At 45.8% G+C, this 230,686-nt stretch carries 235 protein-coding genes, 5 tRNA genes, 1 other RNA gene, 1 pseudogene, 2 riboswitches and 1 other annotated feature (1 of these 245 only partly in view); of the genes and pseudogenes, 36 read left to right on the top strand and 206 right to left on the bottom strand.

Annotation, left to right across the window (positions count from 1 at the left end; all coding sequences use genetic code 11):
* Positions 1–56 precede the first annotated feature (56 nt).
* The 3 genes from BW931_RS03990 to BW931_RS03980 form a co-directional block, all read right to left on the bottom strand.
* Positions 57–626, bottom strand: coding sequence for an SLOG family protein (locus tag BW931_RS03990; protein ID WP_076570124.1), 570 nt, complete (start codon positions 624–626; stop codon positions 57–59).
* Between the two features lie 117 nt (positions 627–743).
* Positions 744–1,145, bottom strand: a complete 402-nt coding sequence (cdd, locus tag BW931_RS03985; RefSeq protein ID WP_076570121.1) for a cytidine deaminase — start codon at positions 1,143–1,145, stop codon at positions 744–746.
* A 74-nt stretch (positions 1,146–1,219) separates the two neighbouring features.
* The gene (locus BW931_RS03980; protein WP_076570119.1) at positions 1,220–1,567 is read right to left on the bottom strand and encodes a DUF1798 family protein; all 348 of its coding nucleotides are present in this window, start codon (positions 1,565–1,567) and stop codon (positions 1,220–1,222) included.
* Positions 1,568–1,886: 319 nt separating this feature from the next.
* Here BW931_RS03980 and recU point away from each other — a divergent pair, with 319 nt between their 5' ends.
* Positions 1,887–2,495: a Holliday junction resolvase RecU gene (gene recU, locus BW931_RS03975; protein ID WP_076570219.1), complete on the top strand. Its 609-nt coding sequence runs from the start codon at positions 1,887–1,889 to the stop codon at positions 2,493–2,495.
* Complete coding sequence (locus BW931_RS03970) at positions 2,496–5,972, top strand: PBP1A family penicillin-binding protein (protein WP_076570116.1); 3,477 nt, start codon at positions 2,496–2,498, stop codon at positions 5,970–5,972.
* Between the two features lie 152 nt (positions 5,973–6,124).
* Here BW931_RS03970 and nth read toward each other — a convergent pair whose 3' ends face one another.
* The 13 genes from nth to BW931_RS03910 form a co-directional block, all read right to left on the bottom strand.
* Positions 6,125–6,775 (bottom strand): endonuclease III, encoded by a 651-nt coding sequence (gene nth / locus BW931_RS03965; protein WP_076570113.1) that lies wholly within the window; start codon positions 6,773–6,775, stop codon positions 6,125–6,127.
* A 10-nt stretch (positions 6,776–6,785) separates the two neighbouring features.
* Complete coding sequence (locus BW931_RS03960; protein ID WP_076570216.1) at positions 6,786–7,472, bottom strand: DnaD domain-containing protein; 687 nt, start codon at positions 7,470–7,472, stop codon at positions 6,786–6,788.
* 126 nt (positions 7,473–7,598) lie between these two features.
* Positions 7,599–8,894: an asparagine--tRNA ligase gene (gene asnS / locus BW931_RS03955; RefSeq protein WP_008587552.1), complete on the bottom strand. Its 1,296-nt coding sequence runs from the start codon at positions 8,892–8,894 to the stop codon at positions 7,599–7,601.
* Between the two features lie 17 nt (positions 8,895–8,911).
* Entirely contained in the window at positions 8,912–10,096 is a 1,185-nt protein-coding gene (locus BW931_RS03950) for a pyridoxal phosphate-dependent aminotransferase (protein WP_076570110.1), read from the bottom strand.
* Between the two features lie 15 nt (positions 10,097–10,111).
* Positions 10,112–10,609 (bottom strand): hypothetical protein, encoded by a 498-nt coding sequence (locus BW931_RS03945; protein WP_076570108.1) that lies wholly within the window; start codon positions 10,607–10,609, stop codon positions 10,112–10,114.
* Positions 10,599–10,760, bottom strand: a complete 162-nt coding sequence (locus BW931_RS13350; protein ID WP_102335854.1) for a DUF4264 family protein — start codon at positions 10,758–10,760, stop codon at positions 10,599–10,601. The genes BW931_RS03945 and BW931_RS13350 overlap by 11 nt, the downstream gene beginning before the upstream one ends.
* Before the next feature lie 50 nt (positions 10,761–10,810).
* Positions 10,811–13,723 carry an ATP-dependent DNA helicase DinG gene (gene dinG / locus BW931_RS03940; RefSeq protein ID WP_084193847.1) on the bottom strand — a complete coding sequence of 971 codons (2,913 nt, stop codon included), beginning with the start codon at positions 13,721–13,723 and terminating at the stop codon, positions 10,811–10,813.
* Positions 13,662–14,654, bottom strand: a complete 993-nt coding sequence (locus tag BW931_RS03935; protein WP_076570105.1) for a biotin--[acetyl-CoA-carboxylase] ligase — start codon at positions 14,652–14,654, stop codon at positions 13,662–13,664. The genes dinG and BW931_RS03935 overlap by 62 nt, the downstream gene beginning before the upstream one ends.
* Entirely contained in the window at positions 14,618–15,817 is a 1,200-nt protein-coding gene (locus BW931_RS03930; RefSeq protein WP_159435662.1) for a CCA tRNA nucleotidyltransferase, read from the bottom strand. Before BW931_RS03930 ends, BW931_RS03935 begins: the two co-directional genes overlap by 37 nt.
* Entirely contained in the window at positions 15,807–16,940 is a 1,134-nt protein-coding gene (bshA, locus tag BW931_RS03925) for an N-acetyl-alpha-D-glucosaminyl L-malate synthase BshA (protein WP_008587538.1), read from the bottom strand. Before bshA ends, BW931_RS03930 begins: the two co-directional genes overlap by 11 nt.
* 17 nt (positions 16,941–16,957) lie before the next feature.
* Positions 16,958–17,362 carry a methylglyoxal synthase gene (mgsA, locus tag BW931_RS03920; RefSeq protein ID WP_008587536.1) on the bottom strand — a complete coding sequence of 135 codons (405 nt, stop codon included), beginning with the start codon at positions 17,360–17,362 and terminating at the stop codon, positions 16,958–16,960.
* A 58-nt stretch (positions 17,363–17,420) separates the two neighbouring features.
* Positions 17,421–18,215 (bottom strand): 4-hydroxy-tetrahydrodipicolinate reductase, encoded by a 795-nt coding sequence (gene dapB / locus BW931_RS03915; RefSeq protein ID WP_093106264.1) that lies wholly within the window; start codon positions 18,213–18,215, stop codon positions 17,421–17,423.
* On the bottom strand, positions 18,215–18,523 hold the full coding sequence (locus BW931_RS03910) for a nucleotide pyrophosphohydrolase (RefSeq protein ID WP_076570211.1): 309 nt from the start codon (positions 18,521–18,523) through the stop codon (positions 18,215–18,217). The genes dapB and BW931_RS03910 overlap by 1 nt, the downstream gene beginning before the upstream one ends.
* Positions 18,524–18,686: 163 nt before the next feature.
* Between BW931_RS03910 and BW931_RS03905 the strand changes: the two genes are divergently transcribed.
* On the top strand, positions 18,687–19,562 hold the full coding sequence (locus BW931_RS03905) for a YitT family protein (RefSeq protein WP_008587531.1): 876 nt from the start codon (positions 18,687–18,689) through the stop codon (positions 19,560–19,562).
* Positions 19,563–19,622: 60 nt separating this feature from the next.
* On the opposite strand, the gene BW931_RS03900 is transcribed toward BW931_RS03905, so the two are convergent.
* From BW931_RS03900 to prsW, 29 genes are all read right to left on the bottom strand, one after another.
* A complete protein-coding gene (locus BW931_RS03900; RefSeq protein ID WP_008587529.1) occupies positions 19,623–20,297 on the bottom strand; it encodes a zinc metallopeptidase in 675 nt (224 codons plus the stop codon).
* Between the two features lie 178 nt (positions 20,298–20,475).
* Positions 20,476–21,126 carry a lipoprotein heptaprenylglyceryl N-acetyltransferase LhaT gene (gene lhaT, locus BW931_RS03895; RefSeq protein WP_040609088.1) on the bottom strand — a complete coding sequence of 217 codons (651 nt, stop codon included), beginning with the start codon at positions 21,124–21,126 and terminating at the stop codon, positions 20,476–20,478.
* 87 nt (positions 21,127–21,213) lie between these two features.
* Positions 21,214–22,017 (bottom strand): menaquinol-cytochrome c reductase cytochrome b/c subunit, encoded by an 804-nt coding sequence (locus tag BW931_RS03890; RefSeq protein ID WP_076570096.1) that lies wholly within the window; start codon positions 22,015–22,017, stop codon positions 21,214–21,216.
* Between the two features lie 29 nt (positions 22,018–22,046).
* Positions 22,047–22,721 carry a menaquinol-cytochrome c reductase cytochrome b subunit gene (qcrB, locus tag BW931_RS03885; RefSeq protein WP_008587523.1) on the bottom strand — a complete coding sequence of 225 codons (675 nt, stop codon included), beginning with the start codon at positions 22,719–22,721 and terminating at the stop codon, positions 22,047–22,049.
* Between the two features lie 14 nt (positions 22,722–22,735).
* A complete protein-coding gene (locus BW931_RS03880) occupies positions 22,736–23,233 on the bottom strand; it encodes a QcrA and Rieske domain-containing protein (RefSeq protein WP_008587521.1) in 498 nt (165 codons plus the stop codon).
* 121 nt (positions 23,234–23,354) lie between these two features.
* The gene (locus BW931_RS03875; RefSeq protein ID WP_143023818.1) at positions 23,355–23,819 is read right to left on the bottom strand and encodes a DUF2487 family protein; all 465 of its coding nucleotides are present in this window, start codon (positions 23,817–23,819) and stop codon (positions 23,355–23,357) included.
* Between the two features lie 158 nt (positions 23,820–23,977).
* On the bottom strand, positions 23,978–25,228 hold the full coding sequence (locus BW931_RS03870) for a tetratricopeptide repeat protein (RefSeq protein ID WP_008587515.1): 1,251 nt from the start codon (positions 25,226–25,228) through the stop codon (positions 23,978–23,980).
* Positions 25,229–25,373: 145 nt separating this feature from the next.
* Positions 25,374–26,660: a 3-phosphoshikimate 1-carboxyvinyltransferase gene (gene aroA / locus BW931_RS03865; RefSeq protein ID WP_076570093.1), complete on the bottom strand. Its 1,287-nt coding sequence runs from the start codon at positions 26,658–26,660 to the stop codon at positions 25,374–25,376.
* Positions 26,661–26,688: 28 nt separating this feature from the next.
* Positions 26,689–27,783 (bottom strand): prephenate dehydrogenase, encoded by a 1,095-nt coding sequence (locus BW931_RS03860; protein WP_076570091.1) that lies wholly within the window; start codon positions 27,781–27,783, stop codon positions 26,689–26,691.
* Complete coding sequence (gene hisC / locus BW931_RS03855; protein WP_008587508.1) at positions 27,780–28,880, bottom strand: histidinol-phosphate transaminase; 1,101 nt, start codon at positions 28,878–28,880, stop codon at positions 27,780–27,782. Before hisC ends, BW931_RS03860 begins: the two co-directional genes overlap by 4 nt.
* Positions 28,877–29,254, bottom strand: a complete 378-nt coding sequence (gene aroH / locus BW931_RS03850; protein WP_008587506.1) for a chorismate mutase — start codon at positions 29,252–29,254, stop codon at positions 28,877–28,879. The genes hisC and aroH overlap by 4 nt, the downstream gene beginning before the upstream one ends.
* Positions 29,251–30,318: a 3-dehydroquinate synthase gene (gene aroB, locus BW931_RS03845; RefSeq protein WP_076570089.1), complete on the bottom strand. Its 1,068-nt coding sequence runs from the start codon at positions 30,316–30,318 to the stop codon at positions 29,251–29,253. The genes aroH and aroB overlap by 4 nt, the downstream gene beginning before the upstream one ends.
* Before the next feature lies 1 nt (position 30,319).
* Entirely contained in the window at positions 30,320–31,486 is a 1,167-nt protein-coding gene (gene aroC / locus BW931_RS03840; protein WP_008587501.1) for a chorismate synthase, read from the bottom strand.
* A 245-nt stretch (positions 31,487–31,731) separates the two neighbouring features.
* A complete protein-coding gene (gene ndk, locus BW931_RS03835) occupies positions 31,732–32,178 on the bottom strand; it encodes a nucleoside-diphosphate kinase (RefSeq protein ID WP_008587499.1) in 447 nt (148 codons plus the stop codon).
* A 79-nt stretch (positions 32,179–32,257) separates the two neighbouring features.
* Positions 32,258–33,232 (bottom strand): heptaprenyl diphosphate synthase component II, encoded by a 975-nt coding sequence (hepT, locus tag BW931_RS03830; RefSeq protein ID WP_076570087.1) that lies wholly within the window; start codon positions 33,230–33,232, stop codon positions 32,258–32,260.
* A gap of 24 nt (positions 33,233–33,256) precedes the next feature.
* A complete protein-coding gene (locus BW931_RS03825) occupies positions 33,257–33,961 on the bottom strand; it encodes a demethylmenaquinone methyltransferase (RefSeq protein ID WP_008587494.1) in 705 nt (234 codons plus the stop codon).
* A gap of 14 nt (positions 33,962–33,975) precedes the next feature.
* A complete protein-coding gene (locus BW931_RS03820; RefSeq protein ID WP_008587492.1) occupies positions 33,976–34,758 on the bottom strand; it encodes a heptaprenyl diphosphate synthase component 1 in 783 nt (260 codons plus the stop codon).
* 24 nt (positions 34,759–34,782) lie between these two features.
* Positions 34,783–35,013 (bottom strand): trp RNA-binding attenuation protein MtrB, encoded by a 231-nt coding sequence (mtrB, locus tag BW931_RS03815; protein WP_008587489.1) that lies wholly within the window; start codon positions 35,011–35,013, stop codon positions 34,783–34,785.
* 120 nt (positions 35,014–35,133) lie between these two features.
* On the bottom strand, positions 35,134–35,406 hold the full coding sequence (locus tag BW931_RS03810) for an HU family DNA-binding protein (protein ID WP_008587486.1): 273 nt from the start codon (positions 35,404–35,406) through the stop codon (positions 35,134–35,136).
* Positions 35,407–35,717: 311 nt separating this feature from the next.
* Positions 35,718–36,440, bottom strand: coding sequence for a hypothetical protein (locus BW931_RS03805; RefSeq protein ID WP_008587484.1), 723 nt, complete (start codon positions 36,438–36,440; stop codon positions 35,718–35,720).
* Positions 36,441–36,453: 13 nt separating this feature from the next.
* The gene (locus BW931_RS03800; RefSeq protein WP_008587482.1) at positions 36,454–36,651 is read right to left on the bottom strand and encodes a DUF2768 domain-containing protein; all 198 of its coding nucleotides are present in this window, start codon (positions 36,649–36,651) and stop codon (positions 36,454–36,456) included.
* A 143-nt stretch (positions 36,652–36,794) separates the two neighbouring features.
* Complete coding sequence (locus BW931_RS03795; protein ID WP_076570085.1) at positions 36,795–37,835, bottom strand: NAD(P)H-dependent glycerol-3-phosphate dehydrogenase; 1,041 nt, start codon at positions 37,833–37,835, stop codon at positions 36,795–36,797.
* Between the two features lie 21 nt (positions 37,836–37,856).
* Positions 37,857–39,167, bottom strand: a complete 1,311-nt coding sequence (der, locus tag BW931_RS03790; RefSeq protein ID WP_076570083.1) for a ribosome biogenesis GTPase Der — start codon at positions 39,165–39,167, stop codon at positions 37,857–37,859.
* Positions 39,168–39,375: 208 nt separating this feature from the next.
* Positions 39,376–40,389: a type 2 isopentenyl-diphosphate Delta-isomerase gene (gene fni / locus BW931_RS03785; RefSeq protein WP_076570080.1), complete on the bottom strand. Its 1,014-nt coding sequence runs from the start codon at positions 40,387–40,389 to the stop codon at positions 39,376–39,378.
* Between the two features lie 92 nt (positions 40,390–40,481).
* Entirely contained in the window at positions 40,482–41,624 is a 1,143-nt protein-coding gene (gene rpsA / locus BW931_RS03780; RefSeq protein WP_008587474.1) for a 30S ribosomal protein S1, read from the bottom strand.
* 103 nt (positions 41,625–41,727) lie between these two features.
* Positions 41,728–42,312: a lysophospholipid acyltransferase family protein gene (locus BW931_RS03775; RefSeq protein WP_008587473.1), complete on the bottom strand. Its 585-nt coding sequence runs from the start codon at positions 42,310–42,312 to the stop codon at positions 41,728–41,730.
* Positions 42,309–42,989 (bottom strand): (d)CMP kinase, encoded by a 681-nt coding sequence (gene cmk, locus BW931_RS03770; RefSeq protein WP_076570078.1) that lies wholly within the window; start codon positions 42,987–42,989, stop codon positions 42,309–42,311. Before cmk ends, BW931_RS03775 begins: the two co-directional genes overlap by 4 nt.
* A 61-nt stretch (positions 42,990–43,050) precedes the next feature.
* Positions 43,051–43,692, bottom strand: a complete 642-nt coding sequence (locus tag BW931_RS03765; RefSeq protein ID WP_076570076.1) for a flagellar brake protein — start codon at positions 43,690–43,692, stop codon at positions 43,051–43,053.
* A 103-nt stretch (positions 43,693–43,795) separates the two neighbouring features.
* Positions 43,796–44,443 (bottom strand): glutamic-type intramembrane protease PrsW, encoded by a 648-nt coding sequence (prsW, locus tag BW931_RS03760; RefSeq protein WP_234972569.1) that lies wholly within the window; start codon positions 44,441–44,443, stop codon positions 43,796–43,798.
* A gap of 89 nt (positions 44,444–44,532) precedes the next feature.
* Between prsW and BW931_RS03755 the strand changes: the two genes are divergently transcribed.
* Complete coding sequence (locus tag BW931_RS03755) at positions 44,533–45,501, top strand: asparaginase (RefSeq protein ID WP_076570209.1); 969 nt, start codon at positions 44,533–44,535, stop codon at positions 45,499–45,501.
* A gap of 217 nt (positions 45,502–45,718) precedes the next feature.
* Here BW931_RS03755 and BW931_RS03750 read toward each other — a convergent pair whose 3' ends face one another.
* The 7 genes from BW931_RS03750 to BW931_RS03720 all read right to left on the bottom strand — a co-directional run bounded on the left by BW931_RS03750 (position 45,719) and on the right by BW931_RS03720 (position 52,854).
* The gene (locus BW931_RS03750) at positions 45,719–46,711 is read right to left on the bottom strand and encodes a YpdA family putative bacillithiol disulfide reductase (RefSeq protein WP_008587462.1); all 993 of its coding nucleotides are present in this window, start codon (positions 46,709–46,711) and stop codon (positions 45,719–45,721) included.
* Positions 46,712–46,851: 140 nt separating this feature from the next.
* A complete protein-coding gene (locus BW931_RS03745; protein WP_076570071.1) occupies positions 46,852–48,114 on the bottom strand; it encodes a Glu/Leu/Phe/Val family dehydrogenase in 1,263 nt (420 codons plus the stop codon).
* 145 nt (positions 48,115–48,259) lie between these two features.
* A complete protein-coding gene (locus BW931_RS03740) occupies positions 48,260–48,832 on the bottom strand; it encodes an adaptor protein MecA (RefSeq protein WP_076570069.1) in 573 nt (190 codons plus the stop codon).
* A gap of 42 nt (positions 48,833–48,874) precedes the next feature.
* Positions 48,875–49,597 (bottom strand): metallophosphoesterase, encoded by a 723-nt coding sequence (locus tag BW931_RS03735; RefSeq protein ID WP_084193846.1) that lies wholly within the window; start codon positions 49,595–49,597, stop codon positions 48,875–48,877.
* A gap of 164 nt (positions 49,598–49,761) precedes the next feature.
* Positions 49,762–50,331 carry a CPBP family intramembrane glutamic endopeptidase gene (locus tag BW931_RS03730; RefSeq protein ID WP_076570063.1) on the bottom strand — a complete coding sequence of 190 codons (570 nt, stop codon included), beginning with the start codon at positions 50,329–50,331 and terminating at the stop codon, positions 49,762–49,764.
* A complete protein-coding gene (locus tag BW931_RS03725; RefSeq protein WP_076570061.1) occupies positions 50,321–51,820 on the bottom strand; it encodes a RecQ family ATP-dependent DNA helicase in 1,500 nt (499 codons plus the stop codon). The genes BW931_RS03730 and BW931_RS03725 overlap by 11 nt, the downstream gene beginning before the upstream one ends.
* Positions 51,820–52,854, bottom strand: coding sequence for a YpbB family protein (locus BW931_RS03720; RefSeq protein WP_076570058.1), 1,035 nt, complete (start codon positions 52,852–52,854; stop codon positions 51,820–51,822). Before BW931_RS03720 ends, BW931_RS03725 begins: the two co-directional genes overlap by 1 nt.
* 89 nt (positions 52,855–52,943) lie before the next feature.
* Between BW931_RS03720 and BW931_RS03715 the strand changes: the two genes are divergently transcribed.
* The gene (locus tag BW931_RS03715; protein WP_008587447.1) at positions 52,944–53,192 is read left to right on the top strand and encodes a ferredoxin; all 249 of its coding nucleotides are present in this window, start codon (positions 52,944–52,946) and stop codon (positions 53,190–53,192) included.
* A gap of 53 nt (positions 53,193–53,245) precedes the next feature.
* On the opposite strand, the gene BW931_RS03710 is transcribed toward BW931_RS03715, so the two are convergent.
* From BW931_RS03710 to BW931_RS03620, 19 genes are all read right to left on the bottom strand, one after another.
* Complete coding sequence (locus tag BW931_RS03710) at positions 53,246–53,758, bottom strand: ECF transporter S component (RefSeq protein WP_076570055.1); 513 nt, start codon at positions 53,756–53,758, stop codon at positions 53,246–53,248.
* A 6-nt stretch (positions 53,759–53,764) separates the two neighbouring features.
* Positions 53,765–54,169 (bottom strand): DUF4430 domain-containing protein, encoded by a 405-nt coding sequence (locus BW931_RS03705; RefSeq protein WP_076570052.1) that lies wholly within the window; start codon positions 54,167–54,169, stop codon positions 53,765–53,767.
* 139 nt (positions 54,170–54,308) lie between these two features.
* A riboswitch (cobalamin riboswitch) is annotated at positions 54,309–54,477 on the bottom strand.
* 24 nt (positions 54,478–54,501) lie between these two features.
* Positions 54,502–56,265, bottom strand: a complete 1,764-nt coding sequence (locus BW931_RS03700) for an ATP-binding protein (protein WP_200802032.1) — start codon at positions 56,263–56,265, stop codon at positions 54,502–54,504.
* Complete coding sequence (locus BW931_RS03695) at positions 56,265–56,981, bottom strand: response regulator transcription factor (RefSeq protein WP_076570047.1); 717 nt, start codon at positions 56,979–56,981, stop codon at positions 56,265–56,267. The genes BW931_RS03700 and BW931_RS03695 overlap by 1 nt, the downstream gene beginning before the upstream one ends.
* 161 nt (positions 56,982–57,142) lie before the next feature.
* Positions 57,143–58,327: a c-type cytochrome biogenesis protein CcsB gene (ccsB, locus tag BW931_RS03690; RefSeq protein ID WP_076570045.1), complete on the bottom strand. Its 1,185-nt coding sequence runs from the start codon at positions 58,325–58,327 to the stop codon at positions 57,143–57,145.
* The gene (gene resB / locus BW931_RS03685; protein ID WP_076570042.1) at positions 58,308–59,984 is read right to left on the bottom strand and encodes a cytochrome c biogenesis protein ResB; all 1,677 of its coding nucleotides are present in this window, start codon (positions 59,982–59,984) and stop codon (positions 58,308–58,310) included. Before resB ends, ccsB begins: the two co-directional genes overlap by 20 nt.
* A gap of 27 nt (positions 59,985–60,011) precedes the next feature.
* The gene (resA, locus tag BW931_RS03680) at positions 60,012–60,563 is read right to left on the bottom strand and encodes a thiol-disulfide oxidoreductase ResA (RefSeq protein WP_076570039.1); all 552 of its coding nucleotides are present in this window, start codon (positions 60,561–60,563) and stop codon (positions 60,012–60,014) included.
* Positions 60,564–60,615: 52 nt separating this feature from the next.
* Entirely contained in the window at positions 60,616–61,344 is a 729-nt protein-coding gene (locus BW931_RS03675) for a pseudouridine synthase (protein WP_076570037.1), read from the bottom strand.
* A 264-nt stretch (positions 61,345–61,608) separates the two neighbouring features.
* Positions 61,609–62,175, bottom strand: a complete 567-nt coding sequence (gene scpB / locus BW931_RS03670) for an SMC-Scp complex subunit ScpB (protein ID WP_076570034.1) — start codon at positions 62,173–62,175, stop codon at positions 61,609–61,611.
* The gene (locus BW931_RS03665) at positions 62,162–62,908 is read right to left on the bottom strand and encodes a segregation/condensation protein A (RefSeq protein WP_076570031.1); all 747 of its coding nucleotides are present in this window, start codon (positions 62,906–62,908) and stop codon (positions 62,162–62,164) included. Before BW931_RS03665 ends, scpB begins: the two co-directional genes overlap by 14 nt.
* Positions 62,909–63,021: 113 nt before the next feature.
* Positions 63,022–63,375, bottom strand: coding sequence for a GNAT family N-acetyltransferase (locus BW931_RS03660; protein ID WP_076570029.1), 354 nt, complete (start codon positions 63,373–63,375; stop codon positions 63,022–63,024).
* 214 nt (positions 63,376–63,589) lie between these two features.
* The gene (locus BW931_RS03655) at positions 63,590–64,021 is read right to left on the bottom strand and encodes a peptidylprolyl isomerase (RefSeq protein WP_008591312.1); all 432 of its coding nucleotides are present in this window, start codon (positions 64,019–64,021) and stop codon (positions 63,590–63,592) included.
* Entirely contained in the window at positions 64,002–65,327 is a 1,326-nt protein-coding gene (gene lysA, locus BW931_RS03650; RefSeq protein ID WP_076570027.1) for a diaminopimelate decarboxylase, read from the bottom strand. The genes BW931_RS03655 and lysA overlap by 20 nt, the downstream gene beginning before the upstream one ends.
* A 303-nt stretch (positions 65,328–65,630) precedes the next feature.
* Complete coding sequence (locus BW931_RS03645; RefSeq protein ID WP_008591306.1) at positions 65,631–66,932, bottom strand: pyrimidine-nucleoside phosphorylase; 1,302 nt, start codon at positions 66,930–66,932, stop codon at positions 65,631–65,633.
* An 84-nt stretch (positions 66,933–67,016) separates the two neighbouring features.
* On the bottom strand, positions 67,017–67,832 hold the full coding sequence (locus tag BW931_RS03640; RefSeq protein WP_008591303.1) for a purine-nucleoside phosphorylase: 816 nt from the start codon (positions 67,830–67,832) through the stop codon (positions 67,017–67,019).
* A gap of 17 nt (positions 67,833–67,849) precedes the next feature.
* Positions 67,850–69,028, bottom strand: a complete 1,179-nt coding sequence (gene deoB / locus BW931_RS03635; RefSeq protein ID WP_076570024.1) for a phosphopentomutase — start codon at positions 69,026–69,028, stop codon at positions 67,850–67,852.
* A 103-nt stretch (positions 69,029–69,131) separates the two neighbouring features.
* Entirely contained in the window at positions 69,132–70,019 is an 888-nt protein-coding gene (gene xerD, locus BW931_RS03630; RefSeq protein WP_076570021.1) for a site-specific tyrosine recombinase XerD, read from the bottom strand.
* Between the two features lie 37 nt (positions 70,020–70,056).
* Positions 70,057–70,521 (bottom strand): ferric iron uptake transcriptional regulator, encoded by a 465-nt coding sequence (gene fur, locus BW931_RS03625; protein ID WP_008591296.1) that lies wholly within the window; start codon positions 70,519–70,521, stop codon positions 70,057–70,059.
* Positions 70,522–70,730: 209 nt separating this feature from the next.
* Positions 70,731–71,288 carry an NUDIX hydrolase gene (locus BW931_RS03620; RefSeq protein ID WP_076570018.1) on the bottom strand — a complete coding sequence of 186 codons (558 nt, stop codon included), beginning with the start codon at positions 71,286–71,288 and terminating at the stop codon, positions 70,731–70,733.
* 72 nt (positions 71,289–71,360) lie between these two features.
* Between BW931_RS03620 and BW931_RS03615 the strand changes: the two genes are divergently transcribed.
* Positions 71,361–72,278 (top strand): aldo/keto reductase, encoded by a 918-nt coding sequence (locus BW931_RS03615; protein WP_076570016.1) that lies wholly within the window; start codon positions 71,361–71,363, stop codon positions 72,276–72,278.
* 80 nt (positions 72,279–72,358) lie between these two features.
* On the opposite strand, the gene BW931_RS03610 is transcribed toward BW931_RS03615, so the two are convergent.
* From BW931_RS03610 to BW931_RS03600, 3 genes are all read right to left on the bottom strand, one after another.
* The gene (locus BW931_RS03610; protein WP_076570014.1) at positions 72,359–72,697 is read right to left on the bottom strand and encodes an iron-sulfur cluster biosynthesis family protein; all 339 of its coding nucleotides are present in this window, start codon (positions 72,695–72,697) and stop codon (positions 72,359–72,361) included.
* A gap of 103 nt (positions 72,698–72,800) precedes the next feature.
* On the bottom strand, positions 72,801–73,583 hold the full coding sequence (locus BW931_RS03605; protein ID WP_076570011.1) for an SDR family NAD(P)-dependent oxidoreductase: 783 nt from the start codon (positions 73,581–73,583) through the stop codon (positions 72,801–72,803).
* Entirely contained in the window at positions 73,570–74,538 is a 969-nt protein-coding gene (locus BW931_RS03600) for an MBL fold metallo-hydrolase (protein ID WP_084193843.1), read from the bottom strand. Before BW931_RS03600 ends, BW931_RS03605 begins: the two co-directional genes overlap by 14 nt.
* Positions 74,539–74,729: 191 nt before the next feature.
* On the opposite strand from BW931_RS03600, the gene BW931_RS03595 reads away from it, so the two are divergent.
* From BW931_RS03595 to BW931_RS03580, 4 genes are all read left to right on the top strand, one after another.
* Positions 74,730–76,250, top strand: a complete 1,521-nt coding sequence (locus tag BW931_RS03595) for an AbgT family transporter (protein ID WP_076570007.1) — start codon at positions 74,730–74,732, stop codon at positions 76,248–76,250.
* Positions 76,251–76,359: 109 nt separating this feature from the next.
* The gene (locus tag BW931_RS03590; protein WP_076570005.1) at positions 76,360–77,097 is read left to right on the top strand and encodes a glycerophosphodiester phosphodiesterase; all 738 of its coding nucleotides are present in this window, start codon (positions 76,360–76,362) and stop codon (positions 77,095–77,097) included.
* A 4-nt stretch (positions 77,098–77,101) separates the two neighbouring features.
* On the top strand, positions 77,102–78,034 hold the full coding sequence (rnz, locus tag BW931_RS03585) for a ribonuclease Z (protein ID WP_076570003.1): 933 nt from the start codon (positions 77,102–77,104) through the stop codon (positions 78,032–78,034).
* A gap of 60 nt (positions 78,035–78,094) precedes the next feature.
* Positions 78,095–79,450, top strand: a complete 1,356-nt coding sequence (locus BW931_RS03580) for an aldehyde dehydrogenase (RefSeq protein ID WP_076570001.1) — start codon at positions 78,095–78,097, stop codon at positions 79,448–79,450.
* On the opposite strand, the gene BW931_RS03575 is transcribed toward BW931_RS03580, so the two are convergent.
* The 5 genes from BW931_RS03575 to BW931_RS03555 form a co-directional block, all read right to left on the bottom strand.
* Entirely contained in the window at positions 79,447–80,676 is a 1,230-nt protein-coding gene (locus tag BW931_RS03575) for a DNA polymerase IV (RefSeq protein WP_076569998.1), read from the bottom strand. The genes BW931_RS03580 and BW931_RS03575 overlap by 4 nt on opposite strands.
* Positions 80,677–80,759: 83 nt before the next feature.
* Positions 80,760–81,878, bottom strand: coding sequence for a M20/M25/M40 family metallo-hydrolase (locus tag BW931_RS03570; RefSeq protein WP_076569996.1), 1,119 nt, complete (start codon positions 81,876–81,878; stop codon positions 80,760–80,762).
* 59 nt (positions 81,879–81,937) lie between these two features.
* The gene (locus tag BW931_RS03565; protein ID WP_076569993.1) at positions 81,938–83,485 is read right to left on the bottom strand and encodes an acyl-CoA carboxylase subunit beta; all 1,548 of its coding nucleotides are present in this window, start codon (positions 83,483–83,485) and stop codon (positions 81,938–81,940) included.
* 5 nt (positions 83,486–83,490) lie between these two features.
* On the bottom strand, positions 83,491–84,303 hold the full coding sequence (mce, locus tag BW931_RS03560; RefSeq protein WP_076569990.1) for a methylmalonyl-CoA epimerase: 813 nt from the start codon (positions 84,301–84,303) through the stop codon (positions 83,491–83,493).
* 15 nt (positions 84,304–84,318) lie between these two features.
* Positions 84,319–85,968 (bottom strand): acyl-CoA mutase large subunit family protein, encoded by a 1,650-nt coding sequence (locus BW931_RS03555; RefSeq protein ID WP_076569987.1) that lies wholly within the window; start codon positions 85,966–85,968, stop codon positions 84,319–84,321.
* Positions 85,969–86,122: 154 nt separating this feature from the next.
* Here BW931_RS03555 and prli42 point away from each other — a divergent pair, with 154 nt between their 5' ends.
* Entirely contained in the window at positions 86,123–86,239 is a 117-nt protein-coding gene (prli42, locus tag BW931_RS13460) for a stressosome-associated protein Prli42 (protein ID WP_233129772.1), read from the top strand.
* Between the two features lie 37 nt (positions 86,240–86,276).
* Here the strand turns inward: prli42 and BW931_RS03550 are convergent, their stop codons facing one another.
* From BW931_RS03550 to BW931_RS03505, 10 genes are all read right to left on the bottom strand, one after another.
* Positions 86,277–87,230, bottom strand: coding sequence for an aromatic acid exporter family protein (locus tag BW931_RS03550; protein ID WP_076569986.1), 954 nt, complete (start codon positions 87,228–87,230; stop codon positions 86,277–86,279).
* 60 nt (positions 87,231–87,290) lie between these two features.
* Complete coding sequence (locus tag BW931_RS03545; RefSeq protein ID WP_076570207.1) at positions 87,291–87,728, bottom strand: BrxA/BrxB family bacilliredoxin; 438 nt, start codon at positions 87,726–87,728, stop codon at positions 87,291–87,293.
* 85 nt (positions 87,729–87,813) lie between these two features.
* Entirely contained in the window at positions 87,814–89,097 is a 1,284-nt protein-coding gene (locus BW931_RS03540) for a dihydrolipoamide acetyltransferase family protein (protein ID WP_076569984.1), read from the bottom strand.
* A 14-nt stretch (positions 89,098–89,111) separates the two neighbouring features.
* Positions 89,112–90,095: an alpha-ketoacid dehydrogenase subunit beta gene (locus BW931_RS03535; protein WP_076569982.1), complete on the bottom strand. Its 984-nt coding sequence runs from the start codon at positions 90,093–90,095 to the stop codon at positions 89,112–89,114.
* 12 nt (positions 90,096–90,107) lie between these two features.
* Positions 90,108–91,100: a thiamine pyrophosphate-dependent dehydrogenase E1 component subunit alpha gene (locus BW931_RS03530; RefSeq protein ID WP_076569980.1), complete on the bottom strand. Its 993-nt coding sequence runs from the start codon at positions 91,098–91,100 to the stop codon at positions 90,108–90,110.
* A gap of 19 nt (positions 91,101–91,119) precedes the next feature.
* Positions 91,120–92,541, bottom strand: a complete 1,422-nt coding sequence (gene lpdA / locus BW931_RS03525) for a dihydrolipoyl dehydrogenase (RefSeq protein WP_076569978.1) — start codon at positions 92,539–92,541, stop codon at positions 91,120–91,122.
* A 19-nt stretch (positions 92,542–92,560) separates the two neighbouring features.
* Positions 92,561–93,631 carry a butyrate kinase gene (gene buk / locus BW931_RS03520; RefSeq protein WP_076569975.1) on the bottom strand — a complete coding sequence of 357 codons (1,071 nt, stop codon included), beginning with the start codon at positions 93,629–93,631 and terminating at the stop codon, positions 92,561–92,563.
* Between the two features lie 13 nt (positions 93,632–93,644).
* Positions 93,645–94,742, bottom strand: coding sequence for a Leu/Phe/Val dehydrogenase (locus BW931_RS03515; protein ID WP_076569973.1), 1,098 nt, complete (start codon positions 94,740–94,742; stop codon positions 93,645–93,647).
* A gap of 2 nt (positions 94,743–94,744) precedes the next feature.
* Positions 94,745–95,638 (bottom strand): bifunctional enoyl-CoA hydratase/phosphate acetyltransferase, encoded by an 894-nt coding sequence (locus tag BW931_RS03510; RefSeq protein WP_076569971.1) that lies wholly within the window; start codon positions 95,636–95,638, stop codon positions 94,745–94,747.
* An 11-nt stretch (positions 95,639–95,649) separates the two neighbouring features.
* A complete protein-coding gene (locus BW931_RS03505; RefSeq protein WP_076569968.1) occupies positions 95,650–97,692 on the bottom strand; it encodes a sigma 54-interacting transcriptional regulator in 2,043 nt (680 codons plus the stop codon).
* Between the two features lie 136 nt (positions 97,693–97,828).
* Here BW931_RS03505 and BW931_RS03500 point away from each other — a divergent pair, with 136 nt between their 5' ends.
* From BW931_RS03500 to BW931_RS03490, 3 genes are all read left to right on the top strand, one after another.
* Entirely contained in the window at positions 97,829–98,062 is a 234-nt protein-coding gene (locus BW931_RS03500) for a DUF2627 domain-containing protein (RefSeq protein WP_008591245.1), read from the top strand.
* 69 nt (positions 98,063–98,131) lie between these two features.
* Positions 98,132–100,036, top strand: a complete 1,905-nt coding sequence (locus BW931_RS03495) for a DUF294 nucleotidyltransferase-like domain-containing protein (RefSeq protein ID WP_076569966.1) — start codon at positions 98,132–98,134, stop codon at positions 100,034–100,036.
* Positions 100,037–100,149: 113 nt separating this feature from the next.
* Positions 100,150–100,755 carry a 3'-5' exonuclease gene (locus BW931_RS03490; protein ID WP_234972567.1) on the top strand — a complete coding sequence of 202 codons (606 nt, stop codon included), beginning with the start codon at positions 100,150–100,152 and terminating at the stop codon, positions 100,753–100,755.
* Positions 100,756–100,786: 31 nt separating this feature from the next.
* On the opposite strand, the gene BW931_RS03485 is transcribed toward BW931_RS03490, so the two are convergent.
* From BW931_RS03485 to BW931_RS03410, 16 genes are all read right to left on the bottom strand, one after another.
* Positions 100,787–102,136: an aspartate kinase gene (locus BW931_RS03485; RefSeq protein ID WP_076569960.1), complete on the bottom strand. Its 1,350-nt coding sequence runs from the start codon at positions 102,134–102,136 to the stop codon at positions 100,787–100,789.
* Positions 102,137–102,320: 184 nt separating this feature from the next.
* The gene (recN, locus tag BW931_RS03480; protein WP_076569957.1) at positions 102,321–104,048 is read right to left on the bottom strand and encodes a DNA repair protein RecN; all 1,728 of its coding nucleotides are present in this window, start codon (positions 104,046–104,048) and stop codon (positions 102,321–102,323) included.
* A gap of 17 nt (positions 104,049–104,065) precedes the next feature.
* Positions 104,066–104,521: a transcriptional regulator AhrC/ArgR gene (gene ahrC, locus BW931_RS03475; protein ID WP_008588939.1), complete on the bottom strand. Its 456-nt coding sequence runs from the start codon at positions 104,519–104,521 to the stop codon at positions 104,066–104,068.
* A 30-nt stretch (positions 104,522–104,551) separates the two neighbouring features.
* Positions 104,552–105,373 (bottom strand): TlyA family RNA methyltransferase, encoded by an 822-nt coding sequence (locus tag BW931_RS03470; protein WP_076569955.1) that lies wholly within the window; start codon positions 105,371–105,373, stop codon positions 104,552–104,554.
* Positions 105,374–105,376: 3 nt separating this feature from the next.
* Positions 105,377–107,269, bottom strand: a complete 1,893-nt coding sequence (gene dxs, locus BW931_RS03465; RefSeq protein ID WP_076569952.1) for a 1-deoxy-D-xylulose-5-phosphate synthase — start codon at positions 107,267–107,269, stop codon at positions 105,377–105,379.
* A 34-nt stretch (positions 107,270–107,303) separates the two neighbouring features.
* Positions 107,304–107,876: a hypothetical protein gene (locus tag BW931_RS03460; protein ID WP_076569949.1), complete on the bottom strand. Its 573-nt coding sequence runs from the start codon at positions 107,874–107,876 to the stop codon at positions 107,304–107,306.
* Between the two features lie 694 nt (positions 107,877–108,570).
* Positions 108,571–109,443, bottom strand: a complete 873-nt coding sequence (locus BW931_RS03455) for a polyprenyl synthetase family protein (protein ID WP_076569946.1) — start codon at positions 109,441–109,443, stop codon at positions 108,571–108,573.
* Entirely contained in the window at positions 109,443–109,676 is a 234-nt protein-coding gene (gene xseB, locus BW931_RS03450; protein WP_008588931.1) for an exodeoxyribonuclease VII small subunit, read from the bottom strand. The genes BW931_RS03455 and xseB overlap by 1 nt, the downstream gene beginning before the upstream one ends.
* Positions 109,669–111,018 carry an exodeoxyribonuclease VII large subunit gene (xseA, locus tag BW931_RS03445; RefSeq protein ID WP_076569944.1) on the bottom strand — a complete coding sequence of 450 codons (1,350 nt, stop codon included), beginning with the start codon at positions 111,016–111,018 and terminating at the stop codon, positions 109,669–109,671. Before xseA ends, xseB begins: the two co-directional genes overlap by 8 nt.
* 18 nt (positions 111,019–111,036) lie before the next feature.
* On the bottom strand, positions 111,037–111,885 hold the full coding sequence (locus BW931_RS03440; RefSeq protein WP_076569941.1) for a bifunctional 5,10-methylenetetrahydrofolate dehydrogenase/5,10-methenyltetrahydrofolate cyclohydrolase: 849 nt from the start codon (positions 111,883–111,885) through the stop codon (positions 111,037–111,039).
* 22 nt (positions 111,886–111,907) lie between these two features.
* The gene (gene nusB, locus BW931_RS03435; protein ID WP_076569938.1) at positions 111,908–112,282 is read right to left on the bottom strand and encodes a transcription antitermination factor NusB; all 375 of its coding nucleotides are present in this window, start codon (positions 112,280–112,282) and stop codon (positions 111,908–111,910) included.
* A gap of 158 nt (positions 112,283–112,440) precedes the next feature.
* Positions 112,441–112,830 carry an Asp23/Gls24 family envelope stress response protein gene (locus BW931_RS03430; protein WP_076569936.1) on the bottom strand — a complete coding sequence of 130 codons (390 nt, stop codon included), beginning with the start codon at positions 112,828–112,830 and terminating at the stop codon, positions 112,441–112,443.
* Positions 112,830–114,197 (bottom strand): acetyl-CoA carboxylase biotin carboxylase subunit, encoded by a 1,368-nt coding sequence (gene accC / locus BW931_RS03425; protein ID WP_076569934.1) that lies wholly within the window; start codon positions 114,195–114,197, stop codon positions 112,830–112,832. Before accC ends, BW931_RS03430 begins: the two co-directional genes overlap by 1 nt.
* 16 nt (positions 114,198–114,213) lie before the next feature.
* On the bottom strand, positions 114,214–114,732 hold the full coding sequence (gene accB, locus BW931_RS03420; RefSeq protein ID WP_076569932.1) for an acetyl-CoA carboxylase biotin carboxyl carrier protein: 519 nt from the start codon (positions 114,730–114,732) through the stop codon (positions 114,214–114,216).
* A gap of 169 nt (positions 114,733–114,901) precedes the next feature.
* Positions 114,902–115,459, bottom strand: coding sequence for an elongation factor P (gene efp, locus BW931_RS03415; protein WP_076569930.1), 558 nt, complete (start codon positions 115,457–115,459; stop codon positions 114,902–114,904).
* 15 nt (positions 115,460–115,474) lie between these two features.
* Positions 115,475–116,536: a M24 family metallopeptidase gene (locus tag BW931_RS03410; protein WP_076569928.1), complete on the bottom strand. Its 1,062-nt coding sequence runs from the start codon at positions 116,534–116,536 to the stop codon at positions 115,475–115,477.
* Between the two features lie 257 nt (positions 116,537–116,793).
* On the opposite strand from BW931_RS03410, the gene BW931_RS03405 reads away from it, so the two are divergent.
* Positions 116,794–117,189: an SA1362 family protein gene (locus tag BW931_RS03405; protein WP_076569926.1), complete on the top strand. Its 396-nt coding sequence runs from the start codon at positions 116,794–116,796 to the stop codon at positions 117,187–117,189.
* A gap of 66 nt (positions 117,190–117,255) precedes the next feature.
* On the opposite strand, the gene mntR is transcribed toward BW931_RS03405, so the two are convergent.
* Both mntR and BW931_RS03395 read right to left on the bottom strand, forming a co-directional pair.
* The gene (mntR, locus tag BW931_RS03400; protein ID WP_076569924.1) at positions 117,256–117,681 is read right to left on the bottom strand and encodes a transcriptional regulator MntR; all 426 of its coding nucleotides are present in this window, start codon (positions 117,679–117,681) and stop codon (positions 117,256–117,258) included.
* Between the two features lie 234 nt (positions 117,682–117,915).
* Positions 117,916–120,480, bottom strand: a complete 2,565-nt coding sequence (locus tag BW931_RS03395) for a vitamin B12-dependent ribonucleotide reductase (protein WP_008588899.1) — start codon at positions 120,478–120,480, stop codon at positions 117,916–117,918.
* Between the two features lie 329 nt (positions 120,481–120,809).
* On the opposite strand from BW931_RS03395, the gene BW931_RS03390 reads away from it, so the two are divergent.
* Positions 120,810–121,190 (top strand): rhodanese-like domain-containing protein, encoded by a 381-nt coding sequence (locus BW931_RS03390; protein ID WP_076569922.1) that lies wholly within the window; start codon positions 120,810–120,812, stop codon positions 121,188–121,190.
* Positions 121,191–121,255: 65 nt separating this feature from the next.
* Here the strand turns inward: BW931_RS03390 and gcvPB are convergent, their stop codons facing one another.
* Genes gcvPB through gcvT form a run of 3 tightly spaced genes read right to left on the bottom strand, consistent with a single transcriptional unit; the run spans position 121,256 to position 125,180 of the window.
* Positions 121,256–122,719 carry an aminomethyl-transferring glycine dehydrogenase subunit GcvPB gene (gene gcvPB / locus BW931_RS03385; RefSeq protein WP_008588895.1) on the bottom strand — a complete coding sequence of 488 codons (1,464 nt, stop codon included), beginning with the start codon at positions 122,717–122,719 and terminating at the stop codon, positions 121,256–121,258.
* The gene (gene gcvPA, locus BW931_RS03380; protein WP_076569920.1) at positions 122,712–124,064 is read right to left on the bottom strand and encodes an aminomethyl-transferring glycine dehydrogenase subunit GcvPA; all 1,353 of its coding nucleotides are present in this window, start codon (positions 124,062–124,064) and stop codon (positions 122,712–122,714) included. The genes gcvPB and gcvPA overlap by 8 nt, the downstream gene beginning before the upstream one ends.
* A gap of 12 nt (positions 124,065–124,076) precedes the next feature.
* The gene (gene gcvT / locus BW931_RS03375) at positions 124,077–125,180 is read right to left on the bottom strand and encodes a glycine cleavage system aminomethyltransferase GcvT (RefSeq protein WP_076569918.1); all 1,104 of its coding nucleotides are present in this window, start codon (positions 125,178–125,180) and stop codon (positions 124,077–124,079) included.
* Positions 125,181–125,319: 139 nt separating this feature from the next.
* A riboswitch (glycine riboswitch) is annotated at positions 125,320–125,424 on the bottom strand.
* A gap of 176 nt (positions 125,425–125,600) precedes the next feature.
* On the opposite strand from gcvT, the gene comGA reads away from it, so the two are divergent.
* From comGA to BW931_RS03335, 8 genes are all read left to right on the top strand, one after another.
* On the top strand, positions 125,601–126,578 hold the full coding sequence (gene comGA, locus BW931_RS03370) for a competence type IV pilus ATPase ComGA (RefSeq protein ID WP_234972566.1): 978 nt from the start codon (positions 125,601–125,603) through the stop codon (positions 126,576–126,578).
* Positions 126,565–127,593 carry a type II secretion system F family protein gene (locus BW931_RS03365; RefSeq protein WP_076569917.1) on the top strand — a complete coding sequence of 343 codons (1,029 nt, stop codon included), beginning with the start codon at positions 126,565–126,567 and terminating at the stop codon, positions 127,591–127,593. The genes comGA and BW931_RS03365 overlap by 14 nt, the downstream gene beginning before the upstream one ends.
* A 17-nt stretch (positions 127,594–127,610) precedes the next feature.
* Complete coding sequence (gene comGC, locus BW931_RS03360) at positions 127,611–127,922, top strand: competence type IV pilus major pilin ComGC (protein ID WP_076569915.1); 312 nt, start codon at positions 127,611–127,613, stop codon at positions 127,920–127,922.
* A complete protein-coding gene (comGD, locus tag BW931_RS03355; protein WP_008588885.1) occupies positions 127,906–128,346 on the top strand; it encodes a competence type IV pilus minor pilin ComGD in 441 nt (146 codons plus the stop codon). Before comGC ends, comGD begins: the two co-directional genes overlap by 17 nt.
* A complete protein-coding gene (locus BW931_RS03350; protein ID WP_008588883.1) occupies positions 128,336–128,617 on the top strand; it encodes a hypothetical protein in 282 nt (93 codons plus the stop codon). Before comGD ends, BW931_RS03350 begins: the two co-directional genes overlap by 11 nt.
* Positions 128,610–129,023 carry a competence type IV pilus minor pilin ComGF gene (locus BW931_RS03345; RefSeq protein WP_008588882.1) on the top strand — a complete coding sequence of 138 codons (414 nt, stop codon included), beginning with the start codon at positions 128,610–128,612 and terminating at the stop codon, positions 129,021–129,023. The genes BW931_RS03350 and BW931_RS03345 overlap by 8 nt, the downstream gene beginning before the upstream one ends.
* Entirely contained in the window at positions 128,992–129,354 is a 363-nt protein-coding gene (locus BW931_RS03340; protein WP_008588881.1) for a hypothetical protein, read from the top strand. The genes BW931_RS03345 and BW931_RS03340 overlap by 32 nt, the downstream gene beginning before the upstream one ends.
* Positions 129,355–129,437: 83 nt before the next feature.
* Positions 129,438–129,680, top strand: coding sequence for a DUF2626 domain-containing protein (locus tag BW931_RS03335; protein WP_008588880.1), 243 nt, complete (start codon positions 129,438–129,440; stop codon positions 129,678–129,680).
* Positions 129,681–129,722: 42 nt separating this feature from the next.
* Here the strand turns inward: BW931_RS03335 and BW931_RS03330 are convergent, their stop codons facing one another.
* Complete coding sequence (locus tag BW931_RS03330; protein WP_008588878.1) at positions 129,723–130,346, bottom strand: MBL fold metallo-hydrolase; 624 nt, start codon at positions 130,344–130,346, stop codon at positions 129,723–129,725.
* Positions 130,347–130,488: 142 nt separating this feature from the next.
* Here BW931_RS03330 and BW931_RS03325 point away from each other — a divergent pair, with 142 nt between their 5' ends.
* Entirely contained in the window at positions 130,489–130,653 is a 165-nt protein-coding gene (locus BW931_RS03325) for a DUF2759 domain-containing protein (RefSeq protein ID WP_008588876.1), read from the top strand.
* A 28-nt stretch (positions 130,654–130,681) separates the two neighbouring features.
* Here BW931_RS03325 and BW931_RS03320 read toward each other — a convergent pair whose 3' ends face one another.
* The 17 genes from BW931_RS03320 to BW931_RS03240 all read right to left on the bottom strand — a co-directional run bounded on the left by BW931_RS03320 (position 130,682) and on the right by BW931_RS03240 (position 142,912).
* On the bottom strand, positions 130,682–131,482 hold the full coding sequence (locus BW931_RS03320; RefSeq protein WP_076569914.1) for an ABC transporter permease: 801 nt from the start codon (positions 131,480–131,482) through the stop codon (positions 130,682–130,684).
* Between the two features lie 11 nt (positions 131,483–131,493).
* The gene (locus BW931_RS03315) at positions 131,494–132,180 is read right to left on the bottom strand and encodes an ABC transporter ATP-binding protein (RefSeq protein WP_084193841.1); all 687 of its coding nucleotides are present in this window, start codon (positions 132,178–132,180) and stop codon (positions 131,494–131,496) included.
* A 71-nt stretch (positions 132,181–132,251) separates the two neighbouring features.
* A complete protein-coding gene (locus BW931_RS03310) occupies positions 132,252–134,123 on the bottom strand; it encodes an LTA synthase family protein (RefSeq protein WP_076569910.1) in 1,872 nt (623 codons plus the stop codon).
* Between the two features lie 150 nt (positions 134,124–134,273).
* The gene (locus BW931_RS03305) at positions 134,274–135,254 is read right to left on the bottom strand and encodes an ROK family glucokinase (RefSeq protein WP_008588860.1); all 981 of its coding nucleotides are present in this window, start codon (positions 135,252–135,254) and stop codon (positions 134,274–134,276) included.
* 7 nt (positions 135,255–135,261) lie between these two features.
* Complete coding sequence (locus tag BW931_RS03300) at positions 135,262–135,474, bottom strand: YqgQ family protein (protein WP_008588843.1); 213 nt, start codon at positions 135,472–135,474, stop codon at positions 135,262–135,264.
* A 119-nt stretch (positions 135,475–135,593) separates the two neighbouring features.
* Positions 135,594–137,117 carry a rhomboid family protein gene (locus BW931_RS03295; RefSeq protein WP_008588840.1) on the bottom strand — a complete coding sequence of 508 codons (1,524 nt, stop codon included), beginning with the start codon at positions 137,115–137,117 and terminating at the stop codon, positions 135,594–135,596.
* 23 nt (positions 137,118–137,140) lie between these two features.
* Positions 137,141–138,094: an L-lactate dehydrogenase gene (locus BW931_RS03290; RefSeq protein WP_008588838.1), complete on the bottom strand. Its 954-nt coding sequence runs from the start codon at positions 138,092–138,094 to the stop codon at positions 137,141–137,143.
* A 4-nt stretch (positions 138,095–138,098) separates the two neighbouring features.
* The gene (locus tag BW931_RS03285; protein ID WP_008588836.1) at positions 138,099–138,668 is read right to left on the bottom strand and encodes a 5-formyltetrahydrofolate cyclo-ligase; all 570 of its coding nucleotides are present in this window, start codon (positions 138,666–138,668) and stop codon (positions 138,099–138,101) included.
* Between the two features lie 93 nt (positions 138,669–138,761).
* A complete protein-coding gene (gene rpmG / locus BW931_RS03280) occupies positions 138,762–138,911 on the bottom strand; it encodes a 50S ribosomal protein L33 (protein WP_073991986.1) in 150 nt (49 codons plus the stop codon).
* A 219-nt stretch (positions 138,912–139,130) separates the two neighbouring features.
* Positions 139,131–139,745 carry a superoxide dismutase gene (locus BW931_RS03275; RefSeq protein WP_008588831.1) on the bottom strand — a complete coding sequence of 205 codons (615 nt, stop codon included), beginning with the start codon at positions 139,743–139,745 and terminating at the stop codon, positions 139,131–139,133.
* Positions 139,746–139,949: 204 nt separating this feature from the next.
* A tRNA-Phe gene (locus tag BW931_RS03270) sits at positions 139,950–140,022 on the bottom strand.
* A 13-nt stretch (positions 140,023–140,035) separates the two neighbouring features.
* Positions 140,036–140,130 (bottom strand) — tRNA-Ser (locus BW931_RS03265).
* A gap of 7 nt (positions 140,131–140,137) precedes the next feature.
* A tRNA-Ile gene (locus tag BW931_RS03260) sits at positions 140,138–140,211 on the bottom strand.
* A 3-nt stretch (positions 140,212–140,214) separates the two neighbouring features.
* Positions 140,215–140,290: transfer RNA gene (locus BW931_RS03255), tRNA-His, on the bottom strand.
* A gap of 13 nt (positions 140,291–140,303) precedes the next feature.
* A tRNA-Met gene (locus BW931_RS03250) sits at positions 140,304–140,377 on the bottom strand.
* Between the two features lie 115 nt (positions 140,378–140,492).
* A complete protein-coding gene (locus BW931_RS03245; protein WP_076569909.1) occupies positions 140,493–142,130 on the bottom strand; it encodes a Na/Pi cotransporter family protein in 1,638 nt (545 codons plus the stop codon).
* A 146-nt stretch (positions 142,131–142,276) separates the two neighbouring features.
* A complete protein-coding gene (locus BW931_RS03240) occupies positions 142,277–142,912 on the bottom strand; it encodes an NfeD family protein (protein ID WP_327288011.1) in 636 nt (211 codons plus the stop codon).
* A 187-nt stretch (positions 142,913–143,099) separates the two neighbouring features.
* Between BW931_RS03240 and ispG the strand changes: the two genes are divergently transcribed.
* Complete coding sequence (ispG, locus tag BW931_RS03235) at positions 143,100–144,203, top strand: flavodoxin-dependent (E)-4-hydroxy-3-methylbut-2-enyl-diphosphate synthase (RefSeq protein ID WP_008588823.1); 1,104 nt, start codon at positions 143,100–143,102, stop codon at positions 144,201–144,203.
* A gap of 121 nt (positions 144,204–144,324) precedes the next feature.
* Here ispG and BW931_RS03230 read toward each other — a convergent pair whose 3' ends face one another.
* Both BW931_RS03230 and BW931_RS03225 read right to left on the bottom strand, forming a co-directional pair.
* Positions 144,325–145,218 carry a deoxyribonuclease IV gene (locus tag BW931_RS03230; protein ID WP_076569907.1) on the bottom strand — a complete coding sequence of 298 codons (894 nt, stop codon included), beginning with the start codon at positions 145,216–145,218 and terminating at the stop codon, positions 144,325–144,327.
* Between the two features lie 18 nt (positions 145,219–145,236).
* Positions 145,237–146,559, bottom strand: a complete 1,323-nt coding sequence (locus BW931_RS03225) for a DEAD/DEAH box helicase (protein ID WP_076569905.1) — start codon at positions 146,557–146,559, stop codon at positions 145,237–145,239.
* 136 nt (positions 146,560–146,695) lie between these two features.
* Here BW931_RS03225 and BW931_RS03220 point away from each other — a divergent pair, with 136 nt between their 5' ends.
* A complete protein-coding gene (locus BW931_RS03220) occupies positions 146,696–147,667 on the top strand; it encodes a 4-hydroxy-3-methylbut-2-enyl diphosphate reductase (RefSeq protein WP_076569903.1) in 972 nt (323 codons plus the stop codon).
* A gap of 131 nt (positions 147,668–147,798) precedes the next feature.
* Here the strand turns inward: BW931_RS03220 and BW931_RS03215 are convergent, their stop codons facing one another.
* The 30 genes from BW931_RS03215 to lepA all read right to left on the bottom strand — a co-directional run bounded on the left by BW931_RS03215 (position 147,799) and on the right by lepA (position 177,221).
* Positions 147,799–148,902 carry a Nif3-like dinuclear metal center hexameric protein gene (locus BW931_RS03215; RefSeq protein WP_076569901.1) on the bottom strand — a complete coding sequence of 368 codons (1,104 nt, stop codon included), beginning with the start codon at positions 148,900–148,902 and terminating at the stop codon, positions 147,799–147,801.
* The gene (locus BW931_RS03210; protein ID WP_076569899.1) at positions 148,889–149,599 is read right to left on the bottom strand and encodes a tRNA (adenine(22)-N(1))-methyltransferase; all 711 of its coding nucleotides are present in this window, start codon (positions 149,597–149,599) and stop codon (positions 148,889–148,891) included. The genes BW931_RS03215 and BW931_RS03210 overlap by 14 nt, the downstream gene beginning before the upstream one ends.
* Before the next feature lie 59 nt (positions 149,600–149,658).
* On the bottom strand, positions 149,659–150,015 hold the full coding sequence (cccA, locus tag BW931_RS03205; RefSeq protein WP_076569897.1) for a cytochrome c550: 357 nt from the start codon (positions 150,013–150,015) through the stop codon (positions 149,659–149,661).
* A 138-nt stretch (positions 150,016–150,153) separates the two neighbouring features.
* On the bottom strand, positions 150,154–150,684 hold the full coding sequence (locus BW931_RS03200; protein ID WP_076569895.1) for a hypothetical protein: 531 nt from the start codon (positions 150,682–150,684) through the stop codon (positions 150,154–150,156).
* Between the two features lie 73 nt (positions 150,685–150,757).
* Positions 150,758–151,885: an RNA polymerase sigma factor RpoD gene (gene rpoD / locus BW931_RS03195; protein ID WP_008588808.1), complete on the bottom strand. Its 1,128-nt coding sequence runs from the start codon at positions 151,883–151,885 to the stop codon at positions 150,758–150,760.
* Positions 151,886–151,915: 30 nt separating this feature from the next.
* On the bottom strand, positions 151,916–153,745 hold the full coding sequence (gene dnaG / locus BW931_RS03190) for a DNA primase (RefSeq protein ID WP_327288006.1): 1,830 nt from the start codon (positions 153,743–153,745) through the stop codon (positions 151,916–151,918).
* A 12-nt stretch (positions 153,746–153,757) separates the two neighbouring features.
* Entirely contained in the window at positions 153,758–154,213 is a 456-nt protein-coding gene (locus tag BW931_RS03185) for a YaiI/YqxD family protein (protein ID WP_076569891.1), read from the bottom strand.
* Positions 154,214–154,382: 169 nt separating this feature from the next.
* Entirely contained in the window at positions 154,383–155,195 is an 813-nt protein-coding gene (locus BW931_RS03180) for a pyruvate, water dikinase regulatory protein (protein ID WP_008588801.1), read from the bottom strand.
* A 21-nt stretch (positions 155,196–155,216) separates the two neighbouring features.
* A complete protein-coding gene (locus BW931_RS03175) occupies positions 155,217–155,846 on the bottom strand; it encodes a transcriptional regulator CcpN (RefSeq protein ID WP_008588798.1) in 630 nt (209 codons plus the stop codon).
* An 85-nt stretch (positions 155,847–155,931) separates the two neighbouring features.
* The gene (glyS, locus tag BW931_RS03170; RefSeq protein ID WP_076569889.1) at positions 155,932–158,013 is read right to left on the bottom strand and encodes a glycine--tRNA ligase subunit beta; all 2,082 of its coding nucleotides are present in this window, start codon (positions 158,011–158,013) and stop codon (positions 155,932–155,934) included.
* Complete coding sequence (gene glyQ, locus BW931_RS03165; RefSeq protein WP_076569887.1) at positions 158,006–158,890, bottom strand: glycine--tRNA ligase subunit alpha; 885 nt, start codon at positions 158,888–158,890, stop codon at positions 158,006–158,008. The genes glyS and glyQ overlap by 8 nt, the downstream gene beginning before the upstream one ends.
* A 295-nt stretch (positions 158,891–159,185) precedes the next feature.
* The gene (recO, locus tag BW931_RS03160; protein ID WP_076569885.1) at positions 159,186–159,929 is read right to left on the bottom strand and encodes a DNA repair protein RecO; all 744 of its coding nucleotides are present in this window, start codon (positions 159,927–159,929) and stop codon (positions 159,186–159,188) included.
* A gap of 107 nt (positions 159,930–160,036) precedes the next feature.
* Positions 160,037–160,939, bottom strand: coding sequence for a GTPase Era (gene era / locus BW931_RS03155; protein ID WP_076569884.1), 903 nt, complete (start codon positions 160,937–160,939; stop codon positions 160,037–160,039).
* 16 nt (positions 160,940–160,955) lie between these two features.
* Positions 160,956–161,324: a diacylglycerol kinase family protein gene (locus BW931_RS03150; protein ID WP_076569882.1), complete on the bottom strand. Its 369-nt coding sequence runs from the start codon at positions 161,322–161,324 to the stop codon at positions 160,956–160,958.
* Complete coding sequence (gene ybeY, locus BW931_RS03145) at positions 161,299–161,766, bottom strand: rRNA maturation RNase YbeY (protein ID WP_076570205.1); 468 nt, start codon at positions 161,764–161,766, stop codon at positions 161,299–161,301. The genes BW931_RS03150 and ybeY overlap by 26 nt, the downstream gene beginning before the upstream one ends.
* Before the next feature lie 17 nt (positions 161,767–161,783).
* A complete protein-coding gene (locus BW931_RS03140) occupies positions 161,784–162,743 on the bottom strand; it encodes a PhoH family protein (RefSeq protein ID WP_008588786.1) in 960 nt (319 codons plus the stop codon).
* Between the two features lie 237 nt (positions 162,744–162,980).
* Positions 162,981–163,406: a hypothetical protein gene (locus BW931_RS03135; RefSeq protein ID WP_076569880.1), complete on the bottom strand. Its 426-nt coding sequence runs from the start codon at positions 163,404–163,406 to the stop codon at positions 162,981–162,983.
* A 43-nt stretch (positions 163,407–163,449) separates the two neighbouring features.
* The gene (gene floA / locus BW931_RS03130; protein WP_008588782.1) at positions 163,450–164,442 is read right to left on the bottom strand and encodes a flotillin-like protein FloA; all 993 of its coding nucleotides are present in this window, start codon (positions 164,440–164,442) and stop codon (positions 163,450–163,452) included.
* Positions 164,439–165,779, bottom strand: a complete 1,341-nt coding sequence (locus BW931_RS03125) for an NfeD family protein (protein WP_076569878.1) — start codon at positions 165,777–165,779, stop codon at positions 164,439–164,441. The genes floA and BW931_RS03125 overlap by 4 nt, the downstream gene beginning before the upstream one ends.
* A 103-nt stretch (positions 165,780–165,882) precedes the next feature.
* Positions 165,883–166,329 (bottom strand): GatB/YqeY domain-containing protein, encoded by a 447-nt coding sequence (locus BW931_RS03120; RefSeq protein WP_076569876.1) that lies wholly within the window; start codon positions 166,327–166,329, stop codon positions 165,883–165,885.
* Positions 166,330–166,358: 29 nt separating this feature from the next.
* Entirely contained in the window at positions 166,359–166,532 is a 174-nt protein-coding gene (rpsU, locus tag BW931_RS03115) for a 30S ribosomal protein S21 (RefSeq protein ID WP_008588775.1), read from the bottom strand.
* Positions 166,533–166,642: 110 nt separating this feature from the next.
* A complete protein-coding gene (gene deoC, locus BW931_RS03110; RefSeq protein WP_143541855.1) occupies positions 166,643–167,314 on the bottom strand; it encodes a deoxyribose-phosphate aldolase in 672 nt (223 codons plus the stop codon).
* 73 nt (positions 167,315–167,387) lie between these two features.
* Positions 167,388–168,131 carry a 16S rRNA (uracil(1498)-N(3))-methyltransferase gene (locus BW931_RS03105; protein WP_076569872.1) on the bottom strand — a complete coding sequence of 248 codons (744 nt, stop codon included), beginning with the start codon at positions 168,129–168,131 and terminating at the stop codon, positions 167,388–167,390.
* A complete protein-coding gene (gene prmA / locus BW931_RS03100; protein ID WP_076570204.1) occupies positions 168,131–169,081 on the bottom strand; it encodes a 50S ribosomal protein L11 methyltransferase in 951 nt (316 codons plus the stop codon). The genes BW931_RS03105 and prmA overlap by 1 nt, the downstream gene beginning before the upstream one ends.
* Positions 169,082–169,270: 189 nt before the next feature.
* Complete coding sequence (gene dnaJ, locus BW931_RS03095) at positions 169,271–170,395, bottom strand: molecular chaperone DnaJ (protein WP_008588767.1); 1,125 nt, start codon at positions 170,393–170,395, stop codon at positions 169,271–169,273.
* Between the two features lie 192 nt (positions 170,396–170,587).
* Positions 170,588–172,417 (bottom strand): molecular chaperone DnaK, encoded by a 1,830-nt coding sequence (gene dnaK, locus BW931_RS03090; RefSeq protein WP_076569870.1) that lies wholly within the window; start codon positions 172,415–172,417, stop codon positions 170,588–170,590.
* A 30-nt stretch (positions 172,418–172,447) separates the two neighbouring features.
* Positions 172,448–172,993 (bottom strand): nucleotide exchange factor GrpE, encoded by a 546-nt coding sequence (grpE, locus tag BW931_RS03085; RefSeq protein ID WP_008588763.1) that lies wholly within the window; start codon positions 172,991–172,993, stop codon positions 172,448–172,450.
* Between the two features lie 96 nt (positions 172,994–173,089).
* The gene (gene hrcA, locus BW931_RS03080) at positions 173,090–174,112 is read right to left on the bottom strand and encodes a heat-inducible transcriptional repressor HrcA (RefSeq protein WP_076569868.1); all 1,023 of its coding nucleotides are present in this window, start codon (positions 174,110–174,112) and stop codon (positions 173,090–173,092) included.
* A 101-nt stretch (positions 174,113–174,213) separates the two neighbouring features.
* Positions 174,214–175,350 carry a radical SAM family heme chaperone HemW gene (gene hemW / locus BW931_RS03075; protein WP_076569866.1) on the bottom strand — a complete coding sequence of 379 codons (1,137 nt, stop codon included), beginning with the start codon at positions 175,348–175,350 and terminating at the stop codon, positions 174,214–174,216.
* 56 nt (positions 175,351–175,406) lie between these two features.
* The gene (gene lepA, locus BW931_RS03070; RefSeq protein ID WP_076569864.1) at positions 175,407–177,221 is read right to left on the bottom strand and encodes a translation elongation factor 4; all 1,815 of its coding nucleotides are present in this window, start codon (positions 177,219–177,221) and stop codon (positions 175,407–175,409) included.
* 279 nt (positions 177,222–177,500) lie between these two features.
* Between lepA and rpsT the strand changes: the two genes are divergently transcribed.
* Entirely contained in the window at positions 177,501–177,758 is a 258-nt protein-coding gene (gene rpsT, locus BW931_RS03065; RefSeq protein ID WP_076569862.1) for a 30S ribosomal protein S20, read from the top strand.
* 91 nt (positions 177,759–177,849) lie between these two features.
* Here rpsT and holA read toward each other — a convergent pair whose 3' ends face one another.
* The gene (gene holA, locus BW931_RS03060; protein WP_076569861.1) at positions 177,850–178,851 is read right to left on the bottom strand and encodes a DNA polymerase III subunit delta; all 1,002 of its coding nucleotides are present in this window, start codon (positions 178,849–178,851) and stop codon (positions 177,850–177,852) included.
* A 227-nt stretch (positions 178,852–179,078) separates the two neighbouring features.
* Here holA and BW931_RS03055 point away from each other — a divergent pair, with 227 nt between their 5' ends.
* Positions 179,079–179,213: a YqzM family protein gene (locus tag BW931_RS03055; RefSeq protein WP_008588751.1), complete on the top strand. Its 135-nt coding sequence runs from the start codon at positions 179,079–179,081 to the stop codon at positions 179,211–179,213.
* 30 nt (positions 179,214–179,243) lie between these two features.
* Here the strand turns inward: BW931_RS03055 and BW931_RS03050 are convergent, their stop codons facing one another.
* The 11 genes from BW931_RS03050 to BW931_RS03000 form a co-directional block, all read right to left on the bottom strand.
* Positions 179,244–181,400: a DNA internalization-related competence protein ComEC/Rec2 gene (locus BW931_RS03050; RefSeq protein WP_268794158.1), complete on the bottom strand. Its 2,157-nt coding sequence runs from the start codon at positions 181,398–181,400 to the stop codon at positions 179,244–179,246.
* A gap of 71 nt (positions 181,401–181,471) precedes the next feature.
* On the bottom strand, positions 181,472–182,041 hold the full coding sequence (locus tag BW931_RS03045; protein ID WP_008588747.1) for a ComE operon protein 2: 570 nt from the start codon (positions 182,039–182,041) through the stop codon (positions 181,472–181,474).
* A 59-nt stretch (positions 182,042–182,100) separates the two neighbouring features.
* Positions 182,101–182,691, bottom strand: a complete 591-nt coding sequence (locus BW931_RS03040; protein ID WP_008588745.1) for a helix-hairpin-helix domain-containing protein — start codon at positions 182,689–182,691, stop codon at positions 182,101–182,103.
* A gap of 194 nt (positions 182,692–182,885) precedes the next feature.
* Complete coding sequence (locus BW931_RS03035; RefSeq protein WP_076569857.1) at positions 182,886–183,608, bottom strand: class I SAM-dependent DNA methyltransferase; 723 nt, start codon at positions 183,606–183,608, stop codon at positions 182,886–182,888.
* On the bottom strand, positions 183,605–183,961 hold the full coding sequence (rsfS, locus tag BW931_RS03030) for a ribosome silencing factor (RefSeq protein ID WP_008588740.1): 357 nt from the start codon (positions 183,959–183,961) through the stop codon (positions 183,605–183,607). Before rsfS ends, BW931_RS03035 begins: the two co-directional genes overlap by 4 nt.
* Positions 183,954–184,538: a bis(5'-nucleosyl)-tetraphosphatase (symmetrical) YqeK gene (gene yqeK / locus BW931_RS03025; protein WP_076569856.1), complete on the bottom strand. Its 585-nt coding sequence runs from the start codon at positions 184,536–184,538 to the stop codon at positions 183,954–183,956. Before yqeK ends, rsfS begins: the two co-directional genes overlap by 8 nt.
* Positions 184,525–185,094, bottom strand: coding sequence for a nicotinate-nucleotide adenylyltransferase (locus BW931_RS03020; RefSeq protein WP_076569854.1), 570 nt, complete (start codon positions 185,092–185,094; stop codon positions 184,525–184,527). The genes yqeK and BW931_RS03020 overlap by 14 nt, the downstream gene beginning before the upstream one ends.
* A 15-nt stretch (positions 185,095–185,109) precedes the next feature.
* Positions 185,110–185,400 (bottom strand): ribosome assembly RNA-binding protein YhbY, encoded by a 291-nt coding sequence (gene yhbY / locus BW931_RS03015; RefSeq protein ID WP_008588734.1) that lies wholly within the window; start codon positions 185,398–185,400, stop codon positions 185,110–185,112.
* Positions 185,401–185,404: 4 nt separating this feature from the next.
* Complete coding sequence (gene aroE, locus BW931_RS03010) at positions 185,405–186,235, bottom strand: shikimate dehydrogenase (protein WP_008588732.1); 831 nt, start codon at positions 186,233–186,235, stop codon at positions 185,405–185,407.
* 17 nt (positions 186,236–186,252) lie between these two features.
* On the bottom strand, positions 186,253–187,353 hold the full coding sequence (yqeH, locus tag BW931_RS03005) for a ribosome biogenesis GTPase YqeH (protein ID WP_076570202.1): 1,101 nt from the start codon (positions 187,351–187,353) through the stop codon (positions 186,253–186,255).
* Between the two features lie 16 nt (positions 187,354–187,369).
* Complete coding sequence (locus tag BW931_RS03000) at positions 187,370–187,873, bottom strand: YqeG family HAD IIIA-type phosphatase (RefSeq protein WP_008588728.1); 504 nt, start codon at positions 187,871–187,873, stop codon at positions 187,370–187,372.
* Between the two features lie 511 nt (positions 187,874–188,384).
* Here BW931_RS03000 and mbhE point away from each other — a divergent pair.
* From mbhE to mnhG, 6 genes are read left to right on the top strand one after another with little or no spacing between them, the layout of a single operon-like run.
* Positions 188,385–190,712 carry a hydrogen gas-evolving membrane-bound hydrogenase subunit E gene (gene mbhE / locus BW931_RS02995; protein ID WP_008588726.1) on the top strand — a complete coding sequence of 776 codons (2,328 nt, stop codon included), beginning with the start codon at positions 188,385–188,387 and terminating at the stop codon, positions 190,710–190,712.
* 2 nt (positions 190,713–190,714) lie between these two features.
* Positions 190,715–191,053, top strand: coding sequence for a Na(+)/H(+) antiporter subunit C (locus tag BW931_RS02990; RefSeq protein WP_008588723.1), 339 nt, complete (start codon positions 190,715–190,717; stop codon positions 191,051–191,053).
* On the top strand, positions 191,046–192,530 hold the full coding sequence (locus tag BW931_RS02985) for a Na+/H+ antiporter subunit D (RefSeq protein ID WP_008588722.1): 1,485 nt from the start codon (positions 191,046–191,048) through the stop codon (positions 192,528–192,530). Before BW931_RS02990 ends, BW931_RS02985 begins: the two co-directional genes overlap by 8 nt.
* 6 nt (positions 192,531–192,536) lie before the next feature.
* A complete protein-coding gene (locus tag BW931_RS02980; protein WP_008588719.1) occupies positions 192,537–193,013 on the top strand; it encodes a Na+/H+ antiporter subunit E in 477 nt (158 codons plus the stop codon).
* Entirely contained in the window at positions 193,013–193,324 is a 312-nt protein-coding gene (locus tag BW931_RS02975) for a Na(+)/H(+) antiporter subunit F1 (RefSeq protein ID WP_008588717.1), read from the top strand. Before BW931_RS02980 ends, BW931_RS02975 begins: the two co-directional genes overlap by 1 nt.
* Complete coding sequence (gene mnhG, locus BW931_RS02970; RefSeq protein ID WP_008588715.1) at positions 193,305–193,664, top strand: monovalent cation/H(+) antiporter subunit G; 360 nt, start codon at positions 193,305–193,307, stop codon at positions 193,662–193,664. The genes BW931_RS02975 and mnhG overlap by 20 nt, the downstream gene beginning before the upstream one ends.
* Positions 193,665–193,750: 86 nt before the next feature.
* Here mnhG and BW931_RS02965 read toward each other — a convergent pair.
* From BW931_RS02965 to BW931_RS02885, 17 genes and pseudogenes are all read right to left on the bottom strand, one after another.
* Positions 193,751–194,965 (bottom strand): annotated as a pseudogene (locus BW931_RS02965) (ISL3 family transposase).
* 189 nt (positions 194,966–195,154) lie between these two features.
* Complete coding sequence (gene mtnN, locus BW931_RS02960; RefSeq protein ID WP_008588714.1) at positions 195,155–195,835, bottom strand: 5'-methylthioadenosine/S-adenosylhomocysteine nucleosidase; 681 nt, start codon at positions 195,833–195,835, stop codon at positions 195,155–195,157.
* A 20-nt stretch (positions 195,836–195,855) separates the two neighbouring features.
* Positions 195,856–196,611: a YrrS family protein gene (locus BW931_RS02955; RefSeq protein ID WP_076569851.1), complete on the bottom strand. Its 756-nt coding sequence runs from the start codon at positions 196,609–196,611 to the stop codon at positions 195,856–195,858.
* Positions 196,612–196,695: 84 nt separating this feature from the next.
* Positions 196,696–197,172: a transcription elongation factor GreA gene (gene greA / locus BW931_RS02950; protein WP_008588710.1), complete on the bottom strand. Its 477-nt coding sequence runs from the start codon at positions 197,170–197,172 to the stop codon at positions 196,696–196,698.
* A 91-nt stretch (positions 197,173–197,263) separates the two neighbouring features.
* Positions 197,264–197,911: a uridine kinase gene (udk, locus tag BW931_RS02945; protein WP_008588708.1), complete on the bottom strand. Its 648-nt coding sequence runs from the start codon at positions 197,909–197,911 to the stop codon at positions 197,264–197,266.
* The gene (locus tag BW931_RS02940; RefSeq protein ID WP_040609192.1) at positions 197,901–198,581 is read right to left on the bottom strand and encodes an O-methyltransferase; all 681 of its coding nucleotides are present in this window, start codon (positions 198,579–198,581) and stop codon (positions 197,901–197,903) included. Before BW931_RS02940 ends, udk begins: the two co-directional genes overlap by 11 nt.
* 85 nt (positions 198,582–198,666) lie before the next feature.
* Positions 198,667–199,791, bottom strand: a complete 1,125-nt coding sequence (mltG, locus tag BW931_RS02935; RefSeq protein ID WP_076569848.1) for an endolytic transglycosylase MltG — start codon at positions 199,789–199,791, stop codon at positions 198,667–198,669.
* Between the two features lie 172 nt (positions 199,792–199,963).
* Positions 199,964–200,248, bottom strand: coding sequence for a DUF1292 domain-containing protein (locus tag BW931_RS02930; RefSeq protein ID WP_008588702.1), 285 nt, complete (start codon positions 200,246–200,248; stop codon positions 199,964–199,966).
* A 14-nt stretch (positions 200,249–200,262) separates the two neighbouring features.
* Positions 200,263–200,679, bottom strand: coding sequence for a Holliday junction resolvase RuvX (gene ruvX, locus BW931_RS02925; protein WP_076569845.1), 417 nt, complete (start codon positions 200,677–200,679; stop codon positions 200,263–200,265).
* Entirely contained in the window at positions 200,676–200,948 is a 273-nt protein-coding gene (locus tag BW931_RS02920) for an IreB family regulatory phosphoprotein (protein ID WP_008588699.1), read from the bottom strand. Before BW931_RS02920 ends, ruvX begins: the two co-directional genes overlap by 4 nt.
* Positions 200,949–201,008: 60 nt before the next feature.
* Positions 201,009–203,645, bottom strand: a complete 2,637-nt coding sequence (gene alaS / locus BW931_RS02915; RefSeq protein ID WP_076569843.1) for an alanine--tRNA ligase — start codon at positions 203,643–203,645, stop codon at positions 201,009–201,011.
* Between the two features lie 372 nt (positions 203,646–204,017).
* Positions 204,018–206,339 carry an SF1B family DNA helicase RecD2 gene (recD2, locus tag BW931_RS02910; protein ID WP_076569841.1) on the bottom strand — a complete coding sequence of 774 codons (2,322 nt, stop codon included), beginning with the start codon at positions 206,337–206,339 and terminating at the stop codon, positions 204,018–204,020.
* 11 nt (positions 206,340–206,350) lie between these two features.
* Positions 206,351–207,013, bottom strand: coding sequence for a tetratricopeptide repeat protein (locus BW931_RS02905; protein WP_076569838.1), 663 nt, complete (start codon positions 207,011–207,013; stop codon positions 206,351–206,353).
* Positions 207,014–207,077: 64 nt separating this feature from the next.
* Positions 207,078–208,190, bottom strand: coding sequence for a tRNA 2-thiouridine(34) synthase MnmA (mnmA, locus tag BW931_RS02900; protein WP_076569836.1), 1,113 nt, complete (start codon positions 208,188–208,190; stop codon positions 207,078–207,080).
* Between the two features lie 12 nt (positions 208,191–208,202).
* On the bottom strand, positions 208,203–209,333 hold the full coding sequence (locus tag BW931_RS02895) for a cysteine desulfurase family protein (RefSeq protein WP_076569833.1): 1,131 nt from the start codon (positions 209,331–209,333) through the stop codon (positions 208,203–208,205).
* Between the two features lie 19 nt (positions 209,334–209,352).
* Positions 209,353–209,772, bottom strand: coding sequence for a cysteine metabolism transcriptional regulator CymR (cymR, locus tag BW931_RS02890; protein WP_008588689.1), 420 nt, complete (start codon positions 209,770–209,772; stop codon positions 209,353–209,355).
* Positions 209,726–210,400, bottom strand: a complete 675-nt coding sequence (locus tag BW931_RS02885; protein ID WP_008588688.1) for a YczE/YyaS/YitT family protein — start codon at positions 210,398–210,400, stop codon at positions 209,726–209,728. Before BW931_RS02885 ends, cymR begins: the two co-directional genes overlap by 47 nt.
* A 117-nt stretch (positions 210,401–210,517) precedes the next feature.
* Between BW931_RS02885 and BW931_RS02880 the strand changes: the two genes are divergently transcribed.
* Positions 210,518–211,792: a replication-associated recombination protein A gene (locus BW931_RS02880; RefSeq protein ID WP_008588687.1), complete on the top strand. Its 1,275-nt coding sequence runs from the start codon at positions 210,518–210,520 to the stop codon at positions 211,790–211,792.
* Positions 211,793–211,862: 70 nt separating this feature from the next.
* Here the strand turns inward: BW931_RS02880 and ssrS are convergent.
* From ssrS to pheA, 17 genes are all read right to left on the bottom strand, one after another.
* Positions 211,863–212,056: non-coding RNA, 6S RNA (gene ssrS, locus BW931_RS02875), on the bottom strand.
* Between the two features lie 56 nt (positions 212,057–212,112).
* Positions 212,113–213,876, bottom strand: a complete 1,764-nt coding sequence (gene aspS, locus BW931_RS02870; protein WP_076569830.1) for an aspartate--tRNA ligase — start codon at positions 213,874–213,876, stop codon at positions 212,113–212,115.
* A 3-nt stretch (positions 213,877–213,879) separates the two neighbouring features.
* The gene (hisS, locus tag BW931_RS02865; protein ID WP_076569828.1) at positions 213,880–215,154 is read right to left on the bottom strand and encodes a histidine--tRNA ligase; all 1,275 of its coding nucleotides are present in this window, start codon (positions 215,152–215,154) and stop codon (positions 213,880–213,882) included.
* A 104-nt stretch (positions 215,155–215,258) separates the two neighbouring features.
* Positions 215,259–215,475 (bottom strand) — a binding site (T-box leader).
* Positions 215,476–215,527: 52 nt separating this feature from the next.
* Positions 215,528–215,974 carry a D-aminoacyl-tRNA deacylase gene (dtd, locus tag BW931_RS02860; protein ID WP_076569826.1) on the bottom strand — a complete coding sequence of 149 codons (447 nt, stop codon included), beginning with the start codon at positions 215,972–215,974 and terminating at the stop codon, positions 215,528–215,530.
* Positions 215,975–215,986: 12 nt separating this feature from the next.
* Positions 215,987–218,188 (bottom strand): RelA/SpoT family protein, encoded by a 2,202-nt coding sequence (locus BW931_RS02855; RefSeq protein WP_076569824.1) that lies wholly within the window; start codon positions 218,186–218,188, stop codon positions 215,987–215,989.
* A 116-nt stretch (positions 218,189–218,304) separates the two neighbouring features.
* The gene (locus BW931_RS02850) at positions 218,305–218,820 is read right to left on the bottom strand and encodes an adenine phosphoribosyltransferase (protein ID WP_076569821.1); all 516 of its coding nucleotides are present in this window, start codon (positions 218,818–218,820) and stop codon (positions 218,305–218,307) included.
* Complete coding sequence (gene recJ / locus BW931_RS02845; protein ID WP_076569818.1) at positions 218,810–221,113, bottom strand: single-stranded-DNA-specific exonuclease RecJ; 2,304 nt, start codon at positions 221,111–221,113, stop codon at positions 218,810–218,812. Before recJ ends, BW931_RS02850 begins: the two co-directional genes overlap by 11 nt.
* A 55-nt stretch (positions 221,114–221,168) precedes the next feature.
* Positions 221,169–221,501, bottom strand: coding sequence for a LapA family protein (locus BW931_RS02840; RefSeq protein ID WP_076570201.1), 333 nt, complete (start codon positions 221,499–221,501; stop codon positions 221,169–221,171).
* Between the two features lie 377 nt (positions 221,502–221,878).
* Positions 221,879–224,164 (bottom strand): protein translocase subunit SecDF, encoded by a 2,286-nt coding sequence (secDF, locus tag BW931_RS02835; RefSeq protein ID WP_076569816.1) that lies wholly within the window; start codon positions 224,162–224,164, stop codon positions 221,879–221,881.
* Positions 224,165–224,619: 455 nt separating this feature from the next.
* On the bottom strand, positions 224,620–224,880 hold the full coding sequence (gene yajC / locus BW931_RS02830) for a preprotein translocase subunit YajC (RefSeq protein WP_076569814.1): 261 nt from the start codon (positions 224,878–224,880) through the stop codon (positions 224,620–224,622).
* 14 nt (positions 224,881–224,894) lie between these two features.
* Positions 224,895–226,031, bottom strand: coding sequence for a tRNA guanosine(34) transglycosylase Tgt (tgt, locus tag BW931_RS02825; protein ID WP_076569811.1), 1,137 nt, complete (start codon positions 226,029–226,031; stop codon positions 224,895–224,897).
* Between the two features lie 15 nt (positions 226,032–226,046).
* The gene (queA, locus tag BW931_RS02820; RefSeq protein WP_076569809.1) at positions 226,047–227,081 is read right to left on the bottom strand and encodes a tRNA preQ1(34) S-adenosylmethionine ribosyltransferase-isomerase QueA; all 1,035 of its coding nucleotides are present in this window, start codon (positions 227,079–227,081) and stop codon (positions 226,047–226,049) included.
* Positions 227,082–227,093: 12 nt separating this feature from the next.
* Positions 227,094–227,294, bottom strand: a complete 201-nt coding sequence (locus BW931_RS02815; RefSeq protein ID WP_076569807.1) for a DUF2905 domain-containing protein — start codon at positions 227,292–227,294, stop codon at positions 227,094–227,096.
* A complete protein-coding gene (gene ruvB / locus BW931_RS02810; protein ID WP_076569805.1) occupies positions 227,291–228,295 on the bottom strand; it encodes a Holliday junction branch migration DNA helicase RuvB in 1,005 nt (334 codons plus the stop codon). Before ruvB ends, BW931_RS02815 begins: the two co-directional genes overlap by 4 nt.
* A gap of 16 nt (positions 228,296–228,311) precedes the next feature.
* Entirely contained in the window at positions 228,312–228,920 is a 609-nt protein-coding gene (ruvA, locus tag BW931_RS02805) for a Holliday junction branch migration protein RuvA (protein WP_076569803.1), read from the bottom strand.
* 154 nt (positions 228,921–229,074) lie between these two features.
* Entirely contained in the window at positions 229,075–229,824 is a 750-nt protein-coding gene (locus BW931_RS02800; RefSeq protein WP_008588667.1) for a YebC/PmpR family DNA-binding transcriptional regulator, read from the bottom strand.
* Between the two features lie 113 nt (positions 229,825–229,937).
* A protein-coding gene (pheA, locus tag BW931_RS02795) for a prephenate dehydratase (protein ID WP_076569802.1) crosses the window boundary here: on the bottom strand, positions 229,938–230,686 show its 3' portion. The gene runs 124 nt beyond the window's last position; the window shows 749 of its 873 coding nt (coding positions 125–873); the start codon falls outside the window, past its right edge; the stop codon is at positions 229,938–229,940.

Here is a 230,686-nt window from a genome sequence, read left to right as displayed (position 1 = left end):
TCCATTCACCTCTTATCCTGCGAGTACTTATATTCTTTCAAAACTGGGTGCGTCTGTCAATCGGGATTTCCTCCTTCAAACAGTTCTGGGCTCGTCCATTCCAGTTCTTCTACGGTATCCTGAAGATCCTCCGGGGTGATCCGCTCTATTTCATACCCTTCGGCAAAACGAGCCATTTCCAGAAAGAATTTGGGAGTCCCGGGAGTCTCTTCATCATAAAGAACAAGCGCCCTGTCAGAATGCTCGATCAGAAAACGATCTTTCACTTTAAACTGAAAAGCACCCTGATAGCCGCCTTTGTAGACCGGCTTATAAAAATCCGCATCTTCTTTTATTTCCTGAAAAGCCATCTGGATATCTTCGGGCCAGCGCTCTTCCACACCTTCAAAAGGAGGAAGAACCGCCAGGGACACATCATAGTCTTCTTTCAACGCCAGCACGACCTGGGCCGTCCAGAATTCTACACCCGGCTGACAGGAGACGAGGACCCACTCTCCTCCGTCCTCGAGAAAAGCGACGAGTCTTTTCCGGATAGCCTCTTTTATAAACAGCACCCGTCTGTCCTCCTCCTGGAAGATTCCCATTTCGTGAGACTTATAACCTGTTACGACCAGGCGTCTGTCCAATTCGGCTCCACCTCCCTCTTCCTTCCTGATTCATCACCTGTAAATCTGTTTGCGGTTGTTTTTCAATGAAAACCCACTAAAACTATTATAGCTTTAGTGGGCCGGAGTGAAAACTGTTCATTTGTTAAGATCTTCCGGAGTGAAAGAAAAAGGCAGAAGTTCTTCCATCGTCATCGATTTGATCTGCCCCTTCACATTAGTCGTGTGTATCACTGTGTCGGAATCGAAGAACTCACTCATCACCTGTCTGCAGGAGCCGCACGGAGGTACCGGGCGATCTGTGTCTGCAGTGACTGCCAGCGTCTCGAAATCATAGTGGCCGTCTGCTACAGCTTTGAAAATAGCCACCCGTTCAGCACAGCAGCTCGTCGGATAAGCGGCATTTTCAATATTCACTCCTTCGTATACCTCACCGCTTTTCGTAAGCACTGCGGCTCCCACCGGAAATTCGGAATAGGGTACGTACGCTCTCTTCCGTATATCTATCGCTTTCTGGATTAATTCGTCTCTCGTTACCATCATATCCCCTCCTCTGTTAGGGATATTCATTATATAAAACACCCGTCCTTTTGTAAAGCGTTTGCATTCGACCTTCAGAGATTGTCCAGCACCATGTCCAATACGTAGTGGGAAGACTGATGAAGATCTTTGTACCTGTTCTTATCCACGTCAAGATAATAAGAATGAAGAATAAGCATTTCTATGTTTTCATGCGTCGATTTGATCTGATTCGGGTGTACGGTTACGTCTCTTTCCTTTACAAACGGTTCCACTTCTTCGTACCAGTCCTGGACCAGCTCGAAATAAGGTGCTGTTTCATTTTTCACCTTTTCAAAAAATTCGTGACCCGTCCGGTCCACCGGGCCGGTGTGTGAAGTGTATCGCTCGTGCAGCTCGTCCAGAGATTCTTTAAGCGTACGGGTTCTTTTTTGCAGACTCATCCATACCCTCCTTTTCCCCATCAAGAGTAGCATGATTTGTGTAACTGGTAAATCCTTCTCCCGTACAGGGCCTGCTTTTTGTTCACAAAGATGTAACTTTATCACCTCTCGGCCCCTCCCTCACATTTCCCAGTGCTTTGGAACTGTTCTTTCGGACCTGTTCACACCCCTCTCCCTCCCTTTTCCTGTTCTTACAGCAATAAAATGTATTTCCTTGAAAAAAATACTGCTGTATCCGTATTCATGGAAGGATTTATATTTGTCGTTTGGGGATGAAGCACGTATAATAAAGTGAGAATTCCAGGAGGAGGATATGATGATGCGATATCCGAACGGAAGTAAAAAGAAGGTATCCCGTGCCAACACCGCTCCTGCCTCCTCAGCTGATAAATACAGCAACAGGGGCATGACGCTTGAAGAGGACTTGAACGCAGCCAATATATACTACCTTTCCAGGAATATAGCAAGCATCCATAAAAAACCTACACCCGTGCAGATCGTTAACGTCGATTACCCGAAGAGGAGCGCCGCTGTGATCAAAGAAGCTTATTTTAAACAGGCATCGACTACGGATTACAACGGGGTTTATAAAGGATATCACGTGGATTTCGAGGCGAAAGAAACGAGAAACAAGACATCTTTCCCTTTGAGTAACATCCACGCCCATCAGATTGCTCACATGGAACAGGTGATCTGCCAGCGCGGTCTGTCCTTTATCATTATCCGTTTTGCACCACTGGAGGAAACCTATCTTATGGAAAGTGAATATATTATTGAATACTGGAATAACCAGGAACGTGGAGGACGAAAATCGATCCCTTATCAGACGGTCAAGGATAAAGCGTATATGATACCTTTTCACTTTCAGGCAAGACTGGACTATTTGAAAGCTGTAGACATGGTTTTGGAGAAATTGGAGGAAAATTGAATGGCTAATAACTACAACTCACGAAAAGAACGACGCCAGCAGTTGAACAGACGAAAAGCGAAGAATAAGAAGAGTAAGTTCGCGGGTTCGTCCAAAATCAAAAAGATTATCGCTATTATATTAATTGCAGGAGTGATCATAGGACTCGGAGTAACTGCCCTGTTCGCCTACTATGCTTCGAACGCTCCGGAACTTAAAGCATCCGAACTGCAGGCTCCTTTCTCTTCAAAAATTATGGACATGAATGATGATTTCGCGGTCAATGTCGGCGGTGAAGAGCGCCGGACGAGGATCAATTATGAGGACCTTCCGGAGACATACGTAAATTCCGTGCTCGCGACGGAAGACGTCCGCTTTTTCGAGCACAGCGGTATCGATCTTCAGCGTATACTTGCCGCTATATGGGCCAATATCACAGAAGGTTTCGGTTCGGAAGGGGCCAGTACCATCACCCAGCAGGTGATCAAACAGTCCCTCCTTACTTCCGATAAAACGTTGGAGAGGAAAGTCCAGGAACAGTATCTGGCACTGAAACTCGACCGTGAATACGAAAAGGAAAGAATTTTCGAAATGTACGTCAATAAGATATATTTCGGCCAGGGGGCCTACGGCGTTGCCGAAGCCGCCAAAACTTACTTTAATAAATCGGACCTGAGTGAACTGACACTGGCAGAATCCGCTTTGCTTGCCGGTCTTCCTCAGCGTCCGAGCGGCTACGACCCTTATGAGAACCCTGAGCTTGCCAAAGACAGAATGAGTACTGTCCTTCACTTAATGGTGAGTCACGGCAAGATTTCGGAAGAGGAAGCAGAAAAAGCGCGCCAGACCGATATTTCTTCGATGCTTGCCGAAAGGACAGAAAAAACGAAGAAATTTCAGGCGTTCGTGGATCAGGTTCAGAAGGAAGTCGAAAGCAAAATGGAAGATGTGAACATTTTCAAAGACGGACTTAAAATTTACACTACCCTGGATCCTGAAGCACAGCAGCTCACTCAGGAAGCTATGAACGGGGAAGGACCTGTGAGCTGGCCGACCGAGTCCCTTCAAAGTTCCGTATCCGTCGTTGACACCCAAACCGGTGCGATCCGTGCCATAGGTGGCGGGAGAAACTACGTATCCGGAGGCCTGAATTTTGCCACTGACGATCCGAGACAGGCAGGTTCGACGATGAAACCGATCGCAGCGTATGGTCCGGTTATAGAACATGAAAAATGGTCGACGTATCATCAGCTGAAAGATGAGGAGACAGATTTCAACGGGTACTCCCCTTCCAACTTCGACGATGAACACCGTGGCTGGATGTCCATACGTGAAGCGCTCGCCCAGTCCATCAACATCCCTGCGGTAAAAGCACTCGATGCTGTAGGACCGAGCCGTGCCAGTGATTTTGCCAACAAGCTCGGTATCTCCTTCGGTGAAGGGCCTATGGAGCTTGGTGATGCTCTCGGTACACAGGAAGTAACGCCTATTCAGATGTCCGGGGCTTATGCCGCCTTCGGTAATGAAGGAGTCTATAATGAGCCGTATACTGTAAGGAAAGTGGAAACACCTGATAACGGTACCGTAGATCTTACACCTGAACCGGTCTCCGCCATGAAAGATTATACAGCGTACATGGTCACCTCCATGCTAAAAACTGCCGTTGAGAGCGGAACCGGTACAGCTGCTAAAGTTCCGGGCCTCCCTATGGCCGGTAAAACGGGTACTACGAACAAAGAAGTGGACGCCTGGTTCAACGGCTATACGACAGACTACTCTATTTCCGTCTGGACCGGGAATCAGGACAGGTCCTCTATAGATAATGAAAGTGGTAAAGATGTTCCGAAACAGATGTTCCGACATCTTATGGAAGAGCTGTCCGAAGGTAAAGATACGGAAGACTTCAAACAACCTGACAGTGTAGTGGAGGTAGGAGTGGAAGAAGGTTCCAGGCCGGCAAAACTGCCGAGTTCCTACACTCCCTCCTCCGAAATCGTAACGGAACTGTTTCACGTGGATAATCAACCTTCCGACATATCCGCCCAGTATCAGCAGATGGACCCGGTCAGCGGTCTGTCTGCTTCTTATGACAAGGATTCTGACAGTATCGATGTAACGTGGTCTTACCCGGAAAGCGCCGATTTCTATATTTCGGCAACCGGGGGCAACTCTACCTCGACCGGGGAAACAAGCTATGAGATAAGCTCCCCGGATCCGGGTAAGACCTACGACATCTCTGTAACGGTCCTCGGTGACGGTTCTTCTTCCGACAGTGATTCAGAGAACACTTCCGTACAGGTTCCGGAACAGGAAAGTGAACCTGCTGAAGAATCTACTGAAGAGGAACAAAGTAACGAAGAGGAACAAAGTAACGAAGATGAAGAAAACAGCAGTGAGGAAGAAAACGAAGATTCAGGCAGCACCGGAAATAACGAAGACAATAATACGAATGAAGACTCCGGAAACGAGAGCGATGCCGGAGAAGAGAACGAAGATTCCGGTTCCGGAAATGAAGGGACCGACAGTGAAAACAGCGGGTCCGAAAATGGCGGATCGGACAGCCAGCACAACGATGCCGATAGTCCGAATAATGAGTCGGACAGCCAGAATAACGACTCCGGAAATAGCGGATCGGACAGTCAAAATAATGGTTCCGGAAATCAGAATAATGAGTCAGACGGCCAAAATAACGAAGCCCCGGAAGAAGACAGCAGTTCCGGGGCTCAAAATAACAATTCGGAAAGTGAAGGAAACGGATCAGACAGCCAGAATAACAGCTCTTCCGAAGGTAACAACAGCTCTTCTCAAAACGAAAGCAGTAATTCAGACTCTCCGGAAGAAGGAAATTCCGGAACAGATTCACCATCCGATAACAGTTCTGATGAACAGTACAACGGTTCCTCCGAAGAAGGAAACAGCGATTCCGGTCAGGAAAGTGATCAAAACTCCGGCTCTTCAGGCGAAGGTTCCGGTGCAGACGCTGGTAACGGAAGTTCAGACAGTGCTCCCGCCTCCCAGGAAGACTCAGGCAACTCGGAACAGGATCCCGCCCCTTCCTCAAGTAACAATTCCGGCGGTTCTTCAAGCGATTCCGGTCAGGAAAACGGAAGCAGCTCCAATTCTTCGGAACAGAGCAGCGAGACGGAGACACCGGCTACTGGTTCAGATAATGAAGAAAGTAATGGATCTTCCGGCTCCTACAACAGCTCATCCGAGAGAAATACCGAATCATCTCCGGAACAGAATAGCGGTTCAGACGCCCAGGAAGAAAGCTCCGACCCGGCATCGGGCACAGGTGATTCAAATGAACGTTCCTCGAATGCCGACAGTGAAACTCCGGATACCTCTCAAGAGAACTCTGAATCCCCGGATGAAAATTCCAATCCATCAGAGTCCGACAGTAATTCGGATAACCAGACGACCACCCCCTCTGAAACAGAAGAAAGTTCAACTCAGAAAAACAGCGACCGTCGCGAAGACAATGACTCCACTGATTAAAAACCCACTGAATATACATCCCGTCGCACGACGTGACAATACCTCCATGCGTCAATTTTTACACCATATAAAATTTGTTTGTATATGCTTTTCAGCCAGGTCATTTACTGAAAACAAAAATGAGTACCGGCGCTTTTCACAAGCACCGGTACTCATTTTTTCTGTTTCATTCTTTTTTGCCCTTCCCGGCACAGCGAAAGAAGCGGACACTCCTCACACCGGGGATTTTTTGCTCGGCAGTGGTACCTTCCGAAAAAAATGAGTCGATGATGTGTAGCACTCCACTCTTCTTTCGGCACCTTTTTCATCAGAGTCTTCTCCACCTGTAACACTGAATCTTTCCAGCGGCAGATGCCTAATCGTTTCGAGACTCGCTCCACATGAGTATCCACTGCGATCGCAGGTTCCCCAAAAGCGACCGAAGCTACCACATTTGCCGTTTTCCTGCCTACTCCTGCCAGGGACTCCAGCGACTCTTTACTTTCCGGTACTTCTCCATCGAAACGTTCCAGAAGCGTCGCCGCCATCTTCTTAAGATTTTTCGCCTTGCTTCTGTAGAGACCGATCGATTTAATATCTTTTTCCAACTCTTCTGTCTCAACAGCAGCTATATCCTCCGGACTTTTGTATTTCCTGAAAAGATCCGGTGTCACTTTGTTCACAAGATTATCAGTAGCCTGAGCCGATAAAATCACGGCCACCAGCAGTTCAAAGGCGTTCGAATGGGACAACTCGCAGTCTGCATCCGGGTACATTTCCTCCAGTATATCCAGGCAATATCGTATCTGTTTTAAAGTAAGCATTTCTTCTCCTTTACTCTTCTTCCAGCCAATTGTAGTACAGGGACTTGTCCCGTTTTGAATTTGATGGCGAAAAGTTCGGTTTCTGACCGTTTCTAAACTGTTTCCCGTGATTCTGGGCCTGTTTTATCGTCCGGATACCCTTCCGATCCCATTCCGACAGAATACGGTCAATGTATTTGAAATTCATTTTTCCCATCAGAACAGCTTCCCGTAACGCAGCTTTTATCAGATTTTCTTTATAGTTCTCCTCATCAAGCCAGATATTAATCGTTTCTATTTCGAACGGGGATAAAGGCCTTCCGAATTCCTTCTCAAATAGTGGAAACAGCGACTCTTTCATATCTGACGAAGATTCTTTCTTCGCCTGCTGTTTCTGGAATAGTAATACGAAAAGAGGTTCAAGGGAGTATGTTTCCTGAATGATCCCTTCAGGTCCTTTTTCATGTAGTATTTCGACTATTCCTTTTTGTATCAAGGAGCGAAGCAGATTGGAACATTCCTCTTCAGACACAGTCAAATATTCGGCTATTTCCTCCGGAGTAGGAAAATTCACTCCTTCCTGCTTGAAACGGAATAGCTGAAGTACGATTGCCAGTTCTGTTTCATTCATCCCCAAGGCTTTATACCCGGTAACCAATTGTTGCGGGAGGGTCAGCTGAGTCTGCAGTATATATTCGTAAGGTTGGTTCTTGGTCATGATGATCCCTCTCTTTAAAAGTACTAAACCTCCATCTTTCGTTTCTCCTGCTGTCGGAGACACCCTTCTCATTCAAGTGAAATATCAGGCACCGGTAATTCCCGATGCCTGACAGCCACTGCACAATTATGGATATAAACGGTTCAACAGACGAGGGAACGGTATCGTTTCCCTCACATGTTCGACTCCGGCTATCCAGGCGACCGTTCTTTCCAGTCCCAGTCCAAAACCGGAATGCGGTACGCTACCGTACTGACGAAGCTGCAGGTACCACTGATAAGCATCGCCGGTAAGATTGTGTTCTTCATAACGCTGTTTCATCAGCTCCAGATCGTCAATGCGCTGGGAACCGCCGATGATTTCACCGTATCCTTCCGGAGCAATAAGATCTGCACATAAGGCCACGTCCGCACGTTCCGGATCCGGTTTCATATAGAAAGCTTTGATCTCAGTCGGAAAGTGGGTAATGAAGACCGGTTTCTCATAACTGTCCGCAATCGCTGTTTCATGCGGAGCACCGAAGTCATCGCCCCAATCAATGTCCGTAAATCCTTTATCCTTCAGCAGTTGGATAGCATCATCATAAGTAATCCGCGGAAAAGGCGCCTCGATCTTCTGGAGGGAAGTCAGGTCCCTTTCCAGAACCTCAAGCTCCATTTTACAATTCCGCAGTACGGATTGTGCGATGTACGAGACATATTCCTCCTGCACTTCCAGGCTGTCCTCGTGATCCATGAACGCCATCTCGGGTTCAATCATCCAGAACTCTATCAAATGCCGGCGTGTTTTCGACTTCTCCGCACGGAATGTAGGTCCAAAACTGAATACCTTATTGAAAGCCATGGCAGCCGCTTCCAGGTAAAGCTGGCCACTCTGAGATAGATAAGCTTCCTCATCAAAATATTTCGTATGGAACAGTTCTGTCGTCCCCTCTGCAGAAGAACCCGTCAAGATCGGTGGATCGATTTTGACATAACCGTTATCATTGAAAAACTCATAAGTTGCCCGGATGATTTCATTTCTCACCTTCATCACGGCATGCTGTTTTTTGGAGCGAAGCCACAGGTGACGATGGTCCATCAGGAATTCCGTACCGTGTTCTTTCGGCGTGATGGGATAGTCCTCCGCTTCCTGAATGATGGAGAAATCGCTTATCTGCAGTTCAAATCCAAGCGGAGACCGCTTGTCTTCCACTACCGTGCCCGTAACGTATAACGACGTTTCCTGTGACAGAGTTTTTGCTTTATTGAACTTATCTTCCCCCAGATCATTCTTTCCTACTACTCCCTGAATGAATCCTGTGCCGTCACGGAGTTGCAGAAACGCTATTTTACCGCTTGAACGCTTATTATGGATCCAGGCACCAATAGTAACTTCCTCGTTTAAATGTCTGGATACGTTTTGAATTGTAGTTTTAGCCATAACTGAATGTCCCTTCCTTACTTATGATGTGTCTTTAGAAATTTTTCTATTCTGTCTGCCGCTTTATTCAGGTTATCCATGGAAGTCGCATACGACAGTCGTACGTTATTTTCGGAACCGAAACCCGACCCGGGTACGAGAGCCACCTTCTCTTCCTCAAGGAGCGCTTCCACGAATGCATCTACGTCCCGGAAGCCGCAATTGGAAGCAGCTTCTTTGACGTTCGGAAATAAGTAGAAGGCTCCCTTCGGTTTTTCGCAACTGATGCCGGGAAGGTTTACGAGTCTTTCATAAAAAACGTCCAGACGTTCCCTGAAAGCGTCTCTCATTTTCATTACCTCGTCTTCACCGCCGGAATAGGCTGCCAGAGCAGCATGCTGGGCTATGGATGTTGGGTTCGAGGTTGAATGTGAAGCCAGACTTGTCATAGCTTTAATGATCTCCCCGGGTCCTGCTGCGTAACCGATTCTCCATCCGGTCATGGAGTGGGATTTGGATACCCCATTGATCACTATCGTACGTCCATACAAGTCATCCGACAACTGCGCCATGGAAACGTGAGGGTCCTCGGTATATACCAGTTTCTCATAAATTTCATCGGAGACGACGAGAAGATCTTTTTCCCGCACTACTTCTCCGAGTTTTTCCAGTTCTTCCCTTGTGTACATCATACCTGTAGGGTTGCTCGGGGAATTGATGATAACAGCTTTAGTTCTGGAAGTGACGGCATCTCTGAGCTGGTCGGGAGTGATTTTAAATTCGTTCTCCTCACCTGCTTTCACGAACACCGGTTTTCCACCCGCAAGCTTCACCTGTTCCGGATAGCTGACCCAGTATGGTGCCGGGATGACTACTTCATCTCCAGGATTAAGAAGTACCTGAAATAAAGTGAAAAGAGCGTGTTTTGCCCCCGTCGTTACAATTATCTGGTTTTCATTGTACTCGAGTTCCTGATCTTTTTTCAATTTGTCGGCTACCGCTTTTCTGAGTTCCGGAATCCCTCCGGAGGGGGTGTACTTCGTCAGCCCTTCATCCATGGCCTGTTTGGCCGCCTTAAGTATATACTCCGGCGTATTGAAATCAGGTTCTCCCGCCCCGAGACCTATCACGTCGTGTCCTTCCTGTTTCAAAGCTTTCGCTTTAGCCGTAATAGCCAGTGTGCTGGAAGGTGTCAACGTCTGTACTCTGTTTGCTAATTCCATAATCATACCCCTTTTCTACTCATTTTTTTTAAAAGCGAATCTCTGAAACTCTTCCCCGGTCTCTCCATTGAAATAAGCAAGACCATATCTTCCTTCCTGATCGGTAAAAGTGACCTCCCAGGAGGGGGTACCGTCTTTGTAAGCAGGCTGGATATGAGTAAATGTACAGTTACGGCAACTGTCCTCCCACCTGTTCACAATTTCTTCTCTCGGTACAAAATCTTCCCGATCTATCCGGTCAGCTATGGTGCCGCTTTTTTTGTTTACATAATAGATCATATCTTTATCGTTGCTCGTAGTAAAGAGTATCTCAAACGGCGCAGAGCTGTTGAAAGTATAATTTGCCATGACTTTTACATCCCCTGCCTTCTCCTGCACGGTTTTCAGTGCAGTGTCCGCTCCCTCGGTACGTCTCTCTTCAAGTATGTTATAGACACTGATATACAGTATCATCAAACCGAGGAGTATTGCTGCAAGAACTCCGGCAATCCACCACAGATGTTTACCCTTCATAAAATTTTATCACCGCTGTTCCGGACTCTTTCAGAGAAAGACCGATTATAATATTATTTTTCTTAAATTTCTTATTCAGATAATCGATAACTTTATACAGGTCCTCATTATAAACCGTTTCGATTCTTGCTACGAGGGTCTGTTTATTCATGATGTCCTTCCCCCTCCCCCGCTGTGGACCCGCGTCTGCTGTCCAATATCTTATTCCCCCGGTTCGGCGCCGGGTGTCGGAAGATAATCGTCGAACTTCTCCAACAGCTCTCTGGATTCGACTTCATGCACTCTTGTAACAGGCAACGCTTCTATGAAATAACGCCCGTAGTTCGCTTCAAGTATCCGCTTATCGAGAATGACCAGCAGGCCTCTGTCGTTTTCACTGCGGATAAGACGTCCCACTCCCTGTTTGAACCGGATAACCGCTTTCGGAAGGGTCAGATCCATAAACGGGTTCTCCCCTTCACAGCTCCAGAGCATCTCTTCCTTCTGCTGACCGGGGTGGGCAGGAGGATCGAAAGGCAGTCTCACCATCACGAGACAACTAAGATCTTCTCCGGGAATGTCCACTCCTTCCCAAAAAGTGTTCGTTCCAAGAAGTATAGAGGAATCAAGCGCCTGAAAATCCTTTTTAAGCCGGTCTCTGCTGCCACTCGTAATCCCCTGGGCGATCAGCTGATAACGGGAGGATTCCTGAAATTCCCTGAGCAGATAATAAACGTTTTTTAACATAGAGTAGGAAGTGAATAAAACGAGCATTCTGCCGTTCGTTTTCAAAGCCAGGGAAAAAATCATTTCACTGATGGCATAAAGGAACCCGTTTCCCTTCTTCTTAATGGAAGGTATATCAGTAGGGACGACCACCTTCATCTGGTGTTCGTAATCGTAGGGAGAAGGGATGATTTCTTCCTTTTCCACCGACTCCATACCAAGCTGTTTTTTCACAAATTGAAACGATCCCCGGGCCGCGAGAGTAGCACTTGTGAATATGATACTGTCCTTTTTGGTGTGCAGCCGTTCCGACAAAACGTGCGTATGCATATGGCTTTCACTTTCCAGCGTCAGCGTCCCCTGGGGATGTTTAAGATCGAATTCCGCCCATACCGGATTCTCCGTGTTTTTAAGGAAGATAGAATCGATCTCTTCAGTCAGTTCCTTATAGTATCCGATCTGATAATCAAGACGGGTAATAAGAATGACAAGATCCGGGTTCTCATGGGTCTGTAATTGCATAAGCAGCTCATTCATCAGTGTTTCTGTCCCCCGGATCAGCTGATTCAATTCTTTCAATAAACGCTCACACATATCAGAGATGATTCTCAAAAACTTTCCGGATCCGAGATTGTAAAAGTCGAAAATCACTTTGCCGGTATCCGATGAAACCGCAGGACGGTTCTTCACGGCGTAAGAAGAAAAATACGAAGACAGCTCTGCCCACTCAGATTTGGCATTATCAATATGAACAGTGCAATATTTTAAAAGTTCCTGCTTTTTTTCTTTGTTCATCGTCACATTCTGATAGTAGGACGGTTCGAAAATTTCTTTCCACTGGGAGAACAGCTGCTGCACGGACGGATAGTACAGACGTGAGCCGAAGTATTTAGCTGCCACGCTGTTTAAATGATGCGCTTCATCAATAATAGCATATCGGCACGAAGGAATAAATTCCTCTTCTTTCAGGAGATCATAACAGAACAGAGCATGCGTCGTTACGATAATATCGGCGTATGCGGCTTTCTCATAAGCTTTGTGATAATAGGAATAGTTTCCCATGGACAGCGCAATTTCTTTTCCTTTCTGATCTGCCGACACTTTGCGCCAGAATTTATAACCGTTGGAAGGCATCTGAATTTCCTCGATATCACCTGTTTCGGTTTCGAGCACCCATACGAGCAGCATCGCTTTCGTCAGTACATCGTCATAGTTATGGAGCGTCCCATATTCAAGTTCATACCGGAAATGGGCGAGGCTTAAATAATGCTCGCTCCCTTTCAGGGTGGCAAAGGTGAAAGGGACCGGACTGATCTTTGAAAGGAGCGGTAATTCTTTTTGAGCAAGCTGGGACTGGAGCGTATTTGTATGGGTGGAAATCAGTACCGGTTCCTTTTTTTCGACAGCTGTATGTACAGCGGCTGTTACATAGGCCATCGATTTTCCTATACCAGCACCGGCTTCTATAAAAGCGGATTCCTTCTCATGCAAAGACTGATGGATCGATTCGGCCATTTTCTTCTGTTCTTTCCGGGAACGGTATGACTTTATAATACTGTCAAGGCCCTCCGGCTCTTCAAAAAGAAACTGTAGCCACTCTTCCCATGCGGGAGCAAGACGTTTCCCTCGGTAATCCTTCTCCTGGGAGGACAGTTTAAGTACAGGAACGCCTTCCCACAGTTCATATTTATCATCGGCAGGACCGCTCCCCTCATACCTTCTTGCAGTCAGAAGATCTTCGAGTATGAGAGTTACATCACTTTTGAAAGCCGCTGAAAGCTTCAGCAGGTACAGAAGCGTCTTTTCCGGCAGACTCCTCATTTTAGCTTGAAGTACTTTCCACAGTTCCGCGGTCACACGTGCATCCGAAATGGCGCGGTGGGGTTGATCATGCGACAATTCAAGGGACTCCGAAAGTTCCGACAGTTTATGACCGGAAGCTTTGGGCATTAATACTCTCGAAAGCTCCACCGTGTCGATTACCTTCGCGGAAATCTGATCTTCTCCGAGCTGAGCCAGAGCATCGTTTATGAAAGTGAGATCGAAATCAATATTATGTGCTATTACGTAGTCCTGACGAAGAAGTCTCTTCAAATCGGGAACGATTTCCGAGAAGAGCGGGGCATCCATAACATGGTCATCTGTAATTCCGGTCAGATTACTGATAAACGGTGGAATTTCAGCTTCAGGGTATATAAAAGTCGAAAATTCCTCTGTTACCTTATCGCTCTCCATTACTACTATTCCTATTTCTATGATTTTATCTCCGCGACCCGAAGAATTGCCGGTGGTCTCCAGGTCAATAATCGCATAGGTACTCACGTTTACCACTTCTTTCCGGAAAAACTTAATAGTGTTTATTCCACAATATTTCAGCTGAATAAAGACGCTCTCTTTTTCCTGATTCATCTGTTACCGACAGCGCTCCGTCAGCTTCTATCTTATCAATTCTCGCAAGCCACGGCTCTTTCCACGTAGACACCTGCACCCACTCTCCCACTTTATAACCGATAGTTGAGAAGTCATTTTCAAAACAGGTGAACCCCTCTTCTATAAACCGCTCATATTCCTGTTCAAATTCATGAAGCACAGCAACAGCCACTTCGCCTATCGAAGTCTTTTTACCGGTTTCTCTTTGAATAGAAGTAGCTTTCTCCCGGAGATTTTCCGGAAGGTCTTCCTCCCTCTGGTTGATATTCACCCCGAGACCGAGAACGATATATTCGACGAAATCCTGTTCAGCTCTCATTTCAGTCAGAATACCACTTACTTTTCTGTCTCCTATCATAACATCATTCGGCCATTTGATCGTAGCACTGATACCAAAATTCCGTAGCGCTTTCACCAGGGCCGAAGCAGCCACGATCGTAACCTGGGGAGCTCGCTGCGGGGAAAATGAAGGTCTCAGCAGCAGACTCATCCAGACTCCGCTTCCCTTCGGAGAATCCCATGCCCTTTTGCGTCTCCCTTTCCCGGCTGTCTGTTCATCCGCTAATACGACAGTGCCATGAGGTTTCCCTTCTTTCGCTAAAGTATGTATCTTTTCCTGAGTGGAGGTGACTTCTTTAAAGTGAAACAGGGGATGGCCGATTTCTTCAGTAGTAAGAGCAGATTGAACGAAGGAAGGAGGCATGTCGTCTGCTTCGTCTTTCAGCCTGTATCCCTTTTTCTTAACAGCCTCGAAAGTAAACCCCTCTTTTTCCAGTTCTTTGATATTCTTCCATATAGCTGTTCTCGAGACGTTGAGCTCCCCGGCCAGCTTCTGACCTGATAAATACCCTCCACTTTCCTTCAACAGGCTTATCAGCCTTGTCTTTGTCGATCCAGTTCTATTATCCATTTTATCAACTCATCCTTCTCGTTTACACAATTTCCTTCCACCACACTCTGCACCAGAGCATTTAAATATTCGCCGATCCACTTTCCTTTCTTTCGTTCCGGGAACAGCTGCAGCAGTTCTTCCGTATCAAGATGGAGCTCCGACCGGGAATGGATCGGAAGCGACCGGTATCGTTCGACCGGGTCCGTCTCCAATTCATATCCCAGACTTCTCATTACGTTTACCCAGCTGCCCAAGTCGGCTTCCCCAAGAGTGTAAAGCAGATAATTCCCAAGCCCCCGCTCTTTATACATCTGAACCGCTCCGGAAATATTCTGGGCTTTCTTCTTCGTACGGTTTGAAAGTTTCCACTTCCTGCCCCAATCTTCTGCTGGTACCCCGGGGATCTGCTGATGGTAAAAACTGAGCATTTCGCTCCAATCCCGCAATCTTACCAAGGGGAACCGCCCGGCCGCATCCGTGTGGGCACAGAATACCGGAAGGTGTGCAAACACCCCCGTCCCGGCGAGATAATTCAACCCTTTACGATACCACGGGCCTGCAACCGTCTTTTCGAACTCCGCAGCTAATCTTTCCACGGACAGGTGCTGCAGCAAAGAGCTTTTTTCTTTTATCACTTCCAGCACGGAAGGACTGACTGTAAACCCGAGTTGGGAGGAAAACCGGAGAGCCCTCATCATTCGTAACGGGTCTTCTTCAAAACGATTCGAGGGGCTTCCCACCGTCTCGATCTGCTTTTCACTGATCGCTTTCTCCCCGGAGAAAGGATCGATCAGCCGGCCTCCGGAAGTCATAGCCATCGCATTCATAGTGAAATCCCTGCGTGACAGATCCTGTTCTATCGATGAAACGAAATACACCTGACTCGGGTGTCTGTAATCTTCGTAGTCCTCTTCCATTCTGTAAGTCGTCACTTCGAATGAAAGGGACCTTTGTCTTACAATTACGGTGCCATGCTCTATTCCGACAGGGATGACTTTATCGAATATGTTTATGATCTCTTCGGGGCGAAGGGAGGTTGCTATGTCTACATCTTTTACTTCCTGTCCCAGAAGGAAGTCTCTTACGCAGCCTCCCACCATAAAAGCTTCCCCCCCATGATCTTCAATGGCGGAAATCACTTCTATGGCCGGACCAAACAACACGTGCTGTTTAAAGTTCACTGTGCAACACCTGCTCATACAGTTTTTCGTACTGTTTAACGATTTTCTCTGCCGAAAACTTCTCACTTACCGCCCGGACGGCGTTTTCGGAAAACGAGCGACTGAGCTGAGCATCTTTCAGTATCCGAAGCGCTTTTTCCTTCACCTGTTCTATGTCCTGAACCTCTACGATATAGCCATCCACGCCATCGTCTATGACTTCGGGAATTCCTCCTATGTTCGTTCCTATGCAGGGAACTCCGCATGCCATAGCTTCAAGCAATACGAGACCGAAGCTCTCCTTCTCGCTTAACAAAAGCTTTACATCCGCAATCGATAAAAGTTCCTGTACACGTTCCTGTTTACCCACAAACAGTACTTTCTCTTCTATGCCGAGCTGCTCCACCAGGTTATACACCTTGTTGAATTCGGGACCGTCTCCGACCAGAACAAGTTTTGCAGTCACTTCCTGCTGTATCAGATGAAAAGAGCGGACTACGTCTTCCACCCGTTTCACCTTACGGAAATTAGAGACGTGGATAACGACCTTTTCGTCTTCCCTAATGTTAAACTGCTGTTTCAGGTTGCGCGAGTCTACGTGTTGGTATTCCCGCTCGTCCACGAAATTATGGACGACGTGCATGTCTTTTTCCGTATCCAGCATTCTTCTCGTCTGATCCACAAGACTGTTGGAAACGGCTGTTACCGCATCCGACTTCTCGATCCCGAATTTGATCAACTGTTTCAGGTTATCGTCAATGCCGAGTACGGTGATATCTGTTCCGTGAAGCGTAGTAATAACTTTAAGATCCAGTTCGCTGCACATCTGCTTAGCCAGAATAGCACATACTGCATGAGGCATAGCATAATGGACGTGCAGCAGATCGAGTTCCTCCCGTTTCGCTACCTCCGCCATTTTGTTGGCAAGAGCGAGATCGTAAGGGGGATGCTGGAAGACCGGATAGTTGTTCACTTCCACTTCATGGAAATAGATGTTCGGATATATTTTGTTCAACCGGAAAGGGATCTGCGTCGTTATAAAATGGACTTCGTGCCCCTTTTCAGCAAGGAACTTCCCGAGTTCCGTCGCCAATACCCCGGACCCGCCCACGGTCGGGTAACACGTAATACCTATTTTGGACATTTACGTCACCTTCAATTTCATTTAGACTCTTTCTTTATTTGCCGGTAATCAAGGTCGCCTCTGCTTATACCATGAACGAGCATTTCGGCTCCTGCCATGTTAGTGGAGAGAGGGATCTGGTGAACATCACACAGACGCAAAAGCGCACTGATGTCCGGCTCATGGGGCTGGGCAGTCAGTGGGTCCCGGAAGAAAATTACGACGTCCATCACTTCCTCTGCAATTTTTGCACCGATCTGCTGATCACCTCCGAGCGGTCCGGACTGGAACTTAACCAGATCAAGACCCGTAGCCTCTTCAATTCTTGCTCCGGTCGTCCCTGTGGCGTAAAGGTTGTGGTTCTCCAGCACAGGCAGATACGCCTGCACAAAATTTACCAGGTCATCCTTCTTTTTATCATGAGCTACAAGTGCAATGTGCATGTGGTTCCTCCCCTGTAATGATGTATTTGACGACGGGCCTTTTATTTTTCAGTTCTGTTCATTCCAGCAGATGCTCGAGGCCGTAAACGAGTGTGTCCAGTTCCATCACTTTTTCACACGAAAGTTTCACGCCGGACATAAAGGATGCGCGATTCATGGAGTCGTGCTGGATGGTAAGCGTCTGCCCGTCTCCACCGAACACTACTTCCTGATGGGCTACGAGACCCGGAAGTCTCATACTGTGAATTTTCATTCCGTCTACATCTGCGCCGCGGGCCCCTTCAATCGTCTCTTTTTCTTCCGGGTGCCCCTGGCTTTTCCTTTCTCTCTCTTCTTTTATCAGCTGGGCCGTTTTGACAGCCGTACCCGAGGGAGCATCGAGTTTCTGATCATGATGCTTTTCAATGATTTCCACATCCGGGAAATGTTTTGCTGCCCATTTAGCAAACTGCATCATAAGTACAGCACCGGTAGCAAAGTTGGGAGCGATGACGGCGCCCAGTTTTTTCTCTTCACTCAGTTTTGTGACTTCCTGAAGCTGCTCCTCTGTGAATCCGGTCGTACCGACTACAGGACGCACTCCATGCTCAAGGGATGCTTTCGTATGCTTATATCCGAATTCGGGAGTCGTCAAATCTATGAGCACGTCTGCATCCGTTTCCTTCAGGCATTGTTCGGCATCTTCATAAATTTTCGCTTCAAACGGGGGAAGTCCCTCAATATCTTTGACACGGGACTGGTCGTTTTTTCGATCGATGCATCCGACAAGCTGTAAATTATCTTCACCTTCGATCATATCAAGGGCGGCACTTCCCATCTTTCCTCTTGGTCCGGCTACTATTACATTTATCATCAGTCTTCCTCCTTCTTTGTCCATCTGTCTTTATCTCTCGTTTCGATTTTGCTCATAGACATATCAAAAGCTTCCGATATATCTATACCCAGGGAATTAGCAAAGCTTGTAAGAACAAACATCACGTCCCCCAGTTCTTCTTCCAGAGCCTTTTCCGCTTCCGAATCTTTCTTCGGTTTCTCTCCGTATACGTGGTTGATTTCCCTGGCAAGCTCCCCTACCTCTTCGGAGAGTCTTGCAAGCATGCTCAACGGGGAAAAATACCCCTCTTTGTATTGCGATATATAGCGGTCCACCCGTTCCTGCATTTCTTCAGTCGATATACTCAAAGCTCAGAACTCCTTTCGAAACATCTTCTTAAATGGTAGCTAAAACTCCTCTGTTTGACAAATCTTTCCCACTGTTATTGTAAGTCCTATACTCTTTCCTTATAATTAAACAGGAAAAGAAAAATATTACAGAGGTGATTTCTTGAAAAAAATTGGATTAAAATGGAAAAATATTATATTCATCATACTCGGATCTGCCATCTTCTCTTTCGGACTTGTACATTTCAACATCCAGAACGAGCTGGGCGAGGGTGGCTTCACCGGGATTACACTGCTCTTATTATACCTCTTCGATCTTGACCCCGGGGTTATGAACATCGTCCTTAACATTCCCATTCTGCTTATAGGATGGACCTCTCTCGGAAAGCAGACTTTCTATTACACCCTTCTCGGCATAGTCTCCGTTTCCGTGTTCATTTGGGTGGCACAGTCCTACATGATTGTAATCGATCTCTCCGCTGATCTTACACTGGCCTCGCTATTCGCCGGAGTGTTCATCGGAGTTGGTCTCGGCATCATTTTCCGCTACGGAGGAACGACAGGAGGCGTTGATATCATCGCCCGGCTCATCAATAAACATCTCGGTTGGAGTATGGGCAGAGCTATGTTCTTATTCGACACCGTCGTTATTTTCACTTCTATCGTTACGTACCTGAACCCGGTTCGCGGGATGTACACATTAGTAGCCGTGTTCATAAGCGCCCGGGTGATCGACTTTATTCAGGAAGGGGCTTATGCTGCAAGGGGCGTGACGATCATTTCCAACCACAGTGAACAGATTGCCAGTAAAATACTCGTTGAAATGGACCGCGGTGTTACTACCCTTGAAGGAAGGGGTACGTTCACCGGTGAAAAAAGGGATGTGTTGTACTGTATTATAGGCCGATTGGAAATTGTACGGATGAAACAGATTATAGAAACCATCGATCCTCATGCTTTCGTCGCCGTCAGCCACGTCCACGATGTAATCGGAGAAGGCTTCACACTCGATGAAAATAAGAATCCTATCGATCCATAATATAAAAAGAAAAGTAGCGGGCCTTAAAGCCTCCGCTACTTTTTTTAGTGCTTCTTTCCTTTAATCTTGATTCATACCGATAAACATGAATATGAACCGGAGAAGTTCCGCCAGAGCGACAAGAGCGCCCGCCACGTAAGTCATCGCAGCTGCATTGAGAACTTTTTTCGTACTTCTTTCTTCATCATTCTTAATGACCCCCGTGGAGATCATCTGGGTCATCGCCCGGTTGGACGCATCGAACTCCACCGGAAGCGTTACGAGCTGGAACAGCACGGCTGCTGCGAAAAAGATGATCCCGAACAGGAACAGCTGCTGCATGCCGAGCAGCAGTCCACCCATAATAAGGAATATGGATATGTTTGAACCGAACCCGGCTACCGGTACCAGAGCACTCCGGAACTTCAGGAACGCATACTCCTGATCATCCTGGATGGCATGTCCCACTTCGTGCGCAGCGACGGCCGCCCCTGCCTGGGAAGCATAGTGATAGTTATGGGAAGACAGACGGACCACTTTCTTCCGCGGATCATAGTGGTCTGTAAGCGTACCTTTGACTTCTTCCACACCGACGTCGTATAAACCGTTATCATCCAGAATTTTTCGTGCTACCTGAGCCCCGGACATCCCTGAGGATGTAGCGACTTTAGAGTATTTTTTATACGTACTCTTCACTTTTGACTGCGCCCATAAAGGCAGAATCAAAATTATTGCAATGTAAATAAGAAATTCCATCTTTTTTCTTTTCCCCCTGTCCTAGTAACTAAAGGTCTTCACAAATTTCCGGAGGTTGAATAGCGGAAGATATAACCGTTCCTCTTGCTCTTCCGTCTATAACTTTCCACTTATAATTTTACCTTTATTCTTCAAACGTGTCCATAACTTTGCATCAGTCAAAAAATCCCGCTGTATGTCACTTTACATCTCTTAGCGGCGATGCAGGAGTATTCTCCCTGAGCTTCCTGCCAGTTCCGGATTTGACCACCAACCAGGCCACTCCTATGCATCCTATACTGAGCCAGAATGTGCCGTAACCTATTTCGTCCATATACTGATTGATAGAAGGGTATACCGGCATCTGTCCGAACACGTAATCGATCACGTCATTGTGAAGCGTCCATACAGCTGCAATAGAGAGGTGAATGTAACTGAATTGGTATCTGCCGAGATAAAGCAGTGCCTGCAGGGCCATGGCACCGTGTGAAACGATCAACATATAACTCGTCCAGGGAAGCGTCCCCTCGACTGTCAGTGACAGCAGATTCATAGCTACTGCCCATACCCCGTATTTCACGAGTGTCACCAGAGCAAGAGCTTCAATTAATTTAAAGTGTTTGCCGAAAATCCAGCCCGCAACAGCTATAGTGAAAAACAGACTGGCCGTCGGACTATCGGGGACAAAAATAAGAAAAACCGGAGCGGTATCGACTAATTGAGGTATGTACCAAATATATCCATACAACGTTCCGAAAAGGTTCACAAGCAGCAACACGGTCAAAAACGCTCTTGAATGCATTATGTATCTTATCACCCTGTTCAGCCTCCCATTCAAAGAAACTATCATCATTTCGGAATTTTCTGCGACATTCCTTAAAAAAACAAGTCGTGCTTAATAAGCACGACTTGTAAAGATGTCTCTGTTCCAATGGAGTTACTCGCCAGAGCCGCCTCCACTGTTAGCTTTCGCAGTTTCTTTAATGAATTCGGCCAGTTGCTGACGTTCTTCATCAGAGCCGCTGAACATATCAGCAGGCATACTGCCTATACCATTAACAGCGATGTCTTTGATTTCCTCTACAGATTTCTCTGTTTCCAAGAGCGAAGGGTTATTGCCCGAACCCTGAAGCTGTTCGCCGTGACACTGCATACAGTTGGCTTCATATGCGGCATAACCTGCAGCTTCGGTGTCGATTTCCACCTCCGACTCCTGAGCTTCTACGTCCACGGCATATTTCTCGCCGCGTGCCTGGTAGTCAACTCCTGAGACCGACTCGTATGTAAGCCAGATGGTCGTAGCTACTCCGATCAGCATCAACCCAACAGCAATCGGACGCTTATTGACATTACGTCCCGGCGCACGATCGAGAAACGGTGCGAGAAGTAGAGCTGTAAAAGCCAGACCGGGTATGACGATAGCACCGATTACGATGTACTCACCGCCTGCGAACTGATATTTAAGCAACTGGTAAATAAAGAGAAAATACCAGTCGGGCAACGGGATGTACCCTGCGTTCGTCGGGTCGGCCTGCTGCTCGAGAGGTGAAGGGTGGGCAGCCACCAAAATAAGAAACCCTATAAGAAACACGGAGCCCGTCAACCACTCTCTAAGCAGGAAGTTAGGCCAGAAGGCTTCCGTCCGTCCGGGATATTCCGAATAATCCTTCGGGACGTTCCTCTCCTTGTTCGCCTTGATACGGGAATCTCCCACAAATTTCATTCCTTTTCCTCTATGCATGTCTTTCCCTCCTTTGTTTCGCTAAAGATTTATAGCGGTCCTGAAATACCTTGTCTTCTTATCAGAATAAAGTGTGCTCCAAGAAGTCCGAATAGTACAGCTGGAAGGAAGAACACATGAATCGCAAAGAATCTTGTAAGTGTCTGAGCTCCTACGATAGACTGATCACCTGCGAGTAACGTTCTCAGCATATCACCTATGACAGGTGTAGCTGCTGCAATTTCAAGACCTACCTGAGTAGCAAAATAAGCTTTGTTATCCCATGGAAGAAGGTATCCGGTAAAGCCCAGACCCAGGATTACGAAGAACAACAGAACTCCGACAATCCAGTTGAGTTCACGCGGTTTCTTGTAAGCTCCCTGGAAGAAAACCCTGAGTGTATGTAAAAATAACATGACCGTCACAACACTGGCTCCCCAGTGGTGCATCCCCCGGACGATTTGTCCATGAGCAACTTCCATTTGCAGATAGTAAACTGAATTCCAAGCATTTTCAATGTCAGGTACATAATACATCGTCAAAAACATACCTGATAAAATCTGAATTACGGTAACGAAAAACGTAAGACCACCGAAACAATAAACAAACGCCGAGAAGTGGTACGCCGGATTCACGTGTTCAGGTACTTCGTGATCCGCGATATCTCGCCATATCGGGTTGACGTCTACACGCTCATCGACCCAATCATATAATTTTTGCAGCATGAACTACGCCCCCTTTATCTAGCAATTTCTTCACCTAAGTACAACATGCCTTCTTCGACCTTCGTTTCAAAAACCGGTAGCGGTGCGGTCGGAGGCGTGCCCGGAACGTTAACTCCATCTTTCGTATAGCGTCCGCCGTGACATGGACAAAAGAACTGTTTTGGATATTCCTCATTCGAGGCCCAGTCCACCGTACAGCCCAGGTGTGTACAGATAGGTGATAGTGCGATGATTTCGTCATCTTCTTTGCGATACACCCATGCTGTTTTCTGGATAGTGGATTCATACCAGGCATCCACCTGCTCCACTTCCCACTCAAAACGCTGTGGTTCGTTCGTCACTTCTTTAACGTCGGCAACAGAATGGAAATCGCCTGCCGCAGCGGGCTTGAAAACAGGATCAATGGCAAATCTGACCATGGGAGCCATCATTCCTGCGGCCATAAAACCGCCGAGCCCTGTTAGTGTGTAGTTAAGAAATTGACGACGGGATACTTTTTTTGGTTCACTCATTCTTTTCCCCCCTCTATACTGACCCGATGTTTCATGGATATTAAAAATACTTTACTAAGACACTACCATGATAGCGTAAAAAGCCTGTTCGGTCAATAAATTATCAACTGTCGCGTAGGAATTATGTCTGCCAGCTTTCTTTAATAATCTCCACGATTTCTTTCGCCTGTTCTTTAACGAACGACTGGGTCTCCGTGGACTGTAAATCTCCGTTCCGCAGGCCGGGGAACCAGAGCAGTTCACCACGAAGGTCACTTTCCGATTTTCTCCAGTTTCTGTCAAAACTGAACAAGAATACGTAAGAGAAAGGTTTTTCGGTGAAGGAGTCTATCCAGTTGTTCACTCGTTCCACCTCGGCTTCCGCGTTCCCGGCTATATAATAATAATCCGGAGCCAGCACAATCCTTCCCCTGAACTGCTCTTCAATGATTCTTGAGAAGAGATTCGTCAGTTCCGCCTGAAAACCGGAACCGGTCATCTTTTCGTCAATAGAGGTATGAATTGGTATCAATGGAATAAAAAGGGTGTCGATATATTCTTTTTCTTTTACGAATTGTTCAAGATCTTTTTTTGCCCATTTCATCATTACACCCCCCTCCGAATAACATTGCCCACGTCCTGGCCGGACAGAAGTAAAAACAGGGGCGTGGATTAAGTCCCCTGTTTTTTAAACACTGTATTTATCAGTATACTTTCTGATTCACAGTTTGAAAAGTAATTCTATTTTTTTCCGGGTTCCCGGAATTAAGCTTCCAGCCTTTCGATGAATTCTTCAATTTCGGTGTTTGAAGGCTCAAGAACCAGAAACTCTTTAAATACAGACACAGCTTCTTCTTTCTGTCCGTTTTCAACAAGAAAATAGCCGTAGTCCTCAAGGAATTCCACATCTTCTTTAAAAGATAAATAAGCATTGGCATAATAACCGGAAGACTTCTCGAAGTTTTCCTCTTCCCTGCTTGCCTGGGCGAGTTCCCAGTCGTAGAGCGGGTCCACTTCTCCCGTCTTTTGAATATCTTCAAGAAGGAGTATGACGCTTTCATAATCTTCTTCTTCTTTATACCGTTCAAGAAGGAACAGCACCGCCTCTTTATAACCGGGATCTATGGCAACCGCTTCTCTCATCGCCCGATAAGCAGCTTCTTTATCTCCCTGTTTGTAGGACAGAAAACCGGTCATGTAGTATAGATCTTTATTATACTCATCTTTCGTAAGACCTTCCCGTGCTTTCTCCAGTGCTTCGGCAGCCATCCCTTCCTCTTCATAGACTCTGGCCAGAAGCGGATAAACGGATTGATAATATGGATCTTTTTTAAGAAGATCTTCCCATACCTGAATGGTTATGTCGCTTCTCCCTGCCTTGTTGGCTATGAATCCGTACCGGAACTGCACATCCGGGTTTTCCTCTTCCACTTCCTGAAAGTACTCGAGGGCTACTTCGAACCCGCCTGTAGCTGCATAGGCTTCTCCGAGCCGGGTTGCTACTTCGATATCTCCGATGACCCGGGAGTGTTCCATCGCATTTTCATAATAGGGGATACTTTTGTTATATTCACCGTTCGAAAAAGCAAGTTCCCCTAAAGCGAAGTCGATCACCGGTTCGTTCGGATCATAATGTTTCGCTGTCAGAAGTTTACTTTCCGCCACCTCAAACAGGCCCTGAGACTGATACAGATCAGCGACCTGCATGAGAGCCTGGAGATACATTTCGTCCTCGGGTTCTATTTTATTCAAAAGGTCGACCGCTTCCATGTCTTCCTCAAGGTCGATGTGGATCTCCGCCAGCATAACGATGATTTCCTGTTCCTTCGGATACTGCTGAAGAAATTCTTTCAAAATCATCTTCGCCTCTTCAAGCATCCCCCACTGTATATAGAGTTCAGCTATTGTGAATTTCTCTTCTTCATCAGCTTCCGGCAAATAATTCTGCAGTGTTTCTAGCGCATCCTGCGTTTTATTTTCCTCCATCTGATGGACTGCTTTCTGAATCTCTTCCATTAATTACACCCTTTCTGCACCGCGGGTTTCATTCTCCCTTAACAGAGCAATGATATACGAATGTCGCTTTGTATTCAAGTAAGGAAATTCCTGACCCATTAAAATATCTTCACCCGGGACCTTTCGTCCGGTGAAGATATTTTTCCTAACGATTATATAGCAAGTGCTCGAGGTCCGAAAAGAAGTCAGGATAGGAAATGTTTATGGCTTCCGGGCGGTGAATAGTGGTCTCCCCTTCGGCTAGAAGTGAAGCTACGGCTTCCATCATACCTATGCGATGGTCCCCTTTTGAAGATACTTCCGCACCCCGGAGAGCAGTTCCGCCTTTAATGATCATTCCATCTTCTGTAGGCGTAATATCCGCCCCCATTAAAGAAAGGTTGTCGCACACAGCCTGTATGCGGTCTGTCTCCTTCACTTTCAGTTCCCCGGCGTCTTTGATGACCGTCGTTCCCGCAGCTTGAGTTGCGGCCAGGGCAAGAACAGGGACTTCATCGATAAGATTGGCGATCAGTTCTCCTTCCACCGTAATACCCTCGAGTTCACTGCTTTTCACAGTAACATCTGCTACAGGTTCCTCCCCGATCCGGTCGGTGATTTCCACATTTATATCCGCGCCCATCTTTTTAAGAGCCTGAATAATGCCGTTACGCGTTTCATTGACACCCACTCTTCGAATAGTTACATCACTTCCGGGAACGACAGCAGCAGCAACTATAAAAAAGGCGGCTGAAGAAATATCTCCCGGGACATCTACATCCGAAGCTTTCATTTTCTGGCCGCCCCGGACGGATATAGCGCCGGAATCATTGGTAACTTCCACTCCGAATTCAGGAAGCATCGTTTCCGTATGGTTCCTCGTCTTCGCAGCTTCGATCACTGTTGTTACCCCTTCGGCAAAAAGTCCGGCAAGAAGAATGGCAGATTTAACCTGGGCACTCTTGACAGGCATTTCATAAGTTATTCCGCTCAGGCCGGTTCCGCTGAAAGCAAGAGGAAGTTTCTTTCCTTGTTCTCTCCCCTCGATGACGGCACCCATCTGACGGAGCGGCTGCACGACCCGGTCCATAGGGCGCACGCTGAGAGATTCGTCCCCGTACGCTGTCGTAAATAACGGAAGCCCGGCCAACACTCCGCTCATCAGTCTGGCAGTCGTTCCGGAGTTTCCAAAATATAGCGGGGCTTCCGGCTCCTTCAGTCCATCCGCTCCCTTGCCATGTACAGTCAGATCCCGTCCGTCCCGGTCGATCTGCAACCCCATTGCCCTGAACACCTCTACCGTCCTTAAACAATCTTCCGCGTCCAGGAAGCCGCTGATTCTGGAAGTCCCCTCCGCCAGAGATGCGAATATAACAGCACGATGTGAGATCGATTTGTCTCCGGGTACTGCAATCTCTCCCGATAAACCCGCTGATGCCGGATTTCTTTTCATATACATCTTCCCCCTTCATACTGCATATTTACTGTTCGATCACTACCTCATAATTCTTCCTTCTCAGAAGGAGAGCGCTCTCCTCCTGTTCTTTTCCGGTCGGAAAGCTGATGCGGAGTACTCCCGTTATGCCTTCACGTATTTCGAGTATTTCTATGTTCTTAATACTTATACCCGCTTCGGCAAGAACTTCGATCACTTTATGGATGGTTCCCGGCTGATCATAGATATCCACGAAGATGTCATAGAAACCGGGGATGGCTCCCTTCTCTTTGACAGGCAGACCATCCCTGAATGTTTTAGCTTCCGTCAAATAACGTAACGTCTCCTCCTGTGAGTCGTACTGCAAGTATTCTTTCAATCTGGTCATTTCCTGGATCCAGTCTTCAAGCATTGGCACGAGCTGCTGTTTATTTTGAAAAAAAATATCCTGCCACAGTGGAGGATTACTCGAAGCAATTCTTGTAATATCACGAAAGCCTCCGGCAGCAAGGTTTTTCAATTCCGGGTGTGTATGCTGCCATTTTTTTGCCTGCTGGACGAGGGAGGAGGCGATCAGGTGCGGAAAATGTGAAATTACGGCGGTCATCTCATCATGTTCCTGAGGCGAGAGAGTTACGAAGCGGGCTTTCGTCGCCTCCAGCAGCTCCCGCAGCTCTTTTGTTTTCTCATCCCGGTCGTTGACCGGAGAGAGGACGTAAATAGCATTTTCGAATAAATGAGGTTTGGCTGCTGTAAATCCGTTTTTGTGTGATCCGGACATCGGATGACCACCGATAAATGTTATCCGGTCGTTTGTGAGAAGAGAAGCTTCCTTCATCACTTCATTCTTCACTGAAGAGACATCGGTAACCAGCAGATCTTTGGTAAGAGTCACGTTGTTCAACTTCCGGATCACCTGAACGGTAGTAGTGATAGGCAGCGCGAGAAACAGAGCATCTGCCCGGGACAGCGCTTCATAGAGGTCCTCCGCCTTCTCATCAATGACGCCCTGGCGATAAGCCAGTTCAAGGCTCTGGACATCTTCATCATGCCCTAATATGAAGTGGCCTTCCTTTTTAATATTCATGGCCAGAGAGCCACCGATCAGACCGAGACCGGCGACTACTACAGTTTTATTCATATCTCTTCCTCCTGCTTCACCTTCTCTTCAATGTACCCCTGGATTTTTTTCATATCCTCTTTACTTCCAATGGTGAGACGAATGGATTCCGGGATACCGAGAGCTTCTCCGGAACGTACGATGAACCCTTTCGTCAGCAGGTATTCAAACATTTCATCTCCACTGATCGGTAAATGCAGCAGTACAAAGTTAGCTTCCGAGTCATCGTAGCGAAGATCGATAGAGTCACAGAAATCCATAAACGCTTTCTTGTTTTCCCTGGTCCGCGTCACCGTATCTTCTAAAAACTCCTGATCTTCAAGCGCCAGCACAGCCGCTTTCTGGGCTACGACCGAAGTATTGAACGGCTCACGTGCCGGTTCCATCGCGGAAATCGTTTCCGGATCGCCTACGCCGTACCCTATCCGCAGGCCGGCCAGCCCGTAAGCTTTGGAAAACGTCCGCAATACCATTACATTCTTGTGATTATTAACGAGTTCCAGTGAGGATGCCCGTTTTTCTTTATCTGCGTATTCATAATAAGCTTCATCTATAACGATCAATACGTGGGAGGGGGTACGATCTATAATCTCTTTCAGTTTTTCCTCCCCGAGCAGTACCCCTGTCGGGTTGTTGGGGGAACACAGCCAGAGAATCCTTGTGTGATCATCCACTTTATTCAGCATAGTTTCGGTGTCATGATGTCCATCTTCCGTAAGAACCACTTCGCGCACCTCCGCTCCTTCAAGAAGAGCGTTGTGTTTGTATTGAGGGAACGTAGGTACGGCCATCACCGTGTTCGTCAACGGTTCCAGGAAAGCACGACATAGAATCTGAACGATCTCATCCGACCCGTTCCCGAAAATAAGCTGGTCTTCCCCGATTTGATAAAAATCCGAGACCGCTCCCCTGATTTCTCTGGCATGACCATCCGGATAGTACTCTAAACTTTCGAGCATCCGCGGGAGTTCTTCCTTCACCTTTCCTGAGAACCCGAACGGATTCTCATTGGAAGCCAGTTTCACTATCTTTTCAAGTCCGTATTCCCTCTTCACTTCATCAATCTGTTTCCCCGGTTTATACGGAGTCATTTCATTTAATATCGGTTTCGTCTTCATTTGGCACCGCCTTCCTCTTTTAAATCAGGACGAAGCTTAATCGCTTCGTGATGATAAATATGGTTAATTTCTTTCTGTTCCGCAGTCGTATTGACCGTTACCATCACCCTTATACACCTGCTTAAACCTTCAGGTACATCGATTTCACGCATGCACATGACCGGCACGTATTTCCAGCCGTCCAGGTTCCGTAACGATTTTGCAGGAAAGGCAGCGTTCAGATCGGCCGTGGCGCTGAAAAGTACCTGGGTTACGTCCTCTGCCGAAATTCTGTTTTCCTCTACGATCTCTTTCATTAATTCATACGACCTGCTCACGATTTCAGTAGCGTCGTCTGTTTCAACTGTGGTCGCTCCACGGATTCCACGAATCATTCGATCACCTCATTTTTGAACTGCTTCAACGCATGGAGAAGCTCATCTTCTTCTACATGCGAAACGTAAGGACTGCCGACTGCCTGTAAAAGCACATAGTTGATTTTCCCTCTCTCGGCTTTTTTATCGCGCTTCATATGTTCCAGGAGTTTCCTTTCATCCAGTTCGCCGACTACTTCCAGTGGGTAACCGTTATTATCAGCCCAGACGAGAAGACGATTGCGTTCTTCTTCCATACCGCTGAGGGAAAGAGCAAATATAATTCCGATAACCACCGCTTCCCCGTGTGTAACGGATCCATAATCCAATTCTGTCTCGATGGCGTGAGCCAGTGTATGGCCGAGATTCAGGTACTTTCTAACACCGGCCTCTTTTTCATCCTGCTCGACGATGGAGGCTTTCAGCCGGACTCCACGAATAAGATCTCGGGCTGCCTTATGATTTTCAAGTTCTTTCAGTTCCCTCTCCATAATTTCATCGAACCAGCTTTTATCACTGAGCAGTGCATGCTTCACTACTTCGCCATATCCCGAGCGTTTCTCTTTCAAAGGTAAAGAATCAATCATTTCCGTATCGAAAAGAACTTTATCCGGATGATGGAAAGCACCGATCAGATTTTTTCCCGCTTTATGGTTGATTGCCACTTTCCCGCCGACGCTGCTGTCGTGGGCGAGAATACTCGTAGGCATTTGTATATAGGAGATACCACGAAGGTAAGTGGCAGCAACGAACCCGGCCAGATCTCCGGTCATTCCTCCGCCAAGGGCTATGATCAGCGATTTTCTATCCAGATTGCACGAGATACAATAGTCAAGAAGACGATCGTACCATTCCATGCTTTTCGTACCTTCCCCCGGCGGGATAACTTTACAAAAAATATTTCCTCTTGTCTTCAGGACATTTGTTATATCATCCATATATAGATCCGCCACATGCCTGTCCGCAATGATAAGAATGCTGCTGTAGCTGTCAGCAATATATTCATTCAGTTCGCGTCGCAGACCGTCTGCTATCATCACGTCATACGCTGTAGTCCCGGGGATATTCACCTGTAACCGTTCCATGTCAGAAATTCCTCACTTCCTCACGATAGTTATCCAGAGCCTCTTTCAGACGCGGGAAATAATCGGAAGGGAATTCTTCCGTAATCGCTTTTGCCACCTCGAAAGCCACTACGTGCTCCATCACTACAGATGCAGCCGGTACCGCACAGGAATCAGAACGTTCGATACTTGCAGAGAAAGGTTCTTTCGACTCGATGTCCACACTTTGAAGCGGTTTGTAGAGCGTAGGGATCGGCTTCATCACCCCTTTAACGACAATCGGCATTCCGGTAGTCATACCGCCTTCGAATCCTCCGAGTCTGTTCGTCTTTCTGAAATAGCCCCGGTCCTCTTCCCAGTCTATTTCATCGTGAACCTCACTTCCGTTTTTCCGTGCAGCTTCAAAACCGATTCCGAATTCGACACCTTTGAAAGCGTTGATGCTCATTACACTGAAGCCTATTTTCGCGTCCAGCTTCTTATCGTACTGGACGTAAGAGCCAAGACCGGCAGGTACACCTTCCACGTAAACTTCAGCTACACCGCCGATCGAATCACCTTCTTTTTTCGCATCGTCGATCGCCTTTTTCATTTCTTCGGTTGCACCGTCATCGAGGGTGTTGACAGGGGATTCCTCAGCTTTCTTCATTCTCTCATCGATCGGCATAGTCTCATCAAAAGGACTGACGATCCCTGCAATCTCCCTCACGTAGCCGGCTACCTTGATTCCGAGTTCTTCAAGGAGTACTTTAGCAACGGCACCTGCAGCAACTCTGGCAGCGGTTTCTCTGGCTGAAGACCTTTCCAGTACGTTTCTGAGGTCTCTGTGGCCATACTTCATCCCGCCGTTAAGATCGGCATGTCCCGGCCTGGGTCTCGTTACTGTGCGTCTAATCTTTTCACCTTCAGGAAAAGGGTCTTCTCCCATAATATCCGTCCAATGTTTGAAATCGTCGTTATGTATGACCAGAGAAATCGGTGAACCAAGCGTGTACCCATGACGGACACCGGAAGTGATATCAGCTGTATCTTTTTCGATCTGCATTCGTTTTCCGCGTCCGTGACCTCCCTGCCTTCTTCTCAAAGAACCATTGATCTGTTCCTGAGTAATGGGAAGATGGGAAGGAATCCCTTCAATAATTGTTGTCAGTTGTTTTCCATGAGATTCTCCAGCAGTCAAATAGCGCATATTCACCCCGACCTTTCTTGAATTTTACGTACTACTATACCACATACTTTCCGGGTTGTGTGATTTAAAATTCTAAATTGTAATACTATTAAAGATTATCCTTCGATTGAATAATAGTAACGGTGATCCCCGGCTGCGGAAATAGTACCTTCTCCACTTATAATAGATAAATATTTTTCTACTGTAAAGCGTAGAAGCACAAAAGTAAAACTAAACCGCTTTCAGTATGAAAGCGGTTTAGGTCTTCAGTAAATCCATTTGTCTTCGTCTTTTTCGTAGTCGACGAATGGCTTTCCGCCTGCGAATAGAGCGATCTCCCTTTCCGCACTTTCCTGGCTGTCGGACCCGTGAATCACGTTTTTTCCAACTGTCAGGCCGAAATCGCCTCTGATAGTGCCGGGCTCCGAGTCTTTCGGGTTTGTCGCACCCATCATTTTACGACCGATCGCAATCGCATTTTCACCTTCCCAAACCATGGCAAAAGAAGGATTGGATGTAATGAAACCTACGAGATCTTTAAAAAACGGCTTATCTTTATGTTCTGCGTAATGCTCTGATGCAAGTTGTTCCGTAACCTGCGTCATTTCCGCATATACGAGCTTGAGACCTTTCTTTTCAAATCGGGAAACGATTTCTCCCACAAGGTTACGCTGTACTCCGTCGGGTTTAACCATAATGAACGTTCTTTCCATTGTGAACCACCTCACTGTAAAATATGTAAGCGCTTATACGCCTTTTACATTGTAACAAGTTTGATCCACATAAGCAATTTCAGGAATTCCTTTTACCGATATATTTGGCGATGGCTTTTAATGCCTGCTTGGGTCTCCCTGTTGGCAGCTGCTGAAGGGACTGGAACGCTTCCTTCAGATAACGTTCACTGAGCTCTAACGACCTGTCGATGTAATCCCCTTCTTTCACTTTTCTGATGAACGGTTCCGCTTCCTCTTTTGTAAGAGTTGAAGTATGAGAGAAAGCTTTCCTCAGGTCTTCCCTGAATTCTTCATCTTCCTGTATGGCGTAAAGGACAGGGAGCGTTATATTCCCCTGCATCAGATCACTCCCCGCCGGTTTTCCCAGTTCTTCCTCGGATGAAGTGAAATCGAGAATGTCATCTATAATCTGATAACTCATACCCACATTATATCCGTACTTATACAGAGCTCTCTCTTTTTTCAGGGAAGCTTCTCCTGCTATGGCTCCAAGACGACAGCTTTCCGCAATTAAAATAGCGGTTTTCCTCTTGATTCTGCGCAAGTAAGTACGGAGGTTCTGATCCACTTCCCCTTTATCTTTAATCTGCTCAATTTCCCCTACACAAAGTTCCATCATCGTTTTTGACAGAACCTGATGAGCTCTCATATTGTCTATGCTGCCCATGGCTTCGAGCGCAAGCGCAAACATATAATCACCCGTGTACATGGCCACGTGGTTGTCGTACTGTTCTTTTACAGTAAGGTCACCGCGTCGCAGCTTGGCATCGTCGATCACATCATCGTGGACGAGAGAGCCGGTATGAATAAGTTCAAGGGCCTTGGCACAATTTTTCATTTTATCAAAATCGTACTTCCCGAATTTCCCTGCGAGCAGTACAAAAACAGGACGGATACGTTTCCCTCCTGCTTCAAGAAGCTGATTGGAAGCTTTTTGCAGCACTTTTTCCTCGGTAGAAACCGAATGCAGCACTTCCATTTCGACTGCGTCAAGGTCTTTATTTAAAAATGAATAAAGTTTAGTTAATTTCATATACTTTCATCCTTGGTGTATAAATTACTTTCTTCCCATGTGCATGGCCGCTACACCTGCTGAATAGGATTTCATCTCAACGTCGGAAAAGCCGGCATCTTCGAAAAGACGCTTAAGCTCGATTTTTCCGGGAAAACTTTTGGCAGATTCGTTCAGCCACTGATATTCTTTGAAACTCTCCGCAAACCACTTTCCGAGAAGCGGCATCACTTTCTCAAAATAAGTATAATACACATTCTTGAAAACCGGATTTTCCGGCTGGCTCGTCTCCAGACAGACGACCGTCCCGCCGGGCTTCAGCACCCGGTACATTTCGGACAGTGCCTGAAAATAATCAGGAACATTACGGAGGCCGAATCCTACGGTAACATAATCAAACGTATTATCTTCAAAAGGAAGAGCCATCGCATTTCCGTGCTGATATTCTATATTAATAAAGTGCGGCTGCTCGATTTTCTTTTTCACTGCTTCGGCTAACATATTGTAGCTGAAGTCCACGCCGATGACATGACCGCTGTTTCCTACCGCGTTACCCATCGCCATCGTCCAGTCCCCGGTACCGCAGCAGACGTCCAGTGCATGTGAGCCTTTTGCAACGTCCATCCGTTTCATTACATCCCTTCTCCACAGCTTGTGCTGCTGAAAAGATATAATTGAATTCATTTTATCGTAACGGGTGGATATGTTTTCAAATACGCGGTGTACCCGTTCTTCTTTTCTTTCCTCCATTAGAATCTCATCCCTCAGTTAAATTCTTGTGCTAAATCTTCGTCGAGTTTCCTGTACAATTTTTCCGGAACACTGCTTCCAGGACCCAGATTTTTAAATGAAGCGTAGGCTTCTTTCTTATACTTCTCTATGTTGTCAGCAATTTCATACGCATAGTTCTTCGACTGTTCAGGTTTAGAAAAAGCCTGGTTCTTTTCGAAACCCCAATTGTTGAGACCTTTAACGTACATACTTTCCACTACAGCGCCACAGTCGCCGGGAGGCATGAAATGACACCATACATTGTAGGCAAGCAGAGTTTCCACGTTTTTATATGTCTGAACATACGAAGTCAGAGAATCGTGCTTTCCGTAGTATAAACGGACTTTCTGCTCGTTTACTTCCCTTATCGTTTTGGCGAGAACCTGAATGAAATCAAGGTCATTTATAAGTGAGAGCAGATGATAATATAAACCGCTGTAAAAATCACCGGCAAGTACGGTTAATTGCCTTTTGCGTACTTCATCCACTTCTTTGTTACTGTTATCCACCGTAACGAAATCGTGAGTATCCAGAGCCATCTGTACGAACATCACAGATAACAGATAGTTATCGTGCATATCTTTCCGCTCAGGTAAATGATCAAACAAGTGTATGTAAGTTTTCATTTTTCTTTCATCTATAGCAGGTTCACCAATGTGCTTACTAAGGTAAGGATGATAAGCGTAGGATGAAATTTGCTCTTTATAGTAGGTGATGCGACTGTTCAAGTCATTCATTTCCATCAGAAATCCCTTTCTTTCTGTACATGCAGCCATCAGTACCATTCCCCGCAGGGTAAGTTATAAACTCATTTCGCTTTCATTTGTTATTTCTCCGTGGCTCGTCTGAATCACGGCTTTTCCGCGCACCTTAACTGCTGACGTATGGTCGGTGAACTGGGCGATCATGACTTCTCCTTTATCCAGCTTCTCTGAATGATGGAATCTCGTATCACTGCCTCTCGTGAGTCCGATCACGTTGACCCCGTCTTCCAATGCCTTTATTACAAAAAACTCATTTGAATCTTTCATCATCTGTCCTCCTCACCTTTCTTTATTTAACTATCGCTTATATAAACTACCATGTCAAAAAAAATATTTTTAATAGAAAAAGGGTGCTCTTATGGCACCCTTCTTCACGCCCTATGTAGCTTATTTTACAGCATCTTTAAGGGCTTTACCTGGTTTGAATGCAGGAACTTTACTTGCTGGAATTTCAATTTCCTCTCCAGTTTGCGGGTTACGTCCTTTACGGGCGGAACGTTCGCGTACTTCAAAGTTCCCGAATCCAATCAGTTGAACCTTTTCACCATCTTTAAGTGAATCCATGATAGATTCGAATACAGAGTCTACTGCTTTTGTAGCGTCTTTCTTAGAAAGATCCGCCTGCTCAGAAACTGCATTGATTAGATCTGTTTTGTTCATGATATTCACCTCCTCTCAAAGAAGGTTAACTCCTTCATCAGTCCCCGCAAATACGGGGTGACATGCTCAATACTAAACGACTTCTTTCCGTTTTTCAATAGCTAAACGTACGATAAACGTTGATATTACAGGGTTTTTTTAATAATAAGGCGTATTTGCACGTGTTAATTTACATATTTTTACTTTTAAATACAATTTATTGAAATTACTATGCTTGTATTTCGCTGATTCAAACTTAAGCATCCGGTTCATCAGTCATCAAAAAAGCCTGCGGACAGGCTGAGTCAGCTTTCCGCAAGCTTTTCTTCTGTTCAGGGGGCCTGCTGCATAAACACCGGCTCCCCGTTCTCGATTGTGTAAGGAGGGCTGTAAACCGGAGCTACAGCTGAATGCTGCGTTAACAGGTATCTTATATCCTCACCTGTGTCATAGGAATGGTCATATTCCTTAAGAAAGCTGTTCAAATCCTTCCGGTAATCGATTAATACATCACCGCTCCCGTTCACATACAGCGGCAACAGTTCACCGGAGTATGGACTTTTTACAGTCGGAGGTCCATCCAGATTCAACTTTTCGTGATCCAGGCTGTAGACACCCGGCGCAATCCTTTCTTTGTAGGGGGTGAACTGGTTTTTTTCTTCATAAAAATGAAGTTTCGTTTCTATTTCCCGAATCTTTTCGGTTATTCTGAGATCTACGACTTTCACTTTAGCTTCGGTCTCCGGTTTAATAATGATGTACTGATAATAGCCGCCGTTCTCAAAAGCTGTTCCGGGTATCTCCATCAGTAAACCGGCCTCTTTCAGACGGGTGAAGTCTATCTGGTATTTCTGAAAGACAGGAGTTTCCTCCGGTTTCGTTTTAATCGGCAGGCGTCCACTCTGCTGCTGCTTGAACTTATCGACAGCATTCTGTACCTGGGCCAGCTGGGCATCGTTCGGAAGACTGTTAGCTGCTTTCTCGGATTGAGGGAACATACAACCACTTAACAATACCAATACCAGAAGCATGATCGGGTATTTAACTGTGTTCATCTGTTTCTCTCCTTTACGGGGTAGGCCCGCTCAGTACTATGTACATAATGATAATTCCTCCTACAATCATACACAAATAAGCTATAACAGCTGTTATTACGGAGAAAACGCCTTTCAACTTATGTCTGCTCAGTAAAATCAGCCCTACAGCCAAAAACATCAGTATTATACCTGCAAAAGAAATCCACATTTTTATCAATGATAGTGACATATTGTCCAACTCCTACCTGGCTTTTCAGAAAAATCTTAGCATAAGCTTCTAAAAGGGTCAAAGTAAAAAACCGGTCCGCCTGGCAATGCGGGAATCCGGTTTTTCTATTCAGGGTGACCGTTATTTAAATGAAAGAACGTCTCTTACTTCTTCATCTTCTGATCAAGCACATCTACAAGATCTTCCATTTCATGACGTCTGACCCTGGTCATGAGCTGTTCCACTACTTCCCTCGGGTTGGCATCCTTGAAAAGAATATAGTAGATTCCCGAAGTGATGGGCATATTGATATTCTGCTCTTCAGCCATCTGGAAGGCAGCTTCGGTGGTCCGCACGCCTTCAACTACCATACCCATGTCAGCCAGAACGGTTTGAAGATTCTCTCCCTTACCGAGCTTGAAACCGGCTCTCCAGTTTCTGCTGTGAGAACTCGTACAGGTGACAATCAAATCACCGATTCCCGCAAGTCCGGAGAAGGTAAGAGGATTGGCTCCCATGGAAGTCCCGAGTCTCGCCACTTCGGCAAGTCCTCTTGTTATAAGAGCCGCCTTCGCATTATCCCCATACTCGAGACCATCGGAAATACCGGCACCAAGCGCAATAATGTTTTTCAAAGAACCACCGAGTTCCACTCCGACCAAATCGGGAGAGGTATATACGCGAAATTGGCTGTTGATAAAAAGACTTTGCACTTCTTCCGCGATTTCAAGGTTTTCAGAAGAGACAGTAACGGTTGTCGGCTGCCTTAACGCTACCTCCTCCGCATGCGAAGGGCCGGATAACACGATCACAGCCCGGCGTTTCTCTTCCGGGATTTCTTCTGTAATGACTTCCGAGACACGCTTGTATGTTTTCGGTTCGATTCCTTTGGAAGCGTGAATAACGGTTGCTGGTGAGTCAAGAGCCGTTATGAGAGAACGACAAACCTCTCTCACTGCTTTAGTCGGTACAGCCAGAAGTATATAATCAGAACCTTCCACGCTTTCTGTAAGATCATCGAATATCTGAATGTTATCAGGCAGGGAAGCATTTTCCAGATATCTCTTATTCTCTCTCGTCTTCCTCATTTCTTCCGCATGCTCGACTCTGTGGGCCCACAAACGGACCTGATGATCATTGTCAGCTAAAACGAGGGCAAGAGCTGTCCCCCAGCTCCCGGCACCAAGCACTGAAATGTTGGCCATTTATATCCCTCCCGTAAGTTTTTAAGTTCTCTTTCTAGCAATGATGTGTATCGGTGTCCCTACAAATCCGAATGCTTCTCTAATTCTGTTTTCCAGAAAACGTTCATACGTAAAATGCATCAGGTTCGGGTCATTTACGAAGACTACGAATGTCGGAGGTTTCACTGCTACCTGGGTGGAATAGAAAATCTTCAGCGTCTGTCCCTTGATCGATGGAGAAGGGTTCATTGCAAGCGCGTCCACAATAACTTCATTCAGCAGATTGGTCGACACTCTCTTGGCGTGATTCTCACTGGCCTGCACGACGGCAGGTAACAGCGTATGAATTCTCTTTTTAGTTTTTGCGGATAAGAAAACTACCGGAGCATAATCAAGGTATCTGAAAGCCGAACGGACCTCATCTTCGAATTCCTTGATCGAGGTCTCGTCCTTATCTATAGTATCCCACTTATTCACGACAATCACTACTGATTTACCTGCCTCATGCGCGTACCCGGCTATTTTTTTGTCCTGCTCCTGAATACCCGTATCCGCGTCAATCAGAGCCAGAACTACATCCGATCTTTCAATTGCTTTAAGGGCTCGCATAACACTGTATTTTTCCGTGGATTCGTACACTTTTCCGCGTTTCCTCATGCCAGCGGTATCGATGATAACGAAATCCTGGTCATCTCTCGTAAAAGATGTATCTACTGCATCTCTCGTAGTTCCGGCGATGTCGCTCACTATGACCCTTTCCTGACCGAGAAGGCTGTTAATCAGAGAAGATTTGCCCACGTTAGGACGTCCGATTACACTGAAACGTATAGTTTCGTCATCTTCCACCTCTTCCGGCAAGTCGGGGAAGTGAGTAATTGTTTCGTCCAGAAGATCCCCGAGGCCAAGACCATGGGAACCTGAAATCGGATAAGGATCACCGAAACCGAGAGAATAAAATTCGTATATGGTTTGCCTCATCTCAGGGTTATCCACTTTATTCACGGCAAGTACCACGGGTTTATTCGACTTGAACAGAAGCTTACTCACTTCTTCATCCGCTGCAGTAATCCCGTCCCGGCCGTTGACCATGAATATGATTACGTCCGATTCTTCTATCGCGATTTCGGCCTGTGCTCTCATCTGAACCAGAAGTGGTTCGTCCCCGAGTTCTATACCACCCGTATCTATGACGTGAAAAGTATGGTTCAGCCACTCTGCGTCAGCGTATATTCTGTCTCTTGTAACTCCGGGGGTATCTTCTACAATAGAGATCCGTTCCCCGACCAGTCTGTTAAATATGGTAGATTTTCCTACGTTTGGTCTTCCTACTATAGCTACTGTTGATTTCCTCATGAAAGGTACATCCTTTCTTTCTTCCTCTATAAATTACTTTACTACATCTTAACCTTATCATTTTAGCAGAAGGTCGGGAATATGACAATCTGTATTAATAACGGCGCAGCAGAAATATACCGAATAATATGGAATGGCGCAGCCGGACCATTTTAATCATATTACAGACACTTCTATATGTATGTTCCCCACAAAAAAAAGCCTGTATTCAGACTCCTTTTTGACTGATCCAATTTTTTGTTTCCCCATGCAGGATGTAAGGCTTTCCTTTCAGCTGTTCGACTGTTTCGCATCCGAGAATCATCATCACCGATTTCAGCTCGTGGTGGATCAGGTCTATTTTCCCACGCAGTGCCGGTTCACCATCTTCCATTAATGTTTTCAAAAGAGGACCCGCCATACCGAACGCCTTTGCTCCGAGTACCAGAGCTTTCGCTCCGTCCACGCCGGAACGTATACCTCCGGAAGCAATAATATGTTCCGCCTCCAAACTGTGTAATATGGAAACAGGTGTCGGGATGCCCCAGGAATGAAAGCTGTCCATACTATTATCCCTTCGTTCATTCTCCACTTTAGAGAAATTGGTACCTCCCTTGCCCCCTACATCGACGTAGCGGCATCCGAGTTCCTGCAGTTCTTTCACCGTTTCTCCGGACATCCCGAAGCCTACTTCTTTCACTATGACCGGGACGGGAGACTCCGAAATCACTCTTCTAATATTTTCTATGCGGAATGAGAAATCCCTGTCCCCTTCCGGCATGACGACTTCCTGTACAGTATTCAGATGAATCTGGAGGGCATCTGCACGTAACATCTCTATGGCGACTTCCGCTTCTTCCCACGTAGCTTCGCTTCCTACGTTTGCAAAAATGATGCCATCTGGATTCACTTCGCGGACCACTTCATATGTTTTACGTTCTTCCTTGTCTTTAATAGCGGCCATTTGAGAACCGACTGCCATGGCAATATTTTTTTCTCCGGCAATTTCAGCCAGCTTTCTGTTTATTTCTTTCGTCTTTTCACCACCGCCACCTGTCATCGCATTCACAAAAAGAGGGGAACTTACATTAAGTTCCCCCAGTTGAACAGAAATATCCAGTTGCTCCCAATCCAGTTTGGCCAGGCTCCGATGTACAATATCCACTTCATCAAAATAATGTACCGGCCCTTCGGAATGGTTAAGAGCATGGCGGATGTGATCCAACTTGCGCTCTGATCTCATCCTTCCACCTCCGGCTGCACACAAAGGAAAAAGGCAGGAAAAACAGTGCGTTAATAGACGCACGCTTCTCTTTCCTGCTTTTTTTCCGCTGATTATTTTTTATATTTATCCAGTTGATCACCAATCATGTCGCTTAATGAGAACCCACCGGAATCTTCCTCTTTTTGATAGGATTCAACTTCTTTTCTCTGGTTGTCTTCATCAAGTTCTTTGATACTCAATGAAAGGCGCTTCTGATTCTCGTCCACGTCAAGAACTTTAACGTTTACCGTCTCCCCTTCTTCCAGAACTTCCTGAGGGTTGGCGATATGACGGGTGGAAATTTGGGAAATGTGTACAAGTCCTTCTACGCCCGGCAGAACTTCCACGAAAGCTCCAAAGTTAACGAGACGCTGTACTGTACCTTCCAGTACATCACCCTGGCTCACTTTGTCTCCGATATTTTCCCAAGGTCCCGGCTGCGTTTCTTTCAGCGAGAGGGAAATCCTTTCGTTATCGCGATCTACCGAAAGAACTTTGACACTGATCTTCTGTCCTTCTTCGACCACGTCGGAAGCTTTGCTTACGTGTTCGTGGGAAAGCTGGGAGATGTGCACAAGTCCGTCGATGCCACCCAGGTTTACGAAAGCTCCAAAATCGGTAAGACGCTGCACTGTACCTTCAACCACCTGTCCGGATTCAAGGGACTGTAGAACATTCTGTTTCTGTTCTTTCTCTTCACCCTCGACTACCGCACGGTGGGAAAGGATGACCCTGTTCTGTTCACGGTCCAGCTCAACTACTTTCAGGCTGAGTTCTTTACCTTTATAGTCTTCGAAATCTTCCACGTAGTACGTTTCTACGAGTGAAGCAGGGATAAACCCTCGCAGGCCGATATCAACGACAAGGCCGCCTTTTACTACGTCCTGGACTTCCGCGTTGAAGATCTCTTCGTTTTCATATTTGGTCTCCAGATCCTCCCAGGCTTTATCTGCATCTACTGCACGCTTGGAAAGGACGATTTCGTCATCTTCCACTTTTTTGACTTTCAGTGTGATGTCGTCGCCTTCTTTTACGGCATCTGAAGCTGTTTCAATGTGCAGGCTGGACAGTTCACTTATAGGAACGATCCCTTCAACTTTATATCCTACGTCTACGAGGACCTGTTTGTCCTCTACTTTGACGACTTTCCCCGTTACAAGATCACCTTCGTTAAATTCTTTCATTCCAGAAATTTCTTGATTCATTTCATCCATACTGAGACTACCTCCTTCAAATTCCGACACAACTTTGTCATTATTAAAAATATCCTTTTGTCTAACTTCTAATATTTGCACGCTTTTGTCAAGCGATAGACGCTTATTGTTGATGAAATTTATACAATTGTCTGATTCTTTCCATGATATAATCCGTCACTTCTTTTGCACTTGACTTGTTTTCCCGGAAAGACGTCAGATCAATCGGCTCCCCGTAGGCTACTTTCAGTCTTCTTCCCGGTTTGTAAGGACCTATGATGGCGCAGGGGACCACTACCGCTTCCGAACGCAGCGCAAAGAATCCGAGACCGGTCAGACCCTCCCCGATTTCCCCTGTCCGCTGTCTTGATCCTTCCGGAAACAGACCGAGAACCTCTCCCTGGCTTAAAATATTAAGACCGTTCCGCAGAGCGTTTCTGTCTCTCATTCCTCTTTTTATAGGGAAAGCGTGAATATTATTCAATAGAGAACCGAGCACCTTCTTTTCGAACAATTCCTCCTTGGCCATGAAATGGATAGTACGGGGAGAAGTGATTCCCACTACCGGAGGATCGAAATTGGAAATGTGATTGGAACATATAATTACAGGACCCTCATTCGGAATGTTCCCTTTTCCCACGACTTTAATCCTGTATAAAGGGTAAAGAATGACGGAGACCAGGCTTCTGGCCAGTTTGTAAAGTTTCATCGGGAGTTCACCCTCTCGTTGACAAGGTCCAATATTTGCTCGACCACATTATCAATGGATAATGATGTAGTATCCACTTCCACAGCGTCTTTCGCTTTAACGAGGGGAGAAGCAGTCCTGGTGGAATCGATATCGTCTCTCCGCTTGATCTCCTCCATCAGCACCTCAAGATCGCTCTCGTATCCGGAACGGGTGTTTTCTTCATGCCTTCGTCTTGCTCTTTCTTCCACCGAGGCAACCATAAAAATCTTCAGGTCCGCCTCAGGGATAACCTTCGTCCCTATATCCCTTCCGTCCATCACTACATTCTGGCCGGCAATCATCTTCTGCTGTCTGTTGACCATTTCGATCCTCACTTCCGGATAACTGGAAACGGCCGAGACGTGTCTTGTAACCTCATCCGTACGTATTTCTTTCGTAATTTCTTCTCCGTTTATAAATACAAGCTGACCTTCATCCGTCTGCTCAAATTGAATGTCGCATTTCATCAGCACTTCCAGCACTTCTTCCTCGGATGAAAGGTCCGCCCCCTCCTTTATCGTTTTAAGCGTCAGCGCTCTGTACATGGCGCCGGTATCGACGTATATGTAGGTAAGAGCGTGAGCCACTTTCCTGGCCACTGTACTTTTTCCGGCGGCTGCCGGGCCATCGATAGCTATTGAAACTGTGTCACACATAAATCCTTCCTCCGTTCGCTTATATAGTACTGTGTCAGAATAACACAGAACTATCATCTATTCACTTGTACTCCATGTTTTTCATGTATCTTTGCTGTTCAAACCCATATTTTATAATTGTCTGTCTGTCTTTTTCGGCAAGTCCTTCAAACTTGACTGAAATAATTCCCGGAGTCGACCCTCTCGGTTCCGCCTGACGTATAATGACAGCTTCCGTCTCTACATAATTGTACCCGCCCGAATTCATCGGTAAAACCATCGTGACATATATGTGCTGCCCTTTGTTGAATTGAGCGTCGACAGGCTGTACGAAAGCTGCACCTCCTCCACTAAGATCAGCGGTTACCGTATGGTAGTTACGGTCTTTCGTATTGATGGCAACGTCTACGGAAGTTTTCGTCCTTACGTATCTTCGCCGCTGAATCCTTTTGAGGAACTCCTGTCCCGGGAAGGTAATCTCCAGAACAGGAATAGTCAGCTTCTTTCTGGAAACCACCTGTGTCTCGAACTGATAGACTGCAGCGTCCTTACCTACATAGCTGCCTTTAAATTCGGTCCCCTCCAGAAAAAAAGAGATTTTTCTCGTTTCGCTGTGGACAGGGTAGTCGACATAGAGCTTTTCTTTCTCCACTTCCTGCACTTTACAGTAAAACTCCTCATTTTCTTCTGCAGTCAAAACCAGTTCTGTCCCAACTTCAATCATTTATCTCCACCCTTTCTGAGCCCTTAGTACTAATATTATCGCAAATAAGTAGCATGAATAGAAGTTAAAAATGATAAAAAATTATTTTTCTAGTACAAAAAGGCTACTTTCCCTGGAGATGATGAGTATTTGCAAGCCTGATCAGCTGAAAGCCCACTACCCACAGGATCACCATGAAGGGGAGAAGGCTGTACAGCCATGCGGGTAAACTCACCATGTAGCCGTAGGACCCGTGGAGAAGAGCCGGGATAACGAGAGCGAAAGCTATACACCATTTTTTTCTGTCGGTACGGAATTTCGCTTTTCCCATGTAATAGCCCATGATCAAACCGAACAGGGCGTGGGAGGACACCGGGAAGACCGCACGCAGAAATGCTATTTCTATACCGTTTGAAAAGATATAAATTATGTTTTCCACAGTGGCGAACCCGAGACTCAAAGATACGCCGTAAATGATTCCATCATAGTGGTGATCGAAATTTTCGTGTTTGAAAACTATAAATAAAAAAAAGAACCATTTAAAAAATTCTTCAAGAAATCCTGCCGACAGGAAAGGTTTCCATACCGTTCCCGTCAAATGCTGTTCCTGTTCGATTCCGTACTGAATAAACATGATAGGGAAAACTAACAGACACCCGACGATAAACACGCGGATAATAAGAGAGAGCGGCTCCAGTTCCATTTTTTTATTTAAATATATATATGTCATAAGCGCTATTATCGGCGCGACTGCAGTAATCAGTAATGCCAAATTCAATGCCCCGCTTTCCATTCCTTCCATTTCATATTATCATGAGATAACAGGAAAAGGTAGAGACTATGGGAGATGGAGGTACACAGATGAAAAACATACTGATTATCCATACAGGCGGTACCATTTCGATGGAGGAAAACACCAGTACCGGTGAAGTGAATACTACTTCGGAACACCCGTTATCCGAAGCGACGAAACACTTGAAACACATCGCCAACATCACCGATGAAGCTGCGTTTCACGTTCCTTCCCCTCACATGAGGCCCCGCCACATGCTTCAGCTTGGACAGCTGATTCATGAACGGTTCATCGAGAAAAAGTTCGATGGAATAGTCGTTACCCACGGGACGGATACGCTTGAAGAAACTGCATATTTCCTTGACTTGTTTCTGCAGACGAGAAAGCCCGTCATTGTTACGGGAGCTATGCGAAGCGCCAATGAGATAGGTGCGGACGGACTGTACAACCTGATCACTGCCGTCCGGGTAGCAAGCAGCGATGAAGCATACGAAAAAGGAACGCTCGTCGTTATGAACGACGAGATACATACTGCTAAAAGTGTAACCAAAACTTCCACAAGTAACGTTGCTACGTTTCAGAGCCCCCAGTACGGCCCGATAGGTATTACAACTAAACAGGAAGTTTTCTTTCACCATAAAATCACTTACAGAGAAGCTTATCCTGTACAACAGCTGTCTAAAGACGTCGTTCTGCTGAAAGTATACGCCGGGATGGACGGCTCCATTATCGATTCCCTGCTGGACTCTAACGTGGACGGTCTCGTAATTGAAGCTTTAGGGCAGGGGAATGTCCCTCCTTCCATGATCGGTTCACTGACGGCAGCAGTGGAAGCAGGGGTGCCCGTACTGGTTGTATCCCGTTGTTACCAGGGATTCGTTCAGCCCACTTACGCTTACGAAGGCGGCGGGAAACACCTTGAAGATATCGGTTTGATTTTCGCAAATGGATTGAATGGACCTAAAGCAAGAATAAAATTAATGCTGGCCCTTGAAATGACGAATAACCGGGCAGAAATCATTTCCATGTTCCAGTAAATCCCGGCATGATACTCTTTGAAGAAAACCTTGGAGAAACATTAAAAAACCCCCTCGGTAACCGGGATTTGGTAGTGACCCCTAAAAGTTAGATTTTTTACTCTAACTTCCGGGGTGCACTACCTCTCCGCTTTCCGAGGGGTGCTGTTTATGGCGGGATAAAAGCAGAAGTCTCCGCATCGTGCTGTTATCCGACCTGTTCCGGTTTCTTTACGGATCAGGTGAGAGGTTCTTTTTCCGTACATATATCTGCAGCGATCTTTCCTCCGTGCCATCTTCCATTCTCGATAAAGATCTCGTTATTGTTATAACCTGCAGCGATGACCCCGGCTACGTACACGCCGGATACGTTCGTTTCCATAGTCTCTTCGTTAAATACCGGCCGACCCGTCTCTTCATTGATTTCAACACCTATACTTTTGATAAACGGGTGATCAGGCTTATAACCGGTCATGGCGAAAGTAAAGTCGTTGGCCCTGGACTTCCTTTCCCCGTTCACCTCATAAACGATTTCGTCATCTGTTATTTCTACAATCTCCGCACCAAATTCCATATTCACAATCCCCTTATCCACAAGGGCAGAGAACTGCGGAAGGATCCATGGTTTAATACTTGGGGAATAGTCACCTCCCCGATAAAGCACTGTTACTCTGGCTCCTGCCTTGACAAGTTCCAAAGCTGCATCCGCTGCCGAGTTCTTTCCCCCGATAACAGCCACTTCTTTATCGAAAAATGGGTGGGCTTCTTTAAAATAATGACTGACTTTATCTTTATCCTCACCCGGCACTTTCATATAATTAGGCTGGTCATAATACCCGGTAGCCACCACAAGGTAATCAGCCTGATATTTTCTCTTTTGATCCGTCATCTCTCTGTGAGTCTCCAGAACGAAACCATCTTCCGTCTTCTCTACGTGTACCACTTTCTCAAACGTGTTTATTCTGAGTTTTTTTCTCTTCGACACGCCCCGATAATAAGTCAGCGCTTCGTTTCTGACAGGTTTCTGTCTTTCGGATATGAAGGGTACATCCCCGATTTCCAGTTTTTCACTCGAACTGAAAAACGTCTGGTGAGTCGGGTAATGGTAAATGGAATGCACTATGTTCCCTTTTTCTAAAATGAGAGGTTCGATCCCTTTTTTCTGCATCTCTATTGCAGTGCTCATGCCGCAAGGGCCTCCTCCGATAATTATCACTCGTTCCCGTTGCAAAATCGTCACTCCCTGTCTGTTATAACTTAGCTGGTTGCACCCGGTACCTGTCTGCATAAATGAACAAGCTCCGGATTATAAAATCACCTAAAAAATCTCCTATCAAAATAATGATAGGAGATTTCCGTTCCAATATCAACTTAAACCCATCCACGGAACCGGGCGGCTTCTGCCATCTTGCGTACCCCGACCATGTAGGCAGCAAGGCGCATGTCCACTCTTCTGGTTTCTGCCGTATTGTAGATGTTGTCAAAACCTTTAATTATGACTTTGTGTAATTTCTCTTCCACTTCCTCTTCTGTCCAGTAATATCCCTGATTGTTCTGTACCCATTCAAAATACGATACAGTCACACCACCTGCTGAAGCCAGCACGTCAGGGACCAGCAGAATCCCTCTGTCCGAGAGGATTTTCGTACCACCGAGAGTAGTCGGTCCGTTAGCTGCTTCTACCACTATGCTCGCCTTAACGTTATGTGCATTTTCTTCGGTGATCTGGTTTTGCACAGCTGCAGGCACCAGCACATCACAGTCGAGCTCAAGAAGCTCTTTATTAGTGATAGTGTCATCGAACAGGTTCGTTACCGTACCAAAACTGTCCCTGCGGTCAAGAAGATAATCGATATCAAGTCCTTCCGGATCATAAAGACCACCGAGGGCATCAGAAATACCTACAATTTTCGCACCTTTGTCGTACATGAATTTGGCCAGAAAACTGCCGGCGTTCCCGAAACCCTGAACTACGACGCGTGCTCCTTCGATATCTATCCCTTTTTTCTTCGCAGCTTCGTCGATGCATATCGTTACACCTTTGGCCGTAGCTGTCTCCCTGCCGTGTGAACCCCCCAGTACAATCGGCTTGCCCGTAATGAAACCGGGATTGTTGAATTCATCAATCCGGCTGTACTCATCCATCATCCAGGCCATAATCTGGGAGTTTGTGAATACGTCAGGAGCCGGTATATCTTTCGTCGGACCTACGATTTGACTTATGGCACGGACATATCCACGACTTACCCCTTCAAGTTCGCGGAAGGACATTTCTCTCGGATCACAAATAATACCGCCTTTACCTCCCCCATAAGGAAGATCAACGATACCTGCTTTAAGACTCATCCAGATAGAGAGGGCTTTGACCTCCGTTTCATTGACATCCGGATGAAAGCGCACTCCGCCCTTCGTAGGACCGATGGCATCGTTGTGTTGCGATCGGTACCCTGTGAATATCTTAATTGAACCGTCATCCATCCGGACAGGTATGCGGACTGTCATCATACGAACAGGTTCTTTCAGTAATTCATACACTTCTTCCGGATACCCGAGTTTATCAAGGGCATTCTGAATTATAGTTCTCGTGGAAGTCAACACATTCATATTTTTATCTTCCGGTTTATCGGCTGCCATCACTAAACCCCCTATATGAAAATCATCACGTCATCAGTGAATAGTATACACTCATTCCCCGGGATTGAAAAGGAACCTTTTCTTTCCTTGTATAAGAACTCCCATCCAGAGTAAGCGTTTTCAAAATTCGGAAAAAGTTCTGCACTCAGAAGAATGCAGAAAATTTATTTACAGCGGTACCGTCCGTAATCTTCACTCCATATTCTTCCAGCCATACAGACGTCATCGCAGTGGCGCTTCCGAATTCCGAAAGTACCGCTACGAGATCTTCCTTGTTCACGTTCTCCACTTCATGTTCTTCCAGCAGCAGATAATAGCCATCCCTTTCCTTAAACAGGGTGCCTCCCGTTAATCCCATACGCCGCAACGGTTCAGTAGCCTGTATAACATCTTCCACATCTTCAAAGTGATATAAAAGTTCCTTATACTCATCCAGTGTGACCTTCATTTCAAGAAAATCATCGTCTCCTGCTGCATCTTCCGATTTTGTAACGATTACCAGTAAGCCCTGAGCCTGGAGCATATATATCTGAACCGTCAACACTCCGATCAATTCCTCTTCCAGTTCTTCCTGGGCATCGAGTATCATATCGCTGAAAATCTGATGGACCTTCGGAAGGTCTTTCCAGATTTCTTTCGTCTCAAGACCTCTTTCCGTAAGATCATCTGTCGTCAGGAACATTTTGAATTTATGAGTTGATAAACGCTCAATCCGCATAATTTTCCCCCTCCCCCTTTATATAATAAATCGTACCACCATCTAATCCAGTTTCTGCAGTTCAAATAAGTGGTATTCGGAATTGGTTTCCAGCCGCAGAGGTAATAAAGAAGTTCCGTATCCTTCGCTTACAAAGACCCTGGTATTCTCAAAAAGCTTCCAGCCACCCTGTTCATAGGGGCCGTACCCCATGAATCTGATCTGTCCGCCATGAGTATGACCCGAAAGTATTAAATCGAAATCTTCGGCGAAGGAAGCTATCTGTTGCATTTGAAAAGGGTCATGCATGACAAGTATAGAAGGACGGACATCCGATTTCACAGGTTTTTCAACCTCCTCCACGGAATAAGGATCGATACCTGTAATGCTGTAGTCGTTTTCTTCGAGCGTTTCGTTGGAGAGCACCCGCACGTTAAACTTCTGAAGCAGTTCGAAAGTAGTTTCTTTTTCTCTATCGTTATTGCCAGGAATAAAATAGATTGGTTTTCCGATTTTCGTCAGTAAGTTGAGATTATATTCCATAGATTTGTCAGAGACGCGTCTGTCAACAAAATCCCCGCCAATCACAATTAAATCGACGTTTTCCTCAGCTATACGCTCGGCAATGCGATTGTTGTGTACATCCGAAATAAACAACAGCCGCAGCATTCCTTCCATATCGCTGACAGTCAACATGTGCACTTTCCTTACCGGTCTCACTGCTTTTCTACCCATGTACCGGATAATTGCTATTACCAACAGGAAGACGGTCCAGATTTTGTTCAATTAACTCACCTCTACTTCCAATGACTCTTCTCATCTTGAATACTAGTTCATCATATCAGAAAACAGAAAAAAGAAAAATTGAATCCACTTGCCGCTTTTTTGCCGGAGTACATGTATGTAGCAGATAACCGACGAACGGACCCGGTACAGGAGAAACTGAATCATTAGCCGCTTTTACTCTTCAATAGGAGTACCAGAGTAAAATCCACGATAAAGTGAGCTGAAACGACATACGTCAACGTTTGAGTCTGTTCATAAATAAAACCGAACAGGAAACTGATTGTTAGCACACCCGTAAAAAGCAGCGGCTTGCTCAAATAACGGAAATGGACAAACGCAAAAAGGAGACTCGCCGGTACGAAACCGGTCAGCGGCTGGAGTACTCCCCGAAACAGCATTTCTTCACTGAACGCAATAACTGCAGTCAGGAGGAGTATCGCCGGTACCGGAAGTCCTTCGAATAATTTCCTGTTGATCCCGCCGTCATCATAGTGTTGCTCCGGTACGGTCTTCATCGTTATCCCATCGAACCCTACTATCAAAATCGCAGGTACAATCGCATACACTACCCAGTCCTTAATGTTGAATCCCCACTGAGCAGTCCAGTGTTCCCGGAAATCCAGAAAAACAGAACTGACCGCTAAAGCGATGACCATCAGCAATCCTTGAGTGAAGAGGACATGTTTCATCAATTCTTTTGAAGACATCTGTCTGATTATCTTATTATTGTCCATATGAACTCCTGGCATGGAATATGTTGTAGAGGCGTTCTTCCCAGAGAGGAAGACCCTGCCGTTCTTTTACGCTTTCGTAGGTCACCTGAAAGATTTCCGGGTGACAGTGGTCGCAGCATTTTTGGTGCGGAGTCTGGAAGCCTTCCTGAAAATGCCTGTACAGGTCTTTTCTTCGGCAGCCGGGCGTGTTTATTACCTCCATCATATGAATGAGGTGATTCTGTTTCTGTTCGGTCCTGAGAAGCTGCCGTTCTTTCAGCTTATCAGCAGTTTCCCTTGCAGTCGCCTGCAGAGAAAAGTCTTTGTCGCCGGCATTTGCAATAAGAAAATTGTACTGGGACTCCGATAATTCAAGATGCATACAATCCTCATAGGAAGGAGTCTTTTCATTCGCGTAGCAGAACCGGAGAAAAGCATCTATCTGTTCATGGGAAGGAAGCTCGGACTGTATGAACATTTGAGGCAGTCTCTCATCTCCCGGCGCATACAGCAGCAAACTCGTACATTCTCCTCCGTCTCTCCCTGCCCTTCCGATTTCCTGGATAAACGATTCTATCCTTGGAGGTAAATGATAATGGATAACGATGCGTATGTCAGGTTTATCAATTCCCATTCCGAAAGCGCTCGTGCAGCAGACGATGTCCAGTTCGTTATTCATGAACTGCTGCTGGACGAGCTGCCTGTCCACGGGGTCCATCCCGCCATGATAATAGGCGATACGCCCGAGACTGTTAGCTTTCAATTCCAGCGAAACTTTTTCGGCCATCTGCCTGCTTGAAAAATAAATCATCGCGGGCGCTTTTTGACGACTCAAAAAATCGATGAGAAATCTCCTTTTTTCCTGTTCATTTTCAATTTCCGCTACACCCAGCTGGATATTCGGCTTATCCATCGGGTATATAAGTTTACAAGCCCCCGTCCGGCCAAGCTGAAACAGAATGTCCTCCTGCACTTCAGGCGTCGCCGTTGCGCTCAAAGCCAGCACGGGAGGTTCCCCCAGATCACTGATCACCTGATGAAGTTTCAAGTAATCCGTCCGGAATTCATGTCCCCATTGAGAGATGCAGTGAGCTTCATCCACCACGAACAGGGAAATGGTCTCCCGCTTCAGAAGTGATTTCATTTTCGGCATCTGAAGCATCTCCGGAGAAATGTAAATAAGATCCAGTTTCCGTAAATTACCGCTTATCTTTCTCTTCTGTTGGGGGGAAAGGAAACTGTGCAGGGCAGCCACCCGTTTCATCCCTTTCGCTTTCACCTGTTTAACCTGATCGATCATGAGCGATATCAGCGGGGAAACGACGATCGTCAGTCCCGGAAGGATAAGGGACGGTAGCTGATAGCACAAAGACTTTCCACTGCCGGTAGGTAAAATGGCCAGGGTGTCCACACCACGCAGTGCATTCTCGATAACATTTTCCTGTCCCGGTCGAAACTCACTGAATTTAAATTGGTCTTCCAGCACTTTTTTAACATTGATCGGTTCCATTATCCCTGTCCTTTCTGGAGCTTAGCGAGTACTATTCTTATCTGAAAATATGAATAGTCTCCGTTCAGTTGTTCCCGGATTACCTTCAGACGTTTGGTACTCGTCTTTCGGACTGCGGCCGAAATATCCCGGGCCCCTTCCCGGCTTATAAAAGCGTCGATGTTACGGGCCGGATCAACAAGCACCGCTTCAACGAGGTGGTCCTCGATTGTACTCGGTTGCAATTGTCTTATCTTCGCAACTTTTTCTATCGATCCGAATTTGTTATACAACGCAATGGACTTTCCCGAGGAGGAAGTGAACGCCTCTTTTTTCACGAGATCTTCTGTCAATTTATACAGGTAGCTGGAAGAATCCGAAGAAACCTCCGAAAACATGTAATAATACATATTCGTTAAGTAAAGAGGAATGTCCCATGCAGGTTCGCCACTTTCTTCCGCTAACTGGCTATATGTCCAGCCGCTCCTGTCCCCACCTGTAAGTCGTCTTACGAACATCTCTTTCTCCGTATCGGAAAATGGGGTGAGCAGCGCACGCAATTCTTTGTATAGAATCGGCGCTTCCTCGTCCAGTACCGCTTTTCGCTCACTGTAAAATTTTCTTGCCCAGGTCTGTACCGGGCCTTTATCTACAATCGGCAAGTAACCGGCGTGTCTGTACACAGCATTGCTGATGATTTGAATCCATAGCATCAGCCTGTTCTTGAACTCTTCCACCGCTTCGGAATACTCCAGTCCGGAAAAGTACAGAGGCATGTGCGTTTCTTCCATTGATCCTTGACCGTAAGCAGTGACACTCATCCTTCCATGGTCGTGCCAGACTGTTTTACCTTCTTTGCACAACTCGTGGAGTACATGATCCAGAGTCTCTCTTTGCAGACCGGGATAGATTCCATAGTATCCTTCTATACGATATACTTTTGCGTCCTGAAATGTCTGGGAAGATTTCTTCCCCCGCAACAGATGGTAGACGCCCGAAACGGTGCGTTCAGCATTCATTTTACTAAGACAATCTAACAGTATATATGTAAACATAAGGAATTCCTTTCGAATGATATAGTTGAATTCGATACGGATAGAACGTAGACTTGAAGGAGAGATACTATAGAAAGAAGGTATTACTTATGAAGCTTTATTCAATCGTGGATAAAGATACATGTATCGCCTGCGGTGCGTGCGGAATGGCCGCCCCGGAACTCTACAATTATGACGATGAAGGGCTTGCCTATTTCCTGCCGGACGATAATCAGGGAAACACACCTATTGCGGAGGAATTGGAACTTGATGCCGAAGATGCTTACGAGGGATGCCCGACCGGGTCCATCAAACTTGCAAACTCCAATTTTAATGGAAGTATACCAGAGGAAGACTGATAAACAAAAGAAGGTGCTCCCGGCACCTTCTTTTATTATACCATGTATTATTTTCAGCAGGCGAGCTGCGCACGCCGATCATATTTGACAAATAACTTTTCGAATACGGAATAGAAAACCAGAATAAACACGAAATTCGAGGCAGCATGCATCAGGTCAAAAGGAATTCCGGCAAGATAGTAACCCCAGAACGTCTGGGAGATCGCGCGCATTGTAAATGCCATCACCAGTCCAAAAAACAGCCCTGACAATAAGCCGTAAATACTTAATCCTAATACAGGGAGTCTCGGTAAGAATTTACCGAGCAGCCCGGCTCCTATACCTATAAGTCCCCAGGCTGTCACCTGCCACACTGTCCATATCCCCATACCAAGCACCATATTCGTCAAAAAAGTAGTCAGAAAAGCAGTGATCACTGCCGCCAGCGGTCCAAGCCAGAAGCCGGTCAGAATAATTATAGCTGTTACCGGCTGGGCATTCGGAATAGCGGCAAAAGCTATCCTTCCCACCACGGCCACTGCTGCAAGCATGGTTATCAAAGTTAATTTATAAGTATTCCACTGCATTTATGATCATTCCCAGGACTGGAAATCAAAATGTATTTCGTCCCCGTCCTCGATTTCATACTCAGCAGCGCCGACTTTTGCTTCTTCGCCGTTCACGTCATAGACCCAGGCCTTTTTCTCTCCTTCTTCAGCGGATATGCCTTCAATGCCATTAATGAATCCGTCTTTTTCTTCCACCTCAAAATTTTCTTCCATAGCATCCATCAGTACCGTACCTTCTTCAACTGTTATATCTTTTTCTTTCACCTGTTCTTCACCCTGGTTTTTTGTCAGCTCCACGGTAGCTTCAATTTCCTGGGAAGACTGGCTGCCCTCCTCTTGACTTTCCGATGTTTCACTTTCCGCCTGACATCCTGTAAGCAATACGAGTGTCAAAGCTACTACTCCTGCATAATTCCTCAATTTTTCCATGCGACTTCACCCTTTCTTCAAGTTTTAGAAGAAAAAGCATTGGAACAACCTGCCATAAAAAAGCCCGTCCATAAAGGACGGGCTTGAGATATCGACATACATTGATAGTCCAGGTCATCTCAAACGCTCAATCCTCGAAGCAATGAATCCTTCACAGACAGGTTTACTGGCTTATGTCATCCTACTCCGATACCTTCCCGTGACGAACTTTCATCACAGTGGATCTTATCGTTTCGTTACATTTACAGTTGCGAGGACAGCTCCGGATTCACACCGGATTCCCTAAAACCTGTGAAATTTATTCAATTAATTATAACATTACATGAATCGTTCTATTTTGGCAAGTTCTCTACAGGTAAATATATATAGAACGTAGTTCCTTCCCCTTCTTTACTCTGGACGGAGATTTTCCCTTTATGGGCCTCTACGATATTCTTCGCAATAGCAAGACCCAGTCCCGTTCCCTGCTTCTCTTCGGAAGGAGCCCGTTTCCTGGACTTATCTCCTTTATAGAAGCGTTCAAAGATGAACGGAAGATCCTCCTCCGGAATACCTGCGCCTGTATCTTCCACTTTTATTTCAAAGTGGTCCTCCCCTCCGTGAAGGTGAACATGTACAGAACCGTTCTCCGGTGTATGACGGATAGCGTTATCCAGAAGGTTCGTTACCACCTGCTCTATACGGTCAGAATCTATGGACACTGTACCTGCCGGAAGGCCGGATCTTTCATGAAGGAGTTTTACACCGGTTTCCTCTGCCACTCCCTGGAATTTATTCACTATACGATCAAGAAAAAGATTCACGTCCACTGGCTCTTTATGCAACTGAATGTTCCCGGATTCCATTCTGGCAAGGTCAAGCAGTTCGTTTACAAGACGACCCATCCGCTCGGATTCTTCCAGAATAATCTGAGCCAGCTCATTTTTCTCTTCTTTCGTAGTTGCTACTTCATCGACGATCGCTTCGCTGTATCCACGCATCATGGAAATAGGAGTGCGGAGTTCATGAGAAACGTTTGCAAGGAAATCCTTGCGCAGTTTATCGAGCCTTCGTTCTTCCGTCATATCCCTGAGTACAGCCACTACTCCTCTGATGGTAGTGTTGCTATAAAGAGGAGTCATGATAATCACCCAGTTTCTCCCCTGGACAGTGACTTCCGTCATGGCTTCCCTCTCTTCGGTGATGACAGATTCGAACAGTTCATGCAGGGGCGAAGGCAATTCTTCCTCCTCCAGCTCCTCTTCATATCTCCACGACTGTAACAGCTGTTTCGCAGGAGGGTTGGTTACCAGTATTTTTCTTTTATGATTTAAGGTGATTACTCCGTCGGCCATGGATTTCAAAACGCCCGATAGCTGCTCTTTCTCCTGATTCAGCGCATCAATATTCTGCTTAAGCTGACGACCCATCCGGTTGAATGCAATTGCCAGTTCTCCTATTTCGTCATGAGTAATAATTGGTATCTTAGTATGAAACTCGCCTTCCGACAGCTCAAACGCCCCTTTACGCATTTTCATAAGAGGTGCTGTAATCCGTGTCGATAAGAAAAAAGCGAAAATCGTAGTCAATACTATAGCTATACCGGCACCGAGAAAGACAGTTTTAGTCGTCTGCTGAGTCGTTTCTTCCACAGAATCGAGGGGTTTGTAGACGAATACAGCGCCGTTGTCTCCCGACAGGGGAGAACCGACGGCCAAAAACTTCCTCCCGTCAGCCGAAGCTACTTTTTTCACTTCCGTTCCCCCGGTTATTACCCGCGCCAGCTCTTCATCCTGTTCAAACCACTGTTTCTGAAGTTCTTTGAATTCACCGCTATTGCTTTCCGCTTTCCAGGACTGCCCGTTTCCACGAACGACAAGAACGTGGCTCGAAGCTGATTTCACGGTGTCTGTAGTACTTCGGATAATGTCCTGGCGTTGTTCACTGTCTATAAGCGTCGACACTACCGTAGCGGTACGGAGCATTTCTTCTTCAGCTTTATTCACATGAAAGTTTTCGAAAAATTGAAGCAGCAGTACCGTCAGAATTATAAGAACGAAACAGACAAGGAGCAAAATGGTGAACCACAGTTTTACTACTACACTGCGCCAGAACATCAATCGTTATTTACCACGAACTTGTATCCTACACCCCATACCGTGGCAATCATACCGGCCGATTCTGCCGATACTTTACTCAGTTTTTCCCTGAGTCTTTTTACGTGGGTGTCCACAGTTCTCAGATCCCCGAAAAATTCGTATTTCCACACTTCCTTCAACAACTGTTCCCGGTCGAAAACTTTATTAGGACGTTCAGCCATATACAGCAGCAGCTCATATTCTTTAGGCGTAAGCGGAACTTCTTTTCCTTGCGCCGTCACTTTATGAGCATCATTGTCAATGGTGAGGTGAGGAAAGACGATAATATCTCTCGCCTCAGTATCCGTATTCAGAAACTTCGTACTTGATGCTCTGCGCAGCAGAGCTTTAACTCTCAACACGACTTCGCGCGGGCTGAAGGGTTTTACTATGTAGTCGTCCGCTCCCGTTTCAAAACCTTCCACGCGATTAGCTTCCTCTCCTTTGGCCGTGAGCATGATAACCGGTGTCGCTTTCTTCTCACGCAGGGCTTTACAGACCTCGATACCGTCCATACCCGGAAGCATCAGATCCAGTAAAATCACGTCGTAATTATTCTCCAAAGCTTTTTGAAGAGCGCGTTCCCCGTCCTCGGCTTCTTCAATAGTGTAATCTTCTCTTTCAAGATACATTTTCACAAGTCTTCTAATCCGTTCTTCATCATCTACCACTAAAATTCTGGCTCCCTGATCCATCGAAATCCCTCCTGAAATTGAATTAGAATCGCTACAGAGCACCCGGGCTTCTGCCGAATGAATGCAGCATTTTCTTAAAAATCCGTATACTCGTCCCCATATCTAATCATAATAAAAAGAATTTTAAAAGAAAAGACAGGAGTTTGTCCCCTGTCTAAACGTTATGCGTAAGAATGTAGGCCGGAAATTATCAGGTTGACCGCCAGCAAGTTGAACATAATGATGGCGAAACCTATTACGGCGAGCCATGCAGAACGTTCTCCTTCCCAGCCCCGCGTAAGCCTCAAATGCAGAAAAGCTGCATAGAAAAGCCAGGTTATCAGGGCCCACACTTCTTTCGGGTCCCATCCCCAGAATCTGTCCCAGGCTTCCTGAGCCCAAATAGAAGCGAATATGATTGCTCCCAGGGTAAATACAGGAAAACCTATGGCGACGGACCGGTAGGAAACTTCATCAACCAGCCTTGGACTCGCACTTTTCAGTAAAGGCTGAATGGATTTAGCAATCCTTTTTCTCAATATTAACCTTAAGAGACCGTAAATCACAAATCCTGCCATGAGTGACCAGATAATCGTGTTGAATTTAACCGGAGCATTCACTCCCTGCATCCAGCCGGGAGTCTCGAACAACGGTCCGAAAGCACCTTCTGTAACCAGCTCTCCATCGTTCGGCCCGGCTATCGCGGGCATTTCATAAGTAATTTCCGTCATCTGTTCATTGACAGGTGCTTCGAATACCGTTTTATAGTCTGCAGCACCAAAACCGGAAGCCACCACTATGTACCCGAGTGCACTCATAAGTGCGAACAGGACGAACTCCAGCCACCTTGTCCGTTTCGTAGCTTTTTCCTGATTGACCTGACGAATGAGATAAATCAGGCCGGCAGCAAAACTGATGGCAAGGATTGCCTGCCCGAGAGCTGCAGTCGTCACGTGGATATATAGCCAGTGAGACTTGAGCGAAGGGACGAGAGGACTGATTTCAGTCGGGAACATGCTGGCATATGCAATGACCAGAAGAGCCACCGGCAAAGCGAAAAGTCCGAGCAGCGTAATTCTGTAAATAAGAAACAGAACTATGAAGCCGAACACAAGCATCATGCCGAAAAACGTCATGAATTCGAAAAGGTTACTGACCGGCGCGTGACCGGCTGCGATCCAGCGGGTTATGAAATAACCTATCTGGGTAAGAAATCCAACGATCGTCAGTCCGATCCCCGCATTCCCAAGTTTTTTGTTCGTTTTTTCATTCGTCATTTTCACTGTAGCACCGAAAATGAAAGTGGCTATCAAATAAATGAAGAATGAGGCATAAAGTAAATTACTGCTAATCGCTGATAATTCCATCATCCTTCCTCCTTTCTTCCGCATCTTTCTCTTCCTGTTGATCTACCGGGAAATCTATACCCGTTCCTTCAAGGGTTCTGTCGATATCTTTTTTAAGAGCGAACCAGTTTTTATTGGTGTGACCGGCTACCCAGACTCCGGCACCTTTCGGCTGAATCCAGATCCGACGATGGTTCCAGTACATTCCCTGGATGACGCCTATCATGAAGATAGCCGCTCCGACGGCAATGATCGGCAGCGTATAGTCTTTTTTGACCGTCAGCCCCGTTACGTCCCTCGTTTCAAAGTTGGTAAGTCCGAGTTTATAATCATTGTTTCCGGATGCATCTATGTTCACACCGATACCGGCAAAACTTACTTCCGGTTCCTCTCCAGGAGCATCCACTTCAAAGATGAACGCCGGATTTCTCGGGAATTTCGAAACCTGCTTCGGTTCTCCATCTTCAAGTTCAAATTCCGGGAAGTATCTTTCAAGTTTGACGGTAGTACCGTTATCAAGTTCGTACTCATCTTTAGGTTCGATCAAGTCTACCGTAAACTCTCCGTAGTTTGACTCCTCATCACCTTTATCATGAAGTTTGAAGGTCATGGAAGAGAATTCGTTCAGTTGATAACTGGCCTGATAAAGAGAAATACCGTTTTCGAGCGGAATCGGATGATTCACTCTCGCCTCTGCTTCTTTCACTTTTTTAAGTTCGGGTTCTTTACCCGGAACGACAGGCAAATCCGTCCGTTTATATATTACAGCGTTCGTCTGATAGTTTTCAGGAACCGGAGCGCTCTGCTTCTGCAGCGATTCACGGAACTGGGAATTTCCTTCATCTTCCATATCGTAATTTTCCAAAATGAAATCTTTGTTTTTCATATAGTAGATTCCATCGGTACCTACAATCTGTTTTGTCTCTCCTTCTCGCACCCAGAGAAACTCGTCCATATACATAGCAGGAACGAATCTCAGCATAGCACCCAGAAGAACGATAATCAGACCTATGTGGTTAACATACGGGCCCCATCTGGAAAAACGATTTTTTTCAGCCAGTATGTTTCCGTCTTCTTCGTACAAATTATATCTTTTGGATTTCAGATTGGCTTTCAGTTTTTTGTAATCGATGTTGCCCGAGTCGGTCTCACCGAAGATACGCTGCTTTTTCATAAAGTTCGGATGACGTTTCGGCTTCTGTTTCCTAAGCGTTTTATACAGGGGTACGAAACGGTCGATACTTGCAATTACGATGGAAATCCCGAGCATAGCCAGGAGAAGCAGGTACCACCATGAGCTGTAAAGATTATGAAACCCGAGCTGATAATATATCTGTCCGAGTATACCGTACTGATCTTTGTAGTGGGTAGAGGGGTCCGATCCCGGAGGTAAATACATCTCCTGCGGAAAAATTGTTCCCAACGCGGAAGCTATCACGATTACTATAATAATGGATACTCCTATTTTTACAGAAGAAAAGAAGTTCCATGTTTTATCTATAAATGTCCTCTGATACGTTTGTGACCTTCTCGCACTGCCATCGTATCTCATATTCAGCAACTGCTCGGGTTTATTATTGTTCAAGTGCTGGTTTGCTTCGAACGGTTTCCCGCAGGCTTCACAAAGCACCGTTCCTTCCGGGTTCACATGCCCGCATTCGCATGTAATTTTACTCATATAAATACCCCACATTTTTATTCATATTTAAGAAGAAGGAGTTATATCCTGAAGGTGACCTTCCAGTTTATCCAAGGTCAGCGGCCCGATGACCGTTTCCTCGATTTTTCCATCAGGACCGATGAATAGTGTCGAAGGGATTGGGCCGATGTTATACAGATTCATCACCTGTCCATCCTTATCCTGTAGTATAGGAAACGTTAACTGGTATTCTCTCATAAACTGCTCGACTACTATATCGGTAGTATCCAAATTAATCGCGAGAATCTCTACGCCTTTTTTCTTGTATTTCGGATACAGTTTTTCCATGTAAGGCATTTCGTCTTTACATGGTTCGCAATATGTAGCCCAGAAGTTAATCATAACGCCTTTCCCGCGGTAATCCTTAAGCTCTACTGTCTCGTCAGTCCCGAATTTTTTAAGGGCGAAATTCGGAGCTGTTTCGCCTTCCTCTACAGAGACGCCGTCTTCCTGAAATGCGGACGCTACGGCAAAGACTACGAGACTTAGCATAATTACCAGTAGAGTTGAACGGAAAATAAGTCGCTTTTTCTTTTTCTTGATTGTTTTTCCACTCATACCACTCACCCCCCGACATTATAACATGAGTGTTTTTAAAATTTGTTGAACATTATTTAACATTTTCCTCGGCAAGCTGACGTAGCTGCTTGACTTCGTGAGGTTTGAGTGGGCGAAAGTCTCCGGCATTCAGTCCGTGAAGATTCAGGAATCCGTATTGTTCTCTTTTTAGTTTATCCACAGGTACTCCGAGTGCATCAAACATTTTTCTTACCTGTCTGTTTTTTCCCTGATGAAGAGTCATTTGAATGATGGCAGTGTTCTTTTTCCCATCGGTCGAAGTAATTCTCACATCTTCCGCTTTAAAAAATTCGCCTTCGATTTCCATTCCCTGCTTCAGCTGTTTCATCTGTTCACGGGTCGGTATGCCACGGGACTTGATGATATATACTTTATCTATTTTATGTTTCGGGTGCATCAGTTTATTTGCGAATTCCCCGTCATTCGTAAGAAGTATCAGCCCTGACGTATCGTAATCCAGCCGCCCTACCGGAAACAGTCGTTGTTCGATATCCGGAATGTAGTCGGTCACGACTTTCCGGCCACGGTCGTCTTTGGCACTCGAGATGACTCCTCTCGGTTTGTATAATAAAAAATAAACGGGGGCTTCCCTTTGAAGGGGTACTCCGTCAACTTCCACTTCATCCTGAGAGGACACTTTGGTTCCCAGTTCCTTAATTGTTTCATTATTTACCTTCACTCGCCCTGCTTTGATAAGTTCTTCAGATTTTCTTCTCGATGCGACGCCGGCCTGGGCCATTACTTTCTGCAATCTTTCCATTTTACCTACTCCCTCTTTTCTCCACTTAAGAGACCACGCTGCGAACACAACGCGGTCATTTATCGAAAACGTTCAATTTATATTCCTGATGTTACTTCCGTAACCATTATACCAACAATCTTTAAGTGCAGTCCAACATTGAGAATTTTTCTTTATCTATTGTGACCAAACAGTGAAAACCTTTATGTGGTAAGTTATGTATTTGTCGAATCTGTAGTTGTTTCTGTACATGATAATCTCTATGAACCGGGATACACCGGCTATTCACCCTTCTTCCAGGGAATCGAAGAAATTCTCTGCCGCTGAATAATCCTCCTGGAATGCTTCCCTCAATTCAGGAAGATCTTCCAGTGACTGTAAACCGAAGTAAGTGAGAAAATGTTCGGTCGTTCTATAAAGAATAGGTCTGCCTACCGTTTCCTTTCTACCTGCTTCTTCCACAAGCTGCCTTTCGGCAAGTGTCTGCAGTGCCTGATCACTCTTCACTCCGCGGATGTAATCCACTTCGACTCGGGTAATCGGCTGCCTGTAAGCTATAATAGCCAGAGCTTCCAGCGAAGCCTGGGATAGACGTGTATGATTTTTTTTGTATCCCCATCTCTTATAGACTGCCGCGTACTCCGGTTTCGTCGTCAGGCTGTACGTTCCTCTCGATTCCATCAGACGGATACCTCTCCCGGGGCTCTGCAGCTCTTTCTTCCAGTCTTTAAGTAATTCTTCCACGTCATTTTCCCTGATCTCGAGTATTTCTGAAAGCTGTTTCTTATGCATCCCTTCTTCTCCGGCAGCAAACAGCAGCCCCTCGAGAATTGCAAGCTTACTCTCTCCCATGATTATCCCCCTGTTTAAAAATATATAAATCTTCAAAATGTTTATCTTGCCTGCATGAAACCTGTTTATCTTTCACCAGTTCCAACAGGGCGAGAAATGTAGTCACCATCTCAGTTCTGGTACGGGCGGAGAAAAGTTTTTCAAATGTTATACCGGAAGGGAATTTCTGTATTTTTTGCAGTATATGATCCATCGTTAGTTGAATGGGCATCTCATCTCTTTTTACCCCTGTCTCCATTTCTGGAGACGGAGATGCAGTTTTATTAAACATGCGCTGCAAAGCTCCAATCATATCAAAGACGGTAGCCTGCTGGTCATCGCCGGCCCCCTCCTCTATACTCACCGGAGGTCTGGAATAGACTTCATTATCCTCTGCTTCCCTGTCTTTCAGCTGACCCGCCGCATACTTAAACTTCCTGTATTCTTTAAGTCTTTCCATAAGCTCTTCTCTCGGATCCTCTTCGCTTTCAAACTCTTCCGGATCGACCGGTTCTTCCGGTAGCAGTGTGCTGCTTTTCATTGCAAGAAGCGTAGCAGCCATCACGAGATACTCACTTGCTATATCGAGCTCCAGCTCATTCATAGTATGAATATATTCCATATACTGGTCAGTGATTTCAGCTACAGGAATATCGTGGATGTCTATTTCAAGTCTCTGGATGAGGTGAAGGAGCAAATCCATCGGCCCTTCAAAACCTTCTACTTTTATATGGTACTCGCTTTTCACGGACATCAGCCTTTTCTCTATAAAGTTCTAATTCATTATAACATGAGGCTGCAAACACTTCCGCACGGACGACAACCCTTGTTGCACCCCACAAAAAAAAGCGCGGAGTCCGCGCTCTTTCATTTTGTCCTATTGCATTTTTCTATAAACGCTTCTGTTTCTTCAGTGGCACAGACAGAGTAGGAACCCTGATATTTATCTCTTACTTTTCCAACCATTTTTCGACCGATGCCACTATTGCGATGTGACGGGTTAACGGAGACATGCTGAATAATCGCTTCGCGCTCGTTCACACGAACACCTGCGGCACCTATAATGTCTTCGCCCTCTTTCCACAAATATAAATGCCAGTCCTCATTATTCTCATATTCCTTAATAATGTCCTGCAGTTTCTTAACATCTTTTGCTTCCGGCATAAAGGACAGCAGTCCCATAGCAATTTTCTCAAAAGATTTTTTAAACCTGATTAACATAGTGACCCCTCAATCATCTTAGAAATTGATGTAAAGCCGGTCTACTGAACGACTACCCCAAACCAGTAGTACAGTCCGAAAACCAGACAAAATATCAATAATATTATTAGTAACCTTATATTGCGTTTACGCATTGAATTCCTCCCGGAATGACCCAGATAATAGCATACTCCATTCTCAAAAATTATTCAAGCGGTTATAGCTTTACCGGCAGTCATTCGGAAACTCTGACCTCTTTCATTACGTCACCCTTATTAATGCGATCGACGAGCTCCACTCCTTCAACTACCTGACCGAAAACCGTGTGTTTTCCGTCGAGATGAGGCTGAGGACTATGACAGACGAAAAACTGACTGCCTCCTGTATCCTTTCCTGCGTGAGCCATGGACAGCGTGCCTCTCTGGTGCCGGTGAGGGTTGTCGTCTGTTTCACATTTGATAGTGTAACCAGGTCCGCCAGTTCCGTCTCCTCTCGGGCACCCTCCCTGGACTACGAAGTCAGGAATGACCCTGTGGAAAGTCAGACCGTCGTAGAACTTACTGTTTGCAAGGCTTTTGAAATTCTCCACTGTACCGGGAGCATCTTCTTCATAAAGTTCCAGAACCATGCGTTCGCCATTTTCAAATTCAATATAACCGTTTTTCATCAGTATCTCCTCCTGTTTTAAAATTCAGATCAAATCTCGTAACCTCATCGAAGGACTCCCGTCTGATCACCAGCTGATGAGAGCCGTTCTCTACGAATACGACAGCCGCTTTCGGAAATCGATTGTAGTTATTCGACATAGAATAGCCGTAAGCCCCGGTACTGAATACTGCCAACGTGTCACCGGGCGTAATATCAGGAAGTGTCGCATCCCATATCAGCATGTCCCCGGACTCACAGCACTTACCCGCTATGGCATACGTACGCCTCTCTTCCTCATTCATCCGTTCTGCTGCTTTAATGTCGTACCTGGCATCATAAAGAGCGGGGCGTATATTATCGGTCATACCTCCATCCACCGACAGATAGGTACGCACACCTTCGATTTCTTTTACTGAACCTGCTTCGTAAAGTGTTAATCCGGCATCACCCACTATCGCTCTTCCGGGTTCAATCCAGATCTCGGGCATGGGATAATTCTGTTTCTCCGATTGAAACTTCACTTCGCTCATAAGAGCCCGGGCATACTCATTGAGGCTAAGCGGATCATCCTCCTCCGTATAGCGGATTCCGAATCCTCCCCCCAGATTAAGCACTTTCGCTTCAAAGCTATATTCTTCTTTCCACTTCTTCATTATATCAAACAGTTTCCTTGTGGCCATCAAAAACCCGCTCGTTTCAAAAATTTGCGAACCGATGTGGCAATGCAGGCCGATGACATTCATTCCGGGTGATTCCAGGAGAGAGGCAAAGGCCCGGTCCGCCTGCCCACTCGTTAAATCAAAACCGAATTTGGAATCTTCCTGTCCTGTTAAAATGTAATCGTGCGTGTGCGCTTCTATACCTGGTGTCACTCTGAGGAGTACGTCCATCGTTGTATTTTCTTCCTCAAGAATTTCTTCAAGCAAAGCTATCTCATAGAAGTTATCTACTACAATACACCCAATTTTAGCGTCCACGGCCATTTTTAATTCTGCTCTGCTTTTATTATTCCCGTGCATGTGTATTTTTTTCACCGGAAAACCTGCTTCGAGAGCAGTATAAAGCTCCCCCTCGGAAACTACATCCAGACTCAGCTTTTCTTCATCCGCCACCTGGATCATGGCGACGGATGAGAATGCTTTGCTGGCATAAGCTACCTGGGCCGGGATACCTTCCTGTTCAAACGTTTCTACAAAAGCTCTTGCATTCTGTCTTATCCTTCCTACGTCATAAACATAAAGAGGGGTCCCGTATTCCTTTTTCAACGTGGAAACATCCACCCCTCCTATTTCAAGTATTCCTGCCGTATTTGTGGAATGTTCCAATTACACCCGTCCTTCCGTTAAGTACACCTGCAATTTCTCAGACAGAGCTGCACCTTCAAAAAATATAAGGAATGCTGCAACCAAGTTATTTCAATACAAATAATATTGTAAATTTATCATAATCTTTTTACACCTACAACATATTAAGTCCGGTACCGGAGGCCAGGAGTTTACAAAATCTGATAAAAATCGTCGCCTTCACCGCTGATTATATTGGGTCATAAAAAGCGGATAATGATAAGGAAAGGCTGCCGAAATAGTTTTCGACAGCCTTTCCGGGCAGCATTCACCCACATAACCGTACTACTTGATGATATTATGAAGAAGGGTTGGAGCTTCTTTTTTGTCGGAAGTAATGGTGTAAGCTTTCTTCACTTTCTCCACTGAATCTTCCGGTTCTTTCATATTACTGTGGAGAACAACGAGAGGCTCTCCTTCTTCCACTTTATCGCCGATTTTCTTCTTGAGGGTGATGCCGACACTGTGATCGATCTTATCGTCTTTCGTCTGACGGCCTGCGCCGAGATACATCGCTGCTACTCCGATGGATTCCGCATCAATCTCATTTACATACCCGCCAGTTTCAGCCGGTACCTCCACATGATATTCAGCCTGTGGTAACTTACTCAAATCATCAATCATTTCCCCGGCCCCGTGCTGGGCTTCGATGAATTCTTTCAGTTTTGCGTGCGCTTTTCCGTTTGATATGTTTTCCTCAAGCGCCTCTCTTGCAGCTTCCGGTTTATCGAAAGCCCCTGCCAGGACACTCATCTGGGAAGCAATCTCAAGCGAAAGTTCACGAAGGTCCTTCACATCGCTCCCCTTAAGAATTTCAGCCGCTTCTTTTATCTCATTTGCGTTTCCGACCTCAAAACCCAGTGGCTGGTTCATGTCACTGATAACAGCTACTGTATTTTTACCGAGTTCATTACCGATGGTGACCATTTCTCTGGCAAGCGCTTCAGAGTCTTCCAGTGTTTTCATAAATGCACCGGAACCCGTTTTCACATCAAGTACAATACTGTCCGCGCCCGAAGCCAGCTTTTTACTCATGATGGAACTTGCAATCAGGGAAAGGGCGTTCACCGTACCGGTCACATCCCTCAGGGCGTACAATTTCTTGTCCGCCGGAGCCAGATTCCCCGTCTGGCCGGCCACCGCCAGCTTATGGGTGTTTACATTTCTGACAAATTCCTCTTTGGTTATTTCAGTAGTGAATCCCTCTATCGCTTCTAACTTGTCAATTGTTCCTCCGGTATGACCGAGACCACGACCGGACATTTTTGCTACAGGAATTCCGAGGGAAGCGACCAGCGGGCCTATAATAAAAGTGACTTTATCTCCCACTCCGCCTGTGGAGTGTTTATCGACAATGTGACCTTCAATGTCGCTCAGGTCTATTTTTTCGCCTGAATCTACCATTGCCTGGGTCAATGCCGCCGTTTCTTTTCCGTTCATTCCCTGAAAATAAATCGCCATAGCCAGAGCCGAAGCCTGGTAATCAGGGATTTCTCCGTTCGTGTACCCGTTTATGAAAAATCTGATTTCCTCTTCATTCAGAATATTACCTTCTCTTTTTTTCACGATAATGTCATACATTCTCATTAAGAGTCACCTTCCTGTGGGTCACTTCTCCGCACGTGTAGCCGAGAAATTATATTTTCATTTTTTGCTTCCGAAAGGGAATTATTATACAGCTTTCACGACCGCCTTAACGAAACTGAGAAAGTCTTCCCTCACTCTTGCAGTCGTCTCTATCACTTCATCGTGAGTCAGGGGCTGATCCAGAATGCCTGCAGCCATATTTGATATACACGAAATACCGAGAACTCTGAGACCTGCGTGGTTCGCTGCTATAACTTCCGGCACAGTCGACATGCCGACCGCATCCCCGCCGAGCGTTCTGAGCATACGTATTTCGGCAGCCGTTTCGTACACGGGACCGGTATTGCCGACATATACCCCCTGCTCCACTTTCAGTCCAAGGGCGTCCGCCTTATTTTGTGCCGTCTCAATAAGGGTTCTGTTATAGGCTTCCGACATGTCCGGAAATCTGACCCCCATCGAATCATCGTTCGGACCTATTAGCGGGTTGTCCCCCATCTGGTTGATGTGATCTTTTATGATCATGAGCTGCCCCGGTTCATAACTTTCGTTGATACCACCGGCGGCGTTCGTAACGAACAGATCCGAAATACCGAGTGATTTCATGACCCTTACAGGGAACGTCACTTCTTTCATCGTATAACCTTCATAATAGTGGAAACGTCCCTGCATGGCGATCACCTGTTTACCTTCAAGTTCACCGATAACCAATTGGCCTTTATGACCGGAGACGGTCGATTCCGGGAAATGTGGTACGTCTTTATAAGGAATAGTAACAGGATTCGTGATTTCATCGGCAAGCACTCCGAGGCCGGAACCGAGAATCAGACCGACCGCCGGTGTCTTATCCAGCTTCCCTTCAATAAAAGCTGCCGCTTCTTTAACTGCTTCAGTATTCATTAAATTACCTCCATATTTTAAAGAATGTTTTTCAGGAAACTTTTTCCGTACTCCGGCATTTTCACAGAGAAGTTCTCAGCTACCGTTGCTCCGATATCAGCAAAAGTCTGGCGCTGATCCATCTCCTGACCGTTTTTCACATTATTGTGATAAACGATAAGAGGAACCAATTCTCTCGTATGGTCAGTGCCGTGATGGACAGGGTCATTTCCGTGATCCGCTGTAATTATAAGAAGATCGTCATCGTTCATTTTTTCAAGTACTGTCGGCAGGCGCTCATCGAACGCTTCAAGCGCTTTGCCGTAACCGACAGGATCTCTGCGGTGACCGAATTTTGCATCGAAGTCCACGAGGTTAAGGAAATTAAGACCTTCAAAATCTTCATCCATAGATTTTATGAACTTGTCCATTCCATCATCATTGTCGTCGGTCCGGATCGCTTCTGTGACACCTTCTCCGTCGTAAATATCCGAAATTTTACCCAGAGCCACGACGTCATAATCTTCATCCTTCAAGTGGTTCATCACTGTGCGTCCGAAGGGTTTCAATGCGTAATCGTGACGATTTGACGTCCTTTCAAATTCCCCGGGTTTCCCTACGAACGGACGGGCAATCACTCTTCCTACCATGTACTTTTCATCACGTGTGATTTCCCTTGTGAATTCACAGATTTCATAAAGTTCTTCCGGAGGAATGACATCTTCATGGGCAGCTATCTGGATAACGGAATCCGCAGACGTGTACACAATCAAATCACCGGTTTCCATATGGTGCTCTCCCAGCTCTTTAATTATTTCCGTTCCGGAAGCAGGTTTATTCCCTACAATTCCACGACCCGTTTTCTCTTTAATCTGATCCAGAAGTTCATCCGGGAAGCCCTCAGGGAAAGTACGGAAAGGTTTATCAATATAGAGCCCCATTATCTCCCAGTGGCCTGTCATCGTATCTTTTCCATTGGAAGCTTCCATCATCGTCGTATAATGAGCTTTAGGCTGATCAGCTTTATCTATACCCGGTATTTCTCTGATGTTACTTAATCCGAGCTGACCGATATTAGGCATTTTCAGTCCGTTCATTTTTTCGGCTATATGACCGAGCGTATCTGCACCTTCATCATTGAACTGAGGAGCATCCGGCGCCTCTCCAATACCTACTGAATCCATTACTATTAAAAACACTCTTTTGAATTTATTCATAATTGATACCTCCTGCTAATTTTGTTTCCCGTCTTTTCCGGAGAATAAGCATAAATATGTTGTAAGATGTCAGACAACAGAACCTGTAAGTTAATTGTATCAGTTAAGCCCTGGGATGGAAAGTACGGTACACGTCCTGTAGTCTCGTTTTCGTAACGTGAGTATATATTTGCGTCGTGGAAATGTCTGCATGCCCAAGCATCTCCTGAACCGCACGAAGATCCGCACCATTCTCCAGCAGATGAGTAGCGAACGAATGCCGTAATGTGTGAGGAGTAATCTCATTGTTCACCCCTACGTCCTTAGCAACCGCTTTCAATATTTTCCAGAAGCCCTGCCGAGAAAGTGCGTTTCCGTGGTGGTTAACAAACAATTCTTCCGTTTTCTTCTTTTTAACGAGCGCCTGACGTGGTCCCTGTAAGTATTCTTCCACAGCTTCCCGGGCCATATCCCCAAGCGGGACAATCCTCTCTTTTTCACCTTTCCCGAGACAGCGGACGAATCCCATGGTCAAATGAAGATCGGAGACCTTCAGGGAAACAAGCTCCGAGACCCGCAACCCTGTAGCATAAAGCATTTCGAGCATAGCTTTATTTCTGGCATCGAGAGAATTAGTCACCGTCAGGTTCAATAATTTTTCTACATCTTGATTGGAAAGTATTTTGGGAAGTTTTCTTTCTTTCTTCGGTGTTTCTATATGTAAACTTGGATCTTTATCCACTTTCTTTTCACGGACAAGAAACTGATGGTACAGACGTATGGAAGAGAGAAGTCTGGCAATGGTGGAGGGACTTCTCCCTTTATCATTCAGCGTATAAAGGTACTGCATGATATGATGCCTCGTAACCTGATTGAAATCAGTGACCGCCTCTCTTTCCTTCAAATAGGAGAGGTACTGTTTCAAATCTCTTTTGTAGGACTGCACTGTGTTGTCAGACAGCCCCCTTTCAACTGTTAAGTAATGGAGAAAATCGTTGAAATCGTCCCACATGGCTGAAACTCCTCTTCCGATTTATAGTGCAATGCCCTCAATTGGACACGCTGTTAGTAACAGTGATTTCCTGACAAACTTTACATATACCATGAAAAGTGAGGCGATGATCCTTCACCTGGAACTTCCAGTCACTCTCCACGACTTTCTCGACTTCTTCAAGTAAGTCCTCTTCGATTTCCTCGACAGAACCGCACTCGGTACAGACAAGGTGGTGGTGGAAATGTTCCGCTCCTTCTTTTCTTAAATCATATCTCGAAACTCCATCACCAAAGTTGATTTTATCAACCACTTTCAATTCCGAAAGTAACTCCAGAGTCCGGTATACGGTGGCCAGCCCTATTTCGGGGGCTTTCTCTTTCACGAGCAGATAAACATCCTCAGCACTCAGATGATCCGCTTCGTTCTCCAGCAGAACACGGACGGTAGCTTCACGTTGAGGCGTCAATTTATAACTTTGGGAGTGTAATTGTTTTTTGATTCTTTCTAATCGATGTTCCATACAACCGCCCCTCTTTCTTATTTCAATTTAATTATAGCAAAGTCGTTCTCAGTGTCAAATTAAAATAATTCTTATCTGTTATTGATAATCATTTTAATATAACAGATACTGATTATCACGCATTCTCACTGAGCACGTAAGGCCGGGGCAAAAGATCACAGAGGACGTGAACCGTCATACGACCCATCTTCATCTTTACTCTGAAAGATTCAGTCCCCTTCAGGAAACAGAAAGAGCTTGGCATAGAGTAAAGCATAAGAGGTTTTGGCATCGTGGATGATTTTCTCTTCTTCCTGCCGGAATGCCTCCCCAAGAGTCAACTCTTCCACGGTTACGAATTCATCGTCATCTCCCTCTACATTATCGGACAATTTCCAGGGATCCTCGGCCAGATAAAGATAAACCAGTTCGTCCGCGAAACCCGGGGATGTATAGAAGGAATTGATCAATTTCAGATTCCCGCTGGAATACCCCGTTTCCTCCTCCAGTTCACGGATTGCCGTATGTTCGGGATCTTCCCCTTTTTCAAGCTTGCCCGCAGGAATCTCAAGCAGGGATTTCTCAAGCGGTTTCCTGTACTGTTTAACCATGACTATTTTCCCCTCTCCGGTAACCGCCAGAACTGCCACCGCCCCCGGATGATTGACAATCTCACGTTTTGATTGGTTACCGTCGGGTAATTGTACCGTGTCCACCTTTACATCAATTATTTTTCCTTTGTATATTTCTTCTGTGGAGATCGTATTCTCTTTGAAATCTTCCTTCATCATTTATCACCTCTAAGTTTTCAGCTATTATAAGTTTAGGGGAAATCTACTATACAGGAAAGGATGAAATTCATGCAGAAAAGACAAATCGGTTCGTCCGATCTTCATATTTCAGAATTGGGACTCGGATGTATGTCCATCGGTACCGAAGAGAATAAAGCGAAAGACATTATCACTGCAGCTCTTGATAACGGAGTGAATTATCTCGACACGGCAGACTTATACTCCTTCGGGGAAAACGAAAAGATGGTAGGTAAGGCCGTTCAGGGTAAAAGAGATCAGGTCGTAATCGGATCGAAAGTCGGCAACGATTTCGACAAGGAAAAAGGTACGTGGGAATGGAATCCTTCCCCACAGCACATTAAAGAAGGGCTGAAAGACAGTCTTCACCGTATGAACCTCGAATACATCGATTTGTATCAGCTCCATGGTGGAACGATCGACGATTCCGCAGATGAAATCATCGATACATTTGAAGATTTAAAACAGGAAGGACTTATCCGGGAATACGGCATATCCTCTATCCGTCCGAATGTAATCAAGCAGTATTTGGAGCGTTCCTCCATCGTGTCCGTTATGATGCAGTACAGTCTTCTGGACCGCAGACCTGAAGAATTATTTCCACTGTTAGATGAGTATAACGTTTCCGTGCTGGCGCGCGGTCCTCTGGCAAAAGGAATGCTTTCCGGCAGCGCCGGAGAAGTTGTGCAAAGTAAAGGGAAAGAAGGCTTTCTCGAGTACAGCTATGAAGAGCTGAAACAGTTCACGGAACAATGGAGTCAACTGGCCGGTACTGAGGAAAATGCTAAAAGCTTTCAGTATATACTGAATAACAGAACAGTAGCCAGCTGTATCTTCGGAGCGAGCACTCCCGCTCAGGTGGAAGAAAATATACAGTCGTATGAAAAGGCGGATCCGCTGCAGGAATATCTGTACCAACAGATGCAGTCGATCAGTAAACCGCTCCAATATAAAAATCACAGATACTAAAAAGAGCTGCCGCACTGCGGCAGCTTTCTTATTCTCACATTCCGGCCGCGAGCCGGCTCTGATACCCCGAAGCTGATTTATTAGAGAACTTCCGCTTTTTCTTTTACCTGTTTTACAGAAATGACAGGATTCAGTATTCCTTCATCACTTTTAAGACGAAATGCTCCCTTGAATACTTCCACAGTCATATTCTTCCGGAAAAACAAAGACTGTTCTCTGTTCATAACGACAGTGTATCTGTCGCTTTCCACGTGCATATCCGCAGGGTCAGTTTTATCATCCAGTCTCATCAGCGGCACTCCATTTACCCCACATCCGCAATCGTCCGTATCATACTCGAGTCTGAGGACTGATCTTCCCGAATCTTCTATTAATCCATCAAGAAGCTTCCCGGCTTCATCCGTGAATTGAATATGCATAACATCCTCCCCTTTCCCTTCAATTATAATATGCTGCCCGCGTTTTGTAATGTTTTTCAACTTCAGGTGTGCACTACCCCGGGGCATCAGGAGAACATTATCATCACTTTTTATGGAACTGGGCGGAGAACACTTTTTCTATAGTAGAAGGCATAAGCTGATAAAGTTTACTTGCTCCTTCCATCCATCCCGGGGCGTTAATCTCTCTCCTGTAAGAGATGAAAGTATGCACCATTTTAGCGGCGATTCTGTTAGGGTTGAGCATAATTTTCCCGACAGAAATGCGATAATCTCCGGTCGGATCGGCCCGGTCGAAAAAGCTGGTGTCCACTGGTCCCGGATTCACTCCGGTTACACTAATGCCATCGACTTCCATACGCAGAGAATTAGTGAAACCCACAACTGCATGCTTCGTCGCTGTATAAACTGCGGCTTTCGGCGTAGCTATCTTTCCGGACTGCGAAGCGACATTAACAATATGACCGGCGTTACTTTCGAGTAAGGGTAAAAGTTCTTTAGTTATATGAATCAGAGCAGTTACATTCAGCTGGATCATCATATCGCTTTTCGACCAGGGCTCGGACTGAAGCTGTTCAAAACTTCCGAAACCCGCATTGTTTATGAGACCGGATAAATCTTTGTGGTTTTCTTTAACATATTCGATGAGTTCCTTTCTGTCAGCTTCCCGGCCCAGGTCCCCCGTGTGAATGTAAGGTTTTATTCCATAAGACTCTTCTATAAATCGGGAGATCAATTCGAGTCTCCGACCGTCCCTGGCCGCAAGGATGGGAATCGCCCCCTCCTCAGCAAGATGCAGTGCAGTAAACATGCCGATCCCTCTGGAAGCTCCGGTTACTAATACTTTTCTGTTGTTAAGACTTTTCACTGATGAAATAAAAATCCACTCCTTTTGAACTTTCCCTGTAGATTTTCCCACGTTCTTCGAGAAAATCCAACTGTCCGACAGTTTCCGACATAGTCAGCGGGTACTGCTTTTTGTATTGTCGCGGAAACAGCTTCCGGCTTATATCAAAAGAATGCGAAGGTTGTTCCTCTATAATGGAGTAGACTTTGTCTGCGCGTTCCTCCTGCTGGGAAAGTCTTTTCCCTATGATTTCTTCAACATTGTTAAAACGGGGTCCATGGCCGGGCATTACTTCCTTTACATTGTAACGGAATAACTTCTTAAGAGAGTCCCGGTACTGAATCAGAGGTCTGGCCCTTTCGTTCCCGTGGAAAGGAGGCTCAATGATAGGGTTCGGCGAAATGTGATACAGGAGATGGTCTCCACCTATCATTACCCCGTCCTCCTTGCTGAATAAAGAAATGTGACTTTGGGCGTGGCCTGGGGTCTCTATCACTTCCCAGTCAGAATGGCCGGGAATCGTCTCGCCTTCTTTCAAAGTACCGGTAAGGGTGAACACCGGAAACTCCTTCAGCTTTTCAGGAGCTTCCCCGAGCTTATCAATCAGTGATTCCGGTACTCCGTTCTTCCGATAGAATTCTTCGAAAAAAGATACGTACCTGGAAGAGAACCGGTCGTCCCTGTCTATCCAGGGGAATGCCGCCCGATGCGCAAGACATTGTTTCACGTTAGGAAGATACTCCACGAGCCCGACATGATCGGGATGGTGGTGAGTGAGAACTACCTGACGGATATCTTCAGGTCGCAGATTATAGACGGCAAGCTGGTTTTTGAAAGCTTCCCACGCTTCATCGGAACGGACGCCGGCATCGATCAGGGTAATGGGCTCCCCTTTCAGGACGTATAAATGTACGTCTCCTACAGCGTAGGGGGTAGGTACGGTAATCGTATATAGACTGTCTTTTATAGTTTTCAATATGTAACCTCCGATACGTAATGAATGGTTATTCATTATTATAGCACGTCTTACAAATTATTTTTCAATTTTCTTTGTTTTGATAATAATCTTCCTAGTTAGACTTTTAGCAAAAGACTTTCTTTCGGACCACTCGTTTACTATACTTTCTCAAGTATATACAGCATTACAGTAAAGAAAGGAAGTCAGCTATGGAAAGAACTTCTAAAAAAGGGTTTTTGATGAAAACTCTTGACTGGATTGAAAAAATAGGGAACAAATTGCCGCATCCCATTACATTGTTTGCAATATTCGCTTTGCTTGTAGTGGTGCTTTCAGCAATATTATCTGCTATAAACGTACAGGTACAGGACCCGGCCACCGGAGAAAATCTGGAAGTGGTCAACCTTCTCTCCGCTTCGGGTGTCCAGTACATGTTCGAATCAATGGTAGAAAACTTCGTCGGTTTCGCTCCGCTCGGAACCGTCCTGGTAACAATGCTCGGTATTGGTGTCGCGGAACGCTCCGGACTTATAAGTGCTATGCTGCGGGGTCTCGTGACTTCGGTTCCGCAGTCCCTTCTTACGGCGGCTCTCGTTTTCGCCGGAATTATGTCCAGTATGGCCTCCGACGCCGGTTACGTTGTTTTGACGCCACTCGGAGCCGTTCTATTCGCAGGGCTCGGCAGACATCCGTTAGCCGGTCTCGCTGCTGCATTCGCAGGTGTGTCTGCCGGTTACAGTGCCAATCTGTTTCTGACTTCCCTCGACCCGTTACTCGCCGACCTGACGATTCAGGCGGCCCAGACGATCGATCCGGCTTATGCAGAATCCATTTTATATACGATGAACTACTACTTTATGATCGCTTCTGTATTTGTGCTTACCATAGTAGGTACTCTCATTACCGATAAACTGGTCGAGCCGCGCCTTGGGTCTTTTTCCGGGCCTTCGGATGATGAAATAAACTATTTGACGAACAATGAGAAAAAAGGATTGTGGGGAGCACTCGCTGCTCTAATTATTACGGTCGGGCTCTTATCTCTGCTCATTCTCCCGAGCTGGGGACCGCTGCGTAACCCTGACGAATTTCTTGCTTCTCCATTTTTCCAAAGTCTCGTTCCTGTCATTCTCATCTTGTTTTTTATTCCGGGATTTGTTTACGGAAAAATGACGGGCGCAATTAAAAACGATAAAGATGTGGCCAATCAGCTTTCGGAAACGATGGCTACGATGGGAATGTACATCGTCCTTGCATTTACGGCAGGACAGTTCGTAGCTTACTTTAACCATACAAACATGGGTAAAGTGCTCGCTGTAACAGGAGCTGACTTCCTTGATTCCATCGGTTTCACAGGTTTAGGACTGATCGTCGCCTTCATCATCGTTGCGGCTGTCATCAACCTGTTCATCGGTAGCTCTTCCGCCAAATGGGCGATTATGGCACCGGTATTCGTGCCGTTGATGATGCAGCTCGGTTATTCACCGGAATTGACTACTCTTGCCTACCGTATAGCGGATTCGACAACTAATATCATTTCACCGCTGATGCCGTATTTTGCCATTGTTATCGCTTTTGCCCAAAAATACGACAAAAATGTAGGAATCGGTACGTTGATCGCCACTATGCTTCCTTATTCTATCGGTTTTTTCATCATCTGGATTATCATGCTTTTCGTATGGATGGCGTTCGGATGGCCGATCGGTCCGGGAGCCGGTTTCTTTTATCAATAGTACTGCAGATAAGCTGCCTCTTATATGGAAGAGGCAGCTTTTTCTTTTATGTAAAATAGGAACGTGGTAAGATTCTAGTATTGAGATTACTGGAATAGGAGTGGACGTTATGCAGACACAGATTTTCGCGCATCGGGGAGCCAGCAGGTATGCTCCCGAGAACACGATGCCCGCTTTCAGACTCGCACTGCATATGCAGGCTGAGGGAGTGGAGACGGATGTGCAGTTGACCAGGGATCAGATTCCTGTGTTAATTCATGATGAGAACGTAAAGCGCACTACGGACGGTTCAGGTTTCGTCCAGGACTATACCTTCCAGGAACTGCGTTCACTTGATGCCGGAAGCTGGTTCTCCAAAGAATACGAAGGGACGCACATCCCCTCTCTTGAAGAACTTCTTCAGTGGGTCGCACCACGTCCATTATTTCTTCACCTAGAATTAAAAACGGATAAAATCTCTTACAAACATATAGAAAAAATCGTCTATGATCTTTTGCAGAAATATAACGTAATGGAGAGAACCACTCTTTCAAGCTTCAACGAAGACACTCTGAAGAATGTCAAAGAGCTCAACTCTTCAATCGACACAGCTTTTCTTACATCAACGAAAATGAGGAAGATGCTTTCATATCTCTCCTCCATCCCGGCAGACGGGTTACACGTAAAACATACGATACTGAACAGAAAACTGGCTTCCCGTTGCATAAAAAACCAGATACCACTCAGAGTATACACGGTGAACAGACCCGCTCATTTAAGGAAATGTTATCATCTGAAATGTTCCGGTATCTTCACCGACGTCCCTGATATCGCATGGAGCATAAGAAAAGCTGTAGAGGAGAGTTGATAGGATGGAACTATATTTTCTCGGTACCGGGAGCGGCGTCCCCTCCAAAGAAAGAAATGTCTCCTCCCTGGTGCTCCGTCTGATCGAAGAGACGGGGAAAAGCTGGATGTTCGACTGCGGCGAAGGGACTCAGCATCAAATATTGGACTCGCCTGTAAAAGCACGGAGAATCGAAAAAGTTTTTATTACACACCTGCATGGAGATCATATTTACGGGCTGCCCGGATTTCTCAGCAGCAGATCTTTCCAGGGAGGCACAGAACCTCTTACCGTCTACGGCCCGGAAGGATTACAGGAATTCGTCGAATCCGCTCTGCGCATCAGCGGAACCCACCTGACTTACGACCTGCATTTCCGGACGATAGAAGAGGGTTTCAGAGAAGAAAATGAGCAGTTTGAAATCAGTGCCCATCTGCTTGAGCACGGCTTACCCTCGTATGGATTTTTCATAAAAGAAAAACCGAAACCGGGAGCATTACAGAAAGAAAAACTTGAAGCGATGGGGATTCGGCCGGGTCCGGTTTACCAGACCATCAAAAATCAGGAAACGACTATACTGGAAAACGGCACAGTCGTTCAGAGATCAGACGTACTCAGTGCCCCAAAGCCTGGAAGGTCCGTCGCCATCCTTGGCGACACGCGATTCAGAGAGCGTCACATGGAATGGATCAAAGGAGCGGATGTTCTTATTCATGAAGGGACATTCGAAGGAAAAGAAAGCCGGATGGCTTATGATTATTATCACTCTACTGTCGTCCAGGCAGCTGAAACAGCTGCTCAGTCAGGGGTGGATACGCTATATATCAACCATCTCTCCTCCCGTTACCAGAGAGAGGATATAGTCAGGTTACTTACGGAAGCCCGCGAAGTGTTCCCGGATACATTCATCGTCCATGATCACTTCCACACGAGTGTGGTAAGAAAAGAAAGACAATAGTGTAACTGCTGCTTATTCAGGGAAAAGAAACGGAACCGTATTTACTAAGGAGGAAACCTTATGGAAATCGTCACCCGTCAGAAACAGTGGTTCAAAAACGGATACACCCAAAGCTATGATTTCAGAAAACAGCAGCTGCTGAAAATGAAAAGAATGCTTCAAACTTTTGAAGCACCTCTATTGAAAGCTTTGCAGTACGATCTCAATAAATCGGAATTCGAAGCTTACACTACGGAAATAGCTTTTCTTAATGCAGAAATACAGGAACAGCTGTCTCATTTAAAAAAACGCATGACTCCGGAAAAAGTGAAGGCTCCCCTGTCTCATACAGGCACACAAAACTATATCAGAAAAGAGCCCTACGGCAGCGTCCTGATTATAGCACCATGGAACTACCCGCTCCAGCTTGCTATAGCTCCAGCTATCGGTGCAATAGCCGCCGGAAATACGGCCGTTCTCAAACCATCGGAAATGACACCCACGGTTTCCTGGGTAATTAGACGTATGATCGAGGAATTCTTCCCTGAACACGTGCTTAAGGTGGTCGAAGGCGGTAAGGAGATCACCCAGCAGCTATTATCCGAGCCGTTCGATTACATCTTTTTTACCGGAAGCGAACATGTGGGTAAAATTGTTATGCAGAAAGCATCCGAACAGCTTATTCCGGTAACGCTTGAGCTTGGTGGCAAAAGTCCGGCAATCGTCCACAAAGATGCGAACGTTCCGGTAGCAGCAAGGAGAATCGCCTGGGGGAAACTGATCAACGCCGGCCAGACTTGTATCGCCCCGGATCACGTATATGTTCACGAGGACATAAAAGAAGCCTTCATCAGGGAATATAAAGCGGCCGTTCAACTTCTCTATGGTAAAGAACCTTTAAAAAACGATGATTTCGTTAAAATCGTAAGCAAGGATCACTTCGACCGTATTAAGAGCTATCTGCCCGACGGGAACATTGCATTAGGTGGCGAAACTGACGAGAAAAATAATAAAATCGCCCCTGCCGTCCTGACAGAAGTAACAGAGAAGGATCCGGTTATGCAGGAAGAGATATTCGGTCCCATACTGCCGGTTCTTGGATACAGGGAGTTGAAGGAAGCAGTGGAAACGATCAGCGAAAAACCGGATCCGCTTGCTTTGTATTATTTCGGCGAGGACGAAAAGTCCCAGGAATTTGTCACAACCTCTCTTTCTTTCGGAGGAGGCTGCATCAATGATACGCTTTATCATATCATTAATCCTCATCTCCCGTTCGGCGGTGTCGGTACCAGCGGGATGGGCAGCTATCACGGCAAATTCAGCTTTGAAACATTCACTCACAAGAAGTCGATTACGAAACAGAACACGAAGTTCGACCCGTCATTCAGGTACAAGCGGGATAAAAACAGCCTTAAAATTATAAAACGTATTCTTTAATCACCATCCAGAAAGTCCTTTTGAAAACTTGTTCGGATGGAGGGGAGCGGCATTTTTGAACTTTTGAAAACGTCGCTCCCGTATTTTTCTTTAAGTTCTTCAATCGTTTTATATAAAGGTTCCTTCTCCGCCACCCGTTCATAAGTGAACAGGTTGAGCTGTTCGACCGCTTCATTCGTTTCAACCAGCTCGGACATGGTAATTCCAAGAAGGCGTATCGGCTGCTGAGTCCAGTGTTCCTCAAATAAATCGACAGCTTCCCGGGATATGATTTCCCGGCTGTTCGTATTGTTATGAAGGAGCCTCGTCCTCGTTACTGTCTTCCTGTTGTTATAACGGATCATTATCTGCAGCTGCTGTCCTACCACTTCTTTTCTCTTCATCCTTCCTTCCACTTTTTCGGCGAGTTCCCTGAACGTACGGTAAACCTCCGTTTCCTCCGCCGTGTCCTCTGCAAGTGTCGTCGAAGCACCTATACTTTTAAATGAATGAATCGCTTCAGGATCCACTTCCCTTTCGTCAAACCCGTTAGCCCGCTGATGAAGCTTGCTTCCGTTAACACCAAGAAGATTTTTCAGTTCGTATTCTTTCCGGTTGGCCAGGTCACCGATCGTGCGTACGTCGATCTTTTTCAGTTTTTCTGCCGTTTTCTCCCCTACTCCATGCATGTCACGTACGGGCAGAGGCCAGAGTTTCTTCGGGATATCCCGTTTTCTCAGAATTGTACACCCCATCGGTTTTTTCATGTCGGAAGCCATCTTGGCGAGAAACTTATTGGGGGCGATCCCGATACTGCAGGGTACCTTAAGATCTGCGAATATTCTCTTCTGAAGTTCTTCCGCAAGTTCCGGAGGATGGCGGTCAGCCAGGTCCGATATATCCATATACCCTTCATCAATTGATACAGGCTGCACCAGTTCCGTAACTTCTCTCAATATGGCAAATAACTGTTTCGACACTTCTCTGTAGCGGTCAAAATTCGGCCTGCGAATGAGAAGAGAAGGACACAGTTTTCTTGCTTCTCCTACGAGCATCGTCGTCTTCACGCCATATTTCCTGGCTTCATAACTGCTTGTGACGATCACCCCTTTTCTTTCTTCGGGGTTTCCGGCGATAGCTAAAGGCTTTCCCTGAAGTTCCGGGTAATCCGCCATCTCTACCGAAGCATAGAAGCTGTTCATATCAATGTGTAGAATAACTCTCGGTTGCCGGTTTTTGTTATCCATTCGGAATCACCTTTCGAACGCTTGTTTCCCTATATTATATCAATGATCATTTCAAAAAAGAAGAGCCGTGCTTTATGCACGGCTCATATCTCTTCCATAATTGCCAGGACAAATTCCGATACCTTAACGAGATCTTCCACAGCAATTCTTTCATTCGTCGTATGAATATTTTCATAGCCTACTGCCAGGTTTACTGTAGGAATACCGTAACTTGAGATTACGTTAGCATCACTGCCGCCTCCGCTTTTAAGCAGCCGGCTTTCGCGCCCGATTTTTTCAGCTGCACTTCTGGCGACCTCCACTACCTGATCCCCTTCTTTCTGTTTGTATCCCGGATACATGACTTGTACTTCGCAAACTGCTTCTCCGCCCAGCTCAGCGGCAGCCTGATCGAAAGCCTCCGTCATCCGTTTTACCTGCTCCTGCATTTTGTCAGGATTCAATGACCGTGCTTCAGCCAGGACTGCCACGTGGTCACACACCACATTCGTCTGCTGTCCGCCTTCGAAACTGCCGATATTGGCCGTCGTCTCCTCATCGATTCTTCCAAGGGGCATATTCGCTATAGCTTTTGATGCAATCGTAATTGCGGAGACACCCTCCTCGGGTGCTACGCCGGCATGGGCCTTTTTCCCTTTTACGGTAGCCGAAATCTTGGCCTGAGTCGGAGCTGCAACGATGATATCTCCTACTGTACCGTCGCTGTCCACAGCATAACCGTATGCAGCCTTCAGTTTGGAGTGATCGAGATGTCTCGCACCGACGAGTCCGCTTTCTTCTCCGGCAGTGATAACGAATTGGATCGTGCCATGCGGAACACCGGATGCTTTGAAAACGCGGGCTGCTTCAAATATCGCTGCCACTCCTGCCTTATCATCGGCTCCAAGAATGGTCTCCTCCCCCGAAACGATGTAGCCGTCCTCTACCCTCGGCTGAATGTTCTTTCCGGGCAGTACCGTGTCCATGTGTACGGTGAAATAGACCGGATCTTTCGAAGGATCATTTCCTTCAAGAGTAGCAATAAGATTGCCTGCTCCGTGTCCCGTCGCTGCCTTCGAATCATCTTCCTCCACGTTAAACCCTATTTCCTGAAGTTTCGTTGTCAGTACTCTGGATATTTCTTCTTCATTCTTAGTCTCGGAATCGATTTGCACAAGTTCCATAAACTCTTCCAGAAGACGTTCTCTATTCACTGAACTCAATTTATTTTCCTCCTTGCTTTCCTGCAGTGATTCTGTCTATACGATAAACATCCCTAACTTCACAGAGGTATGTTCCCGTGTTTCTTATCCGGTCGTTTTTCTTCTTTGTTACGAAGCATTCTGAGTGACTGTTTCAGCTTTATACGCGTTTCTCTCGGATCTATTACGTCATCTACCATACCGAGGCCGGCAGCGACATAAGGGTTGGCGAACCGTTCCCTATACTCATCAATTTTCTCCTGACGGGTCTGCTCCGGATTATCACTCTGGTTGATTTCTTTAGCGTATATAATATTCGCAGCGCCCTCCGGCCCCATTACTGCTATCTCGGCATTAGGCCAGGCAAAAACGATGTCGGCACCGATGGATTTACTGTTAAGTGCTACATACGCCCCGCCGTAAGCTTTTCTTGTAATTACCGTCAGTTTCGGCACCGTCGCTTCCGAATAGGCATATAATATTTTAGCCCCGTGACGGATTATCCCTCCATGCTCCTGTTTGATACCCGGGAAAAATCCGGTAACGTCCTCGAAAGTAACGAGAGGGATATTAAAGGAGTCACACATCCGGATAAACCTTGCTGCCTTATCACTGGAATCGATATCCAGCCCGCCGGCCATGTACTTCGGCTGGTTTGCAATAATACCTGCAGTCTGTCCATCGATTCTTGCGAAACCGACTACTACGTTTTTCGCGAAACTGGCATGGATTTCGAAAAATGATTCTTCGTCAACGATATGGTCAATCAATTTTCTCACGTCATAAGGACGGGAGGAATTGAAAGGCACAAAATCTGTAATGTCCGGAAGGAAATCTTCTTTTTCCTCTTTTTCATTTTCAATAAAAGGCGGCTTCTCTTTATAGTTGTCCGGAAGATATAGAAGCAGATTTCTTACAGCATCAAGAGCTTCTTCTTCGGTGGAAGCTTGCACATGGGCGTTTCCGCTGGTAGAGTTATGTACCCGGGCACCTCCCAGATCTTCCGGAGAAATCTTTTCGCCAGTGACGGTTTCGATAACTTTCGGCCCCGTTATAAACATCTGGGAACTCTCTTCGACCATAACGACAAAGTCCGTAATTGCCGGAGAATATACAGCTCCGCCGGCACATGGCCCGAGAATGACAGAAATCTGAGGAATGACTCCCGAATAGATGGAGTTCCGGTAAAATACATGACCGTACCCATCCAGCGATGAAACACCCTCCTGTATTCTGGCTCCCCCGGAATCGTTAAGACCGATGAACGGAACTCCGTTTTTAGCAGCCAGGTCCATTACTGACGCGATCTTTTTCCCGTGCATTTCACCGAGTGCTCCTCCGTAAACAGTGAAATCCTGAGCGAACAGATATATGCCCCGGCCATTGATTGTGCCATACCCGGTAACTACACCTTCTCCGGGCGCATCTTTCACTCCTGCATCGTGATGACGGTGCTGTATGAAAGGGTTGAGTTCCATGAACGACCCTTCATCCACAAGGTAGTCGATACGCTCGCGCGCTGTTTTCTTGCCCTTATCATGCTGCTTGGCTATTTTTTCATCTCCGCCTCCGAGTTCCGTCTCCCGCCTTTTATCATAAAGTTCATTGATTTTATCGAACATATCCATAACAACTAACCCTCCTGTTTTTCTTCGCAAAGTTCATATAGTACACCCTGCCCTGCTTTTGGATGAAGGAAGGCGATACGACTGTCGTGCGCACCCTGTTTCGGAGTTTCATTCAGCATACTTATTCCCTGTTCCTTAAATAAACTGATTCTTTTCTCGATATCGTCAACGTCAAGAGCGATATGGTGGATTCCTTCTCCTTTTTTATCTATAAATTTCTGGATCGGAGAATCCTCATCCATCGGCTCCAGCAGTTCAATCCTTGTATCGCCGATCGGGAAAAACGCTACTTTCACTTTTTCCTCCTCCACCGTTTCCACCGATTCAAGGGGAAGCCCGAGGCTGTGCTGATAGAATGGGATTGCCTGCTCCAGATGCTGAACCGCTATTCCGATATGCGATATTTTGTTTGGAGGCGGCGTCTCTTTCCCCTGTACCAGCTGTTTAATGAAAGTAGCAGTATCAGACATAGCTGTACCGCTGGTGAATATCTTCCTTACTCCTTTTTCTTCCAGGTAAGGGATATCTTCTGTCGGAATAACTCCTCCGCCAATCACAGGTATATCTTCCGCATTATTCGCTCTCAACGCTTCCACTACTTTCGGAAACAGGGTTTTATGTGCTCCGGAAAGAGAGGAAAGACCAATAACGTTAACGTCCTCCTGGATGGCAGCCTGTGCTATCTGTTCCGGCGACTGGCGTAATCCGGTGTAAATCACCTCCATGCCTGCATCTCTAAGTCCCTGTGCAATAATAAGTGCTCCACGATCGTGGCCGTCAAGACCGGGCTTGGCAATCAATACTCTGATAGGTTCCATCTCAGTTCATCCTTCCTACATTACTGTATATTCCCCAAATTCATCTCTCAGTACGTTAGCTATTTCTCCGACGGTCGCATACACTTTCACGGCCTCCACTATAAAAGGCATCAAATTCTCATTATTTACAGCCGCTTCTCTCAATTTCTTAAGAGAGTCAGTAACAGCGTCAGCGTCCCGGTTCTCTCTGATCCGCTGTGTTGCTTCCACCTGATTTTTCTCGAGCTTCTCATCTACACGCAGAAGCTCCGGCTCCACTTCTTCATCAATCGTAAACTCATTCACCCCTACGATGACATCTTCGCCTTTTTCGATATCTTTCTGTGTTTCATAAGCGGTCTGATGGATTTCTCTTTGCATATAACCTGCTTCCACCGCCTTTACGGCTCCTCCGAATTCATCAATCCGTTTAATATACTCGTTCGCTTTCTCTTCTATCTCATCAGTAAGGGACTCCACAAAATACGAACCTGCGAGTGGGTCCACCGTTTCGGTAACGCCGCTTTCATGAGCCAGAATCTGCTGGGTCCGGAGAGCGATTCTCGCAGAATCCTCGGTAGGAAGTGCGAGAGCCTCATCTTTCGAGTTCGTGTGCAGACTCTGTGTTCCTCCCATTATGGCGGCAAGAGCCTGTACAGTAACTCTTACTATGTTGTTATCCGGCTGCTGGGCCGTCAGCGTGCTTCCTCCGGTCTGCGTATGGAAACGCATCTTCCAGCTTTTCGGATCCTGGGCGTTATATTTTTCTTTCATGATTTTCGCCCACATTCTTCTGGCAGCTCTGTATTTTGCAGCCTCTTCGAAAAACTGGTTATGGGCATTAAAGAAAAATGCGAGCCTTGGAGCAAACTGGTCTATTTCCAGCCCCGCTGCAAGTGCGGCATCTACGTAAGCCATTCCGTTAGCAAGTGTAAATGCCACTTCCTGTACTGCTGTAGCTCCGGCTTCTCTTATATGGTAGCCCGATATACTGATCGTGTTGAATTTAGGCAGGTTCTCCTGACAATAGGAAAATATATCCGTTATAATTCGCATGGATGATTCGGGAGGATAAATATATGTCCCTCTTGCTATGTATTCTTTAAGTATATCATTCTGAATAGTTCCTGTAAGTTTTTCCTTGGCAACTCCCTGTTTCTCGCCTACTGCAATATACATCGCCAGGAGGATGGAGGCGGGAGCGTTAATAGTCATAGAAGTACTCACTTTGTTCAGCGGTATTTCGGCGAATAACTGTTCCATATCCTCGAGGGAATCTATGGCGACCCCCACCTTCCCGACCTCGCCTTCTGCCATGGGATCGTCCGAATCATAACCTATCTGGGTAGGCAGGTCGAAAGCGACGGAGAGTCCGGTCTGCCCCTGATCAAGAAGATATCTGAAACGTTCATTTGTTTCCTTCGCAGAACCGAATCCGGCGTATTGACGCATGGTCCAGTGCCTGCTGCGGTACATCGTCGGCTGTATCCCTCTCGTATAGGGATAGGCACCCGGAAAGCCCAGTTTCTCCAGATAGCCGTCTTCGGGTTTTTCGGGTTCATACAGTCTATGTACAGGAATGCCCGAACTGGTTTCAAAAGGTTCTTTTCTTTCTGGAAACTTCTGCAGAGTTTTATCGACATTCTGCTTCCATTTATTCTTTTGATTCTCATAGGACCCACTCATAATATTCCTCCTTAATAACTTACTATATTAACATAATAACAATAAAGCGCTTACTTTGTACAAGTTTTATTACCCGGGTTTTCCACTCCCTTGTCTTCTTTCAAAATCTTGTGTAAAATACGATTAGCATATGTAAGTGAAGGAGGTACCGCACTTGGCCGAGCACAGAAAACCGTCGAAACGGGAGAAGCGTATGAAAGTCGTTATATATCTTATGATTTTTTCCATGCTGTTGTCTTCCCTATTAATGGGAGCCAGTTATTTTTTATAATCAGCAGAGAAAGCAGTCGTCCGAAACGACTGCTTTTTTAAATGTCGCTTCTCTTGAAGGAACGTTTAATGATCAGGTAATCCTCGAGTTCGTTCAACAGTTGATAGAGACTCGCCCTGCTTTCGAATTCTTCGCGTGACTCGGGCAGCGGCTCCTCTTTAAAGTAGTTACGTAATTCCTCCAGCTTTCTCAAGTACAGGACAGCCGTATTCCCGGGATGGACTGCTCCCGATAAATCTTCAAAAAGATCCCCGATTTTACTTGCATATTCATCGTACTGGGAAATTCTCGTTACAAGCGGGAGCATCTGCTCCAGCAGTTCAAACTGTTTCGTCCTCATATGGAAATAATGATAATAAGGGTGGTGCGGTTTAAGCAGACGATTCTCCACCTGTTTGTAGGCCAGCGCCTTCGCTTCCTCCAGCAATTCGGCAGTTCTGGTCAGTTCTTCTCCCGCCCAGGCATATTTCTCCTCCTTCAGATAAAGGGAAATTTCCTTCAGTATCGAAGAGAAACAGTCTTCCACATCCATCTGATATTCCTCAAGGCTGCGTTCAAGGTTCGGCATATATATATTAAGTATTAAAGCTATTCCTATACCGATTACAATCAGTAAAAATTCATTCCACACGATTGAGAGATCGATTTTCCCGAACGTATACAAATGGAGAACGATTACAGAACTCGTAATAATCCCGGGTGTTATCTTCAGCCGAACCGTAGTAGGTATAAACACGAGGAGCATAACTCCGATAGCAAGTGGAGTGAAGCCCATCAGCCCTTCGAAAAATATAAATGAGTAAAGAATCGCAAGCATACAGGCAGCAAACCTGTGCCATGCAGATAGAAGAGATCTTTTCCTCGTAACCTGAATACATAAAATCGTCACGATACCTGCCGAAGCGAAATTATCCAGCTCCAGCAACTGCGCCATCCATATGGCCAAAGGTGTACCAAGAGCAGTTTTAATAGTTCTGGATCCTATCCTCATATTGTTAAACCCTTTCATAGAAAAAGAGTCTTTGCAGCCAAAGACTCTTTTTCTTTCCGATTACATTTCTTCACAGTAAGTATCGAAATCTTTCTGAAGTTTGTTGATAACCTCCATCGGTTCAAACCCTTCGATGTCATGACGCTCCACCATGGTCTGGATTTTTCCATCTTTTAAAAGGGCAAAAGACGGCGAGGAAGGCGGGTACCCTTCAAAGTATTCTCTGGCTTTCTCTGTAGCTTCTCTGTCCTGTCCTGCGAAAACCGTCACAAGCTGGTCCGGTCGTTTATCATAATGAATCGCATTTCTCGCAGCAGGTCTTGCAATACCTCCGGCACAGCCGCAGACCGAATTAACCATAACAAGCGTCGTTCCGTTCTTTTTCAGAGCTTCGTCCACTTCTTCCGGGGTCGTAAGTTCTTCGTATCCGGATTCTACAATTTCGTTTCTTGCTTTTGTTACTACATCATCCATATATAAATTGAAATCCATATCAATCGCTCCTTTACGTAGTGTTAAACACATTCTACCAACCAGAGCAGTAACTTTCAATTAAGAGATAGTTTACATAACATTGCTACGGTTAATAAACTGAATCATTTTCATCCATATTTTCAAGTATCTCTTTTACTTTTTGCAGGAAGTTCCCCGCAATCAGTCCGTCCAGAACGCGGTGATCCAGAGATAAACAGAGGTTCACCATATCTCTCGGTCCGAACATTCCATCCATGTACACAGGTTTTTTAACAATCGATTCCACCTGAAGAATGGCTGCCTGAGGATGATTAATTACCCCCATGGACTGTACGGAACCGAAAGAACCGGTGTTATTGACGGTGAATGTGCCGCCCTGCATATCTTCTGTAGTCAGCTTACCTTTTCTTGCTTTTGCTGCAAGGTCGGTAATGTTTCTTGCGATACCTTTCACACTCAGTTCGTCCGCATGTTTGATGACAGGTACGAACAGCTCATTTTCCTTAGCAACCGCAATGTTCAGGTTGATATTTTTTTTCTGGATAATTTTATCTCCGGCCCACTGGCTGTTCAGTTCGGGATATTCCTTGAGTGCCTGAGCAACCGCCTTTACGAAGAAGGAGAAATAAGTAAGGCTGTATCCTTCCTGTTTTTTGAAGGCCTCTTTGTTCTTCTCCCTGAGTTTCACGAGATTCGTCACGTCCACTTCGACCATCATCCAGGCATGTGGTATTTCAGTAGTGGAAGTGACCATATTGGACGCGATAGCTTTGCGGACCCCTGTAACAGGAATTTCTTTATCGCCCGCATCGGAAGAGACTTCGGTCACTGGGGCTTTTTTCTTACGGCTTTCCGTTGCTTTCGCCTCCCCGGCCGGCTGTTTCGTTTCTTTTTGTGCCTTGGAAGCTCCGCCTTCAGTCTGGTATTTCTCTACGTCTTTTCTTGTAATACGGCCGTCTTTACCGCTTCCCGGCACGTCTTCAAGGTCGATACCATATTGGGATGCAAGAGTAAGCACCGCCGGTGAGTACCTCGGTTTAGCCGCAGCTGTTTCTTTATTAGACTCTGCTTCCGCTTTCCCGGAAGCTGTTTCTTCCTGTTTGTCTGATTCATCCGTCCCGGAATCAGCTTCAGAGCCGTTCCCGGATGCATCTTCTGTTTCTATATAACAAATGAGCTCTCCGACTTCTATAGTCTCTCCCTCATCAGCCTGTAATTCCGTAATGGTACCTGTAAAAGAAGAAGGGACTTCCGCGTTGACCTTGTCCGTCATAACTTCTGCAATCGGATCGTATTTCTCCACTGTATCCCCGGGCTTTACAAGCCACGTACTGATTGTACCTTCCGTTACGCTTTCCCCAAGCTGGGGCATGTTTATCTTTTCAATTGCCATATGAATATTCCTCCCTAAAACTCTGCGAGGTTTCGCATAGCTTTTTCTACTTTGTCCGGATTCATCATAAATGCTTTTTCCATGGTAGGTGCATAAGGCATAGCAGGAACATCGGGACCGGCCAGACGTTCAACGGGACTGTCCAGATCAAACAGACAGTTTTCGCTGATGATAGCGGAAACTTCGGAGATGATTCCACCCTCTTTGTTATCTTCACTGATCAAAAGAACTTTCCCTGTCTTTTTCGCTGCCTCGATGATACTTTCTTTATCCAGCGGGTAGACGGTACGCAAATCAAGAATGTGCACGTCGACTCCTTCTTTTTCCAGTTTTTCCGCGGCCTGGAGGGCGAAGTGTACGCACAGACCATACGTAATCACGGTAATGTCCGAACCTTCCCTTTTCACATCCGCCTCACCGATAGGGAGTGTATAATCCTCTTCGGGTACCTCGCCCTTTATCAGTCGATAAGCGCGCTTATGTTCAAAGAAAAGCACGGGATCGTTACTCCTTATAGAGGCTTTCAGCAGCCCTTTAACGTCATAAGGAGTAGAAGGCATAACAATCTTCAGTCCGGGTGTTCCTGCAAACAGTGCCTCCACGGACTGGGAATGGTACAGCGCTCCGTGTACGCCGCCACCGTAAGGGGCTCTGATAGTCATCGGTACGTTCCAGTCGTTGTTCGAACGGTAACGAATTTTGGCTGCTTCCGATACAATCTGGTTCACTGCAGGCATAATGAAATCGGCGAACTGCATTTCGGCCACCGGGCGCATACCATACATCGCTGCTCCTATCCCCACTCCGGCGATAGCTGATTCAGCAAGCGGAGTATCAATGACCCGCTGTTCGCCGAACTCTTCATACAAGCCGTCGGTCGCACGGAAAACTCCTCCGCGGACGCCGACGTCTTCCCCTAATACAAACACCTTATCGTCTCTTCTCATTTCTTCTTTTAAAGCCTGGGTTACAGACTGAATATAAGAAATCACTGGCATTTCCCATCCTCCTCACTCTTCATATACAAAATCCATCAACGATTCAGGAGAAGCGTACGGAGCTTCTTCGGCATAGTCAGTAGCATCATTGATTATGTCTTTCAATTCCTGTTCCAGATCCTTTTCCCTCTCGGTTGTAAGGATTCCCGTTTCGCGCAGATAATTACCGAATGTAATAAGTGAATCTTTCTTTTTCGCCTCATCCACTTCATCCTTCTCGCGATACGTACGGTCGTCATCGTCACTGGAATGGGGGGTGAGCCGATAGGAAACCGCTTCGATGAGAGATGGTCCCTCACCATTCCGCCCTCTGTCTGCCGCTTTTTTAACAGCTTCGAATACTGCAAGAGGATCATTTCCGTCCACAGTTTCCCCCGGCATGCCGTAACCGATAGCGCGGTCTGAGACTTTTTCGCAGGCAATCTGCTTCTCTACAGGAACTGAAATTGCATATTTATTGTTTTCCACCATAAAAATCACCGGAAGTTTATGGACACCTGCAAAGTTCGCCCCTTCGTGAAAATCTCCCTGGTTGGAAGACCCTTCGCCGAATGTAACGAGACTTACGATATCTTTATTTTCCATTTTAGCTGCCAACCCGATACCGACTGCGTGAGGTACCTGTGTCGTGACAGGAGAAGAGCCGGTTACTATTCTGTTTTTCTTCTGGCCGAAATGCCCGGGCATCTGGCGTCCGCCGCTGTTCGGGTCTTCCGCTTTGGCGAATGCGGACAGCATAAGTTCTCTCGGTGTCATTCCGAAAGAAAGAACGACACCCATATCACGATAGTAAGGTAGGGCATAGTCCTCTTCCAGATTAAGCGCGTACGAAGCGCCCACCTGAGCGGCTTCCTGACCCTGACAGGAAATGACGAAAGGTATTTTACCGGAGCGGTTCAACAGCCACATTCTTTCATCTATTTTCCTTGCCAGTAACATAGTGCGGTACATATCCAAAACCTGTTCATCGCTGAGTCCCAACTTTTTGTGTCTATTCTTACTCATCCTGTTTCTTCCTCCTTTGTCAGCCGTGAATTTGTTTACCGTCTACCGCCATAGCAGCCTCTCCCATTGCCTCCGAGAGTGTAGGATGAGGATGTATGCTCGAAGCGACTTCCCACGGAGTGGCATCGAGTACTTTCGCAAGTCCGGCTTCGGAGATGAGATTCGTAACGTCCGGGCCAATCATATGGACACCGAGAATATCGTTTGTGTTTTTATCCGCTATAATCTTTACGAACCCATCGCTTTCCCCTTCTACAAGAGCTTTTCCTACCCCCTGGAAAGGGAATTTACCCGTTTTAATGTCGAATCCCGCTTCTACGGCTTCCTCTTCCGTCCAGCCTACTCTGGCTGATTCGGGACTGGAGTATATGCAGGAAGGAATCAGTTTATCATCCACGGGGTCCGGCGTTCCGTCGTTCATATGTTCCACGGCTGTCATCCCTTCGTGTGAAGCTACGTGAGCGAGCTGCAGTCCGCCTATCACGTCTCCGATAGCATAAATATGGCTTTCCTTCGTCTGATACATGTCATTTGTGTCTATAACATCATTTTTAATTTCAATATCAGTATTTTCGAGTCCGATATCTTTGACGTTCGCATTACGTCCAATAGAAACGAGAATTTTTTCGGCTTGAAGTTCCAGCTCCTCTTCCTTCTTCAAAGCTGAAACTGTCAGTGTTTCACCGGTATTCAGCGTTTCGGACTGAAGCTTCGTGCCCGTGTGGATAGTAATTCCTTTTTGCTTTAGAAGGCGCTCCATTTCTTTCGAGACGTCTTTGTCCTCCTGAGGAAGGATTCTATCGGCGAATTCAACCACTGTTACATCCACTTCAAAATCAGCCAGCATCGAAGCCCATTCGATCCCGATGACCCCGCCTCCGACGATAATGATTGACGCCGGCAGTTCCTTCATTTCCAACGCCTCATCCGAGGTCATAATCTGCTCGCCGTCCACCTCGAGTCCCGGAAGAGTTCTCGGGGCCGAACCGGTGGCCACAAGCACGTTTTTAGGAAGCAGCATTACATTCTCTTCGCCGGTCGTCATTTCTACGGAAATCGTTCCGGCTGAAGGCGAGAAGATTGATGGGCCGAGTATTCGCCCATGTCCTTCATATACATCGATCTTGCCTTTCTTCATGAGGGATTGAACTCCGTTGTACAATTTGGTAACCACCGACTGCTTTCTTTCCTGTACTTTCCCGAAGTCAAGCTTCACCCCTTCAGAGGCCACTCCATACTCCATCGAGTTCTTGGTCTGCGAAAAAACTTCCGCACTTTTTAACAGTGCTTTGGAGGGTATGCAGCCCCTATGCAGACACGTACCTCCGAGAGCCCCTTTTTCAACGATAGCCACTTTCTTCCCAAGCTGAGAAGCTCTTATGGCCGCGACATAACCGCCGGTCCCTCCTCCTAAAACTACCAGATCATATTCATTCGCCACTATTAATCATCCCCTATCTTCAAGAATACACTTTTGCTTCTTCTTCCCCTTTAAGTACGCGAAGAGCGCCTTCGTTTAACGCCGACATCTCATCTTCACCGGGAAAAACCATCACTTTGCCGATCCAGGAAACTTTCTCCTCGATCCAGCCGGTAAATTCTTTACCGTAAGCGAGCCCTCCCGTAAGTATTACTGCATCAATCGTCCCGCCGAAAAGTACGCTGAGACTTCCAATTTCTTTAGCTACCTGATAGGCCATACCTTCGTAAACAAGTCTGGCCTCCCTGTCGCCTTTTCCTATCCTGTCCTCTATTTCCACTGCATCACTCGTACCAAGATAAGCCGTGAGTCCTCCTTTGCCGATAAGTTTCCTCATGACCTCATCGAGAAAATAATCGCCGGAGAGACTCAACTGAACCAGGTCCCCTGCCGGTACTGTCCCGGCTCTTTCAGGAGAATATGGTCCTTCCCCGTGAAGACCGTTATTGACATCCACCACTTTACCGCCGCGGTGAGCCCCTACCGTTATCCCGCCCCCCATGTGGGCGACTATAAGGTTGGCTTCTTCATATGTCAGATTTAATTCCCTGCAGGCGCGTCTGGCTACGGCTTTCTGATTCAAAGCGTGGAAAATGCTCTTCCTCGGTAACTCGGGAACTCCCGAAAGACGGGCTTTTTCATCCAGTTCATCAACTACTACCGGATCAACGATAAATGCTTTCGCTTCCACCTCCACTGCAATATCATGAGCTATGAGACCGCCCAGATTGGAGGCGTGCTCCCCGTTGTATCCCTTTCTCAAATCATCTCGCATAGAATCATTAACTTCATAAGTGCCGCCGGGAATGGGCTTTAACAGCCCGCCCCGGCCACATACGGCATCTAACTTATCTGCCCGGAACCCTTTTTCTTCTAATAGTCCAAGGATCAGCTGCTTTCTGAACAGATACTGATCCATCAGGCGTCTGAACTGTTTCAGTTCATCCTGCCCGTGCCGGATGGTCTCTTCCCATTCCGGGGTACTGTTTTTGAAAAGAGCAGCTTTTGTCGAGGTGGACCCCGGGTTTATTACCAGTGTATGAAACTCCATAAGCGCTCTCCTCTTAGATACGGTTTTTCAGTATATGTTTTTCGCTATGAAGGAACTGACTTCTGGAATGTCTCATTCTTTCGATCCGCTCTTCGGCAAGCCGGTCCGCAGCTTCGTTCGTCGGTATGTTATCTCTTCTCGATATTTCGAATACCTGACTGACGTTATCATAAATAGTTTCCACTTTCTTCATAGCCCGGTCTTTATTGTAGCCGTTCAGTTCATCAGCCACGTTAATGACTCCGCCGGCATTCAATACATAGTCCGGAGTGTAGATAACACCTTTTTTATGCAGCGTTTCTCCATGACTTGAATCTTTGAGCTGGTTGTTGGCAGCACCCGCGATCACTTTCGCTTTGATTCTTGGAATCGTGTCATCGTTCAAGGTAGCTCCAAGGGCACAAGGGGCGTAAATATCGCAATCCACGTCATAGATTTCATCAGGTTCGACGACGCGCGCCCCAAATTCGTCGCGGGCTCTTGCTACTGCTTCTTTATTAATATCGGTAACAATCAGGTTCGCGCCTTCCTCGTGCAGATAACGGCAGAGATTGTATGCTACGTTACCCACTCCCTGAACAGCTACTGTTCGGCCATTAAGATCATCAGTACCGAAGCCTTCTTTGGCAGCCGCTTTCATTCCTCTGTAGACTCCATAGGCAGTAATCGGGGAAGGGTTACCGGAAGCTCCGGAGGTGGAAGAAATTCCGGTCACAAAATTAGTTTCCTGATAAATAAGATCCATATCCTGCACGGTCGTACCTACATCTTCCGCAGTAATATAACGTCCGCCAAGCCCCTGGATATAACGGCCGAACGCCCGGAACATTTCTTCGTTTTTCTCGGTTTTAGGATCCCCGATAATTACTGTTTTACCTCCTCCGAGATTCAGTCCTGCTGCTGCGTTTTTGTAAGTCATTCCTTTAGCAAGTCTTAAGGCATCTTCCACTGCTTCTTCCTCGGTTTTATACGTCCACATCCTTGTTCCACCCAGTGCAGGGCCAAGAGTAGTGTCGTGAATAGCAATGATCGCTTTCAGACCCGAAGTCTTATCGTGACAGAATACAAGTTGCTCATAATCGTACGTTTCCATGTAGTTAAAGATTTCCATTATTATTCCTCCTCATTTATGGCAAGTGCCAGTGAAAACAGCTTATTCTCGGTACTGTCGGATCTCGAAGTCAAAACTATCGGCGCCCGAGCTCCTGCAATAATCCCCGCTACCCTTGCCTGTCCAAAAAATACAAAAGATTTATATAATACATTAGCCACCTCAATATCAGGTGCTACTAATATATCAGCATGACCCGCTACCCTGGAAGTAATACCTTTCTTCCTGGCAGCCTCTTCGTTGATCGCGTTGTCGAAAGCCAGCGGGCCGTCGACGATACATCCAGCTATTTGTCCCCGAGCATTCATTTGACTGAGCAGTGCTGCGTCGGTAGTAGCTTCCATCGATGTATTCACCGTTTCAATAGCAGCCAGCGGAGCTATGAGAGGTTCATCAATACCCGTCCTGCGGGCAATGTGTGCGGCATTTTCGATTATCTGTTTCTTCTCGTGGAGATCCGGACTGATATTCATTGCGGAATCGGTAAGGAACAGGACTTTTTCGTATTCCGGGAAATCGAAAAGCGCAACGTGAGAAAGTATTTTGTTCCCTTTCAGCCCATAGTCCCTGTGGAGGGCCTGTTTCATAAGTGTGCCCGTGTCTACGTGGCCCTTCATAAGAACATCTGCCGCATTTTCGCTCACCGCTTTTACAGCCATCTCTGAAGCGCTGCGGGAAGAAACATTCTCTATAGTTACTCTCTGTTTAAGAGAGATACCGTTTTCCGAAGCGATGCTCTCAATTTTCTCCTTGTCTCCGAACAGGCGGAAATTACACAACTCCTCTTCCACTGCACGAGCCACTGTTTTTAAAATCCCTGGTTCATCCGCCTGAGCTACGGCTACCGTGCGCCTGTTGACATTCGATTTATGCAGCAGCTGATCCAATCGTTTCATTGCCCCACCTCCTACTCTTTATTATCGTTCTTGCTTAACCCGTATTTATCAAGCTTGTAGTAGAGATTCCGGAGAGACACCCCTAATGCTTTGGCCGTTCTTGTCTTATTGAAATTATGAGTGCGATACGCCTGTACGAGCACCTGTTTTTCATACTGTTCGACCACTTCCTGAAGCTGGAAGTCCTCCCATTCTGCTCTTTTATTGAATTCGGCAGTAATATCACTGCTCAAAGCGGGGATATGGTGAGTTCTTATAACCGTACCGGAGTGTTCCATATTTATAAATGCTCTTCCAAGAATGTTTTCGAGTTCCCTAATATTTCCCGGCCACTCATAATTCATCAGCCTTTCGAAGGCTCCCCTGTCGACTTCCTCCACTTTGCGTCCGTAGGCATCATTCAACTTTTCCAGAAGAAAAGGGATGAGTTCGACGAGATCTTCTTTCCTTTCCCGGAGAGGGGGGATATGTATCGGAAGTTTGTTCAGACGGTAATAGAGGTCTTCCCTGAAGAACTCGTTACCGATAGCTTTTTCCAGGTTCATGTTCGTAGCTGCTATGATCCTTACATCAATTTTGCTGGCGCGGCTGCTCCCGAGTCTTTTCACTTCTTTTTCCTGCAGTACCCTCAACAGTTTAGCCTGTATTTTAACGGGCAGTTCCCCAATTTCATCCAAAAACAGAGTGCCTTTATGAGCTTCTTCGAAGTAACCTTCTCTGCCGGGGGAGCCTGCCACCCCGAATAACTCTTCCTCTATATAATCATGTGCCATAGTGGCGCAGTTGATTCTAATGAATTTACGTTCGGAACGTTCACTTTCATGATGTATGGCATGAGCCAGAAGTTCTTTCCCCGTTCCGGACTCCCCACGCAGAAGAACGGTCACGGAAGTATTGGCAGCTATTTTGGCCTGGTCGATGACTAATTGAAGCGCTTCCGATTTACCCAACAAATCTTTGAAGGTGTAGGAAGCTTTCAAACTTCTGATGAGCTGTTTCGCTTTGGACAACTCTTCATTCAACTGATAAAGTTCCGAAACGTCATGCAGAACTCCCACACTGCCTTTAATTACATCTTCCACGATTATCGGAGCTACGTTTACAAGGACATCCCTCTTTTTAGGACCGACTTTCATCTGTACTCCTCTTACGGGTTCTCCAGTACGCAACACCTGCATATGCATACTTTCACCTTCTGAGATGTCGGCAGTGGCCGGTTTGCCTATCACCTGCGGTTCTGTGAGACCGGTGATTTTAGTGTATGCAGGATTGATCATCAGGCCATTTCCTTTTTCATCCACTACGGAGATAGCTTCTTCCGATGAATTGATGATAGCTTCCAGCATGGTCGTTACTTCTTTAATGTCCGTCAGTTCTTCGGCGAGTGCCACCGCTTCTGTGATGTCTTTGAATATAGCGTATGCCCCTATGATGTTGCCCGAAGCATCAACCATCGGAATTCTTGTGGATAGAAGTTTTTTACCATTCGGTAGGGATACTTCTTTATTTATCTGTTTCTCTTTCGTCGTAAGTAACTCAGGAAGTTTTGTAAGCGGTATCACATCTGTTACAGGAAGACCCACCACCTGCTCTTTGGTGGTATGTAGTATTCTTTCGGAACTCTGATTGATAAAAACCACTTTGTTGTGAGAATCTATGACGATCATTCCATCGTGGATACTGTTCAGAATCAAATCCTGATTATGCGCCTGTTCACTTTTTTCGGAGATAAGTGAATTCTTCTCTTCAAGCAGCGCGGATATAACGTAAGCAATCGCTCCGGGAACGACAACTATATCTTTAGAGGTCCTTCTTTGCAGCTCTTTGAAGACTTCTTCTTCCCCGGTCGCCTCGAAAATTATATCAACCGATTCGTCCATCCAGTGTTCCCAGTTCTCCCCGAACGGAATGCCGAATTCCGCAGCTTTTTGCAGACCTATAGCCCCGGGATTTATATCGGTAATCGCTACAATCTCTATCTGATCCGTTTCTTTCAGCAGATTCAATAGAGCACTTCCCCCGGTTCCGGCACCTACTATAATTACACGTTTCATTTTCATCACACCCTGCAACTTTTTGCACACTTAAATCATAAATGATTATGCACACTTTAGCAATAGTGAAACTTTTCCCTAGTTACATAATTTTTGCTATACTGAGAATAATGTTAAGAAAAAAGGAGTACAGCATATGCGTTTAGTTGCACTGCTTATATTAGTGGCACCCGGGGTTCTTGCAGTCTATGGAATTAAACTTATCAGGGATTCCTTATTCGGCGAGCTACAACCAATCTTTCTCCACCTGTTCCTCCAGGGTGTGGCAGGAGTTATATTTGTAATCGGCGGCCTCTTTTTCATCGGAGGATTCATTCTGCATCGCGACAGAAAAAGAAACAAAACGAAAGGCCGTTTTGAAAACAGGTAGAGCTTGAAAAGCTCTACTTTTTTGTTCCCGTGCAGTATCTTTAATTTTTCTTCAGAAAGGGAGTTATCTATGGAAGTGAATATAGACGTTTGGAGACATCAATATCCGTTCGAACTGCTGGACGAAGAAGAGTTTTCGGAGCTCTTCAGAGAGTCAACCCGAGAAGAGTACTCAAAAAATGAATTCGTCATCCACGAAGATCAGAGCGAAACGGACGTACACATACTGATCGAAGGCCTGGCCGACAGCATTATGCATCGTGCAGACGGGACACAGCATTCGATCCGTTATTTTTACCCCGGTGATCTCATCGGCCTCATGGTTCTATTGACAAGTGAAAAAATGCGTTTCTCGGTCAGATGCCTTGAACCCGTCCAGACTTTAAAGCTTAAACGTGCTTCCTTCCTGAAAATAATGAAAGACAATCCGACATTTTCGAATGTTATTCTCGATAGGCTAAGCGGTTTGACGAAAAGTCTTTACGATGAAGTCAAGTATAAAAGTTCTGACGAAGAAGAAGAAAATGAAAACGGTCTTTTCAAAGAACGCATCAAGAAATACATGGAGAAACCGGTATTCATCCAGCCGTCCTGCACTATAGCCGAAGCCGCCCAGGTGCTGCGCGAGGAAGAGGTGGAAGGTCTTCTCGTATCGGAAAACAGACAAAATTTCAAAGGTATGATCAGTTACCACGAAATCGTGGAAGCTTTTATGAATGGCGAGTCTTACTCTTCCGTCAGTAAGTATATGAAGGATGAAAACTTCAGTGTAGGTGAGCAGGATTTCATTTTTGATGCACTAAGCTTTTTAAAACACCACCCTGCCACCGTTATTCCTGTTATGCACAAAGATCAGGTAGCCGGAATTTTAAGGCAATCTTCGTTCATTCAGATTAATCAGTCTGTCTACTTCGACCTGACGTACAGAATTTCAAATGCCAAAACACTGGAAGAATTAGTGAAACTTTCTCCCGTGTACAACAAAAGATTTCAGGAGTTTGTACGAAGTCTTATCGATGATCAGATGCTTGCTTATCACATCGCTGAATTAATAACCAACTATAACGATCGCATCCACAAGCAGATCATCCAGCTTGCAGAAGATGAAATGGTTAGTCTCGGCTACGGTGCACCTCCTATCAACTACTGTTTTTTAATTATGGGAAGCGGCGGGCGGAAAGAGCAGACGTTTTCCACCGATCAGGATAATGGCATCATTCTCGCCGATTATGAATCCTCCAGAAACAAAGAGAAGATTGAAGCCTACTTTTCCCGCTTCACGAAGAGAATCAATGACATGCTGGATGAGTGCGGTTTTCCCTACTGCAGCGGCGGGATTATGGCTAAAGAAAGAAAATGGAGAAAAAACGAACAGGAGTGGAGAACAAGCGTGGATGAATGGATAAAAAAACTGGATGCCGAAGAAATAAGGGATTTTACGATTTTCATGGATTTCCGCCCTGTGTTCGGTGACTACACGCTTGCCTATGAGTTGAAAAAATACGTATCCAATAAAGTGAAAAATTCTCTCGGACTCCACCAGCTGCTTATGAAAGATACTTTGAGATTCCGCGTTCCGGTACAGCCGTTCGGACGTATAAACGGCTTTGGGAAGAAACGTTTACTTGATTTAAAGAAATCAGCCACTATGCAGATCGTTAATGCTGTTCGTATTTACAGTATGAAGTACGGGGTGGAAGTGAATAATACAGTACAGCGTCTGACTTTATTGGCCGAAGAAAATCACTTTCATCCCCGGGATGTGGAAAATGCGAAACTGTCCCTTCACAGACTTATGCTGTTCCGACTGACGTTAAATCTTGAGCAACTCAAAAACGGTTCTCCCCTCAGTAACTATGTCTCTCTTGTGAAGTTCCAAAAACAGGAAAGACGGTCTTTGAAAGAAGCATTGAATGTAGCGAAGCGTCTTCAGCAGGTGCTTGAGTTAAGCTATAATCGGAATCGGGTGATGTAATGCTGCCGGTAGACCTTCAAATTTTAAAATACATTTTTATAGAAAAACCTATATATTATTTCAAAATGAAACCTTACTTTGAAACCGAGGAATATAACAACCTGTGTACCTATATGGAGAACAGAGGGGAAAGTAATAGTTCGGATTTCTTAAAAGAAAGGGAGTATACGGTGTTCGACCTTGAAACGACTGGATTCCTCCCGGAAATAGGGCATGAAGTACTTTCTATCGGGGCTGTGAGAATAGATGGGGAAGGACAGAAGTCCGGGGAAATGCATCAGCTGATCAGACCGATCAGACCCGTACCGAATCATATCCTCTCTCTTACCAATTTATCGAGAGAAGACCTTGAGGGTGCCGAATCTTTTATTACAGGCTTCCAAAAATTTCTCTCCTTCTCTGAAAACAGTACGCTTGTGGCTCATCCGGCCCATTTCGACGTACGGTTCCTGAGAGCTATGGTGAAGCGCTGGAAATTACCGGAATACTCTCCTGCATGTATCGATTCGCAACTGATGGCGAAATATACCCTTCCAGGTGTAAGCCACCGGCTGGATCCGTTACTCAACCATTTCAACATTCACAATTTGGAACGACACCATGCTTTAAACGACGCAACGATGACAGCCCGTCTCTTTACGGAGCTTCTTCGTATAGCGGAAAAGGATTATTTTATCACTTCCTACAGTGTGCTTCAGCAAAAAATAAACGAGCAGTAAATCTGCTCGTTTAAAAACAATAACTTTATTTTCACGAAAAATACATTTTATACAGTTCCTGTACAGATTTCTCCATCCCATCTTCATGAATGCCGAACATCATCGAAACTTCGGAGGAGCCCTGGTTGATCATCTCAAGGTTTACACCAGCCTTTTCAAACGCCCTGGTAGCTTTGCTGGCAACTCCCACTCTCTGATTCATCCCTTCCCCGACAATCATAATCATCGCCATGTTACGTTCGATTTCCACCGTATCCACCTGCAATTCTTCCCTGATCCTTTTTACTACGGTTTCTTCTTTGTGAGAAGGAAGAACATCTTCCCTGAGAATAATGGACATGTCATCTATACCGGAAGGAGCGTGTTCAAAAGAGACTTCTTCATCTTCAAGTATATGCAAAAGACGACGCCCGAACCCGATTTCGCGGTTCATCAGATACTTACTTACATAAATCGTCACGAATCCGTCATCGCTCGCTATGCCGACCACATCCCCGCATGTATCTTCTCTTTCCGCAACAATCATAGTCCCCGGTGCTTCCGGATTGTTAGTATTTTTTATACACACGGGTATTTTCTCCTTGAAAGCTGGAATCAGTGCTTCATCGTGGAATACAGAAAACCCTGCATAGGAAAGCTCGCGCATTTCTCTGTAAGTCAGATTCTTCATCTCTTTCGGGTTCTTAACAAGAGCCGGGTTAACACAGTAAACCGAATCAACGTCCGTGAAATTTTCATAAAGATCGGCTTTGACACCCGCAGCTACAATAGAACCGGTGATATCCGAGCCGCCGCGTGAGAAAGTGATAAGCTTCCCTTCTTTCGTATAACCGAAAAATCCCGGTATTACGAGAATCCCCTCTTTCTTACGTAATTCATAAAGATGGGCGAAACTTTCTTCAAGTACAAGAGCACCCCCCGGTTCATCTTTCAGAAAGATTCCCGCTTCTTTCGGATGGACATACGAAGCGTCATGCTTCCTTTCGGATAAAAACGCACTTAAAATCAGGGCCGTCCCGTCTTCCCCGCATGCTTTCAATGCATCTATACCGTTTGCGGCTCCTCCTCTGATCATCGCTATCCCTTCATCAATTTTATTCGTAATTTCCGAAAGAGTTCTTTCAGAAAGATCCAGGTCATCTATAATTTCCTTAAAACGGTTTCTCACCTTCTCGTAAATATCCCCGTTCATATGATTGTCGTCTACGGATTCCCCCAGCTGAATGAGCAGATCAGTGACCTTCTCATCATCTGCCGTCCGCTTACCCGGGGCCGAAACGACGACGACCGTCCGTTCAGGATCACTCTCCAGAATTTCCGTCACTTTTTTTAATTGTGCCGCACTGGCCACAGAACTTCCTCCGAATTTCACTACTTTCATATGTACAGCTCCCTTTTAATATGGTAAAGAATTAGATAATTAAAAATTTTAACACATACTTTTCCACATTTCGAATGGTTTTTGTAATCCACCTGAACGTTCTGAAATAAATAAATACACTTTTTGCATATAAAAGGTTATATCCGTCGTAAATTCATAATAAAAAGCGCCCATATGGGCGCTTTTACACTTTTGCTTTGAACGACTCAGCGAGATTAAGTAATTCACGGCCGTTCTGCAGTGTGGTCTCGGTAAGTTCCGCTCCGCTGATCATCCGTGCAACTTCTTCGACTTTTTCGTGGTGATCGAGTTCTTTGGCGTTCGTTTTTGTGGTGTTGTCGGTGATATTCTTCTGAATTTGCACATGCGTATCCGCCATAGCAGCAACTTGAGGCAGGTGGGAAATGCATAGCACCTGGGAATTAACGGAAATCTTAAATATCTTCTCGGCTATCGCCTGTGCTACACGCCCGCTTACACCCGTATCGACTTCATCAAAGATTACACTGGTAATCCCCTGATGTCTTGAAAAGATCTGCTTTAAGGCCAGCATGATTCTGGACATTTCTCCACCGGAGGCTATCTTATGAAGTGGTTTCAACGGCTCACCCGGATTCGTCGTAATCATGAACCTTACTTCATCAACCCCGTTCGAATTCAAAGCCACCTGACGTCCATTCATCATGGGACTTTCCTTTCCGCCTTTTCTTTTCTCGACTTTTACATCGAAGACGGATTTTTCGAGATAGAGGTCTTTCAGTTCTTCATGCACCGCTTCTACGAGCTCTTTAGCAGCCTCGCTCCGTATATCATGAATGTGCTGAGCTTCCAGAAGGAGGTCTTCCGACACATCATTTATTTCCGATTCAAGCTTTGAAAGAAACGAATCTTTATTGTTAATTTCATCAATTTCTTCCTCCACTTTACTCTTGTGTTCAAGCATTTCTTCGACGGACTGCCCATACTTTCTTTTGAGCCGGTTAATTTCGTCGAGTCTCTCTTCGATTTCATTTAACCTCTCGGGATCGAATTCGAGGGCTTCCATTTCCGTGCTCAACCGGAAAGTCAATTCCTCCACTACGTAATAGGCATTGGAAAGCTCATCAGACATTTTTTGGTAGTTTTCGTCATAGTCACTGGTCGCCTCCAGGCTCATCATAGCATGAGAAACCCAGTCCATACCTTTTTGTTCACCGTATAAAGCTTCGTACGTATCGTTGAGACCGGAATAAATTTTTTCGAAATTTGATAACTTATTCCTTTCTTCCATCAGTTCTTCGTCTTCTTTTGGGGAAAGGTGCGCTTCTTCCAGTTCATTCCATTGGAACTCCAGCAAATCGAGCCGCTGTGCCATTTCCTGCTCGTTGTCACTTAATTCCTGATATCTTTTTTGGAGAGACCTGTACTTTTCGTACTGTTTCCGATATTCCTGTTTAGGGTGTTGCAGCTTTTCCGCCGCATAGGTATCCAGCAGATCAATATGGCGTTCCGGGTCCATCAGCGATTGCGTTTCGTGCTGACTGTGTATGTCTATTAAGGATTTACCGAACTCCCTTAAAACACCGAGAGTCACCAGCTTTCCGTTCACCCGGCAGATGCTTTTCCCCTGATGGGTGATGGAGCGTTGCAGCACCACCATACCATCCTCATCTATTTCCACTCCGTACTCCTCGCCTTTAGCATAGACAGAGTGGTTTCCATCTACGTTGAATAAACCTTCTATCTCTGCACGTTTGGCTCCATGCTTTACAAATTCTACAGAGCCTCTTGCTCCCGTCAGTAATTGAATGGAATCAATAATAATCGATTTACCGGCACCCGTTTCTCCGGTTAACACAGTCAATCCATCTTTCAATGTCAAAGAGACGTAATCGATAATTGCAAAATCTCTGATAGTCAATTCAGTTAACATGATAGAAACCCCTTCGCTTACAACATATTCAGCAGCTGCTCACTCACCTGTTCAGTCTGGGACTCTGCCCTGCATATGATCAGACACGTATCGTCCCCGCAGATCGTCCCCATGATCTCTTCCCAGTCCAGGTTATCAATGAGAGCTCCTACCGCGTGAGCATTTCCGGGTAAAGTCTTCAATACGATAAAGTGTCCCGAACGGTCGATACTGACAAATGAGTCCATCATCATCCTCTTCAGTTTTTCCAGAGGGTTGAATTTCTGGTCAGCCGGAAGACTGTATTTGTAACGCCCGTCGGCTACCGGTACTTTTACCAGATGCAATTCTTTAATATCCCTCGAAACAGTAGCCTGGGTGACGTTATATCCCAGTGATTTCAGTCTGAATACAAGATCATCCTGTGTTTCAATATTTTCACTCGTAATCATTTCGCGGATTTTTATGTGCCTTTGCCCTTTGCTTAAAGTCATATAAAATAACCCGTCCCCTTTCGAATCGGCTCACACTTTCGTCAACTGAGAATGTGCGTCCGCCACAAGTTCTCTTACCTTTTCTATATCCCACGGACGCTCCTCTTCCCCGGGGTTGAATTGCCAATGTACGAGAAATTCTATATTCCCGTCCCCGCCTGTAATCGGCGAAAAAGTGAGGCCTTTCGTTTCAAAACCAAGTTGACGGGCATAGGTAATGAGTCTGGTGATCACTTCTTCATGTATTTGAGAGTCTCTTACGATACCTTTTTTACCCACTTGTTCTCTGCCAGCTTCAAACTGGGGTTTAATAAGGGCTGCTACATCTCCGCCGGGTTTTATCAAATCTGCCAGCACCGGGAGAATAAGCTTCAAAGATATGAATGAAACATCAATAGTGGCAATCTCAGGCATCCCGAAAGACAGATCATCTCTCGTGACGTACCGGAAGTTAGTTCTTTCCATCACTACTACCTGCTCATGATTCCGGAGCCGCCAGTCCAGCTGGTTATTCCCGACATCTATGGCGTAGCTCAGCTTCACTCCATTCTGAAGACCGCAGTCCGTAAAGCCTCCAGTCGAAGAGCCGATATCCACCATCACTTTGTCTTTCAAGTCAAGAGAAAAGCAGGAGATAGCTTTCTCAAGCTTCAGTCCTCCCCTGCTTACGTAAGGGATAGCTTTCCCCTTCACTCTCAGTTCAATATCCTCTGCCACCTTGACCCCTGGTTTTTCAAGCCTCTGCTGTTCAGAAAAAACCAGACCCGCCATGATGGTTCTCTTTGCTTTCTCCCGCGTTTCCACGAATCCTCTTTCCACAAGTAATGTGTCCAGTCTAACTTTCTTTCCCATAAACTACGCCCTTTTCTCGCTTTGCGGTAACAACTTCAAAACTTTATCCACTACATTTTCTCTGGTTAATCCGACTTCCTTCCATAAGTCCTTAACATCTCCATGTTCAACGAACCTGTCAGGTAATCCAATACGTTTCAGAGATCTGTTATAGTAACCGTGATCACTCTGGAATTCGAGAACTGCAGATCCGAAACTTCCCTGTACCACAGCTTCTTCAAGAGTGAGTACCGGTATATTACGTTCAAATATTTCATGAAGCATTTTTTCATCCATCGGTTTCATAAACCTTGCATTCACAACTTCTACGTCCACACCCTGTTCCTGAAGCGTTTCGGCCGCCTCTATCGCAAGCGGAATGGTCGTGCCGAAAGTCAGAATCACCGCATCTTTACCAGGTTTTAATGTTTCCCATGAACCGATATCAATCGTTTCGGGTTTATCCGCCACTTCGACGCCGAGCGCGTTTCCTCTGGGATAGCGAAGAGCAATCGGTCCATCTTCATACTTCACAGCCGTGTGAACCATATGTTTTGCTTCATTCTCATCTTTCGGCATCATGATAGACATATTAGGGACAGTTCTGAGAAAAGCGATATCAAATACACCTTGATGCGTTTCTCCGTCTGCGCCTACGAGACCCGCACGATCAATCCCGAAGATAACATTGAGGTTTTGTCTGGCCACGTCATGGATAACCTGATCATATCCGCGCTGTAAAAAGGTTGAATAAATAGCGAGGAAAGGTCTCATACCCTGCGTAGCAAGTCCTGCTGACATTGTCGTCGCATGCTGCTCGGCGATCCCGACATCATACAGACGATCCGGGAATTCTTCTCCGAATTTCTCTAATTTCGAACCCAGAATCATGGCCGGGGTAACGGCTACAATACGCTCATCTTCCCGTGCTTCCTCCCTGAGAGCCTCACTGATCACTTCACTCCAGGCTGGGGGAGCGTCTGCAGGTTTGATTTTTTCTCCGGAATCGATTTTATAAGGTCCGACGCCGTGCCATTTATCTTTCACATCCGATTCCGCAGGCTGATACCCTTTCCCTTTTTGGGTCATTACGTGGACGATGACCGGCCCCTCGGTCTTCCGGGCGTAATCAAGATTCCCCTGCAGGTCTTCGAAGTCATGACCGTCTACCGGACCGTAATAGGTGAAACCAAGTTCTTCAAAAAACATCCCTGGAACGACGAAGTATTTCATTGAATCTTTCAGCCGTTCTGCAGTCGATGCTACTCTCCCGCCGATTGCCGGGATTTTTTTCAGAAGCCATTCGAAATCGTCTTTAACTCTGTTGTATTTACCTGCACTTCTCATTCTTGCAAGAGCGCTATGCAAAGCTCCCACGTTTTTGGCAATCGACATCTCATTATCATTAAGAATAACGGTTATATTCTTCTTCTCATGGCCAATGTGATTAAGCGCTTCCAGAGCCATTCCTCCGGTCAGGGCTCCATCCCCTATGATAGGAACTACGGAATGACTTTCATTTTTCAGGTCTCTTGCAATAGCCATCCCCATCGCTGCCGATAAAGATGTGGAGCTGTGCCCTGTTTCCCAGACGTCGTGTTCACTTTCATTACGTTTCGGGAATCCGCACAAACCCTGATACTTGCGCAGCGTGTCAAACTGACCTCCGCGACCTGTAAGGATTTTGTGCACGTAAGACTGATGCCCCACGTCAAAAAGAAAGCGGTCATTGGGGCTGTCGAACGTGCGATGGAGTGCCAGCGTCAATTCGACCACCCCGAGGTTCGCCCCCAGATGACCTCCTGTTTCCGATAAATTATTTATTAAAAAGTTTCGTACATCCTGAGCTAAGTTTCTCATTTCCTCATCGGTCAAATTTTTGACGACCGACGGGTCTTTAATATTGTTCAGATCCATAAAAGGACCCCCTTCACTATAAGACAGTAATAATTTATTTTGTGACTATTTTCCACTTAGAATATTTCTCAAACCTTGCTATAAGCCTTGCGGTAAAAAAGATTATAGCAGTTGAATGATTAATCGCTAAATATTTACCCACGGCTTTCCCGCCAACCGTAAGTGCCGCGATCGTACTTGTCATTATAACAGAAAGCACCAGTTGCAAGGTAGAACCTTCTCCATTTCCAAAAGCAATGGCCAGTTGAAGTACGACAAGTGCAGAAGCCGTACCACTGATAATGCCGGCGATGTCGCCTATTACATCATTGCAAAAAGTTGCGAAACGATCGGCATTTCTGACTATCGCCACTGCGTGTTTGGCCCCGAATACTTTCTCCGAAGCCATGGAATGAAAAGGAGCTTCTCTGCCTGCTGTAGCTGCAATCCCCAGCATATCAAAAAACACTCCGGTCAAAACGATGACAAATACGACTACCATACCTGCGATCCAGGGGACACCATTGAGCAGCGATGAAGAAATGATGGAAAAAATAGCCGCTAACACAAAAGTGATAACGGCAATGGTGAAACTGAATGATAAAGAACGTTTTAGTTTTGAATTCATAGTTTGCTCCAATTATCGTTTCAAAGTTATGTAGGAAGGAATGGTCGAAAAACAGGTAAAAATTGCGGCTTAGGTCCAGTAGGTTTTCCCACCAGGCTACCGAGTGTCACCACTCTGGCGGTTCCCCTTTAAAGCCTGGTCGAGCACGTCTCCGTTACTCGGACTGGATTACCACTCAGTCCACACTATAATAACTGTTTTCCGTCCTTACGAACAGTCTAGGGAGTTTCTCCGGCAGTCTTTGACCGTTCCTTAGCCTCTTTTGCAGCTTCGATTTCATACAGCAAAGAACGAAATCATGTTTCATTGGCCATATTAGACATGGTTCCTGAAATACTGTAATCCCCTCGAAGCCACTCAAGGCAGGCTACGCTGTACATACAGATATTACTCCATATGAAACAGGTTCATACCCCATTTCATAAAGAAAGCTGGCTCAGCTTTCCTTACAAAGATGGGCCTCCGCGGAAGCGGGGTCAACGCCCACATGCCTTTGTGGATCGCCCCACAACCTTAACTCCCAGCACCGACCCAAGGCTGGGCGCCTCAAGCCGGCACAAGGAACTTCATCGATATGCCCTTTGGCGGATTTTTAGGCCCGCCTTCAGGGACGGAGGACTGACTAGAATACTGCACCATTCCTAACTTACCTTAAATATATCACACAATATATGCCGTCTCAAAGTAAAACCGACTAATATTCTCTTTGACTCATGTAACCGATCAGGTCCGCTAACGGAGTTTCATCGGCTTCCAGATCACCAAGGAGTTCTTCCACTCTTCGTTCATATTTCTGCTTTTCCTGTTTCGCCCCTTCAAGACCCAGAAGTTTAGGATACGTACTTTTCAAATTTGATTCATCGCTTCCTGTTGCTTTCCCCAATTTGGCAGTATCTCCTGTCACATCCAGTATGTCATCCTGGATTTGGAAAATAAGCCCGACAGCTTCTCCGATTTCCTTCAGCTTCTGCAACTTCCCTTCCTCAAGACCGGCAAGATAACCGCCGGTAATAATAGAAAAAGCGATCAGCTTTCCTGTTTTATTTGAATGAATCCTTTTCAGCGTATCCACGTCTATTTCCAGGTCTTCATATTGCATATCCCACATCTGCCCGGCGACCATACCTTTCGGACCGGCAGCCCGGGAGAATTGGTGTACAATAAAAACTTTCTGTTCTGAGGAGAGGGAGGGGTCAGAACTTATCAGCTCAAAGCTCATCGTCAGGAGAGAGTCCCCTGCTAAAATGGCAGTAGCTTCGTCGAATTCTATATGATTAGTCCATCGGCCTCTTCTCATATCATCATCATCCATTGCCGGAAGATCGTCGTGTATGAGTGTATAGGTATGAAGCATTTCAAGGGCTACAGCGGGAGAAACATACAATGGATCCGAGTCCGAGAAAGATTCGAACGTCGCTTTCATCAGCATGGGACGTAATCTTTTCCCACCCGCTTTCATCGAGTAGATGATAGAATCACGAAGTCTTCCCTCGGATGTGAACTCATTTATTTTCTTATATATTTTCTCATCGATCCAGGCCTTCTGTTCTTTCAGGTACTGATCCACTATTCGTCCTCCTGTATATCAAATGACTCAAATTCTCCCTGCTCATTCAGAATCTGTTTCATCTGCCCTTCTACACTGCTCAATTTATCATTACATGTTTTAGAAAGTTTCATCCCCTCATGGTAATACTGAATAGCTTTTTCCAGAGGAACATCGCCGGATTCAAGTTTTTCCACTATTTCTTCCAGCTGCTTCATGTTTTCTTCAAATGTCTGTTCTTTATTGTCACTCATCTTTCTTCTCCTCCCATCCAATGATTTTACCGTAAATCGTTCCGTCATTTATCTGCAGGTGGATCGTTTCATCTTCACTTACATTTTTGACGGATTTAATCAGTTCATTCTGTTCGTTATACGGCAGGGCATAACCCCTTTTCATAATTTCCAGAGGGTTTACGAGTGAGAGCTGCTGCACGAGCGACTGCCAGCGGTACTTCTTCTCTTCCACAATTCTCTGCATCTGTTTGTTCAGACGGTTATCCAGCTGACGGACATTCGCCTGTTCTCGTTCCAGGCGTTTGTCCGGGCTGATCTGATGCAGTCTGTTTTCCAGCCGTTTAGCCGAATCGGTCTTTTCCCTTTGCAGTCGTTTTGCAGCGGCATGGAACCGGTCCATTATTCTGTCGAGATCCTGCTCTTTCTGCTGAGTAAGCTGTTTCGGATATTTGAAGGCATATGATTTTTTCAGTGATTGCAGCCGCTCTTTCGCATGCTCCACTTTCACATCGAGAGCCTGCTGAAGTCTGCGGGTATAATTAATAATTTGACTGTTCAATTCTCTCCAGTCCGGCACTGCTATTTCTGCCGCTCCTGTCGGGGTAGGGGCACGGTAGTCCGCGGCAAAATCAATAATGGTAGTGTCCGTTTCATGGCCGACTGCAGATATTATCGGTATATGGGAATGATAAACAGCTCTCGCAACTTCCTCTTCATTGAATCCCCAAAGATCTTCTATCGACCCTCCCCCTCGGCCTACGATAAGCAGGTCGCATTCAAGGTTCTGATTAGCGTAGGCGATAGCGCGTGAGACAGAAGAAGCTGCTCTTTTCCCTTGAACAGGAACCGGGAGTACGGATATTTTCACTACGGGGAATCTTCTCTCTATGGTTGTGATAATATCCCGGATGGCCGCCCCTGTCGGAGAAGTAATAACACCGATGTGAGCGGGGATGAGCGGAGCTGACTGCTTGTTTTCGTCGGAAAATATTCCTTCTTTCATGAGTCTGTCTTTAAGCTGTTCAAAAGCAATATGTAAGTCTCCAATACCATCCGGTATCATTTCTTTTGCATATAACTGATATTGACCCATGGGCTCATAAACATTAATTTCCCCTCTTATGAGGACGCTCATGCCGTTTTCCGGTGCAAAATTAAGATTACGGTTATTGCCTGCAAACATAACCGTCTGAATCCGTGCGCTGTCATCTTTCATTGAGAAATACATGTGGCCGCGACTGTGATGTTTGAAATTGGAGATTTCCCCTCTTAACCACACTTCTTTAAGATGGGAGTCCCTCGATATCTTCTGCTTGATATACCTTGTCAGGGCCGTGACCGTCAAGTAACGATCTTCCACTGGATACCCCTCCCCCGGTTATTGATGTATTCTTTTCGCTGCTTCAATCGTGTTATGGAGAAGCATCGTAATAGTCATTGGACCTACTCCTTTAGGGACTGGAGTGAGATAGGAAGCTTTTTCCTTAACGGATTCAAAATCCACGTCCCCGGTAAGTTTTCCATCTACTCGGTTCACGCCTACATCGATGACGACTGCTCCGGGTTTAATATCTTCTGCTGAAATTACGGACGGTTTACCTATCGCCACAATAAGAATATCGGCCTGTTTCGTTATGTTTTGCGCGTCCTCGGTTTTTGAGTGGCAGTAGGTCACCGTCGCATTCTTATTAAGCAGGAGCTGTCCTACCGGTTTTCCTACAAGGTTACTTCTGCCGAGGATGACTGCATGTTTCCCTTCCAGTTCAATCCCGGCCCGTTCCATCATTACTATAATTCCATGAGGAGTGCATGGAAGAAACGTCTCCTGATTCGTCATCATCTTACCGATACTGATCGGATGAAAGCCATCCACGTCTTTTTCCGGCGAGATAGCTTCAATCACTTTCTGATCTTCAATATGATCGGGAAGGGGAAGTTGAACAAGAATACCGTGCACGCTTTTCTCGTTATTCAGCTCTTCAATTTTGTTCAGCAACTCTGTTTCTGTGATTGTACTGTCATATTCCCACAGGTCAGCATCCATACCGATTTTATTGGAGGCTTTCTGTTTTCCCCTTACGTAGGATTTGGAAGCGGGATCGTCCCCGATTATAATAACCGAAAGTTTCGGATGGATGCCCTGTCCGTTAAGAGTCTCCACTTCACTTTTCAGTTCACTTCTTATCTCCTGGGCAAGTTCGCTGCCATATATGATTTCTGCTGCCATTTCCTTACTCCCCCGTTTCCTGTTATTGAATTTTAGATAATACTCCGTTTACAAACCTTCCGGAGGTCTCTTCCCCGAATGTTTTCGCGAGTTCGACGGCTTCATTGATTGCAACCTGAGTTGGAGTGTCGCCGTAGAATTTCAACTCGAATATCGCTATGCGAAGCACTGTTCTTTCCACCTTAGGAAGACGTTCGAGTGACCAGTGCTCCAGATGATCCGAAATAATTTCATCAAGTTCCTGCTGATGCCGGGTCACTCCGGCAACGAGCTCCATCAGAAACTCGTCTCTTTCGCCTTCCATTACGTAATCCACTGCTTCCTGCTGTGTCAAATGTGTTGTGAGCATTTGAAAAAGCGTCTGAAACGCTTTTTCTCTGGCTAACCTTCTTTTCATTTTCTTTCCCCTTTCGAACTCTGTCCGATTAAAATCATATCATTTACAAACCCGAAATGCGAACAAGATCCGTAAGTAAATTACGTAAGAGGGGCAGCGCCTTTTTCGTTCTCCACTTTTATCATCAAAAAAAGATCGGAGCAGTTGCTCCGATCCTTTTATTCGTTCGTTTCTGTTTCTTTTATATCCATGTGGACACCGACGACATGAACGTTCACTTCTTTTACGGAAAGAGAGGTCATGTTTTCAAGAGCCTGGCGAGTGTTTTCCTGAATTTTTTTCGCAGCTTCGGGGATGGAAATTCCGTAATCCATCACTACGTAAGTCTCGATTACAACACCTTCTTCGAGAAGATCTACTTTCACACCTTTTCCGCGCGATTTCTTACCGAGTCTTTCAGCCACCCCAGCTGCAAAGTTACCTCTCATTTCAGCTACACCGCTCACCTCGGACACTGCAATACCTGAAATTACTTCGATTACTTCAGGGGCTATTACTATAGAACCGAGGTTCGAGCTTTCGGTTACATTCACCGGATGTTCATCCATTATAAATTCTCCTCTTTCTCATCCATGACAGCGTATGTTTCGAGGAACTTCGTGTTGAAGTCGCCTCCCTTAAACACTTCATGGTTCATCATTCGCTGATGGAACGGGATAGTAGTGTGCACCCCTTCCACCACAAATTCACTGAGGGCACGTCTCATTTTTGCGATAGCTTCGTCTCTGTCTTGTCCGTATGTGATCAGTTTAGCTACCATGGAATCGTAGTACGGAGGAATCATATAGCCTGTGTAGGCTGCCGAATCCACCCTGACTCCGAAACCTCCCGGTGGAAGGTACATGTCAATGTAGCCGGCTGAAGGCATGAAATTCTTAAAAGGGTCTTCCGCGTTGATCCTGCATTCAATCGCCCAGCCCTCAAATTTAATATCTTCCTGACGAAAGGAAAGCACTTCATTGTTAGCAACTTTAATCTGCTCTTTAATCAGGTCGACTCCTGTAACCATCTCCGTCACAGGGTGTTCCACCTGAATACGTGTGTTCATCTCCATAAAATAGAATTTCTTTTCGTTATGATCGAAAATGAACTCTATCGTTCCTGCTCCGGAATAATTAACCGCGAGCGCTGCCTGCACAGCAGCATCACCCATTTCCTTACGGATGTCTTCCGTGACTGCGGGAGAAGGGGTTTCTTCGATCAGCTTCTGAAGACGTCTCTGTACAGAGCAGTCCCTTTCTCCCAAGTGAATGGCATTGCCATGATTATCGGCGAGAACCTGAATCTCTACGTGACGGAAATCCTCTATGAATTTTTCAAGATACACACCCGGGTTACCGAAAGAAGTTTCCGCTTCCTGCTGCGTCATCTTAATACCTTCAATCAGTTCTTTTTCGTCACGGGCTACCCGTATCCCTTTACCTCCGCCGCCGGCAGTGGCTTTAATGATTACGGGGTAGCCGATTTCTTCAGCAACCTGTTTACCTTCATCGGTATCCTTGATTATCCCTTTCGAACCTGGCACCACCGGGACTCCGGCATCTTCCATCGTCTGTCTCGCTACGTCCTTCGTACCCATGTTCTGAATGGCATATGCTGAAGGACCGATAAAAGTCACATTGCATTCTTCACACATCTCAGCGAACTCAGCATTCTCCGATAAAAATCCGTAACCCGGATGAATGGCATCGGAGCCGCTCATCGTAGCTGCACTAAGTATGTTCGTATAGTTCAAGTAGCTGTCCTTACTGAGTTTGGGACCTACGCAGTAGGCTTCATCTGCAATTTGGACATGCAGAGCCTCCTTATCCGGTTCGGAATAGACAGCAACAGTCTCAATGTCCATTTCTTTACACGCACGGATGATGCGGACCGCAATTTCTCCCCTGTTGGCTATTAATACTTTTTTAATCAAATGCTCCCACCTCTCTTTAGCGTTTTACGCGGAAAAGTGGCTGGTTATATTCTACAAGATCCCCGTCGCTTACCAGGATTTCAACAATCTCCCCAGAAACTTCCGCTTCAATTTCATTAAATAGTTTCATTGCTTCTACGATACAAACTACAGAATCATTACTTACTCTGTCTCCTACCTGTACGTAAGGATCATCTTCCGGCGCCGGAGCGTGATAAATAGTCCCTACCATTGGAGAGGTTACTTCATAATCATAATCGGCAGAAGCTTCTGTCTTCGATTCCTGAACTTTCTCTTCTGCTTTATTTTTCTCATTGGAAGGCTGTTCCTCAACGGAAGTGTTTTCCTGCCTGACCGGCGCAGCCTCTTGCACCGGTGATGGTGCCTGAACTACAGGTTGTGCCTCAGCCACAGGAACTGAGCCTCCGTGTTTTTTCAAAGTGACTTTGCTGTCTCCGGATTCGTATTCGAATTCCTGAACACTTGATTCATCAATTAGCTTAATAATTTCCCTGATTTCCTGCACCTTTAGCATTTACTGGCACTCCTTTTATGTAAAATCTGTATAATGTGACTACTTCCTCATTTTACGATAGATATTTCCGGCCTGCAACTACTCGGAAAGCGATTACAAAAAGTAATCTTTGAAATTTTTTTGTTAAAACTGTCCTTCCGGAGTCCGAAAACTCCGGAAGGACAGTTGACTAGGCTCTGGATACATATTTCCCTTCATCAGTGCTGATGAGGAGCATATCGCCCTCGTTCACGAAGAACGGTACCTGAACAGTAAGACCCGTTTCAAGAGTGGCAGGTTTCGTACCTCCGCTCGCTGTATCACCTTTCACACCGGGTTCCGTTTCGGTTACTTGCAACTGGACGTTTTTCGGAAGTTCAATTCCGATCGTTTCAGCTCCATATGTCTGAATAGACACTTCCATATTTTCTTTGATGTAGTATAGTTTATCGCCAATCTGCTGCTCCGGCAGTGCCAGCTGGTCGTAGGTGTGCGTATCCATAAACGTATGCATATCGCCCGACCCATACAAATACTGCATTTTTTTCGTTTCAATGTGAGCACGGTTCACTTTTTCGCCACCACGGAACGTCTTTTCCTGGATATTTCCATTCCTGAGATTCCTGAGTTTGGTACGGACAAAAGCCGCTCCCTTACCCGGTTTAACGTGTTGAAAATCCATGACACTCCAAATTTCCCCATCCACTTCAATAGTTAGTCCTGTCTTAAAATCGTTTACTGAAATCATTATTTTCCTCCCTACTTATAAAACAATCAGTTCTTTAGGCGCAAAATTCAGGGGCTCGTTCCCCTTTTCCGTTATGACCGTATCGTCCTCGATTCTGCAGCCGCCTACGCCTTTCACATATATACCCGGTTCCACCGTAACGACCATGCCGGGCTCCAGTTCCACGTCGGACCGATGCGACAGTGCGGGTCCTTCATGTACGTCGAGTCCTATACCGTGACCGGTGGAATGTCCGAAGTAACTGCCATACCCTTTATCGTCGATGACATCTCTCGTAAGTGCATCAGCTTCTTTGCCTGTCAGTCCGGCCTTCAGACCATTCATTCCTTTTTTCTGAGCCTCGAGCACAACTGAGTATATCTCTTTTTGTTTTTCATTAATCTCACCTACGGCCACCGTTCTCGTAATGTCGGAACAGTACCCTTTGTAGAGGGCTCCAAAATCGAGAGTGACAAGTTCCCCGGACTCGATTTCCTTCTCGGAAGCGACCCCATGCGGCAGTGCAGAACGATACCCGGAAGCGACTATAATGTCGAAACTCGAGGACGTGGCCCCCTGTTTCCTCATGTAAAATTCAAGTTCATTCGATACGTCTATCTCTTTTACACCAGGTTTGATGAAGTCCAGAATGTGAGCGAAAGCATCATCCGCAATTTCAGCTGCTTTCTTCAACACGCTAAGTTCTTCGTCCGTTTTTATTAAACGCAAAGCTTCGACGATACCTGATACAGGAACCAGTTCCCCTTTTACTTTCTCATAAAAAGTTTCATATATACCATAGGTAATGTGGTCCTTTTCGAATCCGATTTTTTTACTGCCTGCTTCGGAAAACTGTGCAGCCACTTCGTCGGACATGGGGCCCTTGTGTTCTACCACTTCAAATTCACTCACCTGATCATTCGCCTGATCTACATATCTGAAATCGGTAATCAGTTTCGCAGTCGTGTCCGTAATGACTACAGCTCCGGAAGTTCCGGTGAAACCAGTTATGTACCTCCTGTTTTTATCACTCATGACCAGTAGCCCGTCTATATTCTGTTTCTTCATGGACTCCCTTATTTGTACTAATCGCGACATATGTGTTCACCCTCCTTTGAATATTCTTACTAATAGCCATTAATAGTGTATCATAATTGTACGTCCCATCACTACTCTAGCGTCATCCCTCCGTATGCGACTATTGATCTAAAAAGATTTTCGCGGGTTTTCATCTGTTTAAGTGATTTGCCGGGCGATACGTGAAATAAGAATTAAAAAATTTTGCGATTTCATGATAGAAACACCCCGAAAAGTGGTATAACAGTAGTATAAGAGCTATGAAAGGAGGCCTCCTCATGGCACGCGGATGGTTTAAATGGGTAATGTATGTATTTATTGGATTTGCAGTGTTCTACATCGTCAATCAGCTTCTGACCAACACGGGCAGCTTTCTGGCTTCCATTCTTACTATGGTTGTTGTCGCAGCCATCATCTATGGAGTGATTTATTTCTTTTTCATTCGACGCAGACCCGGAGGTGTAAGGGGCAACACAGATGAAATGAAGAAATATAAGCAGGCCGTCAAACAGTCAAAACAGAAGTACGGCACCAGCTCAAGCGAACCGGTCAAATCTTCCAGGCCCTCAGGGAAACAAACGAGAAAACGCAGATCCAACGCTCCTCACCTGAAAGTGATCAACGGGAGTAAAGGAAAGAACAAAGACAAAGACAAAGACAGAGCGACCTTCTGATCCCCGCCGTATTTGCATATGTTCATAAACACCGATTATTCAGGTGATCAAAAAAGAAGATGCGTTTTAAGCATCTTCTTCGCTTTTATTATGAATGTGGATTAAGGCTTCGCGTCGCGAGGAATCTTCTTCAAAATACTGAACCAGATCACCGATACGATCGATGGAATCCCAGCTCAAGTGGTGTTCGATCCCTTCCACTTCTTCGTATATTTTATCCTTCTCCACCCCGATTAATTCAAGAAAGTTCTCCAGTAACTCATGCCGGTATACTAAACGCTTCCCGATTTTCTTACCTTTTGAAGTAAGCATTAAACCTCTGTATTTTTCGTAGATCAAGTATTCATCTTTCCCGAGTTTTTGTACCATTTTGGTTACAGAGGAAGGATGAACCTTAAGATTTTCCGCAATATCGGAAACTCTGGCATATCCCTTATTCTCAATTAACAAATAAATCTGCTCAATGTAATCTTCCATACTCGGTGTGGGCATAATTTACCTCCGTTATCACTCAGGTCATTCACTAAAAATCATACACTAATTCAAAGGGATTAACAACTCGGCTTCACGTGAAAACATCCGTTCCATTTTACGTCAGGGTGATCACGAAGGTTTATGACCACTGGTGGAAAATCATTCCGCATATATCGAAGACCCGGACTATTCTGAAAGAGTCCGGGTCCTTTTCATACATATACGCCTTAAAATATCTTCACTTTGACACTTTTAGAGACCGCATTTCAACTGAGCATTACAATTCGTACAAGTATTACAGCCGCCGATGTCTTCAATCGTCCCCTGTCTGCATACAGGACATGTATCTCCGATTTCTGATCCGATAGAAACGTTAGTGGACTGCAACTCCTGTACAGTATCCATGAGAACTACTTTTCTTTTTTCATCTTCGAACTCAAAAGATTCCTGTTCCCCGTCGAATTCACTTTGTTCGGCTTTCAGGGTTAAAACCTGGGAGTCACGACTGCCGTCCACATAAACGGTACCGCCTTTTGCACCGCCATCGTACAACCTTTCGTAAACGGACTGCACCTGTTCCACAGTGTAACCTTTAGGAGCGTTCACCGTTTTCGAAATTGAACTGTCCACCCATCTCTGGATTACACACTGGGCATCAGCATGAGCTTCCGGAGTCATGGACATGGCCGTTACGAACCAGTGTGGCAGATTGTTTTCATCAGCTCCAGGCGTACGATCCAGATATTCCTGAACGATATCCGCCTTCACTTCGATAAATTTCCCGAGACGGCCGCTTCTGTAATAGGAGAAGGAGAAATACGGTTCCAGACCGGTACTCACTCCGGCCATCGTTCCTGTGGAACCGGTAGGAGCCACGGTCAACAGGTGAGAGTTCCGGATTCCATTTCTCATCACTCCTTCTCTTACGTGTTCCGGCATTCCTTTCATGTATCCCGTGTTAACGAATTGACTTCTCTTTTCTTTCGTATCTTCCGGAGATCCCCCTTCTATGAATGGGAAACTGCCTTTCTCGCCGGCAAGTTCAATCGAAGCCTCATAGGCGGTTACGGCAATCGTTTCGAAAATTTCATCGATCAGTTTATTGCCTTCTTCCGAACCATACTCTGTCTCACAATAAATAAGCAGATCATGAAGACCCATTACACCAAGACCTACCCGGCGTTCTCCCAGAGCCTGTTTTTTGTTTTCCTCCAGGAAGTAAGGAGTGGAATCAATAACGTTATCCTGCATGCGTACTCCGACGCTTACCGTATGTTTCAATTTTTCGTAATCAACCGTTTTGTTTTCCTTATCAGCCATCTCTGCAAGGTTCACAGCTGCAAGGTTACACACGCTCCAGGGAGCCAGTGGCTGTTCCCCGCAAGGATTGGTCGCAACAACTTTCTGTCCATACGACGTAGCGTTTGTTTTTTCATTCGCATTGTCGATGAAAAAGATCCCCGGTTCTGCTGAATAAGTTGCGCAGATGTTAATCAGATCCCATAGTTCCCGGGCTGCAACTTTTCTGTAAGTACGTACGCCCAGTCCTTTTTCTTCCCATTCTCTTACATCCCCGGAGTTTTGCCAGTTTTCATTGTAATACTTCATTTCTTCTTCGGAGTACGACTCCACGTCCGGAAAGCGAAGAGAGTAGAACGCTTCATTCTCAACAGCTTCCATAAATTCGTCTGTAATACATACAGAAATATTGGCCCCGCTCAAAAAGTCTGAGTGATGTACGGAATACGTGCCGCCATCTCTGAGTTTTTCTTCAGCCTCTCTGATAGACTGGTTTGTAAATCCTCCCTGACCTTCTATCCCCTTAAAATTAACGACACTCTGATAAAGGTCCCGTTCTTTTTCGGTAAGAGGCTGGAATTTGAGCTTATCCTGCGCCAGCTGCTTAATCTGTTCGTCCGTTGTATTTTCAATTAAATAGCGGAGAATTCTCGGGTTCTGCATCTTGGAAATTATGAACTCCAGAATATCCGGATGCCAGTCGGCAAGCATGATCATCTGAGCCCCTCTGCGGGAACCGCCCTGTTCCACCAGATGAGTCAGTTTCGCTATGTCATCGAGCCAGGAGACGGAGCCTGAGGACTTCCCGTTCACTCCTCTTGCCAACGTGTTTCTCGGTCTTAATGTCGATCCGTTTGTACCGACTCCTCCACCCCGGGACATAATTTCCATCACCTGTTTACGATGATCTGAAATGCCTTCCCTGGAATCCTGGATGAAAGGCATAACGTAACAATTAAAATACGTTACTTCCTTTTCGGAACCTGCCCCGTAAAGCACCCGGCCTGCAGGAACGAAGTTCATCTGTGAGAGTTCTTCATAGAATTCGCTGAAACTCTGTTCCTGTCTTTCTTTAGTAGTCTCGACCCGGGAAAGACCCGCAGCATTTCTTTTGGCTATCTGTTCATAATAAACTTCCAGAGGTTTATCGATAGTGTCGAGACCGCGTTTCACGATTCCGTCAGCTTCTTCTTCATCCAGCACGTGAGAAAACTCATCTTCCACTTTCACCATAGCCTCTCTCGTTTCCCAGTCGATAGAGACGATGAAACCGTATCCTCGTGCAGGGAATTTGGGATCAGCCTTGACGGTCAGTACGACAAAGTCCCCTTCTTTTAACGTCAGTCTCTCTGTATCCTTAAATGCATACCTGTCCAGCATTACAAGCCTGGAGACACCATTATGGGTGGTGGTCATGTCATCACTCACCTCAAAAACCTGAGGAAACAATTTGATATCCTCGTTCAACTGTTGTACATTAATTTTTGTGTGAACTTTTTCAGATGCACTCGTTGTCATGGTAATCCTCTCCCTTTCCGGAACATATCTTCTAATTAGTAACATACCACATCCACAAAAAGTTAATCAATATATTGTGCTTCATTTTTTAAAAAACACAATATATTGTGTTTTTTGAACAACTTATTTTTAGTTTGTCAACTTAGCAAACGTATATATAAAGAAACGTGACGGCGTATAATACAGGAAAATCCGTCAAAATCATTGCTTTCAAAAGAATTTGTGCCTTGCTTTTTTTGGATGGCTTTTCCAGGAAGGAAACCTTTGAAATTGTAAGGGGAACTGATTATAATTAATAAGGAAATATTCTTAATTAGGGGGAAGACTTTATGAGCTGGTGGATTCTACTGGGCATTGTCATTATTTTCATTGCCTTTTCTGTGTATCGATATATGAAATCCAAGAAAATTCTAACTACGCTGTCAGAAGATGAGTTTAAACAGGGATACCGGAAAGCACAACTGATTGATGTAAGGGAACCGAAAGAGTTCGATAGCGGACATATCCTCGGAGCACGCAACATTCCTCTTTCGCAGATGCGTAACCGTACAGCGGAAATACGTCAGGATAAACCCGTCTACCTTTATTGTCAGAGCGGAGCAAGATCGACACGTGCAGCCATGCTTCTCCACAAAAAAGGCTACAAAGATCTGAATCAGCTCGAGGGTGGATTCAAAAAGTGGAACGGTAAAATCAAGGCAAAAAAATAACAGTAATAACCCCCGGACTCTCTATTGTCCGGGGGTTATTATTATTACATATGCTCCCGCAGCCGTTATCTGTTGAAGTCGTATTTCAGGACCGGTTTTCTCGCAGCAGTCGTTTCATCCATTCGTCCCACTACTGTTGAATGAGGGGCTTCCTGCACTTTCTCGGGCTCGTTTTTCGCTTCCAGCGCAATCTGCTCCATCGTCTCAATGAAACCATCCAGCGTTTCTTTGGCTTCTGTTTCCGTAGGCTCGATCATCATCGCTTCCTCGACATTTATCGGGAAATAGATCGTCGGCGGATGATAACCGAAATCAAGCAGTCTCTTCGCCATATCCAGCGTCCGTACTCCCTGCTTCTTCTGAAGTTTTCCGGAAATTACAAACTCATGCTTACAATGCTGTTTGTACGGAAGGTCAAATGATTTTTCAAGCTTCCGCATCATGTAGTTGGCATTAAGGACAGCGTACTCACTGACTCTCCTGAGCCCCTCTGCCCCCATAGTCCTGATGTAGGTGTAGGCACGCAGATTTATGCCGAAATTACCGTAATAAGGCTTCACTCGTCCTATGGAGGAAGGTCTCTCGTACTCGAACGTAATACTGTCATTGTTTTTCACGAGTACCGGTTTAGGCAGATACGGGTCAAACTCGGCGGTCACCCCGACCGGCCCGGACCCCGGTCCTCCTCCTCCGTGCGGGCCTGTAAATGTCTTATGAAGGTTTAGGTGGACAACATCAAAACCCATATCTCCGGGCCTTGTGTACCCTAAGATCGCGTTCAGGTTCGCTCCGTCATAATACAGTTTGCCGCCGGCTTCATGAACGATTTTTGCCATTACAAGAATTTCTTCCTCAAACAAACCGAGAGTATTAGGGTTTGTAAGCATAAGGGCAGCGGTCTGATGATCGACCAGTCGCTTAAGATCTTCAATGTCCACCAGCCCGCGTTCATTCGTCTTCACTGTTACCGCTTCAAACCCGGCTACCGTTGCGGAAGCAGGATTCGTTCCATGGGCAGAATCAGGCACAATAACTTTGGTCCGTCCGTAGTCCCCATTATTTTCATGGAAGGCCCGGATCATCATAAGTCCTGTCCATTCGCCCTGAGCACCGGCTGCCGGCTGAAGTGTCACGGTGTCCATACCCGTGATTTCACAGAGAGACTCCTGCAGATCATACATCCATGTGAGAGCCCCCTGCACCGTGCTCTCCTCCTGGTAAGGATGAATGTGACTGAAGCCCGGAAGTCGCGCTACGTCCTCATTCAGCTTTGGATTGTATTTCATCGTACAGGAACCGAGAGGGTAGAAACCTGTGTCCACACCGTGGTTCCTCGTGGAAAGACCTGTATAATGCCTGATCAGCTGAAGCTCACTCACTTCCGGAAGTTCTGCCTTCTCTTTTCGGATGTATTCATCTTCAAACATGCTTTCAATCTCCATGTCCTCCACATCATTTTCGGGCAGACTGAAACCGGATCTTCCAGCGGTACTTCTTTCAAATATAAGTGGATACGCCTCGTTATTCATCTAATCCCCCCAACAACTGTGCAAATTCTTCAATTTCATCTTTTGAACGGAGTTCAGTTACAGCCACCAGCATGCAGTTCTCATATTTACCGTCTATCTTTCCAAGATCAAAACCACCTATGATTCCGTGGTCGAACAAATACTCGTTGGCTTTTTTGACCGGAACAGGAAGTCTGATAGCCAATTCATTAAAGAACGGACCATCCACGAGCAGACTCATTCCTTTTTCTATTACACACTTTCGCAGATACATTGCTTTCTGAATATTCACTTTCGCCATTTTAACCAGACCTTCCTTGCCGAGTGATGTAAGTGCAACACTTGAAGCAAGAGCATTCAGTGCCTGGTTGGAACAGATATTCGATGTCGCTTTTTCTCTGCGGATATGCTGTTCCCTGGCCTGAAGCGTCAGAACGAAGCCTCTTTCCCCTTCTTCATCCACCGTTTCCCCGATGAGCCTTCCGGGAACCTTCCTCATCAGTTTCTTCGTAACGGCAAAGTACCCGCAGTGTGGCCCCCCGTACTGGGCCGGAATACCAAACACCTGTGTATCACCGACTACGATATCCGCCCCGAAGTCCCCGGGTGGAGTCAGGTATCCGAGAGCAAGCGGATTGGCAGAGACGATGAACATCGCCTTTTCAGCTTTTTCTTTCATGGCTTTCTTTATTTTTCCGAGCGGTTCGACTTTCCCGAGGAAATTCGGGTACTGGGCTACAACTGCCGCAACATCTTCCGACAGATGAGTTTCGAGCTCGTCTAAGGCCATCGTCCCGTTCTCTTCCTTAAGAAACACCAGTTCCAGGTCGTGTGCTTTGGCGTACGTCTTTATTACTTCCAGTGAATCAGGGTGTACCGTATCCGAAAGTAATATTTTTTTTCCTTTCGACTGTGCCGCAGCAAGGGTTACAGCTTCTGCAAGCGCCGTGCCGCCGTCGTACATGGAAGAGTTGGCGACGTCCATGCCTGTAAGCTCGGCAATCATCGTCTGAAATTCGAAAATAGCCTGCAGCTCCCCTTGAGAAATTTCAGGCTGGTAAGGGGTGTATGCTGTATAGAATTCCGATCTTGAAATGATATGATCAACTACTGAAGGTATGTAGTGATCATATACGCCCGCTCCAAGAAACGAGGTATACTGACGCATGTTCGCGTTCTTCTCGGAAAGCTCCCTCAGTTCCTTCATCAGAGCATATTCATTTTCAGGAGGTTTCAGCTTCATTTCCTCTTTTAATCTGATCTTTTCGGGGATATCCGAAAACAAATCATCGGTCGACCCCACTCCGATCGTTTCCAGCATCTCAGACTTATCTTCGTCGGTCATAGGTAAATATCTGAATTCCATCCGTCGTGCCTCCTACCTTTTATAAAATGGAGTATTTATTATTTTGGCTTTTAACATTTTCTTTCTTACTTCTACGTATACTATCTGATCCAAGTCCGTATATTCTTTTTTCACAATGGCGAGACCCAGGTTTTTTCCGAGAGTCGGTGATTGAGTACCGCTCGTAACAAAACCGATATTTTCGCCATCTTCATCGTAAACCTCATATCCGGTTCTCGGAATTCCTTTATCCAGCATTTCGATTCCGGCCAACTTCCTCCCGACTCCGGACTGTTTCTGTTTTTTCAGGACGGCCTTACCTGGATAATTCGCCTCTTTGTCTATTTTTACCGCGAAGCCAAGCCCAGCTTCTACCGGGGTGATATTTTCGGATAGCTCCTGGGAATACAGCGGCAGACCGGCTTCAAAGCGCAACGTGTCTCTTGCACCTAAACCGACCGGCTGAATCCCGTACTCTTCCCCCGCTTCGAGACACGCCTTCCATAAATCTACAGCGGATGATGCGGGAAGATAAATTTCAAATCCGTCCTCTCCGGTATAACCGGTACGGGAAACGAGCGCCTTTCCGTCTACCCCGTCAAAACTCGTCCCGGCATGAAAGCGGAAAAACTTAATGTCCTGAAGCTGAGTATCCGTAAGAGATTGGAGAATCTCTTCAGCCTTCGGACCCTGAATGGCAAGTTGTGCATAGAAGGCGGAAACATCATCAATCTCGACTCCACCCGTCTGATGGGCAAGCAGCCATTCCAGATCTTTATCTTTGTTAGCAGCATTAACTACAAGTAAATATTCATTTTTATTGAGATAATAAACGATCAGGTCATCGACAGTGCCACCATTTTCATAACACATCATCGTGTATTGAGCTCTTCCCTCGCTCAGTTTTTCCACATCATTAGTAAGAACGCTGTTCAAGAAAGCTGTTGCCTTTTCTCCTTTGACGGATATTTCTCCCATGTGGGAAACATCGAACAACCCTGCAGCTTCCCTTACGGCTGCATGTTCTTTCTTGATGCCCGTAAACTGTACCGGCATCTGCCAGCCGCCAAAGTTAATCGTCTTCGCTCCCAATCTGACAAACTCTTCATATAGTGGAGTCTTTTTCTGTTGATCCATCAGGTTTCCTCCTTTTCACCGGCATAAAAAAAGAGACTTTCCCCTTTTAAGAAAAAGTCTCTGTCCTGTTACCGGAAAGTTTAACGCCCGAGGGCTTGCTTCGTAGGTGGTCTGCATATGCAGACGCTCTCCAGAGTTGCGTCCCGTGAAAGTCTTTTGTGCCTGAGAGATTCGCTCGTAGCTTGCTCCTTCGGCGCCGCAGTTACTAATGATCCGTACTTGCAGTCTCTCCCTCCACGGTCATCCGCGCTGATTATGTAATTTAACTTTTATGAATAATGAAGCATTTTCATTGTATCATACCAGGATATAATATTTCACTTAATTGAAAATTTTCTAAAATAAAGAAGCGCGGGCCAGACAAAAAAGAGGAATATCTCCTTCGGGGTCGAATATATATTACTATAAACATAAGAAGAGGTGATTAATGAGTTGAACGCCAAAGAATTAAGCAGAAGAATTATTGATGAAGCCCTGGACCGGAAAGCTTCGGATATTCATTTTATTCCGGAGGATGAAAACGTCCACGTTTATTTCCGCGTACAGGGACTCCGGGTTTTTTCCCGCTCCCTCCCTCTCCCCCTTTACAACAAACTTCTCACATTTCTGAAATTCTCCTCGGAAATGGATATAGGAGAAATGAAGCTCCCTCAAAACGGCAAACTCTCTTACCTTTCCCGCGGTCTTTCTACAGACCTCAGGTTGTCGACATTACCCCTTTCTTCTACGGAAAGTCTTGCCATCCGGCTGTTTTCCGTAACCGAAAATCTTTCTATCGGTGAGCTTTTCCTCTTTCCTGAACAAATGAAGAGGGTTATGAAATGGATCGGTTACACCTCAGGTCTTGTTCTTTTTACGGGTCCGACCGGATGTGGCAAATCAACGACTCTATATGCCCTAATGGAAATACTTGCACAAAAAGGGCACCTCCAGCTTATTACCCTGGAGGATCCGGTGGAAAGAAGTGTACCCGGTGTCATTCAGGTACAGGTGAATGAAAAAAATGCTTTCGATTACAACGAAGGACTGAAAGCCGCTTTACGACATGATCCGGATATCATCATCGTGGGAGAACTCCGGGATGAAGCCACGGCACATTTTGCAGTACGGGCAGCTCTCAGCGGTCATCTGGTTTTCAGTACCCTTCATGCCAAAAACGCTCTGGGTACAATCAGAAGGCTCCAGGAAATGAATATACCGAAAGTTGATTTGGAGCAGACTTTAAGGGCAGTCGCCAGTCAGAAACTGCTTCTTTCTTCCGCTATTAAGCGCAGAGTGGCCATTCTGGAAATACTGGAAGATGCTGCTCTTTCCACCGCCTTGAAAGGTTCCCCCCCTGTTACTTCTCATACCTTCCCTCACCTGAAAAAGAAAGCATGGGCCTATGGATTTATTTAATCGGAAAACTCTCGCTGTCCCACTGCAGATTCATTTCTTCAAAAGAATGTACCCATTGCTGAACAAAGGATATTCCCTGCCCCGGGCGTTAAACATTACAGGCTGGGACCAGGACCTGAAGCCTTTGACTTCGCAGCTTTTATATCATTTCGAAAAAGGCGAACCTATGGAGAAGGCGTTTGCCGAAGCCCGCTTTTCTTCCCTCGTCATATCTTTCCTTTACTTCGGAAAGATGAGAAAAGATTTCCCCTCTTTATTCCATCAGTGTTTTCAATTATTAACCATAACTTATGAAACTAAAAAGAAACTTGCGCACACGTTGAGGTATCCTGTCATTTTAATGTTGTTTCTGTTGTTGACCTTTTATTTCATGAAAAAGTCCGTAATTCCGAGTTTTCAAAACCTTTATGAACATGAAGAGAATAAACCGTGGTCCCTTTACATCTTTCAGACCATAGATTATTCCATATCTTTCTTTGTTCTTCTTTCGGTTATTGCCGGCACCACTTTTTTCGTATACAAACTGGCTGCTCCTAGACTGAAATTCGAGACAAAAATGAATGTTTACAGAAGAATCCCGTTTGTTCTAAGTATAAAAACTTACATTGTCAGCTATCAGTTTGCGATCCATGCGAGCTCCATGCTTAAAGCGGGTTTCTCCCTTAATCAGGTGCTTGATATTCTTATTTCCCAGAGAAACCAGCAGGAACTCTCCTTCAGCGCCCGGACTATTCTCGAATCTTTATCCGAAGGGAACACTCTGGGCATGGCAGCTAACGAAACAGTATTAATGCGTAAAGAAATGGTGTCAATCTTCCACGAAGCTAATGACAACCAGGCACTGGCTGATGAACTATCGCTGCTTGCGGGGATGTTTCTGGAGCAGCTGCAGATGAAAACTGAGAAGACGATTCAGCTTATACAGCCGATATTTCTGATTATAACTGCAGTAGTAATTATTTCCATCTATCTGTCTATAATGCTTCCTTTATACAGCTGGATAGAAACATATTAAAAATGAGGTGTACCATAATGAAAAATAATGCCGGTTTTACATTAATAGAAATGCTTGTAGTCTTACTTATAATCACTGTGTTGCTTATCGTGGCACTTCCGAACATCACCGAAAATAACAACACTATCAGAACAAAAGGGTGTGAAGCTTTCACTCTGACAGCAGAGGCACAGATAGAATCTTATTTTATGAAAACCGGAGCTTTCCCTTTAAGTCTGGAAACTCTGGAAGACGAAGGATACCTGAAACAAAGCACATGTCCTAACGGAGAGACCCCTAATTACGACAGTTCAACCGGAGAAATAACTTCGAGTGTTTTACAACCATAAAGGTTTCACGATGGTAGAAGTGATAGTGGTTCTTTGTTTCATTACCGTTTCGCTTGCTATTTTAGCTCCCGGCCAGCACTTAAGTCATTCTCATCTCACAGAGAAGCAGACCATTCAACAATTTGCCGACGACATACATTTTGCTCAGCAGATGAGTGTTCAGAAGGGAATAGAACATACGCTCTATATTGATAAAGTCAACAACGTTTATCGCATTTATGAAAGCTGGGGCTCTTCCCCTATAATACAGGAAGAGTTCCCTCCCGAATGGGAGATACAGCTTGCAACTTTGAAATCCTATACGACTTTTCACGTGAACGGTACAATCAGCACTCCGGGTACAATGTGGTTCCATACCGGAGATAAACAGTATAAAGTCACCTTTCCTTTCAGCAGAAACGGGGTCGTTATTGATGAACAATAAAGGATTTGTATTACTGGAAGCTGTCGGAACACTTGCTCTTATCACTGTTTTTACCGCTCTGATTTTCCCTTCTTTTATTACCGTCCATACATCATTGAATCATTTGAAAGACGAGCGTGAAATTCTGATGCTGTTGCACAATTACACTATACTGGATTCACACGCGGGCGAAATCGAATATAAGTATCCGGTCACTGTACTGAAAGAATCCCATAGATACTGCGCACGTTGGGAGAACGGACAGCAACAGGAGCTTTGTCTGTATGATTAAAGATACGAAAGGTTTCACGTTAATGGAAGTGCTGTTATCCCTTTCGATCCTTTTGACAGCACTCGTCGTGTTAGTCCCCCTGATGAATTATTTGAGACCTTTGGAGTGGAACGGGGACTGGCAAACACACCAATATATTCAGCTGCTGCAGGAAGAACTGAACACGGCCTCTTCAGTGAATGTTCAAAAGAATAATCTCCATTACACTAATATAGAGGGAAGTATCGTCTCTATAGAACAATATCGTAACTTAGTAAGAAGAAGAGTGAGCGGTAAGGGACATGAAACGTTACTATTCGACATAAGGGATATGACTTTCTTTTTTAAGTCGGACGTATTGCATGTAAAAATTGAATACGAAGGTGGAGAACGGTTTGAAAAATCGCTATACGTTCCCGGTAAATGAAAAGGGATTCTACTACCCCTGGGTTTCGGCTTTACTATTTATGTTTTTGCTGGTATTCGGTTATATGATCCATACCTATTATCAAAACATGGAACTGAATCAGGCAATTAAAAAAAGCTATCAGACCCAGCGATACTACCAGTCCGTTTATGATAAATGGACCCCGTTCATTATCTCTTCCACAAGCTTTCCACTAACTATCCGCCGTCCCCTGACGGATGGAGAGGCATCTGTCACCTGCAACGATGAAGAAGTCCGAATCTTGTGCACATACACGGTAATCTACAAAGATTTACACAAAAATTACAAACAAACTTACAAATTGGATTAGATTCCCTCTTACGTTTCATTTACATCCTGATTATTCTCGTATATAATGTGAATGATAGTTTAATATGAAGGAGGGGAAGAAGTATGGATCGTATGTTTCGTACGCTGGCCTTTTGGACAGGTATATTTGCTGTCATGTTTTACGCTGGTGACATGATGGAAGCTACATTGATATCCCTGGCTCAAACTGCCTTTTTCCTTGCGATTGGCTTTCTCAAGCTGTCTGAACGTATGTATATCTACATATTTTTCTCTTATTTGACAGTCTTTATGATTGGTTTTACTTATTATACCTCGTTTATTTTACAACCAGGTTTTGGTCACTAAAAAAAACGTTCCATCAGTGCTGTGCACTAATGGAACGTTTTTTTAGGTAAGAAAAGGATTCGATTTTCTTTCATCTCCAACGGTCGTGGGATCTCCGTGCCCGGGATAGATTCTCATATCGTCACGAAGGGTGAACAGTTCACTTAATATCGCATCCAGCAGCTGTTCATGATCTCCACCGGGCAAATCAGTCCGACCTATCCCTCCCTGAAACAATGTATCTCCGGCGATAGTGAACCTTTCATTCCGGAACACTAAAGCTACGCTTCCGGGAGAATGACCCGGGACGTGTCGGACTTCAAAGGAAAACGCTCCGATCTTCTGCTTTCCTTCCTCCAATATAAAATCAGGGTCCGCAGCAATGACAGGATCCATCCCAAACCATTCCGAACCGTTTTTTGCAGGGTCACTCAGCCACCCGGCTTCGTCCAGATGGAGAAAAACGGGAGCGTCATAGTGCGTCCTCGTTTCTTCAAGTGCCCCTATATGATCAAAATGAGCGTGAGTCAGAATTATCGCTTCCACCTTCAATTCTTTTTCGTCCATAAGTTTTCTCAACTTATCAAAATCACCACCCGGATCAATAACGAGAGCCCTGCCATTTTCATAAAGTACATAGCCATTCGTACCCAGAGGTCCGAGTGGTATTCTTGCAATCCGTAACATAATGTCCCTCCATTATCAGCTTTACATTTTTATTCCTCGACAAAATAGAAAAAATCCTATAAAATAAGTGAAGAATGAATATCTTACATAAGTATAACATCTCGTACAACAGTACAGATAGAATCAACTGGGAGGTGCGGACATGGTAACAGCTATCCTGTTTTTGCTCGTGACTATTCTTTGCGTCATGGCAATTTTCCGGGAAATTAAAACTAAAAACTTTCTTGCCGTAGCTTTTTCTTTAATTTCTGCAGCAGTATTCGGATGGTTTTCCGTAATGACCATCTATGCTAATTTATTCGGCTAAAAAGACGCTGAGATTCTCAGCGTCTTTTTTATTTTTCCTGATTGGAAGCATAAGCGAGCATCGCTTCTTCCGATTCAAGCAATTGCTTGTTTTCCGTAAAAAAGTGTCTGTACATAATAAGCGTGACGAACATCGCACTTAAAGATACGGATGAAAATATACTGAGGGAAATTACCAACTGGTATTTGATAGCCATAATCGGCTCCACTCCTCCGAGAATCAGTCCCGTCATCATTCCCGGAAGCTGGACGAGTCCAATGGTCTTGATTCTGTCCACGTTCGGAATGAGTGCTGCATTCAAAGTTCTCCGAACAATCAGCGTGGACGCCTGTTTCGGTTCCGCCCCTAACGAAAGAGCAGCAAGAAGCCTCCCCCGATTCTCGGAGAACTCACTTTTCATCCTTTCGAGCGCAAGTCCCATCGCTACCATACTATTCCCGATAACCATCCCGCTCATCGGTATAACTTCGGAGGGGATGAATTCCACCATGCCGAAAAGAAGCCACATGGCCAGTACGCTGACTTCCACGAGCACGAGCCCGCCAAAAATCACAGGAAGAACGTGCGGCAATTCTTTCCCTTTCTTTCTTGCATGGAAGCTTGCAACTACCAGCATGACCGTTACCATTAAAGGAATACCTATATATGCATTTAAATCGAATAAGTAAGTAAGGATATAACCGATCGCAAAAAGCTGCACAGTACCTCTGAGAGAAGCGACTATGACATTACGGCTTAACCCCAGTTGATAGAAATAAGATACGGATAGCGGTATAACTACAAAAATAATCAAAAACCATAAAGACTGACTCGAAATTTCAGGTGACATGATTCCCCCCCCTATCCCTGTAAATATTCCTTCAATGCTCTACTTTGCGGCTGCTCAAGCATTTCCGGTATTTTTCCATGTTCCTCAATAGTTCCTTCATTCATGAACAAGCCATTTGTCCCCAATCTTCTCGCCTGGGCCATCTGGTGGGTCACCATTACCATCGTAAGCCCCTGCTGTTCAATAAGCTCCTTCAGCACCGTTTCGATATCTTCTCCAGTTTTATCATCAAGAGCGCTTGTCGGCTCATCCAGTAAAAGCACCTCCGGTTCATTTGCAAGAGTCCTCGCCAGAGACACCCGTTGCTGCTGACCTCCCGACAGATGATCGACGTCACGGTCTTTCATCTCCGGAGACAGCTGGACATACTCAAGCAGCTCCTTCTCTCTGCCCGGTCGCCACGAATTAGTGAGAGAAGGGCCATATTTCAAATTATCGAGGACAGTGCCCGGAAATAGATTCGGAGATTGAAGAAGCAGACCGAATTTTTGACGCAGTTCGATAATTGGTACATCTGCCAAAGGTTTTCCGTTGTAAAAAATTTCCCCCTCCTCCGGATCTTTCAGCCGATTAAAAAGAAAAAGAAGCGTACTTTTTCCGGTTCCTGAAGGTCCGAAAAGAATAGCCCGCTCCTGTTTTTGAAGCGTAAAAGAAATATCTCTGAGCGGCCCGTGGCTCACATTTCTGAATTCGATCACATTTATTTACCCCCTATGCGTTCTCCCGATAAAGGAAAGACCGTCCTGTGCTAAAAAGGACGGTCCCATGGCTAATCTTTGAAATCATAAAACCTGAATAAATCTCCATAAATAATGTTGTCCGAATACTCGAGTTCTTTCGATACTTTTTCTTTAAAAGGTTCACAAGGCGATTCCTCTTCCGGAGGCAATTCGACAGGCTCACCGGTTTCCTTATCATAACAGACAGATTTCGAATAAATATAATCTTTCGTTATAAAGCTGCCATCGCGCATAGCTATAAAATCCTTCCTATGTTCTGCCAGCATATTCTCACCGAAATTAATATCTCTTTTCTCCTCGATTCCCAATAAGTGCAGTATCGTGGGCTTCATATCTATTTGTCCGGCGATTTTTTCATAGATTTTCCCTTCCCCCGAACCAGGTATATGAATCATTAAAGGGACACGTTGAAGCTGGATATGTTCGTATCCGTTAATATCCCGGCCGAGATAATCACTCATGGCACCTTTATGGAATTCACTTATTCCATAGTGATCTCCCATGAATATAAACATCGTATCTTCATACATGCCTTTTTCTTTCATCCGGTTCATAAATTCCTTCAGCGACTCGTCCGTGTACCTCGCTGTCTGTACGTATTGATTCAGTGTAGTGGAATTTGTATCCAGTTTATCGATCGATGCTTTATCTTCCGGGAGGTCAAAAGGAAAGTGATGGGTAAGTGTTATAAACTTGCTGTAAAACGGCTGCTCCTGTTCTTTCAAATATGGAATGGACTGTTCGAAAAATGCTTTGTCTTCCAGACCCCAACCGAAAGAATTCTCTTCCTTGATTTCAAAATCTTCTTTCGAATAAAAATGATCATACCCGATATTATCGTACATGACGTCCCGGTTCCAGAAACTTTCATTGTTTGCGTGGAACACGGAAGTAGTATACCCCTTTTCATTCAACAATTCGGGCAACGCATTGTAATCGTTCTGGGCATGTGTAAAATAAACAGCCCCCCGGTCGAGAGGGTACAAAGAGTTTTCTACGAGGAACTCGGAGTCCGACGTTTTCCCCTGTGCTGTCTGATGATAGAAGTTCTTGAACCATAAAGTATCTTTATTTTCTTTCAGATCGTTCATAAAAGGGGTTATCTCCTCCCCATTCACTTCTTTATCCAAAACAAAGTTCTGCATCGACTCCACACTTACCAAAACTACGTTTTTGTCTTCGGCTATGCCGAAAAGTTCTGTCTTCGACGATTCTTCTCCCTTTTGATCGGCTATATAATTACGGATTTTTTCTATTTCACTTCCGTCTGCAAACACTCTCTGGGCCTGTGTTCTCGTCTGCATCGTCAAGTCATATATGTGATAGTTGAACAGTCCGATATTCTTCACCAGATACTCCCTGTCAAACGTTCTTGTAAAAAGCATGGGCCTCTCCACTTCAGCTAAAGTGACGTTCATCGCAAGCAGCAGAAACATAACTGCCGTAGCCGCTACTTTCTGCGGTTTTTCAGAAATGGCGGGCCATCCGGGATTTCTACTGAGAATCCAGATCAAAATCACATCCAGAAACAGCAACAGATCCGTGAAGTGGATCAGAGTAAAAATACTTGAAGTCAGATCTGCCGCATTGTTTCCCTGAAAAAGGACGGGAAGTGTAATGAAATCCGTGAAATTACGATAAAACAGCAAATTCACATATAGTACAAGAGTTGCTAATAGCGATGAATATTTCAGGTATCTTCCTTGTTTATTCGTTTTCAGCCAAATGCTTATAACAAAAATCACATAGGCACTGACAAGCGGATTCAGAATTAATATAAGTTCCTGCAACGCACTATCGATAGAAATGCCGAACATGAATCTGTAGACCAAATAAGTTTTTAAACCGAACAAAATGGCTGCAAGAACAAATAAGGGAGTTCTCCTTATTAATTCTTTCATTAAATTTCCTCCTCGTTCCGCTTCACAACAAAACACTTTACATACCATCTCCTGCCTCGCAGAAGATAACACCTTTCTTTATTATAACGTTCGACTGCTTTCATAAGTTTCAAGTAAATGAAAATAACGAAGTCGATCGCAAGGGAGCGATTATCTTTCCTGAGCCCCGGTCTGTTTGTTCTCCGTCTTTGTCTTAACCAGGAAGGCGCCTCCTATAACACCTGCATCATTACCAAGCTCGGCGATACTGATGTCACAGACTTCCCTGACACGTGGAAGAGCATACTTACGGAAAGCCGTCTTCAAAGGTTCTATAAGCTGTTCGCCGGCTTTCGATACACCTCCGCCTATCACTATCTTTTCCGGATTGATGGAAACTGCGAGGTTGGCCAGAGCCAGACCCAGCTGATCCGTGACGTCTTTCACTATAAGCCGGCAGTCTTCGTCGTCTTGTTTCAGCCCCTCGAATACGTCTTTTGCTTCCGGATTTTTAATGGATGATAAAAACCCGTTTTCATTCTTCAACTGTCTTTCTTTCGCTTTACGAGCTATCGCCGTCGCAGACGCTTCTGTTTCGAGGCACCCGTATCTGCCGCAATTACAATAATGCGGAGACCCCGGTTTTACTGTGATGTGACCAATCTCTCCACCGGTTCCGTTCGTACCGTTGATCACCTTATGATTGACGATAATACCGCCACCTACACCGGTTCCAAGAGTGACTGCCACCATACTGGCGCAATTATGCCCCGCTCCGAGCCAGTTTTCCCCGAGTGCTGCGATATTAGCATCATTATCAGCCCATACCTGCAGGCCGGCAGCCTGTTTTAAGGCTTCTCCCATTCCGAAGTCTTTCCAGCCTATATTTATAGCTTCATAAACGTAACCTTCTTCCTGCTCTATGAACCCCGGTGCTCCTACTCCTATACCATGAAGTGTACGTTTATCAATTTTCAGCTCATCCAGTGTATGCTCCAGAGACAAAGCGACATCAGAAATGATACTGTTCCCGCTTTCCTCAGTAACGGTGGGTATCTCCCACTTATGTATCATTTCCCCATCTCTATCAAGAACAGCCATTTTTACAGTAGTACCACCGATATCAACACCAATATATTTATCTTTTTCCATAGCAGTATTAGACCTCTTTTCTTTTCCTGTCCTTCTCCCGGGCTATCTCCGAACGCAGCAATAGTATAGCCATACGGTAGTCTTCCTGGGTCATGCATTGAGATTTATACAGTTCCTGGATTTCATCTTCCATTAGTTCGAGGCCCGCTTCCCGGTCTCCGACATAAATAATGGTTCCGAATTTCTTCAGAAACTGTTGGATATCGTAAATTGTTTTCATCTTTATCACCGCCTTCATTATATCAATCCTGCCTGACAAAAGAAACGATGGAACTCTGCTGGAACGGGCATTATTTATAAATTTCTCCAAACACAAAAAAGAACGGCGCTTCTTTCATGCTACGAAGAAGCAGGCCGTTCGGGATCTTTGTTCCGTAATTCTGCATTAAGTTCCTCAGCCTTTTCCTGGTGGTACTCCGCTTTCTTTTCATTACCCCGGCGCTCATAAAGGATACTCAGGTTAAAATGAGCTTCAGCAAACTCCGGAGCAATGTCCACGGCTTTTCTCAGGTCGTCGAATGCCAGATTTTCTTTTCCTGTTTGTAAGTAAGCATATGATCGGAAAAATAAGTATTCATCTTCCCACTCGCCTTCCGTCTTCTCCAGGCTTTCCGTAATATCCAGCATATCTTCATATCTTTCTTCTTCCTGCAATTCCTGCAAATACTGTATATCTGCGGCCGTAAGTTTTAAATCACCTCCGCTTCCTGATGCTAATAATACAGCTAACCCCAAAGCGTACAAGGCGACAGACACTGTCCGATAAACCCGATGAGAAAGTTTTGGCAGATCCACCAGCTGCGCAGCCAGAAAACCGCCGATAAGTCCTCCCATGTGACCGCTGTTATCCACCTGGGGCACCGTTATACCGAATACGATATTAATCGCAACCAGTATAATAAGGTTCCATCCCATCGTGCGGAAAAACAGAGAGGGATACCGCCATGCAAAATATAAAAGCGCTCCGAACAATCCGAAAATCGCTCCCGAAGCTCCTGCAGCCACCGAAGTATTGAAGTAAAAACTCGCTGCACTACCGAGTATTCCTGCAAGAAAATAAATCATCGTAAATCTGAAAGATCCATATATCTGTTCGACTGCTGTACCTAAATAAAAAAGAGCCAGCATGTTCATCAGCAGATGCAGGACACCAATGTGGAGAAACATGGAAGATATAAGACGCCACCATTCCCCTTCGATGATTCCGGGATTATACTTAGCTCCGTATTCAATGAGAGTGCTGATGGAAGTAGTACTCCCGACACTTTCCAAATAATAAAAAATGATTAAGTTTATTATCAAAAGGAGGTAAGTGATCCTGGGCTTTCCATACTCGAAAACTTCTCTCATTTTCTGCTGCTGCTTCTGCCTGATAGAATAAAGCTGATGTTTCATATATTCAATGGTAGATTCATATTCAAGAGGGGCATCCGGCAGTTTATAGTTGATTTCTGGCGGGTGATCCAGCTTGTTCGTGGCAGCTAATTGTTCCAGTCCCCTCTCTTTATTATCATCACTCAGAAAAATAACGTTCGAATTATGTGCCAGTTTTACCGACGGAGAATCGAACTCGTCTACTGTCGGGTGTTCAGCCACATATAATAAATCGATGTTTTTTATCCGTCCCGAAAAATATCTTTTGTTTTTCTCCAGCTGTCTGTTCACATGCTCAATGTCCGCCTTCACGTGATTAGACCAGTGAAATTCCTTGTTCAGCAGACGGATTACGTGTGACTGACCTCCGGACGACTTCTCAAGCCACACCTCTTCACGCTGCAGGTGGAGATGTATAATCTCAAAATCGAAGCGGGAGACGAGATCATACGCCAACTTCCAAAAAAAATACCGCTGTTCCATCTCCATGTAATCTCCCCCTTCGTCACAACTTAATAATGTTTTACGCGCTCCACAGCATCCTTCACTACAGAGACGGATTTCTTGAATAAATCCTTCTCGTCCTGTCGTAAATTCAATTCCACTATTTCCCTAACGCCGTTTCTGTTAATGATCGCCGGTACGCCCACGTACACATCTTCCTCATCATACTGCCCTTCAAGAAGTACCGATACAGTGAACAGGGCATCTTCGTTGCGGAGAACCGCTTTGGTCAGGCGTACCAGCCCCATTGCTATTCCATAATGAGTAGCACCTTTTCTTTCTATAATATGATAAGCCGCATCGCGTACTTTATGGAAAATAGGTTCCAGATCCTTTTCATCATATCTCTCCGTATGCATGGATATGTACTGATCCACGGGAATACCGCCCACGTTCGCATGACTCCAGACAGGCAATTCCGAATCACCATGCTCACCGATGATGTAGGCGTGTACATTTCTTGCATCGATACGGAAATAATCTCCCAGCTGATACCTCAATCTGGCGGTATCCAGAATCGTACCGGACCCTATAACCCGCTCGGAGGATAACCCGGAGAACTTCCAGGTCATATAACTTAAAACGTCCACAGGATTGGTTGCTACTATAAATATACCATCAAATGAATGGGACATCACCTGATCAACGATGGATTTGAACACTTCCGTATTCTTCATGGCAAGGTCCAGTCTGGTTTCTCCGGGCTTCTGATTGGCTCCCGCAGTAATTACAACTATATCCGCTCCCTCACAGTCCCGGTAGTCCCCCGTTCTTATCTGCATAGAAGATGGTGCGAAAGCAAGTCCATGATTCAAATCCATGACATCTCCTTCCGCTTTATCTTTATCCAGATCGATGATCACCAGCTCATCAGCCACTCCCTGGTTCAGGAGTCCATAGGCGTAACTGGAACCCACCGCTCCGTTCCCAATGATAACTACTCTATTTCGCATATTCATCATAAGTTCATTCCTCCCCGGAAGTATTGATAAGACGGCTCTCTGTTACAATCAACTGAACGGGTATATCGTGATCTTCGACGGGTATGAAGTCCTGCAATTGATTTTCGGAAGTTACAGATAACGTCTTTCCTGAAAATGTTTCCAGGTAACGGTCATAGAAGCCCCCGCCGAACCCTATACGATACCCGTCGTAATTAAATAATAAGCCCGGCACAAAAAGTAAATCAATGTCTTTTTTGTGAATTATTGAACAGAATTCAGGATCAGGTTCCAAAATACCGCTGTATCCTTCTTTCATTTGTTCATATGTATGAACGAGATAGAACTCCATGCTTTTTAAAGTTGGGGAGACTTTGGGAACCGCGACCTTCTTACCTTCCTCCCACCCTTTTTCGATAAAGTTTCTCGTACTCCATTCCGGGTATTTGGAAACTGTTATAGCTATTACACGGGCTCTTTCCCATTGGGAAGTACCCGTTACGTTTACAAACTGTTCCTCCTCAATTCGATGCCTCTGTTCTCTCGAAAGGTTCTTTAAGTAACGCATAATTTCAGTACGCATCAATTTCTTCATGGACTCACCCTCTCCCCTGAAGCAGTGAAATGCCTGTACTTCCGTATGTAAAAAAAAGATCGCAACAGTAAATGTCGCGATCTAATGAGGTCTTTATTTTGTTTCACGGTGCAAAGTGTGTTTCCCCTGACGCGGGCTGTACTTCATCAATTCCAGACGCTCAGGATTTGTGCGTTTGTTTTTAGTAGTGATATAGTTACGGTCTCCTGTTTCAGTACAGGCTAGTGTAATATTTACGCGCATATTCTGTCCCTCCAATATTTCTTTAATGTTAATGATTTCAAAGTTGTAATCAGACTTCATTATAATAGCAGATTGTCGCTTCCCTTTCAAGCATTTTCACAATACACTTTTCTTTTATTTGAATGTTTTCCGTCAGAAGCTGCCTGTACGCAGGGAGCGGAACTAAGGTCCGCAACCTAAGCAAAACCCCCGCCGTATGAACGGCAGGGGCGTAAAGAATTACTTAGCTTCGTTATAGCGTTTTTCTACTTCGTCCCAGTTGACAACGTTCCAGAACGCTGCAACATAGTCAGGACGACGGTTCTGGTAGTTGAGATAGTACGCGTGCTCCCATACGTCCAGACCGAGTACCGGTGTCTTACCTTCCATAAGAGGAGAATCCTGGTTCAGTGTATCAATAACTTCAAGTTTTCCGTTATTAACTACGAGCCAGGCCCATCCGGAACCAAAACGGCCTTTAGCGGTAGCTTCGAATTTCTCTTTGAAATCTTCAAAGCTTCCGAACGTCTGTTTAATATCGTCCGCAAGTTTACCACTTGGCTCACCGCCACCGTTCGGAGACATGATAGTCCAGAAAAGGTCATGGTTAGCGTGACCGCCGCCGTTTCTGCGTACCGGTGTTTTAATCTCGTCAGGAACAATTTCCAGGTTGTTCTGAAGAAGTTCTTCGAGGGATTTGTCCTGCAGGTCACTGTGACCTTCCAACGCATCATTCAATGTTGATACGTACTTGTTGTGGTGTTTGGTATGATGGATGTTCATCGTTTCCTTGTCGATTGTCGGTTCCAGTGCATCATAAGCATATGGAAGTTCTGGAAGTTCAAATTTAGCCATAAATAAAATCCTCCTTGTATTTAATATGTAAGGGATTGAAACCCTTACTATTAACTTACCAAACGGTCAGTATCGATGCAAACGTTTTGATCGACTACCTTCCGCATCCATCCATTGTTTACCTCAGTTACTTTCCGTTTAAACAAAAAATCATCAAATTCATATGAATTTGATGATTCCGGATGATGCCTGTTCATTTTTAAATGGCTCGGGACGGAATCGAACCGCCGACACACGGATTTTCAGTCCGTTGCTCTACCGACTGAGCTACCGAGCCTAAGTAAAGAAAGTGGCGGAGGAGGAGGGATTCGAACCCCCGCGCGGCATAAATACCGCCTGGCGGCTTTCGAGGCCGCTCCCTTCAGCCGTACTTGGGTACTCCCCCGTAATAATGGACCCTGCAGGACTCGAACCTGCGACCGATCGGTTATGAGCCGATAGCTCTAACCAGCTGAGCTAAGGGTCCGTATGGGGCGGTTGATGGGGATCGAACCCACGTATGCCGGAACCACAATCCGGTGCGTTAACCACTTCGCCACAACCGCCATAGATATGTAATGGCGGTGGAGGGAATCGAACCCACGACCTCACGGGTATGAACCGTACGCTCTAGCCAGCTGAGCTACACCGCCATATGAAGTATTTTAACGACGCTATTTAATATAGCATGCGTCATTTATTATTGTCAACACGTTCATGAAAATTTAATGGAGAAGGAAGGTTTTCCCCTCCCTCCTCCTGCTTTTTCTACAGGTTTTCTTTCTCCCCAAGCACTTCTTCCGCCACGTTTACAGCATGATCACCGATACGCTCAAGGTTACTGAGCATATCCACAAATACGATACCTGCCTGGCCTGAACAGATTCCTTCGTTCAATCTGATAATGTGCTTCTTACGGTAAGTACGTTCCATTCGGTCAAGCTCATTTTCTTTCCGCACTACTTCCCGGGCTTCATCTTCATCCATGAATTCCAGAGATCTGGTGGCCTGATTCACCGTTTCCAGAGTCAGACTGAACATTTCATTCAGATCGTCATGAGCCTGTTCAGTCAAGTTCACTTTGTGCGTATTTTTATAATCGATCAGTTCTATAAGGTTTTCAAAATGATCTCCTATCCTTTCGAAATCGCGCACCGAGTCCAGAAGTGCCCCGTGCTTATGACTGTCGTCGTCGGAAAGTGAGGTCTGCGACAGGTCGACCAGGTAATCTGTGATTTTTCTGTCGAGGTTGTTCAGTGCTTCTTCCACCTGTGTCGCAAGCTCGGAGTGTTTTCTCAGGTTACTTGTGAGATACAGGTTCGTTTCACTGAGACCTTTGTAGGCATAGTCTCCCATACGTATAATCTCTGCTTTCGCCTGGTCCAGGGCAAGAGACGGGGACTGTTCTATGAAGATCGGATCCAGGTGCTGAGGTTTGTACTCGATTACCGTATCCTCACCCGGCACCAGTTTCATTACTATCCATGCAAGTATTGCGATGAATGGAAATTGTACAATCGTGTTCGCGATGTTGAACGACCCGTGAGCAAAAGCTATCGTCATCTCGGGGCCCAGGTCCAGATAACTGCTTATCCATCTGACATAAGCTTCGAAGGGTACGAGGAGCATAAGAAAGATTACGGCTCCAAGCACGTTGAAGATAACGTGAGCGAAAGCTGCCCGTTTGGCTCCGACACTTGCCCCGATTGCAGCAAGAGCCGCCGTTACGGTAGTACCGATATTATCACCGAAAAGCACCGGTAGGGCGGCATCAATGGATACCAGTCCTTCCCCCATCAGACTCTGAAGAATACCTATGGTGGCACTTGAACTTTGGACAAGAACCGTGAACAGAACTCCCACGACTACACCCAGAATCGGGTTGTTACTCATGCTGACTGTGAGGTCTGTGAATGTCTGAACATTTCCAAGAGGTTCTACACCTTTCCCCATCGTCTCGAGTCCGAAGAAGAGTGCACCGAAACCGAAAATGGTCTGGCCCCAGTTGGAAACTTTGTGGTTTTTAAAGAAGAAAATCATAAAGGCCCCGATTGCCAAAATAGGCAGCCCGTATGCCTTAATATCAATACCGATAATGAATGCTGTAAGTGTAGTACCTATGTTCGCTCCCATTATGACCCCGATCGCCTGTCTGAAGGTCATGAACCCTGCGTTCACAAGCCCGACAGTCAACACGGTCGTGGTTGAACTACTTTGAAGAAAACCCGTTGCTACTGCACCGGCGATGACTCCCATAAAAGGGTTCTTCGTAAATTTATCCAAAATATCTCTCAGGCGATCTCCGGCTGTCCTCTGCAAACCGTCCGCCATATACTTTAAACCGAATAAAAATATTCCGAGTCCACCGAAAAACTGAAATATAATTTCCTGATAACTAATATCCAATCCCCTCACCCTTTCACTGCCCAGGCAGCTGGTTATCAATCATTCTCTCTGTTACCGTCCTCATTATTAATGATTGAAAGAGCTATTGTAAAGGTTATTTTCGAATCTTAACATTATCTTTACAAACAAAGACAGAAACCATTTGTTCAGGTTTCTGTCTTCGTAACGAGAATCCTTGTACCATCGGCATCCTCGACGGTCAACTGTTCTCCTTTTTCCAGCCATTTACCATTCGTAGTGGCACTATATTCTTTCCCCTTTACTTCTATCGTTCCGGTAGGGCGCATATCGGTTACGGCTGTCGCATTTTCACCGATAAGAGCTCTATATGTCTCATTCATACTGTTATACCCGAGCTCCGAGGATAACTGATCATTCAAAGCAACCTTGCTCCACATCTGACGTTTAGGGAATACTTTAAGGAATACCAATGAAGATAATCCACCAAGAACTACCCCGCTCGCACTGTATAATCCCGCTCCCCAGCTCGGTGCACTGAGACTTACGGATAGTACCATGATTACCGCCCCGATCGTACCGAGTGTACCGTCGTTCACAAATTTTCCGTCCACGATGAGAAGTGCCAGCCCCAGCAGATACATAGCCCCCATCAGGAAGAACATATCAGGCTCGAGATACGAAGAGAAATACACAGTAATAAACCCGATACCGAGCAGCGCAAAAACGCCTTTCATACGGACGAGCAGTTCCCCCAGAAGGAACATTGTACTGAAGAAGGTTATAAAGAAAGCAATCCAGTCATATGTCAACAAAGTACTCACCTCACCTTTACCATATGTACGAAAAATATACGTATTTCGTTTCAATAACTTCTCTTGCTTTGTAGATAGTTTTAAACATGATATGATGTTATTATTCAGTATAAAGGAAAAAGGGAAACTTCTCATTTAAAATATTGGCCTTTATAATGAGACAAGAGACCTTTTAATGTAAAAGGAGCGATTCATAATGGCAATAACTCACAGAAAAGACACCAGACCTGTAAAAGTAGGAAATCTCACTATCGGAGGTTCCGACCAGGTCGTTGTACAGTCCATGACTACCACAAAAACTCATGATGTAGAAGCGACTGTGGCAGAAATTCTTCGTCTGGAAGAAGCAGGCTGTCAGATTGTACGCGTAGCCTGTCCCGACGACCGGGCAGCAGACGCTATTCCCGAGATTAAAAAGAGAATCAATATACCGCTTGTCGTAGATATTCACTTTGACTACCGGAAGGCACTGAAAGCTATTGAAGGCGGAGCGGACAAAATCCGTATCAACCCCGGAAACATCGGCAAACGTGAAAAAGTCGAAGAAGTTGTCAAAGCGGCAAAAGCGAACGGTGTACCGATCCGTATTGGGGTAAACGCCGGTTCACTCGAAAGACATATTCTCGAAAAATATGGCTATCCGACCGCTCAGGGTATGGTAGAAAGTGCGCTTCACCATATTCAGATTCTGGAAGAACTGGATTTCCATGATATTATCGTCTCTCTTAAAGCTTCCGACGTTAAATTGGCGATTGAAGCTTATGAAAAAGCTGCTGAACAGATCTCATACCCTCTTCACTTAGGTATAACCGAATCAGGTACTCTGTTCGCAGGAACGGTAAAAAGTGCTGCCGGTCTCGGCGCTATATTGAGCAAAGGCATCGGAAGTACCGTGCGTATCAGCCTGAGTGCCGATCCTGTGGAAGAAGTGAAAGTAGCGAGAGAGCTTCTTAAAACCTATGGCCTGGCATCCAACGCAGCCACACTCATCTCCTGTCCTACATGCGGGAGAATCGAAATTGACCTGATCAGCATTGCCAACGAAGTTGAAGAGTATATCCAGACGATTAAAGCTCCCATCAAAGTTGCAGTACTTGGCTGTGCGGTGAACGGTCCGGGCGAAGCCCGTGAGGCCGACATAGGAATTGCAGGTGCCCGCGGCGAAGGTCTGTTATTCAGACACGGCGAAATCATACGTAAAGTTCCTGAAGACATTATGGTAGAGGAACTGAAAAAAGAAGTGGATAAACTTGCCGAAGAACATTACGAAAAACAAAGAGAAGAAGGAATTATTAACTGATTCTCTTTTCCTGGCATCAGCCCTGACGAAGAAATATTCGTCGGGGCTTTTTCTATGATAAAAGATAAAAAAACTGCCGCTTCCCTCCAATGTTTCATAGAGGTCGGCAGCAGTCGCGAACTTACTGATTCATAATTTTTTCTTTCAGATCCCGGTCGAAAATCCCGGCCTCCAGCATTTCAATTTCGTGCTGATAAGGGGGTTTTTTATTTTTCTTATCTTCTCCTACGTAAGGGGTCTCCAGTATTTTGGGAAGATCTTTGAGTTTAGGGTGGTGAACGACGTGATGGAGAGCTTCAAAGCCGATATAACCGAAACCTATATTTTCGTGCCGGTCTTTGGCGGCCCCTCTCTCATTCTTACTGTCGTTTACGTGAATAACCTTCAGCCGGTCGAGTCCCACAATACGGTCGAACGTTTCCAGCACACCATCGAAATCATTTACAATGTCGTAGCCTGCATCGTGAATGTGACACGTATCAAGGCATACGGAAAGGTGTTCATCATGCTCCACCCCTTCCATTATCGCAGCCAGCTCTTCGAAGTTCCTGCCTATTTCAGAACCTTTTCCGGCCATCGTCTCCAGTGCTATCTGTACGTGCTGGTCTTTATATAACACCTCATTCAGCCCTTCGATAATTTTGGCGATGCCGAGATCCGCCCCCTGAGCTACGTGAGAGCCCGGATGAAGAACAATCTGTTTTGCTCCGAGAGCTTCTGTTCTTGAAATTTCATTTCTGAGAAAATCCACGCCCAGCTCGAACGTTTCCGGCTTCACAGTATTACCGACGTTGATTATATAAGGAGCATGCACTACAAATTCTTCGATTCCATGCTCCTTCATATGCTTTTGCCCGTTCTCGATGTTGAGTTCTTCGATCGGTCTCCTCTTCGTGTTCTGAGGGGCACCTGTATAGATCATGAACGTATTGGCGCCATAGGAGACAGCTTCTTCGCTGGCCCCCTGAAGCATTTTTTTACCTTTCATCGAAACGTGTGAACCAATTTTAGTCATACTTCAGCAATCCTCCTGTTATTTCTTCCCTTTACGATAACTTTCCCTTTTCATTTGTTTATAGTTTTTATCAGCTTTGTATTTCATTTTCTTCTTGTAGCCCGGTTTTACTTTTTTCGGTTTACGTACGAGCTGTTTCGCTTTCTTTTCCATTTCGTTTTCCTGTTTTTCTCTATTTTCTCTGCGCCGGTAGTCCTTCGCTTCTCTCCATTCACCTTTTTTCACTTCATAGAAGTTGAATGTGAGCCCCTTTCCTTGCAGCTTTTCAATGAGGGGAAGGTCCGTGTCTTTGTACAGATTAATGGCGGTACCTTCTAATCCTGCTCTCGCTGTCCGTCCTACCCGGTGAAGATAAAATTCCGTTTCTTTAGGCATCTGAGCGTTGATTACGTGGCTGACCCCCTGAATATCTATACCTCTTGAAGCAAGATCGGTAGCTACAATGTATTGGAACCGCAGTTCCTTGAGATCTTTAAGTACACGTTTTCTTTCTCTTGGACTGAGACCTCCGTGGATAAGACCCGGCTTTATTCCCTTTGAAGTCAATTCCGCAGCGAGTTTGTCGGCTTCGTCTTTCCCATTTGTGAAAATAATAGCCAAATACGGCTGTATCGCTTTCGAAATTTCGATAATTACATCAGCCGGTTCCTTATGCTTCAGTTCTACCAGCCTGTGTTCCATGGATTCCGGCGCCAGATGCTTCATGTCCGTTTCTATATATACAGGGGACTGGAGGTATTTTTTAAGAAAAGGCTGCAATCTTTCCGGGATGGTGGCGGAAAACACTCCTACCTGCAGGTCCTCTTTCATCCGGATCAGAATCTGATCCACATCCTCAATGAACCCGAGATCCACCATCAGATCAGCTTCATCCAGTATAAATGTTTTTGCATCAGACAAATCAAGTGCGCCCTCTTTAGTCATATCAAGAATTCTCCCGGGAGTGCCTACAATTATTTGCGGAGGAGTCTTCTTCAACTGTTCCATCATTCTGTACTTGTCGCTTCCCCCTACGACAAGTTTCGCTTTCACTTCTCCGCTGAATCCGGAAGCCTGTAGAGACTTTTTGACTTCTTCATGAATCTGCATGGCCAGTTCCCGCGTCGGGGCGGTGACGACCGCCTGCACTTTTCTGTCCGCCTCCAGACGGTTGAAAATCGGCAGAAGGTAGGCATGCGTCTTACCAGAACCGGTGTGAGACCGTGCAATTACACTTTCTCCTCTCAAAAATGGAGGTAATACTTTATGCTGAATTTCAGTAGGTTCTTTGAATTTCAAGGCGCTCACGATATTAGAAACGGTGGATGTAATGTCGTACTGGTCGAACGAATGTATACTCATAATCAAACTCCTTTAGAATTTATCCTTTCCCTATTATAATAGAGGCTGGTTCATATTGCACACTAATAATTTTTACATCAGTAACGTTTACCTTTATAATGAGATTAGAGTTTGAAGACGGAGGAGGACAAAACACATGGAAGTCATTAAAATTGCCCCTCGTGGCTACTGCTATGGTGTCGTGGATGCGATGGTTATTGCGCAGAACGCAGCGAAAGACCCGAATCTTCCACGGCCGATATATATTTTAGGGATGATCGTCCACAACTCCCACGTGACGGACGCATTCGAAAGCGAAGGGATTATAACTCTCGACGGTGAGAATCGTCTGGAAATACTGGAATCCATCAATGATGGAACAGTCGTATTTACGGCCCACGGAGTTTCCCCCGAAGTTAAAGAACGGGCTAAAGAAAAAGGGCTGATGACACTGGATGCTACATGTCCTGACGTTACGAATACGCACAACCTTATCAGGGATAAAGTGGCAGAAGGATACGAAATCGTTTATGTGGGTAAAAGAGGGCACCCGGAACCCGAAGGTGCACTTGGAGTCGCCCCCGGAAAAGTTCATCTCGTTCAGACGGAAGATGAAGTGGAGAACCTGGAAGTGGACAGTGAAAAACTGCTTATCACCAATCAGACCACGATGAGCCAGTGGGATGTCTATGATGTTATGGAAAGGGTGAAGGAGAAGTATCCTCACACCGAAAAACACCAGGAAATCTGTATGGCCACCCAGGTCCGCCAGGAAGCCGTTTCCGAGCAGGCAGGGGAAGCCGATCTCACCCTGGTTGTGGGAGACCCTAAAAGTAACAACTCCAACAGACTTGCCCAGGTATCTATTGAAAAAGCCGGTACACAGGCCTATCGCATTAAAGACGTAACAGACATCGACCTCGACTGGCTTGATGGAGTGGAAACTGTAGCTGTAACCGCCGGTGCATCCACCCCTACTCCAATCACCAAAGAGGTAATCCGTTTTATTGAAAACTTCGACGAGGAAGACGAAGACACTTGGATCCGCGAATCCAAAGTAGAACAGAAAAAAATACTACCTCCGGTTAAACGGAAACAGAACAAACCGAAAGCATCAAAGCAAAACTGAAAAGCGTTATCACCGTATAGTACTTTTATATACAGAATGCCGCAACAGGCATTCTGTATTTTTTGTATGTTAAATAAAAATTCAAAAAAGACCGGCGAAGGTAAAACTGCCGGTCTTACTGCATTTCTCTTCTAAATGAATCGAAAAGGTTCAGTATGTGTCTCCGATATGATCACTTCTACATCGAATGCTTCTTCGACTCTTCTTTTAATCTCCGGACATACCAGTTTTTCCACGTGGTGGCCCGGATCAATGATGGCCAGTCCTTCCGCCCAGGCATCCTGGGCTTTATGGAAGGTCACGTCACCTGTGATCAGCACGTCAGCGCCTTTTGAGATTGCGGCTTTGAAAAAATCTTCGCCGCTCCCTCCGACGACTGCCACTTTCTTCACCGGTTTATTCAAATCTCCGGTAACCCGTACTGAGGGTACCTGATAAGCTTTTTTCACTTTTTCCGTAAAACTTTCAAGATTTGTCGGCGAGGCTAGTGTTCCTATTCGGCCAAGGCCTCTGTTCTCCCCATTGATTTTCACTTCGTAGACATCATACGCAGGTTCTTCATACGGATGAGCTTTCGCAATTGCCTGAATAACACTATTCAAATCGTTTTCTTTCACTATAGTTTCTATTTTTAACTCATCGACTCTTTCCATTTCTCCCGGTGCACCTATATAAGGGTCTGCTCCTTCCAAAGGCTTAAATGTCCCCTCACCCTCAATCTGAAAAGTGCAGTGACTGTATTCACCAAGGTGTCCGCCTCCGGCTTCAGCCATAGCGTTTCTGATATCTTCTGCATGGTCATGAGGAACATGTATAGCTACCTTGTACACCTTTTCCTGAAATAAAGATACAAACGGTTTCGTTCTCTGTAATCCTACGCTGTCACTCAACACGTCATTTACACCGCCTTCAGCGATATCAAGGTTGGTGTGCGATGCATAGACGGTGATGTCGTGAGCGAGCAGTTTCTGGAGTATTCGACCTTTAGCCTTCTCTGTATCAATCGTATCCGGTTTTTGGAAAAGGAGGGGATGATGAGCAATAATTAAGTCCGCACCTTCACTGATTGCCTCATCAACTACAGGTTCAAGTACATCCAAAGTAACCATAACTTTAGACACCTGTTTATTTTTGCCGCCTACCTGAAGACCGACATTATCCCAGTCAAATGCCCACGTCTCCGGTGCCCAGTCGTCCATTACCCGCATAATTTCTTTTGCCTTAATCGTTTTCATGATAGAGGACCTCCTTCAGTATATCGATTTCTTTTATAATTTCTTTCTTTTTCGATTCCTGTTCATCTGCAGCCAGTTCCAACTTATGAAGAATTTCCATATTTTTCTTCAATTGCCGTTCCCATTTTTTTCTGAACGCTTCCGTTTTTTCTTTCATTAAAATAGGACCGAGCCATAACTCCGTTTCTTTACAGTCCTTTGTATACAACGAAGACGGTGCACCGCGGTCTGCAATCAATATTTCATATATATGATTATTTTCTTCGATGATTTTTTCATCGACCAGGGCGAACCCGTTTTCCTCAAGCCATCTGCGCACTATTTCGGAATGGATATTAGGTTGGAGCAGTAAGCGCCTTACATCTCGGAGTCTGTCCTTCCCTCTTTCCAAAATAGAGGCGATCAGCGGCCCGCCCATACCTGCAATAACCACCTCGGAGACGTTACGGCCCTCCAGAACATCCAGACCATCCCCTTTTCTCGCTTCCACTCTGTTATGCACGTCGTATTCTTTTATCACTTTTTCAGCACTGTTCAATGGCCCCTCGTTCACCTCACCGGCCAAAGCCTTCGCTTCCGGATGATTCAAACAGAAATATACGGGCAAATAAGCATGATCGGACCCTATGTCTGCAAAATATGTCTCCTCCGGAAGATACCCCGCGATGAGAGACAGACGTTCAGATAACCTCACCATTTACTCCTCCTTCAATAAGAAAAGCTTCCTGGCATCCAGAAAGCTTTTCACTTACGTATTTATTGTTCCGCCAGCCATTCAGCTACTGCTTTAGCTTCTTCTCCGGTGTAAAGTCCTGCCGGCATCTGGCCTTTTCCGTTCTCTATAGTACTGACGATTTCCTCAACGGAGAGACGATCACCCACGCCCTGAAGGTTTGGACCTACTCCACCGCTCAAATCACTGCCGTGACAGCTTGCGCAGGAATTCTGGAACATTTCTTCAGGATTGGCGCTGGCCGTCTGTTCTTCTCCACCGCCTTTGTCTTCGTTTTCAATTGCCTGTTGCTGGTTCATCCCTACACTGCCGACAATTATCATCGTCAGGATACCCAATACGGCGATAAGTGCAAAAGGGACTAATCGTTTCTTTATCATACAAAACTTCCTCCTTATGTATTCATTATACTGTAGGTATTTTAAACCGAGCTATATATATTCTACTCGATATCCTCCATTTAGAAAAGATGATAAATTAAAAATTAAATTTTTAAAGAGGTTTATAAGTACTAAAAATTATCTGATCAGCATGCTGATCAACGTGCCTGCCAACAGAGCGATGCCTGAAACCTTGACATAGAACAGGCTCCTCCGCATACCGATCGTCATCCATCCGACTGCATTCAAAAGAGCAATCCCCTCGGCGTATAACATGGGGAAATAATAAGCAGCGGAAGAAGTGGTCAGCAGGAGAACGATAATAAGTGTAATGATCATCGGAAGCTCAACCGGCGCCTTTTCTTTTTTTATCAAGCTCTGCAGTAAAAAAGAGGAACCTGCAAAACCGGTCAAAAGTAAGGATTGCAAAATGATACCGTTTTCAGTAAAATATATAACTGTAAACGACAATGGAATCAACAGGAAATTAACAGAGTAATATGTAGCAAGCCACGGGCTTGTACGTAAGACTTTTTTCTCTTTATCATCTCCGCTCTCACCTTCTGTGTATAAAGCTAACAGAAAATCACAGTATTTATCAGGTAACAGCTTATTCTTTTTCCAGTATCTGATTTCATCTACGATAACGTCCTTACGGTTTTTTGACAATGTCCGTCTACCTCCAGGGGATTAATGGATGCCCGGAGACATTAAGCTCCCCGGACCCCATACTTTATTCCCTTTACTCCATAAAATCCTTCAGACGTTTACTGCGGCTCGGATGTCTAAGCTTGCGCAGAGCTTTAGCTTCGATTTGCCGTATTCTCTCGCGAGTAACCCCGAAAACTTTTCCTACTTCTTCAAGTGTCCGCGTCCTGCCGTCATCGAGGCCAAAACGTAGACGAAGCACATTCTCTTCCCGGTCTGTAAGCGTATCCAGCACATCTTCAAGCTGTTCTTTCAAGAGTTCGTATGCTGCATGATCGGAAGGAGATGTAGCCTCCTGGTCTTCAATAAAATCTCCCAGATGGGAATCATCTTCCTCGCCTATAGGCGTTTCAAGGGAAACAGGCTCCTGGGCTATTTTCAGTATTTCTCTTACTTTATCAGGAGTAAGCTCCATTTCCTCCGCAATCTCCTCAGGTGTCGGCTCTCTGCCGAAATCCTGAAGCAGCTGCCTCTGGACACGAATAAGTTTGTTGATAGTCTCTACCATGTGGACCGGGATACGTATTGTCCGGGCCTGGTCCGCGATAGCTCTCGTAATCGCCTGGCGGATCCACCAGGTTGCATACGTACTGAACTTGAAACCTTTTCGATAGTCGAACTTCTCTACCGCTTTAATCAGACCCATATTCCCTTCCTGAATCAGATCCAGGAACAGCATACCCCGACCTACATAACGTTTGGCGATACTTACGACGAGACGAAGGTTCGCCTCCGCCAGCTCTCTCTTAGCGAACTCGTCTCCTTCTTCGATACGGTGGGCAAGACTGATTTCGTCATTCGCAGACAGCAGGTTCACGCGCCCTATTTCTTTGAGATACATACGCACGGGATCGTTTATTTTCACCCCTGGCGGTACACTCAAATCGTTCAGATCAAACTCTTCTTCTTTGTTCAACTGCTGCATATTAGGGTCTTTCTCGGAATCCCCTATCACTTCTACACCCTGCTCGTTCAGCTTCTCATAAAATTCATCCATCTGGTCGGAATCCAATTCAAAATGGGATAATTTCTCTGCCACTTCTTCATAAGCAAGAACTCCACGTTTCTTTCCAAGCTCCATCACCTGTTCTTTAGCCTGGTCCAGCGTCAGTTCATTTTCGTTAGCGTTAGCGTTAGCTGACTTTTGGTTATTTTCAGCCATGAGCTCCCCTCCTTCAAACTTGTAAACAGCCTACTTTCTGCTCTTCCAGCCTCTGTTTTCCTGCAACAGTTGCATAGCTATCTCAGCAGCGCGTATCGGGTCCTGTTTCTCCACTTCTTTCATTTCTTTGTGCAGATGATTCGTATTTTCTTTTTTCCATTTCTCCCTTTTCACCTGATACAGATAATCCTCTATCTCTTTTTCAGGCACTTCAGGCGTGAGAGGTATGGAAGCTATATCCGTAACGAGATTCCTGAGACGGTCTTCACTGAAGCTTTCCAGAAATTCACTGGTATTCATTAATTCATTTTCTTCATAATAAGCATATAGCTGCATTGCTATAATCTGGTGATCTTCAATATTAAAAGAGGCAGAAATCTCCTGTTTCACCACTTCAGCAATATAAGTGTCTTTCATCATATAAGCCAGCAGTCTCCGCTCCGCGTTGTGAAAAGCACGGCGGGGCTTATTACCGGAAGAAGCACGTGATTCTTTATCGTTTGCTTTCCGCCAGCTTTGATGACGGGGTGTCCCCGTATTTGCTTCAGGTTTCCATTTCTCCATTTCCTCTTTGAGGCTCTCCATGGATAGAGAGAACTCCTTACTGAGTTCCTGTAGGTAGTATTCCCTCTCCACCCCTCTTTCTAACTTGGCGACTTCCCGCAGGACAGTCTCGAGGTACTCGAAACGATCACCTTCAACCTGAAGATTGAACTGATTTTTATAGTATCTCATGAGATACCCTACAAACGGTTCGCTCGTATCGATTACTTCCCGTTTGAACCTGTCTCCGCCTTCTGTTTTTATAAATTCATCAGGGTCTTTCTGGTCAGGCACTCTGGCTATGAATACATGAATGCCGGCATTCTGGAGTTCTTTGGCTGTCTTCACAGACGCTTCGATTCCAGGTTTGTCCCCGTCATAACATATAATAACCTTCTCCGAATACCGCTTCATAAGCTCCGCCTGCCCCGGGGTGAGCGACGTTCCCATGGTAGCAATGGAGGCGCCGATATCCGCCTGATAAGCAGCAATCACATCGGCATATCCTTCAAAAAGAACGATCCTGTTCTGTTTCCGGATATAACCGCGCGCCAGATCAAAATTATACAACAGTTTCCCTTTATGAAACACAGAAGTCTCGGGGCTGTTTAAATATTTAGGCTGGCCTTCCCCGAGGGTCCGGCCGGCAAAAGCTACCGTTTTTCCCAGATGATTCCGCAGCGGGAAAATGATTCTTCCGCGAAAACGGTCGAGGTACCCTCCACTGTCTGTTTCCGAAAGCAGACCGGCTTTCACCATTTCCTGAGGGTGATAACCCTTCTTCTCCAGAAAAGTGGCTACTACATCCGGCTTGTCAGGAGCGTATCCCAGATTGAAAGTATCAATGGTCTCCCTTGAATAACCTCTTTCCGTCAGATATTGAAGTGCTTCCTTACCTTCCGTAGTGTTCACCAGAAAATGATGGTAAAGTTTGGCCAGCCACTGATGGGCTTCCAGTATCCGCTGGGCCCCGTCATCTTCCCTTTCGGTCACCGTCTGACTCTTTTCGGGAAGGGCAATATTATTCCTGGCTGCCAGATGTTCGACAGCCTGGATAAACGTCCAGTTCTCTTTTTCCATCAGGAAGGAAAATACGTTTCCTCCCTTTCCACAACCGAAACAGTGAAAAATCTGTTTTTCCGGGGAGACAGAGAAAGAAGGCGTGCTCTCTCCGTGAAACGGACATAGTCCGAAATAGTTCCTCCCCTGTTTCTTCAGTTGTACATGTTCCCCGATTACATCTGTAATATCCGCGGTTTTCCGAACTTCTTCTACAGTTTCTTCCGGAATACGTCCGACCATTTCTATCACCAGCACTCTATTATTTGATTACATGCCACGCTCATGCAGGATACCCGACAATCTTTCTTTGAACAGCATGCGATCATGCCTGGTCAGAGCGGCAGGCCCCTTCCCATAGTTTCCGCGTCTTTTTTCCTTCATTCTTATATACTTGGAATGCATAATCGATTCCACCTCGAAGCTTTTAATCAGTTTACCTCTGGGGGTCAGAACGTAAACCCCTCTCTCAAGAAGCAGTGAGGCCAGTGATAAATCCTGAGTCACCACTACATCACCAGGTTTTACATGATTAAGAATAAACAGATCCACCGCATCCTGCCCTTTTTCTACAAAAGTCCACTCCTCCCCGAGATCGGGGGAATAGTGGTCGTAGCTCGCTACAAACCGGACAGGTATGGTTTGTCTGTACGAAATTGATCGAATCTCTTCTTTTACGGGGCAGCTGTCAGCGTCTACCCATATAGTCAGTGTAAATTTCGTCATAATTTTAGTTTCTACAGAGCACTCTGAAATCCTTCTTTCTGATGAATGTTTTATTATTCTGAAAGCTCCATATTGGGCTACGACATTCTATTATAAAACAACTTTCTGGCCGGATGCCACTATTTGGCTTTCACGCTTGAAAAAGTCGCGCTGTCACAGCGCGACTTTTCTATTTTTCTCCATTGGTACGTAAAGTGTGAATAATTTTATTAGCCGTCTCTTCCACAGCCTTGTGGGAGACATCTATTACTTCACAGCCGATATCTTCGACAATTCCTTCAAAATAGGAAATTTCCTGTTTGATCCTTTCAAGATTGGCATAACTCGCCTCATCGCCCAGACCTAACGCTTTTAAGCGTTCTTTTCTTATATCATTCAATTTTTCGGGCGTTATCTTCAGGCCTATACATCTTCTTGGATCAACTTCGAAAAGTTCCTTCGGTGGTTTGACTTCCGGAACGATTGGAACGTTGGCAACTTTAAGCCGTTTATGCGCCAAATATTGGGAAAGAGGGGTTTTGGAAGTCCTGGAGACCCCGATAAGTACAATGTCGGCTTTCTTTATCCCTCGCGGATCCCTGCCGTCATCGTAGCGGACTGCAAATTCGATCGCTTCCACCCGCTTGAAATAATCTTCGTCAAGTTTGTGGACGAGTCCTGCTTCAAGCCTAGGTTCTCTACCGAAGTGTCTCTCCATAGAGTCTATCATAGGCCCCATTATGTCTACACATTCCAACTCTTCTTCTTCGGCCCGTTTAAGCAGATACTTTCTGAGTTCCGGCGATACCAGGGTGAACCCGATTAACGCTTCATGTTCCTTTGCCTGAATCAGCGTTTCATCGATGATCGATTCATCTTCGATATATGGTATTCTCTGTACGTCAAAGGGTCCATCATTAAACTGGCTCAAAGCCGCTTTCACTACGAGTTCCGCCGTTTCCCCGACGGAGTCTGACATAATATATACAAATGGTTTGACCATGCTGTCCCCTCCCAAAATGATTTACAGGTGCTCGTCTCTCCCGAGTTCGACCAGCGCTTTCGCTACATTCGTCTTCGTCAAACGGCCTACCACTTCAAGGCCGTCTTCCTTTTCCTCCACGACCGGCACTCCATCTATCTGTCTTTCAATTAATGTCTGGGCGGTATCGAGCAGTAAATCTTCTGCTGAACAGTAAGCAATATTCGGCATTCGGGTCATTATGATGTGTACGGGTACCGAAGTGAGATCCTGATTCCCTATGCTTGCCCGCAGTAAATCTTTCCTCGAGAGGATGCCTGTCAGTTTAGCATTTTCATTCGTGACGAAAATAGTACCTACATCCTCCAGAAACATATTAACAATAGCATCGTAAACCGATACATTCTCATCTACAACAATCGGGATCGATTGAAAATCTCCCACTTTGAATTTTTTCAGTTTCTCCGTAAGCAGTTCCGATCCGGTTTTACCCGTAAAGAAATAGCCTACTCTCGGCCGGGCATCAAGGTAGCCGGCCATTGTCAGTATCGCAAGATCAGGCCGCAACGTGGCTCTCGTGAGACTAAGCTGATCAGCTATGTTTTCACCGGTAATAGGGCCCTGTTCTTTTACGATTTCAATAATTCTTTCTTGTCGGTTGGACAGATCCATGATTTCACCACCCTCGTCCTAACTATGCCATACTATTATTTAATATTATATACATTTTTTAAAAGAAAGGAAAAGAAGGGAGGCGTCAATTCTGCTGTTTCCACTGGATAGCATTGAAGTCTGCAAAAACGTATAGAGTGTCCGCCACGTTCTTTAAAAGTGCCAGACGGTTCATTCTCACTCTTTCATCTTCCGCCATGACCATAATATTGTCGAAGAATGAGTGAATCGGCTCCGCCAGTTCGCTCAGAGTGCGAAGAGAAGCATTTATTTCTCTTTCCTCCAGTTGTTTAAAGAATGCTTCTTTCACTTCTTCATGTTTTTCATATAGCCTCAGTTCTTCTTCTTTTTCAAATAAAGCTTTATCCACTTCGGCACCTTCCGCTTTGTCGGCCATATTCAATGTTCTTCCGAACGCTTCCTGAACAGCGCGGAATCCATCTTCATGCCTTTTTCCGGAAAGCAGATGGGCTTTTTCTTTCGTGAGGGGGTAATTACCGCTCCCTTCCGCTAGCACCGCTTCCACGACATCGCTTTCTACATCTTCTTTTTTCAGCAGGTAGGCGGTTCTTGCATTGAAAAACTCATGGACGTTGGCTCGAAGTTCCGTTTCTGCTGCTGTTCCAACCGCCTTCTCCCCGTAATAGGACACCGTTCTGTCCAGAAGTTCCGTTATATTGATATCAAACCCGCGTTCCTCGATGATTTTAAGAACCCCGAGCGCCTGCCTCCTTAGACCATAAGGGTCCTGGGAACCGCTCGGAAGGTTTCCTACAGCTATCGCCCCGACGATTGTATCCAGTTTATCAGCCAGGCTTAACACGGCACCTGTAACTGTTTCAGGCACGGCCCCTCCCGCCTGTTTCGGAAGATACTGTTCACGGATAGCTACAGCCACATCATCATTTTCCCCGAAAATGCGCGCATATTTTTCACCCATGATTCCCTGTAAATCAGTGAACTCGTCGACCATTTGCGTAACGAGATCGAATTTGGATATACGGGCTGCCCTTTGCACATTTGCCCTGTCACTATCTGAGATAGCGAGTTTGTCGCTTATGATAAGAGCTATATCTTCATTTCTGCTCACTTTTTCAGCGAGAGTTCCCAGTTCTTCCTGATAAACGATTTTACCAAGCTTTTCAAGCCTTTGTTCAATCGATACCTTCAGGTCTTCTTCGTAAAAGAACTCGGCATCCGACAGTCTTGCCCGTAACACCTTTTCATTCCCCTTCGCTACATTATCGATGTGCTCTCCATTGCCGTTTCTCACACCTACAAAGTAAGGGAGAAGATCCTCTTCCCGGTGCACGGGAAAGTAACGCTGATGTTCTTTCATAGAAGTGATCAGTACTTCATCCGGTACCTTAAGAAAGGACTGGTCAAAACTCCCGCTGAACACCGTTGGGTACTCTACGAGGTCCGTGACTTCCCATAACAGTTCTTCGTCTTCGTGAATGTTCCAGTTTTTCTCCTGTTGCAGCTGCTCCAGTTGACGCTGAATATCCGCTTTCCGTTCGTTACGGTCCACTGCCACAAATTGTTCGTAAAGAGCGCTTACGTACTGGGAAGGGCGTTCTATTGTAACGGTTTTTCCTAAAAACCGGTGACCGCGCGTAGTTTTTCCTGCGGAAACCCCTTCGATTTCCAAAGGAATGATTGTTGACTCGAACAAAGCGACGAGCCAGCGGATCGGTCTTATGAATTTAAGGGAATGATTTCCCCAGCGCATATTTTTCGGAAAAGCGAGGGACAGGATCACGTTCTTATAGTCCTGCAGAATAGTTTCCGTCTCTTCGCCTTTAATATATTTATCTATGTGCGCATAAGACGTACCGTTAACCTCTTCAAAGTAGATATCCTCCGGGGTTTTTCCCTGACCTTTGGAAAAACCGATAGCTGCCTTCGACCACTCTCCATTTTCATTTACCGCAATTTTTTCAGCAGGACCTTTCGCCTTTTCCTCGGTATCCGGCTGCTTTTCAGGCAGCCCTTCTATATATACGGCCAGTCTTCTCGGAGTGGAATATACAGTTATCCAGGTGAATGGCAGTCTGTTCGCCTCCAGCCACTCTTTTGTTTTTTCTCTCAGTTGATTTTCGGCACTGCTGATGAATCGGGCAGGCAGCTCCTCAAGACCTATTTCGAATAGTGCCTCATTACTCATGAGTCGATTCCTCCTTTAACATTGGAAAACCTAGTTCTTCCCGCTTCTCTACATACGCCTTCGCTATCTTTCTCGCCAGGTTACGCACTCTTCCGATATAACCGGTCCGTTCAGTGACGGATATGACGCCTTTTGCATCCAGAAGGTTGAACGTATGGGAACATTTCAAAACGTAGTCATAGGCAGGGAAGACGAGATTTCTCTCCATGAGCTTCTCCGCTTCTTTTTCATACGTTGTAAAAAGTTCAAACAGCATCTCTTCATCCGATTCCTCGAAAGTATAGACGGAATGTTCATACTCGGGCTGAGAAAAAATATCGCCTACGGTCACCCCGTTCGTCCATTCCAGCTCGAATACGTTTTCTTTATCCTGAATATAGGAAGCCAGCCGCTCAATACCGTACGTAATTTCCGCAGAAACCGGTTTCGCTTCCAGACCGCCTATCTGCTGGAAGTAGGTAAACTGAGTGATTTCCATGCCGTCAAGCCACACTTCCCAGCCAAGGCCGGCAGCACCGAGGGTCGGGTTTTCCCAGTTATCCTCCACAAAACGGATATCGTGCTGCAACGGGTCGATTCCGAGAGCTTCCAGGGACTCCAGATATATCTCCTGTATGTTGTCCGGAGACGGTTTCATTATGACCTGGAACTGATGGTGCTGGTAAAGTCTGTTCGGATTCTCTCCATACCTTCCGTCAGCCGGACGACGTGAAGGTTCCACATAAGCTACATTCCACGGTTCCGGTCCCAGACTCCTTAACAGCGTCATAGGGGACATCGTCCCGGCCCCTTTCTCCGTATCATAGGCCTGCATTAAAATGCATCCCTGGTCTGACCAGTGTTTCTGCAAAGTTAATATCATCGTTTGGATATCCATTCCACTACCTCCTGTATATTAAAGAAATTCTTATTACTCACCATCCTGCACGAAAAATCCCGCCCCTATGCCGTAAAGACATAGGGGCGGGATTTCCGCGGTTCCACCCTATTTGCCGATACGTCCTGACGTATCAGCCACTTTCCGATCATTGCTCCGGACTGCCTTCTTCGGAGGGAAATGGGCTGCCTTGCACCTGTTACAGCCTCGCTGGGCATCTCCGCTTCCGAGTACTACTTCCCTTCTTCACAATGTATATGATATATGAAAGCATACATAATCTGAGCTCCACTTGTCAATAAAACTTATCCATTTGCTTCAAAAACTTCCGGGACTTCAGAAAATACCCTCCGTATTGTTCGTAGTACCTGTCCAAAAGCTGACGAAGCTTTTCTTTATTTTCTTTCTTCATTGATATGTTTCCGAGTCTCTTCAGGTCCATTTCTGCGAGCAGAGGCAGCAGACTGCTGAATCTCTCCGACAAGTCGTAACGATCGGGATCTACATGTTTACACCTGTTGCAGAGATATCCTCCCTCTGCGACAGAAAAAGAAAAAGGACCTTCCGAATTTCCACAATTAATGCACCTGGAGAGAACCGGAGCAAATCCTGCTTTCCTGTAAATTTTCAATTCGAACATCATCGTGACAATTTCCGGATCCCGGCCTTCATCAATGTAGGTAAGTGTTGTAAGAAGTTGTTCGAAAAGGAATGGGTCCGGCTCTTTTTCTTCCACCAGTTTATCAGCGAGTTCACAGGCAAAAGAAGCGTATCCCGCCTTTAATATATCTTCCCTCACTGATCGAAAAGAATCGACAGTTTCTCCCTGGGACATCGATCCCATGCCGCTCCCTATATATATAAGGTAGTTGCCGTAAATAAAGGGCTGGGTCACCGAACTCATTCTGCTGCTCGGTTTTTTCGCTCCCCGGGCCATTACAGTAATCTTTCCTTTTTCCCGTGTCCAAAGCGTGACAATTTTATGAGTTTCTCCGTAATCTCTTGTCCTGATAACCAGACCCTCGATTTTTTCCAACAAACTCTTTCACCTGTCCTCCCACTCATGATTCTTTCCCCGTCATTTCAAACCTGTCTCCCACGGAGTAAATATTTCACTTAAAATAGGCGGGGCGAGGAGTGTCTCTATTAATAGTCATCTTCTCTGTATCCGAAGTCATTCAGATCAATCGACCGGTTTCTCCAGTCTTTCTGAACTTTTACCCAAAGCTCAAGAAAAACTTTGCTGCCGAGGAGCGCTTCTATGTCTTTCCGGGCTCTTGTCCCTACTTCTTTCAGCATGCTTCCCTGCTTTCCGATGATTATACCCTTCTGTGACTTTCTTTCTACAACTATAATTGCCTGAATGTGAAGAGAACCATTCTCCTCTTCATCTATTCCCTCTATTTTTACCGCGATGGAGTGAGGGATTTCTTCTCTTGTCAGGTGCAGAACTTTCTCTCTTATGAATTCACTTATAACAAATCGCTCGGGATGGTCTGTAATCTGATCTTCCGGATAGTATTGCGGCCCTTCCTCAAGATGGCCTTTGATAACCGTGAGAAGATGGTCGACATTGTTTCCTTCCAGAGCAGAGATGGGAACGATTTCTGTGAACTCCATCAGCTCTCTGTACTGCTCAATAAGCGTAATCAGTTTATCAGGATGCACGCGGTCGATCTTGTTGATGATCAGATAGACGGGGCGGTCCACGTTCTTCAGACGGTCCACAATGAACTGGTCGCCACGCCCATAACCTTCCTCGGCGTTTATCATAAACAGAATAATATCCACTTCGTTCAACGTCTGCTCAGCAGTATTGACCATATAGTTCCCGAGCTTATGTTTCGGTTTATGGATGCCCGGGGTGTCAATGAACACTATTTGGCTGTCTTCATCGGTATATACACCCTGTATTCTGTTTCTTGTCGTCTGCGCCTTGTCACTCATAATAGCAATCTTTTCACCGATCACCCGGTTCATGAATGTGGATTTCCCCACATTGGGCCTGCCCACAATGGCTGTGAAGCCGGACTTAAACGTATCTGACATATGTCATCCTCCATACTTATAAATTTGGCACGAAAATTACCAGAGCAATCATTACTGCAAAACATGCAGCAATAAGAACTGCTCCGGCTGAAGCATCTTTAATCACTTTCACTTCCTGATGATAGGACGGATGAATGAAATCCATCACCCGTTCTATCACAGAATTGACGACCTCCAGGGACAGGACGAGCCCCATCGTCAAAAACAATACTGCCCATTCAATGGGTGAAATGGAAAGGAAGATTCCTGTTAAAAGTACGGCTACAGAGGCAAAACAGTGGATTCTCAAATTCCTCTCTGCCTTTACCACGGCAAGGATACCCGACAGGGCGAAGCGGAAACCTATCCGCTTATTTCCTTTACTTCCTTTCAAGTCCGAATTCATTCAATATGTCCTCTTGACGTTTGAACATTTTCTTTTCGTCCTCTTCCTTTTCATGATCATACCCGAGCAGATGCAGGAGGCTGTGAAGGGCAAGAAAAGAAAACTCCCTCTCTAAAGAATGGTCGTAATCTTCCGCCTGCTCATTTGCTTTATCAACGGAGATAACGATATCCCCGAGCATTCGCGGCATATCTTCATCGATGGCCTCAAGCTCATCTTCCCCTTCTTCAAGCATAGGAAACGAGAGAACATCTGTCGGCTGATCTATCTGCCGGTAATTTCTGTTCAGTTCCTGAATCTGCGAATTGTTGACAAAGGTAATGGAAAGTTCATTATCCCCTGCTACCCCCTCTTTCTCGGCAGCAAAAGATAACACCCGTTCAATCAGATCCACAAATGCTTCATCGATGGAATTCGTTTCATCATGAAAATCGATTTTCAACATCTTGATAGCCCCCTCTATTCTTTATCTTCATACGCTTCAATAATCCGCTGCACCAGCGGATGTCTAACAACGTCCGTTTCATCAAGATGGATGAAAGAGCTTCCTTTCACCTTCGACAGCTTCTGTTTCGCTTCGATAAGACCGGAATTCATCCCTTTCGGAAGGTCCACCTGGGTTATGTCCCCCGTAATAATCATTTTCGATCCGAAACCGAGCCTTGTCAAAAACATCTTCATCTGCTCCGGCGTAGTGTTCTGTGCTTCGTCAAGAAGAGCGAAAGCGTCATCAAGCGTCCGTCCTCTCATATAAGCAAGCGGTGCAATTTCAATCGTTCCCCTTTCAATCAGTCTTGCCGTGTGCTCAACACCGAACAAGTCATGTAAGGAGTCGTAAAGGGGACGAAGGTACGGATCGACCTTCTCTTTCAGATCTCCGGGCAGGAAACCGAGACTTTCTCCGGCTTCGACAGCAGGCCGGGTGAGTACAATTCTCTTGACGTCTCCATTCTTCAGCGCGTTGACAGCCATAACTACAGCAAGATATGTCTTTCCCGTCCCGGCAGGGCCTATACCGAAAGTCAGATCGTTCCTTTTAATGGCACTGATATAATCTCTTTGCCCCAGTGTTTTCACACGAATCGGTTTTCCTTTGGCGTTTCTCGTTATCTCATCTTCATACAATGCTTCGAACTGATTAATTTTACCTTTTTTAGCAAGCTCAATAGCATATACAATGTCTCTCTCCGTAACGCTGAGGCCTTTGCGTATGAGCGCCAGCAGGGAACCGATAACATCTTCTACGATGGCTACGTGTTCCGGAACACCGGAAACGTTCACTTTTTCTCCTCTGGAAACAATAGTTACACTTAACTGTTCTTCCATCTGTTTAAGGTTTCTGTCTTCCGTCCCGAACAGCGTGAGCGCTTCTTCGGGACTGTCCAGATGCACATCTATCGTTTGTAAGTCTTCCTGCATATTCAATCTCCTTGATTAATATATTTCGTTGCATAAAATTTTGATTTAATTTATATTTTAGAATTAATTTTACTTTACCACTGTCTGTATAGCGGTGCAAAACTTTTCCTCCAGTCCCTGTGCTCTTCGTAATAAGGAGGAGGCTATGTATGTTTATAGTTTTCACATACCTTTTCACAGCTCCTTCTAAACCACGAGCAAAACCCGGCCTGCATTCAGCAGACCGGGTCTCATGCTTCACCATCTTCTTAAAGGCCGATGGGGACGTTTTGCTCTTGGCGGACCCAGGATCTCACTCATTATGACACCGTCCTGAATTCGTCTTTTCGTCCAATTTTCCCTGAGGAACGGATGGACTTCCTGAGTCTCGTCTTCTTTTTTATCTACAACGAGATCTCCGTGCTGCAATATTCCGTCATGTTTTCTCTCGGATGCTTTTTCAACGTGTACATTCTCTTCTTCAAAATCCTGATCCGCGTGTTCCTTCATCTCTTCATACTTCTCGTTGAGAGAAGGGGCGGGACTGTTCTGCCGTTCCGGTACGGAGGAAGGGCTGTTATCTTCCCGGTTTTCCTGAGAACGCTGGAAGAGAGAAAAAATCCCGTAAAGTACAGCTCCCACTATGAAAATGTTTGAAAAGATCACTGATATTAAATCTCCCACTGATCATCACCTCTTTCTTCAAAAGCTTGAAAATGAGGTCCAATTACTTGCCGTTGTCCTCGTCATCCGTTTCTCCGGTAGTACCTAACGTTTTTCTCATGTCGGTATCCGCATCAATGTTCTGGTAGTTCATATAATCCATAACTCCCATTTTTCCGGAACGCAACGCCTCTGCAAGAGCCTGTGGTACTTCCGCTTCCGCTTCGACCACTTTCGCCTGCATTTCCTGAACACGGGCGCGCATTTCCTGCTCCTGGGCGATAGCCATCGCTCTTCGTTCTTCCGCTTTCGCCTGAGCGATATTTTTATCAGCTTCTGCCTGGTCCGTCTGCAGAATGGCTCCGATGTTCTTACCGATGTCTATATCGGCAATATCAATCGAGAGAATCTCGAAAGCCGTACCTGCATCAAGCCCTTTTCCGAGAACGTTTTTGGAAATCGAATCCGGATTCTCAAGCACTTTATTGTGGTTCTCACTGGAACCGATAGTAGAAACGATACCTTCTCCGACACGTGCGATAATCGTGTCCTCCCCGGCACCCCCTACGAGCCGGTCGATATTAGCCCTGACCGTGATACGGGCTTTCGCTTTCACTTCAATACCGTCCATAGCCACACCGGCGATGAAAGGAGTCTCTATCACTTTAGGGTTAACACTCATCTGAACAGCTTCCAGTACATCCCGGCCGGCCAGGTCGATCGCTGCACATCGCTCGAAAGTCAGTTCTATGTTTGCACGGTGCGCGGCAATAAGCGCATTGACCACCCTGTCCACATTACCCCCGGCCAGGTAGTGGCTCTCGAGCTGGTTCGTATTAATATCAAGACCGGCTTTATGAGCTTTGATCAGAGGGTTGATGACTCTGGCGGGAGTTACCCGTCTTAATCTCATACCCACAAGACTGAATATACTGATCTTGACCCCTGCAGCCAGTGCGCTGATCCACAGCATCACGGGGATGAAAGTGAACAGTACAGCTAAAGCAATAATAATGATTCCAACGATGATTAATGGCATCAATTCCTGTAACGTCATGATTTTTCCTCCTTATTATCTCCAATTTCCCGTACTACAATTCTTGACCCTTCCACTTTCACGATTTTGATTCCTGTACCTGCCTGAATAAATGACCCTTCACTCACTACATCCAGCCTTTCGTCTCCGAAAACTCCAGACCCGGAAGGACGGAGAGGGGTCAGACTTTCGCCTGTCTCGCCTATCAGTTCCAGTCTGCTTCGGGACGAAACGTAGCCTTCCGAAGTATTTGTGGAATCGCTCAGAACAATTTTTTTAAAGAAGTTGTTCTGGAAACCGACAAATTTAAAGAGCAGAACTGACGCTACGATAGTAACGACAATGGCTATTCCGATGCTGAAAGCCATGTGTCCGAGGTCCTGGCCGGACATGAGAAGCGAAGCCACAATAGCGACCGCTCCTCCAATCCCGGCAATTCCTCCCGGCAGGAAGATCTCTGCGATAATAAGCGCTATTCCCGCTACAAGCAGAATGATCGCTTCAAGTCCTGCAAGTCCGGCGATTACGTGCCCATAAAAGAAAAGGACAAGCGACATAATACCTATAGAACCGGGAATACCAAAGCCCGGAGTATATATTTCCGCTATAAGCCCTAAGCTTGCAAGCGATAACAATATAGGTACGACCGCAGGGTTTGTCAGGAATCTGGCAAGATTTTCGGAAAATGTAGGCTCAACCCTCACGGTATCGGAAGGCTCAAACCCGAGTTTCTTAACGACAGCGTCCATACTGGAAAGCGTTTCTGAAGAATACCCCACCTCTACTGCCTGTGCAGGGGTCAATGTAAGAAACTCTCCCTTCGGAGCTCCATACTCGGGTAAGTCTATACTTTTATCCGCCATGGCTTTTGCATACAAAGGGTCCCTACCGGTATTCTCTGCTGCCGCAGTCATAGCTGATATCCAGGCTGACTGGGCTTTTTTATCGGCTGCTGTTCCGTCCGAATTAATGACTCCGGAGGCCCCCATGGTCGACTGGGATTTCATATAGATCTCATCCATATTCAAAGCTATATAAGATCCGGCAGAGTACGCACGACTAGTGACGTAGGCAGCGGTCGGGACGTCAGTATCGGTTAAATACTCCCCTATCTCGTTCGCTGCATCCACGCGTCCGCCCGGGGTATCGATTTCGAATATAAGTTGCTTCGCCCCCGCATCTTCCGCTTCAGTTATTGCTCTGTCGATAAACGAGGCCATACCTTTCTCCACCGTTTCTTCAACAGGAACTACATACACCTCGCCCGCCGCTTCCACGGAGACAGGAGCTAATAACATAAGCAGAAATGGAAAGAGTAATATGAAGCTTTTCCATTTCCTGATCACGCTCACCGTCATCCCCCCTTTCGTCTCGCTTATATCTTATACGTATGTAGCTGTGAAAACGTTTCAGGGAATTTATGAAAAAAGACCTCTCGTTTCTGAGAGGCCTTTTCTTTGTTTATGATAATTGCTTCATAACTTCTTTATTGACCTGGGTGCCGTCCGCTTTTCCTTTTACTTTAGGCATAACGGCAGACATTACTTTACCCATGTCGCTTTTACCGGAAGCATCGACTTCATTAATGGTTTCGGAGACTACAGCCTCCAACTCTTCTTCCGTCAACTGCTTCGGCAGATAGTCGTTTAGAATGTTGATTTCTTCCCGAAGGTCACTTACAAGGTCATCCCGACCAGCTTGTTTAAATTCTTGGAGGGAATCTTTCCTTTGTTTTACCTCACGCGATAAAACCGTCAGTTCCTCTTCTTCCGTCAGATCATTCTTACCGAGTTTTATCGCTTCGTTCTGCATGGACGATCGCACCATACGGATAACGCCAAGTCTTTTTTTATCCCTGGCTTTCATAGCGACTTTCATGTCCTCTGTAAGACGTTCAGAAATAGTCATTTTATCTCTACACCCTCTTCACAGAACACTTACTTGCGCTTTCTTGCTGCCTCGGATTTTTTCTTACGACGAACGCTTGGCTTATCGTAATATTCACGCTTACGAGCCTCAGCCAGAGTACCGCTTTTAGATACGTCTTTCTTGAAACGACGAAGAGCATCCTCTAAAGATTCGTTTTTGCGTACGCGAGTGGTCTTAGACATATTACTTCCCTCCCTCCGAAACAAACAAAACTAGTTCAAGATATGGACAGACCCCATATCTTTGTCAATTATATTACACCAAATTCATCAGGTCAACAAGCACTCTGCTCTTAATAATCAGATGTGCCTTCTTTCCCCTGAATGATCGCAATTCCGGAACTCGCTCCAATTCTCGTAGCTCCGGCATCAATCATCTGTTTTGCATCTTCGTAATCTTTTACGCCGCCTGATGCTTTGACTCCCATGTCGTCGCCGACTGACTCCCTCATAAGAGAAACGTCTTCCAGTGTGGCTCCTCCACCCGAAAAACCGGTAGAGGTCTTCACGTAATCAGCACCGGCCTGTTTAGCAAGTTCGCAAGCTGTGACTTTTTCTTCATTTTCAAGAAGAGCGGTTTCAATAATCACTTTTACAGTGGCTTTACCGGCTGCGGCTTCCACGACAGCCTCGATATCTTTTTGTACCGCTTCCGTGTTGCCGCTTTTCAGTTCCCCTACATTGATGACCATGTCCACCTCTTCGGCACCATGTTCAATCGCCGTTTTTGTTTCATATACTTTAACTTCTGTTGTAGATGCGCCAAGCGGGAAACCGATAACCGTACAAACCATTACATCTGTATCTTTCAACTGTTCGTTGCAGTAAGAAACCCAGTATGGATTTACACAGACAGAAGCGAAATCATACTCTTTTGCTTCTTCGCATATCTGTTCGATTTTTTCCTTCGTTGTTTCGGGTTTAAGCTGTGTATGGTCAATCATCTTTGCCAGTGTGCTCATAATACATCTCCTTTTCAGCTTGTTCGTACATCTAATTCCATAGTAACTGTTTTCAAATCAAAAGAAAAGCGTTTTCTTATTCTTCCCATTCATACGACAGGGCAGAGAGGAAATATAAAGCAGCTGTTTCCATTCTTAAAATGCGACGGCCGAGCCGCACCGGTTGAAAAAATGCCCCGTTAAGCACAGAAACTTCTTCCGGAGTGAATCCGCCTTCCGGGCCTATAACCAGACAGACGCTCTCACCGGGGTCCACTTTTCTGATGTACTTGGACAACCGTGATTCCGTCTCTTCCCGGGCTTCGTTTTCATAAGCGAACAACAGATGCCCGAACCCCTCCGTCCACTCGATGACCTGCTTTAAGGATGCCACCGATTTAACTTCGGGGATCATCAATCTTTCCGATTGTTCAGCAGCTTCCTTGGCAATTTTATTCCATCTTTCCACTTTTTTCTGCTGCCTTTTTTCATCCCATTTTGCCACGGACCGCCCAGCCTGAAAAGGAATCATTTCCGTCATCCCCAGTTCCGTGCCTTTTTGCACGACCCACTCCACCTTGTCGGATTTTCCGATTGCCTGCACGATAGTCACTTTCTGGGGAAGTTCCGGATCGGTTTCGAGCGGATACTTCAGTACGCAGTATACTTCCTCATCTATCTCTGTTATTTCCGCCTCAAAGGCTTTCTTATCAGGGTGAACTACTGTCACTGTATCTCCAGGGGCCATTCTCATAACTTTCCGTATATGATGCACATCCGGACCGGTGATCTTCACTCTGTCTTCATACCAGTTGTCACGTCCTGCAAAGTACCTTTGCATCATCCGTCCTCCTGCAGCGGACGTCTTGCCGTATAGGAAACCCAGTCTTTCATGTTAGTCGTTTCCACGATTTCAAATCCGGTTTCCTTCAGGCTGTTACGTACGAGGTCTTTTTTTCCTTCTATAATTCCGGATGTTATAAAATAACCGCCCGGCTTCAGCAACGAGAAGGCGTCTTTTGGAAACTTGACGATGATCTCCGCAAGTATATTGGCGACGATGACATCCGCCTCCTGTGTGACGCCTTCCAGAAGGTTGTTTTCCTTCGCTTTCACCCTGTTCTCTACACCGTTCAACTGTGCATTGTTTCTGGTACTCTGGACCGCTATCTCATCCAGATCAAACGCATGTACGTGAGCTGCTCCCAGAAGCACGGCTCCTACACTGAGGATACCGGACCCTGCGCCGACATCAAGTACCACGTCCCCATCTCTAATATATTTCTCCAGCGCCTGCATACTGAGAGCCGTAGTGGGGTGTGTTCCGGTTCCGAATGCCATGCCGGGATCCATCTCAATTACAAGTTCTTCCGTTGTGTCCGCTTCATAATCTTCCCAGGTCGGTGCAATTGTGATTTTTTCGGATATTTTTACCGGTTTATAGTATTTTTTCCAGGAGTTTGCCCAGTCCTCTTCCTTTATTACCGCTACAGTAATTTCATTATATCCAATGTCAATGCCATAATCGGTAAGAGACGCCACTGAGGCCTCAATCTCTTTTATAACCTCCGGCGATGAAGAACTCTCGGGCAAATATGCTTTAACGATAACACCATCTTTCGGATAATTTGAAGGATCCAGATCATAGATTTCCCCGAATCTTGCGGCATATTTTTCAAGATCCGACGGGTCCTCGATCACTACTCCGCCTGCCCCGGATTCCTGTAGGAGGTTTGAAACCGGTTCTACCGCTTCATTTGTTGTATGTATACTAATTTCGGACCAATTCATTTCCTCCACCTGCTCTTTCCTCATTTATCTTCCAAAAATATAACAGAGAGTGTTTTATCACGGACCGTATTTGAAAGCGGTCTTTATCGACACTTCCCTTTGAACACGCCCTAAAACAAAATACTCCATGTAAATGGAAGGAGGAGCTCCTCCTTCCTATCTTACATCGAGCATTATATTTACACAAAATTATTCACCTTTAAAAGCACGTTTCATTCTTTCGAAAAAGTTTCCATGCTGTTCTTCGGCTGTCTCATTCCCGCTGATTTCGTTGAATTCACGGAGCAGTTCTTTCTGTCTGTCCGTCAGGTTTTTAGGAGTAACCACTCTTATTTTAACATGCTGGTCACCGTGGCCGCGGCCATGAACGTTAGGGGAACCTTTCCCTTTCAAGCGGAAGGTTTTGCCTGTCTGCGTTCCTGCAGGAATCTTCAGCATAACTTTTCCGTGCAGGGTCGGCACTTCGATTTCGTCACCGAGCCCGGCCTGAGCAAATGTGAGTGGCACTTCACAGAAAATGTGATCGCCGTCACGTTCATAGAATTCGTGACGTTTGACCTGGATAACTACATACAGATCCCCGGCAGGACCGCCGTTGACACCTGCTTCTCCTTTTCCTGGAATCCGTACCTGCTGGCCTTCATCCACACCTGCAGGAATGTCCAGATGGATGGAATCCGTCTTGGTTACCCGGCCGTTTCCGCCACAGGTCGCACATTTTTCTTTAACGATTTTTCCGGACCCCTGGCAGTGATGACAGACGCGGCGATTAACGACTCTGCCGAATGGTGTATTCTGTTCCTGATTGATCTGCCCTGCCCCCTGACAATGAGGGCACGTTTCCGGAGAAGTGCCAGGCTTGGCGCCTGAACCGTCACAAGTGTCACATTCTTCTTCCCGTGGAATCTCTACATCCGTACTCTTGCCGAAGATCGCTTCTTCGAATTCAAGAGTCATCGTATACTGCAGATCATTACCTCTTCTCGGTGCGTTCGGATCGCGTCTGCGTCCCCCGCCGCCGCCGAAGAACATATCGAAAATGTCACTGAAACCGCCGAAGTCTTCAGCTCCGCCGAAACCACCCTGACCCATGCCGGGACCTTCATGACCGAACTGATCATACTGAGATCTTTTCTGATCATCGCTCAGTGTTTCATACGCTTCTTTTACTTCTTTAAATTTCTCCTGAGCCCCTTCTTCTTCGCTTACATCAGGGTGATATTTTCTGGCGAGTTTGCGATAAGCTTTCTTAATATCCTGTTTTGAAGCATCCTGGGAAATTCCAAGGACCTCATAATAATCTCGTTTACTCAAATTCCATCACTCTCCCGAACTCTGTTACAAGCATAATTATAGAACGATATGTCCCTTCCTTCAACAGGCGTCCGAAAGAAAATCCGCCTTACAGGCGGATCACCTCTTCCAGCTTGCCCTGCACTGACACGTTCATTCTGTTGAAAAAAGTCAAAGCCAAGAAAATCCTGACTTTGACTTTTTTGATCTTTCTTATTTATTTTCGTCTTTATCCTCGTCGTTCACTTCTTCGTAATCAGCATCTACAACATCGTCCTGACCTTCTTCGCCTTCACCCTGCTGTTGTTGCTGGGCGGCCTGCTCGTACATTTTCACGGACAGCGCCTGAACCTGCTCCTGAAGGTTGTCGCGCTTAGCTTTGATGTCTTCCAGATCTTCGCCTTCAAGTGCTGTCTGCAGCTCAGCTTTAGCATCTTCAGCTTTTTGTTTCTCTTCTTCACTTACCTGTTCGCCAAGATCTTTGATCGTCTTGTCTGTAGTGAAGATCAGCTGATCAGCTTCGTTACGAAGTTCGATTTCTTCGCGCTTCTGCTTGTCAGCCTCAGCGTTTTCTTCGGCTTCGTTAACCATACGCTCCACTTCTTCGTCGGAGAGACCGGAAGAGGACTTGATGGTAATGGATTGCTCTTTGTTCGTTCCGAGATCTTTGGCACGAACGTTTACAATACCGTTTGCATCAATATCGAAAGAAACTTCGATTTGTGGTACACCGCGCGGTGCCGGCGGGATATCAGTCAGCTGGAAACGACCTAGCGTATTGTTATCCTGGGCCATTTCACGTTCCCCTTGCAGGACGTGAATATCGACAGCTGTCTGATTGTCCGCTGCTGTAGAGAAAGTCTGGGAATGACTTGTAGGAATCGTAGTGTTTCTTTCGATAAGTTTCGTCGTTACGCCACCCATCGTTTCGATACCGAGAGAGAGCGGTGTTACGTCCAGAAGAACAACGTCCTTGACGTCTCCCTGAAGCACTCCACCCTGAATAGCGGCACCGAGAGCCACTACTTCATCCGGGTTTACGCCTTTGGAAGGTTCTTTTCCTACTACTTTTTGAATACCTTCCTGAACAGCAGGAATACGAGTGGAGCCACCTACGAGAAGAATACGGTCAATGTCGGATGCACTCATGTTCGCATCTTTAAGAGCCTGACGTGTAGGTTTCATCGTACGCTCCACGAGCTCGGAAGTAAGCTCTTCGAATTTCGCACGGGTAATTGTCATCTCCAGGTGAAGAGGACCTGCTTCGCCCGCTGTGATAAACGGAAGGGATACTTGCGTCTGTGCTACTCCGGACAGATCTTTCTTAGCTTTTTCAGCGGCATCTTTCAGGCGCTGTTTAGCCATTTTGTCTTTGGAAAGATCGATTCCGTTTTCTTTTTTGAATTCTTTGACCATGTGGTCCATAAGAAGTTCGTCGAAATCGTCACCACCGAGACGGTTATCCCCTGCCGTGGACACAACTTCGAACGTACCGTCACCAATGTCCAGAATGGACACGTCAAACGTACCGCCACCAAGGTCATATACAAGGATTGTCTGATCCTGGTCTTCTTTGTCAATACCGTATGCAAGCGCCGCAGCTGTAGGCTCGTTAATGATACGTTCTACTTCAAGGCCTGCAATCTTACCGGCATCTTTTGTAGCCTGACGTTCGGAATCGTTGAAGTAAGCAGGTACTGTAATAACTGCCTTCTCCACTTTTTCACCGAGATAGTCTTCCGCATATTCCTTCAGATACTGAAGGATGATTGCTGAAATTTCCTGTGGTGTATATTCTTTTCCTTCGATTTCCACTTTGTAATCCGTGCCCATGTGACGTTTAATGGACTGGACAGTGTTCGGGTTAGTGATAGCCTGACGCTTCGCCACTTCCCCTACCTGACGTTCGCCATTTTTGAACGCTACTACAGATGGAGCAGTACGGTTCCCTTCCGGGTTAGGGATTACTTTCGATTCCCCGCCTTCCATCACTGCTACACAAGAGTTTGTGGTACCTAAATCAATTCCGATAATCTTACTCATAGTGACTTCCTCCTTCAATACATTAAACTTTTATTGGTTTACTTTTACCATAGCAGGGCGAATCACGCGGTCATTCAGTTTGTAACCGGTCTGAAGTACATCGACGACCACGTTTGATTCATAACCCTCTTCCTCCACCTGCATCATTGCCTGATGCACATGAGGGTCGAACGTTTCTCCCTGGGCACTTATTACTTCCACACCCTCTTTTTCAAGAGCGCTCCACAATTGGTTATATACCATTTTCATCCCGTCGACAAACCCTTGAGCGGATTCTTCTTTAACTTCTGTCTGTAAAGCACGCTCAAAGTTATCCAGGACAGGGATCAATTCTTCTGTGAGAGACTGGGATCTGTATTTACGATCCATCTCTTTTTCTTTCTGTGTACGCCGACGGAAGTTGTCGAAATCCGCCTGTACACGAAGCATTCTTTCCTGGATTTCGTCTCTTTCCTGCTCGACTTTCTCCAGTTCTGTCTGCTCTTCTGTGTATTCGGACACTATATCTTCAGGGTTTTCTTCTGTCCCATCCGATTCGTTCATAACAGTATTAGTGTCTTTTTCTTCTTCTGCCATGAAGGCCACCTCCCAGGGTTATTCTCACCGTTACTGAATATAACACATATAAACACCATCACAAAAGAAAGTGACAGCAACAAGCGGAACCTTCGTTTAATACCATTCCCTGAAGGTTTCCGTCATGTGTCTGGACAGTTCTTCCACTAACGTTACTACGCGGTTGTATTCCATACGGGTCGGCCCGAGCAGAGCCAGTGTCCCCACCTGCTGATTCCCGAGGTAGTAATTAGCGGTAATGATACTGCAGTGCTGAAGGGCAATGAAAGGATTTTCATGACCGATCATTGTCTGAATACCCTTATCGCTCGTTTTCAAAAGGCTGGCAATATCCTTTTCCTCTTCAATCATGGACATAATAGACCTTATCCTGTCTATGTCCTTGAATTCGGGCTGCATCAGAATATTGGTCTTTCCCCCTACGTAGAGCTTGGCGGAGTTATCATTGGCCAAAGCTGCACGAAGGTACATGAAAGCATCATTGAAGTGTTCGGCATGCTCTTTCAAAAGAGAAAAAATTTCTCTGTTCAATCTCTCGGGCACTTCAATCAAAGCCACGCCTTTCAAACGCTCGTTAAGGATATTGACCATTTTCTCAAGATCAGTCGATTTAATCTCCACCGGTGTTGAAAACACGCGGTGTTCCACATGACCCGTGTTGGTAACGAGCACTGCTACAGCTTTTTCATGAGACAGGGGAGTAATCTGGATTTGTTTAAGTCTGGTTTCGAAAACTTCCGGCCCGAGAATGATAGAGGTGTAATTGGTAAGGTCAGAAAGTATTCCTGCAGACTTTTCCACCACCTGTTCAAACTCCAGCGTTTTCTTCCCGAAAGATTCCCGAATGAGGTTTTTCTCCCTGGAACTCAGTGTGGAGGGAGAAAGCAGATGATCCACATAAAATCGATACCCTTTCTCAGATGGAGCTCTTCCTGAAGAGGAGTGAAGCTTTTCCAGAAAACCCATTTCCTCGAGATCCGCCATCTCATTACGAATAGTCGCCGGACTGTAGTCCACGGTTTCTTTCTTGGAAATGTACCGTGAACCCACCGGTTGGGCAGTAAGAATAAAATCATCAACGATTACTTTTAGTATTTGCAACTGACGATTTGTTAGCATCGATGATCACCTCTGTTAGCACTCATTGGTTCCGAGTGCTAAATCTATAATTAAGTTATCAAAAGGTCAGAAAGATGTCAACGAATAAACCGGAAAAATTCTCAGTCGATTAAAAAAGATGCAAAAACGTCATTGCCGAACAGTTTCCCCTGTTCCGTCAGCTTTATATATCCGCTGTCCTCTTCTAAAAGGCCCCGTCCGATCAACGTATCTACGGCTCCTCCGAAAACTTCGTCAGGGTCCCTGTCGTACTTCTCTTCAAACCGTGCCCGGGAAACACCTTCCATCTTCCTCAGCCCGAGAAACATTTCTTCTTCCATCATTTCTTTCAATCCTACCGGTTCTTCATGCAGTACCGGCTTTCCGTCTTCAAATACTTTCTTCAAATAGGCAGGGAGCGGCCTGATGTTTATGGTCCGTTTTCCAGGCAGGTATCCGTGTGCGCCTGCACCGATCCCATAATAACAAGCGTTGTCCCAATAAGTCAGGTTGTGCTCGCTCTCATAACCCGGACGGGAAAAATTGCTTATTTCGTAATGGTAAATGCCTTCTTCCCGGAGTTTTCTCTGCAGGAGATGGTACATTTCCACTTCATCTTCTTCCGGGGGTTTTGAAAGTTCACCTTTTTTGTAACGCTGATGGAACACCGTTTTCGGTTCTATTTGTAACGAATAAGAGGAATAGTGAGGCAGGTTCAGTTCAAGTGCCTTGTCCACAGATTCCTCAAAGAGCTCGACGGACTGGTTCGGAAGACCATACATCAGATCGATGCTGATATTGTCTATCCCTGCCTTACGCAACCTTTCAATATTAAGATATACATCTTCTTCTTTATGGACCCTGCCCAGTTCCTCCAGAAGTGTATTATCAAAAGTCTGAACTCCGAGAGAGATCCGGTTTACTCCGTATTTCGCAAGCAGATCGGCTTTCTCCTGATCAAGATCACCCGGGTTCGCTTCAAAAGTATATTCTTCACATTTATCTATATCAAAATGGCCATCGATCATTTTAAGCAATTTTTCCAGCTGGACGGCTGTCAGAACCGTAGGTGTACCGCCTCCTACATAAATCGTCTTCATCACTTGTTTCGCATCCGGGACATACCCGTCCATTTCGATTTCCAGCGCTTCCAAATACTGATCTGCAGCTTTCTCGTCGTAAAAGAATTTAACAAAATCACAATAGTGACAAATCTGCTGACAAAACGGAATGTGGATGTAAGCTGAAGAAATTTTCATATTTATTCCTCCCCACTAAAGAAAACCGCAAGCATTTCCCTGCGGTTTTCCGTTAATCAATCATCATTAATTTCAAGCACGGACATAAAAGCTTCCTGAGGGACTTCTACAGACCCTACCATCTTCATACGTTTTTTACCTTCCTTCTGTTTCTCAAGGAGCTTACGTTTTCTGGAAACATCCCCGCCGTAACACTTGGAAAGTACGTTTTTCTTCATGGCTTTGATAGTGGACCTGGCAACGATCTTATTACCGATAGCTGCCTGAACAGGAACTTCAAACTGCTGTCTCGGTATGAGATCTTTCAGCTTCTCCGTAATCTGCTTGCCGCGCTCGAAAGCGAAATCTTTATGGACAATGAACGAAAGAGCGTCAATCGTATCACCGTTCAGAAGAATTTCCATTTTCACGAGATCGGACGTACGGTTACCTATGAACTCATAATCGAAAGAAGCATATCCTCGAGTCTGTGATTTCAGCGTATCGAAAAAGTCATAAACGATTTCGGATAATGGGATATCATAGATGATGTTCACGCGATTGTCATCAAGGTATTTCATGTCCACAAAATTACCGCGTTTTCTCTGGCAAAGTTCCATAACAGGGCCGACATACTCATTCGGCACCATTACGGTCGCCTTCACATAAGGTTCCTGAACTTCTTCAAGTTTCTGGTTGTCAGGCATCATGGAAGGATTATCTACCTGTTTTTCTGTGCCATCCGTCAGGATAACGTTGTAAATAACGCTTGGAGCCGTAGTTATCAGGTCGATACTGAATTCCCGTTCAATCCGTTCCTGAATGATTTCCATATGCAACATACCGAGAAACCCTGTACGGAAACCGAAACCGAGAGCCTGCGACGTTTCGGCTTCGAACTGTAGGGAGGAATCATTTAGTTGAAGTCGCTCCAAAGCATCTCTCAGGTCGTTATAGTTGTTGGAATCAACCGGAAACATTCCGCAATAGACCATAGGGTTCATACGTTTATATCCCGGCAATGGTTCAGCAGCAGGATTTTTGACAAGGGTGATGGTGTCCCCGACCTGGGAATCACCGATATTTTTGATGGAAGCTGTAAGGTAACCGACATCACCCACTATCAATTCTTTGACCGGCGTAGGCTCAGGGCGGAAGACACCGATTTCCGTTACTTCAAATTCCTTCCCTTTTGCCATCATCCGGATTTTGTCACCTACGCGGATGGAACCTTCCCGTATACATGTATAAGCAATGACTCCTTTGTGAGAGTCATACAGAGAGTCGAAGATCAGCCCTTTTGTAGGGTTCTCTTTTGCTCCGGCGGGAGCCGGGATATCTGTTACTATCCGTTCTAGTATTTCATCGATGCCGACTCCATCTTTGGCGGAAGCGAGAATGGCTTCCGAAGCATCGATACCGATAACGTCTTCGATTTCCTGTTTTATTCTGTCCGGATCAGCGCCTGGAAGGTCAATCTTGTTGATGACAGGAATAATCTCCAGTTCGTTCTCAAGAGCGAGGTACACGTTTGCGAGCGTCTGGGCTTCAATTCCCTGTACAGCATCAACGACTAAAATCGCTCCTTCACAGGCAGCCAGGCTCCGGGACACCTCGTATGTAAAATCCACGTGACCCGGTGTATCTATAAGGTGAAATAAATAATCTTCCTCCGCTGCAGAGGTGTAATTCAACTGAACTGCGTTCAGCTTGATGGTTATACCTCTCTCACGTTCAAGATCCATTCCGTCAAGAAACTGCTCTTTCATTTCTCTCTGGGTCAACGCCTTCGTTTTTTCCAATATACGGTCGGCGAGCGTAGACTTTCCGTGGTCAATGTGGGCGATAATTGAAAAATTACGCACATTCCCCTTTTTAATTTGCGTTGTCACATATATCACTCCTAGTAAAATCGCGCATACAACTAGGTTGATTATAGCAACTGAACAGGAATTATTCAATTACATCCCTTCATCTGTATCAACCTTTTCAGCTGCGTTCCCTGCGCGGTGTCGATACAAAGCGGAGCTCACCCTTCCCGCACGCCCCTCCCTTTACCGTCATTTTTAAAGATTGAGGAACGAATATCATTGAAATAACAGCTCTGCTTTGATACAATATCCCTTGTTCGAATGCAATTATGCTACTGTTTTTACCTAGGAGGTGAAAGAATGGCTAACCTTAAACAATCCAAAAAACGCGTAATCGTTAACGAAGAAGCTCGTCAACTGAACGCAGCTTTCAAATCAGATATGCGTACTGCGATTAAACGCGTAGAAAAACTGGCGCAAAGCAATGACCAAAACGCAGAAGAAGCTCTTGACGGGGCAATTAAGAAGATTGATAAAGCCGTTAAACGTGGAGCAATTCATGAAAATAACGGTAACCGTAAAAAATCCCGCTTGACGAAGCTTGTTCAGAACGCGTAATAGGTTTTCTTTTATGACCAGCAAACGATCCGTGAGCGGGTCGTTTTTTCATCCCGTGAATAAATGAACATAACAAAGGCGCACCTCCTCGTTACGGAGTAAGTGCGCCTTTGTTATGTTCGGCTATAATATCGTAAAGCATCATCTCAAACGCCAGTTCCTTCTCCATCTGCCCGGTTTTCATATACTCATCTGTCCTTGCGAGGGTAAGAAGAATGTGGTCCAGTTTTTCCTGAGTGAAGTTCTTTTCCCTCTGACCTGCCAGCTTCAAAACGTAGGGGTGAGCTTTAATGTAACTTTTCATATGGTTTTCCGTGTACCCTTTCTGCTTCAGAATCTTCACCTGGGCGATCATTCTGAACTGGGAGGCCAGCAGAGCGACGAGAGCAATGGGTTCTTCATTCATCCTCAGCAGTTCTTTATAAATGGATACGGCTTTGCCTAAATCTTTATTAATAACAGCATCCACGAGCTTCAGGCCGGAAGTGTCAAGAGAAGATGATAGAAGCTCCTCGGCAATATCCGTGGAAATGTAGTTATTGTCTGCATAAAGGCCGAGTTTTTCAAGCTCACTTCTCATAACCATAAGGTTGGTGCCGGCAGATTGTATAACCAGTTCTTTCACCCCGGACGCCAGGTCAAGATTCAGTTCCACAGCTAATTTGTCCACCCACTCTTCCATATTCCATTCCTTGATGGCCGAAAAGGATTTCACTTCCGCTTTTTTCTTCAGTTCTTTCATCACTTTTTTCCGCTCGTCCACTTTTTCATAGGGAGCAATAAGCACGAGAGTTGTGTAAGGTGCAGGATCGTTTATGTACGTCAGCAACCGGTTTATATCATGCTCCACTTCCGACTTTGGAGGCTTGGCAAGTAAAAATACAGGGTTTTCTGCGACGATAAGTTTACGATCTCCGAGAAAAGGCAGAGTTTCAGCGTCCGCCACTACCTCTTCTACAGGAGTATCTTCAAGATTAAACGTACTGTAATTGAATTCTCTTTCCTCTTTTGTCGTTTCTGCTCTTACAATCTTTTCTTTTTCCTGCTCGATCAGGTATCTTTCTTCTCCGTATAACACGTAGATTTTCCCCATTGTATAACCTCGCTCACTTTTAAACGTACTGACTTCGTGTCAGTTTCATCACTATCATTTTAAAAAGGAATTCTTCTCCTGTCAAAAACCCTCCGGAAGGCGGCGGGACCATTTTATACAAAGAAGTTTACATATACAATGGTAGTCCCTTACAATGATAATATATTTTCATCTGGATTTTTTTCTATAATTCTTTTATACTTAATGAAGATATAGGAGGGTGAGTCATGAACCAATTTGAAAAAGAAATTCAAACAAAAACAAATGACGTCATCGATTCGGGACTCGGATTTGTTTTTTCATTCGTTTTCTTCTTTATCATTTTCTTTATCGGAACGGCTTTTTCCGTATTAGGATCATAGTCGTGCAAAGACTGCTTCGGCAGTCTTTTTTTATGGAGAAAGAAAGCCCGTAACCGTCGCAATGTTGCTATCCGTAAAAGTGACAGTTACAGCACCATGCCTGTCCGTTCTCCACACTTCGACTTCCGCCTTTTCCAGTGTACGAAGCACTTCGGGATGAGGATGACCATATCTGTTGTTACGCCCGGCCGAGATAATTCCGATACCGGGTTCAAAAGTATCGAGGAATAGTTCCGAGGTAGAAGTTTTACTGCCGTGGTGAGCCACTTTCAGAATCGCGACTGGAAGCGGTCCATGAGCCTCCTGTACCGTTTTCTCCACCCCTGCCGAAATGTCTCCCGTAAATAGCCATCCTTTTCCGCCGAGGGCAGTATGAAGAACCAGTGAATTATCATTTTTATCCAGGTGATCCTTTCCTGGGGACAGTACACGGAATTCGTACCCCTCTATTCCGTAAGTATCTCCGGCGGAGAGTTCCGTCTTTTTGAATTTGTAGTCCCCCTCATCATAAGGGGAGACGAAAAGACGGCCGACATCGATATCTTCAAGCAAACCGGCGAAACTGCCGTTGTGATCAGTATCATTATGAGTGATGAACACTGCATCCACTTTCCTTATCCCACGGGAGTTGAGAAAAGGCACAAGAATATTTTCCGCTATTTTATCCCGATTCTCCTGGAAGTGAGGGGGACCCGCCGCATCCACTATAATTACACCTCTTCTGTGAGGAAGTTCAATAACTGCACTGTCCCCCTGACCGACATCCAGAAAAGTCACTTTCCCTTCCCCATTAATGTAAGGGAGAGAACTGTGAACAATAAGAACCAGAGACAGTAGTGCCCCGTAACAGAACGCTGCCCTGTTTTCTCCTTTCACAATATGATCCATCATTACATAAAAGCATAAATAGTACGGAAGAAACCAGGAGAGAGGGAACTCCCCTGTCACCCACTGTACGTTCATTCCTTCTCCCAGATAAAGAACTGTATCAATAAATATGACGTGTATTCCGCCCAGCATTTCCGTGAACGCTTCATATACGAATTCCGGAAGGCTGAAGAATGCCAGAAACAAAAGGAAAATGGAAGGAATGAAAAAGAGGGTGAAATAAGGAACGAGCAGTAAATTGATCAGGGAAGATAAAGGGGAAAATTCATAAAAGTAGTAAAGCTGGAGAGGCAGGAGCGCTAACTGGGATATCAGCGCGACCCGTAAGGAAAGAACCCACGCCCGCGTGTCCCGTCCAAGAAAATCGGCGGAGAGCAGCAGACTGAATGTTACAGCGAACGAAAACTGAAACCCTGCGTTGTAAAGCAGTGAAGGATTGATGAAAAGGAGTATAAAAGCGGCTGCCGACAATATATCAGTCATGGAAGGCTTCAATTTCAAATACCACATTATCGCCATAAAACATGCCATCAGGGAAGCACGGAGTACGGAAGGCTGTGAGCCTGCCACGAAAGCAAAAATCGGGAGCACCGACAGAATCAGTATTTTCACCTGTGATAACGTCATAACCCCGCTTCGGTAGAAAAGAACGTATATCAGGCCGCACAATAACCCCACATGTAAACCGGATATAGCAAGGATATGAGAAGCACCCCATTCACGGAACGCCTGGAGAGTCTCTTCCCTGATTTCTGTCTGTTCCCCGAAAACGAGAGCTTTCATCCAGGGCCACAGGATGGTTGAAGTCTTCCCTGCCAACTCGTCCATAACCATTTCTCTTCGTTCATAAAACTCACCGAGCAGACTCGATCCGTCACACGTAATTTCAGCAGTATGTTCGACCTCTACCTGCCCCCCGTAGCCGCGCTTTTGCATAAAACCGGAGTAATCGAATTCACCGGGATTGGACGCTGCAGGGAACGATTCGATTTCTCCCTGCACCCTGCATTCAGCACCTGCTTTGAATTCATCAAAGAAAAAGGAGCTACCCTCTCCGACAAAGTGAGTAATGTCCAGAATCACCCCTTCGTCTGTCTTCAGTGAAAAAGATTCTGCACTCCCGTTATATTTGGGGGGAGAAAGGATTTTTCCCGTGTAGGGACTTCCTGTATCTTCAATCGTCTCGGCAGATAAACTGTATACGAGTACACCGGAAAAGAAAGCTGCGAGCATCACCGGGAACAAAATTCCGGACCGTATAAAGAAGAGCATCCATACCAGAAAAAATGGGAGGATCACCCACGATGGCGAAAACTGGATCAACGAGGCGCCTAGTAAAAAACAGAGAAGGGGAAAATGCCATTTCCCCTTCACAGATTGGAACTTATCCGTTCATTCGTAAGGTTATCAACTTTCCTGCGGAACTCTTCGTACTCTGGATCGTCTCTTTCCTTCAGCCGTTCCAGCATTTCATCCATAAGCCGGGTCTCTTCCTCAGAATCTCTTATGGCTACTGTCGACGGTACTTCTTCTGTATGTACGCCTGCGTGCTGAAGCAGTTCTACGGCATAAGGGTGGTTTTTATAATCCCCCCCATAATACACCGCTCTGATGCCCGACTGGATGATAGCTTTTGTACAATGCACACATGGGAAATGACTTACATATATCTCTGCACCTTCTGTGGCTACTCCGAATTTGGAACACTGAAGCAGTGCGTTCATTTCTGCATGGATCGTTCTGATGCAGTGACCGTCCACAACGTAGCACCCTTCATCTGTACAATGAACACCTCCGGTGACACTTCCGTTATAACCTCCGGCGATCATTCTCTTTTCTCTTACTATCACTGCACCGACGGAAAGGCGTTCACACGTACTTCTCGACTTGAGTAAATGAGCCTGGGCCATGAAATATTGGTCCCATGCAATTCTAGCCATTGCTCTCACATCCTTTTTGAAAAAAGTTTAAATACTTCCACCTGATCCGTCAAATCTTTTCAGGGGATCAAAATATATTCCTCCATATTTTCAAGAGTTTTCTCACCTATCCCCCTGACTTCCAAAAGTTCTTCAGTCTTCCTGAACATTCCATTTTCTTCTCTGTAGGCTACAATCGCTTCTGCCTTAGAAGGTCCTATACCATTGATGGTCGTTATTTCATCCACTGTGGCGTAATTAATTTTCACTTTGTCGCCTTGCTCCGAAACGGCCAAGCCAGCGCCGCCCTCCGTCCCGGTAACAACTGTTACAAGAATCACCATTTCGTCCTCAAGTTTCTGAGCGAGATTTACGCTCGCCTCGTCCGCCTGATCGGTAAATCCTCCGGCCATCTCCACAGCGTCATACACCCTCATCCCGGGCCTCCCTTCATAGATGCCCGGGGCGTTGACTTCCCCTTTAACATCGACGATCAGATCACCTTCCGCAGCTTCTGTTTCATCATCGCCCGCCGGCTCCGCCTCTGTGATTAAGGGGTTTTCTTTCTGCTCTAGTACTTCCTCTCTGCTGCCGGTCGTAAAATTGAACAATAGGCTGATAACGATAATAAGTACGATACCCGCCGGCCAATATCTTTTTATGAAAGTCATATTCGATCCTCCATATACGGGAGGAGAAAGTGGACTTCGGAAACGAAAAGGAAGAGGATAAACAGGGGTAATTGATTATGATGTGTTATTTGAGGGGGATGGTGTCAGTAAGTAAATATTCGACATTTATTCTCATATTCCTCTTTTACCTTCCGTCAAATTTTACACGCCTATGAAAAAAAGATGTGAAGTTATCACACCTTCTTACATACAAAAAATATTCGATCACCGTCTTCTGATTCATCCAGGGAAAAGTCGCTGTAAACACCCGAAATTTCAAAGCCGGCATCCGATAGCGCTTTACGAATATAGTCCGGTTGGTATATGCGCTGATGATGCACTTCATCAAAACGACGGTAGACCCCCTCATGTTCTATGAAAAATGTAAGGTCATGGGTCATCACGTCGTTCTCTTCATCACAAAACCATATATAACTGAGGTCATCATAAACTTCTGCAAAGGTCTGACCCGACATATGTTTATGCGCATGAGAAGGCGAGTGGATATCGAAGATGAACACTCCTCCTTCTTCGAGTGCCTCATAAGCATTCAGAAACATCGATTCGAGCCCTCTCTCTTCTGTGATGTAATTGACTACATCACAGAAGCTAATGACGGCCCCGTATTCCCGCAGCCCTTCAAGGTTTGCAATATCCTGCTGCACCCAACGGATGGAGGAGTTGCGTTTAGAAGAAGCTATCGCAAGCATCTCTTCCGACATGTCGACGCCGGTCATCTTAAAACCTTCCTCTTCCAGCCGATGAGTGATTTCACCAGTACCGCATCCGAGTTCAAGTACATATTCAGCGCGGACCTCTTCTTTTGATAAAATGTTCAGAAAAAAAGCTTTCCACTCATCATATGGAGCATCCTCCATCAGCCGGTCGTAAACGACGGCTAACTGCCCGTAACTCATGAACTCGCTATTCCTTCAAGTGACATTGTTTCGGCATCTCCCCATAGTTTTTCGAGATTGTAATGGTCGCGTTCGTCTTTGTGGAAGATGTGGCATACAACATCTTCAAGGTCTACAAGAATCCATCTTCCTGTCTTTTCCCCTTCTACGCGCTTTACTTCAATCCCATTTTTATCCGCCTGATCTTTCACTTCCTTGGCAATAGCCTGCACCTGTCTTTCATTGGAACCGTCGCAGATCAGGAAATAATCAGTGATCAGAGAAATCCCTTCCATATTCAGAGCAACTATATCGTTGGCCCTTTTATCGTCGCAGGCCTGAGCCGCTATTTTCACAAGTTCTTTACTATCCATAATGTTCCTCCTGTTTTCGTTGTAGTTCGTTATAAGCATGAAACGTATCCGGGTAGACGGTCTGCTTCTTCTTCATCAGAAAACCGATCGTATTCGTAAGGGCAGCGAGACAGGCCCGGTCCAGGCTCTCCTCGGCGATCTCCCTTACATCCTCCACTCCCGGAAAAGCACGTGCAGGTTCTATATAGTCGGCCAGGAAAATAATTTTATCATACAGGGACATATGAGCTTTCCCTGTCGTATGAGAAGCGATGGCCGTACGTACCTCCGGCTGCAAAGGGCCCCATTCCTTCTCAAGCATTTTCACAGCTACCGGTCCGTGCCAGAGAACCGGAGAATAATCCAGAAGATCTTTAGGCAGCCCCACACTTCCGGAAATCCAGCGGGCCATTTCCTCTTTCGGCCTGAACTTGGCATAATCGTGAAGCATACCCGCTTCCTCAATTTTATCACTGTCTCCGCCGAACCTGCCACTCAGCTGATGCGCAGTATCCGTCACCCGTATGGTGTGTCGGAACCGTTCTTCTGTTAAATGGGGGCGGACAAACTCTTTCAGCACTTCTCTATTCGTGTTCATACAGACCCTTCCTTTTGATATAAAAGTAAACCGGCTCAGGTACCATATAGCGGATGGTCAAATTTCTCTCCATCCTTTCCCTTATTTCACTGGAAGATATAGACAGAGGAGGAATTTCCACCTTCGATACAGGATAATCAGTTCCGAATGAGTAACCGGGACGGTTCACTCCGACAAACGAAACCTCCTCCATAAGTTCTTCAATATGGTACCAGCTCCCGAGAGACTCGACCATGTCTCCGCCTATGATGAAAAAAAACTTTTTATCCGGATACCGTTCTTTCAACTCACGTACCGTTTTCAAAGTGTAGGATTTATCCCCCCTCAGGAGTTCCAGATCACAGACTTTGAACTTGTCATTTTGGCTGATGCTCTTCCTGACCATCTCCATACGATCCCTGCCGCTGACGGAAGCTTTCTCTTTGTGGGGAGGGAGGTGAGAGGGGATAAACCATATCTCCTCCAGCTTCCAAGCTTCCCGAACAGCCTCTGCAAGAATCATGTGGCCGATGTGAAGAGGATCGAACGTACCTCCAAACAAACCTATTTTCTCCATTTAAGTACGCTCCTTCTAAGGAAGCTCGATTTCTTTATTTTCTTCCGATTCTCTGTAGAGTATGATCGTTCCCCCGATCACTTGTACAATTTCAGCATCTGTATCCTGCGCTATTTCTTCTGCAGCAACAGATGGTTCTTCCATCGAGTTCTGAAGTATACTGACTTTAATCAGTTCTCTTTTCTCCAGTGCTTCATCTATCTGAACGACCAGGTTACTGTTCAGACCGCCTTTTCCAATTTGGAATATAGGCTGTATATTATGGGATAATTTCCTTAAGTGTTTCTTTTGTTTACTTGTGAGCATGATATCATCCTTCCAGTTTCGATTCCATTTCTGTTATTAAAGAAGCGGGCAGCACTTCTTCGTTCGTCCAAAGGGCAAATGAGTAAGCAGCCTGATAAAGCAGCATCAGATGCCCGTAATGAACTCTCGCTCCTTTTCTTTTTGCTTCCAGCAAAAATCGGGTCTCAAGCGGCCTGTACACTATATCACTGAACAAAGCATTTTCTTTCACTTTCTTTACGTCAATCGGAATTTCTTCCGCCTTCGGTGCCATTCCCACTGAAGTGGTCTGGATCACCCAATCGTATTCATCCAGAGCAAGAGCAGCTTCGTTCAGTGTTAAAAAACGGCCCCGAACAGCTTCCGGGAGATCCGAAAGCAGCTCTTCGGCCCTGGAGGGAGTGCGATTCGTAACATCGATTTTAAGCGATAAACCACTTAAAGAAAAAGCGATTCCCCGGGCGGCACCTCCACTTCCAATGATGAGCACCCTTTCGGCAGAGGAAATAATGTCAGGGTATACAGCACGGACTGATTCGAGATAGCCGTCCCCGTCAGTGTTGTAACCCCTCCACTTTCCATTTTGCACCACCACTGTATTGACGGCTCCCAAACGAGAAGCCCTGTCATCAATGCTGTCCAGAAACGGAATGATTTCCCTTTTGAAAGGAACTGTTACATTAAAGCCGTTCATTTCCCTGTCTTTCAACGTGCTGATTTCTTCGGGGAAATTCTCCGGCTTAATCTCCATTAACTGATATTCACCCTTCAGTTCTGTCTGCTCCAGGAAATTGCTGTGAAGCCACGGGGATAAAGAGTGTCCGAGCGGTGATCCGATCAATCCTAATTGTAACATGTAAGACCTCCCTCTTTTTAAATTAGTGATTCGCGGAGGGAAATTTTCACTCCCTCAGGTGCATGGATGTGGACAGTGACTTCTCCCTCGGGAATCATGATCCAGCCGAGCCCGGATATGACTACATCGTGTTTTCCTTCAGGAATTCTGAAAGTCTGCCGCTTCCACTGAGGCAGTTTTGATAATGAGTTCTCATCCGGAGGCACGAGCATTTCCCCGATCCTGTTTTCGGTGATATGTCCGGCTTTTTCCATTTTCGTACGATGAATCGGTATACGGTTAGAAAGATAGCATACAAAGGAAGAGTGCTCCCCTTTAACGAAATCCATACGTGCCAGGCCACCGAAAAAGAGAGTCTGCTCCTCGTTCAGCTGATAGATTTTCGCTTTAATTTCTTTTTGGGGAGTGATGAGTTTGAGATCCTCATCCGAAACGTAATGTGCCAGCTGATGACGTTGAATTACACCAGGTGTGTCATATAGAGAGCTGTGATCATCCAGCGGGATGTCGATGAATCCCAGTGTAGTTCCCGGAAAGTAAGATGTAGTAATGGCATCCTTGATTCCTGTCGACCGGTTGATGAGCTCATTGATAAGCGTGGACTTCCCGACGTTCGTCGTGCCCACGACAAATACATCCTTACGACTTCGTTTCTGTTCAATCGCTTTGGCAAGTTCGTCGATCCCCTGGTTCGTGGAAGCGGAGATAAGATGCACGTCTTCCACAAGCAGTCCTGCTTCCTTCGCTTCCCGTCTCAGCCATTTCTCAACTTTATTGAGATTCACCGATTTCGGAAGTAAATCCATTTTATTCGCCGCAAGTACGACAGGGTTGTTCCCCGTCAGACGATTCAAACCGGGAATCAGACTCCCATTAAAATCGAATATATCTATAAGCTGTACAACCAGGCTGTCTGTATCGTTAATTTGCTGCAGCATTTCCAGGAAATCGTCATCGTCGTAATCAACATCCTGTACTTCGTTGTAGTGTTTCAGACGAAAACACCGCTTGCAGATCACCGTTTCTCTTTCAAGTGCTGACTTCGGAGCGTAACCCGCTGCCGATTCATCTTCCGTCTGGATTTCCGCGCCGCACCCTGCGCATATCAATTTGTCCATATTTGCACCTCCCATGTTATATTTTCCCTTTATGCTCGAGATTCTTCATAATGACTTTTTCTATTCTTCTGTTTATCTTCGTCCAGAACCCGTCACTGTCTACGATAGGAGTAACGAGCACTGTATAATATCCGGCCAGATTCCCGCCAAGTACATCTGTCAAAAGCTGATCACCTACTACGATGATTTCTTCTTTCTTTAACCCCATATCTTTCCTTGCTTTCTGAAAAGCCCGAGCCAGTGGTTTTCTGGCACTATGGATAAAAGATTTATCCAGAGGTTCGGAAAAAAGTTTGACGCGGTTTTCATTGTTATTGGAAGTGATTACTATCTCAATTCCAGCGTCTCCCATCCTTTTGAACCACTCTATTATTTCCTCCGGAGCGTTCGGCTCATCCCAGGCGACGAGCGTATTGTCCAGATCCGTAATGATACCTTTCACGTTTTCTTTTTCAAGATCTTCCGGAGTTATCTCCAGAATGTTGTTCGCATGCCTGTCAGGAATAAATATATTAAACACCTGCTTCTCACTCCCCGTTCCGTATATATACCCTTTCAATCATATACAAAATTCTTCCGGGGTTCAAAGTCATTCTTTTCATGAATAACTGTTCCACTTACCCGGACGGTCATACTGTCAGATCATTCGCCACCGTATCTGACGGTAACTATCATATATTAACCTATTTTATTAAATTACACTTCAGATAACTACCCCATTGTACCTCACATGTAACCCGATAGTAACCTCCCTGTTGAATCAGCAGCTGATTTCCTCCGTCATTCATTAAGGTTTGCAACTCTTCCATGTATAATTACACGCTCTCACCCTTAAGGAAACTGCATCTTTGCAGAACTCGGAAGAAATTTTATCAGGCCGGAATCATCTGTCTCTTCCTATTTAATATTTAAACAGAAAGGTGCATTTATCTGCAGTACAGGAAGAAAGATTAGTTGAATAATAACTGTGTTTTTGATTACAATTGAGAAGACATTCTAAAAGGACGAGAGATTGAGGGAGGCACCTTTAGATGATACTACCCGTATTATTACCGTTTATCATTGCTATTTTTATCCCTTTCCTGAGTAAATGGAAAGAAAAGTTTCATACAGGCATAGTGGTTACAATTGTACCGCTTATAATATTCATTTATTTTGCCAGTTTCTTTGCAGGAGGCTTCAGTGCTGTAACTAAAACCTACAACTGGGTCCCCTCCCTAAATATGAATCTGGTTTTTCATCTGGATGGCTTAAGCCTTCTGTTTGTTCTACTTATTTCAGGCATAGGTACACTGGTAGCTCTGTACTCCATTTACTACCTACATACGACAGAAAAACTCGGGAACTTCTACGTTTACTTTCTGATCTTCATGGGATCCATGCTTGGGTTGGTGCTGTCCGATAACGTATATGCACTGTACAGCTTCTGGGAATTCACTTCCCTGTCTTCATTTCTTCTCATCGGGTTCTGGAATCATAAACATGCATCCAGATACGGCGCGCTGAAGTCGATGCTTATTACGGTATTCGGCGGACTCAGCCTTCTGGGTGCACTTGTTTTTATGCACTCCATAACCGGAACTACGAGTATCCAGCAGATGCTGGCTGACAGTGAAGCTATTTTAAATAGTGAGTTTTTCCCGTTAATCCTTATACTTCTATTATTGGGAGCATTTACGAAATCGGCACAGTTTCCTTTTCACATCTGGTTACCGGACGCTATGGAAGCTCCGACGCCGGTCAGTGCATATCTGCATTCGGCTACCATGGTAAAAGCAGGACTGTTTCTCGTAGCCCGCTTTTCACCTATGCTGTCTTCTTCCGAATGGTTTTTCATCATCGTCTCCAGCTTCGGAATCCTCACTTTGTGCTGGGGTTCCTATATGGCTGTAAGACAGACAGATTTGAAAGGGATTCTGGCTTTCTCTACCATCAGTCAGCTTGGTATGATTATGGCTATGTTAGGATTTGGTACGAAGGCCGCTGTATTTGCAGCCATGTTCCACATTTTAAACCATGCTACTTTTAAAGGAAGTCTGTTTATGGTGGCGGGGATTGTCGATCATGAAACCGGAACACGGGATATCCGCAAGCTGGGCGGTCTGATGAATTACTTACCGATGACCGCGACTCTGGCTATGTTCGGCGTTTTTTCGATGGCAGGCTTCCCGCTTCCGTTTCTAAACGGATTCTACAGTAAAGAAATGTTCTTTTTATCATCGCTGGATCTGAGCGGGCAGGGAGACTTTGCATCGATAGTCGCAAGCCTCGTTCCTTATCTGGCGGTTTTTGGAAGTATTTTTACATTCGTATATTCCATGTACTTTTTCTTCGGAACGTTCCGGGGACGGGCGAACCTTGGAAAACTGCCGAAAAAACCGCATGAAGCACCTGTAGGGATGCTTATTTCTCCTGCTATTCTGGTGCTGCTCGTAGTGATTATCGGACTATTCCCGTCTTTCATCAATGAACCTTTCATCAGTCATGCGGCTACGGCCGTTTACGGGGCCGATGCTTCCAAGGATATATACTTCTGGCACGGCTTCAACCTTCCGTTAATCATGTCTTTGACGGTGGTAGCTTTCGGAACGATACTGGCGTTGACCATCCCGCGGTGGAGTTCCGTCTATAGCTATGTTCCGGGCGTACTGAGTCTGAATAAGGCATATGATTTCACAGTCGATAAGTCCGTATCCTTCTCGTCGAAATTGACGAGAGGCTACATGAACGGATCGCTTGCCCTTTATATGAAACTTATACTCGGAGCTATTATATTAGTGAGTTTCGCGTTTTTCTTCCTTACAGACGGGTTTGCGATAGATACGTCACAACTTGCATCAGTTACCACAATTGAACTTATCGTAGCAGTCACTATGGCAATTGCTGCTTTAGGAACAATATTTACGAACAATCGAATTGCGGCCATTTTGATACTCGGTGTGGTCGGTTACGGGCTTTCCATGCTGTTCATTATTTACCGGGCCCCTGACCTTGCTCTTACACAACTGATTATTGAAACAGTTACAGTAGCCCTGTTCCTGCTGGTGTTCTACCATCTTCCTTCCCTGAATAGCAGGGGGGAATCCAAACCTGCCAAAATATCCAACTGGATCATTTCCATAGGATTCGGACTTCTCGTAACCACTGTGGCCATTTCTTCCCACAGCAGTAAATGGTTTGATTCGATTTCCAGTTACTTCGTTGAAAATTCCTATAAACTCGGAGGCGGAGATAATATAGTGAACGTCATCCTGGTGGACATGCGTGGACTGGATACTATTTTCGAAATTACCGTCCTCGGCCTTGCAGCCATGGCTATTTACAGCCTGATTAAAATCAAGAATAAGAAGGAGGAATAAGAATGGAAATAGTGATGTCCGTCCTCGCCGGTCTTCTGTTTATGACCGGCGTGTACAACCTCCTCCAAAAACAACTGCTGAGAATCGTTATAGGAACAGCACTCATTTCACACGGGGCTCACCTCACCATCCTTACCATGGGTAAATTGAAAGATGGGGCTGCACCTATTCTGACCGACGGAGTGGAAAATTACACCGACCCTCTTCCACAGGCACTGATTCTTACTTCTATCGTTATCAGTTTCGGTGTCACCAGCCTCCTGCTGGTATTAGCTTATCGGGCATCCAAAATAAACCACACGGACAATATGGAAAAACTGAGAGGTAACGACTATGAGTAATTTAGCTATACTGCCTATACTGCTGCCGTTTCTGGCAGGGGTACTGGTAGCTTTCTTTCATAAAAATCTGATAGCATCAAGAATTTTTTCAATCATAGCCACTGTTATCCATCTGGCGCTCACTATTTTCATCTTTATGAGTGTCCAGGAATCGGGTACTTATGTGCTTGAAGTCGGAGGGTGGGAAGCGCCTTTCGGTATTGTGATAGTAGCTGACCCTCTGTCTGCTCTACTGACTATGACTACAGCAGTGGTAGCAACGGCGGCTGTCATCTATGCACCTAAATCACTTTCCAGGATCCAGGAGGAATTTTATTTTTACAGCTTTTTCTTCCTGCTGATTGCAGGGGTGAACGGTGCTTTCCTTACCGGGGACCTTTTCAACCTGTTCGTGTTCTTTGAAGTACTGCTCATGGCTTCCTACGGGCTCATCGTTCTCGGGAACGGAAAAGCACAGCTGAGGGAATCGCTGAAGTATATTTTAATTAACCTTTTCTCCTCCATGCTTTTTGTAACCACTATATCGTTCCTTTATTCCGTTATCGGTACAGTGAACATGGCCCAGGCGGCCGAAAGAGTGGGCGAGGTCGAACAGCAGGGTGTGCTTACCGTAATAGGTATATTGCTGTTTTTCGTTTTTGCTACAAAAGCAGCTGTTTTCCCTCTCTATTACTGGCTCCCTTCTTCCTATACCGTGCCTAATGCTGTCGTATCCGCTTTGTTTGGAGCGCTTTTGACCAAAGTAGGGGTATACTCCATCCTTCGTACGTTTACGCTCATCTTCAACTACGAAGTCGATTTAACGCATACCCTCTTCATATACCTGGCGATGTTTACAATGATATTCGGGGTGATAGGCGCTTTATCAACGAACAACGTAAAACTGATCATAGCTTATAACGTTATTCCGGCTGTCGGTTTTATGCTTATGGGAATCGGTATTTTCACGGAGACGTCCATTGCAGGTTCCATTTACTATCTGGTACACGACATGATCATCAAAGCCGTTTTATTCCTTCTTATCGGTGCTGTCACTTATGCTGCCGGCACTTCCGATCTGAAAAAAATGGGAGGGCTGATCCACCACTATCCGGTGCTCGGCTGGATGTTCTTTCTTTCTACTCTGGTTCTGGCCGGAATTCCGCCCTTCAGCGGTTTCATAGGAAAGCTGCTGCTGCTCCAGGGAGGTTTGAATCAGGAAGAGATCCTCATCGTAATCGTAGCGCTCATATCCAGTCTTGGAATTCTGTTTTCCATGATCCGAATATTCATTGGAGGATTCTGGGGAGAAGCTGATATAATGGATTTACCGAAACAGAAACCTTCTCTGGCCGCCATGACGTGGCCGGTCGGCATCCTGCTCAGCCTTTCCATCCTTCTCGGTGTCGGTGCAGAAATGTTTTACCCTGCCGTATCCTCCATCGCCGAGTATGTAATGGACCCTGAATTATACATTGAATCTGTTCTTAAGGAGTAAACGTCTATGCCATTTCAAATAGTTTTAAATATTATTATCGCTGTTATGTGGATGTTTCTGAGTGAAACATATAATTTCTCAACCTTTGCGGTCGGGTACATTTTAGGGATCTTCCTTCTCTTCATCATGAGGCGATTCGTTAAAAGACCTTTCTACCTTAACAGAGTGTGGAAAGTGAGCCTGCTTATTCTGCTGTTCATCAGGGAACTCATTATGTCCTCTATCGATATCGTGGAATTCGTCTACAAAAAGGAACTGGATAACCGCCCGGGTATTTTCGCCCTTCCTCTTGAGGTTAAGAGCGATTGGGAGGTAACGCTTCTGGCTAATCTTATTTCTCTTACCCCGGGAACTCTGTCGCTTGCAGTAAGTGATAATCACGACGTGTTATATATACACGCCATGGATATCCCTGATATTGAAACCTCAATATCGGATATCAAAGACACTTTTGAAAAAGCGATAATGGAGGTGACCCGCTGATGGAAACTGCATTGAGTGTGACCCGGACCATCATGGAAATCTCGACCCAGGTGGCTATCATCGGCGTCGGGATATCTATTTTCATGTTGCTTTACCGGGTAATCAAAGGTCCTACCAATCCTGACCGGGCCGTCGCCCTCGACGTAATGGGCATTACTCTGATGGCACTGGCCGGGCTGGTCACCATCCTTCTCGTTACGACAAAACTGAACGACGTTGTCCTGTTAATCGGGATACTTCTTTTCATAGGAACGATCGCCCTGGCGAAATTCATAGAAAAGGGTGTTATTATTGAACGGGACGATAATTAATTTACTGATAGACATTCTGATCATTTTTTTCCTGCTTTCCGGTACATTTTTCGTGTTTTCCGGTGCTTTGGGAGTAGTAAGATTCAAAAACGTATATTTACGTCTGCACGCTGCCACCAAGAGTTCAACTCTCGGTGTGGCCGGCCTTATGCTGGGGGCTTTTCTTTTCATGCTTAACGAACATGGCATCGTCAGCGGAAAACTTCTGCTCGGTATTCTGTTCGTTCTCATTACGGCGCCCGTCTCCGCTCATATGATCGGTCGTGCCGCCTATAAAAGCGGTATCCCTCTTTCTGAAGAAGCGGTCCAGGATGACTACAAAGAAACTTTTGAAGAGTAATCCGTCTGTTTTTTCCTAAGGATAGGAATTTATTTAATCCGGTTCTATTTCAAATGTTGGGGTGGAGGATCTTTTCCTCCGCCCCTTTATCCTATGTTTTTACCTACGTGCTTGAATTGGTGATGCATCAGAATGCGGGACCGTAACCGGTCGTGCCGGCGAAAGCCGAAGGCATTCCGTTTCAATACTTTCGTCTGGTTGTTCAACCCTTCCACGAAGCCATTACTGTAATCAAAGAGGAAACTGTTCATGATTTCTGCCTGCCAGTTCTGGAACGTACGGATGGCGGAGATGAATTCGTTCATCCCGGAAGAAGTCACAAGATCATAAAAGGCGTACAATCGCTCCCGGACCTGTTTCATCCTCTCTTGTCCCTCCTGCTTCGCTATCTCCAGCCACTTCTTATACGCTTCCTTCAAATCATAAGCCACCTTCAATTCTGAAGACAGGTCCAGGTACCTTTCCAGGTACCATCGTTGCTTATCGGACAGGAGTTCGTAAGGTTTATGGAAGATGTGTCTCATCCTTTTACACTTCCTCCGGTCGTAGTCATGAAATTCCTTCTGGACTCGTTTCCTAACCCGGTCCACGGCCCAATGGATATACCGGCAGAAGTGAAAGCGATCAGCGATAATAATCGGATGATTCAACGCTTTATTCACAGCTGCTTTAAAGGTGTGACTCATATCCATGACGACGCATTCCACATGCGATGTTTTCTTCGACAGGTACTCTTTCACCGTCCGGGAGGACCGGTCCGGCAAGATATCAATAGGTTCGCCGGTCTCCGCATTGGCAATAATCACCTGATACGTGCCCTAATCCGTATCCCCCTTGTATTCATCAATGGCGATGACGCGCGGGAGTTCTTTCACCTCTTTCAAATGAGAAGCCGATACACGATCAAAACGGCGCACCGCTGTGGTCGGAGATGTATAAAACTGACGAGCCGTATCTTTGAAGTTCTTTCCGTGAATGAGCCGGAAGCCGAAGGCCTGATTCCATTCTTTCGAATGGCGCTGGTAACGCTCGACCAGAGAATTCTGTTCTGCGAACTTTTTCCCGCATGCGCAGGCATATCTTCGTTTACGGTAGAACAGGTGAGTCAGGCGTTCAAACCATTTGAGATGTTGGACCTTCTGCACCCGGTAGTCATGAACCCGACGGGTTCTAGCCTGACAGGAAGGACAAGTGTGGGTTTTCTTCGGCATCTGTACATGAAGGTACAAACACCCGTCCCGCTCCTCCGTCTTCCTTACTTCCACACCTTCAAATCCTGGAATCACCATGGTAGAATGCATATATACACACAACTCCTATCTTTTTCTTGGGTCTGGACAATTCAAGTGTAAAAGATAAAGGAGCTTGTGTGTTTTTTTATGCTAAATTTTTCTGATACCCCAACAAATATTGTAGAGCCTTTAATCCATACAAAACCCGGAGCAGAGAAGATGCAACACGCATCCTCCCTTCTCCGGGTTTTCTTCTGACTATATGAGGGCTTTGATTAAATCAGTGGAATTTTTCGCAGCCTGATCGAGAAATTTCTGAAAGGATACAGACGATTCTTTTCCTGCCACGTCGGACAAAGCGCGAATGACGACGAATGGAGTACTGTATCTGTAACATACCTGCGCCACTGCAGCAGCTTCCATCTCGACAGCAATAAGATCGGGGAAACGACCCCTCACTTCGTTGATTCTCACTTCTTCCTGCATAAACGTATCTCCGGAAGCAATGACCCCCAGCTTTCCGTTCAGCCCCATTTCTTTAAGCTGACGCAGGGCATCAAAAGCAAGTTGCTTATCGGCAGGGTATACAGCCGGCATCCCGGGGACCTGACCGTGAACGTAATCGAATGCCGTAGCATCCACGTCGTGATGCAGAACGGTCTCTGAAATGACTATATCTCCCGTTTCCAGTTCATAATCAAATCCGCCTGCAGAACCTGTATTGATGCAGTAGTCTATGTCAAACTCTTCATGCAGAATGGTGGTGGACATGGCGGCGTTCACTTTCCCTATACCTGATAATAACAGTACTACACTTTTTCCATTTAATCGTCCCTTCGTAAAAACCTGTCCTGCTACTGTACGTTCCTCTTCTACTTCCATCGCTTCTTTCAAATGCTTTATTTCCTGATCCATCGCTCCAATTATACCTACACTCATCCAAAAGCTCCTTTATTCCATCAATCGTATGGGTTATTCTCTAAAACTTCTTTTTCAATAGGCTTGTACCCTTGCCCCTCCTGCCATTCGATGAGCACACGGTAAACACTATTCTGCTGACTGTCCGAAACAACGGTATTCACCAGTTGAGGACCACCGCCGTTTTCGACTCTCCAGGCAATCATGTCGCTCTGGTTCAAACCGGTAGCATTAGCGGCTGCCTGCAAAATCTCATTCCAGTCCTGTGAGCCGCGATCGTAAGTGACTCTGTGAGACCCTGAAGTATCCTGTTCCGTTTCTACAACATCGAACTGTCCGTCTTCCTCACTGTTTTCCTTCTGCTCTTCCTCAGAGGATGCATCTTTATCCGATTCATCACCGGAAGTCTTTTCTTCGTCTGAAGAACTTCCCTCGCCTGAACTCTTCTCGTCTTCGGAAGAGTCTTTATCTGAGGAAGATTCATTCTCTTCGGAAGAGTCTTTATCTGAGGAAGATTCATTCTCTCCGGAAGAATCTTTGTCGGTGGAAGACTCATTTTGTGAACTCTCGCCTTCAGACTCATTTTCACTGCCCGAACTCTCGTTTCCGGACTGCGTTTCTTCCGTTCCGGAAGCAGACTGATCACCCGCCTGCTGTTCATTTCCTCCAGTCAGACTGCCTGCCACCCAGAACAACAGGAGCACGGCCACTAATACAATCGCTGCCGAAACTACCGTTTTCTTTTTTCTTTTTTCTTTCATCCGTTCCTGTCTGGAATTGTTTTTCGATTCACTCATGTAAGAAATCCTCCTTCACATATGTATTATACTACGTATTGAAAAAAGATGAATATAGCAAAAAAGCAGGAAATGTATTCCTGCTTATGAGACCGATATAATTTTAACTTTCAAATCGCCTGCCGGAGTCTGTACCGTGACTTTATCCCCTATTTCTTTGCCAAGCAGACTTTGCGCCATCGGGGATTCGTTGGAGATTTTACCTTCGAAAGGATCGGCTTCGGCACTACCGACTATTGTATACTTCTCTTCGTCTCCTTCAGGAAGTTCCTGAAATGTGACGCTTTTACCGAGAGTCACGACATCCGGATTATCGGACGTATTTTCAATGATAACTGCATTTCTGATCATATTTTCTATCTGCTGAATGCGGCTTTCCACGAAAGCCTGTTCATCTTTAGCAGCATCATATTCAGAGTTCTCGGAAAGATCTCCGAAATCTCTCGCTGTTTTTATACGTTCCACTACTTCCTTACGTTTCTCTGTCTTCAATTCATGAAGTTCACTTTCTAAATTCTTTTTACCTTCTTCTGTCATATAAAAGCTTTTTTCTTCTGCCATTTTTTACACTCCTTAATGAACTGCTCCACTATTCATAACAATCTCTCTATACTTTACCAAATTATGAAAAACAGTCAAATAATTTCCCGTATCAAAGGCTGTCCGGAATGAGGCCCCGCTCTCTCAGAATAGTATGGATCTTCGTAGCCATAATATCAATAGCGACATGATTCTGTCCGCCTTCCGGTATAATGATGTCCGCATAGCGTTTCGTCGGCTCCACAAATTGCAGGTGCATGGGACGCACGACGTTTGTATACTGCTCTATGACAGAGTCAAGCGTCCTCCCCCGCTCATTGATGTCACGGAGCATTCTTCGTATAATGCGGACGTCCGCGTCAGTATCTACGAAGACCTTGATATCCATAAGATCACGAAGTTTTTCATCCTCGAGAATCAGAATACCTTCGAGGATAATTACGTCTCTCGCTTCCACCTGCACCGTTTCTTCGGAGCGCGTGTGCATTTTATAATCGTAGACCGGTTTCTCAATCTGTTCCCGCTTGATCAGTTTATTGATATGCTCGATTAAAAGATCGTTGTCAAAAGCAAGAGGGTGGTCATAGTTCGTATTCAATCTCTCTTCAAAAGGGAGATGGGACTGGTCCTTATAGTAATAATCCTGTTCTATCATCAAGATGGACTGTTCCGTAAACTGCTGAATGATCGACTTTGTCACGCTCGTTTTTCCGGAACCGGAACCACCGGCTACTCCTATTACAATCGGTTTATCTTTCATCTGAAAAATTTTCTCCCCTCATTGATCTTCTGTGCTTTCGGGTGGTAATCGCCACACCGTCTCCTGAAGGGACGATGGACGTTTCGTAATCTTCAAGCTGCATAAGCCAGTCGTTGAAGCTGCGGATTTTCCCGGCAATCTTTCCGAATCTTTTGTCAGCATTATCCGGGTCGGCCACCAGCCCCTTGAATAACACGTTGTCGGTGACGATTACCCCTTCCTCCCTCAAAAGAGGCGTGTATAGCTCAAAAAACCGTTTGTACTGCCCTTTCGCTGCATCGATGAATAAAAGATCAAACGGCCCTTCCTTCTGTACAACATCTTTCATTTCAAGAGCGTCTCCATGGTAAAGAATGAGGTCAGCTCCACAGGGGGATTTTTTCCTGTTTTCCATCGCCTCTTCATACCGTCCGGCATCTCTTTCTACTGATACGACACGCACCCCCGGAAATGCTTCGGCCATCTGAATAGCAGAATAACCGATTGCAGTCCCGATTTCCAGAATGACTGAGGGTTTTTGAAGACGTATCATCTGCCTGAGAAAATGGATGGAGTCTTTCTCCATTATAGGTACGTGATTTTCTGCTGCATATTCTTCCATTTCACGTATATGCCCTTCCGAATCAGGAAGGAGGCCCCTGATATATTCGTTATCATTATTCATAGACATCTTCCTTTATAAGATTCCGTTCACAACTTAATTATTCTAACATAAAAAAATTAAGGAAAGCGAGGGTTATTCCCGCTTTCCCTATTCAATTACCGGAGATATATTTTTCCTTTTTCTTATTGTGTTCCTTCAGCGTTTTCGAATAGTGGATATTACCTTCTCCATCCGCAAGGAAGTACAAGTATTCAGAATTAATAGGACTTGCCACAGCTTCCATGGAGTTCTCATTGAAATTGGAAATCGGTCCGATAGGAAGCCCGCTTATATGATAGGTGTTAAAGGGAGACTCGATCTCCAGATCATCATATTTCGTACGTTCCAGGTGCTCCCCGTGTGCATAAGCAACAGTAGGGTCCGTCTGAAGGCGCATATCTTCTTCCAGACGATTATAGAACACTCCGGAGATTTCCCTGCGGCTTTCAGCTGTTCTTGCTTCATTTTCAAGCAGCGAGGCCATCGTTACCGCTTCATGAATGTTGAGGCCCTGTTCCTTCACTTGTTCTTTGTAAGGAATAACGACCGAAGATGTTTTCGACACCATTTTCTCTATGATCTTTTCGATGCCCACCTCCTTTTTGTAAAAGGAATAGGTGGCTGCGAACAGATATCCTTCGAGCGGATAACGTATCTCTTCCTGCATAATAGCTTCGCTCAACAGTTCCGGATACTTCTCTCTCAAGCTCGAGATGTAGTCGGTATCCTTCATCTTGTCCATAAATTCCTTTTTGGAAAATGAAAATTCACCGGCGTAGATCTCCGCTATCTGTTCCACTGTCTGCCCTTCCGGAATAGTGACCCGTTTTTTGGGTTCCTTAACGACTTTTCCGGACTGAAGTGAATCTATAATACTATCCGTCTTCATCGCGGGCGTAAATTCGTAGGACCCGGCCTGGAAGCCCGTCTCATTTTTGAACTTCGTATAAAATCTGAAGATGGTTGAATTCGATATAACTCCTTTGTCCTCAAGAATCGCAGCTATCTCAGAATTGGTGGAGCCACTGGGAATCTCTACGTTCACGGGTTCTTCATCATTTTCGTCCACAGGTTTTAAAGCACTCGAGACGTAGAAATACCCGCCCACCACACCAACGATAAGCACGATTGTTATAACAATCAGCACAGATGCTACAATTTTCCGGACTTTACCGGCTTCTTCGGTGCGGTTTTTCTTATTCTTTTCGTATTCTTCATTGAACTTGGAATCCGACACGTCACATCCTCCTTCACCGGGTTTATTATACTATAATTCAGAGGATTGTGTCGAAATTCTTCACTTTTTCAACAAGCGGTTCCACTTGCCCCTCATGAATGCTATGTATTCCGTTTAATGCAGAACAGTTGTATTTAAAGGAAAAACTCCCGGTTTCAAACCGGGAGTTAACTTAAGTCAAATCTTCGTCAGAAAGGGTGTTCAGCATTTCTTCGACCATTTCCCATTCCTCGTCGGATTCAATCTGATAGAGGGAAAGATTCTCATCATCGTCTTCCTTTTCTTCATAACGGAAGGCGAAAACTTCCACCTCTTCATTATCTTTCTGCTCGGCGGGCACAACTGCGATATACGATTGTTCCGTTTTGTCGACATCGAACGTGAACAATACTTCAAAAAGGTGCTCCTCTCCGTTTTCATCAGGTATTACAATTTTTTCTTCTTTTTCCAGTGCCATGATATTCATCCTCCTTATTTTGGGGCATCCAGATATCCCTGAAGGATCATTACAGCTGCCATTTTGTCCACTACTTTCTTACGCTTTTTCCGACTTACATCGGCTTCTAACAGCACGCGTTCAGCTGCCATCGTAGTCAATCTCTCATCCCACAGGTGTACAGGAATTTCGAAGTTCTTTTCAAGCCAATTCGCAAACCGCTCGCTCTGCTCAGCCCTCGGTCCGATAGACCCGTTCATGTTTTTAGGATATCCGACTACTGCTTCGGTAATCATTTCCCGTTCGATGATCGGCGTCAGAGCTTGCCTCGCAGTCGAATAATCATCTTCATCCCAGTGAATCGTTTTGATTCCCTGCGCTGTCATCCCCAGAGCATCGGAGACAGCTACACCTATCGTTTTTTCCCCGACGTCCAGTCCCAGTTTCTTCATTCCTTACCCTCTTTTTGTTTATTCAGGTACGATTTCACCAGCTCTTCGATCAATTCATCCCGCTCCACGTTTCTGATCAGATTGCGCGCTTCCCGGTGACGAGGGATATAAGCCGGATCACCTGAAAGAAGATAACCGACAATCTGATTAATCGGGTTATACCCTTTTTCCTGAAGCGCATCGTAAACGTTCATTAAAATCGATTCTATCTCCCTGTTTTCAGGATCTTCCGGGGAATTGAACTTCATAGTCTTATCCATTGAACTCATCTTCATCACCTCGCACGTTTAGTTACCCTCCATTATATACTATTTAACGAAGAATAAAAATCAGACAGTCCCGGATACGTAATCATAGGCATAGTCGAGAGCTTCCGAGATTCTGGAAGTATCCTTCCCGCCTGCCTGCGCCATATCCGGGCGTCCACCTCCGCCTCCGCCACAGCGGGAAGCGGCACCTTTGACGAGATTTCCTGCATGGTAACCTTTTTCCACCAGATCTTTGGAAACTCCGGCTGTGAGCTGAACTTTATTACCCGAAGGGGTGGCAAGCAATATTATCCCTGATGAAACCTTCTGTTTCAAGTCGTCCATCATTGCGCGTAAAGCGTTCATGTCTTTGGCCTCCACCTGTTTGGCAAGAACATTCACTCCGTTCACTTCTTTAAATTCATCGAGAATGGAGGAAGCTTCGAGGTTCGATAATCTGGAAGTCAACGATTCGTTTTCTTTCTTCATCTCCCTGATTTCCTGATGGAGGGTCTGAATTCTTTCCGGCACCTGCTCCATACGTGCTTTAAGAAGTTCTCCTGACTCACGCAATACGGCCTCCCGTTCATTCGTCAATTCATACGCAGCTTTTGATGTCAGAGCTTCAATACGTCTTGTACCTGCTCCGATTCCCGTTTCGGACTGGATCTTAAACACACCGATTTCAGAAGTATTTGCTACGTGACAGCCGCCACAAAGCTCAAGGCTGTAGTCGCTGATACTGATGACTCGTACTTCCTCTCCATATTTCTCACCAAAAAGCGCCATAGCGCCTTCACGTTTTGCTTCTTCGAGAGTCTTGTAATCGACCGAAACCGGAAGAGCCTGCCATATTTTCTCATTTACTGCATTTTCTATTTCTTTTAACTCATCCTCAGTAACAGCTCCGAAATGGGAAAAGTCGAATCGCAGCCGCTCGCTCTCAACGAGAGATCCGGCCTGATTCACGTGCTCACCCAATATATCTTTGAGAGCCTGATGCAGAAGGTGGGTAGCCGTATGGTTTTTGACAATGAAAGACCTCGAGCTCCTGTCCACTGTGGCCCGGACTTCTTCTCCCTGACCGATCGACCCCTCTTTCACTGTAACTTCATGCAGATTCTGATTATTCGGCGCATTTTGTACGTCCGTCACTTCAAGAGTGGCCTCCTCAGTCGATAGGAAACCTCTGTCAGCGATCTGGCCTCCGCTTTCCGCATAGAAGGGAGTACGATCAAGCATCAGGTACACCGTTTCTCCCTTTTCCGCTTTTTCCGCGATGGCTCCTTCTTTCACTATGGTCGTCACTACACTTTCCGTTTCGAGCAGATCATACCCCACAAACTTACTCTCCGTGTGGATATCACCAAGGACACTGTTCTGGATCTGCATGGAATCCGTTTTCTGACGGGCGCTTCTGGCGCGCTCCCTCTGGTTTTCCATCTCTTTCCGGAAACCTTCTTCATCTGCGGTGAAGCCTTCCACTTCAACGTATTCCACCGTCAGCTCTTTAGGAAATCCATATGTGTCATAAAGCAGAAATACATCCTCGCCAGGGAATACCTGACTCCCCTTTTCCGCTTCCCTCTTCATGATCGAAGAAAGGATATCGAGACCTTCATTTAAAGTTTCGTGGAACCGCTGTTCTTCCGATTTAATGACCGTCTGGATAAAGTTCTCTTTGTTCTTCACTTCCGGATAGAAATCTTCCATGATGCCGGCAACTGCAGGAACGAGTTTATAAAGAAACGGCTCATCGATGCCCAGCTGTTTTGCAAATCGGACAGCGCGCCGCAGCAGTCTCCTTAATACGTACCCCCGGCCTTCATTGGAAGGAAGAGCACCGTCTCCGATAGAAAAAGCTACCGTACGAATATGGTCGGCGATTACTTTAAAAGCCGCATCCGTCGTTTCATTTTCATCATAGGAACGACCTGAGATCTCTTCAGTATGCTTGATCAGCGGAAGGAAGAGATCCGTCTCGAAGTTCGTCCGCGTGCCCTGGACGACCGAAACGATCCGTTCGAGTCCCATGCCGGTATCAATATTCTTCTTCGGCAGTGGAGTGTACGTATTATCCGGGTTGTGATTGAACTGGGAAAACACGAGGTTCCATATTTCAAGGTACCGTTCATTCTCTCCTCCCGGATAAAGTTCCGGGTCTGCCAGGTTATTCCCGAAGCTTTCCCCGCGATCATAGAAGATCTCTGTGTTCGGGCCACTCGGTCCTTCTCCGATGTCCCAGAAGTTTTCTTCGATTCTGATGATTCTTTCTTCAGGCAATCCGATTTTATCTTTCCAGATGTTGTACGCTTCGTCATCCTGAGGGTGAACAGTTACAGAAAGTTTGTTTTCATCGAATCCTATCCACTTGTCACTGGTAAGAAATTCCCATCCCCATTCAATCGCTTCTTTTTTGAAATAATCGCCGATGGAAAAATTACCCAGCATTTCAAAAAATGTGTGGTGTCTCGCGGTGAAGCCAACGTTTTCAATGTCATTGGTTCTGATCGACTTCTGCACGTTCACTATTCTCGGATTTTCGGGCACGACACGTCCATCGAAATATTTCTTCAATGTAGCTACTCCGCTGTTGATCCAGAGAAGCGTCGGATCTTCGTGAGGAATAAGGGAGGCGCTCGGTTCTACCCCATGCCCTTTCTCTTTAAAAAAATCGATGAACATTTGCCTGACTTCTACTGATGATAAATTTTTCATACGTGTGCCACTCCTTTTTTCCTTTTAATAAACTCAACGTCAGAAGGTAATATTCACCTTCCTGATCTCTCTAATAAAAAAATCCCTCAGAAATATTCTGAGGGACGGCTATGACCGCGGTACCACCCTGGTTATGGATAAACCATCACTTAGTGGACCTGTAACGGCGTCCATAAAGCCGTCGGGGATTAACCCGCACTCCGGGAGAGCTTTCCGCATTCAGTTACATAACACCCCTTCCAGCCTCTGGGGGCACCTCTCTGGATGACCGATATACGTACTTCTTCCCATCTTCGCATTAGTCTTAATATCTAAATTAAATTATAAGCAACGGATATTCCCGTGTCAACGGTTCTAAAAGAAACCGGCTCTTTACATGAAATCATATGGAGAAAGAGCCTCATCCTCTTCATCTTCATCGTAAGTAAAATCCGTCTCTTTTTTCAATTTCTCCTGAAGATACGTATATCTCTGATTGGTATCCTTTGTCCGTATGCCCTTGATGAACGCCTGCGGGTCACCACAAAGAATCAGCGACTGCTTAGCACGGGTCACCGCCGTATAAAGAAGATTCTTCTTCAGCATACGGTTGTACTGATAGGTGACCGGAAGAACCACTATCGAGAATTCACTGCCCTGGGACTTATGGATAGAAGTGCAGTAGGCAAGCATAATGTTGGAGAGTTCTTTTTTGGCATACGTCACTTCTTTCGTATCGAACTCTACTACCACCTGTTCAACGTGATCGATGTTTTCCTCCGCACGGAAAATGGCGGCCACTTCCCCTATATCTCCATTGAAGACTCCCTCTTCCGGCTGGTTTACAAGCTGGATGACTTTATCCCCTTTTCGGAAAATGTTTCCTTTCCACTCTATTTCTCGTTTGTTTTTACTTCCGGGATTCACTCTGTTCTGTAAAGAACGGTTGATTTCATGAATACCCGTTTCCGATCGGTACATGGGAGCAAGAACCTGGATATCTTTCATATCGATAGATTTCTCATACGCTTTCGCCACGATGTTGGTCACTACTTCGTTCAGGCGGCTGTCGGGAGCGTGGATAAAATTAAAATCCTGCTCTTTCTTCAGCATATCAAGCGTACACGTATCATTTTTTATTGCGTGAGCAAGGTGGATAATCTTCGAACCTTCTTTCTGCCGATACACTTCAATCAGCTGTATCAGCGGAATGACATCGGAAGCTATCAGGTCGGCGAGCACCTGCCCCGGCCCGACCGAAGGCAATTGGTCCTCATCCCCAACGACCACTACCTGCATGTCGGAAGGAATCGCACGGAATAACTGATTGGACAGCCACATATCCACCATAGAGAATTCATCAATGATCAAAATCTTTCCTTCGATCTGATTAGTACTGTCTTTTTCGAACGTCTGATGGCCGTCCCAGCCGAGAAGCCGGTGAATAGTACTCGCAGGAAGACCTGTAGACTCATTCATTCTTTTAGCCGCCCGGCCGGTAGGAGCTGCGAGCACAAAAGGGAAAGGCACATCTTTCGTATAGTCTTTCGGGTCGAGAGAGCAGTCTTCAAGTTTGGAGTACGCATGTAACAGGCCTTTGATTACGGTCGTTTTTCCCGTCCCCGGACCACCGGTGATTACCATCATTTTCTTTTTTAGCGCTGTCTCAATAGCTTCGAACTGTTCTTTTCCGTAACTCATCGTCTCTTCCTCTTCAATGGAACCGATAACTTTCAACAATTCGGCCTGGGTGAAGTCGACCTCCATCTCTCCGGAGAGAATGCGCTCCACCTGTGTAACGAAACCATTTTCTGCAAAATAAAGGGTCGGGAGGTAAATACGATCCTCTTCAATGTATACATATTTTTCTTCCCCGAGGTGAATCACCTCCCCGGAAAGCTGTTCATACGTAAGCGGCGACTCCCCGGGATGATGGAGCAGCTGCTCCATCTCGAGAAGACACGTTTCAAGCGGCAAATAAATGTGACCGGCCTGGAGGTTCTGGTGAAGAGTATACAGGCATCCGGCCCTGATACGGGTAGGATGATCATGGGTCAGGTTCCTGTGTCTTGCCAGCTCATCTGCTCTGTGGAAACCGAAGCCTTCGACGGTGAAGACGAACTGGTAAGGGTCCTCTTCCAGAATATCAAGCGTTTTATCCCCGAACGCACCGTAAATCTTCTGTATCGTTTTGAGGCCGAGACCGTGCTTCGTAAGCTCTACCATTACCCGTTCGAACCCCTGATGCTCCGTGAGAGAATAATAAAGCTTATCTTTTATCTTCGCCGACATCTTCGGCACCTGATCGAGGACCTGTTTGTCGGAGAGAATTCTCGGTACTGCATTTTCCCCGAGAGTCTCTACAATTCTCTCGGCCGTCTTCTTCCCGACACCGTCAAACAGTTCGCTGGAAAGGTAGGCGATCAGTCCATCCTTCGTCTCCGGGAGAAGTCTGCGATACTCCTCCACTACATATTGTTCCCCGAATTTTTTATGATGTTCGAAGTACCCGTGGAATATATAGGTTTCCCCTTCCTCAAGAGGAGTGAAATGCCCTTTGACAATCAGTTCTTCCGTTTTTAGATTTTCGGTCGTTTCCAGTACTTTCACGGAAGCTATCGAAAATGCCTCTTCTTCTTTATGAAAAATCATCCGCTTCAGTTCCGCTTTTACATACGGTCTCTTTTCCTGTTCGATCGATTGCTGATTATCCATCACCCGGCTCCTTATTTCCCATTCAGTGCTTTTTCGACTTCCCCTTTTGCATGGGCAGCGAGCATATGATCACTCTGCACCTTCAGTGCTTCATTGAAATAATCGAGGGCTGCTTCGGCTTCTTCTTTATAAATGCAGATCACGCCGAGGTTGTAGAAGGCATCCGCATGTTCCGGAACTATATCAAGAAGCGCCTTTAACACCCGTTCCGCTTCATCGAATTGTTCATTCTGTGCAAGACAGAGGCCGAACTGAAACTGAATGTCCACATCGTTCGGATCTATTTCGGCTGCCCGGGACAGATAGGGAAGAGCCAGCTTGTGATAATCCTGCTGAACGAGACTCATTCCGAGCAGAAAATAAACGTCCGCTTCATCCAGCCCTTTTTCGATCGCCTGCAGGAATTGATTCTGGGCTTTCGTAAAACTATCCTGTTCATAATACACATTACCGAGACCGTAATAAGCGGTGGCTGCAGTATCATCCAGCGAAATCGCACGTTCAAAAAACCTTTCTGCCCTTTCGTATTCCTGCATATGCAAAAGCAGATTTCCGAAGTTTATATAGCCGAGCGGCTCCCCGGGATTCTCCTCAATAACATCCGTAAACAATTTCGCAGCTTCCTCAAATTTCTGTTCCTGCATCCGGTCGATGCCCTGTTGCAGTTTATCCATGCCGATACCCCTTTCTTTTATGTAGGAAAAAAGCCATGCCGTATAACTACATGGCTTCCCTCTATTAACCGACGTGTTGCATCGGTTCCTCGTTCTTTTCGACTTCATCGATCGTGGCTCCTCCGAGACACACTTCGTTATCGTACAGAACAACTGCCTGGCCCGGTGTGATAGCGCGTTCCCGTTCATGGAACACAACTTTGATCCGGTTGTCCGTCAAAGGATGGACGGTGACTTTGGAGTCTTTCTGACGATATCGGAACTTGGCTGTACACTCGAATGAATCTTCGGGCACGCGATTATCCGTCCAGTTCATATCCACAGCAATTAAAGAATCGGAATAAAGCGCTTCGTGGTCAAAGCCCTGACCGACGTAGAGAATATTTTCGCTTACGTTTTTGCCGACGACGAACCACGGATCACCCGCACCGCCGATGCCGAGACCCTGACGCTGTCCGAGCGTATAATACATAAGACCGTCGTGCTCACCCTTAGTTTCCCCTTCCAACGTCTCCATTTTACCGGGTTGGGCAGGCAGATACTCGCTCAGAAATTCCTTGAAATTCCGTTCTCCAATGAAACAGATGCCCGTCGAGTCTTTCTTTTTGGCCGTTGCGAGTCCGTTTTCGAGGGCGATTTCCCGCACCTCCGGCTTCGGTATATCTCCGAGCGGGAACATAACTTTAGTCAGAGCTTCCTGGTCCAGCTGGTTCAGGAAATACGTCTGGTCTTTGTTCTCATCCACGCCCCGCAGCATTTCCACTCGTCCGTCCCGCTCCCGGACACGTGCATAGTGACCGGTAGCCAGATAATCGGCTCCAAGAGAGAGAGCATGGTCGAGAAAAGCTTTGAATTTAATTTCTTTGTTACACATTACATCCGGGTTCGGTGTCCGTCCGGCTTTGTATTCATCAAGAAAATACGTGAATACTTTATCCCAGTACTGTTTCTCAAAATTCACTGCATAATAAGGGATATCAAGCTGGTTACAGACACGGATGACGTCTTCATAGTCTTCCGTAGCGGTACACACGCCGTTTTCGTCCGTGTCGTCCCAGTTTTTCATAAAAATGCCCACAACGTCATACCCCTGCTCTTTCAAAAGAAGAGCAGCCACGGATGAATCGACCCCGCCACTCATTCCGACAACCACCCGTGTGTCTTTCGGTTCTTTCATTAAGGATCCCTCCTATTTGTTTAATCTTCTGTAAATGGAAGCCACCCGTCGAGCAGCTTCTTTTACGTTCGTCTCGTTGTTCGCTGCTCCGAAACTGAAGCGTATGGAATTTCTCATACGTTCCGGATCATCAGGAAACATAGCGCTCAAAACGTGGGAAGGTTCAAAAGAACCGGCAGTACATGCGCTTCCGCTTGAAGCGGCTACTTTTTCCAGATCAAAATTCGTAAGCATCGTCTCTACGTCCATATTATGAAAACTGATATTGACGATGGCAGCTGTCGTATTCTGTCCGTTCACCTCGAACGACACTTCTTCCTCTTCAAGGACCGACAGGAACGATTTTTTGTAGTTTTCGTACTGCGCTACATGCTCTTCCCGATTCTCTTCCATCATTTCCATCGCTTTTTCAAGACCTTTCACAGCCTGAACGTTTTCCGTACCGGCCCGACGTTTCCGTTCCTGTTCCCCTCCGTAAGTCATCGGAGTGAGAGGTACACCTTCCCGGGCGAAAAGAAAGCCGATGCCCTTCGGTCCATTAATCTTATGGCCGGAAAATGCAAGCAGGTCCACAGCCGTCTCCCTTACATCAATGTTCTCGATTCCAAGAGCCTGAACTGCGTCCGAATGAAAATAGGCCGGATGATTTTTCAAAGCTTCTCCGATCTCTTCCACGGGCTGCCGCACCCCTGTTTCATTATTCACCATCATAACAGAAACAAGCACTGTATCCTCGCGGAGTGCTTCTTTAACAGCTTCGGCCGTTACCGCTCCGTCCGGTTCCGGAGCGACGTACGTCACGTCAAACCCCTGTTTTTCCAAAGCAGCCACGGCGTGGAGCACAGCGTGATGTTCGATGGAGGTGGTAACGACGTGACCTTCACCCAATTCTTCGGTCACACCGAAAATCGCAAGGTTATCAGCTTCCGTTCCACCGCTTGTGAAAATGATTTCTTTTTCCCCGGCTCCGATAGAGGCAGCCACCTTCCGTCTCGCTTCGTCCAGCACCTGCCGTGCTTTTCTTCCATACTGGTGGATGCTGGAGGGGTTTCCGTATACTTCCCGGTAAACAGGTACCATAGCTTCAATCACTTCGTCGTGTACTGGCGTCGTGGCAGCATGATCGAGATAAATTGCTTCCATAACTGATTTCCTCCTGGTCTTAAATGTAGAACATAAACTCATCCTGTGTCTGTTCTCCGGTATGATTCTTCAAATCTTCCAGAGTAGTCGTGTCAAGCACTTCCCTGACCGCATCCCTGATCCGCAGCCACAGCGCCTGTTTTGCCGGTTCCTCTTCTTCGATTCCTTCAACAGGGGTGATCGGTCCTTCCAGAACTCTGATCACATCTCCTGCCGTAATTTCGTCGGGACGATCCTTAAGCATATAGCCCCCATAAGCACCGCGTACGCTTTTCACGAGGCTGGCGTTTCTGAGAGGAGCGATAAGTTGTTCAAGGTAATGTTCGGATAAGTCGTTGTCTCTCGCAATCTGCTTGAGAGACACGGGACCTTCCCCGTATTTTCTGGCCAGTTCAATCATTATCGTAAGACCATAACGTCCTTTGGTCGATATTTTCATTCTTCTCACCCTTCTTCATAAAAAACTTCAACAAACGTTTCGCCATAGGCAGGCTGTATCCTACCATTGTACCGAGCATAAGTGCTATAAATACTGTCCCTACACCTACCGGTCCCTGCAGCAGCCATCCGAGGACCGCCACGGATACTTCCATCACGTTTCTGGAGGTGGAGATCTTCCAGCCAAGCACATCGGAAAGCATCAGCATAAAGCTGTCCCTCGGACCCGCACCTAGATCAGGAGCTACATAGATTCCTATCCCGAACGCCATAATCAGCGTTCCGAGCGCGAAAACGGTGATCTGCATTGCAAGTGTCTCGGGTTCTACAAGCATCCAGTTAAATATATCTATGAATACGCCAATCAGAATCATATTTAAAATAGTCCCGAGTTTCGGCAACTGCCTGTAAAAAATGGAGGTGGCGACTACGATAGTTATCCCCGCGATTATCGACCACGATCCTATCGTAAGTCCGAGCTGCTCGTACAATCCGTAATGGAACACGTCCCACGGGCCGATACCAAGAGCCCGGCCCTGGATTGTAAGAGAAATTCCGAACGCCAGAATAATGAGACCGATGGTGAAAAAAGACCATCGTAACTTTTTATTGTCCATAGTTTTCCGCATAATTAATCCTTCTCCCTATTTTACCACACGCCATTATACCATGAAGGGTGGAGTGCTTGCATTTTTTCTGTACAAACTCTACGATTATCGTATATTACCTACACCAAGGAGGACATAATGAGTCAACAACCACTGGCATTTCGAATGAGACCTGCACACATAGAAGACATTATCGGCCAATCACATCTCGTGAGCGAAGGGAAAACGTTACGGCGAATGATCGATTCCGGAAGACTTCTGTCAATGATTCTGTACGGTCCGCCCGGCACCGGAAAAACTTCTCTCGCTACAGCTCTTGCCAAGAGCTTGTCTCTTCCCTATAAAATATTGAATGCGGTGACGGATAAGAAGAAGGACATGGAAGTAGCTGTAGAAGAGGCGAAAATGCACGGAGGGATGGTGCTTATTCTGGACGAAGTTCACCGGCTCGATAAAGCCAAACAGGACTTCCTTCTCCCTCATATAGAAAAGAATACTATCACATTGATAGGCTGTACCACAAGCAATCCCTACCACTCCATAAACCCTGCAATTAGAAGCCGGGTCCATCTCTTTGAACTTGAGAAACTGTCCCTCGAAGAAGTGAAGGAAACGATCGGACGTGCTGTAGACGCCGAAGAAGGACTGGCCGATCTTTCTCTTGATATTTCCGAAGAAGCTCTCAATCACTTTGCGCTGGCTTCAAATGGAGACTTGAGAGGGGCTTTGAACGGTCTTGAACTTGCCGCTTATTCAACGAAGGAAGATGAAAATGGAGTTATATCAATCGACTTGAGTGCTGCGGAGGAATCGATGCAGAAGAAAAGTTTTTCTCACGATAAAGACGGGGACGCTCACTACGACGTATTATCCGCTTTTCAGAAATCGATTCGCGGGAGTGACGTCAACGCTGCTCTTCACTACCTCGGAAGACTGATAGAAGCCGGAGATCTCGAGAGTATCGCCAGAAGACTTGTTGTCATCGCCTACGAAGACATAGGAGTCGCCAATCCTCAAGCCGGACCGAAAGCTTTATATGCGGTACAGGCAGCGGAACGCCTCGGCTTTCCCGAAGCGAGAATTCCCTTGGCGGTAGCCGTGACGGACTTATCACTCTCACCGAAATCAAACAGCGCATACAAAGCACTCGATGCAGCTATATCAGATATTAAAAAAGGAAAAAGCGGGGAAGTGCCTGATCACTTAAAAGATTCTCACTATAAAGGAGCGGAATCCCTCGGACACGGAGTCGATTACAAGTACCCTCACAATGCACCGGCGGGATGGGTCAATCAGCAGTACCTCCCGGATGAAATTAAGGACAGGCGCTACTACGAGCCGAAATCGAGCGGTAAATATGAGCAGGCACTGCAGAAAGTTTACGAAAATATAAATCAGCAAAAGAAAAAATAGGACAATTGTAAGTGTTGAGCTGCAAACTAAAAACCCGACTTAAAAAGTCGGGTTTACTTACATTAAAAAAATCAATCCCGATCGTGCCGTCGTGTCATGAGTTTTGAACCCGCTACTGGCAGGTGGGTGTCCTGTTCTGCATTTCTTGAGTCCTCTAAGTATAAATATACAACGAGGCATTCATTCCATGCAGAAACTTCGGACTCCCTTCTCATAAATGTTCGGTCAAAACGTACAGTTTTACAACGAACACATCAGGATTGATTTCTTTTACTTTGTATTCAAATCATAGCATAGATGTATAAGGTTATCAAGGAATCTTATTTCTTTTTATTCAATTTCAAGTGCAGTTCCTCCAACTGTTTCCCGGCAACTTCAGACGGCGCGTCCGTTAAAAGATCGGAAGCGGAAGCCGTTTTAGGAAACAGAATCGTGTCACGAAGGTTTTGACGATGGGCGAGAATCATGATCAGCCGGTCCAGTCCGAAAGCGATTCCGCCATGAGGAGGTGCTCCGGAATCCAGTGCCTCCATCAGGAATCCGAATTGCTCTTCGGCTTCTTCCCTTGAGAAACCGAGAGCTTCAAACATTTTTTCCTGAAGTTCGCGCTTATGAATACGAAGCGATCCTCCTCCAAGCTCATATCCATTCAGTACAATATCGTAAGCTTCAGCCTGTACACTCTCCGGGCGGTCGAGAAGATGCTGTTCATCTTCAGCCGCCGGCATAGTGAACGGATGGTGGGCAGCGTAGTACCTTCCATCTTCTTCATTGTATTCAAACAGCGGCCAGTCCACCACCCAGAGAAAGTTGAAACTGGAACGATCGATAAGGCCGAGACGGCTGGCCAGCTTCTGCCTAAGTGCTCCAAGGCTTTCCTGAACCACTCCCGATTTATCTGCTACGAACAGCAGCAGGTCATCATCTTTGGCGTTTAAAGCTTCTTTAAGAGAAGAGGCTTCCGGCTCGCCGAAAAATTTAGCTATGGGACCGGTGATTTCCCCGTCCTTGATCTTCATCCAGGCAAGCCCTTTCGCTCCGTAAACCTTCACCTCTTCGGTGAGCTGGTCTATATCTTTCCGGGAGAACTGATCAGCCTGCCCTTCCACATTAATGGCACTCACCTGACCACCCGAGGAGACGGCTTTTTCAAAAACCTGAAAACCGCTCTCGGAAACAACCGAAGAAACGTTAACGAGCTCAAGTCCGTATCGAGTATCCGGTTTATCGGACCCGTATCTTTCCATAGCTTCCATATAGGATAGTCTCGGGAAAGGAGTATCGATCTCTATCCCTTTCACTTCTTTCATGACCGCTTTCATCATACCCTCTGTCATGCGCATAATGTCTTCTTTTGTTACGAAAGAAGCTTCGATGTCCACCTGGGTGAATTCAGGCTGACGGTCCGCCCGGAGATCTTCGTCCCGGAAACACCGGGCGATCTGATAATATTTTTCAAATCCGCTCATCATCAGTAATTGCTTGAACAGCTGAGGGGACTGGGGCAGAGCGTAAAACCCGCCGCCATGGACACGGCTCGGCACAAGGTAATCCCTTGCCCCTTCCGGTGTACTTTTAGTCAGAATAGGTGTCTCCATCTCCAGAAAATTATCGCTGTTGAGATAGTCGCGGATGACCTGTGTCGTTTTATGACGGATGAGAAATGTCTCCTGCATCTCACTTCTCCTCAGATCGATGTAGCGATGTTTCAATCTAACATCTTCTGCAACGTCCGTATCGTTCTCGATCATAAAAGGAGGAGTTTTCGCTTTGTTTAAAACCTGAACATCTGTCGCTACCACCTCGATACTCCCGGTAGCTACCTGTTCGTTGACGGTGCTCTCATCCCGCTGCACCACTTTCCCTTCCACTTCGAGGACGTACTCGCTGCGCACCGATTCCGCTACCGCCAGTGCCTCTTTGGACGTTTCCGGATTAAACACCACCTGCACGATACCGGAACGGTCCCGGAGATCGATGAAAATAAGACCTCCAAGATCCCTCCGCTTCTGCACCCATCCTTTCAGTAATACGTTCTCTCCTTTGTGTTCTTGCCGTAACGATCCGCAAGACGTACGCTCCATTCTCTATTCCTCCTTCATTTTCTTCAGCTCAGCCATAACATTTTCAAGAGAGACTTCTTTCTGTTCTCCCGTTGCCATATCTTTAACGTTCACCAAGTTATTTTCCACTTCTCTATCTCCAAGAATCAGCACTTTTTTAGCTTTCAGTCGATCCGCAGCCTTAAACTGTGCTTTCATTTTCTTATGGAGATAGTCTTTATCAACGCGAAGTCCTTCCGAACGTAATTTATCCACCAGTTTCACCGCTTCAAGCTCCGGCTTTTCACCGATTGCAACGATATAGCAATCAAGTTCTTCCTGTTTCGGCAGTTCCACTCCTTCCGCTTCCAGAGCCATCAGAAGACGTTCGATACTAAGAGCGAAACCTATACCCGGTGTCGCAGGACCGCCGATATCCTCCACGAGCCCATTATATCGGCCGCCACCGCTCAGTGTTGTGATGGCGCCGAACCCTTCAGCCTCACTCATGATTTCAAAGGCTGTATGATTGTAGTAATCAAGCCCCCGTACCAGATTCGGGTCGACTTCATAATCGATATCCATTGCGTCAAGATAAAACTTCACTTTCTCAAAATACGTTCTCGAGTACTCATTCAGAAAGTCCAGAATAGACGGAGCAGTCTTCATCGCCGGATGATCTCTGTCTTTTTTGCAGTCAAGTACCCGCAGCGGGTTTTCTTCAAGACGGATCTGACAGTCACTGCAAAGTTCCTCTTTGTGAGGAGAGAAGTGGTTCACAAGTGCTTCCCTGTGCGCTTCCCTGCTTTCCTGATCCCCAAGACTGTTTACGATCAGTTTTAACGAAGAGAGACCGAGTTCCTGATATGCTTTCATCGCGAAAGATAAAACTTCGGCGTCTACAGCAGGATCTTCACTGCCAAGGGCCTCTATTCCGAATTGCACGAACTGGCGGGTTCTTCCCTGCTGAGGACGTTCATAGCGGAACATAGGACCGATGTAGAAAAGTTTGGTAGGCTGGTTCGCAAGACCATGAAGTTTGTTCTGTACGAATGAACGTACAACCGAAGCCGTGCCTTCGGGTCTTAACGTTACACTCCGGCCACCCCTGTCTTCAAACGTGTACATCTCTTTTTGCACGATATCGGTGGAATCACCCACCCCGCGCTGAAAAAGTTCCGTATGTTCGAATATCGGCGTGCGAATTTCCTTGTAATTAAAGCGATGCGACAAATCTTTAAGAGTGTTTTCTATATATTGCCAATCCTCTACAGTTCCCGGCAGTATATCCTGAGTCCCTCTCGGCGCATTCATTGCCATAGCCATTCCTCCTGATTCATATTATGAATATTCATTTACTCTTACCGATCAGGGCGACAGAGCCACTAAAAAAAGCCCCGCCCCTTTTTCTGCAATGCTGCAGAAAAAGGGACGGGACTGCCCGTGGTGCCACCCTAATTGAAGATAATTCTTCCACTTTGGACCTTTAACGCAGGCTTTACGTCCGCACCTACCAATATCGTTCGGCACGGCACCTAAGAAACGTCTTTCACCGATGCATCATAGGGAAGTGTTCTCAGCCGTGACACTTCTTCTCTGAACTATGTGGGTACCGGTTACTTTTTCCCTCGATGGTTTTATCTTTAACTGAATTGCTTTCTATCATATAGACGTCCTGTCATTCTGTCAAGACTCACCGCTCTTTGCTGTCCAGAATCAATGTGACGGGACCGTCGTTCACAAGATCCACCTGCATCATTTCTCCGAAACTCCCGGTCACCACAGGGATTCCTTCCCTGCGGACGTAGGCGTTAAATTTTTCATACAGGTCATTGGCCATATCAGGCTTGGCAGCCTGCATGAAATTGGGCCTGCGGCCTTTTCTCGTATCGCCGAATAAAGTGAATTGAGATATCGAAAGTATCTCCCCCTCCACGTCCACCGCAGAATAATTCATCTTTTCATTTTCATCTTCAAAAATCCGCAGATGAGGTATTTTTTTCGCCAGATACAGAGCGTCTTCTTCCGTATCTTCCCGGGAAACGCCAAGAAGAACCACAAGACCTTTATCCACTCTTCGCGGTTCTTTCCCTTCTGCCGTAACTTTCGCTTCAGTCGTCCGCTGTACTACTGCTTTCATTTGATTTCACCTCTATTGCATTACTCTCCGCACCGTATATACTTCCTGGATCTGTTTGATTCTCTCCACTATCTTCCTGAGATGGGAAGTATTCTGAATCAGTATTGTAATATTGATTGTAGCCATCTTATTGCGGTCGGACCTTCCCGAAACCGCCGTAATATTCGTTTTCGTTTCGTTGACAGCCTGTAACACTTCATTGACAAGACCTCTCCGATCATACCCCCAGATCTCGAGATCCACGTGATACTGTTTGCCGTTATCTTCCTCTTCTTCCCACTTAACAGGCAGGAGACGATCTTTAGCTTCTTCGGTCTTGACGTTCGGGCAGTCGGTCCGATGCACGGAAACACCGCGGCCTTTCGTTATATATCCGATGATTTCGTCACCCGGAACCGGACTGCAGCACTTGGCTAAGCGGACGAGCAGATTGTCGACCCCTTCCACTACGACCCCCGCATCTTTTTTCACGTTGGGCTGTTTTTTTAAGTCTTTTTTGTTTACATTGGCTACCGTATCTTCCAGAGCCTCCTGCTTTTCTTTCTCACGCCGGATTCTCTCCGTAAGACGGTTTGCTACCTGAATTGCAGTGATTCCCTGGTATCCTACCGCTGCATACATATCATCAAGCGAGGTGAAATTGAATTTATCGAGCACCCGCTGAATATTATCCTGTGTCAGTACCTCTTTCGGAGACAGGTGAAGGTTCTTTATTTCCCGTGCCACTGCGTCCCGGCCTTTGGAAATATTCTCTTCCTTGCGCTGCTTCTTGAAAAATTGTTTGATTTTATTTTTTGCCTGGGAAGTCTGGGCAATATTCACCCAGTCTTCAGAAGGACCATAGGAATGTTTTGAAGTCATCACTTCTACGATATCTCCGGTTTTCAACACGTAATCAAGAGGCTCCATTTTGCTGTTCACCTTGGCACCTATGGTCTGGTTACCGATTTCCGTATGGATCCGGTATGCAAAATCAAGAGGGTTCGAACCGTACGGCAGTTCGATAACATCGCCTCTCGGAGTGAAGACGTAAACCATATCGGAAAACAGATCCATTTTTAAAGATTCCATAAATTCTTCCGCATCATGGGTCTCGCTCTGCCATTCCATAATTTCACGGAACCAGGACAGTTTTTCTTCAAAAGACTGGGTGCTGCCGGACTGTTTTCCTTCTTTATAAGCCCAGTGGGCAGCAATGCCGTATTCGGCGATTTCGTGCATATCATGTGTTCTGATCTGCACTTCGAGAGGATCACCTTTCGGACCGATGACTGTCGTATGCAGAGACTGATACAGGTTCGGCTTCGGCATGGCGATATAATCCTTGAAGCGTCCCGGCATCGGCTTCCAGCATGTGTGTATAATGCCCAATACTGCATAACAGTCTTTAATGCTGTTTACCAGAATGCGTACGGCAAGCAGATCGTATATTTCGTTAAACTGCTTGCTTTGCAGAACCATTTTTTTGTAAATACTGTACAGATGCTTCGGGCGGCCATCCAGATCAGCCTCTATGTTTACATTATCGAGCTCGCCCCTTATCTGATTGATGACTTCATCCACGTAGTGCTCCCGCTCGTTTCTCTTCTGCTTCATAAGGTGCACGATACGGTAATACTGCTGGGGATTCAGATATCGCAGTGCTGTATCTTCAAGTTCCCACTTGATAGTTGAAATACCGAGACGGTGAGCGAGAGGTGCAAAAATCTCCAGAGTTTCGTTGGAAATTCTCCGCTGTTTCTCAGCCGGCAGGTGCTTGAGAGTCCTCATGTTATGAAGTCTGTCAGCAAGTTTAATCAGAATGACACGAAGATCCTTCGCCATTGCGACGAACATCTTCCTGTGATTCTCCGCCTGCTGTTCTTCTTTAGACTTATATTTGATTTTCCCTAATTTAGTCACTCCGTCCACGAGCATAGCGACTTCCTCATTGAAAGTCACCTTCAGATCTTCCACCGTTACGCCTGTATCCTCCACCGTATCATGAAGAAAGCCGCTGGCTATCGTTTCAGCATCGAGTTCCAGATTGACGAGGATCCCGGCTACCTGGACCGGGTGTATGATATAAGGCTCCCCTGACTTTCTATACTGATCACGATGTGCCCAGGCAGCATATTCATGGGCTTTCCGAATAAATTGTAACTCGTCTTCATTCAGATAATGTCTTGCCCCATCAATCACTTCTTCCGCAGTCAACACATTATCGTTCGCCATAACAATCACCCTGATTTCTATATGTTGAATTATCTTTTACTGAAATGCTGAACATAACCTCCGCCTTTCCAAGGGAAATGATAGCAAAAGAGCGCCCTTACAGAGGGCGCACTCTTCTACTCGTATTGCATTAGTGTCAGTACATCGTATCCTTCGAGCTTGTCTCTGCCGTTCAGGTATTGAAGTTCGATGAGAAAGGCACACCCTGCCACTTCTCCGCCCAGCTGTTCCACCAGATCTATAGTTGCTTCAATTGTACCTCCGGTAGCGAGCAGGTCGTCGATGATAAGTACGCGCTGGCCAGGTTTTATTGCATCTTTGTGTATAGCCAGGATGTCCTGACCGTATTCCAGACCGTAATCCACTTCAATCGTTTCCCGGGGAAGTTTTCCTTTCTTGCGAATCGGGGCAAAACCTATTTCAAGAGCGTAGGACACAGGGCACCCTACTATAAAGCCACGGGCTTCAGGACCTACTACGATGTCGATGTCGCGCTTTTTGGCATAAGTCACGATGTCATCCACAGCTGCTTTAAAAGCAGGACCGTTATCCATGAGGGGAGTGATGTCTTTAAACTGAACTCCCTCTTTCGGCCAGTTTTCAACAATTGCTATATGTTCTTTATAATCCATATCCTATTTCCTCCTTGACTTCCGCCCCTTTAATTTTTTGCAGCCGGGTTTCCATCCAATCTTTCAATTCTTTATATGTCGAATAATATAGTACTTTTTCAACTTCCATCTGTTCCTGTCTCGTCTGGAACGTCCTAGATTCTGTCAGGCTCTTCTGTTCGGGTTGTGTATTCATAAACAATTGACCATCTTTTATTGTAACAAAACCCAAATCAAAAAACACGTTACAAATGAATTTTATCGAATCGACTTTCCATCCCTTGTGCCTTGCGAGAAGAGCCGAATCTTTTTCAAGGTCAAACGTTTTTTTCTTCTTCAGCATTCCATAAAAGTACTTGAAATGCTCCCGGGACGGCAGCGTCTGCATAAATGCATCGTCTCTCAAAGAGTAGACGGCGTAAATACGCTCAGGTGATACCTCCCCGAGGAGCGCATTCAGATCTTCAAGCCGTTCGGGGAGATCGATTAAAATCAATATACTGTAATCCTTGACCCTGCTGTCGTTGAACCCGATCACCGGTAACTCTCCCGGCCCTTCCGTCTGCAACCCGAAAGTGACACAGGCGGCTTCGTCTCTCTGGAAGGACGGTAAAGACTTCTGCAAATGTTTCGTTCCTCTCCAGTCGAACAGCTGCCACTCTTTCACTGCAATGTCTTCCACCATCAGCTGTGGTTTCCTCGTTCCGTTCCATTCGTTGATACTCAGCTGCCCGACCATATCTATCGGGGACTGAGGAGCGATAGAGTGATATGCTTCTCCCTGTCCGAACGCGATAGCATCTAGACGTGAACCGTTCTGCTCCAGCGTTACTTTCATATGATTCTTTTTGCTGCCTATCAGCCTCAATTCCTTCGCCCTGCTTCTGACGTGGAAGTACGGTTTAGGATTAGCCATTCCGAATGGCCGTAACTGATTGACGAATTCTATCTGCTGTAATGACACTTCACTGAGATCGAGACTCATCGTGACAGGTAGTGACTGACCGTAGTCCTCCGGCGCAAGTTTTTCTCTCGCCAGTCGGGACAACTCTTCTCGTAGCGAAATTATATTGTCCTCCGCCAGTGTCATGCCTGCAGCCTGGGAATGCCCACCGAAGTGAAGAAACAGTTCCCTGTGCTCCATGCAATTTTCAAACATATCATAGGCATCTATACTTCTGGCGGATCCTTTTGCCTGACCTTTCTCCTTATCAATGGTAAGAACAATCGCAGGCCTGTCGAATTTCCTCACAAGCTTGGAAGCGACGATACCGAGCACTCCGGCATTCCAGCCTTCCCTGGCCACCACAATCACTTCATCTTTCACATCTTCCCCGAGCAGTGCCTCGGCTTCGTCAGCTATTTCCTGAACAATTTTCTGACGCTCTTTATTCAGTTCCTGAACGAACCCGGCCAGTTCCTGTGCCTCTTCTTCATCCCCGGTAAGTAAAAGATCCACGGCAGGAGAAGCATCCTGCAGGCGACCGACTGCGTTCATTCTTGGACCTATCATAAATCCGACCGCTTCTTCGTCTACGTCTCCGTCTATGCTATTCAAATTTTTCAGTTGACGAAGCCCCGGACGCCTCGTCTTTGTAATAGCCTCAAGTCCGAAGGAAACAAGTATCCTGTTCTCATCTTCAAGTGGCACCAGGTCGGCGACCGTTCCTATAGCTACAAGATCGAGCAGGTGAACCGGCTTCTCTTCCAGAAGAGCGTGGGCGAATTTGAACGCCACCCCGACTCCTGCCAGTTCCTGAAAAGGATACTGGAGAGAAGTTTTCGGATGCAGAATCGCAAATGCCTCAGGCAGTTCGTTCTGAACTTCGTGGTGATCCGTAATAATGAGATCGATCCCCAATTCTTTTGCAACTTTCGCTTCTTCCACAGCGGCTATACCATTGTCCACTGTAATTATAAGCGTGTATCCCTGTGCGGAGGCCCATCTGAATGCATTTTCGTTTGGACCGTATCCTTCCGTAAACCTGTTAGGAATATAAAAGTCGCATTCCGCTCCGAGCGATCGCAGACACTCCATCATTAACGCTGTCGAACTGACACCGTCCGCGTCATAATCCCCGAAAATCAGAATGGGCTCTCCGTAATGGATAGCCTCTTTGACCCGGTTCACAGCTTTCCGCATTCCGTTTATGAGAAAAGGATCATGTAAATCAGCAAGCGCCGGGTGCAAAAACCTGCTTCTTTCCTCTTCCGTATGCAAGCCGCGCTGCTCCAATAATTCATTTATCAATTCCTGCCTATTGGCAGAATCCGAACTGTATGTAAAATCCCATTTCATTTTACTTTTTAACATAACGACACCCCTGACCCGTTAATTATACTAAAGGCCGGGGGTGTGAACAACCATATTACCTGTCCTTATGTTTATCCGGGTTATCGTCCAAGTCTTTATCCTCATCTTTCTCATTAGCGGTTGGCTCTTCCGGTGCATTCTCCGTGTCATTTTGCATTTTTTTCTCCAGAGAACGGTAATTCTGTTTCAGCCGGAAATACCGGAGTGAGCCCACGGAAGCAGTTATAATTCCACCCATCAGTACGGAGATGAGGATCACAAGTATGAGGGGAGCCTCTCCGGAGCCGAATAAATAATCCACTTGCACAGGGTCCACGTTAATGACTGCAAATATAGCTACTAAAAGAGCAAATATAATGGCCAGTATAATGTAAGTCTGTCCCTTCACGACAGCCACCTCCTTTCCTCTGTAGTATACCCCCACGGAAAGTGATTCAATCAAAAAACAGGTAAGCCCGGCCCTCCTTTTTCCAGCGAATAGAAAGAGTAAGTGTCATCTGTCGGCTTTCCTTCCTTTCGTAAGCTGTGAAACGGAACGAAGGTAACGTTTATGCCGGAATCGTGACATTCACCGCTCCTTCATACCTCTCAACGTCACGAAAAGAACGTTATCCTTACCTTCGCATCTGAAGGGAAGGATAACAGGCTCGCTCCGGGCAGAGGTGCCCAATCCATCTCCCCCTTACTCGTAAAAAATACAAAAACCGAACACAAGGGTCCGGTTTTTGTTATCTGCTATTCAATTGTGCCGAAAACTTTTCGTTATTATACCTGCGGTCCGTTCGTTTTCTTCTTCTCAGAGTACTCGATCGGTTTCTTCTCGATCGTACGTCCTCTCATTACCAGCCAGAGCTGTGCGGCAATAAAGAGTGAAGAGTACGTACCGGCTACGAGTCCTACTACGAGAGCAAATCCGAAATTCGTTATAGAGGAAGCACCGAACAAAAAGATCATCAATGCTGCAAACACTACAGTGATTACAGTATTGAAACTTCTTGCAAGCGTCTGCATCAGACTTTCGTTTACCACTTTCGCCAGTTCACCGAAGGTCTTCACTTTCCGCTTAAGTTTCAAGTTTTCGCGTATCCTGTCGAAAGTGACGATCGTATCATTGACGGAATACCCGACGATTGCCAGAATGGCGGCAATTATCGTTATATCGAATTCAAGCCTGGTTATGCTGAATAGAGCTATGATAAAGAAAGCATCGTGCAGCAGGGCCAGAATTGCCGTGAGTGCAAAAAAGAACTCGAATCGGATCGTAACATAAATAACGATTCCTATAGAGGCATAGAGAACAGCCAGAGCTGCGTTCTTGGCAAGTTCCTGACCCACTATCGGAGATACAGTACTTACGTTAGGCGTGTTACCGTATTTTTCTTCAAAATGGTCCTGAATTTCTCCTACCTTATCTTTTGGAAGAACCGTTTCGAACCGGGCCACAGCAATCTCGTCGTTGTCCCCTGAAATCACTATCTGTTTCGGCGTGACGCCGAATTCTTCCTCGAGCGTCTCTTCCACCTGGGGAGATTTGATATTGCCATCGGAAAGAATAGACACTCTGGATCCGCTTGTGAAGTCAATCCCTAAGTTAAGTTTGAATATCATAAGCGCGATACCGCCGGAGGCGATCAGTATAATCGAAATTGCAAAGAATCGCTTCCGTAACCCTGCAAAATCGAAAGTTTTACCTTTTACAGTTGTATTCACCGGGGTCGTATCATTAATATCCTGGATTTGTGAAGGCTTCACCCCGAACCAGCCGGGACGTTTATTCAGCAGACGGCTGTGAATCCACAGACCCATGAAAAGGCGGGTACCGAAAACGGCGGTGATGAAGCTTACCAGTATGCTCACTATCAGCATCGTAGCGAACCCTTTTACGGAACTCGTTCCGAATATAAACAATACGCCTGCAGCTATCAGTGTTGTTATGTTCGCATCAAGGATAGTCGCAAGAGATCGCTTATTCCCCGATTTGAAAGCGGACATTACCGATTTACCGGATTTCAGTTCTTCTTTGATACGTTCATACGTTATGATGTTCGCATCTACAGCCATACCTACTCCCAAAATAAGAGCGGCTATCCCGGGCAGTGTCAGCACCCCGTTCATGAGTTCGAACACTACAAGAATAAGGTATATATATACGGAAAGTGTGACTGCTGCAATAATCCCCGGAAAACGGTAGTAGGCAATCATGTAAAGGAAGATTAGCGCAATACCTATCGCTCCGGCAATAACGGTTTTATTCATCGCCTGCTCCCCGAACTGTGCTCCTACGGACGTCGAGTACATTTCTTCGAGGTTCACCGGAAGCGATCCGGCGTTCAGCATGTCGGCCAGCTGTTTGGCTGATTCCACCGTAAAGTTCCCGTCAATCTGGACGTCCGTGCTTCTGATCGGCTCATCATTATTAAATCCGAGAGCGGAAATATATGCCGGATCTTCTTTGCCGTACTCTTCCGGGAACGTCGTCTCGGATTCGTTATAGTCGAGCCAGATGACCATCATACGGTCGTCATACGGAGTCTCCGGATCCTGTTCCTTACTCGTAATAGTATCCGAAACTTCGTAAAATTCCTGGGCACTTTCCATTTTCACAGTAACCACAGGCTGGTTCGTGTTCGCATCAAATGACTGCTGGGCACTGCCCTCGACAATATCACTGCCATCAAGGTATTCATTGCCCTCTACGTCACGAAAAGACAGTTCGGCGGTCGTCGACAGTAATTCTCTCGCTTCCTGCTGATTATCGACACCCGCAAGCTGCACCCTTATCCTGTTGGGCTCTTCGATGTTAATATTTGCTTCACTGATACCAAGGGAGTCCACCCTTTCTGTCAGTGACTGCACAGTCGCTTCAAGTACTTGACGGTTGACTTCCTGTTCCTCATCAATCGGATCCACCTCATAGAGAATCTCGAATCCTCCCTGAAGGTCGAGTCCGAGCTTTATGTCTTTGGCGACACCCGTAACAGTCGTGCCTATCATCGTTCCAAGTAAAGCTACTATAAGAAAAAAGGCGACAATGCGACCTCGTTTTTTCATTTCCTTCGCTCCCCCTTATTGTCCCTCTTTTCAGGGACTCTTTCCTCTTGACGTCAATCATACGGGACTTCCTTTGAGTCACAAAAGCAGCCCCTGCTTGCATTGCATACCTTTTTCATCAATATATAATCACTGTTTCACCATTGCCTGCCCGTGCTTCAAAAGAGGGCAGGTAAGCACACACCCTCCCTGAAACGCGGAGGCGCCGGCCTATATGTACAAGCATATAATCTATTGTAGCGGAAAATCATTTCTTTGAGAAGATGAACAGGCTATTCAGTGAAAAACTGTACCGAATGGTCAGATTTTTACAGGTCAGTTTGAGTCGAAAGAATCCAAAAAAACCCTGCAAAAAACAAAGAGTGATTCCCGGCTCAATGCAGGAATCACTCTTTTTCCTCAGGTATTGATAAAAGACGGCTTGAAATAAGAGCCGTCTTTCGTTTCCCTAGGTCTTAGTCGTTCTTTCTTTCTCTGACTGATGAACGATCCATCTTCAACGAAGAGCCATCGTTAACCGTAACGACGACAGTGCCTTCGTCAAGCGCGTGGATCGTACCATGAATGCCGCCGATTGTAATAATTTCATCACCTTTTTGCAGTTCGGATTGCATCTGCTGCACTTTTTTTTGCTTTTTCTGTTGAGGACGAATCAGCAAAAAGTAAAAGATAACAAACATTAAAATAATAGGCAGTAGCCCTATCAATGTTTCCATCTCTGTCTTCCCCCCTAAAAGTTTTTCGCATCTGGCCTGTTGAAACCATATTGTTCAAAGAATTCTTCACGGAAATCTCCGAGTCTGTCTTCTTTAATGGCTTCTCGCACTTGCCTCATCAATTTTAACAGAAAATACAGGTTATGATAAGTAGTAAGTCTGATTCCGAACGTTTCATTGGATTTTACGAGGTGACGGATATAAGCTCTCGAATAGTTACGACACGTATGACAATCGCAATTTTCGTCGATCGGACCGAAATCACGGGCAAATTTAGCATTACGGACGACCAGACGTCCGTTAGACGTCATACAGGTACCGTTACGGGCTATGCGTGTCGGAAGCACACAGTCGAACATGTCGATCCCCCGTATTGCTCCATCCACCAGGGAATCAGGGGACCCTACGCCCATGAGATATCTCGGCTTATCTGAAGGCAACAAAGGTGTCGTCGATTCAAGCATCCTGTTCATTACATCTTTCGGTTCCCCGACCGACAGACCACCGATCGCATACCCCGGGAAGTCCAGCGATGTAAGATCACGCGCACTCTGTTTCCGCAGATCTTCGTATTCCCCGCCTTGAACGATACCGAACAGGCCCTGATCGTGAGGACGTTTATGAGCCGACAAGCAGCGCTCCGCCCAGCGGCTCGTCCTCTCCACGGAATCCTTCATATACTTGTGTTCTGCAGGGTAAGGCGGGCATTCATCAAATGCCATCATAATATCCGCGCCGAGCTGATTCTGTATGTGCATCGCTTTCTCCGGAGAAAGGAATAGCTTCTCCCCGCTTATATGGTTACGGAAATGAACGCCTTCCTCTTCGATTTTTCTCAGATCACTGAGACTGAACACCTGGAAACCTCCCGAATCTGTAAGGATAGAACCTTTCCAGTTCATAAATTTATGAAGGCCTCCGGCTTCTTCGACGATATCCGCTCCCGGACGCAGCCAGAGATGATAAGTGTTCGAAAGAATCATTCCCGCCCCCATGGACTCAAGCTCTTCCGGACTCATCGTCTTAACTGTCGCTAACGTACCTACAGGCATGAAGGCAGGGGTTTCGAACGTTCCGTGAGGAGTATGGACCTTCCCTAACCGTGCACCTGTCTGCTTACATGTTTTTATATGTTCATATGTTACTGCCATCTGTATCTTCCACTCCTACTTTAAAATTAGCATTGCATCCCCGAAACTGAAGAAACGGTACTTCTCCGTCACCGCCCGGCGGTAGGCTTCCAGTATGAAATCCCTGCCGGCAATAGCACTCACAAGCATGATCAGTGTCGACTTCGGAAGGTGGAAATTCGTCACGAGTCCATCGATTGATTCCACCTGATGCGGAGGATAGATGAAAATATCCGTCCACCCGCTCTCCCCCACAAATCGCTGATGTTCCCGGTAAATCGTCTCAAGCGTCCGGGTCGACGTCGTACCTACCGAAATGATGCGCCCGCCGTTTTCCTTTATACGATTAAGCGTCCCGGCTGACTCTTCCCCCAGGGTATAAAACTCTGCATGCATGTCATGTTCTTCGACGTTTTCCACACTCACCGGTCTGAACGTTCCGAGACCTACATGCAAAGTAAGATATACAAGTTCAACCCCCGACTCCTCCAATTCCCGGAGCAGCTTTTCCGTAAAATGAAGGCCGGCCGTGGGCGCGGCAGCCGATCCCTCTTCTTTTGCGTAAACCGTCTGGTAACGGTCACGGTCTTCCAGTTGCTCGGTGATGTACGGAGGAAGCGGCATTTCTCCGAGAGAATCCAGCACTTCAAGGAAGATGCCTTCGTATGAAAACTCGACGATTCTCCCGCCGTGCTCCAACTCTTTTGTACAAACGGCTTTCAGTCGTCCGTCGCCAAAGGTGAGTTCCGTACCTTCCTTCACTTTTTGGGCGGGCTTCATCAGTACTTCCCATTCGTCACCTTCGCGCTGGTGAAGAAGAAGCACTTCCACTTTTCCTCCCGTATCTTCTTTCACACCGTACAACCGCGCAGGAAGTACTTTTGTATCATTCAAAACGAGACAGTCTCCGGGATGGAGATAATCTTTCACATCCGAGAATACACGGTGCTCTATTTCTTCTGCTTCCGTGTTAAGAACCATAAGACGGGAAGAATCCCGATCCTTCAGTGGTGTCTGGGCGATGAGTTCTTCCGGCAGTTCAAAATCGTATTCATTGATATCTGTTGTCATTATCCTTCAACCTCACTTCAATCTGCTGACTATATAAAAAATTAAAGACAAAATAATACTTACGACGATTGACGTCATTATCGGAAAATAAAAAGTCGTATTTCCCTTCTTAAAAATCAGATCTCCCGGAAGTTTACCGATAAAGGCTCCGATGATTCCAAACAAAAGAAAAACGATGCCGATAATGATGAAGATTTTACTGAGCTCATTCATGATCCCCCGGGCATCTCCCGGTCAAAGTGCGTGTAAGTTTTAGGAGTAGCCGTCCGGCCCCTCGGCGTTCTCTGTATGTACCCTTTCTGCAACAGGAAAGGTTCATACACATCTTCGATAGTCTGAGATTCTTCCCCGATGGTGGCCGCCATCGTATCAACACCGACAGGCCCCCCGCGGAAAGAATCCATCAGCGCAAGAAGAAGCTTGTGATCGATATGATCCAGCCCGTCTTCATCCACCTGCAGCATACCGAGCGCTTCACGGGCAGTGGCAAGAGAAATTTCCCGTTCTCCTTTTACCTGGGCTATATCCCGTACGCGTTTCAGCAGACGGTTGGCAATCCTCGGTGTGCCCCGGGAGCGGCTGGCTATTTCGTCCGAGGCTTCTTCATCTATCGATACATTGAAAATTTCTGCCGTTCTTCTGATGATGTCGGAAAGAGCTTCGTTCGAATAGAATTCAAGTCGGCCGTGCACCCCGAACCGGTCACGGAGCGGAGCCGACAGCAGCCCTGCCCTGGTGGTGGCTCCCACGAGAGTGAACGGAGGCAGATCGAGACGGACGGATCTCGCGCTCGGACCGTTGCCGACCACAATATCAAGACAGAAGTCTTCCATTGCCGGGTACAGAACCTCTTCCACGGAACGCGGAAGGCGATGAATTTCGTCGATAAAAAGCACATCCCCCGCCTCAAGCGAAGAAAGGATGGCCGCAAGATCTCCGGCTCTTTCTACAGCCGGACCGGAAGTTGTCCGAAACTGTACTTCCATTTCGTTGGCGATTATGGAGGCAAGCGTTGTTTTACCAAGGCCCGGCGGCCCATAAAGCAACGTATGATCCAAAGGTTCTTCCCTCATTTTCGCAGCCTCTATAAATATACTGAGATTGTGTTTCGTTTTTTCCTGACCGATATATTGGGAGAGAAGTTCAGGTCTTAAACTTTGTTCGATTTCATCTTCTCTCCCCTGCTGTTCCCCGGAAATGATTCGATCTTCCATAGGATGTTGCTCCTTTCTATGTCTTCAGTAGTAACTGCAGTCCCTGTCTTACGTAATCATCCACCCGGTCCGCCTCCATCGTCTGAAGCTCGGGTTTTATCGACCTTAGTTCCTTATCCGAATAACCCAGAGCTTCCAGTGCCTCCAGTGCTTCCGCAATAAGCGACTGATCGGCTCTTGCTTTGGTATAGAAGATAGTCGCTTCATTTTCTTCCTCGGGCAGCCAGTCGACCAGTTTCCCTTTCAGATCCAGAATCATCTGTCTGGCGGTTTTCTTCCCGACCCCCGGAAATTTAGTCAGATATTTATCATCTTCCCGTTCAATGGCACTGATGAAATCCGATACGCTCACTCCGCCAAGAATGGCCAGCGCCCCCTTGGGACCGATTCCCGAAACGCTGAGCAGCCTGGCAAACAGACGTTTATCCTCTTTTTTCGGGAAGCCGAAAAGAATTTGAGCGTCTTCCCGCACATGATGGTATGTATATATTTTCACTTCTTCCCCGAGTTTCGTTTCAAAATAAAAAGGGTTGGCACAATAAACTTCATAGCCAAGACCTTGTACTTCCACATTAATGGTTTCTTCTTCTACCGCTGTCAATGTACCCTTAACGTATGCAATCATTCATTTCGCTCCATTCCTGCGTTGTCCCTGATATTATAACATACATACACACGTTCGTATCAGGAAAAGTGATGGCGTTGCCTCTATGATATTTCTATATAAAAAGAGTGGTTTCCTTTAAATGTAAAGAAAACCACTCTTTCCAACGACGAATTCAGGTCAGCTTCTCCAGTACTTCCTGATCGGCGTCAAGGTTATGCCAAATATCCTGAACGTCGTCATTATCTTCGAGCATATCAATGAGCTTAAGCATTTGTTCCACAGTCTCTTCCTCCTCCAGAGGGGTGTAAGTCTGAGGAATCATAGTCACTTCAGCTGTCTGCACAGGATAAGCTTCCAGCGCGTGTTTTACATTTTGAAAATTTTCGGGTTCCGTGTATATTTCAAAAAAGTCATCCGTAGTCTCAAGCTCATCTGCACCAGCTTCGATCGCTTCAAGCATAATATCATCCTCTTCCACTTCCGTGGCGGAGCGGTCGATGGTGATGAATCCTTTTCTGTCGAACATGAAGGAAACACACCCGTTTTCCCCCAAATTCCCTCCATGTTTACTGAAGGCGTGACGAACTTCGGGAGCCGTTCTGTTTTTGTTGTCTGTCAGTACGTTGACCATGACGGCGACCCCGCCGGGACCATATCCTTCATACACGACGTCTTCATATTCATTTCCGCCGACATCGCCTTTAGCCTTTTTCACGGCTCTGTCGATATTGTCCTTCGGCATATTATTCGATCTGGCTTTTTCTATAGCTAACCGCAAATCCGGGTTCATCTCCGGATCCGGATCTCCCTGTTTTGCAGCAACGAAGATTTGGCGAGCCAGCTTCTGGAAAAGTTTTCCCCGTTTCGCATCCTGTGCACCTTTACGATGTTTAATGTTACTCCATTTTGAATGACCGGCCATGGTGCATTCTCCTCTCCAAATCAAGTTTTTTCCTTTAATAACTATATCAAAATTCATTCCACTGTCAAAACTGTACACTTCTTCATTAAAAAACGTGCCTCGGAAGGCACGTTTTACTTCATTACGGGAGAAAAAGTTTCAATTTCATAACTTGGATACGTGCCGAGGACTTTAAGTCTGCAGCCAAGTGCTTCCAGTTCCTGCTGTACTCCCGGGAAGAGTACCTGATCATACGGCTGGTCCACGTCCACAAGGAAGAAATAATTGCCGAGACCCGTCTTCATAGGGCGTGACTCGATCTTCGACAGGTTCATCTTTCTCCAGGCAAAAGCAGCGAGAACCTGATGAAGTGCTCCAACGTAGTCCTGAGGGAGAGTAACCATTACGGTAGTTTTGTGTTTTTTCACAGGCTGATCTTTCACTTTCAACGTTTTCGGCTCTTTTTGCACTACGGCGAACCTGGTGTGATTGTTGTCATAATCATGAATGTTACCTTCCAGGATGTTCAGCCCGTTCATTTCGGCAGCCAGATGGTTACCGATAGCCGCTGCGTGCACACCTTTTTCCCTGACGATTTCGGCTGCCCGCCCCGTAGAAGCAGTATAATGGATTGCCGCTTCCGGATAATGTTTGTGTAAATACTGATGGCACTGGGCAATCGCATGACTGTGAGAATGAATTTCGGTTATGTCATGATCGTCATAATCCGGATGCGTCAGCAGGTGCTGGCGTATAGGAACAGTAAGCTCTGCTATGATCGCCTGGTTCACCTGATGAATCAAATAATCGATTGTAAGATGAACGGATCCTTCGATCGCATTTTCGAGCGGGACGACCCCCGTATCGATTTCTCCTGCTTCCA

The sequence above is a fragment of the Salimicrobium salexigens genome, from assembly GCF_900156705.1.
Classification (GTDB): Bacteria; Bacillota; Bacilli; order Bacillales; family Halobacillaceae; genus Salimicrobium; species Salimicrobium album.
This window is presented reverse-complemented; position numbering and strand designations above follow the sequence as displayed.

Bases quoted from the DNA above. Each gene is read 5' to 3' on its own strand.
- BW931_RS03505 (WP_076569968.1), bottom strand. From the start codon at position 97,692: ATGAAACGTGTAATTATAGTAGGTGCCGGAACCGGGGGAAGTGCTCTA.
- cccA (WP_076569897.1), bottom strand. From the start codon at position 150,015: ATGATAAAGAAACGATTAGTCCCTTTTGCACTTATCGCCGTATTGGGT.
- BW931_RS03665 (WP_076570031.1), bottom strand. From the start codon at position 62,908: ATGTCCGTGAAAAGCGAGTACCATATAAAAGTAGAAGGTTTTGAAGGG.
- BW931_RS03180 (WP_008588801.1), bottom strand. From the start codon at position 155,195: ATGGTCAAACCATTTGTATATATTATGTCAGACTCCGTCGGGGAAACG.
- recU (WP_076570219.1), top strand. From the start codon at position 1,887: ATGCGATATCCGAACGGAAGTAAAAAGAAGGTATCCCGTGCCAACACC.
- cmk (WP_076570078.1), bottom strand. From the start codon at position 42,989: ATGTGTGACACAGTTTCAATAGCTATCGATGGCCCGGCAGCCGCCGGA.
- buk (WP_076569975.1), bottom strand. From the start codon at position 93,631: ATGGAGTTTCATACACTGGTAATAAACCCGGGGTCCACCTCGACAAAA.
- aspS (WP_076569830.1), bottom strand. From the start codon at position 213,876: ATGGAGCGTACGTCTTGCGGATCGTTACGGCAAGAACACAAAGGAGAG.
- BW931_RS03540 (WP_076569984.1), bottom strand. From the start codon at position 89,097: ATGGCAATTGAAAAGATAAACATGCCCCAGCTTGGGGAAAGCGTAACG.
- BW931_RS03035 (WP_076569857.1), bottom strand. From the start codon at position 183,608: ATGAGTTACGGGCAGTTAGCCGTCGTTTACGACCGGCTGATGGAGGAT.
- BW931_RS02920 (WP_008588699.1), bottom strand. From the start codon at position 200,948: ATGAGTTCAATGGATAAGACTATGAAGTTCAATTCCCCGGAAGATCCT.
- BW931_RS03645 (WP_008591306.1), bottom strand. From the start codon at position 66,932: ATGAGAATGTATGACATTATCGTGAAAAAAAGAGAAGGTAATATTCTG.
- BW931_RS03870 (WP_008587515.1), bottom strand. From the start codon at position 25,228: ATGGAAGAGATTCAGAAAGCAGTCCATCAGATGGAGGAAAATAAAACG.
- aroC (WP_008587501.1), bottom strand. From the start codon at position 31,486: ATGCGCTATTTGACTGCTGGAGAATCTCATGGAAAACAACTGACAACA.
- BW931_RS02985 (WP_008588722.1), top strand. From the start codon at position 191,046: ATGAGTAATTTAGCTATACTGCCTATACTGCTGCCGTTTCTGGCAGGG.
- BW931_RS02880 (WP_008588687.1), top strand. From the start codon at position 210,518: ATGAGTCAACAACCACTGGCATTTCGAATGAGACCTGCACACATAGAA.
- BW931_RS03210 (WP_076569899.1), bottom strand. From the start codon at position 149,599: ATGGTGAGGTTATCTGAACGTCTGTCTCTCATCGCGGGGTATCTTCCG.
- BW931_RS03550 (WP_076569986.1), bottom strand. From the start codon at position 87,230: ATGAGGATAGGATCCAGAACTATTAAAACTGCTCTTGGTACACCTTTG.
- grpE (WP_008588763.1), bottom strand. From the start codon at position 172,993: ATGGCAGAAGAAGAAAAAGACACTAATACTGTTATGAACGAATCGGAT.
- ruvX (WP_076569845.1), bottom strand. From the start codon at position 200,679: ATGAAGAAACTGGGACTGGACGTCGGGGAAAAAACGATAGGTGTAGCT.
- BW931_RS03330 (WP_008588878.1), bottom strand. From the start codon at position 130,346: ATGTTACGGATTGCAAGAATACCACTCGGACCTCTGGGTACGAATGGC.
- dnaK (WP_076569870.1), bottom strand. From the start codon at position 172,417: ATGAGTAAGATTATCGGAATTGATTTAGGTACCACAAACTCTTGTGTA.
- BW931_RS02975 (WP_008588717.1), top strand. From the start codon at position 193,013: ATGGAAACTGCATTGAGTGTGACCCGGACCATCATGGAAATCTCGACC.
- BW931_RS03500 (WP_008591245.1), top strand. From the start codon at position 97,829: ATGCGTTTAGTTGCACTGCTTATATTAGTGGCACCCGGGGTTCTTGCA.
- BW931_RS02895 (WP_076569833.1), bottom strand. From the start codon at position 209,333: ATGGAAGCAATTTATCTCGATCATGCTGCCACGACGCCAGTACACGAC.
- mgsA (WP_008587536.1), bottom strand. From the start codon at position 17,362: ATGCACATTGCACTTGTAGCTCATGATAAAAAGAAGGATGACCTGGTA.
- gcvPA (WP_076569920.1), bottom strand. From the start codon at position 124,064: ATGGAATTCAGATATTTACCTATGACCGACGAAGATAAGTCTGAGATG.
- tgt (WP_076569811.1), bottom strand. From the start codon at position 226,031: ATGGCAGTAACATATGAACATATAAAAACATGTAAGCAGACAGGTGCA.
- ruvB (WP_076569805.1), bottom strand. From the start codon at position 228,295: ATGGAAGATCGAATCATTTCCGGGGAACAGCAGGGGAGAGAAGATGAA.
- BW931_RS03365 (WP_076569917.1), top strand. From the start codon at position 126,565: ATGGATTTATTTAATCGGAAAACTCTCGCTGTCCCACTGCAGATTCAT.
- BW931_RS02980 (WP_008588719.1), top strand. From the start codon at position 192,537: ATGCCATTTCAAATAGTTTTAAATATTATTATCGCTGTTATGTGGATG.
- ispG (WP_008588823.1), top strand. From the start codon at position 143,100: ATGGCAATAACTCACAGAAAAGACACCAGACCTGTAAAAGTAGGAAAT.
- recD2 (WP_076569841.1), bottom strand. From the start codon at position 206,339: ATGGATAATCAGCAATCGATCGAACAGGAAAAGAGACCGTATGTAAAA.
- BW931_RS03510 (WP_076569971.1), bottom strand. From the start codon at position 95,638: ATGAAACGATTGGATCAGCTGCTGCATAAATCGAATGTCAACAGGCGC.
- dinG (WP_084193847.1), bottom strand. From the start codon at position 13,723: ATGAATCAGGAAAAAGAGAGCGTCTTTATTCAGCTGAAATATTGTGGA.
- BW931_RS03105 (WP_076569872.1), bottom strand. From the start codon at position 168,131: ATGCAAAGGTACTTTGCAGGACGTGACAACTGGTATGAAGACAGAGTG.
- qcrB (WP_008587523.1), bottom strand. From the start codon at position 22,721: ATGCTGCAAAAATTATATGATTGGGTCGATGAGCGTGTAGACGTCAAC.
- BW931_RS03485 (WP_076569960.1), bottom strand. From the start codon at position 102,136: ATGAAAGTAGTGAAATTCGGAGGAAGTTCTGTGGCCAGTGCGGCACAA.
- ndk (WP_008587499.1), bottom strand. From the start codon at position 32,178: ATGGAAAGAACGTTCATTATGGTTAAACCCGACGGAGTACAGCGTAAC.
- BW931_RS03395 (WP_008588899.1), bottom strand. From the start codon at position 120,480: ATGACAACGAGTGCATCTGAAAAAGTTCACACAAAAATTAATGTACAA.
- BW931_RS03295 (WP_008588840.1), bottom strand. From the start codon at position 137,117: ATGGAGATGGAACAGCGGTATTTTTTTTGGAAGTTGGCGTATGATCTC.
- BW931_RS03610 (WP_076570014.1), bottom strand. From the start codon at position 72,697: ATGCATATTCAATTCACGGATGAAGCCGGGAAGCTTCTTGATGGATTA.
- BW931_RS03700 (WP_200802032.1), bottom strand. From the start codon at position 56,265: ATGTTCTGGCGCAGTGTAGTAGTAAAACTGTGGTTCACCATTTTGCTC.
- BW931_RS03285 (WP_008588836.1), bottom strand. From the start codon at position 138,668: ATGAAGAAATTGATGCGTACTGAAATTATGCGTTACTTAAAGAACCTT.
- accB (WP_076569932.1), bottom strand. From the start codon at position 114,732: ATGCTAAAGGTGCAGGAAATCAGGGAAATTATTAAGCTAATTGATGAA.
- xerD (WP_076570021.1), bottom strand. From the start codon at position 70,019: ATGTGGGACGATTTCAACGATTTTCTCCATTACTTAACAGTTGAAAGG.
- yqeH (WP_076570202.1), bottom strand. From the start codon at position 187,353: ATGGACAAATTGATATGCGCAGGGTGCGGCGCGGAAATCCAGACGGAA.
- BW931_RS03890 (WP_076570096.1), bottom strand. From the start codon at position 22,017: ATGCATAGAGGAAAAGGAATGAAATTTGTGGGAGATTCCCGTATCAAG.
- BW931_RS03350 (WP_008588883.1), top strand. From the start codon at position 128,336: ATGAACAATAAAGGATTTGTATTACTGGAAGCTGTCGGAACACTTGCT.
- BW931_RS03740 (WP_076570069.1), bottom strand. From the start codon at position 48,832: ATGCGGATTGAGCGTTTATCAACTCATAAATTCAAAATGTTCCTGACG.
- BW931_RS03390 (WP_076569922.1), top strand. From the start codon at position 120,810: ATGAGCTGGTGGATTCTACTGGGCATTGTCATTATTTTCATTGCCTTT.
- yqeK (WP_076569856.1), bottom strand. From the start codon at position 184,538: ATGAACACGAATAGAGAAGTGCTGAAAGAGTTTGTCCGCCCCCATTTA.
- BW931_RS03765 (WP_076570076.1), bottom strand. From the start codon at position 43,692: ATGATTGAAGTTGGGACAGAACTGGTTTTGACTGCAGAAGAAAATGAG.
- BW931_RS03125 (WP_076569878.1), bottom strand. From the start codon at position 165,779: ATGACGGTGAGCGTGATCAGGAAATGGAAAAGCTTCATATTACTCTTT.
- BW931_RS03970 (WP_076570116.1), top strand. From the start codon at position 2,496: ATGGCTAATAACTACAACTCACGAAAAGAACGACGCCAGCAGTTGAAC.
- BW931_RS03590 (WP_076570005.1), top strand. From the start codon at position 76,360: ATGCAGACACAGATTTTCGCGCATCGGGGAGCCAGCAGGTATGCTCCC.
- BW931_RS03470 (WP_076569955.1), bottom strand. From the start codon at position 105,373: ATGGGAAAGAAAGTTAGACTGGACACATTACTTGTGGAAAGAGGATTC.
- BW931_RS02990 (WP_008588723.1), top strand. From the start codon at position 190,715: ATGGAAATAGTGATGTCCGTCCTCGCCGGTCTTCTGTTTATGACCGGC.
- BW931_RS03805 (WP_008587484.1), bottom strand. From the start codon at position 36,440: ATGAACACAGTTAAATACCCGATCATGCTTCTGGTATTGGTATTGTTA.
- mnmA (WP_076569836.1), bottom strand. From the start codon at position 208,190: ATGAAAGAACCGAAAGACACACGGGTGGTTGTCGGAATGAGTGGCGGG.
- BW931_RS03910 (WP_076570211.1), bottom strand. From the start codon at position 18,523: ATGCAGGAACGGGTGGACCGCTATATATCGCAATACAAAGAGGGGTAT.
- BW931_RS03565 (WP_076569993.1), bottom strand. From the start codon at position 83,485: ATGGATATGTTCGATAAAATCAATGAACTTTATGATAAAAGGCGGGAG.
- BW931_RS03345 (WP_008588882.1), top strand. From the start codon at position 128,610: ATGATTAAAGATACGAAAGGTTTCACGTTAATGGAAGTGCTGTTATCC.
- scpB (WP_076570034.1), bottom strand. From the start codon at position 62,175: ATGGGAGAGAGTAAGCTTGCAATTCTCGAGGGGCTGCTGTTTGCTGCC.
- BW931_RS03960 (WP_076570216.1), bottom strand. From the start codon at position 7,472: ATGACCAAGAACCAACCTTACGAATATATACTGCAGACTCAGCTGACC.
- BW931_RS03275 (WP_008588831.1), bottom strand. From the start codon at position 139,745: ATGGCTAAATTTGAACTTCCAGAACTTCCATATGCTTATGATGCACTG.
- rnz (WP_076570003.1), top strand. From the start codon at position 77,102: ATGGAACTATATTTTCTCGGTACCGGGAGCGGCGTCCCCTCCAAAGAA.
- BW931_RS03950 (WP_076570110.1), bottom strand. From the start codon at position 10,096: ATGGAATTAGCAAACAGAGTACAGACGTTGACACCTTCCAGCACACTG.
- BW931_RS03775 (WP_008587473.1), bottom strand. From the start codon at position 42,312: ATGAAACTTTACAAACTGGCCAGAAGCCTGGTCTCCGTCATTCTTTAC.
- BW931_RS03310 (WP_076569910.1), bottom strand. From the start codon at position 134,123: ATGAAAGAATTAATAAGGAGAACTCCCTTATTTGTTCTTGCAGCCATT.
- dxs (WP_076569952.1), bottom strand. From the start codon at position 107,269: ATGGATCTGAACAATATTAAAGACCCGTCGGTCGTCAAAAATTTGACC.
- BW931_RS03220 (WP_076569903.1), top strand. From the start codon at position 146,696: ATGGAAGTCATTAAAATTGCCCCTCGTGGCTACTGCTATGGTGTCGTG.
- mtrB (WP_008587489.1), bottom strand. From the start codon at position 35,013: ATGAAAGATTCAAATGAGTTTTTTGTAATAAAGGCATTGGAAGACGGG.
- BW931_RS13350 (WP_102335854.1), bottom strand. From the start codon at position 10,760: ATGAATAAACAGACCCTCGTAGCAAGAATCGAAACGGTTTATAATGAG.
- resB (WP_076570042.1), bottom strand. From the start codon at position 59,984: ATGAGTAAAATTACATGCGAATGCGGGCATGTGAACCCGGAAGGAACG.
- queA (WP_076569809.1), bottom strand. From the start codon at position 227,081: ATGACAACAGATATCAATGAATACGATTTTGAACTGCCGGAAGAACTC.
- BW931_RS03040 (WP_008588745.1), bottom strand. From the start codon at position 182,691: ATGACTTTCATAAAAAGATATTGGCCGGCGGGTATCGTACTTATTATC.
- ccsB (WP_076570045.1), bottom strand. From the start codon at position 58,327: ATGGAATTATCAGCGATTAGCAGTAATTTACTTTATGCCTCATTCTTC.
- aroB (WP_076570089.1), bottom strand. From the start codon at position 30,318: ATGGAACGGTTACAGGTGAATATCCCCGGGACTACAGCGTATGACGTG.
- BW931_RS03715 (WP_008587447.1), top strand. From the start codon at position 52,944: ATGAAGCTTTATTCAATCGTGGATAAAGATACATGTATCGCCTGCGGT.
- mntR (WP_076569924.1), bottom strand. From the start codon at position 117,681: ATGCCCACACCGAGTATGGAAGATTACATTGAGCAGATTTATTTGTTA.
- BW931_RS02930 (WP_008588702.1), bottom strand. From the start codon at position 200,248: ATGGCACTGGAAAAAGAAGAAAAAATTGTAATACCTGATGAAAACGGA.
- BW931_RS02815 (WP_076569807.1), bottom strand. From the start codon at position 227,294: ATGAATGAGCTCAGTAAAATCTTCATCATTATCGGCATCGTTTTTCTT.
- BW931_RS03820 (WP_008587492.1), bottom strand. From the start codon at position 34,758: ATGGCTGCATGTACAGAAAGAAAGGGATTTCTGATGGAAATGAATGAC.
- BW931_RS03405 (WP_076569926.1), top strand. From the start codon at position 116,794: ATGGCACGCGGATGGTTTAAATGGGTAATGTATGTATTTATTGGATTT.
- BW931_RS03705 (WP_076570052.1), bottom strand. From the start codon at position 54,169: ATGGAAAAATTGAGGAATTATGCAGGAGTAGTAGCTTTGACACTCGTA.
- yajC (WP_076569814.1), bottom strand. From the start codon at position 224,880: ATGGAAACATTGATAGGGCTACTGCCTATTATTTTAATGTTTGTTATC.
- BW931_RS03980 (WP_076570119.1), bottom strand. From the start codon at position 1,567: ATGAGTCTGCAAAAAAGAACCCGTACGCTTAAAGAATCTCTGGACGAG.
- gcvPB (WP_008588895.1), bottom strand. From the start codon at position 122,719: ATGAATAACGAGGCGTATCCACTTATATTTGAAAGAAGTACCGCTGGA.
- BW931_RS02905 (WP_076569838.1), bottom strand. From the start codon at position 207,013: ATGGATAAACTGCAACAGGGCATCGACCGGATGCAGGAACAGAAATTT.
- BW931_RS03800 (WP_008587482.1), bottom strand. From the start codon at position 36,651: ATGTCACTATCATTGATAAAAATGTGGATTTCTTTTGCAGGTATAATA.
- BW931_RS03490 (WP_234972567.1), top strand. From the start codon at position 100,150: ATGGAGAACAGAGGGGAAAGTAATAGTTCGGATTTCTTAAAAGAAAGG.
- BW931_RS03335 (WP_008588880.1), top strand. From the start codon at position 129,438: ATGGATCGTATGTTTCGTACGCTGGCCTTTTGGACAGGTATATTTGCT.
- BW931_RS03230 (WP_076569907.1), bottom strand. From the start codon at position 145,218: ATGACTAAAATTGGTTCACACGTTTCGATGAAAGGTAAAAAAATGCTT.
- cdd (WP_076570121.1), bottom strand. From the start codon at position 1,145: ATGGTAACGAGAGACGAATTAATCCAGAAAGCGATAGATATACGGAAG.
- BW931_RS03020 (WP_076569854.1), bottom strand. From the start codon at position 185,094: ATGGAGAAAATAGGTTTGTTTGGAGGTACGTTCGATCCTCTTCACATC.
- BW931_RS03620 (WP_076570018.1), bottom strand. From the start codon at position 71,288: ATGAAGGAAGATTTCAAAGAGAATACGATCTCCACAGAAGAAATATAC.
- mtnN (WP_008588714.1), bottom strand. From the start codon at position 195,835: ATGAGTGTAGGTATAATTGGAGCGATGGATCAGGAAATAAAGCATTTG.
- rpoD (WP_008588808.1), bottom strand. From the start codon at position 151,885: ATGGCTGAAAATAACCAAAAGTCAGCTAACGCTAACGCTAACGAAAAT.
- BW931_RS03880 (WP_008587521.1), bottom strand. From the start codon at position 23,233: ATGAGTGAACCAAAAAAAGTATCCCGTCGTCAATTTCTTAACTACACA.
- secDF (WP_076569816.1), bottom strand. From the start codon at position 224,164: ATGAAAAAACGAGGTCGCATTGTCGCCTTTTTTCTTATAGTAGCTTTA.
- BW931_RS03755 (WP_076570209.1), top strand. From the start codon at position 44,533: ATGAAAAACATACTGATTATCCATACAGGCGGTACCATTTCGATGGAG.
- BW931_RS03575 (WP_076569998.1), bottom strand. From the start codon at position 80,676: ATGGATAACAAAAACCGGCAACCGAGAGTTATTCTACACATTGATATG.
- BW931_RS03745 (WP_076570071.1), bottom strand. From the start codon at position 48,114: ATGGCAGCCGATAAACCGGAAGATAAAAATATGAATGTGTTGACTTCC.
- BW931_RS03825 (WP_008587494.1), bottom strand. From the start codon at position 33,961: ATGGAGGAAAGAAAAGAAGAACGGGTACACCGCGTATTTGAAAACATA.
- ruvA (WP_076569803.1), bottom strand. From the start codon at position 228,920: ATGATTGCATACGTTAAGGGTACATTGACAGCGGTAGAAGAAGAAACC.
- BW931_RS03720 (WP_076570058.1), bottom strand. From the start codon at position 52,854: ATGTTTACATATATACTGTTAGATTGTCTTAGTAAAATGAATGCTGAA.
- BW931_RS03660 (WP_076570029.1), bottom strand. From the start codon at position 63,375: ATGTTAATCAGGTTTAAAAAATCTTTTGAGAAAATTGCTATGGGACTG.
- greA (WP_008588710.1), bottom strand. From the start codon at position 197,172: ATGGCAGAAGAAAAAAGCTTTTATATGACAGAAGAAGGTAAAAAGAAT.
- rpsT (WP_076569862.1), top strand. From the start codon at position 177,501: ATGGCTAACCTTAAACAATCCAAAAAACGCGTAATCGTTAACGAAGAA.
- holA (WP_076569861.1), bottom strand. From the start codon at position 178,851: ATGGGGAAAATCTACGTGTTATACGGAGAAGAAAGATACCTGATCGAG.
- BW931_RS03325 (WP_008588876.1), top strand. From the start codon at position 130,489: ATGGTAACAGCTATCCTGTTTTTGCTCGTGACTATTCTTTGCGTCATG.
- lhaT (WP_040609088.1), bottom strand. From the start codon at position 21,126: ATGATAGTTTCTTTGAATGGGAGGCTGAACAGGGTGATAAGATACATA.
- BW931_RS03140 (WP_008588786.1), bottom strand. From the start codon at position 162,743: ATGCAGGAAGACTTACAAACGATAGATGTGCATCTGGACAGTCCCGAA.
- BW931_RS03185 (WP_076569891.1), bottom strand. From the start codon at position 154,213: ATGACGAAATTTACACTGACTATATGGGTAGACGCTGACAGCTGCCCC.
- BW931_RS03945 (WP_076570108.1), bottom strand. From the start codon at position 10,609: ATGAAGGGTAAACATCTGTGGTGGATTGCCGGAGTTCTTGCAGCAATA.
- dapB (WP_093106264.1), bottom strand. From the start codon at position 18,215: ATGATAAATGTAATAGTAGCCGGACCAAGAGGAAAGATGGGAAGTGCC.
- dtd (WP_076569826.1), bottom strand. From the start codon at position 215,974: ATGAAAGCAGTAGTACAGCGGACGACTGAAGCGAAAGTTACGGCAGAA.
- rsfS (WP_008588740.1), bottom strand. From the start codon at position 183,961: ATGGATAGTAAAGAACTTGTGAAAATAGCGGCTCAGGCCTGCGACGAT.
- cymR (WP_008588689.1), bottom strand. From the start codon at position 209,772: ATGAAAATATCGACCAAAGGACGTTATGGTCTTACGATAATGATTGAA.
- BW931_RS02885 (WP_008588688.1), bottom strand. From the start codon at position 210,400: ATGCGGAAAACTATGGACAATAAAAAGTTACGATGGTCTTTTTTCACC.
- glyQ (WP_076569887.1), bottom strand. From the start codon at position 158,890: ATGGATATCCAAACGATGATATTAACTTTGCAGAAACACTGGTCAGAC.
- BW931_RS03640 (WP_008591303.1), bottom strand. From the start codon at position 67,832: ATGAATACTGAAGCAGTTAAAGAAGCGGCAGCTTTTATTGAAGGGAAG.
- BW931_RS03175 (WP_008588798.1), bottom strand. From the start codon at position 155,846: ATGGATCTGTCCAACCGACAAGAAAGAATTATTGAAATCGTAAAAGAA.
- rpmG (WP_073991986.1), bottom strand. From the start codon at position 138,911: ATGCGCGTAAATATTACACTAGCCTGTACTGAAACAGGAGACCGTAAC.
- prmA (WP_076570204.1), bottom strand. From the start codon at position 169,081: ATGAATTGGTCCGAAATTAGTATACATACAACAAATGAAGCGGTAGAA.
- BW931_RS03410 (WP_076569928.1), bottom strand. From the start codon at position 116,536: ATGTCGCGATTAGTACAAATAAGGGAGTCCATGAAGAAACAGAATATA.
- BW931_RS03305 (WP_008588860.1), bottom strand. From the start codon at position 135,254: ATGGAAAAAGATAAATATATTGGTGTTGATATCGGTGGTACTACTGTA.
- deoB (WP_076570024.1), bottom strand. From the start codon at position 69,028: ATGAATAAATTCAAAAGAGTGTTTTTAATAGTAATGGATTCAGTAGGT.
- glyS (WP_076569889.1), bottom strand. From the start codon at position 158,013: ATGAGTAATGAGGCACTATTCGAAATAGGTCTTGAGGAGCTGCCTGCC.
- BW931_RS03580 (WP_076570001.1), top strand. From the start codon at position 78,095: ATGGAAATCGTCACCCGTCAGAAACAGTGGTTCAAAAACGGATACACC.
- BW931_RS03615 (WP_076570016.1), top strand. From the start codon at position 71,361: ATGCAGAAAAGACAAATCGGTTCGTCCGATCTTCATATTTCAGAATTG.
- BW931_RS03710 (WP_076570055.1), bottom strand. From the start codon at position 53,758: ATGCAGTGGAATACTTATAAATTAACTTTGATAACCATGCTTGCAGCA.
- BW931_RS02855 (WP_076569824.1), bottom strand. From the start codon at position 218,188: ATGGCGAACGATAATGTGTTGACTGCGGAAGAAGTGATTGATGGGGCA.
- recJ (WP_076569818.1), bottom strand. From the start codon at position 221,113: ATGTTAAAAAGTAAAATGAAATGGGATTTTACATACAGTTCGGATTCT.
- BW931_RS03695 (WP_076570047.1), bottom strand. From the start codon at position 56,981: ATGGATCAGGGAGCCAGAATTTTAGTGGTAGATGATGAAGAACGGATT.
- era (WP_076569884.1), bottom strand. From the start codon at position 160,939: ATGTCAGATACGTTTAAGTCCGGCTTCACAGCCATTGTGGGCAGGCCC.
- BW931_RS02850 (WP_076569821.1), bottom strand. From the start codon at position 218,820: ATGGATTATAAAGAACATATAGCAATTGTTGAAAACTGGCCGAAAGAG.
- nth (WP_076570113.1), bottom strand. From the start codon at position 6,775: ATGCTTACTTTAAAACAGATACGATATTGCCTGGATATACTGGAGGAA.
- BW931_RS03440 (WP_076569941.1), bottom strand. From the start codon at position 111,885: ATGGCAGCAGAAATCATATATGGCAGCGAACTTGCCCAGGAGATAAGA.
- hrcA (WP_076569868.1), bottom strand. From the start codon at position 174,112: ATGCTAACAAATCGTCAGTTGCAAATACTAAAAGTAATCGTTGATGAT.
- BW931_RS03900 (WP_008587529.1), bottom strand. From the start codon at position 20,297: ATGGAATTTCTTATTTACATTGCAATAATTTTGATTCTGCCTTTATGG.
- BW931_RS03675 (WP_076570037.1), bottom strand. From the start codon at position 61,344: ATGGAAAGATTGCAGAAAGTAATGGCCCAGGCCGGCGTCGCATCGAGA.
- hisS (WP_076569828.1), bottom strand. From the start codon at position 215,154: ATGGCAATGAATGCGCCGAGAGGGACTCAGGATATACTGCCGGGAACT.
- BW931_RS03460 (WP_076569949.1), bottom strand. From the start codon at position 107,876: ATGAATTCAAAACTAAAACGTTCTTTATCATTCAGTTTCACCATTGCC.
- BW931_RS03935 (WP_076570105.1), bottom strand. From the start codon at position 14,654: ATGGATAATAGAACTGGATCGACAAAGACAAGGCTGATAAGCCTGTTG.
- BW931_RS03595 (WP_076570007.1), top strand. From the start codon at position 74,730: ATGGAAAGAACTTCTAAAAAAGGGTTTTTGATGAAAACTCTTGACTGG.
- BW931_RS03530 (WP_076569980.1), bottom strand. From the start codon at position 91,100: ATGAGTAAGAATAGACACAAAAAGTTGGGACTCAGCGATGAACAGGTT.
- asnS (WP_008587552.1), bottom strand. From the start codon at position 8,894: ATGGCTAAAACTACAATTCAAAACGTATCCAGACATTTAAACGAGGAA.
- recN (WP_076569957.1), bottom strand. From the start codon at position 104,048: ATGTTAACTGAATTGACTATCAGAGATTTTGCAATTATCGATTACGTC.
- BW931_RS03795 (WP_076570085.1), bottom strand. From the start codon at position 37,835: ATGGCCAACATTTCAGTGCTTGGTGCCGGGAGCTGGGGGACAGCTCTT.
- BW931_RS02800 (WP_008588667.1), bottom strand. From the start codon at position 229,824: ATGGCCGGTCATTCAAAATGGAGTAACATTAAACATCGTAAAGGTGCA.
- fni (WP_076570080.1), bottom strand. From the start codon at position 40,389: ATGAGATCAGAGCGCAAGTTGGATCACATCCGCCATGCTCTTAACCAT.
- BW931_RS02955 (WP_076569851.1), bottom strand. From the start codon at position 196,611: ATGAGTGAATCGAAAAACAATTCCAGACAGGAACGGATGAAAGAAAAA.
- aroH (WP_008587506.1), bottom strand. From the start codon at position 29,254: ATGATTCGTGGAATCCGTGGAGCGACCACAGTTGAAACAGACGACGCT.
- BW931_RS03555 (WP_076569987.1), bottom strand. From the start codon at position 85,968: ATGAGTGGGTCCTATGAGAATCAAAAGAATAAATGGAAGCAGAATGTC.
- nusB (WP_076569938.1), bottom strand. From the start codon at position 112,282: ATGAAAAGAAGGTTAGCCAGAGAAAAAGCGTTTCAGACGCTTTTTCAA.
- BW931_RS03045 (WP_008588747.1), bottom strand. From the start codon at position 182,041: ATGGCTAGAATTGCATGGGACCAATATTTCATGGCCCAGGCTCATTTA.
- BW931_RS03055 (WP_008588751.1), top strand. From the start codon at position 179,079: ATGAACCAATTTGAAAAAGAAATTCAAACAAAAACAAATGACGTCATC.
- alaS (WP_076569843.1), bottom strand. From the start codon at position 203,645: ATGAAAAATTTATCATCAGTAGAAGTCAGGCAAATGTTCATCGATTTT.
- BW931_RS03725 (WP_076570061.1), bottom strand. From the start codon at position 51,820: ATGGAACCGATCAATGTTAAAAAAGTGCTGGAAGACCAATTTAAATTC.
- BW931_RS02940 (WP_040609192.1), bottom strand. From the start codon at position 198,581: ATGTCTATGAATAATGATAACGAATATATCAGGGGCCTCCTTCCTGAT.
- BW931_RS03430 (WP_076569936.1), bottom strand. From the start codon at position 112,830: ATGGATGAACATCCGGTGAATGTAACCGAAAGCTCGAACCTCGGTTCT.
- BW931_RS03860 (WP_076570091.1), bottom strand. From the start codon at position 27,783: ATGAATAAAACTGTAGTAGTCGCCGGTCTCGGTCTGATCGGTGGCTCT.
- bshA (WP_008587538.1), bottom strand. From the start codon at position 16,940: ATGTCCAAAATAGGTATTACGTGTTACCCGACCGTGGGCGGGTCCGGG.
- fur (WP_008591296.1), bottom strand. From the start codon at position 70,521: ATGGAACATCGATTAGAAAGAATCAAAAAACAATTACACTCCCAAAGT.
- ahrC (WP_008588939.1), bottom strand. From the start codon at position 104,521: ATGACTTTAAGCAAAGGGCAAAGGCACATAAAAATCCGCGAAATGATT.
- BW931_RS03515 (WP_076569973.1), bottom strand. From the start codon at position 94,742: ATGGAAATCTTTAACTACATGGAAACGTACGATTATGAGCAACTTGTA.
- aroA (WP_076570093.1), bottom strand. From the start codon at position 26,660: ATGAAAAGAAATCCGGCATCAGCGGGTTTATCGGGAGAGATTGCAGTA.
- aroE (WP_008588732.1), bottom strand. From the start codon at position 186,235: ATGTTACAATTAGGATTGATCGGATCACCGCTCGGACACTCTTTATCC.
- xseB (WP_008588931.1), bottom strand. From the start codon at position 109,676: ATGAGTGACAATAAAGAACAGACATTTGAAGAAAACATGAAGCAGCTG.
- efp (WP_076569930.1), bottom strand. From the start codon at position 115,459: ATGATTTCAGTAAACGATTTTAAGACAGGACTAACTATTGAAGTGGAT.
- BW931_RS03215 (WP_076569901.1), bottom strand. From the start codon at position 148,902: ATGAAAACGATTAAGGCAAAAGAAATTATGCGGGTAATGGACGACTGG.
- BW931_RS03730 (WP_076570063.1), bottom strand. From the start codon at position 50,331: ATGGACAATAATAAGATAATCAGACAGATGTCTTCAAAAGAATTGATG.
- BW931_RS03495 (WP_076569966.1), top strand. From the start codon at position 98,132: ATGGAAGTGAATATAGACGTTTGGAGACATCAATATCCGTTCGAACTG.
- hemW (WP_076569866.1), bottom strand. From the start codon at position 175,350: ATGAAAATTTCTTCAGCTTACATCCACATTCCGTTTTGTCAGCAGATT.
- BW931_RS03320 (WP_076569914.1), bottom strand. From the start codon at position 131,482: ATGTCACCTGAAATTTCGAGTCAGTCTTTATGGTTTTTGATTATTTTT.
- BW931_RS03875 (WP_143023818.1), bottom strand. From the start codon at position 23,819: ATGATGAAATGGGCAAAAAAAGATCTTGAACAATTCGTAAAAGAAAAA.
- BW931_RS03535 (WP_076569982.1), bottom strand. From the start codon at position 90,095: ATGCCAGTGATTTCTTATATTCAGTCTGTAACCCAGGCTTTAAAAGAA.
- BW931_RS03120 (WP_076569876.1), bottom strand. From the start codon at position 166,329: ATGACTATTTCTGAACGTCTTACAGAGGACATGAAAGTCGCTATGAAA.
- gcvT (WP_076569918.1), bottom strand. From the start codon at position 125,180: ATGGATCAACAGAAAAAGACTCCACTATATGAAGAGTTTGTCAGATTG.
- hisC (WP_008587508.1), bottom strand. From the start codon at position 28,880: ATGAAGACGAAACCGATATTAAATGAAATGACTCCGTATAAACCGGGG.
- yhbY (WP_008588734.1), bottom strand. From the start codon at position 185,400: ATGCTCACAAGTAAACAAAAGAAACACTTAAGGAAATTATCCCATAAT.
- mce (WP_076569990.1), bottom strand. From the start codon at position 84,303: ATGGAACCTATCAGAGTATTGATTGCCAAGCCCGGTCTTGACGGCCAC.
- udk (WP_008588708.1), bottom strand. From the start codon at position 197,911: ATGAAAGATAAACCGATTGTAATAGGAGTAGCCGGTGGTTCCGGTTCC.
- der (WP_076570083.1), bottom strand. From the start codon at position 39,167: ATGAGGAAATCAACAGTAGCTATAGTAGGAAGACCAAACGTAGGAAAA.
- BW931_RS03655 (WP_008591312.1), bottom strand. From the start codon at position 64,021: ATGAAAAACGGTTATATTGAATTTGAAAATGGCGAACGCATGGTTCTG.
- rpsA (WP_008587474.1), bottom strand. From the start codon at position 41,624: ATGGATGAAATGAATCAAGAAATTTCTGGAATGAAAGAATTTAACGAA.
- BW931_RS03810 (WP_008587486.1), bottom strand. From the start codon at position 35,406: ATGAACAAAACAGATCTAATCAATGCAGTTTCTGAGCAGGCGGATCTT.
- mbhE (WP_008588726.1), top strand. From the start codon at position 188,385: ATGATACTACCCGTATTATTACCGTTTATCATTGCTATTTTTATCCCT.
- floA (WP_008588782.1), bottom strand. From the start codon at position 164,442: ATGACGTTACAGGAATTGATGCCATTAATCATCGTTGGAATCATTATT.
- BW931_RS03290 (WP_008588838.1), bottom strand. From the start codon at position 138,094: ATGATGAATATGCGAAATAGAGTAGTTATCATTGGGAACGGAGCGGTG.
- resA (WP_076570039.1), bottom strand. From the start codon at position 60,563: ATGAGTGGAAAAACAATCAAGAAAAAGAAAAAGCGACTTATTTTCCGT.
- hepT (WP_076570087.1), bottom strand. From the start codon at position 33,232: ATGAAATTAACTAAACTTTATTCATTTTTAAATAAAGACCTTGACGCA.
- BW931_RS03300 (WP_008588843.1), bottom strand. From the start codon at position 135,474: ATGAAAACAATTTACGATATCCAACAGTTTCTGAAGAAATTCGGAACC.
- BW931_RS03225 (WP_076569905.1), bottom strand. From the start codon at position 146,559: ATGAGTATACATTCGTTCGACCAGTACGACATTACATCCACCGTTTCT.
- BW931_RS03150 (WP_076569882.1), bottom strand. From the start codon at position 161,324: ATGAATTCGGACTTGAAAGGAAGTAAAGGAAATAAGCGGATAGGTTTC.
- rpsU (WP_008588775.1), bottom strand. From the start codon at position 166,532: ATGTCTAAGACCACTCGCGTACGCAAAAACGAATCTTTAGAGGATGCT.
- comGC (WP_076569915.1), top strand. From the start codon at position 127,611: ATGAAAAATAATGCCGGTTTTACATTAATAGAAATGCTTGTAGTCTTA.